Origin of the sequence: Bacteroides caecicola (assembly GCF_023337095.1) — a bacterium.
Lineage (GTDB): Bacteria > Bacteroidota > Bacteroidia > Bacteroidales > Bacteroidaceae > Phocaeicola > Phocaeicola gallinarum.
In genome coordinates this window covers 1-230,686 of sequence record NZ_JAMBLM010000006.1, presented here as the reverse complement: position 1 = coordinate 230,686, position 230,686 = coordinate 1, and the positions used below count along the sequence as shown (strand labels likewise).

Below are 230,686 nucleotides of genomic sequence, written 5' to 3'. Positions count from 1 at the left end.
AAAAAAGCATGAAACGAATCATTCCCTTTTTAATACTATATGTCTTCATAGCCTTCCCGTTGAGGGCACAATATGAATATACCCTGAAGCAATGTCTTGAAGAAGGGTTGATGAACAATTATTCGCTACGCATTACGCGCAATGAGGAATTGATTAGCAAGAACAACGCTACGCTGGGGAACGCAGGGTTCTTGCCTACGGTAGATTTGACTGCCAGTTATACCGGTACGGCAGACAATACGAATACCGAAGAGCGGGAGACGGGTATCACAACCAAGCAGCGCGGTGTATTCGACCAAACATTGGATGCCGGGCTTGATGTTAACTGGACAGTGTTCGACGGTTTCAGCATCAGTACCACGTATAAACAGTTGCAGGAATTAAAGCGGCAGGGTGAAACCAATACCCGCATTGCCATTGAGGATTTTATTGCAACGCTTACCGCCGAGTATTACAATTATATTCAGCAGGAAATCCGTTTGAAGAACTTCCGTTATGCTGTTTCGCTCTCGAAGGAGCGGTTGCGCATTGTGGAAGAGCGATACCACATCGGAAACTTCTCGCGTTTGGATTATCAGCAGGCTACGGTAGACTTTAATGCCGACAGTGCGCAGTATATGAAACAGCAGGAACTGGTACATACTTCGCGCATCAATCTGAACGAGCTGATGGCGGCAAAAGATGTCGACCGCCCGATACAAGTACGGGATTCGGTGATTGACATCAGCGACTTCTTGGATTTCAACGACCTTTGGAATTCTACGCTTACCGCCAACGCCAGCTTGTTGCGTGCCGACCAGAATTCGGTTATCGCACAGTTGGATTATAAGAAAGTATTGTCGCGTAACTATCCTTACGTGCGGCTGAATGCCGGATACGGTTATACATTAAATAAATACGATGTAAACGCCACGCGCAGCCGCAGTAATTGGGGATTCAGCGGCGGGGTGACGGTAGGGTTTAACATCTTCGACGGAAACCGTAAGCGCGAAAAGCGTAACGCAAGCCTTGCCATCCGCAACGCCCAGTTAGAGCGTGAGGAACTGGAACAGGGATTGCGTGCCGACCTCAGCAACCTTTGGCAGGCATACCGGAACAACCTTCGTCTGTTGAGCCTTGAACGTCAGAACCTGATAGCAGCAAAAGAAAATCACGACATAGCGAAAGACCGTTACCTGCTGGGAGACTTGTCGGGTATCGAGATGCGCGAGGCACAAAAGAGTCTGCTCGATGCGGAAGAACGTATCCTTTCGGCAGAGTATGATACAAAAATGTGTGAGATTTCCCTTTTGCAGATTAGCGGGAAGATTATGCAATACTTGGAAGATTGAAAGAGTAGTGTCGCAAAAGCGTAAATCTACGCTTTTGCGAAGTATTGGGTAAAAAGGAACATCTGCTCAATGTTCCTATAAACAATTCTTTTATTTTGAAATCACCGGATTAGCTCCTGAAGTGAAATGCAAGGCTTCGGGATGTTCTTTTATGTAAGATTCGATATGGCGTACACGTTTTTCTTCCAGAATCTCATCTACGGCAATCAGAATACCCGTTTCTTCTACATTTCCGAAACCGTCGTTAATGGCAGTCCCAAACATACGCATGGTGGGCGAAAGTCCCATGTAAGCGTTAACCAAAGGCGGAATGTTATATCCCAACTTACGCACCTCGGCGTTTAAAACCTTATAGTCTTCCTTAAACGTATTGTGGCAGAACAACTTTTCGAGAACCGCCGGGTCTGTTTCTATCTGCAGCGGGGTCATCGGGGTTATCAGCTTGTCTTTGTCGTAAAAATGCTTGTTGAGGAAATAAAGAATCATGTCGCGTCCGAAGCGGTTGTAGCTGGGATACATCGTCATCTTACCAAAGAAATATTTCACATTGGGCTTGATTACTGTCAATGCTCCCAATCCATCCCACAGATTGTCGAGTGCAAATAAACCTTTTGAGCCGGAGCGTGTAGACTGATATTCGAGGGTTACGAACGAACGCCCTAATTCGATGGTGGTAGGAAGGTAATCTTTTAAAAACTTCTCAGAGAAATCAAACATGTGAGCCGTAGCCAATTTAGGTTTCCCATGCTCGTCGAATTCTACTTCATCGCCCAGTATGTAACGGTATCCTCCCAATATTTCTTCAGCTTCCGGATTCCAAACAATCAGTTGCTGGTAAGGATTTTCCATTAAGTCGTATTCATCCAAGTCCATCGACATGCCTGTGCCACCTCCGGCTGCGCGGAATGCGATTTCACGTAAGCGACCGATTTCTTTCAATACGTTAGGCGCGTTTTGCCATGTTACAACGTATATTTCGTTGTTACTTTTGTTTGTGGAGCGCATACGTTTGTCGGGTGTGAGTTCCGATTTCAGTAGTTCCTTGTCAATCGGAGCAATAATATCTTCCATATCTATCAATTATAACATCTTTTTATAATTTGTAAACCAGTTCACGCACGTAGTCCGCCCATTCGGCCGGAGTTTTCTGTTTACCGAATGTTTCCCACGGGATGGGTTTCCCGATAGTTACCCGGAACGTTTTATGGCGGTTTTTCAACATTTCGTCGGCAAGATAAAGCATGGCTATGTTAAACTTGATTCCTAAGAACTTACAGACATTTGCCAGCGTGTAAAAGAAGTTCGAGTTTCGTCCTTCAAAATGAATGGGTACAATGGTGCGGTGAGTTTCTATACTTTTGGTAATGAATGTTTTTTTCCACGGCAAATCTTTGATTGTTCCGTTCTGCCTGCGCGAACAAAGTCCGGCAGGGAACATGATGATATGACTGTCTGAGCGGAAGCCGGCTTCTACCATTTTAGGGAAATCGCGCGATTGCGAACCGGTTTTGTTGATTGGGATACAAAGGGGCGCCAGTCCGCGGAGGTTCATCAGCAAGTCGTTTACCAGATATTTGATTCGCCCGTCGTAGTGCTTTCCAAGTATATATCCCAGTGAGATACCGTCTTGTCCCCCTAAAGGGTGATTGGACACAAACGTACACAAACCTTCCTTAGGGAGATTTTCAAGTCCCCTGATATCAAGTTTTACATCAAGAAACTCCATGCACGCTTCCAGAAAGTCGACTCCTTCTTTACCGGAGACTTCTTTTAAAAAGACATTCAGTTCATCCTGATGTACGATGTGTTTCAGGTACGAAACCACGAATCGGGGAACCCTTTTGGCTTTTGGTCCTGCCTTTTCTTTCAGAATCTTGTCTATGTCAATTAAAAAGATTGAGTCGTCAGCCATTCTTTACTTTATTGTATTTGTGTTACAAAAGTAATGTATCTTTTGATAAATAGGGCAATAGTGGTAAAAAAATCTACTATTTAACACAAAAAATATACTGTAGGGCATGTTTTGTATACGTTGATATGACAAACCGGGCCTTTTTTTGCCCGTGATTTAGGGAAAGCTGGCGGTTTGTTGCCCGGCTTTTGTTTAACTATTCTGCCGGGTAAAACGCTGGCGGAAATTCCCGCAGTAAAATCCCGGAAAACGCTACCGTTAGTGTTGGTCAACTCATGCGGTAGCGTTGCCCGGTTCTACCCATAGAACTTGTTTACGCTATGGGTAGCGTTTTTCGGGCTTCCGGCAAGCCGGAAAAAGTTTGGGAAGGCTCGGTGTAAGCCGACAGGTTTCCAAGATAACGGCTTGTGTTTGAGAAAGCAAAATACACCGCGCTGAGGCGGGCTGTTGATAACTTTCTGAAAAATTCCCCAACCAATATAGTGCCTAATTATAAGGAAATGCCTAATTTTACACCTTAATTATATAATAGCTAAAAACAGCAAAGATATTGACTCATGAACGAAACGGAACAGACTTATCATGTGCCTGTACTTTTGCAGGAAAGCATCTGCGGACTGAACTTGCAGGATGGCGGAATTTATGTGGACGTAACTTTCGGAGGAGGTGGACATTCACGGGAGATTTTGCGTCGGATGGGAAAGGAAAGCCGTTTGTTCAGTTTCGATCAAGACGAAGATGCGGAGCGCAACATTGTGGATGACAGCCGTTTTACCTTCGTGCGGAGTAATTTCAGGTATCTGCGTAACTTTCTTCGTTACTACGGAGTGGAAGAGGTTGACGGTATTCTTGCCGATTTGGGAGTGTCGTCTCATCATTTCGACGACAGTGAGCGCGGCTTTTCTTTTCGTTTCGACGGAAAGTTGGACATGCGCATGAACCGCCGGGCGGGAATGACGGCTGCCGATGTAGTCAATACGTATGATGAAGAGCGGCTGGCTGATGTGTTTTACCTGTACGGTGAACTGAAGAACAGCCGGAAGCTGGCGAACGTATTGGTAAAGGCGCGCGCCCGGAAGCCATTTGATACCATAGGCGATTTTCTTGAAGTGGTAAAGCCGCTGTACAGCAGGGAAAGAGAAAAAAAAGAATTGGCGAAAGTGTTTCAGGCGCTGCGCATCGAAGTGAACGAAGAAATGCAGGCGCTGAAAGAAATGCTGTATGCGGCTACCGAGGCGTTGAAGCCCGGAGGGAGACTGGTGGTTATCACCTATCATTCGCTGGAAGACCGCATGGTAAAGAACCTGATGAAAACAGGAAATATCGAAGGAAAGGCCGATCAGGATTTTTATGGAAACGTAAAAACACCGTTCCGCCTGATAAACAATAAAGTAATCGTGCCCGCCGACGAGGAGATACTGCGTAATCCTCGCTCGCGAAGCGCTAAATTAAGAATTGCAGAAAAGAAATAACAAGTAAAAGTTATGGAACAACAAGAAGACAAGCAGCAGGAAACTTTCCATATCACGCTGAAAAGCATCTTGGGAGGGGATATTTTGGCTCATAACTTCCTGAGAAAGCAGGCCAACTTGCTTATTTTAATAGTAATCTTGACCATTTTCTATATAAACAACCGTTATGAAAGCCAGCGTGAAATCATTGAAATAGACCGGTTGAAAAAAGAGCTGGTAGATACAAAATATGATGCGCTGACCATTTCTTCGGAACTGACCGAACGGAGCCGCCAGTCGCGCATCGAAGAATATGTTGCAACAGAAGAAGGGAAAATGCCGCTTCAAACAGCTACTACTCCTCCATTTTTAATTAAAGAGAAGAAATAAGATGATGTTTGGACAGAAAAATATCATGCTCCGCTATACGTTCATAGTGTTTGTCATGGCGTTGATAGCGGTGGCGGTTATTATCAAGGCCGCATTTATCATGTTTGCAGAACGTCAGTACTGGAAAGACGTTGCCGACCGTTTCGTTAAAGAGAATGTCACGGTTGCTCCTACGCGCGGAAATATTATTTCAGCCGACGGGAAATTAATGGCGAGCAGCTTGCCGGAATATAAAATTTATATGGATTTCGTAGCGCTGAAAGAAGCCGGTAACGACTCTGTACTGATGAACCATCTGACGGAAATCTGTGAAGGGATGCATCAGATATTCCCGGATAAAAGTGCGCAGAGCTTTCGTCGGCATATCTTGAACGGAAGGCGTGCGAAGAGCAGAAACTATTTGCTTTACCCCAAGCGCATCTCATATATTGAGTATAAGGAGGTCAAAAAACTTCCGGTGTTTAATTTGAATAAATACCGGGGCGGATTTCACGAATTGGCTTTCAATCAGCGGAAAAAACCTTTCGGCTCGTTGGCTGCCCGTACGTTGGGCGATATGTACCCCGATATAACGTTGGGTGCGAAAAACGGCATTGAGCTTACTTACGATTCAATTTTGCGCGGGCAAAATGGCATCACCCACCGCCAAAAGGTGATGAACAAATACTTGAATATCGTGGATAAGCCGGCGGTAGATGGTTGCGATGTGATTACAACCATCGATGTCGACATGCAGGATATTGCCGAGAAAGCCCTTGTAGACCAGCTCAAAAATCTGAATGCCGTATCCGGAGTGGCGGTAGTAATGGAAGTTGCTACGGGCGATGTGAAAGCTAATGTAAACATGACCAAAGCAGGCGACGGGAATTATTACGAAATGCGCAATGCTTCGGTAAGTAACCTGATGGAGCCGGGGTCTACCTTTAAAACGGCTTCTATCATGGTAGCGCTCGAAGATAAATATATTACGCCCGATTATGTGGTAGATACAGGAAACGGGGTGGTAAATATGCACGGCAGTTTCATGAAAGACTGGAACTGGTATAAGGGCGGTTATGGAAAGATAGATGTGACACGCATCCTTGAAGTATCATCCAATGTGGGCGTATCGACGATTATCGATCATTTTTACGGAAAGAATCCCCAAAAGTTTGTCGACGGCTTGAAACGCATGAGCATCGACAAACCGCTGAACTTGGGCTTTGTGGGTGAAGCAAGTCCGCGCATACAAGGGCCGAACGAACGTTATTTTGCAGGAACCACTTTGCCGTGGATGAGTATCGGTTACGAAACGATGATTCCTCCCATTTATCTGTTGAATTTTTATAATGCCATTGCCAATAACGGCGTGATGGTGAAACCCAAGTTCGTGAAAGCAATAGCCAAAGACGGCGAGATATTGAAAGAATTTCCGACGGAAATAGTCAATCCGAAAATTTGTTCGGATACGACGTTGATGCAGATACGTACTATTCTGCGTAAAGTGGTTTCGCAAGGACTTGCAAAACCGGCAGGAAGCAAACAGTTCAGCGTATCGGGCAAAACAGGAACAGCGCAAATCTCGCAAGGTAAAGCCGGATATAAAGCTGGAGGAGTAAGCTATTTGGTTAGCTTCTGCGGTTACTTCCCCTCCGAGAACCCTAAATACAGTTGCATTGTTTCTATTCAGATACCTCACGGTCCGGCATCCGGAGGCTTGCAGGCAGGAAGCGTGTTCAGCCGCATCGCCGAACGTATTTATGCGAAACATTTGAATCAGGATTTGGAACATGCCAAAGATTCTACCTCGATACTGATACCTAACGTAAAGAGCGGAGATATCCAAGAGGCTGCTTATGTATTGCGCGCACTGAATGTGAACAGCAACAGTGCGTCTATCCCGACAGCGTCGGAAGATATTCCTGTATGGGGAAAAGTGACAACCACTCCCACTCAGGCAGAGCTGAAAGAAACTAAAATAAACAGCAAGTTGCTTCCTAACGTAAAGGGCATGGGTGCGAAAGATGCCGTTTACCTGTTGGAAAGTTACGGGCTGAAAGTCCGTTTGTCGGGCGTAGGGAAGGTCACTTCTCAAAGCCTTGCGGCCGGGTCTCATGTCCGCAGGGGGCAAACTATAACATTGATTCTTAAATAAGATAAAGAAATGAAACTGGAAGAAATTTTGAAATCTGTGAACGTTTGCCGTTGGGCAGGCGATTTAAATATAGAGGTAACAGACATACAAATGGACTCGCGCTTGGTGAAGCCCGGCTGTTTGTTTGTAGCTGTGAAAGGAACTCAAACAGACGGACATGCGTACATCGGAAAAGCTATTGCCGGTGGAGCTGCCGCTATCGTATGTGAAATCCTGCCTGAGCAAACCGATGACAAGGTTACTTATGTTCAAGTGAGCGATTCGGAAGATGCGGTAGGCAAGTTGGCTACAACATTTTATGGCAATCCGACAGAAAAATTAGATTTGGTGGGCGTTACCGGAACGAACGGGAAAACCACCATCGCTACTTTGCTTTATGAAATGTTTCGCCGCTTTGGATATAAGGTAGGTTTAATATCTACGGTATGCAATTATATTGACGGAGAAGCCATTCCGACCGACCATACTACACCCGACCCCATTACGCTTAACAGATTATTAGGCAAAATGGCAGACGAAGGCTGTAAATATGCGTTTATGGAAGTAAGTTCTCATTCGGTGGCTCAAAAACGTATCGGCGGACTGAAATTTGCAGGAGGTATCTTTACGAATCTCACCCGCGACCATTTGGACTACCATAAAACCTTTGAGAATTATCTGAAAGCGAAAAAGGCTTTTTTTGATGGACTTCCTAAATCGGCTTTCGCACTGACGAACGCCGATGATAAAAATGGCTTGGTCATGGTACAAAATACGAAAGCCAAAGTTGCGACTTATTCGCTTCGTACGTTATGCGATTTCAAAGGGAAGGTATTGGAAGACGGCTTTGAAGGAATGTTGTTGGATATTAACAACAGAGAGGTGAACGTACAATTCATCGGACGGTTTAACGCTTCCAATTTGTTGGCCGTATATGGAGCAGCCTGCTTATTGGGAAAACAGCCGGAAGAAGTCTTAATTGCATTAAGCATCTTGCGTCCTGTATCCGGACGTTTCGATGCCATTCGTTCGCCGAAAGGCTATACAGCGATTGTAGATTACGCCCATACCCCCGATGCCTTAGAGAATGTATTGAATGCCATTCATGAAGTGCTCAAAGGACGCGGACAAGTAATCACGGTAGTGGGGGCAGGCGGTAATCGCGATAAAGGCAAACGTCCGCTCATGGCGCAAGAATCGGTAAAACAAAGCGATAAGGTAGTGATAACGTCGGATAATCCTCGCTTCGAAGAACCGCAAGATATCATTAACGATATGTTGGCAGGATTGACAAAAGAGGATATGCGTAAGGTTATCTCTATTGCCGACCGCCGTGAAGCCATCCGTACGGCATGTATGCTGGCACAACCGGGCGATGTGGTGTTGATAGCCGGAAAGGGACATGAGAATTACCAAGAAGTTAAGGGAGTGAAACATCATTTCGATGATAAAGAAGTGGTAAAAGATATATTTGCAAACGAAAACTGATAGGCATGTTATATTATCTATTTCATTATTTAGAGCAAATTGATTTTCCCGGTGCGCGAATGTTTGGTTACGTATCGTTTCGTTCGCTGATGGCGGTTATCATTGCATTGTTGATTTCTTCTATTTTTGGGGAATACTTTATCAATTTGCTGAAACGGAAACAAATAACCGAAACCCAGCGCGACGCTTCGATTGACCCCTTTAATGTCAATAAAGTTGGCGTTCCTACAATGGGGGGCATTATCATTATTGTGGCTACCCTGATACCTTGCCTATTGTTGGGTAAGCTGCATAATATCTATATGTTGCTGATGCTGATAACCACTGTTTGGTTAGGAACTTTGGGCTTTTTGGATGATTATATCAAAGTATTCCGCAAAGACAAGGAGGGCTTGCATGGAAAGTTTAAAATTATCGGGCAAGTAGGCTTGGGATTGATTGTAGGACTGACGCTTTACCTTAGTCCCGATGTAGTTATACGCGAGAATGTGGAAGTACAGCGTAACGGAGAGATTGTAGAGGTGGTGCATAAGACGCAAGATGAGAAGTCTACTAAAACAACCATCCCTTTCTTTAAGAACAATAACCTTGATTATGCTGATTTTGTAGGATTCTTCGGCGAACATGCACAAACAGCGGGTTGGATTGTATTCGTACTGGTTACGATATTTGTGGTGACAGCCGTATCCAACGGAGCCAACCTGAATGACGGGATGGATGGTATGGCAGCCGGAAACTCTGCGATAATCGGAGTCACGTTAGGGATTTTGGCTTACGTTTCCAGTCACATTGAATACGCCGGTTACCTGAATATTATGTATATACCGGGAAGTGAGGAACTGGTAATCTATATTTGTGCCTTTATTGGTGCGCTTATCGGTTTCTTGTGGTATAATGCGTTCCCCGCTCAAGTATTTATGGGCGATACGGGTAGCCTTACCATTGGCGGTATCATCGCTGTTTTCGCCATCATTATCCACAAAGAATTGCTCATACCGATACTGTGCGGTGTGTTCCTTATAGAGAATTTGTCTGTAATTTTACAAGTAAGATACTTCCGGAGCGGAAAGAAAAAAGGAATCAAGCGACGTGTTTTCAAACGTACGCCGATTCACGATCATTTCCGCACGACCCTATCGCAGCTCGACCCTGAGTGTACGTATGTTTTTACACGTCCGGCGAGTGTATTTCACGAGTCGAAAATTACCGTCCGCTTCTGGATTGTAACCATCGTACTCGCAGCAATAACGATTATAACTTTAAAGATTAGATAAAGAGTCATGACAAAGAGAATTGTCATATTAGGAGCCGGTGAAAGCGGCACAGGTGCAGCGATACTGGCACAAAAGAAAGGTTTCGACACGTTTGTATCAGACATGTCTGCCATTAAAGACAAATACAAAGACATGTTAAACGAAAGAGGCATCCGGTGGGAAGAGGGAAAGCATACGGAGGAGTTGATACTGAATGCCGACGAAGTAATCAAGAGTCCGGGCATCCCCAACGATGTTCCTATGATTCTGAAACTGAAAGAAAAAGGCATTCCGGTTATTTCCGAAATCGAATTTGCCGGACGTTATACGAATGCCAAAATGATTTGTATCACGGGCAGTAACGGAAAAACAACCACTACCTCGCTGATTTATCATATCTTCAAGAAAGCCGGACTCAACGTGGGGCTTGCCGGAAATATCGGTCAGAGCCTTGCTTATCAGGTGGCGGAATGTAACTACGATTATTATGTTATCGAGTTGAGCAGCTTCCAGTTGGATAACATGTATAAGTTTCATGCCAACATTGCCGTGCTGATGAACATCACGCCCGACCATCTCGACCGTTATGATTACAAGATGCAGAACTATGTGGATGCCAAGTTCCGCATTATCCAGAACCAGACGCCTGAAGACGCATTCATTTTCTGGAACGATGACCCCATTATCCAACACGAACTTCATAAGTATGGCATTCACGGACATTATTATCCCTTTGCTGAAAAGCGTGAAGACGGGCTGGCTGCATTTGTTGAGCAGAACAAGATTTATTTCACACAGCCCATCGCGTTTAACATGGAGCAGGAGGAGCTGGCTTTGACAGGCACGCACAATCTGTTCAACTCGATGGCGGCAGGTATCTCTGCCAACATTGCCGGTATCCGGAAAGAAGATATCCGGGAGGCGTTGAGCGATTTCAAGGGGGTGGAACACCGTTTAGAGAAGGTGGCTCGTGTGCGTGGTGTAGAGTACGTTAACGACTCGAAAGCCACGAATGTAAACTCTTGCTGGTATGCCCTTCAGAGCATGAAAACCAAGACGGTACTTATTTTGGGTGGCAAAGACAAAGGAAATGATTACAACGAAATTGCCGATTTGGTAAGGGAAAAATGTTCTGGGCTTATCTTTTTGGGCTTGCACAACGAGAAGTTGCACGGATTCTTCGATGGGTTCGGACTGCCGATAGCCGATGTTCAAAGCATGAAAGATGCCGTTGATGCTGCTTACCGGATGGCAAAACAGGGCGAAACCGTATTGCTGAGTCCCTGCTGCGCCAGCTTCGACCTCTTTAAGAGTTACGAAGACCGCGGCGACCAGTTTAAAGAGTGTGTAAGAAACCTGTAATAAACCGTTAGATACTTAGAGCGATGGATTTGCTAAAAAATTTGTTTAAAGGCGACAAGGCTATCTGGATTATCTTCCTGTTTCTTTGTCTGGTATCCGTTATCGAGGTATTCAGCGCCGCCAGTACGCTGACTTACAAGAGCGGCGACCATTGGGAACCTATTACCCAGCATAGCCTCATCCTGATGGTGGGAGCCTGTATCGTAGTGTTGGTTCACAACATTCCCTATAAGTTTTTCCGGGTATTTCCGTTCTTCCTTCTCCCTATTTCGGCTGTCTTACTGGCTTTTGTTACGATAACCGGACTTGTAACGGGCGACCGTATCAACGGTGCGGCACGGTGGATGACGTTTTTCGGCATTCAGTTTCAGCCTTCCGAGTTGGCGAAAATGGCGGTAATAATCGTTACGGCATTCATCTTGTCTAAGTTTCAAGAAGAAAACGGAACAAACCGGAAGGCTTTCCGGTGGATAATGTGGATAACGGGCGTTGTTTTCATATTGATTGCCCCTGAAAACGGCTCTACGGCGGTGTTGCTGTTCGGAGTGGTATTCTTGATGATGATTATCGGCAGAGTTCCGTGGCAGCAACTGACCAAGCTGGCGGCGGCAGTGGTGCTGATGCTTGGTCTTTTCATCGGGGTGGTAATGGCTATCCCTGCCGAGAAACTGAGAGAAGTGCCGATGATGCACCGTGTAGAGACGTGGCAGAACCGTATCAAGGGATTTTTTGCCGACAGTGAAGCCGTTCCAGCCGCTAAATACGATATCGACAAGAATGCACAAGTAGCTCATGCCAATATAGCCATTGCTTCCAGTCACATCGTAGGTAAGATGCCCGGAAACAGCATCCAGCGTGACTTCCTTTCGCAAGCATTTTCCGACTTCATTTTCGCCATCATCATCGAAGAACTCGGACTGGTGGGAGGGGCGTTTGTTGCCATTCTTTATATTTGGCTGCTGATGCGAACGGGGAAAATCGCCCGAAAGTGTGACAGGAGTTTCCCTGCGTTTCTGGTAATGGGTATCGCACTGCTGTTGGTATCGCAGGCATTGCTTAACATGATGGTAGCCGTAGGACTGTTTCCTGTTACCGGACAACCTCTTCCGCTTATCAGCAAGGGAGGAACGTCTACACTCATCAACTGTGCTTATATCGGGATGATACTGAGCGTGAGCCGTTACGTAAACGAAATGGAAGCCCGACGCAAGGAGGAAGAAGAAAGGCAAAAACAGCAGGTGCAGGAAGCTGCCATCGCTGCACTTCAAACGGCGGCAATGAACTTGGCTGAGCAGACAAAGACCGATAAAGATGCGCAGCCCAACCAGTAAATATTGGTTTCTACTGACATAAATTATACGCGAAACAAAAGGTTATCTCAATTTTTATTGAGGTAGCCTTTTGTTTTTTATAGCTGAAAGCGTAGGTGAAAAACCCATTGATTTGTTCCGGAAAACGCTACCGTTAGCGTCAGTCATTCCATGCGGTAGAGTTACTCGGTTCTACCCATAGAATTCCCCCGTCCTATGGGTAGGATTTTCCAACTTCCCGACAGAACCGGATAGTACCTAAAATACAGGATTTTACCGGAGAAGGCATCTGTAGCAATAGTTGGCAGAACAGGATATTTCTCAGAACTTACTGCAGAAAGCGGATTATTTTTTCACAGATAAACTATATCTTTGTCAGAATAACACTAAACACTGATATGGAAAAGTATATCTTTGAACTTACGATGAAAGTGCGCGATTACGAATGCGACTTACAGGGAATTGTGAATAATGCCAATTACCAACATTACATCGAGCATACACGTCATGAATTTCTGCTTTCGGCTGGCATCGGTTTTGCCCGGCTGCATGAGCAGGGCATCGACCCCGTGGTGGCGCGTCTGAACATGGCATTCAAGACTCCGCTGCGCAGCGGCGATGAGTTCGTGTCAAAATTATACCTGAAGAAAGAGGGCATTAAGTACGTATTTTATCAAGATATTTTCCGCCTGCCCGACATGAAGCCGGTCATCAAGTCGACTGTTGAAACAGTTTGTCTCGTAGGCGGACGTTTGAGTGAAAGCGCATTACTTTACGAAACCTTTTCTCCTTACCTCAGCGAATGAACGAAGAAACGCTTTATACGTTTGCCCTTACGCGCATTCCGGGTGTGGGACTGATAGGAGCGCATAACTTGTTGCGTGCGGTGGATAATGCGAGCGATTTGTTCCTTCATACGCAGGAATTGTCGCGTAGTATTCCGGGCTTCCCGAAACGGCTGGTAAAATCGTTCGACTGCCCTGATACGTTGCGCCTGTGTGAAGCCGAATTACAGTTTGCCGAGAAAAACCGCATCCGTGTACTTACTGCTAAAGATGCCGATTACCCTTCGCGTTTACGCGAGTGTGAAGATTCTCCGCTGGTGTTGTTTTATCGGGGAAATGCCGATCTGAACGCCATGCACGTAGTCAGCATCGTAGGCACGCGCAATGTTACAGAGTACGGAAAGGATATGTGTTTGAGGTTTGTGGGCGAACTGAAAGAATTGTTGCCCGATGTCATCATAGTAAGCGGTTTGGCGTATGGAGTAGATATCCATGCCCATCGCGCAGCCTTACAAAACGGGCTGGACACGGTAGGCGTACTGGCCCACGGGCTGGATAGAATCTATCCGAACGTTCACCGGAAAACGGCAGCCGAAATGACGGAACACGGCGGACTGCTGACCGAGTATCCGAGCGGAACCAGCCCCGACCGCCAGAACTTTGTGAAGCGTAATCGCATTGTTGCGGGTATCAGTGATGCCACAGTGGTCATTGAGTCGGCAGCCAAAGGAGGTTCGCTGATAACAGCCGAAATAGCCGAAAGCTACCACCGCGACTGCTTTGCCGTGCCCGGCAGAGTGGGTGATGTCTTTTCCGAAGGGTGTAACAACCTGATACGTAATAATCGCGCTTCGTTGCTTCAAAGTGCGGAAGAATTGGTTAAGGCGATGAACTGGGATGCCCCTCAGAAAACTCCGGCAGCAGCCGTACAGCGTCAGCTTTTTCCCGACCTCTCTGCCGACGAACAACTGGTAGTCGACCTGCTGCAGAAACATGAAGAAGGACTGCAAATCAATTTGTTGGTAGTAGAAAGCAACATTGCCATCAACCGCCTCACCGGAATCCTTTTTGAGTTAGAGATGAAAGGGATAATCCGCACGTTGGCAGGCGGCATGTACAGACTAATCTGAATTAATCTTATATAGCCATGAAAAAAAAGTCATATAACAAAGTAGGGATACTGTTGATGTTTGTCGTACTCTTTGCCTGTCAGGGCAATGCCGGCAGGAAAACGGCAGATGATTCCGCACAGTCTCCTCGTCAGGAACAAGCAGTAGAACCCCAGTTCCCGTTTCCGTCCATTCCCTCTACACTGACCGAGCCTGAAGAACGAAAGGAATACCTGTTGCAACACTATTGGGACAACTTTGATTTCTCCGACTCTGCATTAGTCAATAACCGGGACGTTTCCGAGCAAGGCTTTGTAAATCAAATCGCATTGTTGGCAGACGGAATAACCGGACCGGAACTCATCCGGCAGAGCATGGATAATTTCTGTTCGGGAATGGAGCAAGATACTCATGCGCGCAAGGTTTTCATGCAGATGGCAGAAGATTACCTGTACAATCCCAACTCGCCTTTCTATAACGAAGATTTGTATCTGGTTTATCTGAAGCGCATGGTGCAAAGCAAGGCGTTGGATGAAGCACAGAAAAGTACACTGGCTTTCAAGGCAGAGTTGGCGAGCCGCAACCGGGTAGGTACAGAAGCCACCGACTTTGTATACTACCTGCCCGACGGGAGTAAACGTTCCTTAAAGCAGACATCCGTTCGCGGCAACCGGATGATATTGGTGTTTTATGATCCGGAATGTCCGAGCTGCCATGAAACTCTTCAACAAATGATGGACGATACGGCATTGGCAAATGCGGTAGATAAAGGCAATGTAACCGTAACTGCCATTTATACCGAAGGAAATGAGGATGCTTGGAAAAAAGCCTTGCCTCAAATGCCGGAAAACTGGATAATAGGAAACGACCGCATGACGGTAAAAGACCATGCGCTTTATGACTTGAAAGCCATGCCGAGCCTCTATCTTTTAGATGCCCGCAAGCAGGTACTTCTGAAAGATGTACCTTACGGGCGTATTAAGGAAACATTAGGCTTGTGAGATGGATACGGGTCAGCGCAACCCTATCCATTGGCATTTGCGCTGACCCGTATGGTTATTATTCCCGCTTCGGAAAGTTCAGGCCGGGCTGCTCCAGCAGTTGGACAGCTTTTTGCATACTGTTGCTCAGTTCGTTGATCACCTGAAAATATTCGTTCATGTCCCACAAATCGCGGGCTATCAATGCTTTCAGTTGGGTCTTGATTAAAGGCAGTGCCGTTTGATATTGTTCCTCATCGTATGTGGCTCCGGTTGCCTTTCCGGTAGCTATCAGTTCGTTCAACATCTCGTCGGTCACTTCGAAATCGCGGTTAAAGCGGTCGAATGTTTTATACTTCTTCATCCACTCGGCACGATGGCGGTCTATTAGCTTCAGATTCTCCTGAACGATAGCTCCTTTATCGCGCAGAGCAAGATAATAGTCGGTGTACATGGTGGTATCAATCGGGACGAAATAATCGGGCATGATGCCTCCCCCGCCGTATACCGTTCGTCCCAATTTCAGGGTACGGGTTTTCAGTGAATCGGGGAAATGAATACTGTCGGCACTTACCATTTCGCCACGGTTATAGCGGTCTATCAAATCCTGATTATATTGTTCGATACTCTCATAAGGCTTTTGGATGCAGCGTCCCGAAGGCGTGTAGTAACGCGCCACGGTGAGCCGGATCATGGAGCCGTCGGGCAAATCAATCGGACGTTGAACCAATCCTTTCCCAAACGTGCGTCGTCCTACCACGATGCCTCTGTCCCAATCCTGAATGGCTCCCGTAACGATTTCGCTGGCAGATGCCGAATACTCGTCGACCAGTACCACCAGCCGGCCCGTTTGGAAATCACCGTCACCTTTTGCTGTAAATTCCGAGCGAGGGTTACGGCGTCCTTCTGTATACACAATAAGCTCTTTTTTACCCAGCAGTTGGTCGCACAGTTCGATTGCCGCATTCAGGTAACCTCCCCCGTTGCCTTGCAGGTCGAGTATTAAATCCTTCATGCCCTGCTTTTGCAACTTGCCAAGTGCGTCACGAAACTCTTGTCCGGTAGTTGCCGCAAAACGATTGATGCGGATGTACCCCACGTGTTTGTTTACCATGTATGAAGCATCAAGACTGTAAACCGGTATCTTATCGCGTTTGATGGTAAAAGGCAATAACTCTTTCACTCCGTTGCGCAATACTTTTACATCGACTTTCGACCCCTTAGGCCCGCGCAAACGGCGCATTACTTCATCCGTAGTCATTTTTACTCCGGCTATTACGGTGTCGTTCACCTCTATGATGCGGTCGCCTGCCAGAATGCCTACCTTTTCTGAAGGACCTCCCGATACGGGCTGGATGACAAACAGCGTATCGGTTGCCATATTAAACTGAATCCCGATTCCTTCAAAGTTTCCCAATAAAGGTTCGTTCAGGCGTTTTACCTCTTCCGGGTCGGAGTAAGTGGAATGTGGGTCAAGTTCTTCCAGCATACTGATAATCGCCGTTTCCACCAACTTCCCTTCGTCTACTTTATCTACATACAGGTTGGCAATCGCAAATTCCGCCAGTTGGAGTTTGCGGAAAGGCGAGTTCAACAGTTTGTTTTGGGCGACTGCCGCAACTATGCCTGCACACGCCACTAACATCAATATATATCTTTTCATTTCAGAATGTTTTTCTGAATGCAAACTTACGGATTTTCTGCGGAATAAACTAATTAAAAACATTACCGCTTGCGTTGGTCCGTGTATGCGGTAGTGTTAATGAAAACATCCGCATGTGCAGGCCAACGCAAGCGGTAGCGTTTTATGTGCCTATATGTTACTGTTTTTCTTGCATTTTATCCATCAATACCTTCATCCAATATCCACCGATAACCGAACGGGCGCGGAAGCCTACCCATTCGCCACTGTCGGTATGATGCCAGTCGCTGATAGGCACGCGGGTTGTCGTCTCGTTGACATATTTATATAATGGGTTAATGAACTGTTGGAATGTTTCCATATCTTCCGACATGGAAGCTGTCCACATAATCCAATCAGATTTGGTATATTCTTTCCGGCTGTCCAGCGGTAGACCGAAAGGATTTTGTTTGGTCAGATAATATTTCAATTCTTTTTCCATTACGCCCGGAAACAGATTCAATCCCCACATCTTATCCCATACCATGTTATATTTCTGGCTCCATGTATTGGGGCGGTCGAATGCCAGACGGTAATGGTCTCCTTCGCTTGCCATTTCCATCCATTTCTTTGCCATGTTTCGCGCTTTCGTCATATAGGTTTCGGCAACTTCGTCCATGCCTAACATTTTAGCCATTTCGCTGTAAGCTGCCACTCCCATGATTGCCTTAACCGAAAGGTTAGCGTTATGTGCCCAGTGTCCGGCAAAGTCATCGGTACACAACTGATTTTCGGGGTCTTGACCATACTCTGCCAGATAGTTGGTCCAGATGGTAAGCAAGTCCCAATATCTTTTTGCATAATCGGCATTTCCTTCGGCTTTGGCTACGGCAGCAGCCAGAATCACCATGTTTCCGCCTTCTTCAATCGGCATGTCGCCACCATATACTTGCCCGTTGGCTATCGGGTAAGTACCCAAATCGTGTGCCGGGAAAGGCTTGTTCCATCTTCCGCTTGCACTGTATTCAAAGATACTTGTCATCATGCCTTTCATCAAGTCGGGATTGTAAACAAGGAACAAAGGAGCAGAAGGATAAGTAAGGTCTACCGTATTGATGCATCCGTTACTGTTATTTTCTTTTGAGAAGAACAGTAAGTTGCCTTCTTTGTCGGTAAACAATTTGTGGGCAGCCATCACGTGGCGATAAGAAGCCGCACAGATTTCGGCGTATTTCTTGCCTCCGGCTTTCTCGGCATCCTTCATAATCATGGCATCGAAATCGCGGCAACGCTCCATGATGCTCTGATAGTTTGCCTTCGCGCGCTCGAAAGCATCGAAAATGCTGACCTTTCCGTCGTGTTTCCAGTAAGCCATCCGGCGTTCGTACATGTATTCGACAGAGTAGATATCATCGTATCCAATCATCATGAAACCGCTTTTCCCTGTGGAAGAAACATTACCCAAATCTTCCATATAAGCCATTGCAGGCATTTCGTCGGCTTTGCGTGTGATAACTTCACGCCGTCCTGCCATCAGTTCTCCTTGCGTAGAGAACGCCGCTTTCATGTCGGCATAATTCCCTAAACTGACCGAAGTATTTGCTCCGTTTTTTCCAGCCAGATACACATATCCCCAATCGATGCTTATCAAGTCTCCCTTTCGGTCGGTAATCGGTTGATCGATACTTCCTGCCTCAACGTAATTGATACCGTTTTTCCGGATAACCTGTGCTTTAGTGGGCTGGGTCATTTCGTTTACGGCGAGTTGAGGAGTTGTTTCGATATACACCTGCACGTCGTGTGCTTTTTTATCGGTAGAAGTAGCCTGATAAGAAATATAGTTTATGGGAGTTGAAATCAGGTCGAGATCGTCAATCAGCATGGGGGCAGTGAAAACCACGTCGAGTTCCACCGGACCGCAAGTAAACGTATAGTAAGTTTGGGTGGGCAATACATCTACCGATTTCTGGATGGCTGCATTCTCAAATTCCACTGTCTTCTGGTTAGTCGTATACAATCCGAAGTCTACGTAAGCACCTCCGGTCGTGTTATGACAATGCGCAGCGATAACATTTTGCCCTTTGCGCATCTTGGCACGTACTTTGTCAGACAGCTCCAACACCACATTGTTTCTCCAGCAGTAATCCGTAGCCACCAATTTTTCGCCGTTCAAGTAAAGTTCGAACACATCATCGTGTGAATACTTCAAATAAATAGGGGCATTTGCCGGGATTTCATTCAGATTAAATTCGCGGCGTACCCAGATATCTTTCGTGTTCCACCCGGTGCGTACCGCAGGCATATCGTTTGTGCCGAACGCCCCTTGTCCTTTCTGCCAGCCATTTGCCGCATAATCCAGCGCTGTCCATTCTCCTTGAGGCGCATCAAAAGTATAATGGCCTTCCCAAGCCTCACTACCAGCCATTGACACCAATGCTTCGAGTGCCTGTTTTCCCATGAACCGATATACTTTTCCGTCTACACGAACGGCTCCTATTAATGATTTCTCATCGTTTGTCCAGTGTTTGGTACTTCCTTCGTTCAGTTTGTCATAAGGCGACCAGATAGAAAAATAAGGGTCAGAAGTTACCAGCGGAACAGATGGAAGTCTCAAGTCTGTTTCTTGAACCGGCTTAAACAAATCTGTAGCCTGAAGTTGGCAACACAGCCCCATAGCAAGCAAAGTTACAGTTGTAAGTTTTTTCATTGTTTTCGTTTGTTTTTGGTATTAGTTACTACAATTGATATTCAAAAAGCCTATTGGGTTTGATGCAAAAGTAAGCCCCTGCATTGAGAATAGCGGAAATAATTGTTCCAAAAAACAAAAGTTGTTATTCAAAACCCTACGTAATCCGCTAAGTTATGATAAATAAAGGCATCGGCTTGTCTTGGGTAAAACATGCCGATGCCTTTGTTATGTCTTATGGCTGATTTCTGAAGGAGCCGGAGAGGAGTCAGATTTTCATTCCTTGAGGAAGGAATGGAGTAACGTCTTTGCCGAACTGAAGCAGTTCGCGGACGATGGTGGAGCTGACGGATGTCAGTTCGGGTTCGGTGAACAGAAGGATGGTTTCGATGCCGGACAATTTGCGGTTGACATCGGCTATTGTTTCCTCGTATTCAAAATCGCGTACGGTACGGATACCGCGAATAATGACCTGTGCATTTTGTTCTATGGCAAAGTCAATGGTCAGTCCGTCGTAAGCCATGACTTTAACCCGCGGATCATCAGCATATAGTTTACGAATCATGTCTAACCGCTTTTCCGTAGGAAACCATGTGCGTTTGCTTTCGTTGATTCCGATACTGATGATAACTTCGTCCATAAATGTCAACGCACGTTTGACTACGGAATAGTGTCCCACGGTAAACGGGTCGAATGTTCCGGGGAATATTGCTCTTTTCATTGTTTTGTTTCGTTTAGCTTACTATGTCTTCTTCAACTACAAGGTTGTCGATAATAAAATTCTGTCTTTCCATTGTATTTTTACCCATGTAAAACTCCAACAGTTCTTTTACGGCATCGGTTTTCCGAAGCGTTACTTGTTCTAACCGCATGTCTTTCCCGATGAAGTTACGGAATTCTTCGGGCGAAATCTCACCCAGACCTTTAAAACGGGTTATTTCCGGATTGGGCGACAGTTTCTCAATGGCAGCAAGTCGTTCTTCTTCCGAATAACAGTAAAGGGTTTCATACACACCTTTCCGGCGGTTGCGTACGCGGAAAAGCGGGGTTTGCAAAATGTATACGTGTCCTTTTTTTATCAAGTCGGGGAAGAACTGAAGGAAGAACGTTATCATCAACAGGCGGATGTGCATACCGTCTACATCGGCATCGGTAGCTACGATAACCTTATTATAACGCAATCCGTCTAAGCCGTCTTCTATGTTCAGAGCGGCTTGTAGGAGATTGAATTCTTCATTCTCGTAAACCACCTTTTTGGTCAGTCCGAACGAGTTAAGCGGTTTTCCCCGCAGGCTGAATACGGCTTGGGTATTTACATCGCGACTTTTCGTGATAGAACCGCTTGCAGAATCTCCCTCGGTAATGAAGATGGAACTTTCCAGACGGGGGTCGTCTTCCTCGTCTTTCTTGCTGACTTTCGTATCGTTCAAGTGGATGCGGCAATCACGCAGCTTGCGGTTATGCAGGTTGGCTTTTTTTGCACGCTCGCGGGCAATCTTTGTTACACCGGCAATAGCCTTGCGCTCTTTTTCCGATTCCTGTATCTTCTGAAGCATGACTTCCGCCACGTCTGCGTGTTTATGCAGATAATTATCTACTTGTTCTTTAACGAAGTCACCTACAAATTTGTTGACACTTACGCCCGACAGCGGATAAGGATTTCCCTCTGAGTCTTTTTCGGGAGCCATGGTCAATGAACCCAACTTGATTTTGGTCTGACTCTCAAACGTGGGTTCGATGACATTAATGGCAATGGCAGCTACCAGTCCGTTACGGATATCCTGATATTCCAAGTTTTTTCCATAGAACTCTTTTATCGTGCGTGCGATATGTTCTTTAAAGGCACTTTGGTGCGTACCTCCCTGTGTGGTATGCTGTCCGTTTACGAACGAGTAATATTCTTCGCCGTATTGCGGGCTGTGGGTGAAAGCAATCTCGATGTCTTCGCCTTTTAAGTGGATAATGGGGTATAATCCCTGCGAAGTCATGTTATCGTTCAGCAAATCCTCCAGTCCGTTGCGGCTGATGATGCGGTGATTATTGTAGTAAATAGCCAGCCCCGTATTGAGATACGTATAATTCCGGAGCATGGTTTCAATAAATTCCGGGCGGAAATGGTAGTTAACAAACAGGGTATTGTCCGGTTCGAAGAAAATGTAAGTTCCGTTTTCTTCATTGGTTTCCTGCATGGTGTCGCTCAACAAATTGCCACGTTCGAAAATGGCTTCGCGCATCTGTCCGTCGCGTATGCTCCGTGCCACAAAGCGTGAACTTAGTGCATTGACAGCCTTTGCACCCACTCCGTTCAGCCCGACGCTCTTCTTGAAGGCTTTGGTATCGTACTTACCTCCTGTGTTCAGCATTGATACGGCATCCACCAGACTTCCCAACGGAATACCGCGTCCGTAATCGCGTACGGAGACACGCAGATTATCTTCCATCTGGATGTCGATACGCTTTCCGGCTCCCATTTTGAACTCATCAATCGAGTTGTCTATCACTTCTTTCAGCAGTACATAAATGCCGTCTTCCGCCTGCGAGCCATCGCCCAAACGCCCGATGTACATACCCGGACGGGTACGCACATGCTCCATATCGCTCAGGTGGCGGATGTTCTCCTCAGTATATGAAACCGGATTGGTTATTTGTTCGTTAGTCTCTTCCATTCTTCTTATACTTTATATAGGATTGACGGACTCTGCTTAAAAACTCTTGCGGAATGCTCTGCGGCGCTTATGCTGTACCGATTCGAATGCACTCCATTGGGCCTGTACTTTTTTGTTTACTTCCAACTCCGGATTACTTTCGCCGTATTCAAATCCCATTTGCTGATAGATGGGAACCAAATCGTAGAACAGAAGGGCGTTGACTCCTTTGCTCTGATATTCCGGCTTAACGCCTACCAGCAGCAAATCGAGTATCTTGGGCTTTTTTATGAATAAGGCTTTCAGCAGATGATACCATCCGAAGGGTAACATCCGTCCTTTAGCTTTCTGCAAAGCCTTTGAAAGCGAGGGCATCGATATACCCACAGCTACCAGTTCGCCCTGTTCATTTTCTACAAGCGATACCATCCGTAAGTCGATCAGCGGAAGATACATCTTTATATATTGGTTAATCTGCCCTTGCGTCATCTTTGAAAAGCCGTAAAGAGGAGCGTATGCTTCGTTTATCAAGTCGAATATTTTCTGTCCGTAATTCTTCTCCTTGATTTCTTTACGTTTCAGCTTTTTAATCTTCAGATTGTATTTTTGGAGGATTATTTCGGAGATACGTACGAACTTATCGGGCAACTTATCAGGCACCATCAATTTAAACTCCACCCAGTCGGCTTCTTTCTCAAAGCCCAACTTCTCCATGTGTACAGGATAATACGGGTAATTATAAATGGTAGACATGGTGCTCAATTGGTCGTAACCCTCGATCAGCATACCTTCTGCGTCTAAATCGGTAAAGCCCAACGGACCGACCATTGCCTCCATGCCGCGTTCTTTTCCCCACTCTTCTACCTGTTTCAGCAAAGCGGATGACACTTCCATATCATCTATAAAGTCAATCCATCCGAACCTTACTTCTTTTTTATTCCATGTTTCATTAGCACGATGGTTAATGATAGCAGCTACACGGCCCGCCACTTTACCGTCTTTGTAGGCTAAAAAGTAATCGGCTTCGCAAAACTCGAATGCAGCATTCTTTTTCTGGCTGAAAGTATTCAGCATGTCGTCGTACAAATCGGGTACGGAATAGGGGTTATTTTTATATAATTCGTAATTAAAACGAATAAACGTTTTTAGTTCTTGTTTTGAACTTACTTTCTTGATAATAATGCCCATCAGTTCGTTACTACATGAAAATTCAGGCTGTAAAGATAATACTTTTTATTCGAAGAATCAGGCTCTTTGTAAAGATTGATGTTATTTTTATGGAATTTCAGTACCTCCACTCTTCTTGCACAGACAAAATCATGCCGATAACTTCGGCATAGTTTTTCTGTCCGGATGATATTCGGTTACTTTTCAGATACCAGTCGTAAACGGTGTCTTGAATCGAACCTACGAGCGGACTGTATAATCGGGCACGGAGTTGGCGGAGTTTCCGGTAATCGGCTGTTATTTCTGGGCGGAGAGTTTGTAACCATGCCTCAAATTCATGTTGGGATAACAGGCTGTTTGCGTTGGTCAACACGTAAGGCAGCAGACCGAAGTAGCCTTGATAGCGGATGGCGGCATCAGCCGAGCGCAAGCATACCTGATATGCCCAGAAATTCGCTTCGGCTTCGCTGCTCACTCCTAACCAGTGTGACAGTTCGTGGGCGTATGTAAATGCATCTGCTTTCATACATTTATTAATATAGGATTCGGCAAAAAAGGGACCCATGTAACCCAGCACGCCCACCGAGGAATAAAGCCCGTCCATCAGCGAACGTTTGGGATGTTGGAAGGAGCGGGGCTCAGCCAAGCCGAAATGTGCGGGCAACGTGCGATAAATTTCTTTGATTTCTTCTTCTGCCGTCCGGACTTCGAACGACGAGGGTAAGGCGACGTAAGCCTTGTTCAGCTTTTCGGTATAGGTATGCAAGAAGCGGCGGAAGTCTTCTTCGCGATAAGCAACGGGGGTTACGTTTGCCCGCTGATAGAAATCGTCACGGAAATAATTCATTCCCCATCCCCAGTAAAACCAGATGTAAATCCATGCAATTATTTCGGCTTCGCGGAAAACAATGTGTTTCCATCCGTGCCGACGTGCCGCAAAAGGGTAAATCAGTAATCCTGCGCCTGCCCCGATAACCAGCACTTCTTCAAGCAATACCGGCACTGTTGAGGCTACGGCTGAAAGCACGGACGAGATGACGGGATAAAACGTCCGGGCATATACCTCTCCGGCTCCGGGAATGAAGCGGAACAGCAGGATGCCGGCAAATAATATCGCTCCCACCGCAAGGCGGAGATGACGCAAACGGAATGGTTTCATGAAACAAAGTTATAGGTTTTTCGGTTATCACTATAAAACTAACCGATAAAATCTTTACTTTTGCGGACAAAGTAACATAACACATGGTATTGAATTACATTTGGATAGCTTTTTTCGCCCTTGCCTTTATAGTGGCGCTGGTGCGATTGGTATGTTTGGGTGATACGGAAGTATTTCCGACTATTATCAACTCTACGTTCGAATCGTCGAAAACGGCGTTTGAAATCTCATTGGGACTGACGGGGGTACTGTCGCTCTGGATGGGTATTATGAAGATAGGCGAACTGGGAGGAGTGGTGAACTGGCTGTCGCGTATGCTGAGCCCGTTATTCTCCAAACTTTTCCCCGACATCCCGAAAGGGCATCCCGTTACGGGAAGTATCTTTATGAATCTTGCTGCCAACATGTTGGGGCTGGACAATGCTGCCACACCGTTGGGGCTGAAAGCGATGGAAGGGCTGCAAGCTCTTAATCCGCGCAAAGATACGGCAAGTAATCCGATGATAATGTTTTTGGTGCTGAATACTTCAGGGCTCACGCTGATTCCTATCAGCATCATGGTTTACCGTGCACAGTTGGGGGCGGCTCAACCCACGGATGTATTTGTTCCTATCCTGCTTGCCACATTCTTTTCCACGCTGGCAGGCATTGTTGCAGTCAGTCTGTACCAGCGCATCAACTTGTTTAACCGTACCGTCCTTCTGTTTTTAGGCGGGGCGAGTCTGTTTATCGCTCTTTTGATTTATTTTTTCAGCACGCTGCCGCGCGAGCAAATAGATGTTTATTCTACCACAACCGCCAACGTGTTGCTTTTCACGATTATCATTGGATTTATTCTGGCAGGAGTCAGAAAAAAAATCAACGTTTACGATGCGTTTATCGAAGGGGCGAAGGAGGGCTTTTCTACTGCCGTCCGCATCATTCCCTATCTGGTGGCAATCCTTGTGGCTATCGGAGTGTTTCGCGCGTCGGGGTGCATGGATTATCTGACACAAGGTATAGCCCGGCTGGTTGAGTGGTGCGGGATGGATAGCGATTTTGTGGGTGCGCTGCCTACTGCACTGATGAAACCGCTGAGCGGAAGCGGGGCGCGCGGGCTGATGGTAGATGCCATGAGTACGTATGGTGCAGATTCGTTTGTGGGGCGACTGGCATGTATCTTTCAGGGAGCCACCGATACTACTTTTTACATTCTTGCCGTTTATTTCGGCAGTGTAGGCGTCGTGCGTACGCGCCATGCCGTTTCGTGCGGGTTACTTGCCGACCTTGCCGGGGTTATTGCGGCTATTTTCATCTGTTACATGTTTTTTCATTAATCTGAATATATGATGATTACTTATCAGACCGAGGGCGTGGAAATGCCTGCCATCAATCAAAGTGAGACTACGGCATGGATTAAAGCCGTGGCTGCAACGTACGGAAAACGTGTGGGCGAAATCGCTTACATTTTCTGTTCCGACGAAAAGATATTGGAGGTGAACCGCCAGTACCTGCAACACGATTACTACACGGATATCATTACGTTTGATTACTGCGAGGGAAACCGCATTGCGGGCGACCTTTTCATCAGTCTTGACACCGTTCGTACCAATGCCGAGCAGTTTGGCGCGGAGTACGATATGGAGTTGCATCGCGTTATCATCCACGGCATCCTTCACCTTTGCGGCATCAATGACAAGGGGCCGGGCGAGCGTGAAATCATGGAGGCTGCCGAGAACAAGGCGCTTGGGATGCGTGTTTCATGACCGTTCCCGTCCGCCTTTCCGAGGGATGACTTTGCAACCTGTACCGCGACCTTTCCGGTAAAAATATTTTAACTTATCAAACCCGTTAGCATCTTTCCGTCCGGTGAAAGAACAGACAGAAAATCTTCCAATTCATGCGTCGGGAAAAACTAACGTTAGCGTTGCTCATTCCTTGCGGTAGAATTGCCCGACGCTACCCATAGAACAGACTGGTTTTACGGGTAGCGTTTTTTTATGCTTCCGGCAAAATAGGGCCGCACTGTGTATGAGGGAAATACAACGGTTCACAGTCGGACATGCCGGTACGAACGTAAAAAATCCGGTCCGTATACCAAGATAATACCTGCCGTGTGTCGGAGAGCTGGAAAAAGTATGACAAGACGCTTTATTGGAAAATTAAAACTGCCTCTTAATTAACCAATTTAGAAGTTTATTTTTACCTTTGCAAAAAAAGTAAAAGATGGAAAAAAATGTGCGCATAATTATCAGCGGAGGAGGAACGGGAGGACATATATTCCCGGCTGTATCCATTGCCAACGCCTTGAAGAAGCAACACCCTGATACGGAAATACTGTTTGTGGGTGCCGAGGGGCGCATGGAGATGCAGCGCGTTCCAGCCGCCGGATATCGGATTATCGGACTTCCGGTAGCCGGATTCGACCGGAAACATTTGTTGAAGAACATCGGTGTGTTGGTTAAATTGGTGCGCAGCCAACTGAAAGCTCGTAAGATAATCAAAGATTTCAAGCCACATGCAGCCGTGGGCGTGGGAGGATATGCCAGCGGTCCTACGCTGAAAGTGGCAGGAAGCATGGGAATCCCTACCTTGCTGCAAGAACAAAACTCGTATGCAGGTGTTACAAATAAACTACTGGCTAAGCAAGCCGCCAAGATTTGTGTGGCTTACGAAGGCATGGAGCGTTTTTTCGATAAAAATAAAATCATCTTGACAGGTAATCCCGTCCGGCAGAATCTGCTCGACACAAAACTAAGCCGTGAAGAAGCTGTCCGTTCGTTCGGGCTTGATACCACAAAGAAAACCGTATTGATTATCGGGGGGAGTTTGGGGGCACGTACCATCAACCGCTGTGTAATGCAAGGGCTGGAGAAAATAAAAGCATCCGGTGTACAGTTTATCTGGCAAACGGGTAAATTTTATATTGATGAGGCTAAAGCAGCAGTGAGACAGGCCGGCGAACTGCCCATGCTTTACGTAACAGACTTTATTGCAGACATGGCTACGGCTTACCGTGCCGCCGATTTGGTAATCAGCCGCGCAGGAGCCGGTTCGATTTCGGAACTCTGCCTGTTGGAAAAACCGGTAATCTTGGTTCCTTCGCCCAATGTGGCAGAAGACCATCAGACAAAAAACGCGCTGGCGCTGGTAAACAAGGATGCCGCCCTTTACGTAAAAGACAGTGAGGCTGCCGACAAGTTGCTCGACGAAGCCGTAAAAGCGGTCAACCAGCCCGAAACATTAAAAAAATTGAGTACGAACATTGCTAAGCTGGCTTTCAGAGATTCGGCAGACGTCATTGCCGCCGAAGTCTATAAGTTGGCATTAAACTATAAAGACAAACATGAACGTTAATACCATTGAGGCAGTTTATTTCATCGGAGCCGGAGGCATCGGGATGAGTGCCTTAGTCCGCTATTTTCTCTCGAAAGGAAAGAAAGTGGGCGGGTATGACCGCACCCCTACCGAGCTGACCGAAAAGCTGATAGCCGAAGGTGCTGCCATCCATTACGAAGAAAACGTTTCGCTTATACCCGCCGATTTCCTTAATCCGGCGAAGACGCTGGTGGTTTATACACCGGCTATCCCTGCCACCCATCAGGAGTTGGTTTATTTCAACGAGCATCACTTCGAAATCAAGAAGCGGGCGCAGGTATTGGGCATGTTGACCCATACGGAAAAAGGAATGTGTGTGGCTGGCACGCACGGTAAGACTACCACCTCGACGATGGCTGCTCACCTGCTTCATCAGTCGCATGTAGGGTGTAACGCCTTCTTGGGAGGCATATCAAAGAACTACGGAACCAATCTGCTGCTTTCCTCCGAAAGCGATTACGTGGTTATCGAGGCCGATGAGTTCGACCGTTCTTTCCACTGGCTCACACCGTATGCCACTGTTATTACGGCTGTTGACTCTGACCATCTGGACATTTACGGCACGCGGGAGGCTTACTTGGAAAGTTTCCGCAAATATACCTCACTGATTCAGCCGGGCGGCTATCTGATTATCAAGCAAGGGCTGGAGCTGCAACCCGACGTTCAGCTGGGTGTAACGGTTTATACCTATTCGGAAAAAGAGGGCGATTTTCATGCCGAAAACGTCCGCATATCGAACGGTGAGATTTATTTCGACTACGTTTCTCCGCTGGGTAACATTTCAGATATCCGGTTGGGTGTTCCTGTTTACATCAACATCGAAAACGGTATTGCGGCAATGGCACTGGCTCAGATTGGCGGAGCGAATCCCGAAGAAATCCGTCAGGCAATGGCAACCTTCAAAGGCGTAGACCGCCGCTTCGACTTCAAGATAAAAAATGAACATATTGTTTTTTTAAGCGATTATGCCCATCATCCGGCAGAAATCCGCCAAAGCATTCTTTCTATCCGTATGCTTTATCCGGATAAAAAGATTACGGCTGTTTTTCAGCCCCACCTGTACACCCGCACGCGAGATTTCTATCAAGACTTTGCCGATAGCCTTTCGTTGTTGGATGAGGTGATTCTGCTGGATATCTATCCGGCACGCGAACAGCCTATTCCGGGTGTAACTTCGCAACTGATTTATGATAACCTTCGTCCGGACATGAAAAAGTATATGTGCCGGAAAGAAGACTTGCTCGACATGCTGAAAAGCCTTCCGCTCGAAGTATTGATTACGCTGGGAGCGGGAGATATTGATAATTATGTTCCACAAATATATGAATTGTTGAATAACAGATGATAAAGCGGATTTTAACAGTCTGTATCGTATTTGTATTGTCGGCATACTTGGTGGTGGCAGTAACGGCGTTTAACCGCAAACCCGATGACCGGATTTGCAAAGGGGTGGAGCTTGTAGTGAAAGACAAGGTAAACTACGGATTCATTACCGAGAAAGGCATCATACAACTTTTGAAGAAAAAACAGGTTTATCCGGAAGGAAAAGCCACAGGAACCATTAACGTACGTGCGTTGGAGGATGTGCTTTCACACCATCCGTTCGTCCGCGAAGCAGAGTGTTATCTTACTTCGGGCGGAAAAGTAGGCATTGAAATCTACCAACGCATTCCCCTGTTGCATGTTTTCAGCAGTAATGGAGATAATTATTATGTAGACGATGAAGGGAAAATCATGGCATCGCCCGGACAATCCATCCATGTGCCGATAGCCACCGGCTTCATCGACCGCAAATACGCCCAAACCGAATTATATAGCTTGGGTAAATTTCTGCAGACTGATCCTTTCTGGAACGCACAAGTGGAACAAATCAACGTAACGCCCAAACAAGAACTCGAAATTGTTCCCCGTGTAGGCGATCATATTCTTTTTCTTGGAAAAGGCGGTGATTATCAAGAAAAATTCAGTAAATTGCAAACCTTTTATAAAGAGGCGCTGAATCGGGTGGGCTGGAACAAGTACAGTCGCATCAGCGTAGAGTTTAACAATCAGATTATTTGTACAAAAAAATAGAAGCAAGATATGGCAGCAACGGAGTTTATAGCAGCAATCGAACTGGGATCTACTGAGATTACCGGCATTGCAGGAAAGAAGAATGCCGACGGGAGCATACAGGTTCTTGCGTATGCCGCCGAACATTCTTCAGACTGTATCAAAAAAGGAGCAATCTATAATCTGGATAAAACGACGCAGAGCCTTACTTCGGTTATCAAAGAACTGGAGAAACAGCTTCAGGCTTCAATCAAGAAAGTGTATGTAGGGGTAGGCGGACAATCCGTCAGAAGCATTCGGAACACGGTATCAAAGCAATTAGGCGAAGAAACCAAAATTTCGCAAGCATTGGTAGACAGCCTGATGCAAAGCAATAAAGAAGTGCCGCTGATTGATCAGGAAATCCTCGCGGTAGAGGTACAAGAATATAAAGTGGGCAACAGCCTGCTGACTGAACCGGTAGGAGTTTCTACCAACTTCATCGAAGGACGTTACCTGAATATCATTGGCAGACATACGCTGAAAAGTAACATCAAACAGTGCTTCCGCTTGGCAGGTTATGAAATAGCCGATTACCTGCTCTCGCCATTGGTTACTGCCAATGCGGTACTGAATGAAAACGAAATCCGTTCGGGTTGTGCGCTGGTCGACTTAGGGGCAGACACCACCACGGTTTCTGTATACAAGAATAAAATATTGCGCCATCTTGCCGTAATACCTTTGGGCAGCAGCAACATAACAAAGGATATTTGCAGTCAGCAAATCGAAGAAGAAGATGCCGAGCAACTGAAGTTGCACTACGGAAAAGCCTGTATCGAGGCTGCCGATAGCGAAGAGGAAGACGTTGACCAAGAATATACGGTAGAAGGCAAATACAGCATCCGTGCCAGTGTGTTAGACGATATCATCGAAGCCCGTGTGACAGAAATTATCGACAATGTGTGGAATCAGATAAAACTTTCTACCTACAACGACAAGCTGATGGCGGGAATCATCCTCACCGGAGGCGGCTCGAACCTGCCAGACATCGAGAAGGCTTTCAGACGCACTACCAAGATTGACAAAATCCGCATCGCACGGAGCGGACAAATTGCCGTAAGCGGAGGAATCGCTTTGCGCGAAGACGGTACGCAGAATACGCTTGTAGGATTGCTGGCAGCGGGAAAAGACAACTGCTGTAAGGTAGATCCGCATAAGCAGATTAACATGTTCGACCAGCAGGAGGAGGATAAGAAAAAAGAAGAACTGTTGCAAGAACAGATACGAAAGGCGGAAGAAGAAAACAAAAGACGCGCGGATGAAGCACGTCAGAAGCTACTTTTGCAACAGAAAGAGCAGCAAGAGAAAGAACGTGCGCAGAAACGCTTGGATGAGTGTAACAAATACTTGTCGGAAGCTGCACGCCTAAAAAAAGAAAAATCATATAAAGAGGCGCTCGAACAAGTGGACTTGGCTCGTGCAATGAGAATTTCGGAAAAGATGGCGGAAATCGACCAAATGGAAGAAAGCATCAAAGCCGATAAAAAGGAGAACAAATGGTTCAGTCGCTTTAGAGAGAAAATGTTGAGAGAGATTTGGGATGACGATTCAACCAAGAAATAAAACAAGTATTCACCGCATAAAAATAAATAATACATTATGTCTGACGAAATTAACATGCCTTTCAATTTTCCGAAAGACGCACCCCATATCATCAAAGTAATCGGTGTAGGCGGAGGCGGTGGAAATGCCGTCAACCACATGTACCGTGAAGGTATACACGACGTAACGTTTGTGATTTGTAATACCGATAACCAAGCACTCGACGAATCGCCCGTCCCCATCAAGCTCCAGTTGGGACATGAAGGATTGGGAGCGGGTAACCGTCCGGAACGTGCACGTGCAGCGGCTCAAGAGAGTATCGAAAGCATTAAAGATATGCTGAACGACGGATGTAAAATGGTGTTCATCACGGCAGGAATGGGTGGAGGAACCGGTACCGGAGCCGCACCTATCATCGCCAAAACCGCAAAGGAAATGGGCATTCTTACCGTGGGTATCGTTACCATTCCGTTCTTATTCGAAGGAAACAAGAAAATCGACCAAGCACTGGACGGCGTGGAAGAGATGAGCAAGCACGTCGATGCCCTGCTGGTTATCAATAACGAACGCTTGCGCGATGTGTATTCAGACATCAGTGTGCTGAACGCCTTTGGTAAGGCAGACGATACCTTGTCGGTTGCCGCCAAAAGCATTGCCGAAATCATTACCGTACGTGGTAATATCAACCTCGACTTCAACGATGTGAAGACGGTACTGAAAGACGGTGGTGTGGCTATCATGAGTACCGGTTACGGTGAAGGCGAAGGACGAGTAACGCAGGCTATCAACGATGCGCTTCACTCTCCGCTGCTGAATAATAACGACATCTTCAACTCGAAGAAGATTCTTTTCAATATCTCATACAGCGCAAGCAACAACGAGTTGATGATGGAGGAAATGAACGAAGTACATGAGTTTATGACTCGTTTCAGTTCCGACGTAGAAACCAAGTGGGGATTGTATATCGACGATTCGCTGGAGCGGAAGGTGAAATTCACCATCTTGGCTACCGGATTCGGCATCAAGGCTGTTCCGGGAATGGAAGTACGCATTACTGCCGAAGAACAGAAACGTTTGGAAGAACAGGAGGAGAAAGAACAGAAGAACGACGAACGCCGCTCGCAGTATTACGGTGACAGTATCCATCGGAACAACCGGAAACCGCGCCGCCGTCACTCGTACATCTTCAGTCCGGACGACCTGAATAACGACGATATCATCAGCATGGTGGAAACCACTCCTACCTATAAGCGGACCAAATCGGAACTGGAAGCCATTCAGACCAAAGCTACGGCGGAAGAAATTTCTATCCACAAGGGTGAGAACGGAAGCGCCGACTCAATGACGATTACATTTTAACGAATAACAGCTAAATACAAAAAGACTATGGATTTATTTGAACAAATCAGCAACGATATCAAAGAGGCTATGAAAGCCAAAGACAAGGTTCGTCTTGAAACCTTGCGTAACGTAAAGAAGTTTTTCCTCGAAGCTAAAACAGCTCCGGGTGCAAACGATACGCTGACCGATGAGGCTGCACTGAAAATCATGCAGAAATTGGTAAAACAAGGTAAAGATTCGGCTGCCGTGTACGAAGGTCAGGGACGTGCCGACCTTGCCGAAGAGGAAATGGCTCAGGTGCGTGTCATCGAGACTTACCTGCCGAAACAGTTGTCTGCCGAAGAACTTGAAGTGAAACTGAAAGAAATCATTGCCCGCGTAGGAGCTACCAGCGGAAAAGACATGGGCAAAGTAATGGGTGTGGCTTCTAAGGAACTTGCCGGACTGGCGGAAGGTCGCGCCATCTCAGCCAAAGTAAAAGAGCTGCTTGCTTAGAGTTTGTTTAAATTTTGCTCGGCTTTAGTTTGGAATTGTTTTCGAGGATGAAAACGAGGAAACAGACCGGAAACAAACTCAAAGGGAAGCTGATAAAAACAACTTATCGGAAAATTTAAACAGGCTCTTAATATTTATCTAATTTTTTGTCTTCATAAAAAGAGGAAGAGAGGGCTGCATCATTCGTGGATGCAGCCCTTTTCGTAAGATTTCATCCCAAACGATACATGCTTTATAACCGACGTATTTCCTCGTTTGCCGCTCCCGTTCCCTTATACTTGCTCTTTGTCATGTTAAAGCGATAGGTTACCGTAAGTTTTACTTGGCGGAAATTGTAGGTATCCTCATACGTGTTTACTATCAGCGCGCTGTATTGTATGCCTTTCTGACGTGAATGAGAGTGTTTGAGAAGAGGCAACCTTAATCAGTTCTTTATGCGACTTATATCCCATGAAACTGACAGAAATCACGTAGTTGCCGGGCTTGACATCGGCGAGTGTAAACTGTCCGTTGTCATCGCTTATCGTACCTCCCACAAGGGTTGTGCTGTCCGGTTTCAACAGGGCAATGGAAGCATACGAGATTGCTTGCCGGTTCTTGTCTGTCACCTCTCCCTTCAGTGAGAAATTCTGTGCATACGCGATGATAGAAACTAAAAGTGCAAAGGCAGATAAACATAAGGCTCTCTTCATAATTTCAGTATTAAATGTGGATATTACATACGTTTTCTTTGTTCTTGTCCTGCCCCTGTGCCGCGATACTTGCTCTTGGTAGAGTTGAACTTATAGCGCAAGGTCAGTACAAACTGTCGGCTGTCGAATCTGTTTTCTTGGTGAATGGTATAATAGCCACACCGCAGCAAGTTGTATTCCCGGTTCTTATGAAACAAGTCCGTACCCCGCAACTCGATGCTAAGCGCATCGTTCAAGAAACTTTTACATACCGATACGTCTACGTTGTTGGTGGCATGATTCAGATATATGTTTTGGTAATCGCCCTTGCTCCGTACACGCACGTCCAAGCCCAACATGAAATCTGCAGGAAGTTCCCACGTGTTGTTGAAAGTACCGATATACAAGGGTTGATTCATCCGTATGGGAATTCCGTTCGACTCGATGGTCAGCCATTGTTTCTGTACGCCTACGCTCCATACCGGCGACCAGCATCCAATTTTAGGCGAAGCCGACAGGAAAGCGCTGAACAAAGGCACAGCCTCATCGAAGTTTTTGTAACGTATCATGATTTGTGAACCGTCTGCCTGTTGAAGGTCTGCCCAATACATAATCCAGTCTTTTTGTCGGATATACGACATGGTGAATTGCATGAAACGCCATACGCCGGAAAGCGTTACATCGTGAATGATGGTAGGACGGATGGCAGGATTTCCCGTTTGCAGGGTGTAGCGGTTTACATAGCTGATGTTGTTGCTCAGGTTGCGGTAAGAAGGGCGTACCGTTTTCGAGGTATAACTCAGTTGTGCCTGCACCTGCCCTATCCGGGTGTCGAACGATGCGTGTGGAAACAGGTTGTCGAACGTGCGGCTTTGGTCGTCCATGCGCTTGTTGTCTTCATAGTAATTGAATTTCACATGCTCGTAACGCAGTCCCAGTGCAAGGCTTCCGAAGGGAAAAGACTTGCTGTATTCGGCAAAAGCGGTGGCATTGATTTCTTTGATTTTGCTCAGCGAAGTCGGTACGTAGTCTTCTTCGTTCAGGTAATTGTCTTCTCGATGGGTATAGGTGGCTTCGCTTCCTACGGCAAAACTTCCGTTGAAAAGCGGAAAAGAAAGGGTAAGATTGGCGGCAACCAACTTATTGCTGACCTGATTAAGCGAGTGAACATCCCTATTTTCGGTTTCGGCACTCGTCTCGTTTACCACCGAATTACGGTCGTACCCGTCTTGATAATAATCAGCATTGAAGTCTAATGTGGTTTGGTTTATCTTTCCGTTATAATAGGCACTCAGCGCATGACCCGGTTTATACTTCGCCCGGTCTGTACGATAAGAGTTCAGATAATCATATTCCGTACCGTTCACTTGTACTAAGTTGTTGTCTTCCGAAGTATTCAGGAAATCGAAATCTTTATTTATGGTATATTTGATACCCAGCGAGTGGGCTTCGTTGATGAGGCGGTTTACTCCCACGTCGGCGCGAATCTTTTGCCGGCTGTCTTCCACCCGCATATCGTCATTATGGTTCCATCGGTCTGTCCCTACCACCGTCTGGTTGATGTCCGACTGTTGTTCAACCTTCTGCTTCTGATATTCCACCGAAGCGAAAACGTCCCAATCGTTATGCCGGTAATTCAAGTTCAGTTGGTCTGTCAGGTCAACATTTTCCGACTGATAGTAACTGGAGCGGAGGTTGAAACCCAAGCCGTCTCCCTGACGTTTCGCTGTACGGATGCGCACTACGGCTTTCACCGTTGCGTCGTAACGCGCACCGGGGTTGCGGATAACCTCCACACTTTTTATTTCATCGGAATTCAGTTGCTCCAGTTCCGACAAGTCGCGCACCTTGCGTCCGTTGATGTAAATCAGCGGAGTACCTTTGCCGAACACCTCGAACCCATCCTTCTGTTTGGTGATGCCGGGAATCTTGCCCAACACATCGTTGGCAGACCCCGCCTTGCTGAGTACGCTGTTTTGCACGTTGGTTACCAACGCATCGCCCTGCATACGTGTAACGGGCAGATTTGCCTTTACCACCACTTCGCCTAGCAGTTGCGCATCAGACTCTAATCGGATGATGCCCAAATCCGGAACCTCACACGGCTTATACGCCGTGGTGTAGCCGATGGAAGAAAAACGAAGAAGTCCGCCGGCTTCATGAGCCGGTAAGGAGAATACGCCCTGCTCATCGCTCACCGTTCCGGTAACAAATGCAGAATCCGGTAATGACAGTAATACTACGTTGGCATACGGAAGCGGCTGGTTATCCGCATCTACTATCTTTCCTCTTACCGTTTGCGAATAAAGCGGATAAGAGGTTATAAACAACATTGCTATCAGAATCAGTCTGTGAATTTTCATATCTCGTTTGTTTTTTCAGGAACAAATGTAAACCCTTCCAATCCGTTCGTAGGATATTGGTTTAATAATTTACGCCCGTATGGATAAAGATTAGAACGGATAAGGATTGGTTTAACTGTTTCACTGCATGATTTTTATAACCCACTTGCGGGGTTGTATAACTCACCATGCCGGGTTATATAACCCACCCTGCCGGGTCGTATAACTCGCTCTGCCGGGTTATAAACTTATTCGGGACATTTTGATAAATTTGTCGGCCGGATATGAAAAATGTATGGAATAAAAGAATTAAGAGCCTGTCGTTTAAATTTTTCTATTATCTATGTCGGTCTTTTGTATATTATCAATTCTATTTCTACTTTTGTAACAATTAAATGGTAAAACGGGGATAAATAAACCGATTTTAATCTTAAGAACACAATTTACATTACATTTTAGAAACAACGAAAAACTACCATTATGAGATGTATATCTTTTGATAAACTTTGTCTTATCCATAACCTGATTTACCGGCAGGGCACGGGAACACCGGAAGAGTTTGCCGAAAAAGTAGGACTCTCGCGGTCGCAGTTGGGAAAATATCTGAGCTACTTCCGCTACGACCTGAAAGTAGACGTGGCATACGACCGCTACCGGCAGACGTATTATTACGATGGCGAAGATTTCTTTTCGGTATTGCAGACCACGCTTTGCCACGCATAACCGAAACATCGGCTTTCGATTATCCTTTGTTTTCTTTACCTTTGCAAAAACAAAGGATATACATCATGAAGAAATTGGTTTTTGCAACAAACAATGCCCACAAGTTGGACGAAATCCGTGCCATTTTGGGCAGCAAAGTAGAGGTTCTGAGCCTGAAAGACATCCGGTGTGATGCCGACATTCCCGAAACGGCAGATACGTTGGAGGGGAATGCCGCACTGAAAGCCGAATATATTTACCAGCATTACGGACTGGACTGTTTTGCCGACGACACCGGACTGGAAGTAGAGGCGCTTAACGGAGCGCCGGGTGTGTATTCCGCCCGTTACGCCGGAGGCGAGGGACACGACTCGGAAGCCAACATGAAGAAACTGCTTGCCGAACTGAAGGGCATTGCCAACCGAAACGCCCGTTTCCGTACCGCCATCTGCCTGATTGAAAGCGGAGAAAAACATTTGTTTGAAGGCATCGTAAAGGGCAGCATCATCGAAGAAAAACGCGGAGATTCAGGCTTCGGCTATGACCCTATATTCGTCCCCGAAGGATATACCGAAACGTTTGCCGAAATGGGCAACGAAGAAAAAAACAAAATCAGCCACCGCGCACGTGCCGTGGAGCAACTGTGCAAGTATCTGAATAATCAGTAAACACAGTATGTTAGAGAGAGATTATATCATGCGCCTCATCCGCCAGTTTTTCGAAGCATTGGAAAAGCTCATCGAGTCGCGCAACAAAAAAGAACCCGCAACGATTCAGGCGGAGTTCGGACAGATGTATACCGCTTACTTCGGTAAACCGGACACGTTTTTCTACGGACGGAGCGCAGACGAGATTCTGAATTTCCTGCGTGAAACCTATAAACCGAAGGAATTCCTCCCCCGCTTGGAGATGCTTGCCGACCTGATATATTACCACGGAACCATAAAAACGGAAGAAACGGAACGGAAAATGTTTTTCCGAAAGTCACTCGCCTTGTTAGAATATTTAGATGCCCACAGCGATACTTTTTCTTTTGAAAGACGAAGAAAAATATCGGATATACGGAAGCAGACAGACCAATAAGCGAAATGTTTATTCTTTTTCCATGAAAAAATACGTTTTTTACAGCAAAATATCAGAATAATAAAAAAGTTTTTCTACATTTGCTTACAAAATGATATGTAACAAGACAATTTTAGTTTATGGAAAAAATTGACAAACTTGACAGGCAGATTCTGGAAATCATTTCGCAGAACGCCCGTATTCCGTTTAAGGATGTGGCTGCCGAATGCGGAGTTTCGCGTGCAGCCATCCACCAGCGTGTTCAGCGCCTGATTGATTTGGGAGTCATCATCGGCTCAGGCTATCATGTGAATCCTAAGAGCTTGGGATACAGCACGTGTACTTATGTAGGTATCAAATTGGAAAGAGGCTCGATGTATAAAAGCGTGGTAGCCGAACTGAAGAAAATCCCTGAAATCGTGGAATGTCACTTCACAACGGGTCCGTACACCATGCTGACCAAACTATATTCTACCGACAACGAACATCTGATGGATTTGCTGAACTCGAAAATTCAAGAAATTCCCGGCGTAACGGCTACCGAAACCTTGATTTCTTTAGAGCAGAGCATCAAGAAAGAAATCCCCATCCGTAAAGGAGAAGACGAATGACGGAGTGGATGGCTGATTATCACATAGGCGGCATCGTAGTGGGAATTTGTACGTTCCTCATTATCGGGCTGTTTCATCCGGTGGTGGTGAAAGCGGAATATTACTGGGGCACACGATGCTGGTGGCTGTTCCTGTTACTGGGGGTGGCAGGTATCATTGGTTCGGTAATGGTTCATAACCTTGTGTTTTCCTCACTGCTGGGTGTATTCTCGTTTTCCTCATTCTGGACCATCAAAGAGCTGTTCGAACAACGCGAACGGGTAAAAAAAGGATGGTTCCCGATGAATCCGAAACGGAAGAGCGAATATGATAAAGAGTAAAGTCCTGTATTGCAATAAACAAAAAGGGTTGCCGCATCACGCGGTAACCCTTTCTTGTATTGAGTTAGTAATTTTAATTTGAGAGAATTGAAACTTCGCAGCTTCGTGTGTTTGTTTTAAGAAAGTACTAACTATATATAAAAGCAAATGAAAATGTTCATTGTTTATGGTTTCTTCCCACTACGGGAGGTTGTTCGGTAACCTTTTCCAACGGCGACTTTACCGAATCGCCTTCGTATGCTACCTGCGGATCGGTAGAACGGCGTTCAAACTGGTCGTGAACGTAAATGACTCCCGCACCATTGCCGTCTGAGAGCGAATGTTTCATCACTCCGCCTACACTGAATATCAATGCGATTACAGCGGCAGCCTTGAACAGCGGCATGAAACGTGTTTGCAACGTCAGACGGCGAGCCTTTACCGTGGGCCGTTCTATTTCTTCCAAGATGCGCTTGTCAAAGTCGCTGCCTAATCCTATCTCCTGTTCACTCTTCTGGTAGGCAAACAAAGATTTGTAACGCAGCAGATGGGCCGGTATTTCCGTCTGGCTGAAGAACATGCGCAGAATCTGTTCCTCCTCTGCCGAGGTCTCACAGTCCCAGTACCGTTCTATCAGTTGTTCGATGTATTTATAGTCCATACGCATCAATTTCGTTATATTTTAATCTAATTCGCTGTCTTGCCCGGAAAAGATTTACTTTCACTTGCTCTTCCGTCAAGCCCATTATTTCGGCAATCTCCTTGTAACTTTTCCCTTCAATATCGCGCAGTTGGAATATCGTGCGCTGCTTTTCAGGGAGTTCGTTAACCAAACGATGAATCAAGTGCAGTTGCTCGTCCCGCTCCATTTGCCTGTCGGGGGTAACGCCGTCGGTCAACTCCTGCGTTTCGGGAGTAAGTTCCATATTCTGCGCTTCCTTTCTCTGGCTGCGGTCGATGGCGAGATTACGTGTAACGGTCAGACAGTAGGCTTCTACCGATTCCAATGTCTGCCATTCATCGCGCTTGTTCCACACCCTAATCAGCGTATCCTGTACAATATCTTCCGCCTCGGCACGATTTAACGTAATGCGAAGCGCCAGCCTGAAGAGTTTATCTTTCAGGGGGAGTATATCGTTTCGGAAACTGATTTCTTCCATCGCTTTCTATAATAATGACGGGTGAGTAGCAGAAATGTTACACTCACCCGTCGATTTTTTTTGAATTATTTTTTGATTACCGTACCTGCATCCTGATTAATGGCTGAAGCTAAGGTGATTATAACCCGGCTGACGCCTGCTTCGACGGCAGAAAAAGAGTTTTCTAATTTCGGAATCATTCCGCCTTGTATCACACCCTCTGCTACGTATTGCCGGAACAGTTCGGGGGTAATGACTGGGATTACGCTGTCGTCATCATCGGCATCGCGCAATACGCCTTTCTTTTCGAAGCAATAAACCAATGTAACATCGAACAGCTTGGCAAGGGCTTTGGCTGTTTCGCCTGCAATGGTATCTGCGTTGGTGTTAAGCATATTGCCTTTACCGTCGTGAGTGAGCGGCGCCATCACCGGAACAATGTTCTGATGAATCAGCGAAGCAAGCATTTCGCCGTTTACTGCTTCCACGTCTCCCACAAAACCATAATCCACATCCTTTACCGGGCGTTTTACCGAACGGATAACATTTAAGTCGGCACCCGTCAGTCCGATGGCATTTACTCCCTTAGCCTGCAATCCGGCAACGATGTTTTTATTGACCAGTCCGCCATAAACCATCGTTACTACCTTTAAGGTTTCGGCATCGGTGATACGGCGACCGTTTACCATTTGGCTCTCTATGCCTAATTGGGCAGCCAGCTTGGTAGCCGAACGTCCTCCGCCGTGTACAAGCAGCTTGTAACCCGGCAGAGCGGAAAAGTTGTCTAACAGTTGGTTAAGCGTATCTGCTTCTTCCACTATTTTTCCACCTACTTTTATTATAGTCAGTTTCTCCATGTGCTTTACATTAGCAGATTATTCCAAATAAGTATATCCGTAAAGTCCCGAACGGTAATTGGCCAAGAACTCTTTTCCTTCTTCCAAAGAGATTTTGCCTTCTTTCACCGACTTCGTAACCCATGTTTCCAGTGTGCGCACTAACTTCTTGGGATTATATTGTACGTAATCCAATACCTCGGCAACTGTTTCTCCGTCGATGACTTGATCGATGGTATAGCCTTTTTCGTTTACGCTGACGTGAACGGCATTGGTATCGCCAAACAGATTGTGCATATCTCCTAATATTTCCTGATAAGCCCCAACAAGAAATACGCCGATATAGTAAGACTCTTTTGCCTTAATGGTATGTACCGGAAGGTCGTGAGACACGTTCCGTGTAGAAACGAAGTTTGCAATCTTTCCGTCCGAGTCGCAAGTTATATCCTGCAAGGTGGCTGTACGGTCGGGACGCTCGTCTAAACGCTGTATCGGCATAATGGGGAATATTTGGTCAATAGCCCATGAATCCGGCAGCGACTGGAAGAGCGAGAAATTACAGAAATATTTGTCAGCTAACAGCTTGTCTAAATTACGGAACTCATCGGGTGCATGTTTTAATCCGGATGCAATCTGATTGATTTCCCGCGTAACCGACCAATACATCCGTTCGATTTGAGCACGTGTCTTGAGGTCCACAATTCCATGGCTGAATAAATCCAACGACTCTTCGCGAATCTGCTGTGCGTCATGCCATGCTTCCAGCATACGGCTTTGGTTCAGGTTGTCCCAGATTTGATAAAGCTCCTGTACCAATTCGTGGGCATCCGGACTCACTTCAAAGTCCTCGTCCATCTCAGGCAGGGAAGCCGTTTCAAGCACCTCGAATATCAGTACCGAGTGGTGTGCCGTAAGCGAACGTCCGCTTTCAGTAATAATATTCGGATGCGGAATGTTATTCTTGTTGCTTGCGTCTACCATGATAGAGATGGAGTCGTTGACATATTCTTGGATGGAATAGTTTACGCTGCTTTCGCTGTACGACGAGCGTGTACCGTCATAATCCACACCCAAACCTCCGCCAATGTCGACAAACTCAACAGGGAAGCCCAACTGATAAAGTTGCACGTAAAATTGAGATGCCTCGCGCAAAGCCGTTTTGATGCGACGTATTTTGGTTACCTGACTGCCGATATGGAAATGAATCAACTTCAAGCAATCCCGCATTTCTTTCTTTTCCAAGAAATCGAGCGCTTCGAGCAGTTCACTCGATGTCAGTCCGAACTTGCTTGCGTCTCCACCGCTCTCTTCCCATTTTCCGCTGCCCGATGAAGCCAGCTTGATACGGATACCGATATTGGGGCGGACATTCAACTGTTTTGCCATCTTGGCAATCAGACGGAGTTCGTTCAGCTTTTCTACCACAAGGAAAATACGCTTTCCCATCTTCTGAGCCAGTAAAGCAAGCTCAATGTAACTTTCATCCTTATATCCGTTGCAGATAATCAGCGAATCAGAGTCGGTATTAATCGCTATGACTGCATGAAGTTCCGGTTTCGACCCTGCTTCCAGTCCCAGATTAAATTTTTTTCCGTGGCTGATTATCTCTTCTACTACGGGCTGCATTTGGTTCACCTTAATCGGATAAATGATAAAGTTTTCGCCTCCATAGCCATATTCTTTGGCAGCCAAATCAAAACAGTTCGATATTTTTTCGATTCGATTGTCCAAAATGTCCGGGAAACGTACCAGCATAGGAGCTGTCACGTCTCTTAATTGCAGTTCATCGACCAGTTCTTTCAGGTCGACAGCTACGCCGTCTTTACGCGGAGTTACTACTACATGACCTTTGTCATTAATACCAAAGTACGAAACACCCCACCCCGTAATGTTGTAGAGTTCTTCAGAATCTTCAATACGCCATTTTCTCATTTCACAACATAAAAATTCAAATTAATATTTGGATTTACGATAACAACTCTTTCAGTCGGCGGACAGATTCGCTTATCTGCTCCCGATTTTCCAATTTCTCGCCGTTAAAGCGAAAGTGCGCCTGTTCATAAAAAGGCAAACGTCTTTTCAAAGTAGAAATAATTGTATTCATCAGTTCTTCGTCGGTTTTGTTTGCCAACAGCGGGCGCTTGGCTTTTGCGACTTTCAGTCGGCGGAACAAGACATCGGGATGCACATCCAAGAACACCGTGTCGCCGGCAGCATTCATATACTCCATGTTATCGAAAAAACAAGGAGTTCCTCCTCCGCAAGCTATCACCGTATCCTCAAATTCACCTGCTTCGTGAAGCATTTTCCGTTCCAGTTCCCGGAAACCGGCCTCACCTTGTTTGGCGAACAAATCACTGATAGATTGATGCATACGTTCTTCAATGTACCAATCCAAATCGATGAAAGCCAATTCGTTCTCGCGGGCGTATGCTTTTCCCAACGTAGTTTTGCCCGAACCCATATAACCGATTAAAAAGATACGTTTCATTTTTTCTTCTTTGTTGCCTTCGTCGCTTTTGCCACAGCTTTGGGTTTACGGATTTCTTCTTTGCTTTTTTGCAGTTCGATTAACTTCAGGCAAGCCTCCGCATCCAAGTTGTTGGCATCGAATTCGGCCGGTATCTTGTAATTAGCTTTTTGATAACTGATATAAGGGCCGAAACGTCCGTTCAATACCTTCAGGTCAGGATAATCTGCAAATTCATGGATTACCTTTTTGGCATCCATCTCGATTTTCTTCTGAATCAGTTCTTGAGCCTCTTCCAATGTAACGCTCATCGGGTCAACATCTTTCGGGATGGAAGCAAATTTATTGTCGTAACGGATGTACGGTCCAAACTTGCCGATACCTACGCTGATGGGTTTTCCTTCCCATTCGCCCAATGTACGCGGAAGTTTAAACAAGTCGAGCGCCTCTTCCAGCGTAATGGTCTCCATCGAAAATTCCTTTCTCAGCGGAGCAAAACGCGGTTTTTCATCTTCTCCCACAGCTCCTACCTGAACCACGGGTCCGAAACGTCCGATCTTAACCGACACTTGTCGCCCGCTTACAGGGTCTGTCCCTAAAATGCGTTCGCCTTTCGCCTTACTGGTATTTGCTTCTTTCGTATCAGTAACCAGCGGATGGAAATCATCATAGAAATGTTCCATCATGTTGGTCCAAGTACATTCACCTTCGGCAACTTCATCGAACTCTTTCTCTACTTTCGCCGTGAAATTATAATCCATAATCATCGGGAAGTATTCCATCAGAAAGTCGTTGACTACGATACCCACATCGGTAGGCATCAGTTTGTTCTTTTCGCTTCCGGTAACCTCGGTGCGTGTCGTTTCCGTTATATTGTCGCCGGTGAGTTGCAGTACCTCGTAAGAACGCTGCACTCCTTCGCGGCTTCCTTTTACTACATAATCGCGGTTTTGTATCGTAGAGATGGTGGGCGCGTAAGTAGACGGACGCCCGATGCCTAATTCCTCTAACTTGCGAACCAAGCTGGCCTCGGTATAGCGTGAGGGGGGCTGAGAAAAACGCTGAGTAGCCGTAATGTCTTTCCGTGTCAGCATTTCTCCTATTTCTATATGAGGAAGCAGACGGCTTTCGTCCTCCTGTTCACTGTCTTCATCGTACGATTCTTTATATACACGCAAGAAACCGTCGAAGATAACGATTTCACCCGTAGCCGTAAATTTGTTTGTCTGTCCGCTGATAGAAATCGTAGCCGTTGTTTTTTCCAACTCGGCATCCGACATTTGTGAAGCCAACGTACGCTTCCATATCAAATTATACAGATACACTTCCTGCCATGTGCCTTCGATGGTTTCGTTCGACATATAAGTGGGTCGGATTGCCTCGTGAGCTTCCTGTGCCCCTTTGGTCTTCGTAGCAAACTGCCGGGTGTGTACATATTTCTCTCCCATCAGCTCCAGTATGGTCGTGCGGCTGGAGTCTAACGCCAACTCTGAAAGATTTACAGAGTCGGTACGCATGTACGTAATCAATCCGTTTTCGTACAAACGCTGGGCAATAGACATGGTTTGTGCCACCGTAAATCCCAATTTACGCGCAGCCTCTTGCTGGAGGGTAGAGGTGGTAAACGGCGGTGCCGGAGATTTCTTTATCGGTCGGGTAACAATATCTTCTATCGTAAATTGAGCATTTTTACAACTGTCAAGAAACTGTTGCGCTTCTTCTTTAGTCTTAAAACGTTGATTTAATTCCGTTTTTATTTCAGCCCCTTCTGCATTGGTAAATACAGCCGTTACGCGGTATGACGGTTCGCTGACGAAAGCATGTACCTCTCGCTCTCGTTCTACGATTAAACGTACGGCAACCGACTGCACACGTCCGGCAGATAAAGCCGGTTTGATTTTTCTCCACAACACGGGCGACAATTCAAACCCCACGATACGGTCGAGCACGCGCCGCGCCTGCTGCGCATTAACCAAATCAATGTTTATTTCGCGCGGATGCTTGATTGCATATTTGATCGCATTCGGAGTAATTTCGTGGAATACAATACGTTTGGTTTTCTCCGGAGTCAGTCCGAGAACTTCATACAAATGCCATGATATAGCTTCTCCCTCTCGGTCTTCATCGGAAGCCAACCAAACCATATCCGCTTTATCTGCTTCAGCCTTCAGTTTTTTCACAATCGCTTCTTTGTCCGCCGGTATTTCGTAAAGCGGTTCAAAATGGTTTTTAATATCTACGCTGAGATCAGATTTTTTCAAGTCGCGTATATGCCCGTAGCTCGAAAGCACTTTATAGCCTTCGCCTAAAAACTTTTCAATAGTTTTTGCCTTTGCCGGAGATTCGACTATTACAAGATTATTTTGCATAATATTAATGTATTCCCTTTAATTTGTGGCAAATGTATAAAAAAAGCAGAAACATACCTTATATTTCTGCTCTTTCTTAAAATTTGTTTGAATTTTACCGCCAAACAGTCATAATATACCGGTCAATCTGACCTCGAACAACCTTGAAAAAACACAACGTTTTGTTTTTTTTATTTCATGCGGATAAACTCACCTGTTCTATTCGGAGAACTCAACCTCTTTTCGAATAGAATTTTCTCAGGCTTTAAAAGAGAAAAAGTTTTCCAAAATTTGTGAGTATCGGAAAAATGACTTACCTTTGCACTGCAATTAAGCGAAACAGTTGCCCAGATGGCGGAATCGGTAGACGCGCTGGTCTCAAACACCAGTGGAGTAACATCCATCCCGGTTCGACCCCGGGTCTGGGTACAAGAAAAATAGCTAAGTATTTGTAAATCAAATATTTAGCTTTTTTCTTTTTAGTAAGATGTTCCCAAAATGTTCCCGAATATCCTAAGTTCCCAACATATAGGATTTATAAAAACTCGTTTTGTTTATCTCCCAAAAGTTTAGATGTCATATCTTTGCAAAAAACAACATGAAAAAGGTCAGTGGTCTGCAAATTGGACATTCTTCTATTAAAGACAAGGATTTCAAGATAGAATGTGACGTTATAAACGATAAGAATGTGGAAGTTCCATTTTCACATCGTCATTATTTTTATGCTATATATTGGATACATGAAGGTAATGGAATGCATATCATAGATTTTGAAGAATATGAAATGAGGCCAGACAGAGTGTTTTTTATCAAACCAGAACAAGTTCATTTCATGCAGATTGAGGGAAGTCTGAAATATTCAGCTTTGCAATTCACAGAAGATTTTATGATTCCAATAAATTCGAAAGTAGAAAAAGAGATTCCTGTATATATAGATATTGACAAGAACGAAAAGTCTCGAATAGAAATATTATTCAATCAAATTCAAAAAGAATCCGTCAGTCGTCTACCCAATTCTACAGTTATAATTCGTTCGGAAATAAATACTTTATTATTGGATTTGGAAAGGATGGCTATGCCCATATCAAATTTTTCGATTTTGCCTGACTTACTGTGTAAGTATAGAGAAATGATTGATAAGAATTTCATTAAGGAACGTCAAGTTCAGTTTTATGCAACTCAACTTGGGGTCTGCCCAAACTATATGAATGTGCTTACAAGGAAGTTCTTGGGAAAATCAGCATTAGAGCTTATAAATGAGCGTACTGTATTGGAAATAAAAAGAATGCTTTTACGTTCAGATTTTACTATTTCTGAAATAGCCTATAGATTAGGTTTTAATGAACTTTCCTACTTTTCTCGCTTTTTTAGGCTCAAAACTGGAATGACTCCTCAAAAATTTAGAGATTCAATGAATAAAATGTACCAATAATGATATATTCTGTGTAAATAGTTAATGTTCGCTGTTTCATAACTTTGCAAAGTGAATTTAATAGTAAAGATATGGAACATAGAAATGAAATCGAAAAATTAGAGAAATCTCAGGGAGAGAAAAAAACTGCATTTGTGGTATTGTTCTCTGCGACAACAATGGTGTTGGAAATCATCTTTGGACTTTATTCAAAATCGATGGCTTTACTCGCGGATGGCATTCATATGGGGTCTCATGTTCTGGCTATAGGACTTAGTTGGGGTGCATATGTATTGGTACGCCATCTTCAGAAAAAAAAGTCAAATAATGTAGACAATGACAAGGTTCTTTCATTATCAGCATACACAAGCGGAGTCTTGTTGCTGATATTTGCCTTGTTTATAATAGTGGAAGCAATAGAACGCTTTATTAATCCGGTAGGGGAAATCCGCTACATTGAAGCTATGATTGTTGCTGTTGTGGGGATGATTGTAAATCTAATTTGTGCATTAGTTCTACATGAGAAACATGAGCACAAACACGGACATAGCCACGGTCACGAACACGAGGACTATAACAGACATTCTGCTTATTTACATGTATTAGCGGATGCATTGACAAGTCTTGGAGCTATTTTTGGTTTGATATGCGCCATGATATGGAACATTACTTGAATAGACACTTTGGTTGCGTTTATTTGCTCTATTGTGATTGTCCGTTGGGCTAAGAAGTTGCTGCTTGACACTGGCAGGGTATTGACGTCACAGACGAATAATAAATAGCTCATGAGATTATCAGAATTAAGAGAAGGTGAGAGCGGAATAATAGTAGGAAATTATGGTAAATAAGTCCCATAACTTCGGCTTTTGAGTTTAATAGTTATACGTAATTCAAACAGACTATTTTTTTTAGACAAGCCTTGACCATCGTCAAGGTTTATATGATATTTTTCACGAAAAAAGAAAAGTGAAATCTTATTGTTGAGATTTTATTTTATATTTGCGCCGCTTAAAAGGAAAACAAATATATGTAGAACAAAAAACTACTTTTTATGGCAAACCTATCAAAAGAAGGCAATATTCAACATAAACTTGGATTTGCCGGGTTACTCATCACATTGGGTATTGTTTTTGGTGACATTGGAACATCGCCACTCTATGTTATGAAAGCCATCATTCATACTGGAGAAGCTCTTGATGAAAATTATGTTTTAGGCGCATTGTCTTGTATCATATGGACGCTTACTCTTCAGACTACGGTGAAATATGTGCTGGTGGCTCTCCGTGCCGACAATAACGGGGAGGGTGGCATACTTGCGCTTTATGCCCTTTTACGCCGCCACAGAAGAAGGTGGATTTACATCATTGCCATTATCGGTGCGAGCACTTTGCTTGCTGATGGTATTATCACTCCAGCCATTACGGTCACAACTGCCATAGAAGGACTTGAAAGTATCAGTCCGCATCTGCCTGTGATTCCTATTACACTGACCATTATTACCATTATATTTTTCGTTCAGCGTTTTGGTACAGAAAATATAGGACGGTCATTTGGCATATTTATGCTACTTTGGTTCCTGCTTCTTGGAATCGCCGGAGCTATCAGTCTGACTTCCTATCCTCAAGTATTCAAGGCATTCAATCCTTACTATGCCATACGTTTATTAGTGGAATCCCCCCACTGGTTTCTGATATTAGGTGCCGTTTTCTTGTGTACCACTGGTGCAGAAGCCTTATACTCTGATTTAGGGCACTGTGGCAGACGAAATATTACGGTCAGTTGGATATTTGTAAAGGTGATGCTTATTCTAAATTATTTGGGGCAAGGAGCGTGGGTATTGCATCATCCGGAAAGTGCAGAAGGTACAGTGAACCCATTTTATTCAATCATGCCACAAGAAATACTGTTGTTTTCCATAGCAATGGCTACCGGGGCAGCTATTGTTGCGAGCCAAGCTCTAATAAGCGGTTCATTTTCCATATTGAGTGAAGCTATGAACTTGAATTTCTGGCCTCGTATGCGTATTAAGCACCCTACCAACGTAAAAGGTCAGTCATTTATTCCAATGGTAAACCTTGTAATGTATATTGGAGTAATATTTACTATATTGTTGTTTCGAGATTCCACCCACATGGAAGCCGCTTATGGACTTGCCATAACTATTACAATGTTGATGACAACATTGTTGTTGGGATTCTATTTGCATATGCATAACATTCCACGCATTCTATCAATACTGTTTGTCGGCGGATATTGTGTTATTGAAGGTATTTTCCTTGCTGCAAACCTGTCCAAATTTATGGTCGGAGGTTGGTTTACGCTGTTAATAGGTGGATTATTATGTTTTATCATGTTTGTATGGGTAAGTGCCAACAAAATTCGTCGAAAACATATGTCTTCCAAACGGTTAAGTGAATACTACAACATTATTTCTGATATTAAGGCGGACGAAAGCATATCCAAATATGCTTCTAATCTTGTCTATGTGAATCATGCAGACAAAGAAGGTTGTGTGGACGATAAATTGTTGTATTCCATAATTAATAAGCAGCCTAAACGGGCAGATCATTATTGGCTTATTAACCTTGAATTTGTGGATACACCAGACACACTTGAATATAATTGTTCCACATTAATAAAAGGGACATTGTTTAGTATAACCATGCGTATAGGTTTTCGTATAGAACCGCGCGTGAGCCTTTATTTACGACAAATAGTTGATGACCTTGTTGCGGATGGTGAAGTAGAACTAACAAGCTCTTATCCTTCATTGCATAAGAATGGCATACCGGGTGATTTTCGCTTTATTATTATCCACCGGATATATTATCCTGAAGATTCCCGTAACCGCCGACAAAATTTGCTGATGAGCCTTTATGCCTTAATTAGAAAGATAGGCATTGGAGAACCGAGTGCGTTGGGGCTTGACACATCGGTTGTTGTTGTCGAGCGTGTACCGTTAATTATAGCTAATAGGGCAAGACATATTCGTCGTATAGAGCGGATTAAGCCTGAAAAATGCGATAATGATGCTAATATAGTCTTGGAAGAACAGAATGTATCATAAGTGACTTGCTATAATTATCGTCTGCATTTACGGTTTAGTTCTGTCTTTTGTATATACATCCAAACTAACCTAAACCTATTCTTGTTGGCAGTAATAAACGTGCTGGCGAAAAGAGAAAGAATGGCTTTCCTTCTTTTCGCCAGTAGTGTTTTTTATTGCTAATAGTTTGCAGTTGAAATGAACTTCTTAATTTCCTCTTCAGTGGGAAGTTCTATCATATACTTTTGCACGAAGATGTTCGGGTCTAATCCGGCAGTGGCGTATTTTACCAACGTGTCGCCCTTCTCGGTGCAAAGCAGGATGCCGACAGGCGGATTGTCGTCGGGTTGCATCACTTCCGCCTTGAAGTAGTTAAGATATAGGTTCAGTTGCGAAGCGTATTCGTGGCGGAACTTGTCTATCTTCAATTCCACGATGACATGGCATTTCAAAATGCGGTGGTAAAACACGAGGTCGGCAAAGAAATAATCCCCGTCTATCAGGATTCTCTTTTGGCGTGCTTCGAAGCAGAAGCCATGTCCCATTTCCAACAGGAAGCGTTGCAGGTTGTCCAGAATGGATTGCTCCAAGTCGTTTTCCGTTACCAAAGCACGGTCGTTCAATCCCAAGAACTCCAACGTAACGGGCGTGTTAATAATGTCTTTGGGCTGCAGCGGCATGGCTTGCCGTTGCACCAAAGCAGATAAGGCTTCTTTGTTTTTCGACAATCCGCTGCGCTCGTAATAGAGGGAATTGATTTGCCGCTCCAGTTCTCTTGCTGACCAACAACCCCTTATTGCTTCCATTTCATAGAAAGCACGTTTGACCGGATTTTCTATTTTAGAAATAAACTTTAAATGAGAATACGGTAATCTTTCAAATAATCTATCAGCTTGTGTATTCCATTCACTTGGTTGATTATTAACGGATTGTAATTCGGCACTCACCGTGTGCCGAATTGGGTCTGTGAATTCGGCGGACAGTGTGTGCCGAATTTCGCTTCCTGCCAATATGTATTGTGCGATAGGCTCTTTCAGTTGCGGATAAACAAGGTATAGCCGCCGGAACTCACGAAACCTGCGCTCGTTCAGTCCTTTGACATTCAACCGCTGTTCCAGTTTCTTCAACAGTTGTTCGCCGTATGCGGCACGGTCTTCACCGTTTTGCTCAAACTCCACGATATAGCAGCCCATGAGCCAATTGCGGGCAGTCAGGGCGAGGTTTACAGCGTGTGCGGCTTGCGCCTGCAACGTGCTTTGTATCGTGCTGATATGTTTTACTAATGCTTCAAAGTCCATAATTGCAAAGGTAAGTCTTTTATGGTTAAAACTTTAATTCCGGCAGGCTGTTTATCGCCTCCTCTTTCAATTTATCCACCGCACGGGTATATTTCTCCGTATGTTTCAGTCCGCTATGCCCGAGCAGGCTGGCAACCGTCTTGATGTTCGCCCCATTGTTGAGGATATTCACGGCGAACGAGTGACGGGCGCAATGCCAGCTTATGTGCTTATCTATCCCGGCTCTTTTCACCCAACGCTTGACGGATTTGCAGCAACTTTCATACGAAGGCAGGTTGAAGATGAGAGCGTCTTTGTTACCGTCTGCCGGCGGTTCTCCCACAAGCGAAAGAAGACCGTCATTGAGCGGAATGACCACACCGCTACTGGCGGAATGACCTTTGGTCTTGTTCTGCTCAAATTTTAGCAGCTTGTTGGCGTAGTCGATATTCTTATAGGTAAGGTCTTTCACATCACAGAAGCGCAAGCCGCAATACAGGCAAAAGATAAACGCACGCCTTACGTTGGGGTTCTCGTTGTCATAATGGCACGCAATCAACCGCTGGATTTCTTCCGGCGAAAGCACGTCCTTGCGTAGTATCTGGCTATCCGCCTTGCAGGTAACGCCTTTGCACGGGTCTTTCAGCATCACATCGTGGTCAATCGCATAGTGTATAACCTTCTTGAAACGCTGGAAGATGCTTTTAGCCCCTTCGCCCACGCTCCGGGATTGCAGATAAGCTACGAACTGTTCCATCATGTCCTTCGTGATAAGTTCCGGCTTGATGCCGAACTCGTGCATCGGGTAATGCTCCTTCAAAAAGTCCTTGAAACGGCTTAGGGCGATTTGCACCATCCGAATGTCTTTCTTGGTATAGTCATTGATATAGGCTTGAAAATAATCCAAGAAATTCACGTTCCGGTCTTTTTTCAGGCGATAGCCCAACATACTTTCCTTAAACTCCTGTTCACGTTCGGCACGTATTTTTACAGCAAGCTCCAGTGTTTCCTTGTTCTGCTGGCGTTCCGCAGGGGTACGTGGCTTCTCTATCAGATACAGGCTGAGGTTCTCTTTTCGCCTGTGATGCTTGATAGCGAACTTCGGCTTTCCCCGCATCTTACCGCTTTCATAATACACCTGATTACCGTTTTCATCCAATACAGGCTTTTCCTCTCTACCCAAATAATACTCCAGATACAAACTAATTCTGCCGTCCGACAGCCTGTTTTGCTCCAATTTAGGGTTTTCTTTCGTTTTATTTTCTAACTTTGCCATTGTTTAGAGGTTTTATCCCGATTTAGGTACCATAACCGGGTGATTACGCTAAATAATTGATTTTCTTTTGTTTTCCGATATTGCAAAGGTACAAAAGAAAATGGAATTTCAAAGTGTACTAAAAGTGTACTTAATGACGAAAAATGGGCAAAATATGGCAAAAATGGAGAAAATAAGAAATATACAAATAACTGATAATAAGGAAGATAAATTCTTTTATTTTCCTATGATTTCTATGCCTTGTACCGGGTCTGGGTACGAAGAAATCGGCTAAGCATGTTTTCATGTTTAGCCGATTTTTCTTTATAATAAGTCAGAATTTTCTTGGGCTGACCCAAATAAATGCAATATCTTTGAGATTGAAAAACAGTATAGGAATATGCACAAGAAAATCATCATTACCATGCTGCTTGCTCTGACTGTAATGTTAACGCAGGCACAACCCATAAAGGTGGAGTATGAATATCGGACAAAGACTTTACCTGAACTCATGCAGCAATATTTTCAGATGCAGAATGTTCAACATTTGCGTGTAACCTTGAAAGGTGATTTTAACGGAAAGCGTGCGAAGCTGAAGAAAGTGGCTTGCAGTAACGGCGCATTTAGCGAACAAGAATTGCTTCCTGAGTTTGTTCACTTTCTGCTTGTTGATAGCATCGAATCTCTTGACTTTATGGCCGTTCCTTATGGAAAGGACAGCTTACATATCTGTTGTTTCTATCCGGCAAGCAATAATCAGCCCATTTTTAATGATACGGTGCGCATGGATAACATGAAAATCTTAATGGAAACATTTACTCCCGGAGATAGTAACGATATCCCTGTCATGGCTTATACCGCTGGTATTCCGATTCAGAACGGAGTTTGGTTTTGCGGCTTGCGTGATTCGGGAGTTGAGCCACGAAAATGGTTTGAAAAGTATGGTATAGACGGTTATGTATTTTATACCATCAGATTAGAGGAAGATACTCCTCCGGATGATAAGATGCCTATCTATGTAAAAATAGCTAAGAAGGATGCCGTCGGCATTCAGGAGTAGAGGCCGTCAGGATATTTTTTAGATTAGCAAGTGTGCGGAAACATGATGGAGAGGCGCACAGAACGCGAATAAAAATGACATAAATCAAGAAATTAAACATAGTGTTCTTGGTACACTTATTCGTGTTAACTTTGCGCGAAAATAGAGAATGGAGTCATGAAAAAAAGTTTGTTGGCACTTGCTTCCGGTACGTTGGGACTGGGTATTGCGGAGTTTGTTATGATGGGAATCCTTCCTAATGTGGCGCATGATTTAGGGGTGAGTATCCCTACGGCCGGACATTTTATTTCGGCGTATGCTATTGGCGTGTGTGTGGGAGCGCCGTTAATGGTGGTTGTGGCACGTACGCGCCCGCTGAAACAAATTCTGCTGGGCTTGGTCGCTGTTTATTTTGTAGGAAACCTGTGTGCGGCGTTTTCGCAAGGTTATTGGAGTTTGTTGCTCATGCGGTTTGTTTCTGGTCTGCCTCATGGTGCATTTTTTGGCGTGGGGTCTATCGTTGCAGAAAGAGTGGCGGATAAGGGAAAAGAGTCGTTGGCGGTATCAATGATGATTGCTGGCATGACGGTTGCCAATCTGTTCGGAGTGCCTTTCGGAACGATGCTCAGCAATCTGGTTTCGTGGCGTTTTCCGTTCCTGTTCAATGCGGGATGGGGACTGCTGATATTCTACTTGATTTATAAATGGGTTCCTTCGCTTCCTGCCTTGCCCGACGTGGGACTGAAAGGTCAGTTCCGCTTCTTGAAAAAATTGGCTCCGTGGCTTATCATTCTGACTACGATGTTTGGCAACGGCGGAATCTTCTGTTGGTTCAGTTATGTTACTCCCCAAATGATACACGAGGCGGGATTTGCTGCTTCACATATTACGTTGATTATGGTGCTTGCTGGGTTAGGGATGACGATTGGTAATCTGGTGGGCGGTAAGTGTGGCGACCTGTACGGACTGGCTCCTGTTATTCGTTTTACGCAGGTGTTGATGCTTGTTTCTTTGCTCGGTACGTTTTTCTTTGCATCTGTTCCGTGGCTGTCTGTATTGCTCATGTTTATCGGTACAGCATGTTTGTTTGCCGTATCTTCTCCTCAACAGTTATTGTTGCTTCAAAACTCGCGGGGCAGCGAGATGATGGGTGCTGCGTGTGTGCAGATAGCCTTTAATCTTGGCAATGCCGTAGGAGCGTATTTGGGCGGATTGCCTGTTGAGGCAGGTTTAGGTTATCGTTATCCGGCATTGGTGGGCGTTTTTGTCGTATTGCTGGGTTTGCTTTCGGTTTCCATTTATTTAAAACGCGAGCGCATGATGAAGCGGATATAGACTTAGAGCTAAATTTAAACTGGCTCTTGAAGGCTCTATGAACTGTAAAAAACTTTATGTTCTCGTAGGGGAGCGTTTAATATTTATGTACATTTGCGTAACAAATCTGATGCTTTTCCCTATGAAACGACATATCTTGTTTCTTATATATATTCTTTTTACCGGATGCTTGACGGCATACGCTTTGTCTGCCGATACGTTTTTTTCACGTTATAATTTTCGCTTTATTACCGAAGCCGAGGGACTTCCGAATAACTGCGTTACTGCCATTTTAAAAGATTCGAAAGGTTATGTATGGATGGCTACGCAGGGTGGAGTAGGACGCTATGATGGATATCGGTTCCTGACATATACGGCGCGTGGAGAAACAGATGCTTTAAAGAGTAATTATGTTTACTCGCTCTGTGAAGATGGTTGCGGCAGGCTTTGGATTGGTTCGGAAGGAGGATTGGACTGGATGGATGTGGCTACGTGTCGGTTGGTTAGTCTTGATATCTCGGCTTTTCCCGAATTGAAATCCTTGTGCCGGTCTTATATTCGTACGCTGTATTGCTCACGCAATGGTGATGTGTGGGTGGTTTCCGACCGTGCCTTATGGTGTATCGAGTTGGATGCTAAAGGTGAGGTAAGCAATTATTTCCGGTTGATGAATCCCGAGAACGAGGGCATTTCGGAAATGACCGATACGGAAGCGGGGGTATGTGCCGGCATCGGGAACCGGCTATATCGTTTTGTAAAGGCAGACAATCATCAGATAAATAAGGTGCTGATACCTCAGGTAGAGCCTTTCAGTGAAGATTGGCGTATCTCTTGTTTACAGTCCGACGGTGATTTTTTGTGGATGGGGAGTAACCGGGGACTGTTTCGGTATGATCATCGTTCGGGTGAAGTAAAGCGTTATCGCTATTCCACTCACCGTTCCGGCATGTTGAGTCAGGCGTATATCACAGATATTCATCTGACCGACGAAGGAAGTGTAATTGTAGCTACGCTGAACGGACTCAATGTTTACGACCGTTCTACCGATACTTTCCATTTTATCCGCCGCACTACCGAGCGGGATAATTCGACCATCAACAGCAATGCGATAAACTGTCTTTATGCCGAAGGTGAGAATATTTGGGCGGGAACGCGCGATGAGGGTGTCGACCTGTTGTACAGGAAACGGCTTCGCATTGATGTTTGGGATTATATTCCTGCCACGTCTGCCGCACAAAGGAAAGTGGAGATTAGTGCCATAGCCGAAGACCATGAAGGCAACTTGTGGATAGGGACGGTAGAAGACGGCTTGTATCGAAAAGAATTGGGAAGTGAAGACGCTACCCATTATACGTACATTCCCGGCAGCAGGACATCGATAAGCAGCAATAGCATAAAGGGATTGCTGATAGACAGCGATAATCATCTTTGGGCATATACATGGGGTGTGGGTATTACGGAACTTGACCTGAATCGTCCGGGTAACCGGGTTTTCCGACAGTATTTTTGGGAAGACAATATCGGGTTGGAGAGTGATTTCATCCTCAGTGCGGTAGAAGACAGAATGAATCAGGGGATTTGGTTTGGTTCTGTAAGAGGACTTATATTTTATGATAAGCGTAAGAAGTCGTTTCAGCGGATTACTTTCGACTTGAGCGATAACGAATTTGATGCGATAAATGCGTTGCTGATTGACCGGAAAAGTCGTTTGTGGGTGGGTACGACCGAAGGTGTGTTTGTTGTCGATTTAGCTTCGTTTGCGCAGTCGCGCCAGCGCTTCAGTTATACTTATCTGAAGTATCGTCTTACCAACAAACATACCACTCAGTTAGAGAAGATAAACGCCTTGTTTCAAGACAGCCGGGGTATTATTTGGTTAGGAGGAAACGGTACGGGACTGTATCGCTTGGTTTCGGATGCAGACGGACATTTTGAGTTTGAGAATCTGACCGTTCGCAACGGCTTGCCCGACAATGTTGTCTTAGGATTGGCGGAAGATAACGAAGATCATCTATGGATTTCTACCGACAACGGAATAGCGCACATGGATGTTGGAACGTATACGTTTATGAATTACTCACAGGCAGACGGATTATCAGGAAAAGGGTTTGCAGCCAATGCGTTTTGTCATTCTGCGGTTAAACCGTTGATTTATGGGGGAAAGGAACATAAGTTACTGGCAATTCATTCGGACACATCAGACACTGTGACCGCAAATATGCCTATCAAAATAGCTGCTTATCGTCTTGCCAAGTCAAAGAGTTGGTCGTTTACCGATGAAGACGAAGCCATCCGTTATCATGAAAGCAATGGGACATTGGCTCTAAATCTGACCACACAAGATTACGGATACAGCGATTGTATTCGTTTTGGTTATTATCTGGAAGGATATGATGAAGATTGGCGGGAGACACTTGCCGGTGAGTCGTCACTGACTTATGTATCTCTGCCTCCGGGACATTATGTGTTACATCTGAAAGCTACTGACCGCGACGGGCATTGGACGGATAAAGAAATGGCTGTTACCGTTCGGGTAGTACCTTATTTTTATAAATCGGTTTGGTTTTGGGGAATTATCTTCCTGCTTCTGTGCGGGGGAAGTTACGGATATTACCGTTACAAGGTGCGTCTTTTGCGGCGCAGGCAGGTACGGTTGGAGGAATTGGTCTCGGAACGTACGCACGAACTGGAAGTGCAGAACCGACAGTTGGAGGTTATGGCGCGCCGAATGGAAGAAGTGACTGCCGAGAAAATTGCTTTCTTCACCAATATGGCACATGAATTCCGTACGCCGGTTACTTTGATACAAGGGCCGTTGGAGCAGGCATTGGAGCGAACGAAAGACGAGCAGACAAGGAAACAACTGGAAATTGCGGGGAGAAGTTCGCGGCAACTTCTTGCTTTGGTAAATGAATTGATGGATTTCAGAAAGCTGGATGAAGAACAGACACGCTTTAATCCGAAGCCGCTCCGGTTGTCGGCTTTTTTGGAAGACAGCCTGTCTCCGTTTCAAGCATTTGCAGCCGAACGTAATATTTCTTTCAATGTGTATACTCGCCTTACTTCGCCGGTTATTGAGGCAGATGCAGGATATTTGAATCGGATTGTATCGAATTTAATGTCGAATGCCGTGAAATATACCCCTGCGGGCGGACGGATTACGGTCTGGGTGGCGCTCTTGAATTCCGGCAAAGCTGGGTATAAATTGTATTTTGCGGTCAGTGATACAGGAAACGGTATTCCTCCCGAAGATTTGGAACGTATATTTTCCCGTTTCTATCAGTCGCCCGGTACGGTGAAATATGCGGCAGCCGGACAAGGCAGTACGGGCATCGGACTTTACGTGTGTAAACGTATTGTTGAAATGCAGGGCGGAACTATTTATGCGAAAAATAACCGGACAGGTGGGGCTTCGTTCCGTTTGTTGTTACCCATTGGTTTGTCGCACATCGTGCCTCCCTGTGTCAAAGAAGAATGTATCAGGCAGGAGGAAGCTGCTTGTGAACCGTTGTCCGACGAAACACTGTTGTTAGTGGATGATAATAAAGACATGCGTACTTACATTCGTTCGCTTTTAGAGAAGGATTATTTAATACTGGAGGCAGCAAACGGAGTTGAGGCATTGCAACTTATCCGTAGCCGAAAGGTCGACCTGATTATAAGCGATTTGTTGATGCCGGGCATGGATGGGATAGAATTATCCCGTCAGGTAAAAGAAAATCTTTCCACCAGCCATATTCCTTTCTTGATGCTTACCGCAGTAAATTCACTGGAAAAAGAAAAGATTAGCTATTCGATAGGAGTCGATGAGTATCTTTGTAAGCCGTTTGATGCTGAAGTCTTAAAGGTGCGTGTGCGGAATATCCTGAATTTGCGCCGTCGGTATAAGGAACGTTTTGCTGTGTCGGCCGATATGGGTGAATTAGGCTTGCAAGAAGACTCGCGTGATAAAATGTTTATGCAGCGGGCAATCGACTTTATGAAGCAGAATTATGCCGATGCAGAATACGACCTTGAGCGGTTTGTTCACGATATGGGGTATAGTAAGACGTTGGTTAATCAGAAACTGCAAGACCTGACAGGGCAGTCAATCGGACAGTTTATGAAGACTTACCGTCTGAACGTTTCCCGTCAGTTACTGGTAGGAGAGGGGCTGGACATGAATATTTCTGAGATAGCGTATGCGGTAGGATTTAATGACCCGAAGTATTTCACAAAGTGTTTCAAACGGCAGTTCGGGATGCTTCCCAGCGCATTGCGTGACATAAAACCCGAGGGGGCGAACAGTGAAAATATTCCCGATTCTGAGGCATAAAAAATTCTACCCATAGCGTAAGTGAATCCTATGGGTAGAATGGGGTAACGCTTCGGCTTGCGTGAAGCAACGCTAACGGTAGCGTTTTCGGGAGTTATCAGACGGGGTTTAATCGTCTTGAATCGTGATTCCCATCTTCTTCATCAGGAAGCACGCATTCATGTTCTGTGCGATTCCTTCGCGCAGCTTGTACGAGAACGTAAGCTCGTCGTTCGTAATATCTGCCTCGAAGCAATAGTTCCTTATTTGTCCGGGAAACTGTGTGGCAAGTTTTCCCAACAGTAAGTCGTGGGTAGCGATGATGCCGTTTGCTTTCAGCTTCATAAACTGTCGGATCAGGTCGAACGAACCTTTCTGTTTATCCGATGAGTTCGTCCCTTTTAATATCTCGTCGAGGATGATGAACAGCTCTTGTCCTTCGTTCAGCAAGTCAATGATACGTTTCAGTCGTTTGAGTTCGGCAAAGAAATAAGACTCGTTGTCTGAAAGCGAATCCGATGTGCGCAGGCTGGTAACGAGTTGTGCCGGATAAAGCGTAAGCCGCTCGCAGCACACGGGTGCGCCGATGCAGGCAAGCAGATAGTTAGCCCCGATGGTGCGTAAGTACGTGCTTTTCCCTGCCATATTTGCTCCCGTGATAATCAGAAAGTAAGGGCGTGAAGGGATGGAGGCATCGTTTTTTACACATTGGCGGGCGGGCATAAGCGGATGTCCCATTGCCGTAGCCTGAAAGCAGAACGGAGTGTCGGCGATGGAAGCCCAAGCATAATCGGGGTGATTATAAGCGAAAGTCCCCAATGAGCAAAGCGCATCAAGTTCTCCCACTACCGACAGCCAGTCCATGACGAACCGCCCGTAACGTTCTTTCCATCGTTCGATGCGTACTATCTGACGGAGTTGGAAGAAAATACTTCCTTCCAAAATCACATAAAGCAGTTGGTTATTGCGCAAATCAAGACGGTCAAGCTCTTTCGATAGTTGCATAAGCGCATCTACCGGCGATTTTCCGTCGAGGTTGAGGCGCTCCATCAACTTTTGAATCAGTGCCGATTCCCATTGTTCCTTTTTAGCCAAAGCAATCAGTCGGGCATAGCTGTTTAAGGTTTTCAGCCGCTTTCCGTAAGTTTCCTGTACCATCGTGGCACGCTTGATGATGCCGAAACTGATGATGACAAAGAGCATGAACGACAGTCCGAACCAAGTCATCGAAATAAAGTCAGCCAATCCCGCTGCCAGCAAGACAACGTTGATGGCAGGAACGCCCCAAATGAACGCTTTCACCCAAAGAGCATGGAGGTATTGGCACGGAGTTTCAGTCCACGTACGGATTTCCTCACCGTCTGAAGCCTGACCGTGAAAGATTAGTCCCGTTACGCGGAATTGTTCGCGGAAGTCGGGACGGCACCCTAAATCCCTTACAGCTTGCTGCCGTTCCTCAATGTTTTGTTTATCTTTCAGGTGATGTTGCATCCATGTAGCCAAGCGGTCTTTTCCGAAAGTGGTACAAGTGCGGTTTATCATCTGGTACAGCGAGCGGTTTCCGAACACATCAAGGTCGAACGAATACGGATGTTCCGGATTAACAAACTCCTTTCCCTCGTCGAAACAACTGTTATCTCCCGTCAGGGCTTGCAACTCTTCCCGGTTGATGCGTGCCTGCGTCTCCAGCCAGTCGCGACGCCGGAACAAACGGTCGTGTATTTTTAACAGGAAGAAAAACGGAAGGAAAGTGCAGCATACGGTCAGAATGATTTTCCAACTCTCGCTGTGGAAAAATGTGATAAGTCCCGCTACTCCGGCGATAAACAAGATTACACGTAATAAACTGATGCGGGTAATGCGTTGTTTAACTTGATGTAATTCGGTTTCGGTGGTTGTCAGACGCTGGGCGTAATAGTCGTGCGGCTTCATGGGGTAAAAGGGATGTATAGAAACAAATAGAGAGGTACGTGAACGCTTCCTGTACCTCTCCGTATTCAGGTGTATCAGATGGTGGCAAGCGCTTGCTCCAAATCGGCGATGATGTCGGTTACATTTTCGATACCCACCGATAAGCGAATCAAATCGGGAGCAACGCCCGCTTCAATCAACTGTTCGTCGGTAAGCTGACGGTGCGTATGGCTTGCCGGATGCAGTACGCAGGTACGCGCATCGGCTACGTGGGTCACGATGCAAGCCAACTTCAGGGCGTCCATAAACCGGATAGCCTCTTCGCGTGAACCTTTCAGTCCGAAAGCGATGACCCCACACGATCCGTTCGGCATGTATTTCTTTGCCAGTTCGTAATACTTGCTGCTCTTCAGTCCGCAGTAATTAACCCATTTCACTTTCGGGTTAGCTTCCAGCCATTCGGCTACGCGCTGGGCATTTTCGCAGTGACGGGGCACACGCAGATGCAGGGTTTCCAAGCCGAGATTCAACAGGAAAGCATTTTCAGGCGACTGGATGGAACCCAAGTCGCGCATCAGTTGGGCAGTGGCTTTGGTAATGTAAGCCATTTTGCCGAATGATTTCGTATACGTCAGTCCGTGGTACGATTCGTCCGGGCGAGTCAGACCGGGGAACTTGTCGGCATGTGCATCCCAGTCGAAGTTGCCACTGTCTACGATGGCTCCGCCTACGCAGGTGGCATGTCCGTCCATGTATTTCGTGGTAGAATGGGTAACGATGTCGGCTCCCCACTCAAAGGGACGGCAGTTGATGGGAGTGGCAAACGTATTGTCAACGATTAAAGGAACTCCGTGTTTGTGAGCGATGCGTGCAAATTTCTCGATGTCGAGCACATTGATACTCGGATTGGAGATGGTTTCTCCGAACAGGCATTTCGTGTTCGGGCGGAACGCCTTTTCGATTTCCTCGTCCGGAGCATCGGCATCCACGAATGTACATTCGATGCCCAACTTCTTCATCGTTACGCCGAACAGGTTAAACGTTCCTCCGTAAATGGTAGATGAGCAGACAAAATGGTCGCCCGCTTCGCAGATATTAAACACAGCGTAAAAGTTGGCAGCCTGTCCCGATGAAGTAAGCATAGCTGCTACACCACCCTCTAATGCGGCAATTTTGGCAGCCACAGCGTCGTTCGTGGGGTTCTGGAGGCGCGTATAAAAATATCCACTATCCTTCAGGTCGAATAAACGTGCCATCTGTTCGCTGGTATCGTATTTGAACGTTGTGCTTTGATAAATCGGAAGAACCCGAGGCTCTCCGTTTTTCGGAGTCCACCCTCCTTGTACGCAGAGTGTCTCTTTGCTGAATTTCTTTTCCATTTTATATGATTATTAAGGATAAATCTTAGTAAGTGCGAGCAAAAGTAAGAAATAATCTGCCACTTGATAGCGGTTTTAATAAAAAAGATGTATATTTGAGAAAACTAATCTTAAGTACTACTATATTATGGCAGATGAAATCAAGTTTAAACACGTAATGCCTATACAAATACGGTTTAGCGATGTCGATTTGTACGGGCACATGAACAACAATGCTTATTTTTCGTTATACGACCTTGCGAAAACTTCGTATTTTCGCGATGTGTTCGGGATGGAGGAATGGAATAAATTTGCTGTGGTGGTGGCAAATATCAATGCCGACTTTCTGGCTCCGGTGTTCTTTTCCGACGAACTGATTATTGAGACGGCGGTAATTCATATCGGCAATAAGAGCCTTACGCTGTTGCAACGTGCCACCAACAAGGCAAGCGGCGTGTTGAAATGCCAGTGTCGTACGGTGCTGGTAGGGTATGACATAGCTACGAAAGAGCCCGTGGCGCTTCCGAAAGATTATAAGGAAGCAATCTGTTTGTACGAAGGAAAAACATTGGAAGAGTTATCGGAACCGGTAGATTAACAATACTTTTATTCAGATAAACGAAAAGAGGAAGAACCTGTAAGCAGAAGCACTCAGGTTCTTCCTCTTTCGTTTATGGGTTGGAATGGGAAACCACCGGCTTTACCGGTATGATTTTTTATAAATGTTCAGTACCTCTTCATCCGTCATCGGGCGAGGGTCGAAAAGGAATAGCCCACCCATCGTTTCGCGGGCGTTTTGTACCATCTTCGGGAAATCCTCTTCTTTCAGTCCCCAAATGCTCAGTTTCAGTCCGTATACGTCACATTCTTTCTGCATTCTTACCAGTGCGTCGATGAAATCACTCGGACGGTTGCTCTTCTGCTGCGTCATGATTTCTGCCATCTTCATGTAACGTTTCATGCTGTCATTGCGGAACGTTTCGAAGTAATTCTCACTGATGGCGATAAGCCCCGCTCCGTGAGGAAGTTCGGGATAGTAAGCACTCATGGCGTGCTCAAGCGAGTGTTCCGATGTACAGCTCGATGTAGCTTCCACCAGTCCGGCAAGCGTACTTGCCCATGCCACTTTCGCCCTTGCCTTTAAGTCCTTACCGTCTTTTACCGCTACGGGCAAGTATTTGTATAACAAGCGGATTGCTTCTAGCGCATAAAGGTCGCTGATGGGAGTGGCACAGTTGGCGATAAACCCTTCGGCTGCATGGAAGAAAGCATCAAAGCCCTGATATGCTGTGAGATGTGGCGGAATAGACACCATCAGTTCCGGGTCGACGATGGAAAGCACGGGGAAAGTCAACTCGTTTCCGAAGCCTATTTTCTCCTGACGTTCCTCGTTGGTGATAACCGTCCACGGGTCTGCTTCTGTTCCCGTTCCCGCAGTGGTAGGAATGGCAACCACGGGCAAAGCCTTCGTTACCGGGCGTCCCTTTCCGGTTCCGCCGTTGATGTAGTCCCAATAATCGCCCTCGTTACAAGCCATTACAGCGATTGATTTTGCCGAGTCGATGCTGCTCCCGCCGCCCAGACCTACTACAAAGTCGCACTGATTTTCGCGGCATACGGTCGCAGCTTCCATCACATGACTTTTGATAGGGTTCGGAAGAATTTTATCGAATACGATTGATGTTACATTGTTCTCTTTCAGCAGCCCGATAACTTTATCCAGATAGCCGTATTTTTTCATTGCGGTTCCTCCCGATATAACAATCAGGGCTTTCTTTCCCGGCAGCTTTTCTGTTGCCAACTTCTTTAATTCGCCACATCCGAACAAAATCTTGGTAGGAATGTGTACACTGAAAATTGGATTTGAGTTCATAATACTTCCTGTTTAAAGTTCGTATGTCCCAAATATAGTGTTTTTTTAATGAAAAAACAATGTTACGCCTGTTTATTTCCGAATCATTTCCGGCGCATGTTGTAACAGATTGGTTCGCAATGCGAAGCGCGTACAGCCGAACGAACAGAGCGAACCTGCCAGAAAGATGATTCCCGTAGAAGTCATGAGGTCGCCCAGTCCTACCAGCGGCGAAACGATACCTCCGAAGGCAAACCCCAATGCGCCGAGCAATGCAGAAGCTGTTCCGGCGTTTTCCCGCTCGCAGTCCATTGCCAACGTGTTCGAAGCCGTAAACGTCAGTCCCAACATCGACAGCAGGCAGAGCAGTAGCGTTTCATAAATCCAAAAGTCGCATTTCATAATCAGGGCGACACACAGCAAGAGAGAGGCAAAGACCATGCCCGTGCTTCCCGTAGACAAGGCTTGTTCCGGACGGCGGAATTTCACCGAGGCCGCGGCAGAAATCACGATGGCAACAGCGTTGACCCCGAAACATACGCTGAACAGCATGGGCGAGAAGCCGTAATGTTGCTGCATGATAAAGGGAGCGGAAGCAATGTTGGCGAACAACACGCCTTGCGCGAAACCGAACTGAAGGATGTAGCATACATACTGCCGGTTGCGCAACACCGTGCCGAACGAGCGATACACATCTTTCCATTTTGCAGCTTTCCGGTTTTCTTGCGGCAACGATTCGCTGAGGTGAAAACTGCCGGCCAATAAAATGACTCCTAATCCGAACAAACACCAGAAGATGCCTTGCCAGCCCACGCTGTCGGCAAGCATACCTCCGCCCATCGGTGCGGCAATGGGAGCAACCCCGTTGATAGCTCCGATGATTGCCAACATTTTCCCCAATTCGCGTCCTGAAAATTTATCGGCGGCGATGGAGCGCGAAATCACGATGCCACCCGCTCCCGCGATGCCTTGTATCAGGCGGAAACCCACGAACTGCATGATAGTCTGCGAGTAGATACACCCGATGGAAGAAACAAGAAAGAGCATCATGGCGATGATAAGCGGCGAACGACGCCCGTATTTGTCGCTAAGCGGTCCGAAAAACAGTTGCCCCACGGCGAGGCCTACCATACTTGTAGTAAGTCCTAACTGGACCATAGACGAAGTGGTGTTAAAGAAGTCCGACATTGCCGGGAGCGTAGGGAGATACATGTCTGTTACAAAAGGGCCGAACGCCGTCAGCATACCTAAAAAGACGAGTATAAAAGTTTTAGAGTTCTTGTTTTGTCTCATAATGAATTGTTTGGTTCTTTTCGGCGCGAAAGTACGTTACATTTTTTTGACAAAATGTTTTGTTTTGAAAATTATTGTTTAATAGTTCCAAATCGGGGTAGGGATGAGGCCGAAAACGCAAGCGGTAACAATGGATAACGCAAGCGGTAGAACCGACTAACTTATCGGGTAGTGTTCATCCGTTCTTCCGCTTATGTTTTTACATGAATTTGGTGCCTTATAATCAGCGATTTATCTTTGTATTTTTGGGATATAGAAATACGTTTTGCATCTTTGTATAGATACGCCAATTCGTGTTCTGAAGGCTTGGGAAAGCAGATGAAGAAATAAATTTTTCATACATTGTTGAGAGCCTGTTTTAAATTTTCCGATTAAGTATTTTATCCGCCCCTTTTTGAGTTTGTTTCCGGTCTGTTTTCCCGTTTGATATAGATGTGGCGAATGGTACGCTCTATACATTTGATACGTATACGGATGAGTTACGAAAATATGATATTGGCTATATTTTGAAAGATATTTTCGAGTAGTTATATATAATGAGGGCTTCTGAATTATCAGAAGCCCTAAAATCTTATCCGATATAATATTTCTTATTTACGGTCTATCTCTTTAAGCAGTTCGTCTACCGCGGCTTTCAGTTGGGTATCTTCACCCTTCACCACGGTTTCCGGAGTGTTAAGCACGTAGATGTCCGGGTCGAGCTGCTTGTTTTCTAAATAGCTGCCGTCCGGCAGGCGATAGCCTATCACCGGAATACCGAATACAAGGCTGCGGTCTTGCAGCGTTTCCCAGTTGACGGAAGTCATGGTTCCCGGAACAGGTGCGCCTACTAACTTGCCGATGCCACGGTGCTTGTACACCCACGGCGTGCCGTGTGCGTTCGAGTAGTTAGCCTCGCATTGCACCATGATAGACGGTTTGTTCCAGCGGCGGCTCGGCATGTCGCACACTTCACGTCCGCGAATAACCTGTGTTAGGTATTTCTCGCCGCTGAACAACACCTCGATGTCTTCATGCAAACGTCCGCCGCCGTTGAAGCGCGTGTCGATAACGATACCCTCGCAATGGTTATACTTGCCGAGAATATCGGAATATACGGTACGGAAACTGCCGTCGTCCATCGACTCGATGTGTACGTATCCCAAACGTCCGTCCGACCATTTCTCAACATCGGCAGCGCGCTGTTTTACCCAGCGTTTGTAGAGCAAATCGCTGAAAGCTCCACCGCTGATGGGTTTCACTACCTCGTCCCAACGTTCGTTGGTTTGCGGATTGAAGAGCGACACAAGGACTTTCTTGCCCGCCTTGCCGTTGAGCAGCGCATAACAGTCGGTAGTCGGTGTAATGGATTCGCCGTCTATTTTCTCGATAACCGTCCCCGCCGTAACCTTCGTGCTTTTGCGGTCGAAAGGTCCTTTCTCTACCACTTCGGCAATACGCATACCGTTCCCGGTGTAATCCCAGTCGAAGAACACGCCCAAGCTGGCAGTAGCCTCCACCTTTCCACTCGGATAATAGCGTCCTCCCGTATGCGATACGTTCAGTTCGCCCAGCCATTCGCTCAACAGTTCGGCAAAATCGTAATTGTTATTGATGTGGGGCAGGAACTTACGGTAAGCCTCCGTCATAGCCTCCCAATCCACTCCGTGCATGGTCTCGGTATAGAAGCATTTCTTTTCCTGCTTATAAACGTGATTGAACATATACTCACGTTCGGCAGCTAAATCCATCTTCATTTCAGCACGGAACGTAATCGGTTTCAACGATTCTGAGGCAGCATCCATTTTTTGCATATTGTTTCCGCCGAGGATGAAAATAGCTTTTCCCTCCTTGTCTGTTTCCATGTTTGCCCATCCGGTATCCATCTTGTGTAACAGCTTAGTTTCGTGCTTGCGCAAATCCATTTTCCACATATCAAATCCGCCCTCGAATGCTGCCAGATAATAGAGGCTTTCCCCGTCTTCCGAGATGATGGCAGAAGCGATGCTTGACGAGTTGGGAGTAAGTCGCACGATGCGGTCTTCGATACCCTCGGTCTCTACCACAATCTCTTTCACCTCCTCTTTTTTCTTATCAGCAACCTCGTCTTTTTTCTTGTTGTTCTTTTTCTTGCCTGTCTTGTCGGCTGAGGCTTTCTCCTGTTCTTTTTCCAGCTCTTTCTGTAGTTCGTAATCCTCTTTGCTCAGGCGGAATTTATCGTATGCGTCTTGGTTTAAGAACGCAATCATAACATCGTCTTGCGAACCCCATGAAGCATGGTTACGCATTCCGTAACGCTCGGTGGTAAACAAGATGGCATTTCCACCCATTACCCAGCGTGGCGAACCGCTCGTATAGCCGCTGCTGGTCAGATTAACCGGTTTGCTTTTCCCGTCGGCACGTACCAAAGCCACATCGGTATACGGGTCATGCCGATTGCTGATAAGCGTCAGTGTAAACCATTTGCCGTCCGGCGACCATGAGTAATCAAAGCTGCCCGTGGTTTCATACCATTCCGAACCATCGGTTACTTGGCGGACTTGCTTCGTCTCTACGTTCATCACCTTTAGCCGCATACGGTCTTCAACAAAAGCTACCTCTTTGCCGTCCGGCGAGAACTTCGGCATCTGACGCTCCGTTTCTTTGTCTGCCAACAGCACATTTTCTTCAATCAGCGTAGCATTCGGGAAATTCAGGTCGTCTTTACGCGCTATTTTGGCGGTATATAAGCCCCAGTTACCGTTTCGCTCGCTTGCATACACCAATGTACGGTTATCTGCGCCGAACGAAATACCCTCTTCAGCTTCGGGAGTATGTGTAATTTGTTTCGTTGTTCCATACTCTACGGAAGTAACGAATACGTCACCGCGCACGATGAAAGCCACCTGTTTGCCGTCGGGCGATACGGTAGCCTCGCTTGCCCCACGGGTAAACGTCAGCGAAGCAGGGATAGACTCATCGTCGCGTGTCAGCGTAACAGCCACCTTTTGAGGATTTCCGTCGGGGCGTTGTGTGTAAATCTCCCCGTCGTACGTATAACAGAGTGTGCCGTTGCTTCCGGCAGATAAGAACCGTACGGGATGAGTGCTGAAAGCTGTTACCGCACGGACACTTTTCGGATTATCAACAGCAAATGCATAGACGTTCATCGAACCATTATCCCGCTCGCTCAAGAAATAAACATCCTTTCCGTTTGCCGCCCATACGGGATTACGGTCTTCGCCTGCGCGGTTAGTCAGGTTAGTATGCGTTTTCGTTTTGGTGTCATACATCCATACGTCTCGCGTAATAGAAGAAGTGTGATGTTTTCTCCATTCATCCTCAAAGCCTTTCCGGTCTTGGTATAAGAAAGTGTCACCGGAAGGATTGAAGCAAACCATTTCAGCCGGAGTACCCAACACCTGTTCGGTTCTGCCGCCTCCCACAGATACTTTATATAATTCGGTCATAGCCCCCGTAGGAAACAAAGCACTTGTAGCCGGGTCTTGAATGCTGGCAGAAAATACCACCGCCTGCCCATCGGGAGTAAAAGCTGAAGGCGTTTCTGCCGCCGAGTTGGTAGTCAACCTGCGTGCCGCACCCCCGTTTGCCGGCATCACGAACACGTCAAAACTTCCGTAACGGTCGCTTGCAAAAGCAATCTGTTTTCCGTCGGGTGACCATACAGGCATCATCTCGTACGAAGCCTGCGTAGTAAGTTGTACCGCTTCTCCACCCGAAGCAGCCACTTTATAAATGTCCCCTTTATAACAAAAAGCGATTTCCGTACCATCGGGCGAAATACGGACATCGCGTAACCACATCGGTGTGACAGCCGAGCCGCCCACTGTAATTGTCCCCAATATAAGGGTTAATAAGCTCTTTTTCATACTAAATCTGATTGTTTGTTTAGGGGCAAAGGTACGTATTATGCAGTTAACATGAAAAAAAGTGAAATTTTATTTGGAAGATATTACTGAAAAAGATTATCTTTGCACCGTTTTCTAAGGAAAACAACAAAAGTTTGGACTATGGTGTAATGGCAGCACAACAGGTTTTGGTTCTGTTTGTCTTGGTTCGAATCCAGGTAGTCCAACAAAAAAATAGGCTGTCTCTTTACGAGCAGCCTATTTTTTTGTGTATTCATTTATGATTTGAAATCCCTTTATGCCATGCCTTTTAGTTTTTCTACCAGCAAATGTGCATGTTGAATCGCTTTGTCTTTCATGCGTGCCAGTTCTGTTTCATCATGCCGGCTGGCATACGACAGCCCTCCGCTGTATATATAATCGCACCATTGCAGGCCACATAACTTCGCCATCTGCTTGTAAGCAGGAAGAAAATCATCAATAGGATAGCATTGCAGACCACCCTGTCGATACATTTCTTCAGGTGCACCAGAGGTAAAAGATAATACAAGTTGTTTGCCTTTCAGTTTATCGCCTGTCGTACCATGAGAAAACCCATGCGTAAAAGTCTGTTCAATCCAGCGGTGCATCAGTGAAGGCGCACTATACCAAAATATAGGATATTGCAGAACGATGATATCCGCACGGAGCAACCGTTCTTGTTCTGTTTTCACATCAATTTGAAAATCCGGATATAACTTATCCAAATATACGAATTCAGCCTCCGGTAATAATTTCTTTGTTTCTTCTAATATCGTCTTATTGGCAAATGAGTCGTTTAAGTCGGGATGTCCCGATACAATTAAAATCTTTTTCATACCCTTTCCTGTTTTATGTTAAACTTTAATAGCTGCCTTTCCGTGCGACATACCGGATTGTCCTTGGAATGCGCTGGAGAAGTGCAGATGGTTTTCAAAGCTAATCTTTATATACTTGTGGTGCTTTGAGCCTAACGCTACAAAATTAACAAGATTTCTGTTCTTATTGTTTATTTGGAAAAGTTTGATTGTCTGATATATTGTTAATTTTTTCTTTGTGCGAGTTATCGTTGGTATTTTCTCCCTTGATTCTTTCAAGCTCGTCTTGAAAGCGTTCCCATGCCATCAAATCCTCGTGCCAACTTTCAAATTCTTCCCAATCGTCCATCATCCTTTATTCTATAATTTGCCAATATCCTTGCTTCCTACCTCCTATACGTTTCAGTAAGCCAAGCTCTTGAAGGCGAGAAAGATTGTACTTTACACCATCCTCTGTAATGCCGGAAAGACTCTCGCTGATTTCTTTTCGGGTCGCTTCCGGATGTTCTTTTAAGAATGACAGTATAGCTTGTTGTTGTTCCGTCAGATTTTGTATGGCCTTTTGGGTAGTCTTTTGGGTAGTCTTTTGGGTAGTTTTCTGGCCGCTCTGTATAGTTGCCCTTTCCGGGTACTCAAACTTAAAAGTTGTCCATATACCTGAAGCGTCATAGCGGAACTCCGGCGTAGAGAAACCATCATTCTTACAAGCCATTATGATACGCTCAATGCCGCGTCCCCATGCCTCAATCTCACCTGCACGGAAGAATGTGTTGGCAATATCTGGGTTATAAGGCATACTTTGATGTGAGGACAATAAGGTTTCCACCGTCCACCCTTCGGGCAATACACCACCATTTATTATCTCCAATTTGTTTTCATACACGCGGATTTGAATGGGAGAATGTTCTGCGTAGTCCATCATGTCACGCACCTTGTTCGGGATGTCCTCCATTAACTTCTTGGCATCCTGTACACCGCACACTTCGCTATTATCGCGCAGACCGATATACAGCGTATCGCCTTGTGCGTTGGCAAAACCACAAATCCATTTCTGGTATTCGTCACGCCAAGATTCTTTGAACTCTATGTTTTGGGATTCGGTATTCATTAGAAAGGTAAATCATCAACGTTACTTTGTGTCAATTCATTGCGCACCGAAATACATTGTTCTAAGTTTTGTCGCCCCCTTATGTCGATTAATTTATCTTCTGCATCAAATAATTCATTTTTCAATGTTAAGATGCATTTATAGCTTCCATCTATTTTGGTACATATAATATCAGAAAAAGGGAAATCCTCTTCTATAACAAATCCTATGTCTGTTAAATATTGTTTGATAGCTTCTCTGTTTGACGCGAATAATTCATATTGCTTACCACCTAATACTTCCAACAAATATCTCAATGTTGGGCGTATGGCATAAATTGTACTATTAAACTTGTTAAAGAATGAATCTTCTTCTACAGAAAGTCTATCAACAAGTTCACGTATGGTTTGAGCTGTATTTTGTAAATCTTCATAAGTCTTACTTTCTGTAATAGTTGCTTCTTGAGTCAATAGGTGCTGAAATAATCCTGCAAATTGCTGCTTCAAGTTATTTGTTATGTCGGATACATTTTCAAAAGGAATTATTGGATGATTCTTGACTGTATTTTTTAGTTCAGTGATAAATTCATGAATTTTGATATTGTCGGCATAATACGGAACGAAATCTTTTGTTTTATTTGCTGAGTAAATAAAATTTTCAGAATATACATCTTTTAATATGTATATATAAATTTTCTTTCTTCCTTTTATTGCTTTTTGCAATTCTGACATTGTTATTGAATAGTCTCCATTTGCAGATTTTGTTCCAAACTTATTACCGATTATGCATACTACAATATCACAAGTATCAAGCTCGTTATAGCAAGATTCTTCTAAACTGACTTCTTGAGTATATGGAATATTTCCTTTATCGTGCATTACAGCTTCATAACCTAGTCCTTGAATAAAAATACGAAGATCATTTCTTACATGTTGTAAGTCATAATATGTAGAACTAACAAAAACTCTTGGTGCTGCCATTGTTATTTTCCTCCTTTAATCCTATTACAATTCTTACAAAGCATTTGACAATTCTCTGCCACAGTAGTACCGCCTTCTTTCCACGGCGTGATGTGGTCGGCCTCCATTTCCTCCAACTCGAAATGCTTGCCGCAATGGACGCAGATACCTTGTTGACGCTCGTAGGCTTCGCGCTTCTGCTTTTTATCGAAAGTGCGGAAACTAAGGTCACGCAAATCTCCGCTTAATACATAACGGTAGATACCGGACTTTTTCATGATTTCGTCATCCTCCATCAAATCGTGTATCTGCTTTTCAAGGGCGACCGTATCATACACGTTTTCACCAAACTCATCGTATATGGCTCCCCAATCCAAGCCTTTCATTTCACGGCGGTATTTGGTAAACGTAGAACGTACCCATGTAATGATAGATACGAAGTAAGCCCACAGCTTATTGGCATTCGGATCAAATTGGTGTATCGCCATATACTTATCAATACTTTCCACATTATCATGACGAGCCGCCCATTTCAAGATAGTAGCCAAGTATGCCTGCTCTATGGCATTACCACTTAATAAGTCGGCTCCCATTTTATAAGCCGGACATCCGTTCTTTGAAAAATGCCTGCGGGCATCTGTTACGAAAGGTCCGGCATAAACGGCATTCAGCAATTCTTGGTCGAGAAGTTTCTCTCCTGCAATGTTGATTACTCGGAACCAGTCAAGTTTTTCTTTGTCTGTTCCCTCACAAAAATACACAGTCAGTTCATAGTTGAGAAACTTTGCTTTCTCTTCCTCTGTAAGTGTGGAAAAATAAAGTGTACCTCGCTCAGGGTCAACTATATGAAAGTCGTGGGTATAGAAACCGCATATCGAGAGGGTACGCTGTTGCCCGTCAATCATTTCAAAATTGCCGTTCTCATCCACGCTCCAATACATGATGTTAAGGGGAAAACCTTTGAGAATGGTTTCCACAACGGCTTGTTGCTGCTTTTCGTCATAACGGAACTCACGCTGATAGGGAGGGCGTATATCTAATTTGCCATGATAGCCTTTTACACCGGTATCGGGATCGTTGATATATCCGTCAATCAAGTCTTGGATTTTTATGGATTTCAATTCTATCTGCATATCGGTTATTTTTTGATTTTACGAATTATGATTCGTGCATAAGGTAAAGATACAAGACCATTTCTCAATATGTACGGAGAATTCATATTGGCCGTGACATGAGCCTTATTTCCTTGTTTCCTTAAATTATCAATTGTTGCTTGTCCCATCGGCTTAAAACCGGCAGACCTTATCCAATCTGTATCACAAGTATTTCCTATTATCTCAAACTGTTCTGGATTGTATTTATCCATGAACGTAATAGGAACACCCATTAAGCCATCGTAATCTAAGGGAATATATTCTGTCTTTGCCACATCGATAGCATCATAATTCTCATATTTAGGATATTCTTCAGGTGTATAGTGCTTATAAAGAATAATATCTTCATGCCGCTTCTTTATTTCCAAATTGGTAAACCAAGTAACGCCAGATACCCGAATCATTCCTTCACGATGGTCGCCAGCGGTTGCCTTGTCCTCATAATGTGAGATGAAATGCCCGGCTCCACCTTTAAATCCGTAGCCCAACCATAGTCTATTTTCTTTGATAAGAGGGAATATTTCCTTGTATTTAATAGCATTCTGATGCCCTATAATCAAGAACTTCTTATCATATTCCATAAGTTGAGCCACGTATTCTCGAAACAAGGAAAACGGTGGATTGGTCACCACAATATCCGCTTCTTTCAGCAATTCGATGCATTCTTTACTACGGAAATCACCATCACCTTTCAAGGGTTTCACGCCTATCTCTTCCGCATTCGGTATATGGTCGCCATTTTTGTCGCCTTCATAAACCAAGTAAACGGCCTGTTCGCTCTTGTTTTGGCTGAACAAGTCTATATTCTGATTCTTATAACAAGTGGTAATCAGTTTTTTCAATCCAAGAAACTCAAAGTTGTAGGCGAAATAAGTAAAGAAATTACTCACACGCGGATCGTCACAGTTGCATAACACGGTCTTGCCACGAAAATGTTCCCGATAATGCCGCAACTCGTTGTTGATATCTTCCAGTTGCGTATAAAATTCGTCTTTCTTGGCTTCTTTTGCCTTGTTCAGATTCTTATTAGCCATATCATTTAATCGAATTTACCCTTGTTAATCAAATCCTTTGCATTCACTTCCAAAATTTCCGCTATCTTCATCAGCATTTCCAATGAAGGCTGGGTCGCATTGGAACACCAGCGCGAAACGGTCGCCTCGTTCTTTCCCAACTGTTCAGCCAACCATTTCCCAGTTTTCCCTTGTTCTACCAATACTATTTTTAGTCTGTTTATTTTTTCTGTTCCCATATTGAAACGTATTGCATACGTGCATTAATAATTGATGGTATCTGCAAAGATAATGATTACCTACCAAAAGAACTCAAGCTTTGACAACAAACTGCCTTATAATTGAAATTTGTGTATTACCCACTCTTTTTATGGAGGTCGTATCGGGCGTTTTATATGTGCCATATCTTATTTTTTAATTTGTTCCATTTTCAATATCCGCTGACCCCTAAATCTCGCAAGATGGTACAATGAAGTGGAAAAGTTTGACTATATGGAGTTCAACAAGGTGCTTGATACGTTTTCAAGCCATAGTACGACCATCATAAATTATTTTGAAGAGCGATTGACCAATGCTTCAGCGGAGTCGTTCAACGCAAAAATAAAAGCTTTTCGAAACCAGTTAAGAGGGGTGGCTGATGTAAAATTTTTCCTGTTCAGGCTGGCTATGCTATACGCTTAAAAGAAAGCTTGCCAACTGGGAAAATCCGTTGAGCCGGTAAAACATTGGAGAAAACATTTCCCTGTTTCAACCTGCATTCTGACCATATTGAGCATAAAAAAAGAGAGCTACATTGCTGTAACTCTCTGACTTTCAGTGGTGCCACCAGGAATCGAACCGGGGACACAAGGATTTTCAGTCCTTTGCTCTACCAACTGAGCTATGGCACCGTTTTTAATCGTTTCGTTGCTTTGTTTCTCGATTGCGGTGCAAAGGTATGAAAGTTTTCCGAATCTGCAAAAGTTTTGAGTAAAAATTTTGAAAATATTTTAATCATGATAATTGCTCTTTATTCTGTGGTTGATGTAATATATTGTTAATCAGGAGTATATTTCCGTACGGCTCGTTACGCTGATATCCCGGAAAAAACTACCGTTAGCGTTACCTATTTCAAGCGGTAGAATTGCTTTGTTCTACCCATAGTATTAATCAGTTTAACGGGTAGAAATTTTAGGCTTGCAAAAGAGAGGGGGCGAATTTTTATTTTGTCGGAAAAATTCGACTGTTCTGAGGGGGAGTAAACGCTTTTATTTGTATCTTAGTCGCCATAAATAAAACTCGATTATGGAAAAAAGAAGATTAACTCGGTCGAATAACCGAATGATTGCCGGGGTGTGTTCGGGAATTGCGGATTATTTTGGATGGGATATTACGTTGGTACGTATCGTATATGTATTGGCTACGTTTTTTACTGTGTTCTCCGGCGGTATCGTATATTTGATTTTGTGGCTTATCATGCCTGAAGTGAAACGAAATGAAGATTGACTTTTTTTTCAAATATAAAAGCCTGTCGCACTATTGTGCAACAGGCTCTGAAGACACGGAATTGAAATCTTTTTGCAGTTCCGTGTCTTTTATTTATTCAACTACTTCGATGCCTTTCAGCGTTGCCGAACTTGATTCAGTGATGCGTACTTTTACGAAATCGCCGATGCGGTGAGTTCCGCGGTCGAACACTACCACCTTGTTCTGTTCCGTGCGTCCGAAGAGCTGTTCTTTCGAGCGTTTGGATACACCTTCCACCAATACTTCGAACACCTTGCCAACGTCTTTGGCATTGCTTTCTGCCGAAAGCTGGTTCTGCAATTCTATCAGTTCGTTCAGGCGGCGGATTTTCACATCTTCAGGAACATCGTCCGGAAGATGTTTCGATGCGTATGTTCCGGGGCGTTCAGAGTATTTAAACATGAAAGCCGAGTCGTAGGCACATTCGCGCATCAGTGAGAGAGACAACTGGTGGTCTTCTTCCGTTTCCGAATGGAATCCCGAAAAGATATCGGTACTTAGTCCGCAGTCGGGGATAATACGGCGGATGGCTTCCACACGTTCCAAATACCATTCGCGCGTGTATTTCCGGTTCATCAGTTTCAAGATGCGTGAGCTTCCGCTCTGTACGGGCAGATGGATGTGTTTGCATACGTTAGGCACTTCGGCGATTACCCGGAGCGTTTCATCGCTCATGTCTTTCGGGTGGGAGGTAGTGAAACGCACCCGCATCGTGGGAACGGTTTCTGCCACAAGGCGTAACAGCATGGGGAAGGTCACCACTTCGTCGCCGCGTTCAAACCGGTATGAGTTTACGTTCTGCCCTAACAGCGTTACTTCCTTGTAACCCTTCTGTTGCAGGTCGCGCACCTCGTTTAGTATGCTTTCTACATCGCGGCTCCGTTCGCGTCCGCGGGTATAGGGCACGATGCAGTAATGGCAGAAGTTGTTACAGCCACGCATGATAGAGACAAAGCCTGAAATGCGGTTGCCGCAGATGCGAGAGGGAATTACGTCGCGGTATGTCTCCGTTACCGAGAGGTCTACGTTAATGGCTTTTTCGCCCGCTTCTACCGAGGCTATCAGGTCGGGTAGTGTCAGATAAGCATCCGGACCAGCCACCAAGTCTACGTGATGATGTTCTATCAAATCACTTTTCACGCGCTCTGCCATACAGCCCAGTACACCTACAATCAGGTGTTTGCGCTTTTTACGTAATGAATGGAAGAACTCCAGCCTGTTCAGAATCTTTTGTTCGGCATTGTCGCGGATGGAGCAGGTGTTCATAAACACCGCGTCGGCTTCGTCTAAGCTCTCGCAGGGTGAGTAGCCCGCCATTTGCATGATTGATGCCACCACCTCGCTGTCTGCCACGTTCATCTGACAGCCGTAGGTCTCAATAAACAGTTTTTTGTTTCCTTGTTCAGTTGCAGATTTAAAGTCTGCTCCTGTAGTTTCTTTTGTCATAATGCTTGTTATTTTTAGAAATGAGGATGCAAAGATATCGGTTTCTTGGTTAACTTCCATAAATTAAGCTGAATATATCAGATTTATTTGTATATTTGGGACAACCATTGGTTGAAACTATAATACTGAATATAAAAACACTGATACCATGAACTTTAGATTTATTTCGGCAACCGAAGCTGCTAACTTGATTAAAGACGGCGATATCATCGGGCTGAGCGGGTTTACGCCGGCTGGAAGCCCGAAGGCTGTAACCTTAGAACTGGCAAAGATAGCCGAGGAGAAACATGCTAAGGGAGAATCTTTCCAGATAGGCATTATTACGGGAGCTTCTACGGGCGACTCATGTGACGGGGCTTTAACCCGCGCGAAGGCGATTAAGTTTCGTGCTCCTTATACCACGAACACAGATTTCCGCAAGGCAGTGAACAACGGAGAGATTAACTATACAGACATTCACCTTTCGCAAGTGGCTCAGCGTCTGCGCTCCGGCTTTTTGGGACATGTGAGCACGGCTATCATCGAGGCGTGTGAAATTACCGGCGACGGGCGTATTTACCTTACTGCCGGAGTGGGCATTACGCCTACCATTGCCCGGCTCGCAGACAAAATAATCGTTGAACTGAATGCTGCCCACAGCAAGTCCATCATCGGAATGCACGACTTGTATGAGATGGAGCGTCCTCCTTTCCGCCGTCCGATTCCCATCGTGAAACCGAGCGACCGCATCGGGTTGCCGTACATCCAAGTAGATCCGGAAAAGATTGTCGGAATAGTAGAGACGAATATCCCCGATGAGGCACGTGGTTTCCATGACCCCGATCCCGTTACAGACAAAATCGGGCAGAACGTTGCCGAATTTCTTGCTGCCGACCTTCGGAAAGGCATCATTCCTTCTACCTTCCTGCCCTTGCAGTCGGGCGTGGGAAACATTGCCAACGCAGTGCTTAGCGCATTGGGTAAAGACCAAAGCATTCCGCCGTTCGAGATGTACACCGAGGTCATTCAGAACTCTGTGATTAAATTGATAAAGGAAGGGCGTATCAAGTTTGGCAGCACCTGTTCGCTCAGTGTTACAAACGACTGCCTGCAAGATATTTATGATAACATGGACTTTTTCCGCCACAAGTTAGTGTTGCGTCCGTCGGAGATATCCAACTGTCCGGAAGTGGTGCGCCGTATCGGTGTTATATCAATGAACACTGCCATCGAAGCCGACATTTACGGTAATGTCAACTCTACACACATCTGCGGCACGAAGATGATGAACGGCATTGGCGGTTCGGGCGACTTTACCCGCAGCGCATACATTTCTATCTTCACCTGCCCGTCTACGGCAAAGGGCGGATGCATCAGTTCCATCGTACCGATGGTGTCGCACCAAGACCATAGCGAACATTCCGTCAACGTGATTATTACCGAACAGGGCGTTGCCGACCTGCGTGGTAAGAGTCCGGCAGAACGTGCGAAAGCCGTCATAGAGAACTGCGCTCACCCCGACTACAAGCAACTGTTATGGGATTATCTGAAGATAGCCACCAAAGGGCAGACCAGCCACAGCCTTGCCGCCGCGCTGGGTATGCACCAAGTATTCATGCAGAAAGGCGACATGCGTCTGACTGATTGGGGCGCATTCTAACCGAATATCCTTATCTGTTATACTCCACCCGCGTTTGAACTCCGCATTGCTGTTCAGGTGCGGGTGTTTTATTCTCAGCATATTTGGAAGGAGATACCCCGAACATGTCCATGAAATGCTTGCGGAACGTAGGTAAGTCATTGAAGCCTACCCGTTCGGCAACTTCCGTGACCGACAGGCTGGTTTCCATCAATAGGAAAGCGGCTTGCGTCATACGTATGTGGCGAATCAGCTCTACGGCAGAAAGGTCGGTGTGCTGTTTCAGCTTGCGGTAAAGCGTAGCCTGACTCATGTGTAACTCTCCGGCCAGTACTTTGACGTTGAATTCGGGATTGTTTGCGTTGCTCTCGATACACGACAGCACTTTTTGCATGAACTCACTTTCTGTTCTTTCGGGTTGCTCTGCTGATACGGTAGAAGTATGTAACAATGTGCGGGTATAGATTTGTTTAAGACGGCATCGCATATCAAGCAAATGAGCCACTTTAGCCAACAATATTTCCGGATTAAATGGTTTACGCACATAGTCATCAGCTCCGCGGTAAGAAGCCTCCACGCTGTCCTTGTCTTCCGCTTTAGCCGTAAGCAGCAGAATGGGAATGTGGGCTGTTTCTTTCCGTTTGCGCAATGCGGCACAGCAGGTAAAGCCGTCCATAACGGGCATCATCACATCCGACAGAACCAGATCTGGCACTTGTTTTACTGCCATTTTCAGTCCTTCTTCTCCATTCTCCGCTTCAAGTATCCGGTAATGTTTCTTCATCAGGTCTCGCAGATAATTGCGCATATCCGTATTATCTTCTATAATGAGTACTGTTTGACGGGCGGCGGTATGTCCTTCTTCCGTTGTCTGTGGTATCTTTTCCGCTTTTTGCAGCAACATCAGGTTTGGAATACTTTCTCTGACCGTCTCCTCATCGTTTGTCTCGGAGGTTTCATCCCATGTACAGTCGTCTTCTTCAAAATGAGATTTCCCTTCGGGGAGATACACAAAAAACGAAGTACCTTGTTCCGGTTTACTCTCCACGTTTATCCGTCCGTGATGCATTTCTACGATATGTTTTACGATTTTTAGACCTATTCCCATGCGAGTGGACATTGACGGGTCTGTATCGCCGGTCACAAAAGGTTCAAAGATATGCTGCAACAGCCCGGCATCTATTCCTTTTCCGGTATCAGTCACTGAAATACAGCAGAAGAATTTCTGATCGAATTCTTTCCTTTCTACTGAAAGGCTTATTTTCCCTCCTTCAGGCGTATATTTGAAGGCATTGGAAATCAGGTTTTGAATGACTAACGACAGTTTCTCCCGGTCGGCCCATATCGTGACATGCTCCGAACCGTGCATCCATCCATACATTATATGATGTTCGGCAGCTAACGAGTGAAAGCCTTCGGATACGTCTTTCATTAAGGACAGAACGTCTATCTTAGATAAACGTAACTTTACCATGCCTGCTTCTGCTTTTTGAATGTACAGCAGGCGGTCGGTCAGAGTATGTAATCCTTCGGCATACTTGAACATAATGGATAAACGTCCATAGAACGGATGTGTGGGCGAGATTCTGGAAAGTATCTCACGCAGCGGAGACAAGATAAGGGTAAGCGGTGTGCGCAACTCATGGGCAGCCATCGTAAAGAAGGCTTCACGCTCTTTGCGAAGTTCCATTTCCTTATTTCGTTCCATATTGACTGTAAATAACTCATGCTCCAGACGTAATTCATACTGTATCCGCTTTTGTTTTAGTCGTAGGCGGTGTACATATATTAATATGATACTGACCAGCCCTGTCGCAATGAGCAGACGGAACCAAAGAGTTTCGCTCCAGTGGGGAGCAATTATCACTGTCAGTGCACTGACATCACCTTCACTCTGATCTTGAAAAATAGTTTTTACCTGAAAAGTATAGCTACCGGCTGGCAGGCGGTCGTATGAGATTTTTTCTCCTTCATTGGCCATAATCCATTCCTTCTGATATGGGTACAAACGGAAAAGGTATTTCTGGAGTTTGGACAGATACAGCAAGTTGGTAAACGATAGTGAGAAATTGCGATTTTCATGCGTCAGATGCAATTTAGAGGTATAAAGCAACGACTGAGGCAATACCACTTGCCCATTAACATTTTGTCCGATTTGTACAGGGCTATGGTTCACTTCCAAGTCTGTGAAAATCACCCTTCCCTTTTCTTTTGGGTAATTAAAACGCAGGTCAGAAGGACGGAAATAAGTCAGCGTACTGTGATTTCCCCAAAAGAGAAAATTCTTTCCGAAAAATACGGAGCGGTTACTCCCTGAAATATAATAATTGTAAAACGATTGCAAATGGCGGCTCAGGCGGGAAATTCCGGAATTGGAACCCACCCAAAGAGAATGGTCACTGTCTTCAACCAATGCAGTTACGAAATTGCTGCACAAACCTTGAGTGGTAGTGTAACAGGTCAGGATGCTGTCTCCTTCCGGGGAATAGGATGCCAAACCATTTCCTGCATATCCCACCCACAATTTTTTGTCTTTTCCCCATAACAAGGCACGGACTTCAATCTCAGTGTCCGGCATACCAGCTTTTGCTTCATATCCGGCATGTGTCTGTAATACCTTGTTGCCACTCAGCCAAAGGCGCAACAATCCTCTGCCGGTTCCTAACCATAAGGTTTGATCATCTCCTGCAACTAATGTACGTACCTGTATATGATCTGGAATTTGTGGATTATTCCAGCTGATGTGCCTTGAAGTTCCTTGTCGAAAATCTACCCAATACAGTCCATTGCTGGTACCTGCCCAGCATTGATCATCCGTAACCATAAGCAAATTCCATATCACAGGAGAAGGCTGTTTTTGGGTATATCAATTCGCATATCATCCCACTGTTGATTCTTTCCGTAACGGAATATCCTTCCGTCTTTAGTACCAAACCAAAGACTTCCATTCTTATTTAAGGAGCTACAAATGGCAGTTTTCAGTTGGGGAATATGGGGACCAAACGATTCAAACGACAACGGATGTGTCACATCAAAAGGTTGTGTGCTACGTAAGACACCTTTATGAAAAGTAGCCAGCCAGATGTAACCATCACTATCCATTTGGATGCCACAAATCTCATTTGAACGTTTTTGGGCATATTGATGATAAAACGACTGGCGCAAGTCAGAAAATAATACTCCTCCTCCTTCTGTGCCAATCCACAGTAGTCCTTCTTTATCGTAGTAACCCGAAATCATACGGGTTTCGAAATATTGTTTCCCATTATGAAGGAAGGAGTGGAAGTCTCGCAACTCGATTTCCCGTTCTGAAGTAAGACTCAATAGCGTATATCCATTCCAAGTTACAGCCAAGTATTGGGCATTACCTATCGGAAGCAAACGAAATACATCGTTATGAGATAATTGGTTTTCCGTCTTTTCTGAAATATATTGCCAATGGTGTAATTTCCCGTTTGTCAAGTCATAACCATACAATCCGTCGCCTACAGTAGAAATCCAAATAAACGAATTGTCGTTCAGCAAAGAAGATACCCACCAGCTGGAAGGTAACTGCCCGTCGCAGACCTTCTGCAATTTCCTTTGTCCGGGTGTAAAACGATAGATTGTTCCCTTCTTGCTTGCACAATATAGCATTTTGCCATCTTCTCCCGTGCACAACACTGTGAACGAATCGTTTTGCAAATTTTTCGCCACATGACGTACAGAAACAAATGCAGTATCCTTTGCAAGGGGAAATGGAAACGTTATCTTTGACAGCTCATTGGAAAATACTCCCCAGCAACTACCATTGGGAGCTGCTATAAAGTCAGAGAACATAATAGGTTGCTTGCTCACAGAATCGCATACGGGAAGGAAGCGTTCGTATTTCTTGTTGAACAGAAACAAATTCTGTTCTGAGCGGATAAGCAAGTAATCTCTATTCAGCGATACCACTTTGTCAATTCTTCGGTAAGAGCTCTCTGATATCCGGAATATTTTAAAAGTACGTCCGTCGTAACGGTTCAGTCCGCCTCCCGTTCCAAACCACATGAATCCTTCGGTATCTTTTGCTACGGAATGGATGTCATTGTCAGATAATCCGTCATTCACATTCAAAACCTGAAAATCTTTTTCAGAAAGCACTTGTGCTTTTATCAAAAAAAAGCGAAGAAATACAAAGAAAAATACAATAAGTCTAGAGTCTATGTTTTTCATACTTGAATCAAGATGTCTATTTTGTCGCAAAGGAACAAAAAAAATATCTAAAAAGTCGGAATACTAGTGAAAAAACGGTTTTTATTCGCAAACTGAGAAGAATACCGACTGTTAATGCAATGTTTACCCACTGCCTCCGAGAAGTTTATTTCGGAGATTTGTGACAAAACAAATACTTCTTTATTATCAATTAAACTAATACTTAAAATCATGAGTCGTATGAAAACACAATTCATTTCTCTGCTCATAGCTTTGCTGGCAGGGCTTTTGCCGCTGTATGCGCAACAAATGAGCATCTCCGGAATTGTTACAGACAAAAAACTGAATGAACCCATCATTGGGGCTTCAGTGGTAATTAAAGGAACCAGTAATGGTTGTATCACTGATTTGGATGGAAACTTCCAGCTTAGCAATGTAGCTGTTGGAAGTACATTAGTAGTATCCTATATTGGCTATCAAACTCAGGAAGTATCTGTACAAAAAGGAAAGACTTCCTATCCGGTGGTTTTATCGGAAGATACTCAGGCACTCGATGAAGTAGTTGTAGTAGGTTTCGGTACGCAGAAAAAAGTAAATCTGACCGGTGCCGTGGCGTCAGTAGACAACAAAAAGTTGGAGTCTCGTCCTGTAACTTCTGTAGGTCAGGCTTTGCAGGGAGTAGTTCCGGGACTGAATGTCAGTACTCCTGATGCCGGAGGTAAACTGGATGCCAATCCTTCTTTTAATATCCGTGGTACAGGGAATTTAGGGACAGGTTCCAGTGCTTCTCCCCTCGTATTGATTGACGGTGTGGCAGGTGATTTGAACTCATTGAATCCGCAGGATATAGATAACATTTCGGTCTTGATGGATGCAGCTTCTGCTGCGATCTATGGTTCTCGTGCTCCGTTCGGTGTTATTTTAGTTACTACCAAAAAAGGTAAACAGGGTAAGACGAGTATTTCATATTCTAACAATCTGCGTTGGTCTCGTCCGACCAATATCCCCGACATGCTAGACGCTTATACATTTGCGCAGTATTTCAACCGTGCTATTGACAATACCGGTTCTGGTGAAGCGCATTTTTTCTCGGATATTACCATGGAACGTATCCAGCAGTATATGCGCGGTGAGATAACCACTACTGCAGACCCATCTCTTTCACAAAACGGAAACTGTTTTGCCTTTAATCAGAACTCTAATGACAATCAAAACTGGCCTCGTAACTTCATTGACAAGACCGCTTTCGGACAAGAACATAACATCAGTTTGTCTGGTGGTAATGAGAAAATACAATACTATGTATCAGGTGCATTCTTGAGTCAGGACGGACAAATGAACTACGCAAACGATAACAAGAAACGTTACAATGCTAGCGCCCGTATCAGTACTGAAATTACCAAGTGGATGCGCTTGGAATTCAACAGCCGTTTCATTCGTGAAGACATTGGTATGCCGACTTTCTTGAAGCTGTATGGCGATCGTTTCTTCTCAGAAACAACCAAACTTCATCCTAATATGCCGCTTTACGATAACAATGGTCACTATACCCGTAACCCGAAATTGATGCAACTGACTTCCGGTGGGCGTTCCAATACGCAAGATGATACTTACTTCACACAAGGTAGTCTGATTCTTACTCCGATGAAGGGATTGACCATTCACGGCGACTTGGCTTTGCGCACAGGTAGCTTCGAACATTTATACAATGTAGCCAGAGTATATCTTTATGACAAAGACAACAATCCCATTCCTGAGCAGTGGCTTGGCGGAGATGCTGACTTGGCAGCCGGAAAAACATGGGCTTATAGCGAACAACAGCGTGAAACAATGATTACTTCTTCACTCTATGCTGATTATAGCTTCAATTTCCTTGAAAAACATAATTTTAAAGTAATGCTCGGTATAAATAGTGAAAGTTTCCGCTACAATAATGTTTGGGCTAAGCGTTCGGATGTAATGAACGACAATAATCCCGATGTTAATACTTCTACCGGAACACAAAGCAACGGTGCTTATCGTGGAGAATGGTCTTCTTTAGGTTATTTCGGACGTTTGAACTACGACTTTGACGGACGTTATCTGTTTGAATTCAATATTCGTCGTGATGGTTCTTCTCGTTTTCGCGCAGACAATCGTTGGGCTACTTTCCCGTCTGTATCTGTAGGCTGGAATATTGCACGTGAATCTTTTTGGGAACCTTTAAGCAAATGGGTTAATACTTTGAAACCCCGCTTCTCTTACGGTAGTCTCGGTAACCAGAATACTAATTCCTACTATCCTACTTATGCTATTCAGAATGTAACTGTAGGTAGCCCTGATGCAGGTGGACGCTGGCTGCTTGATATGGCCAATAAATCAAATATTGCAAGCACTCCGGGATTAGTAAGTTCTTTGCTGACATGGGAACGTGTGTACAGTTATAACTATGGTGTAGACTTTGGTGCTTTCAATAATCGTTTAAGCGGTTACTTCAACTTCTTTATCCGTGATACGAAAGACATGGTAGGGCCGGCACAGGAAATTTCTCCAATAGTAGGTGCGGATGCTCCTAAACGGAACAATACATCTTTGCGTACCAAAGGATGGGAACTTCAATTGAACTGGCAGGATCGCATTGGTGAATTTAATTACAATGTAGCGTTCAATCTTTCAGATTCACGTACCAAAATTACGGAATATCCGAATGCCAGCAAATCACTCTCCACTTATTACACTGGCCAGTATTTGGGAGAAATGTGGGGATATGAATCTATTGGCATGGCCAAGACAGACGAAGAAATGGCTAAGCATTTGGAGGAAGTAGACCAAAACACCATTCCTAATATTACCCTTGCCGCTTCCGGATGGAAGGCCGGTGACATGATGTATGCCGATTTGGATGGTGATGGAAAAATTACAAACGGAGAAAATACAGTGGACAATCCGGGAGACCTTAAAGTAATCGGTAACAGTACTCCACGTTTCCGTTTTGGTTTGAATATTGGTGCTGAATGGAAAGGTTTTGATCTGAGTATTTTTTTCCAAGGCGTAGCTAAGCGTGATTATTTATTAAGTGGCATGATATTTTGGGGAATAAACGGTGATGCATGGTCTTCTACTGGTTACAAGGAACATTGGGATTTCTTCCGTCCAGAAGGTGACCCGTTGGGAGCAAATACCAATGCATATTATCCGCGTCCTCTTTGGAGATCTAACCAGAATCGCCAAAGTCAGTCTCAGTTCGTACAGAATGCAGCCTATATCCGTTTGAAGAATTTGCAAATCGGTTATACCCTGCCTAAAGCATGGACAAATAAAGTTGGATTGGAACGTGTCAGAGTATTCTTCTCTGGTGACAACTTGTGGACGGGTACTTCCATTAATAAAAATTTCGATCCGGAGGCATTATATCAGAACGGTATGACTTACCCGTTGAGTCGTACACTCTCTTGTGGCGTAAATGTAACCTTATAAAACCAATAAAAGCATCTATGATTATGAAACTAAAATATATATTTTTATTTTCGGCTACTTTGCTGATGGGAGCTTCCTGCTCTGACTTTTTGGATAAAGCACCTATTTCAGATAATGTAGATGGTAACTTCTTTACTGCAGAAAACCAGTTGGAACCTTATTGTAACAATATGTACGGCTTATTGCCCGATCATGGTACAGGTACAGGTACTTTCGGATACTTTACTACTGATAATAATAGTGACAATATGACGACAGTCAATCAGGTAGATAATTTCCTTCCCCAGCGTGTTCAAGTACCTTCCAGTGGTAGTTATGGTGGTTTTGCCAACATTCGTAACTGTAACCTTTTTTTAGAACGTACTGAAGAGAATATAAAAAACGGTACATTGACTTCAAGTGACAACGTGATGCATTATATAGGTGAGATGTACTTCTTCCGTGCCTATGCTTACTTCAATTTGCTGAAGGCATACGGTGATCTTCCTATTTTAACTGAAGTGCTGAACGATGGTGACTATGCAGCCAATGTGGAAGCCAACAAACGCAAACCGCGTAACGAGGTAGCTCGCTTTATCTTAAGCGATTTGGATAATGCCATTGAGCGGTTATATCCCAAGACAGAAGCATTTACGGCACATCGCTTGAACCGTGAATGTGCTTTATTGTTCAAATCACGGGTGGCTTTATATGAAGCTACATGGGAAAAATATCATGCAGGTACAGCACGTGTTCCGGGTGGACCGGGATGGCCGGGTGATGCTGCTTCTTTTCATACCGATATGAATAAAGAAATAGAATTCTTCTTAGACGAAGCCATCAAATCCGCCAAAGAAGTAGGGCTTGCTTCTTCATTAGTGCAGGATTATGCCAGCTTGTATAATCAAACCGATCTTTCGGGAGAACGTAACGAAGTTTTGTTATGGCGTATGTATAGCGAAGATGCCAAAGTACAGAATCAGGTAGTAGGAGCCACTCACGGATATGGTGCCATTGACGTGACGACAGGGACTGGAGATGATGCCCGAATAGACACTTACATTTTCGTACATGGTGACAATACCGGGTTTACCCGGTCGTTGGTAGACAGTTATCTGATGGATAACGGTCTGCCCATTTATGCAGCTGGCAATTACTATCAGGGTGACAAGAGCTTAGAGAGTACCATGAAAAACCGTGACCCACGTTTGGTAAGTTCTGTTGCAAAACCGGGTGACAAACTCATCACCTCCAACGGGAAAGACATTATGTATCAGTTTCCCGGATTGATTGCTGCCAGTGGTATCCGCGTAACCAGTACTGGTTATATTCCACGTAAAGGCTGGATGGACAACGACGTGACCTATAACAGCGCCTATCCTTTGGCTCTGCCTATTTTCCGTGCTGCTGAGGCGTATCTGAACTATATCGAAGCCTATTATCTGAGATATAATACGCTGGAAGATGAAACGCTAAATAAGTTTTGGACAGAACTGCGTACCCGTGCTGGCGTAGATGCAGATTATAAAAAGACCATTGAAGCTACCGATTTGACTAAAGAAATCGACTTGGCACGTTATTCAGGTACCGAGTTGGTAGACAAGACACTCTACAACATTCGTCGCGAGCGTCGCAGTGAGTTTATTGCCGAAGGTATGCGTAAGGACGATTTGTATCGTTGGCGTGCATTAGACATGATGCAGAACTATTGGATGGAAGGAATGAACTACTGGGAAGAATTCCATACCAAGTTTGAAGATGCTTGTACAGCTTGTAAACTTGACTATACAGCTCCCAATGAAGCATCCGTTAGTAAATATCTGCGGCCGCAAGGTAAAAACGAACTGGTAAAGAAGTATAACGGATATTGTTTTGAACAAGCTAACTATCTTTCTCCTTTGTCATACGATGTATTCCGTATGTCTACTCCTGAAGAAGGTGGAGACGTTTCTACTTCTGTAGTTTATCAGAATCCGGGATGGCCTGTGAAAGCTGGTAGCTTTGCTAACCAATAATAATAGAACTCTTTTTAATCTATTATAAATGAGGCGTGCCAAAGATGGGGAAATACTTAATCGGAAAATTTAAGCAGGTTCTAAGTATTTTTCCTATCTTTGGTACGTCTCTTTTTTTTACATTAGAAACTGAAATCATAAATTAAATAGAAATTTGGTTCTTCCTTAATATGAAGCTGATACAATTCGTTTATACCTCTGCTTTGGGTGTTGTATTTCCGCTTTCGGTATGTTCCCAACCGGAATCCAAGCCTTTGCGTCCCAATCTGGTTTTTATTATGGCCGATCAGTTCAGGGGCGATGCCATGGGATGTATGGGAAAGGAACCTGTGCAAACACCGAACCTTGACCGTCTGGCTTCCGAAGGTATTCTTTTCACTAATGCCGTAAGCAGCTATCCGGTATCTTCGCCTGCGCGAGCCATGCTGATGACGGGGATGTATCCGACTGCCAACGGAGTGACGGGTAACTGCAACTCACAGCACACCCCTTACGGTGTGGAGCTTTCGGAAGATGCTGTCTGTTGGAGTGATGTACTGAAGAAAGAAGGTTATCGCACCGCTTACATCGGTAAATGGCATCTCGATGCCCCTCATCGGCCGTATGTGGATACTTATAACAATCGGGGAGAGATAGCTTGGAACGAATGGTGTCCGCCCGAACGCCGGCATGGTTTCGACAAATGGATTGCTTACGGTACTTACGACAATCATCTGAGACCTATGTATTGGGATACGGAGGCCGGACGAGAGGAGTTTTACTATGTTAACCAGTGGGGACCGGCTTACGAGGCCGATCGCGCCATCGAATTTATCCGTTCTGAAGGCACACTTCCTGACCGTCCCTTTGCTTTGGTGGTATCCATGAATCCCCCGCATACGGGTTATGAGTTAGTGCCCGAATCGTATAAGCGGTTGTATGATTCGATTGATGTGGAGGCATTGGCCCGACAGTTGCCTTACATTCCGGAAAAGGGCACGCCCAAAGGCGATTATTTCCGTGAAAACATCCGCAATTACTACGCTTGTATCACCGGGGTGGATGAACACGTAGGACGTATTATCCAAGCTTTGAAAGATTGCGGTATATATGACAATACCATTATCATTTTTACTTCCGACCACGGTGTATGTATGGGCGGACACGGAGTGGAAGGCAAGGACGTATTTTACGAGGAATCTATGCGTATTCCTATGATTTGTTGCTGGAAGAACAAGCTGCATCCGCAGAAAAGCAATCTGCCTGTGGCGTTTGCCGATCTGTATCCAACCCTGCTTTCGTTGATGGGAATGGAGGCACAGATACCGGCCTGCGTGCAGACACGAAACTGGAAACGACTGCTGCTGGATGAAGAAATTCAGACGCCTGAAGATGCTTTCCAACCTTATTACTACTGCATACCTTCGGATTCCACTTCCGGAAGACGCGGTATTCGAACCTCCCGCTACACGTATGTGACGGAGGTGGAAGAGGGTCGGCCCGTGCGTGTATGGTTGTATGACCGACTTCGTGACCCGAACCAGTTACATAACATTGCGGAAAGCCAACCGGCTCTTTGTGATTCGCTGAAACGAACTCTTTCCTCATGGCTCGAACAGACCCATGACTCATTTGCAAAATACTTGAAACAATGAATATGAAAAAGACATTATTGACTCTGCTGACATTGTTCGCCTTCTGTGCGACAACTATCGTTGCCCGAAATACCGACCATGAGGGGCCCTGTCCGGCTCCCCATCAGCTTAAATGGCATGAAGCCGAACTGGGGGTGGTATTCCATTATGACCTGCACGTGTTCGACGGACTGGTGTATGGACAAGGCAACAACCGTATCAACCCGATTGAAGATTATAACATTTTCCATCCCGACCGGCTCGACACCGACCAGTGGATAAAATCGGCTAAGGCTGCCGGAGCCAAGTTTGCCATTCTCACGGCTACCCACGAAACCGGATTCGGGCTGTGGCAGAGTGACGTAAATCCCTACTGCATGAAAGCATTGAAATGGCGCGACGGAAAGGGAGACATCGTGCGTGACTTTGTGAACTCCTGCCGCAAGTACGGCTTACAGCCGGGCATTTACATCGGTATCCGCTGGAACTCTCTGTTAGGTATCCATAACTTCAAGGCAGAAGGTGAAGGTGAGTTTGCCCGTAACCGTCAGGAGTGGTACAAACACTTGTGTGAAAAGATGGTGACAGAACTCTGTACCCGCTACGGAGACCTTTTCATGATTTGGTTTGACGGCGGTGCCGACGATCCGAAGGGGATGGGCCCCGATGTGGAACCCATCGTCAACAAATACCAGCCTGAATGTCTGTTCTATCATAATGTAAACCGCGCCGACCTCCGCTGGGGTGGTTCGGAAAGCGGTACCGTGGGTTATCCCTGCTGGTCGAGCTTTCCTTATCCGTACAGCCACAGTAATGCTACCGATGGAGTGGCCGACCATAACAAGTTGTTGGCACACGGTGACCCTGACGGTAAGTTTTGGGTGCCCGCTATGGCCGATGCGCCCCTGCGCGGATACAACGGGCGGCACGAATGGTTTTGGGAACCGGGTGATGATGACAAGGCCGTTTATCCGCTGGAAAACTTGATGGAGATGTACGAAAAGTCAGTAGGTCGCAACGCTACGCTGATGATAGGTCTTACTCCTAACCCCGACGGACTGATTCCGGAAGGAGACGTACGCCGCCTGCAAGAATGGGGAGCTGAAATATCCCGCCGCTTTGGTCAGCCGCTGGCGCAGACTTCGGCCACGGGCAAAAAGAAAGTGTCGCTTTCAGTCAGCAAGGTACAGCCTGTGAATTACTATCAGATTCAGGAAGACATTACCGGCGGAGAACGTATCCGTGCTTACCGGGTAGAAGCTCTGGTGAATGGCAAGTGGACCACCGTGGCAAAAGGTACTTCCGTAGGGCACAAGCGCATTGAATCCTTTCCTGCCGTAGAATCCAAATCCTTTCGTCTGGTGGTGGAACAGTGTACGGCGGAACCTCTCATCCGAAATTTCAGCATTTATCATGTAAACTCTAAATAGAAACACAGATACCATGAATAAAAAATTATTGGCACTTCTTGGAATAGCTCCCGTGCTTTCTCCATTACATGCCCTGACCGGTGAATGCCCCGATTCGCGTCCGAACATCATTTTCTTTTTGGTGGACGATATGGGATGGCAGGACACTTCGCTTCCTTTCTGGACGGAGAAGACAATGTATAATGAACGTTACGAAACACCTAACATGGAGCGTCTGGCCCGTCAGGGAATGATGTTTACGCAAGCTTACGCTTCGAGCATCAGTTCTCCCACCCGCTGCAGCTTGATGACGGGAGCTAATGCTGCCCGTCACCGCGTGACTAACTGGACTTTGCAGAAAGACAAGACCACCGATGCCTCAAGCGATGTGCTGCAACTGCCTGACTGGAATTACAACGGTATTGCTCAAGTAGAAGGCACGAACCATACTTTTGTAGCCAAATCGTTTGTGCAATACCTGAAAGACAGCGGCTATCATACGATTCATTGCGGAAAGGCGCATTGGGGAGCTATCGACACTCCGGGAGAAAACCCCTGCCACTTCGGTTTTGAAACGAACATTGCCGGACATGCGGCAGGCGGACTGGCAACTTACCTGAGCGAACAGAGTTACGGACACGATGAGAAAGGCAATCCCACCTCGTTAATGTCGGTGCCGGGACTGGAGAAATACTGGAAAACGGGTACTTTCATCACCGAAGCACTGACAAAAGAAGCCTTGAAAGCTCTTGACAAGGCCAAGAAATATAATCAGCCGTTCTATCTCTATATGTCTCACTATGCCATCCACATCCCGATTGACAAGGACATGCGCTTTTATGACAAGTACAAGAAAAAAGGCATGTCGGATAAGGAAGCTGCCTATGCTTCCCTCATCGAAGGCATGGACAAGAGTCTGGGCGACATCATGGATTGGCTGGAAAAGAACGGGGAGGCTGACAATACCATCATTCTGTTCTGCGGTGACAACGGAGGATATGCCACCGGCAGAGAATGGAGGGACGAGCCGCTCTATACGCAGAATGCACCTCTTACCTGCGGGAAAGGTTCGGCTTACGAAGGCGGTATCCGCGAACCGATGATTGTGAGCTGGCCGGGCGTGACACAACCCAACACCCGCTGCGACAAATATGTTATCGTGGAAGACTATTTTCCCAGTATTCTCGAAATGGCGGGTATTACCGACTGGAAGGCACCGCAGACCGTGGACGGCGTGAGCTTTGTTCCTTTGCTTAAGCAGACCGGCGATCCGTCGGAGGGCAGAAGCCTCTATTGGAACTGTCCAAACTTGTGGGGAGAACGAGGACCGGGCATCGGAGCCACCTGCACCGTGCGTCAGGGAAAATGGAAACTGATTTATTTCTATGAAACGGGTAAGAAAGAACTGTATGATATTCCAGCCGACATTAGCGAGAAGCATAATCTTGCCGATCGTTATCCGGAAGTGGTGAAATCTCTTTCAGCCAACCTCGGCGAGTTTCTCCGCAGTTCGGGTGCACAGCGTCCTTCATTCAAAAAAACCGGAAAGCCCTGTCCTTGGCCGGACGAAATATGACCTTGTAGAAAACGTGCTTGCGCTTGGTTTTATGCGTAAGTACATTTCCAAACACACCAAAAACGCTACCCATAGAGTGGCTGAGTCTTTCGAATAGAATTACCTGATTCTACCGCAAGAGTTGGTCAACACTAACGGTAGCGTTTTTCGGTATAAAAGAAAACATTGATATTCGCCGGAAAACTTTTATCTTTGCGTCTGACAAAACGCAATAATCATGGGTAAGCAAAGTGACAAATATGTGTGGATATTGGCGGGTGTCTGTATCCTTTCGTTATTTCTTTTTCTTGGCGAATCGCTGTTCAATACGCGGGGCGAACCGCGGGAGGCGATAGTTGCCTACTCGATGCTGGACAAGGGGAACTGGATTCTTCCGGTGAACAACGGGGTGGATATGGCGTATAAACCGCCTTTGTTCCACTGGTGCATCGCGCTGATTTCTTCCATCGTGGGTGGCGTTACGGAGTACACGTCGCGTATGCCTTCGGCACTGTCGCTGATGGTAATGGTCATGGCGGGCTATGCTTTCTATGCCAAACGGCGGGGGAAGGAGCTTGCTTTCGTCATGGGACTGATTACGTTGACCAACTTCGAGGTTCATCGCGCAGGGACGAACTGTCGGGTGGATATGTTGTTGTCCGCACTCATGGTGTTGGCACTTTATCAGCTCTATAAATGGGGAGAAAAGCGTTTGCAGGGTGTTCCGTGGATAGGTATCCTCTGCCTGAGCGGGGCGTTCCTTACCAAAGGTCCGGTAGGAGCCGTGTTGCCTTGCTTGGTGGTAGCGGTCTTTTTATGGATTCGCGGCATGAAGTTTTGGCGAATCTTCTATTCTTTCTTCGGGGTATTCATTGCCTCGTGTGTGCTTCCGTTCGTATGGTACTGGGCGGCTTACCAGCAAGGAGGCGATAAATTCTTACAGTTGGTTTTGGAAGAAAACGTACTGCGTTTCCTCGGCAAGATGACGTACGAATCGCACGAAAATCCGGCGTATTACAACGTAATTACGGTAGTGGCGGGATATGTTCCTTATACCCTGTTGGTGCTGATATCTTTATTTGCACTGAAATATAAGAAGATACAGGGGAAGCCCCGCGAATGGTGGACGCGCTTCCGCACGTATATCCGACAGATGGACGACGCCCGGCTGTTTTCGCTGCTCAGCATCGTCCTCATCTTTGTGTTCTACTGCATCCCCAAGAGCAAACGCAGCGTGTACCTGCTGCCCATTTATCCGTTCATCGCTTACTTCTTGGCAGAATACATCCTTTACCTGCTGCGCGTGCGTCCGGTGGTGATAAAGGTTTTCGGCAGCATCATGGCTTCGCTGGCAATCATCCTGTTGGCGGTATTTTTCTCACTCCGTATGGGATGGATACCTGAAACCATTTTTTCAGGACGACATGCGGCAGAGAACGTTGCTTTCATGCGGGCGCTGGGAACGGTTCCTTTGGGATTTGTTTCCTACACCCTGATAGGAATCATGCTCATCGCCATCAAGTCTTTCTTCTCGACGATACGGAACACGAAATTCGACAACACAAGGCATTACGACGTTATAGTTCTGATATTCTCCATCTTCCTGCTGCTCGACGGACTGCTTACGCCTACCGTACTGAATGTCAAGTCGGACAAGCCGGTGGCGGAACAGATTGCATCGTTCGTACCAGAGGGTACTCTTTATGTTTACATGCCCAACCAAGTGAAAGGCAACCCGATGCGCCCGTTTACGGTGAACTTTTATTTAGGCGACCGCATCGTACCCTTTGAAGATTTCATGCCGGAGGAAGGTTACCTGATAATCGGAGAAGAGAACATCGGAACGTTTACCGAAAATTATGGAGGCTATCAGATAAAAGAGGTTTATAACAGCCATCACCGCAGTTGCGATGACCGCAAAACCATCTGTCTGTATCAGTTCAGAAAGGAATAAGCCATGAGAAACAAACAGTGGATAGGCGAAGCGGTGCGTTTCGGCATTGTGGGCGTGGGGGCGACCGCCCTGCATTACGGCATTTATTACCTCTTACAGCAGGTTATCAATGTAAACGTGGCTTATACGGTGGGTTATGCGGTTTCGTTTGTCGCCAATTTTTACGCCACGTCTTACTTTACGTTCGGCACGTCTCCTTCGTGGAAAAAACTGTTCGGTATGGGAGCTGCCCACGGTGTGAATTACCTGCTTCATATTCTGCTGCTGAATGTTTTTCTCTGGATGGGCATCCCGAAGGTGTGGGCGCCGTTTCCGGTGTTCGCTGTGGTCATCCCGGTAAACTTTCTGCTTGTGAGATTTGTATTTAAACGTAAATAAGATACTATGAAACTGATAATTGTTGTTCCCTGCTATAACGAGGAGGCTGTGTTGGCGGAAACCACTTCGCAGCTGTCGCATGTCATTGCGACGCTGAAAGAGCAACACAGCATCGACAGCGGCATCATCCTTTACGTCGACGACGGGAGCCGCGACCGTACGTGGGAACTTATCGAACGTTTCTCTGCCGAGCACGACTGCGTGGCGGGGCTGAAGCTGGCGCACAACGTGGGACACCAGCAGGCGCTTTGGGCAGGGTTGGAATGGGCTTCGGCTCATGCCGATGCTGCCGTGTCGATTGATGCCGACCTGCAAGACGATGTAAACGCCATTTATCCGATGGTAGACTATTATAACAAGGGCATCGACATTGTTTACGGCGTTCGCAAGGAGCGGAAAACAGATACTTTCTTTAAGAAGAACACGGCATTGGCTTTCTATCGGCTGATGCACGGACTGGGCGGTGAGATTGTTTATAACCATGCCGATTTCCGGTTAATGAGCCGCCGCACGCTTCAGGCGCTTGTTTCCTTTCCGGAGCGTAACCTGTTTTTGCGCGGCATGGTTTCATCGCTGGGATATCCTTCCGCTATGGTGTATTATAACCGTAAGGAGCGGTTTGCCGGCGAATCGAAATACCCGCTGAAGAAGATGATAAGTTTTGCACTTGACGGTATTACATCTTTTTCCGTCCGTCCGCTGCGTTACATTACTTATTTGGGTTTGTTTTTCATATTGGTAGCGATATTCGCCATCGTTTACGGGCTCTGTTCTTATGCCGGAGGAACTACTATACCCGGATGGACTTCTTTATTGGTCTCTCTCTGGTTTATCGGGGGAGCCATCCTGCTGGCTTGCGGGATAATCGGCGAATACGTGGGTAAGATTTACAAGGAGGTAAAACGCCGTCCGCGTTACTTTGTCGAGCGGGTTACCCCGTCGCTTCACTCAGATCTCCCAGCGTAAGGAAAGGTGTGTTCCCTTATTCGGCTGCAATAAAAAAGGCTCGTGTCTCATCAAAAACACGAGCCTTTCTGTATCGTACGCTGTCAAGCGATTATTTCGCTATCAGCAAATAATAGTTTTTCTTTCCGCGCTGAACCAGCAGGTATTTGCCGTCCAACAAATCGGCTGCGGTAATCACTTGGTCGGGAGCAGACAGTTTCTCTTTGTTCAAAGAAACGCCTCCGCCCTGAACCAGCTTGCGCATTTCTCCTTTCGAGGGGAACACGGCAGCCTTTTCGGTAAACAAGTCGATGGCTTTCACGCCGTTTTCGATTTCAGCTTTTGATACTTCGAACTGCGGAACGCCTTCGAATACTGACAGCAGCGTATCTTCGTCCAGTTTCTTCAACGCCTCTGAAGTAGCATTTCCGAACAGAATACCTGATGCTTCTACGGCTGCATTGTAATCTGCTTCAGAGTGAACCATGATGGTTACTTCCTTAGCCAGACGTTTTTGCAGCGGACGCAAGTGGGGAGCTTCCTTTTGTTCGGCTACCAATGCCTCGATTTCTTCTTTGCTCAGCATGGTAAAGATTTTGATATATCGTTCAGCGTCTTCATCGCTTACGTTCAGCCAGAACTGATAGAACTTATACGGTGATGTATAACGAGGGTCTAACCAGATGTTTCCCGACTCGGTTTTACCGAATTTGCCTCCGTCGGCTTTGGTTATCAGCGGACAGGTCAGCGCGTAGACTTCGCCTCCGTTGGTGCGGCGAATCAGTTCGGCTCCCGTGGTGATGTTACCCCACTGGTCAGAACCACCCATCTGGAGCTTACAGTTTTTAGTTTCGTATAAGTGGAGGAAATCGTAACCCTGCAAAAGCTGATAAGTAAATTCGGTGAATGAAAGACCATCGCGTGCTTCACCGTTCAATCGCTTCTGAACAGAGTCTTTTGCCATCATATAGTTTACGGTGATATGTTTTCCCACCGTACGGGCAAAATCAAGGAAAGTGAAGTCCTTCATCCAATCGTAGTTATTAACCAACTCTGCCTTGTTGGGAGCATCCGATTCAAAATCGAGGAATTTGCTCAACTGTTTTTTGATACATTCTTGGTTGTGGCGCAGGGTTTCTTCGTCCAGCAGGTTACGTTCTGCCGATTTTCCCGACGGGTCACCAATCATACCGGTTGCGCCGCCTACCAAAGCCAACGGCTTATGTCCGCAACGCTGAAAATGTTTCAATATCATCACGCTTACCAAGTGGCCGATATGAAGTGAGTCAGCAGTAGGGTCAATACCTACGTAAGCGGTTACCATCTCTTTTTCCAGTAATTCTTCCGTGCCCGGCATCATGGTGTGAACCATTCCGCGCCATCTTAATTCTTCTACAAAGTTCATCGAATGAATTTCTTAGTTTAACAATAAAGGTAGGGGCAAAAGTACGACACTTTATCTGAATAACCAATTTTTAACGGCTAAAAAAGAGGCGATTAATATTTTCGCCGACCAAAGCCACCAGTTTGTTTGTGTCTATGCCGCGTACTGCCGCCGCCCGGCGGTAAAGCTCGCAGATGTCGACAAGACTGTCATCGGTTTCGAGCAGCAAACGTTCTGTGGCAACCGTTTTCATCGCTTCCGACTGGTATTTTTCTCCGAAAGAGAGGTAGAAGCCTTGCGACTGGAGGCTCAGGGCAAGTTCTTTTTTACCTCGGAATCCATGAATAATCCACGGTTGTTTCGGGCGGTACTCTTTCTTCAGTGCAATAACTTCGTTAAACGACTTGACACAGTGGATAAAAAGAGGAAAGCCGTGTATCTCCGCGCGTTCGATAACGCCACGGAATGCTTTGAGCTGGAGGGAGAAAGGTGTATCGCACAACTTGTCTAATCCGGCTTCACCCAATGCCACGGTACGCGGGTCAAGCATCATCTCGTCAAGCCATTGAAACTGCAACATACAATCGTCTTCGGAAAGAAACCACGGATGAATCCCCACGCTAAGAAAACGAGCCGTGGAGATATCTGCATGTTCTTTGTCATCCATGCGGCAGGAAAGAAAGGATAGCCCGGCAGACGAAGCCAAACGATGGGTATGAACATCGAAACATTCCATACGGTTCTGTTTATTGGTTAATAACAGGTCAGGGGACTGGGTCGTAACCCGATCCTCCCCACGGATGGCAACGTAAAAGACGACGGATGGCAAGGTATAATCCTTTTATCGGACCGTGCTTTTTTATTGCTTCAACAGCGTATTGTGAACATGTTGGAGTAAAACGGCAAGAAGGAGGAGTGAACGGTGAGATACAATTCCGGTAAAAGTAGATAGGGAGTAAGAGCAGAAATGTGAATACTTTTCTCATGGCAAGCGTTCGGTAATCAGTTGAAGCAGCTTTCGTACTTTCAAGTCTACCTCTTCGGAGGCATGAAGTTCGTTGTCTAACCAGATAAAAGCTATTGCCAGCTTTGTACCGGTATTTGCCAATGGTTCGGTCAATATCTGTTTGTTTTTCCGGAATGCTTCACGTATCTGGCGTTTCACCCGGTTTCGCTTTACCGCCCGTTTGAAACGCTTCTTAGGTACACTGATAAGTAATGAAACAGGAGGAAGATGATTTCCCTCCACAGGAATATACACCACACGCAAAGGAAAAGCCGGAAACGATTTGCTTCCGCCTGCAAAAAGTTTTTCTATTAAGATACGGCTGTTCAGACGTTCCTTTTTGGGTAAGGTATGTGTGTGGGGAGATTCCATAAAAGTATATTAGGCACGGATAACACATTCGTTACGGTAGAATTATGATTCATGTCCGTAAAAAAACGTGTTATCTGTGCCTATTTTGCTATCTTTACTTATTACGTTCGCGGATAAACATATCCAAAGCTGCTGTCATCGACGGAGCTACGGTAGTGGGAGCTTCCAAATCAAGACGAAGTCCTGCTTCTTTTACAGCTTTTGCCGTAGTAGGACCAAAACAGCCTATGGCTATTTCTTTTTGTTCAAACTGTGGGAAGTTTTTCATTAGCGACTGAATGCCGGCAGGACTGAAGAATACCAGCATGTCGTAATCGAACTTCTCTTCGGGAGTGAAGTCATTACTTACAGTGCGATACATGACTGCCTCCGTATGCTGGATTTTGTTTTTATCCAACAAGTCCTTCACTTCGTCGTTATGAACGTCGGACATCGGAATAAGATATTTCTCTGTATTATGCTTTACTATCAGCGGTAACAGATCGATAAATTTTCCGGTTGCTCCGAAGAACACTTTACGTTTGCGGTATTGCACGTATTTTTGGATATACAACGCAATAGTCTCAGACGTACAGAAATACTTCATCGTTTCTGGAACGGTGATACGCAATTCGGCACAAAGACTAAAGAAATGATCAATAGCATGGCGCGAAGTAAACACAACGGCTGTATGATCTAAAATAGAAATCTTCTGTTGTCTGAATTCTTTAGCAGACAAACTTTCTACTTTTATGAACGGGCGAAAATCTATCTTCACTCCGTACTTCTCAGCAATGTCGAAATAAGGTGACTTTTCCGACGATGGCTTTGGCTGAGAAATAAGCACTTTCTTTATTTTCAATGTACTAAAATTTTAAAATCAATACCTTGTTCATATAAACTATCCCTTTCCACAGAAGTAAATCGGGAACCATTTCGAGGGTGCAAAAGTACAGAATTAAATGTAAAATGCCATGAAAATGATTAAAAAAGTTCCTAATACATTTATAAAATAACAATATTTTAATAAGAAGTAGCGTTATAAGGATTAAAAGACGTGATGGAGAGCCCGACAGATTGAAAAAGACAATGAGCAAAACTGTGGGGAAAAGTAGGAATCCGGTGACGATTATTATATCGAAATAGGCTTCCGTCCAAGCTGTGGTTCGCTCTTTGTCAAAAAAAATCCGGTTCGTAAATGTATATGTCCCCCATTTGTAAAGAACAAGCAAGACAGACGAGAGGATGTAAAATCCGAGAAGCAGATGCGGAGATACGTATTCTGTCAATAGAGGAATGTCGTCTAAAAAATAATCGAACAGGCATACGCCGCTTAAAACGCATGTAACGCCTGTCAGAATCAATACGAATAATGGGGTCGATTCGGTTGCAACGTCATCGAACAGATTGGAACGCTTTTTATTCGAGAAAAAAGTCTTTATGCGCTGGTGCAGGTACTTTTGCCGGCGGTTTATTGAGTAATACAGAAAGAAGAAGCAAAGGAACATCAGGCAGGTTACTGTCCAATCGTTATTCAGGCGGTAGGGCAATAACTCTCCCTCCATGCCCGAAAGCTGTACTTCCTGCATGTGTCTTACGAGCGCACTGTCCAGTCGTTCCTGTTGTTGCGCTTGCAGTTCCTCTATCAGTTTAAATCCTGCCCGGCAAACATCGTTCATACGGCTGCAAATTTACGAATTTCTTTGTTCCAAACAGGAGTTACGTATAATAAATCGACGGCTTCTTCGGGAGTTGAGGCAACCTGCCAGATGTTTTCGTGTTCGCGGCGCATGAAATTTTGTCCGATAGCCTGTTTCAGCAGGGTGAGCAGAGGATCATAAAATCCGTCGGTATTCAGTATGATGATGGGATTCAGGTAAAGTCCCAGCTGTTTCCAAGTGATGATTTCCAGCAGTTCTTCCATTGTTCCGCATCCGCCGGGGAGTGCGATCACGCCGTCCGAGAGTTCGGCCATCAGTTGTTTGCGCTCGTGCATGGTTTCTGTTTCGATGAGCCGTGTTAGCCCGTGGTGATGCCATCCTTGCTCCACCATGAAGTGGGGGATGACCCCTGTTACGGTTCCTCCGCAGGCAAGTGTGGCGTCGCTCATGCGGCCCATCAGTCCCTGACGCCCGGCCCCGTTAATCAGATTGATGCCCTGTTCGGCTAAGAGTTGCCCCAAACGTTCGGCGGCATCGAAATAAACAGAAGGAATTTTCGTGCTGGATGCACAATACACGCATACGTCTTTTATTACATTATTCATAGATTATCAAAATACGAGAAGAATAAATTTGTTTTTTTAATCGCCTTATTAATGCTGTTTAGGCACGAACCACACAATGCCTGCGTAATTCGTGCCTAATGTTACAACAAAAAGCCCTTTGTCAGAGTCCGAAAGCAGCTTTTACTTTATCTACGTAATCCAGTTTCTCCCACGTAAAGAGTTCTACTTCTACGTCTTTATTGCCTTCGTAAGCCGATTCGAAGTGTTTTACCACCGTTTTCGGTTCACGTCCCATGTGTCCGTAAGCAGCCGTTTCGCTATAAATCGGGTTACGCAGCTTCAGGCGTTCTTCGATGGCACGCGGACGCATGTCGAAGATTTCGTCTACCTTTTTGGCGATTTCGCCGTCGCTCATTGCCAGATGGCTTCTGCCGTATGTATTCACGTAGATGTTTATCGGGCGAGCCACGCCGATGGCGTAAGAAACCTGTACCAACACTTCATCGGCAACACCCGCTGCCACCAAGTTCTTGGCGATGTGGCGGGCTGCATAAGCCGCACTGCGGTCTACCTTGCTGGGGTCTTTGCCAGAGAATGCTCCTCCACCGTGGGCGCCTGCTCCTCCGTAAGTGTCGACGATGATTTTGCGTCCCGTCAGTCCGGTGTCGCCGTGCGGCCCTCCGATTACGAATTTTCCGGTGGGATTCACAAAGTATTTGATTCCGTCGTTAAACAGTTTCAGAACTTCGGGGTTATGAATTTCGGCAATGACGCGCGGCATCAGGATTTCGATGACATCTTTACGGATTTGTGCCAGCATCTCTTCGTCTGCTTTAAGCTGAGCTTCTTGAGAATCGTCGGCAGGGCGGATGAAATCATCGTGTTGCGTAGAAACCACAATCGTGTCGATGCGCACCGGGCGGCGGTTGTCATCGTATTCGATGGTTACCTGACTCTTTGAGTCGGGGCGCAGATACGTCATGAACTTTCCTTCGCGGCGGATTTCAGCCAATACCATCAGCAGCTTATGTGCCAAGTCGAGCGACAGCGGCATGTAGTTTTCTGTTTCGTTCGTAGCATATCCGAACATCATACCTTGATCGCCGGCGCCCTGATTCATAGGGTCTTCACGCTCTACACCGCGGTTGATGTCGGGGCTTTGTTCATGGATGGCAGAGAAAACGCCACATGAATTTCCTTCGAACATATATTCGCTTTTGGTATAACCGATTTTATTGATAACTTCGCGTGCCACACGCTGAAGGTCGATGTACGCTTTTGTTTTTACCTCTCCTGCCAGTACCACTTGTCCGGTTGTCACCAGTGTTTCGCAGGCTACTTTCGAGTTGGGGTCGTAAGCCAACAGTTTGTCAAGTACAGCGTCGGATATTTGGTCCGCCACTTTATCGGGGTGTCCTTCCGACACTGATTCGGATGTGAATAAGTATCCCATAGTTACCTTAAAAAAATTAAATGTTTATATAGATTGTATATATCCGTGTACGGACAGAGTAGGAAGGAATCAACAAGGAATCAAATTTTATGTGTTTTAGCATTTTTTTCCGTGGTTGCAAGCTACTCAAATCTTTCCACTTTTATATCGGTTGCAAAGATAGATATATAAATCGGAATAACGATGCGTATGATGGGTATTTAACATATTTATCCCTGAAAAACGCTACCGTTAGCGTTGCCCGACGCAAGCGGTAGCGTAACCCGACGCTACCCATAGGACTTGCCTGCGCTACGGGTAGAATTTTCAGGGGCATTTTATACATAAAATCAGAGTTCGTTTAGAGCCGGTTTAAATTTGGGCATACGCCGGAGGATATACGTAAAATTTCGTATTTTTGTGCGACGAAAAATAAATCATTCCGAATGAAAAAGATTATTTTAGTAACCGGCGGACAACGTTCTGGGAAAAGCGGCTACGCTGAAAAGCTGGCACATCGCCTTACCGGTTCGCCTGTGTATATTGCCACGGCACGTGTTTGGGACGAGGAATTCCGCCGCCGGGTGGAGCATCACCGGCAAAACCGGGGAGCGGAATGGACCAACATTGAGGAAGAGAAGCTGTTGAGCCGTCACGACATCAGTGGAAGGGTGGCTGTGATTGATTGCGTCACGTTGTGGTGTACCAACTTTTTCATGGAGCAGAACGATGTACGCCTCGCCCTTGAGGAGATAAAGGCGGAGTTCGACCGTTTTACGGCTCAAGATGCTACTTTTATTTTTGTAACGAACGAAATAGGACAGGGAGGCGTTTCGCCCAACCGGCTGCAACGCCAGTTTACCGACCTGCAAGGCTGGACAAACCAATACATCGCTTCGAAAGCCGATGAGGTTATTTTAATGGTAAGCGGTATTCCCGTTAAAATCAAATAAAGATGAAACAGTTTTCCATACAGCGTATCGCCAACGAGCGGTTAGAAAAAATGGTAACCGATAAGATTGACAATCTTACCAAACCCAAAGGTTCACTGGGGCGTTTGGAGGAATTGGCATTACAGGTCAGTCTTATCCAGCAGACACCTTTCCCCATTCTGAAACATCCTTGTAACATTTTGTTTGCTGCCGATCATGGCATTACCGAGGAAGGGGTCAGCAAATCGCCTAAATCCATTACGTGGCAACAGCTTTATAACATCCTGCGGGGTGGGGCAGGCATCAACTTTCTATGCCGCCAGCATGACTTCGATTTGCTGGTGGTAGATGCAGGCGTGGATTATGATTTTCCGCCCATGAACGGACTGCTCGACATGAAGATACGTAAGGGAACCCGAAATTTCCTCCACGAAGCAGCCATGACTTCCCAAGAAATGGAGCGTTGCATCACCGTGGGTGCACAGTGCGTAGAGCGCGTACACGTGCAGGGAGGCAATGTAGTGAGCTTCGGCGAGATGGGGATAGGAAATACATCGGCTTCGTCGCTCTGGATGACTTGCCTGACGGGGATTCCCTTGCAGCAATGTGTGGGTGCGGGCAGCGGGTTATCCGACGAAGGAGTAGCCCACAAATACCGTATTCTTCAACAAGCGCTCGACAATTTTCCCGGTACGCATACGCCCGAAGAAATAATATGCCGCTTCGGAGGTTACGAAATGGTGATGGCGGTGGGAGGTATGCTCCGTGCTGCCGAATTGCGCATGGTCATCCTTGTCGACGGATTCATTATGACGAACTGCCTACTGGCGGCTTCGCAGTTCTGTCCTGAGGTGACCGATTATGCCATATACGGGCATCAAGGTGAGGAAAGCGGACACAAGCTCCTGTTAGAATATCTTCATGCCCGTCCGTTGCTGAGCCTTAACCTCCGGTTGGGCGAAGGGAGCGGAGCCGTATGTGCTTACCCGATAGTAGACTCTGCGATACGGATGATAAACGAAATGGAAACATTCTCAAACGCATCGGTCACCAAATATTTTTAGTCTCATGAATAACCTGCTTGCTGCCTTGATGTTTTTCACCCGCCTTCCGTTCTGGAAGATAAAGACGGTTCCGGCGGAATGTTTTAAGCATGTGGTAGAGTATTGGAGCCTGACAGGATGGCTTACGGGGGGTACAATGGCGCTGGTGTTCTGGCTGTCTGCACTGGTTTTTCCGGCAGATGTGGCGGTGATGTTTGCGCTTGCGTCGCGATTGCTGCTCACGGGCGGACTTCATGAAGACGGACTTGCCGACTTTTTCGACGGTTTCGGCGGAGGGAAAGACCGTGAGAGTACGTTACGCATCATGAAAGACTCCCATATCGGAAGCTATGGCGTGTTGGGGCTGATTGTTTATTACCTGTTGGGGTATGCGTTGCTTTGTTCGCTCCCTTTGTCGCTGACTCCCGTTGTACTCTTTTGTGGCGATGCGTTTGCCAAGTTTGTTTGCAGTTTTGTAATCAAGCTGTTGCCGTATGCCCGCAGGGAAGAAGACAGTAAAGCGAAAGTGGTTTATACCCCCATGCGGAGCTTGGGGATATTGTTCACAGCTGCGGGCGGACTGATACCGCTGATACCTTTTGTGACGTTTCTTCCCTCCTTCTATGCTTGGGCGTGTGTGCTTCCTGTGCTGATATTTGCGGGGTTGGTGTATTTGTTCAAACGCCGTATCAACGGATATACCGGCGATTGTTGTGGGGCGTTGTTCCTGTTGTGTGAGCTGGGGTTTTGGACTGGAACTGTTTTTGTCACTTATTATTCACATTAAATAAATGATTGCGTATGAAAGTATATTTGATTCGCCATACTTCGGTAGATGTTCCTGCGGGAACGTGTTACGGACAGACCGATGTTCCTCTTCGCGATAGTTTCGAGGAAGAAGCCGATGCCGTTTTCAATCGTATCGAAGGAATGAAGTTCGATAAAGTATATACCAGCCCCTTGTCGCGCTGTCTGCGTCTGGCTTCATACTGCGGATATACCGATGCCAAGCGCGACCACCGTTTGAAGGAAATAGATTTCGGTAAATGGGAAATGCAAAAGTTCAGCGAAATCAAGGATGCGCGTATCGAAGAATGGTATGAAGACTTCCTCCACGTACCGGCTACGGGAGGCGAATCGTTTATGGATTTGTACGGACGTGTGGCTTCGTTTCTCGACGAACTGAAGCAGGCTGATTACCGGAGGGTTTTGATTTTTGCCCACGGCGGCGTGCTTATCTGTGCGCAGGCTTATGCCGGAGTAATCGACATCAGCCGGGCTTTTGATGCGCTTTCGCCTTACGGAGGAATGGTGGAGATTGATTTATAATACGGAAAGAATGTGTAACTTTGCGTCTGCATTAAACAAGAAAGACAGATGAAGCCACAATTACTTATCGGAGCTATAAATTCAGCGAGTGGGAAAACCGTGCTGACCGCAGGGTTGCTGCGCGCGCTGAAGCATAGGGGATTGCAGGTGCAACCCTTTAAATGTGGTCCCGATTACATCGACCCGCAGTATCATGCGGCTGCTTCCGGACGCGAGTCTGTTAATCTTGATACGTGGCTGGCATCAAAACAACATGTGCAGCAAATCTATAATCAATATGCCGAGAATGCAGACGCTTGCATCGCGGAGGGGATGATGGGGCTTTTCGATGGCTATCGGCGGATGCAAGGCAGCAGTGCAGAGATAGCCAAGCTGTTGAACCTTCCGGTAGTGTTGGTGGTCAATGCCCGTTCGCTCGCCTATTCGGTGGCTCCGATGTTATATGGTTTCAAGCATTTTCATTCTTCCACACGGATTATTGGTGTAGTCTTCAGTCAGGTTGCTTCGGCTTCCCACTATTCGTTCCTGAAAGAGGCTTGTGCCGATGCCGGACTGGAAAGTCTGGGATATCTGCCTGCCGACGAGTCATTGCGTATGCCCTCGAAATACACGGCACTGACGCAGGCGGCAAAACAAGAGATGGACGAACTTGCCGAACGTGCCGCCGTCTGGGTGGAGAAACATATCGATATAGACAAATTGCTGAACCTTTGCATCCGTCCTTTTCCTTGTTCTTACCGCTTGCCTTACGTGCAAGACATGCCGGCAGATTGTGCACGTCGCACCGTGCCTCGTCTGCAAATCGCCGTAGCACGCGATGCTGCTTTTAATTTCATCTATCATGAGAATTTAGACCGTTTGCAGGAGGTAGGAAAACTCACCTTTTTCAGTCCGCTGTACAGTAAAGACCTTCCGAAAGCCGACATCGTTTATCTTCCCGGAGGCTATCCCGAACTGTTTGCCCGCCAACTTCACCGCCGCAAGGCAATGATGGAGCAGCTGCGCGACTACGTAGAATCCGGTGGAAAAGTATGGGCCGAAGGTGGGGGAATGACGCTCTTCTCTCGTTCGATAACCACGCAGCGGGGCACTACTTACGAAATGGCAAATATTCTTCCATTGACTTGCACACTGGAGAACGCTCGTCTTCACTTAGGCTATCGGACCGCTGAATATAACGGAGTGGTTTTACGCGGTCATGAATGTCATTATTCCTCTCTCTTAAACTACGATGCCTTACCTGCTGTCTCACAGCTCTATAATGTACGTGGAATAAAAGTCAACACACCTTTATACCGCTATAAAAATCTGATAGCCGGATATACTCATTGGTATTGGGGAGAAACAGATATTTTAAAGGTGTGGGAATAGTCTTGCCCGACTCAAAAATTTAAGCCGTAGAGTTACACAACGCATCCGCTTGCGTTGAAGCAAACAAGCGGATGCGTTGGCACGTGCTTCCGCATGAATTTTTCAGCGGTCATTATCGCTTATATCCCGGATGACATGACACGGACAACCGGCTGCAAGCACGCCGGCAGGAATGTCTTTGGTTACTACGCTTCCGGCGGCTATTACACTGTTATCCCCGATGGTAACGCCCGGCAGAACGCTTACGCCTGCGCCTATCCATACGTTGTTGCCTATTTTGATGGGGTAAGCATATTCCAATCCCGCATTACGTTGTTTCACATCGAAAGGATGCCCGGCGGTATAGAAACCACAGTTCGGTGCAACGAAAACATTGTCGCCGAAGGTGATGGATGCACCGTCAAGCATGACACAGTTGACGTTTGAATAGAAATTTTCTCCGATGTGAATATTATAACCGTAGTCGCAGTAAAAAGGCTGTTCTACACAAAAATCTTTTCCCGTACTGCCAAACAGCTGACGGATGATTTGTTCGCGCTCTGCTTTTTGTGAGGGGCGTAACCGATTGTAGTCGTAACAAACCTCCTTGCAATGATTGCGCTCTGCCACTAATTCGGTATCATAGTTGGCATCGTAAAGTTTGCCTGCTTTTGCTTTCTGTTTTTCTGTTTCCATTGTATCGTTTTTCTTTTGCGTCGTCTCTTTGTTGGTAGAACAAATTTATGCGTTTTTCGGGATTTTCTCGCTAATTGTCGAAAAGATAACCGTTTATTAAAATATTTTTGTACATTTGAAAGCGTTAACTACTAAAATTATGAAGCGGCTTTTTCTTTTCAGTTTGTGGATATTGAGTGTGATTCTTGTTTCGTCTTGTTCGGAAGAAGAAAGTGGTGGCTTTTCCATTGACATCACGGAGGATGTGGTGTTGACTTCCGAAGAGGGTGCAAGAGCCATCGTGAGCTTTACGAGCAATCTCGGCTGGATGGCAAGTGTATCGGCAGACTGGTTGGAAATCTCACCTGACGAGGGACAGGCCGGTAGCAGCACGATACTTATTACCGCACTGACCGAAAACGATTCAGACAATGCACGCACGGCTACGCTGACGCTGATGTCGGGAGGCGTGCGCCAAGAAATAACCGTAAGACAGGAATCTGTGAACGATATCCAACTGGAGCAGACCCGGTATCAGGTGGGTGCGGAAGGCGGTACGCTTGATATTACTTTCTCGACTGCCATCAGTCTGGACAATTTGACAATTTGGAGTACTGAAAGGTGGGTGAATCAGGATAATCTTCCGTCGCGCTCGCTTACTGACTACCAGCTCATATTAAACGTGGAAGCGAATCCCGATCATCAGAGCCGCAGCGCCTCTGTGATTTTTGCAAAGGAGGAAAACGGTGAACAGACGGTTTTAGATACTGTAACCATCATACAGGAGGGTACATCGGGAATCGAGTCGGAAGACGATTCGGAAGATGGGGTTATAAACGTCCTGCAAGAGGCTACCGAGGGTAGCGGTATTCCTATCGTCATCATGGGCGACGGATTTATAGATACCGAGATAACCGACGGTACTTACCTGCAAGTAATGCAGCAAGCCTGCGAGAATTTGTTTACCGAAGAGCCGATAAGCTCGTTACGAGACTATTTCGATGTATATTCGATAACAGCAGTCTCGGCCAACAATCTTTTCGGTAACGGATATGATACGGCATTCGACTGTGAGCTGGAAGGAAACGGCACGACAGGTATCAGTGGAGATGAAAATGCGGTAAGACGTTACGTCAACCGCGTAGCGCAAGCATATAACATCAATGCTGACAAGGCTCTGGCAGTGGTTATACTGAATACCCATGAGTATGCAGGCACTACCTATTTCGGCTACACGAACACCCTGACTCAAAGCGTGATTGATTTCGCCATAGCTTACTGTCCGGTTATCGACAATCTGAATAGCGAATCATTCAGGCAAGTGCTTGTGCATGAGGCTGTAGGTCATGGGTTCGCTAAGTTGGAAGACGAATACGCCTACGAAGAAAATGGTGCGATACCTGCCTCAGAGATAGCCGATGTCCGTTACCTCCAATCCTTAGGATGGGCACAGAATGTTGACTTCACTACTGACAGGACTGCCGTACTTTGGTCAGAATTCCTCTCCGACGACCGCTATACCTCCGAAGGGTTGGGTATTTACGAAGGAGCATGTACCTATATAAAAGGAGCATACCGCCCCACGGAAAACAGCATGATGAACGAAAATACGAATGGATTTAATGCTCCGTCGCGCAGAGCCATCTACAACCGAATCATGGAAGACGGAACAGGAAATACCCCGACTTATGAAGACTTTTTAACATTTGACCAACAGCACCGTTCCCTTCTTTCCCGAGGCTTGGCAAGCACTGAAAAGCGTATTCCTTTCGCTCGCCCACGGTTTGTAGGAAAATCCATATCGGCCTCAGAATAGCTTCTAAGGGGAATTGTTACCCTACTGTGTACATTTGTCCACCGAACCGATTCAGATTCAGTTCGATAAATAACTCGGAGATAGGTAAAAGAGATACACACTGATTTTTATTAAGCGAGCCACAACCCGACTGATTCCGGTGAATCATCTGTCGGGTTCGTGGCTCGCTTTTTATATGCAATTTGTATTCGCCATCCTATGAAAACGCCATAAAAAATCCGTATCTTTGCAATTCCAAATAAAAAGATAATAAACAAGATAGAATAATATAATTATGGCTTTACAATGCGGTATTGTCGGCTTGCCGAACGTAGGCAAATCGACGCTTTTTAATTGCTTATCAAATGCAAAGGCACAGGCTGCCAATTTCCCTTTCTGTACTATCGAACCGAACGTGGGCGTGATTACCGTGCCTGATGAGCGGTTGAATAAATTGGCGGAACTGGTTCATCCGGGACGCATCGTGCCTACAACGGTGGAAATTGTAGACATCGCCGGACTGGTGAAAGGGGCAAGCAAAGGAGAAGGATTGGGTAACAAATTTTTGGCGAATATTCGCGAAACGGATGCGATTATCCACGTTCTCCGTTGTTTTGATGATGATAATGTAACTCATGTCGACGGGACGGTGGACCCTGTGCGCGACAAAGAGATTATCGACACGGAACTTCAACTTAAAGATTTGGAAACCATTGAAAGCCGCATTCAGAAAGTGCAAAAGCAGGCACAGACGGGAGGCGACAAGTTGGCAAAACAGACTTATGAGGTGTTGGTACGGTACAAAGAGGCATTGGAGCAAGGCAAATCGGCTCGTACCGTGCAGTTTGAAACAAAAGACGAACAGAAAATCGCCCATGAACTTTTCCTTCTTACTTCGAAACCGGTGATGTACGTATGCAATGTAGATGAGGCAAGTGCCGTTACAGGTAATCAATACGTAGAGCAGGTGCGTGAGGCTGTGAAAGATGAGAATGCAGAAATATTGATTGTGGCTGCAAAAACCGAAGCTGATATAGCCGAACTGGAAACGTATGAAGACCGCCAGATGTTTTTGCAGGAAGTGGGACTGGAAGAATCGGGTGTTAACCGTCTTATCAAATCGGCATATAAGTTGCTGAATCTGGAAACTTTCCTTACGGCAGGCGAAATGGAAGTACGTGCATGGACGTATCACAAAGGTTGGAAAGCTCCGCAATGTGCCGGTGTTATTCATACCGATTTTGAGAAAGGTTTCATCCGTGCCGAAGTCATCAAATACGAAGACTACATCAAATATGGCAGCGAGGCTGCTGTGCGCGAAGCCGGAAAACTGAATGTAGAGGGTAAAGATTATGTGGTGCAGGATGGTGACATCATGCACTTCCGGTTTAACGTATAAACCGTTATTCTTTTTATTTTTTTATCTGAATTTGTAAGGAGCTTGTTTTAAGGCTTTTACCTTTTAGCCGGGAGCTTGGAAAATTCTAACGGTAGAACCGGACGGTTCTATGGGTAGAGTTAGTGAACGCTACCGCATGGATTGGGTAACACTACCCGTAGCGTTTTGGGGGTATTCCGGCAGGGATTTTCCGCTTGTGCTTTTGTAAGGCAAGACGGTTAAAAGAGGTTCTTTATCATACAGTCGGGCAAGTTGATTGGAACAGATTTCATCTTTTAGGAATTCCTAAAGATGTAATATGCTCTAATCAACTTGCCGATTTTTTATATGCAGGCACATCCGGCCTTTTCTTTTCACCCAATGAAGGGCGAGTTTATGAGAGTATAAACTTTATCCTGTGAGGTTACCGCTTTTATATGTCGTAGAGTTATTTATTATCCGTTTGTCCTCTTTTTCTTTTTTGCGTTTTTATATCTTAAATGTGCTTAAAATCAGAGCATTGATACATATCCCGGCGGGAGATTTTTGAACATCGGAAACTTTTTTTTATCGTCTTGACAGGTCTTGTTTTGGGTAGTTTATCCACCAATAAAGTCCATTTGTCCACCTCCCTTTCCGTTCTATTTACCTAACTTTGAGGCGCTATTAAAAACAGTTTATTACAGTTTATTGCTCATTCACAAATTCTTGACTATGAAAAACAACAAAGGAATGGTTCTTGGTACCATCAGCAGCATTTGTAGGATTCGATTTCCCTCATTTTACACTACTGATGTATGTCGGCGAAAGCGTTTTTGCCCGAAAGAGTTTGCATACGACATCGTTTCGGCAGACTTAAAAGCGGCAAGAGCGGGCAGATAGTATTGCATCAGAGAACAAGGCTGAACCTAAGCCGGATATCATGAAGATTAATAGCGACTTTAATTTATTGATAATAATTTAATACCTTTGAAAAATGAGAAAGCAATTTATTTTTTCCGCAATGCTTGGCTTGTGTGCCTTTGGCGGTACGGCGGTGTATGTTACACCTGCCATGGCTGCCGTGGCACAGTCACCAACCATCAAGGTCAGCGGTAAGGTTATCGATGAACTTGGCGAACCATTGATGGGTGCTACTATCAGAATTAAAGATGAACAAGGCGGAACGACAACCGATTTAGACGGTAATTTCCAACTGGAAGTGTCCGGTAAGGCCGTCCTTGTGATAAGTTATGTCGGTTACAAAGACCGTGAAGTTGCCATTCGTAACCGTGCCATCCTTGAACCTATCCAGCTCGACCCCGATAACCTGATGCTTGAACAGGTGGTGGTAGTGGGTTACGGTACGCAGAAAAAGGCCGACTTGACCGGTTCTGTGGCAGTAGTGGATGCCGAAGCCTTGAAACAGGTATCCCATTCCAACATTTCCAGTATGCTTGAAGGTAAGGTAGCCGGTGTGCAGATTACCTCCGACGGTCAGCCCGGTGCCGACCCTACTGTACGTATCCGTGGTATCGGGTCGTTTGGTGATACCTCTCCGCTTTATGTCATCGACGGTGTTCCGATGGGAACTTCCATCCGCGACTTCTCTTCTAATGATATTGAAACCATTCAGGTGTTGAAAGATGCCTCGGCAGCAGCCATCTACGGTTCACGTGCTGCCAACGGTGTGATTATCATCACCACCAAACGCGGTCAGAAAGACCAACCGCTGAAAGTAGACTATAACGGATACTTCGGTGTGGATTATATTCCTTCGGGAGTTTACGACGTGATGAACGCCGACCAGTACAGCCAGTATTTGGGTCAGGCAGCATCCAACTCGAATACACCGCTGCCGGGAGGATACAGCCTCGACAGTGCAACAGGTGCTTACCATTTTATGGATAATACCGACACAGATTGGTTTAAAGAAGTGTTTAAGACGGGTATCCGCCAGAACCACAACGTAAACCTTTCGGGTGGCGGTTCCAAAAACACTTATAATGTAGCGTTGGACTACTTCAGCCAGAAAGGAACGTTGGAAGGAGCAGGACCTAATTTCGAACGTTTCACTGCACGTGTCAACAATACCATGGAAACCAAATTCATAAAGTTCCAGACCAGCGTAGTTTATTCGCACTCCGACCAAGATAACATGGCATTGTCTAATGCGAACGAATACGTACAGGGATTGTATGGCGATGTGAGCAACGTATTGCGTTCTACCTTGTTGATGCAGCCTACCATCAAGGCTTACGACTCTTCTACATGGGTGCTCGATGACGTGGTGGGAGCCGCAAGCGATTATAATTACGATGCATACGGCTATGGCGTTTATTATGATAATATTCATGGCGATATTTCGGCTTCCAACCCGCTGCTGATCAATAACCTGTTGCAGCGTAACACACGTGTAGACCGCTTCGTGGGTACAGGTTCTGCCGATGTAGACCTGCTCAAGATGTTAGGCATCGAAAACAAGAACCACAAGCTGAATTACCGTCTTAACCTTTCGTACAGCAAGACCCATTGCAAAGATTTTACGTGGATTCCCGCATGGATACAGAGTAACCGTGTCTATCTGGCAAAGAGCAACGAACGCTTGGAAAAGGCTTCACGCGACTATTCGGATGCGTTGATTGAAAACATCCTTACGTATGATGGCACCATCGACAAGCATCACATCAATGTAGTAGTCGGTCAGACTTACGAAGAAGAACATACCGAATTGCTGAACGGATGGGGACTTAACTACACCGAGCCGTATTTCCTGCAACTCCAAAACGGTGCGAATACTTATTCTTCCAGCTACGACTACAAACATGCCATTTTCTCTTATATCGGCCGTATCAATTATAACTATGACGACCGCTACTTATTCTCGGCAACAGTTCGTCGGGATGCCAGCTCACGTTTGTCGAAAGACATCCGTTGGGGAACATTCCCTTCAGTTTCTATCGGTTGGCGCTTCGATAAAGAAAGTTTCTTCCCCTTCAACCCCAGCGTGGTAAACATGTTCAAGGTTCGTGCCAGCTACGGTGAATTAGGTAATGAGAACATTGGTGAGTATGTATATCAAGCCGTAATGTCACGTAATAACATGACGTACAGTTTCAACAATTCTGCCGTGACCGGTTCTGCCGTTTCAACGTTTGTTGATAACAACCTGTCTTGGGAAAAGAAGAAGACTTATAACGTAGGTGTTGACCTTGCTTTCTTGGATAACCGCTTGGAATTTACGGCTGAATGGTATAAGAATACAAACAACGACTTGCTGTATGATGTCCCTGTCCCCGAACAGGCAGGTGTATCAAACACGACCGTTACGATGAATGCCGCTTCGATGGACAACTCCGGTTTCGAGTTTGCTGCTACCTATCGTAACCGCGACCATGCGTTCAAATATGAAGTATCGGCTAACCTCAGTACGCTGAAAAACAAAGTAACCTCGTTAGGTTTTACGGATGAAGCATATATCACCGGTGCTTATATCACAGAAGTAGGTCAGGAAATCGGTAAGTTCTACGGCTGGGTATACGAAGGAATCGCACGCACGCAGGAAGACTTGGATAACCATGCTACGCAGCAAGGTGCCAACGTAGGCGACTGCCTCTACAAAGATATAAACGGTGACGGTGTGATTGACGAAAATGACCAGACGGTATTGGGCAGCGGTCTGCCTAAAGTCAACTTCGGTTTGAATGCCCGTTTCGAATACAAAGGATTCGACTTGAGCATTGCTACCTTTGGTGCTTTGAACTATCATGTAACCGATGATATCTACAATTCATTGAACTCTTGTTATGGCTATTCCAACAAGGATGTAGCAATATTGGATGCCAACCGCTGGAGCGAAGACGGAAGCACTTATATCTCTAACGTACCGCGTACTTACATTACAAACAGCGCGACATACGCATGGAACGACTTGTTCAGCCAACGTAAGATTCAGAATGCGGCTTATTGGAAGATTGCCAATGTTGAGTTGGGCTACAACTTCCCCGACAAATGGTTCGGCAAATATGTATCGGATGTCCGCTTCTACGTATCTGCACAAAACCTCTACACGTTTACCGGTTATCATGGATATAACGTAGACTATGCAGGAGGCACCTTTACTCCGGGCTATAACTTCTGTTCGTTCCCGACGGCACGTACCTTTATGTGTGGTCTTCATTTCTCATTCTAATTCTAACTGTTAAAAAAATTATTGTATGAAACTACTAAAATATTCACTTGCTTTTCTGTTCGGAGTCGGAACGCTGACTTCTTGCATGGACAATCTGGATGTGGTGAATCCTAACCAGCAAACCACAGCTACTTTTGGCAATACAGTCGATGATTTGGAGGAGTGTGTGATTGCTGCCTATAACCATATTCGTATGGAAGGGTCGTATGCCCGTGTAGGCTATACCATTGATGTATGCCGTGGCGATGAGGTGTGGAACTCTTCGCAAGTATGGTACTTGGAATTTGATGACTTTACCGTATTGGTTACGGGTGATATCGCATGGTGGCCGTGGCGTGAATGGTATTATACCATCAATGTATGTAACTTTATTCTATCGCGCACCGGTGATGATGATTCCCAGCTTTCGGAAAATATGAGACGCATCAAAGGGCAGGCGCTCTTTATCCGTGGACTGGCTTATTACAATTTGGCAGGCTATTATCAGAATCCGCCTCTGATTACGAGTTATGAAACCTATTCTTCACTGGATGGACTTTATGGCGCTAACAGTACGTATGATGAAGTGCTTGACCAAGTGGAAGCCGATTTCCAGCAGGCAATGGAGTTATTGCCTTCGCGTGATGAAGGCAGCGAATGGGCTGGCGGTCGTGCTACCTGTGGTTCTGCGGCAGGCTTTTATGCACGTACACTGATGGTGCGCCATAAGTTTAGCGAAGCGCTTACGGTGTTGGAAGACATCATTAGCGGACGCTATGGCACCTACCGCTTGATGGACAACTATGGTGATAACTTCCGTGAAGGTACAGCATACGAGAACAACGATGAAAGCTTGTTTGAAGTACAGTTCTTGGATTATGCTTCACAAGGTACCGATGATGAATGGACACCGGTGAATACCAGCCCCAATGCTACGCAAGGATCGGCTATCGAAAGTAATTTTGCTCCGGGCGATTTTGGCGGATGGGCCGACCTTTCTGCTACTAACTGGTTATATGATCTCTTTAAGAGCGAACGTACGACAAGCGGTACTCTTGACCCGCGTCTCTATTGGACATTGGGTACTTATGAAGCCGACTGGGAAGGTTTCGAATACGGAAACGTTGCTTACACGGAGACTCTTACGGCTTCCGATACCATTCGGACCAACAACAACTACGGTGGTATTCCTATCGCTAAATATACCAACCTCCGTACCGGTCTGTATAGCACGGTGGTTACCGGTTTGCACGATGGTATCAATGTTCGTTTGATGCGTTATTCGGATGTATTGCTTCGTGCGGCAGAATGTGAAAATGAAGTGAACGGACCGACTCAACGTGCCATTGACTGGATTAACCAAGTGCGTAACCGTGCTGACCTGCCCGACTTGCAACTTTCTGACTTTGCCGGAAATGCCGACAAGCTCTTCGAGCAGATTGCCAATGTGGAACGTCCGAAAGAATTCGGTTGTGAGTTTGGCCGTGGCTTCGACCTTATCCGTTGGGGATTCTTCTACGATGCCGATCGTCTGCAACAGATGAAAGAACACTCTGTAGTTCGTATCACTGCCGATAAAAGTAAAGTGCTGCTTCCTGTCAGCTACAGCGACATCGACTCTGACTCGGAACTGAAAAGTGGATTTGATACTTATGTAGCCGGACATGAGTTCCTGCCTATCCAGCAGCAGCTGACAAACAATAACCCGAATCTGCAAGGTAACTCGGCTAACTATGGTACGGACAATTCTTCTTACTTCCGTGACAACGGTTGGACGGTACGTCCGGTTGTAGATTTGGACGATTAATCATTACTAAAACTAAAAAAGAAACAGTCTTCCTCTCCTGGCAGTTTTGCTCAGGAGAGCGGACGATTTAAAATCAATCATTTTACATTTAAGACTATGAGACATTTCAAGAAAATAGCATCCGTTTGCTGTTCCATTGCTTTGGGAATGTTGGCATTGACCGGTTGCGAAGACGAACATTTCTCTAACATAAATGCACCCGACTGGCTTTCTGAAAAGGTAGACTCCATTGCCAATGCGCAGAAAGGAGACGATGAAGTGTTGGAAGGTATGATGGAAGATGTGTACACCATTGGAAATACGGATTATTCTTCCGGATGGTGGACTGTTTTTTCGAAGTATTACGTGATTCCCGAAGGGAAGAAGTGGAATGCGGTGTTTAATCTTAGCATTAACCCGGCTGCATCTAATACTTATAAGAATTTTGCATTAATCATTTGCAATGATAATGAACGTGAAGGCGAAGGATATTTGGAATATGGAGCAATACGTTACGATAACCAACCTTCAGGTAACTCTGAGTGGGGAGATTATATCGACCGCTCTTATGTTCAGAGTACACTTACTTTCGAGACTGATACCGATGAGGGGATCTCACAATTAGGAGGAAAGGTAACGCTTACCGTCGACAGGTCCGACCCCGAATCGTTCAGAGTCACAATAACCAACGGAACGGTTACCAAAACTTACAATCAGCCAAGTCCTTTGGTTAATCTGAATGCCGATGAAAGCAATACCAACATCCGTTGCTTCTTGGCACCCGAAGGTTCGTACATCAATTTCCAACAGACCAACATCGAACCTATCGGCGGATTGACCTCTGCCGAGGATAAGAACCCGTTATCCATGACGTTGCAGGGAGTACCCGATGAGGTGGATTTAGGTGTGCCTCTTGATTCGGCTATGGCGGATGTTACAGCCGTTGTCACGTTCGAGGAGGGGGTAACAAAGACCGTTACGGCTGAAGAACTGAGCTTCTCTTCAATCCCCGACATGGATACCGAAGGCGAAAAGACACTTGTAGCCATCTATAACAAGACCTTTAAGGGCGAGAACTGCGAACAGCCGATTGTGGCAAGCGCAACGTTTAATGTGGTAGAAAAGATTGCTTCCATCGAAGTTACTACACAGCCTTCACGCAAGAATTACTACTATTATACTTCGCCTGCTACCGAAGGCATGACTGACCGTACATTGGCTTTCGACCCGACGGGTATGGAGGTTACTGCAACCAGCGTGACGGGTACAGAAAGGGTTATGGATAACTCAAAACTTACTTTCTCTACCATTCCTGCAACGGTAGGCGACCACACTGTTACCATTACTGCCGCTGAGGGAGTAACCGCAACGGTAAGCGTCAACGTTTCAGAGTCGGTTGATTCGGAAGTACACAACAGTACCAACATGGTAGGGGCTGAAGATAACAGCACTGCATGGTGGACTGTGTTCTCTGATGATTTTAATGTACCTGCGGGAGAAACAAAATTTATCTCATTTACCAATTATACCAACGGGGTAAACAATTGGAATAACTATTCTGTGGTTCTTCGCAAAGCAGATCTTACAGAATATGCGGTAGTCCGCGCCGATAATTATGGTTGGGGTGCAGGATATGAAGATAATGTAAACCTTCAAACCAGCGGCGGTCAGTCTGATTGGGCTGCTTGGCTTGCCGAAATGAACGGTGCGAAAGTTACGGTTTATGTAACCAACTGCGGTAACGGTACTGCCGATGTGCAGGCTGTTATGCAAGGAGCAGCAGGAACAACCTATACTCAATATTATTTAGGTATCAATACGGTTGATCTTTCTGATCTGAATTTTGCACTGACTATGGAAGGGTGCCATCTTGTTTTCAATGAATAAATAGTTATTTTATCATTCCTGCCGTTTCCTTCCGCGTGAGGGAAACGGGGGAATTTCTAAACCTAATCATCAGATGAAAAAACAATTATCATTTATCTGGATGTCTCTACTGCTCGTCTTGGCGGCTTGCTCCGACGGCTTGGATAACATCGAATATAACAGCGACAGCGGCATAACCGTAGCTGCTCCCGAAGTAACGGAAACAACAGGTACTTCGCTCACTCTTACTGCATCGGCTACCGGTAATGTGGGAGACATCGTGCGGAGAGGATTCTGTTACAGTGCCAATGCACAAACTCCGACCATCAGCGATAACGTGGTTGATGCCGACGAAAATTTTTCTGCCAGTATCTCCGGACTGATGGGAAGCACTACATACTATGTACGTGCCTTTGTTTACGGTAACAGTCGTTATACATATTCCGACCCTGTTGAAGCTACTACGGGAGCCATGAGCCTTGACGAACAGCTCGCCAATTACGTAGCTCCCGCTTATCCGGACGATTACTCAAGCATCGCCGACTGGACGAACCGCTCTCAATGGAACTTGAGCAACGTTCATGACCCCACAGTGGTTCTTGCCGATGACGGATACTATTATATGTATCAAACGGATGCTTCGTATGGCAATGCCCATATTGAGGGCGGACATTTCCACGGACGCCGTTCGAAGAACTTGGTAGATTGGGAATACTTGGGCGGAACCATGCAGACGCTGCCCGATTGGGTGATTCCGAAGCTGAACGAAATCCGTACAGCAATGGGCTTGGAAGAAGTCAATCCCAGCGTCGACGATTTCGGTTATTGGGCACCGTGTGTGCGTAAGGTAAACAGCGGACTGTATCGTATGTATTATTCCATCGTATGCCCCGGCACGCTGAGCGGCGACGGCACATGGAGCGAACGCGCATTCATTGGCTTGATGGAGAACTCAGACCCAGCCAACAACAGCGGATGGGTGGATAAAGGTTACGTTATTACCAATGCTTCCGACAAGGGGCTGGACTTCAATGTTCCGGCAAACGATTGGGCTAACTGTTACTACAAGTGGAATGCCATCGACCCCAGCTACATTATTGATGGTGACGGACGCCACTATCTGGCTTACGGCTCTTGGCACAGCGGTATTGCGCTGGTAGAACTTGATGAGGCTACGGGCAAGGTGAAAGCCGAACTGCCTAACCCGTGGGGAACGGATTCAGACATTGCCGCTTACGGTCAGTTGATAGCTACCCGCCAGATGGGTAACCGCTGGCAGGCATCGGAAGGTCCGGAACTCATTTACCACGACGGATATTACTACCTGTTCTTGGCTTACGACGCGCTGGAAGTTCCTTACAACACCCGCGTGGCGCGTGCTACCAACATTGCAGGCCCGTATGTGGGCATGGACGGTACGGATATAACCAACGTGGGAGGTGATATTCTGCCTGTTGTTACTCATCCTTATAAATTCAACGGCAGCGACGGATGGGTAGGAATTTCACACTGCTGTGTGTTCGATGACGGAAACGGCAACTGGTATTTCGCATCGCAGGGCAGATTCCCTGAAAACGTAGCGGGTATCAATGCTTCAAATGCCCTTATGATGGGACATGTACGCAGCATCCGCTGGACAGAGGACGGATGGCCCGTGGTGATGCCTGAACGTTACGGTGCAGTGCCGCAGGTAGATATTACGGAAAGCGAACTGGTAGGCGACTGGGAACACATCGACCTTTCTTATTCGTACGGAAACCAGAAAACATCTTCTACAATGACTCTTTCTGCCGACCATACGGTGAGTGCAGGAAGCTGGGAGGGAGCTACATGGTCGTATGACAGCAGCAATCGCGTTCTTACGTTCGATAACGGTGTTGAACTTTACTTGCAGCGTGAAACCGACTGGGAAGCCTCTCCGCGAACCCATACCATTGTTTACGCCGGATATGGTGACAACTATAAGACTTATTGGGGTAAAAAGGTTAAATAAATCCTGCTATTCGTTGGTGTAGGGGCGTATCGAATACGCCCCGAAAGCATCCGCGCGGATAGATTTGTGCATTCGCGGCAAGGCAAACACGTGAAGCGTGGCGCCGCAAAAGAAAGAATAAGAAGTAAGTTTTGTGTAAAACGTTGGTTTTCCGGAACTTACTTCTTTCTTTTTTACCCTGAAAACGCTACCGCAAGCGTTGGTCATTTCATGCGGTAGTGTTGACCGGTTCTACCCATAATGTTAACCTGCACTATGGGTAGAATTTTTCACCCCTGTCACATCCCTTTTCCGGACACAGGTTTTCGCTCCATTCCTTGTAGGTTCGTCAATCTTTTTATAACTTGCCACGGTTTTCAGTCAGACCGATTCTTCCGATAAGTCTGCTTATTTCCAAATAAACAAAAGCTCACTACGGGCTTTTTTTATCAACTCAAAAAAACAGTGTAAAATGAAATATTTAGTCGTAGGAACAGGAGGCGTGGGCGGCTCTATTGCCGGATTCCTCGCATTGGCAGGCAAAGAGGTGGCGTGCATTGCCCGTGGCAAACACTTGGAAGCCATACGCCGCAACGGACTTCACCTGAAGTCCGACCTCAAGGGTGAGCATTACCTCCCCGTAAAGGCGTGTACCGCCGAAGAATTCAGCGGGAAAGCCGATGTGATATTTGTATGTGTGAAGGGATATTCCATTGATTCCATCAAAGAAGTGTTAGAGCGTGCTTCTACTCCCGATACGCTGGTTATCCCCATCCTGAACGTTTACGGCACAGGGCCGCGCATCGGACGTTTGGTTCCCTCGGTCACCGTGCTCGACGGGTGTATTTATATCGTAGGCTTTGTTTCGGGTGAAGGCGAGATAACCCAGATGGGAACCATTTTCCGCATGGTGTTTGGCGCACGTCCGGAGCAGGGTGTCTCACCCGCGCGCTTGGAGGGCATTGCGGAAGAACTGCGCAGTTGCGGCATCAAAGTAGACGTTTCCGATGACATCAACCGCGATACATTCATCAAGTGGGCGTTTATTTCGGCAATGGCCTGCACGGGTGCTTATCACGACGTTCCGATGGGAGAAGTGCAACACGAGGGGGAGGTAAGAAACACGTTTATCGGACTTTCTACCGAAAGTGCGGAGATAGGACGCCGCTCCGGTGTGGTATTTCCCGAAGACCCCGTGGCTTATAATCTGAAGGTTATCGACAAACTCGACCCTCACAGTACGGCTTCAATGCAGAAAGACATTGCCCGCGGGCATGAATCGGAAATACAAGGCTTGCTTTTCGATATGATTGAACTTGGCGAACGGTTGGGCGTAGACATGCCCACCTATCATAAAGTGGCACAAAAATTCAGCAGATAATGAAACATACCGTAGACATCAATACATGGGAACGGAAAGATAATTATAACTTCTTCCGAGGGTTTGCCAACTCATGGATTTCCATCACCGGCGAAGTAGACTGTACAGACGCTTATGCTTCGGCTAAGGCTTCGGAGCGTTCGTTTTTCTTGTACTACTTATACGCCATACTGCGTGCCGTAAACGAAATCAAGGAATTGCGTTACCGCTGGGATAAAAACGGACAGGTGGTTTATCACGATACCGTAGATGTTATCTCTCCCATAGCCGTTCCCGGAAAAACTTTCTATACGGTACGCATTCCGTATCAGGAAGATTTCAATGCGTTCTATGCTGAGGCCCGCCGTATCGTAACCTCCATTCCTGCCGACGGCGACCCGTATGGAACGGACAAACAGATAGCCGACCAAGGCGATTTTGATGTATTCTTGCTCAGCGCCACACCGAAACTCTATTTTACTTCGGTAACTTATACCCAGCAATCTGTGGGCCATCCACTGGACTATCCGCTGATGAATGCCGGAAAAGCGATCAGACGTGACGGGCGGCTGTATATGCCCATCGCCCTGACCGCCAGCCATGCTTTTGCAGACGGAGCCCACATTTCGTTATTCTTTGAAAAAGTTGAGCAATATCTGAAAACCATTTAAGAGGCGGTTTGGATTTTGCTCAGTCCGTACTTTGAGTTTGTATTCGAGGATGTTTTTCCGTTTCCATCCGATAACTGCCATCGCCCTTATCAATGCGGAAAAACATCCCCGAAAACGATTTTTAATCTGAAGCAGAGACAAGGTTCTGCGACAACTCCTGTTATAGGATTCCTAATCTTTTCAAATCCTCGTCTACCGTGTTTATGCCGGATATTCCAAAGTTATCAACCAACACTTTGGCTACGTTCGGAGATAAGAATGCGGGTAAAGTAGGACCTAAATGGATATTCTTCACTCCTAAACTCAGCAGTGCCAGCAGTACGATAACGGCTTTCTGTTCATACCATGCAATGTTATAAGCAATGGGCAGTTCGTTAATGTCGTTCAATCCGAATACCTCCTTTAATTTCAAAGCGATAAGCGCCAGTGAATAGCTGTCGTTACACTGACCGGCATCAAGCACTCTGGGTATGCCGTTGATATCTCCGAGAGGCAGTTTGTTATATCTGTATTTAGCACAACCGGCTGTAAGAATGACACAATCTTGGGGCAAAGATTTGGCAAATTCCGTATAGTAGTCTCTGCTCTTCATTCTTCCGTCGCAGCCCGCCATAACGATAAACTTACGGATATCGCCGTTTTTTACAGCTTCTACTACCTTATCGGCAAGGGCAAAAACCTGTTCGTGTGCAAATCCTCCTACGATGCTTCCTTTTTCTATTTCTTTAGGTGCTTTACAGGTTTTGGCAAGTGCGATGATTTCACTGAAATCCTTTTTCCCGTTCATGTCAGAAACGATGTGTTTCCAGCCCGGATATCCGGTACTGTTGGTCGTATAAACCCGTCCGGAATAAGTAGCCTTCCCTGTGGGAGGTACGATACAGTTTGTGGTAAAAAGAATAGGCCCGTTGAATGTTTCAAATTCTTCGCGTTGCTTCCACCATGCGTTGCCGTAATTCCCCCTCAGATGAGCATATTTTTTAAGACGCGGATAATAATGAGCAGGAAGCATTTCGCCGTGAGTATAAATATCAATGCCACTGTCTTTACTCTGTTCAAGCAACTGTTCGATGTCGTTTAAATCATGTCCGCTTACCAAGATGCCCGGCCGGTTACCTACGGAAATATTAACTTCTGTAATTTCCGGGTTTCCGTAAGCCGTCGTATTCGCCTTATCCAAAAGCGCCATCGCTTTTACACCCCATTCGCCGGTTGTAAGCGCAAGTGCAGTAAGCGAAGTTGCATCTTCGTTAAGAACCAATTCGCTTAAAGCATAAAGAATGAAATCATTGATTTCTGTTTCAACCAGTCCTAACCGTGCGGCATGTTCCAAATACGCCGCCATCCCTTTAAGACCATACATGGTAAGTTCTTTAAGCGAGCGGATATCTTCGTTTTTGCAGCTTAACACCCCTACCGTTTGGGCTTTCTCATCGTATTCAGTCCGGTTTCCATTCCAAGTAAGCACATCTATGTCGGGGATAGCCACCCCCTTTTCTTTTATCCGACTGATTAACTGGTTGCGCAGTACTATGGCTTCATCTATTCTTTTGTAAATGCTCTCCTTGTCGAAATTCGCATTCGTTATGGTACAGAATAGCGAGTCGTTTACAAAATTATATACATCAGCTCTCTTTGAGCAGCAACATGGTTTTGATTTACAGAGACTAACGGCTACTCCGATTCCTTTTAAAAGATATATCAAAAGGTCTTGAGCTTTAGCTACTTCCGGCTTCTTGCCACATACGCCGATGAGTTTGCATCCGATACCATTGGCTGTTTCCTGACACTGATAACAAAACATATTTTTTTCCATATTCGTAAACTGTTGTTTTAATTAGAATCGGATGCAAAAATATGCCTGTAAAAATTGGAATGCCGTAACAAATGTTACGCGCTAAATATAAGGAAGCAGACGTTAATCTTTTTTAAGGATAATCTTGTTCGACTGGTTGATGACGGTTCCTTCGTTTCTTAGTTCGGATAACACTCTTGATAAAGAAGGTCTGGCTACCCCCAATATGCGTGCCACCCATTGTACATTATCTATTTTCCCGTGTTTATGAAGGTATTCGATAACGCGCTCTTTTAATGATTGCAGGTTTTCTTCGCGAATCCTTTCCGACAGGCGATAACAACGGTCTGACAATATCTTGATAAAGTTCGTCATTAACATCTTGTCGTTATGCAATAGGTTTAAGAACGCTGATTTATCAATAAAGAGAAACGTGCAGTCCGTTTTTGTCACGATATTGACAGGAAATGAATTAACTTCTCCATAAACAAAAGCCGGTGCCAATACCAGTGGAGCTGTGATGGTTTCGATTATTACCTCCTTGTCATTATTTATCATGTTGGTATATACACAACCCTCGATAAGAATGATAATATCGTTACACGTATCTCCCATGTGGGCTACGTAATAATCCGCAGTCCGTCTGCGCAGGCGGTAATAAGTCGTTGATAAAAATGTTTCTATCTGTAATTTACTACAACCTTTAAAGAGAGGTGCCCTGATTAATAAATCCGTCAGATTCATAAAGATGGTTGGTCTTTTATTAATTGATAATCCTTGAAAGCATCAGTCGGTCAGCATCAGTCCTATACCTTTTACTGTTTTGATTTGCACAGTCTCATCGGCAGCCAATAGTTTGCGGAGCCGTGATATGAAAACATCAAGGCTGCGCGAAGCAAAATAATCTTCTTCCGTATCCCATAGTTGGGCGAGGATTGCTTCGCGCTTTACTACCTCTCCTTTATTTTCATAAAGCAGTTGCAAGAGGCGGGCTTCGCGTTCGGTTAAAGTTTTGTCGGGTTCGTTCCGGTGATGTAACAAAGCATGAGCCGCATCGAATGAGAATAGCTTGCCGATGGGATACAGTGTATGGGTATCGCGTGCTTTTATGCCTTTCGTCAAGCGAATCAATGCCGTGATATGCGCATTCAGCTCTTCTGCCAGAAAAGGCTTTTTGATGTAGTTATTAACACCCAGTTCATAACCTTCTACCACGTCTTTCGGCGATACACGTCCGGAGGTGAACAGAATCGGTGTCGTACCGTCGGTTTCACGGATGCGGCGCACCATTTCATAACCGTCCATTACCGGCATTTCGATATCAGACACGATGACATCCGGATTCCACTCCTGCCATAAGCGTAATCCCTCTTTGCCGTCGGTTGCCGTTTTTACTTCATAACCGCCTATCATGTCTTCCAAGCCTCCCCGGATGATGTAACACAAATTGGCATCGTCTTCCACTAACAATAACTTTATCATATCTTTTCTTTTTCTGCTTTTTCTTTAGATGGCAACAGCAGCGTAAAAACGCTGTATTCGCCTTCGATGCTTTCTACCGTTATTTGTCCGTCGTGTGCTTCGGCTACTCGGAATACGTAGTTCAGTCCCAGTCCGAAGCCCGTTGCGCCTCCTTTGCGGTTACGTTCGGTAGCCGAGGCACGTTCATACTTCTCGAATATCTTCGACTGCTCTTTCAGCGGGATGCCGAAACCATTGTCGCGGATGCTGATGTAGTCTGTTCCGTCTGCACGTGTCCCCGATGAGAGAATGATTTCCACCTCCTCGCCCGAATATTTCACGGCATTGTCTATCAGGTTGCTCAGTGCCTCTTTTAAGAACTCATGGTCTGCGTATACGGTTTCTGTTGTCAGATTCCATACATAGGTTACTTTCTTCGAAGCATTGGCTTTGTATTTCTCTGCCAAATCCTCCAATAGAGGACGTAGCGGGCAGTCGGTCTTAGTCAGCTTCAGCCGATGGTTTTCCAGCTTCGAGAGCGTCAGCACCTTGTTAGTCAGCGCCAGCAAGTGTTCGCTTTCTTCCCTCAGGATGCGGAAGTACCGGGCTTTCTTCTCCGGCTGGTTGTCTAATCGTCCGGTTTCGAGTATCTGCGTTCCCATTAAGATGGAGCTGAGCGGGGTTTTCATATCGTGAATCATGGCGTATGAGAAGTCTTCGCGTAACTTGGCTATCTTGTCTTGCCGGATGATGATGCGTATCTGGTAAACGATACAACTGATGACGAGTACCATTATCAGTGCCGTGGCTATCAGCAGCATGGTCATCCGCTGTACGATCAGCCAGTAGGGATTGGTGATGATGCCTTGCAGGAATCGGCTCTTTTCGAAGTTGATGGGTACGGGACTGGTCTTTAATGTTCCGTGGGCATTGATGTCCGTTTTGCCGGAGCTGCGGATAACATTTCCCGAAGAATCTATGACGCACGAGAATACCTTTGCATGAATATCAATCGAGTCGAGTATATGGGTATAGATGGAATCCAAATCGGTTAGAGATACTTCCATCTTCAGTTCCTTTAACACGGCTTTCTGGAAAGCGATATGCAGGCTTGACATGAGCCATTGGTTTGCGCGGTTTTTCATCATATCCGCTGAAAGCGTATCGGGGTCTTCTTCAAGATATATGGTAAACGTGGTATCTTTGGAAGACATCATCTTTTTGTATTTCTCCATGCGGCAGAACACTTCCTGCAAAGCTGCATCTTTAAACAGCGCGTCGCTTTTCATCAGCAGGCTTTCTTCCGTCAGTTTATAGGTATTGGTCAGCCAGACATATTGTAACTCGATTATTGCCAGTAGTCCGATAACGGCAATCCAGCGGATGTGTTTTATCTTTCCCATATTAACCTAACATTAACCTCGCGTTAACCATGAAAGCAAAAGCTGCTTTCTATCTTTGCGAAGTCAAAGATAAAGAAAATATTAAAAACGAATTGATATGAAAAGATATTTTTTGATGAGCATCTTGTTATTGGCTGGTGTGTTGACGAGCCTGAGCATGGCACAAACGTTGTCGGGGAAAGTGACAGACAGCCGGGAACGACCGATTGACGGTGCTACGGTGGTGCTCCAGCGTATTGATTCAACGTTTGTTGATGCTGCCGTGACAGACACTGCCGGATTCTTTTCTTTGAATCAGGTGCCGGAGCATTATCGTTTGATTTTCCAGCATATTCTGTACGACACGGTGGAAAAAGAAGGTACGGGAAGCGATGCCGGCGTAACGGTGCTGAAGGAAAAAGATTATGCGCTGGGCGAAGTGGTGGTGAAGGCAGACCGCCCGCTGGTAAAGGTGGAGGGCAGCCGGCTGACTTACGACATGCCGCAACTTACTGCCAATAAGCTCGTAACGAATGCTTATGAAGCGATAAAGGAACTTCCGGGCGTGATGGAACAGAACGACGTACTGACACTTGCCGGAACTTCTTCGCTGAGTATCATATTAAACGGGAAACCGTCGTCGATGACTTACGAACAACTGACAACTCTCTTAAAGGCGATGCCGGCTTCGCGCGTGGAGCGGGCGGAAGTGATGTATAGCGCTCCTCCGCAGTACCACGTGCGCGGCGCGGTTATCAATCTCGTGCTGAAAGGTTATAAGGAAGGCGAAGGAGGTTTGCAGGGCGAAGTGAACGGCAGCTACGTGCAGTTGGATGAGGCGGGTGGAAACGGCGGTGTAACGTTGGCCTATACCTCGCCTAAGTTTGATGTCGACTTTATGTATAATCTTAACGACCGTTACAGCCGTCAGTCGATGGAGTTTGACGCACTGCATACGGTAGCTGGCGAAACGCATGAGATTCACCTGTCGGACAACGGCGAAGGTAGGGACATCAGCCACTTGTTCCGCTTGGGAGGCGCCTATAAGTTCAGTGAAGGAAATCAGCTTGATTTGAATTACACCACAAACTTTACGCCCAACGGTACTAACGATTTACGGGCATGGGGAAATATTTCCAACTCGCGGAACTACCACGAAAGCGACGAACAGATGCACAATGCCGCGTTGAGCTATACATCCGATTTCGGGCTGAAAGCGGGTGCCGACTATACGTTTTATAAGAATAAAGATACGCAAGATTTCTCCGATACAGGAACAGACGGGCAGGAGTCTGCTTTTATCAGTAACTCCGAACAGCGTATCGACCGATGGAAAGTGTATGCCGACCACAGCCTGACGCTTCCGAAAGACTGGACACTGAATTACGGGACATCGTTTACCTACGTCAACGACCGGAACATGCAGCGTTACAACCTGCCCGAAATGAGCAGCGATAACACCGACAGCCGCATCGATGAATATACCTATAATGCGTATGTGGGTTTCGACAAGAGTTTCAATCCACGGTGGAGTCTTAGCGCGTCTGCCGCCGTAGAGTATTACAAGATGGAAGATTACGAAAAGTGGGCGGTTTATCCCACGATGCAGTTGAGTTACGTGCCGTCTCCGTCGCATATCCTTCAGCTTTCTTTCAGCTCGGATAAAACTTACCCCGACTATTGGACGCTGAGCGGAACGGTGGGCTACCTCAACGGTTATCAGCAGTCGGTGGGAAACGCCTATCTGAAACCCTATACCGATTACAGTGCTGCGCTGACATACATCCTCAAGAGTAAGTATATCTTTCAGGTGAGTTACGATTATCAGCCCGATTATTTTATGCAGATGGTGTACCTCGATTCCGAACGCCTGCGGTCTGTGTATAACTACCAGAACTGGGATTACAACAACCAGTTGATTCTGACAGCCGTTATTCCGTTCAAGGTAGGCGGGTGGTGGGACAGCCGATTGACGCTGAATGCCCTGTTCGGACATGCCAAAGCGAGTCATTACTACGATGCACCCTTCGATAACCGGCAGTGGACCGGCATCGGTTCGTGGACGAATACATTCATCCTCAGCCAAAAGCCGAACATTAAGTTCGAAGTCACCGCTTTTGGTCAAACCAAAGCCTTGCAAGGCAGTTACCGTATTCAGCCGATAGGTTCTGTCAATGCAACCCTGCGCTATACCTTTGCCGGAGACAAAGCCATGATTCAACTGAAAGGAACCGATATTTTTAATGGATATAACCATTTCAATATGAAAGTGCGCAACGGGGCGCAGCATCTCGACATGGGTGTGGCAAACTATCAGCACGGTATTACCCTGTCGTTCAGCTACAAGTTCGGCGGATACACCAAGAAAGAATCAAAAGATGTAGACACCTCCCGGTTTGGTTTGTAACGGTCTGTTTGGCGGTGAAAAATTCTACCCATAGAACCGGCCAACGCTATGGGTAGAACCGGTCAACGCTACCGCATGAGATGACCAACGCTTGCGGTAGCGTTTTGAGGGGGATGAGCGTAGACGATATCCCTTTGGAAATGAATCAAAAGCAAAATACTCATGTTTAGGTATTGCGCCTGCCCGAAATCACCTTTTAATACCTAAAAGTGGGTATTGCCGCAGCTGTGGGCGATTCGTACTTTTGTAAACCAAATAAAGGATGAGATGGTTTGCAAAAGTATATACGTACTTCTTTGGTTCATAACATTGGGTAATGTATCTTTTTTATGGGGGCAGACATTTGCGTTTAGAGGTGTTGTGTTAGATAAACAGACCCATCAAACGTTAGATTATGCAACGGTTCAGTTATTTGTTGGGAAACAAATTGCTTATGGAGGCATTACAGATGCGAACGGGCGTTTTGAGCTCCCCCACATCCGGCCCGAAACTTATCGGGTGGTTGTTTCGTATTTAGGATATGATACCGTAGAAAAAGAAGTAAAGGTTGTTCAGGATATTTCAGAAACGTTTTATTTAAAGTCTTCGGCAACGGCGCTGAACGAGGTTGTCGTAACCGCTTCCGAGTCGAAGTACGCCGCCAGTGCATCCATAATCGACCGCACGGCGATGAAACACCTTCAGCCCAGCAGTTTCAGCGACTTGATGGAATTGGTACCCGGAGGTAAGTCGGCCGACCCCCAGATGGGGCAGGCAAACCTGATTCGTATCCGCGAAACCGGTCAGACATCGGCGCTTTCTTCGTTGGGCGTGGGGTTTTTCGTCGACGGTGTATCCCTGAATACAGATGCCAACCTGCAATACATGCCGGGCAGCACCTCCAGCGTAAACGCCACCAGCACGATGGCGAAAGGAGTGGATATGCGTACCCTTTCCACCGACAATATCGAGAAGGTGGAGATTATCCGAGGTATTCCTTCTGTGGCGTACGGAAACGTGTCGAACGGCGCAGTGATTATCCAGCGCAAAACCAGCGAAAGTCCCTTGTCTGCACGCTTCAAAGCCGATAAAACCAGTAAACTGTTTTCGGTAGGTAAAGGAATCAGGCTGGACGGCAACGGACGTTATATTTTAAATGCCGATGTCAATTATCTGGATGCAAAGATTGACCCGCGCAACAGTGTGAAAAACTATACGCGCTTCACGGCGTCTGCCCGTTTGGATAGCAAGTGGCTGTGGAACGAGCGTAACATCCACTGGAATATCAGTACCGATTATACCGGTTCGTTCGACGATGCAAAACGTGACAAGGATGCTACCGTAAAAGAAGACGCTTACAAGTCGGATTTCAACAGCCTGAAGGTGGCAGGCAAATGGAATATGAAGTTTCCCGACCGTTCATGGATTCGGGAGATAAACCTGACCACCTCCGTCAGCCAGCAATGGGAGAAAATGCGTGAAACGAAATCGGTCTCCCTCAACCGTCCGGCAGCCATATCCATTCAGAAAGAAGAAGGAGAATCTGACGGTATCTATTTACCATACAATTACGTGGCACAAATGGAAATCGACGGTAAGCCCTTATACGTTACGGCTGCGGCACGCACCCGCTTGGCTTTTCCTGTCGGCATGTTGCGTAACGAGACGAACATGGGCGTGGAGTGGAATTATCAGAAGAATTTGGGCGAAGGACAAGTGTTCGACGTCACGCGCCCCATCAGTGAAAGCATGAGTACCCGTCCGCGTCGTTTTAAAGACGTGCCGGGGCTGCAACCTTTTGCCTTCTATGCCGAAGAGGTTTTACATCTTCCCGTACAAAGCCATAAACTGTCTCTTACGGCGGGTGTCCGCTTGCAGTCGCTGTTGGGGCTTGACAGCCAATACGAGATGAAAGGCAAGGTATATCCCGACCTCCGTCTGGATTTGCAATGGCGTTTGCCTGCATTCAATGGATGGAATATCACTTTTTCCGGCGGTTTGGGATGGATAAGCCGTATGCCTACCATTTCGCAGCTTTACCCCGACCTGAAGTATGTCGATTTGATTCAGTTGAATTATTATCATACCAATCCCGATTACCGTCGCATCAACATGATGACGTATAAGTGGGACAATACCAATTATCAGTTAGAGCCGGCACGTAACCGGAAGTGGGAGGTTCGCGCCGATATAGGCTATAAAGGGAATCGCTTGTCTGTTACTTACTTCCGCGAGCGGATGAACAACGGTTTCGGCGACCTGACATATTACAAATCGCTGGCTTATAAACTCTATGACCCGTCGAGTATTGACGGCTCTACGCTGACTGCTCCTCCTGAACTGTCGGAACTGGCTTATACCGACGAATATAATCTTGACGTATATTCTACCGTGGGCAACGTGATGAAAATGGAGAAAGAAGGCGTGGAGTTTCAATTCTCATCCAAACGAATCGAACTGCTGAAAACCCGCGTTACGGTGTATGGGGCGTGGATAAAAAACATTTATAGCTCAGACGTTCCGAAATATAAGGCTTCCTCCATTTTGCTGGATAATAAGCAGTTGGAATACGTTGGATTATACGAGGGCGAAGAAGGAACAGAAAGTCAGGCGTTTAATACCAACTTTATGTTTGACACCTATCTCCAGCGTTTGGGCTTGACCTTTTCAACTTCACTGCAATGTACATGGTACACTAATCGCCGTAATCTGTGGAACGACGGTATGCCGGTAAGTTACATCGACCAGTCGGGCGAAACCTATCCTTTCCGTGCCGAAGACGCAGAAAACATCCAGTTGCAGCATCTGGTAGAAAAGTATTCGGCTACCTATTTCGAGCGTACCACCGTGCCTTTCTACATGGATGTCAACTTAAAGGCAAGCAAGCGAATCGGTAAATACCTGAATCTGTCGTTTTACGTAAACCGCATTTTGGGCATTTATCCCGATTACACCTTGAGGGGAGTATTGCAACGCCGGACACCGGAATCGCCTTATTTCGGCATGGAAATGAACTTGACTTTTTAATAATCTAAAATAAAAAAGTAATGAATATGAAAAAAAATCAATTAGCTCTGGCTGTTCTCTTTGCGGCAGCATTGGGATTCAGCGCATGTAGTGACGACGAAGGAGTAAGCATGTCCGACGTAAGTATTTCTGCCACTGTAAATACAACAATCGAGGGGTTGCAGATAACCTCCGGTACTTATACATTCGAGAACGTGAATACATCTGCTAAGACCGATGTAAGTTATCCTACCAGCCTTATTCAGTTAGCGGATGGATTATATAACGTTACTTTCATCGGGAAGGGGACGTATTCGCAGAACGGAACTTCGGTAGAGGTAAACGTGCAGGGAGTACAGCAGAACGTGACAGTTTCGGGCGGTTCGTGCAAGCTGGACTTGACGGCACACGTGGTGAATACAGGCGATGCCGACTTCGTGATTGCCGAAATATTCCTCCCCGGAACTTATAACGAGGCCGGAAAGCAGTATAACGGAGACCAATACGTGCGCATCTACAACAACTCGGATACGGTTCTGTATGCAGACGGACTGGTATTCATGGAATCGCAATTCACCACCACACAGAAATATCAGTCGGTAGACCCGGATATCATGAACGAAGCGATTGCGGTAGGTTCTGTGGTAGTAGTACCGGGCAACGGAACAGATTATCCGGTACAACCGGGAGAGTCTTTTATTATCTGCGATAACGCCATCAACCACAAAGAGGCTAACCCGAACTCCATCGACCTGAGCAATGCCAACTTTGAATGGTACATCGAATCGAAACAAGACGTAGACAATCCGGCTGTTCCCAATATGGATATCTATTATTGCTATACCAAGACCATCTGGATACTGAACAAGCAGGGTAACCGTGCTTATGCCATCGGCAGACTGCCCGAAGGAATGACGAAAGAACAGTATATCGCAGATTATACTTACGACTACACGTATGTATTGCAAAGCGGAACGGTAAGCAAGCCTCAGAGCAAATATAAATTCCCTAACGAATGGGTGATAGACGCTGTGAATATCGGTGCTACCAATGAATGGCAGTGGAATGTTACAGCTACCGAACTGGATATGGGGCATACCTATATCGGCGTAAATAACACCGTGGCAGAAAACATCGGCAAGTGCGTAATGCGTAAGGTGGCTTATACGGATAATGACCGCGAGGTACTGCAAGACACGAACAACTCTACCGTTGATTTCACGCCGGCTGCCACTCCGAGTTTGTTTGCCGAATAATCAGAAACGTTTTTGTTGACATAATAAATCTTTGTTGTTTGTTTTATGATACGAATCCGGATGCGAATAGTTATAACGTTATTGGTTGCTTTCATTGGGACGAATGTGCAGAAAACCGTCGGACAAACGGTTGCCGATACGCTTTCATTGCCTGATAAGGTAATCCGTATGGGCTCGTTCGCAACCGGATTTCGCGGTGAAGTATGGCAGAATCCGGCACTGTATTATTATTACACTCCGTATACGTGGACAAGTGTGGATGTAAACGCCGTCCGTCATGATAAGGGCAGGGCAGCTTTGAAGCAAGAAGGCGATAACGATGCTCACGTCGGAGTAGATGTACATTCGTTTGTTATTCTGTCGGAGCATAATCGGGTGTTTGGGTCTGCCGGATACCGAAGCCGGAAACAAGACAATGTATTGTGGAACGAGAACATCGACTGGGAGTTGGTGGCTCCTTATGTAACAGGCGATTCAATAGGTGGTTTCCTGAAGGGAGAGACTTATTATTTCAATGGTGGATATGCCGATGAATCGGGGCGTTGGACATGGGGACTGACCGGAGGTTACAGAGCTTCTCATAATTATCGGGATAAAGACCCACGTCCGCGCAATACGGCTTCCGATCTTTCTTTCTCCGCAGGAGGAGGCTATCGTTTGGGTACGTATCGTATAGGAGTATCCGCCGATTTCCGGTACTACCAGCAGAACAGTGAGATTTCGTTTCTTGCCGACAAAGGTTCTACTTCAGTATACCATGTATTGGGGCTGGGGATGGATTATGCGCGTTTTGCAGGGAATCAGACCGGAACAAAATATCAAGGTATGCAGTGGAAAGGAAGTGTGGGCATCCTGCCGGCAGATGCGGAACAGGGAATATCTGCCGTGGTTTCAATGGGACACATGGCTCTGGATAAGAAACTGAGCAGTGCCAATAATCTCACATTGCTGGAGCTGGGTACTACAAACTTGGATGGGAATGTGAGTTGGCTGCGGACTTCTTGGAAGGGAAATACTTTCGGTGTAAAGCTGAAAGCGAAATATACAGTCCGTAAGGGAACGGAAAATCTCTACGGTGAGGCTGGCGGGAGTTCGTACGGAACACTGATTAGTACCTCGCCGGGGATAAAGATTGCCGACAGCAGGATTTCGGCAGAGGGACTGTGGGAGAAACTTCCGTATGGTGAACGGACATGGGGCGGAGCAATCATCCCTAACGTTACTTGTCATCGGTGGAGGGCCGATTACAACACGGTGTCTCGTTTCGTCCATCTGTCGGCATTGTCCGGTTCGTTGCGTGCCCGTTTGCACTATCAGATAAACCGTTTGCAGTTGGCGGCAGAAGCCAACGGCGGTTATTACGCCAACCTCTCGGCTGAATATGCTTTGCCGGGATTGGATACTTCGAAATCATCGGCACAAACCTTGTTGGCGAATATCACTTACTTGTCCGACAGTTACGGCTGGACAGGAGTCCGCTTGCAGGGAAACTATCCGATAAAGAAATACAGTTTGTCGTTGTCATTCCAATGGCAGGGCACTTATTATAAAAAATGCGGAACGGCCCGGTATGCCGCTTGTTCACTGGGCGTCTTTTTCTAAAACTAAAAATGATAATGTATGAAAACTAAATTGATGGTTGCTGCCGCTTTTATGGCAGCTATGGTAATGATTACCTCTTGTGGAAACAGTAATAAGCAAAGTCAGTCTGAACAAACGGAACAGGCTGCTCCGTCGGCGTTAAGCATTGATGATTTGCTCTCGGATGCCGATTCGCTGGTAAACAAGGAGGTAACGATTGAGGGGATTTGTACACACACTTGCAAGCATGGCGCTACGAAAATGTTTTTGATGGGCAGCGACGATACCAAGACGATCCGAGTAGAAGCCGGTCCGTTAGGCTCGTTTGATACCCGTTGCGTCAATGCCATTGTCACGGTTACCGGAACATTGAAAGAGCAGCGCGTTGATGAGGCTTATCTGCAAAACTGGGAAAGCCGGCTGAAAGCGCAGACCGAAAAATCTCATGGCGAAACGGCTGCCGGATGTGATTCGGAGAAGAAAGCACGCGGCGAAACAGCGAATACTCCCGAAGCACGCATTGCCGATTTCCGTGCGAAGATAGCTGAAAGAAAAATAGCTACCGGAAAAGATTACCTCTCGTTCTATTACTTGGAAGCAAGTTCTTATGAAATTCAAGAGTAAAGGAGCGGCGTTTCGCAAATGGAGTAGGACGGTTCATCGCGAACTGTCATTCTTCTTTGCCGGAATGATTCTGATTTATGCTGTCTCAGGTCTCGTAATGAACCATCGGGATAGCATAAATCCTCATTATACGGTTACGCGGAAAGAGTATAAGGTAACAGCGGACTTGTCTGACAAAAACAAGGTGAATGACAAGGTGATTCTGGCATTGCTGGAACCGTTGGACGAAGCGGAGAATTTCACCAAATATTATTACCCGAAACCGGATAGGATAAAAGTTTTCCTGAAAGGAGGCTCCAGCTTGGTGATTGACACCCGGACGAACGATGCGGTGTATGAAGGATTGAAGCGCCGTCCGCTCATCTCCCCGATGGTGCAGCTTCATTTTAATCCCGGCAAATGGTGGACCTGGTTTGCCGATGCTTTTGCTGTCTGCCTGATTTTAATCACCCTTAGCGGCATTGTGATGATTAAAGGGCCGAAGGGATTATGGGGCAGGGGAGGTATAGAACTGGTCATCGGTATCCTGATACCGGTCATCTTCCTTGCGTGTTTTTAAAACTTGTTGATAATCAGGGCGCCAGCTGTGATGGTTAGTCCTGTAAAATTCATGCGGTAGAATTGGTCGGTTCTATGGGTAGAATTCATCAGTTCTATGGGTAGAGTTGGTTCGTCCTATGGGTAGAATTTTTCAAGGTATCAAAAAACGGAAAAAGATATAAAGAATGAGTGCAATAATAGAATGTAAAAACCTGACTCATTATTACGGCAAACGTAAAATTTATGAGAACCTGAGCTTCGATGTACCTCAGGGACGTATTTTAGGACTGCTGGGTAAGAATGGTACAGGGAAAACAACAACTATCAATATTTTGAGCGGTTATCTTCAACCGCGTTCAGGGGTGTGCCGCATATTCGGAGAGAATATTCAAACCATGAATCCCGCCCTGCGCCGGAACATCGGTTTGCTGCTGGAAGGGCATGTTCAGTATCAGTTTATGAACATTACACAGATAGAGAAGTTTTATGCTTCTTTCTATCCGGGGCAATGGAAAAAGGAGGCATATTACGACTTGATGAATAAGCTGAAAGTGGCTCCGGGGCAGCGCATCTCGCGCATGTCGAACGGGCAGCGTTCGCAAGTGGCGTTGGGGCTGATTCTTGCCCAAGACCCCGAACTTTTGATTTTAGACGATTTCTCTTTAGGGCTTGACCCCGGCTATCGTCGGCTTTTTGTCGACTATCTGCGCGATTATGCTCGCTCTGAAAATAAAACCGTTTTCCTGACTTCTCATATTATTCAGGATATGGAGCGGCTGATTGATGACTGTATCATTATGGACTACGGTTCTATCCTTATCCAGCAGCCTGTTGAAACATTGATGAAGAACCTCCGACGATATACTTGTACCGTACCCGAAGGCTATCAGCCTCACTTGCCGGAGAGCTGTTATCATCCGGCGGTGATTCGGCAGACACTGGAAACCCATTCTTTCCTTCCGCCTGCCGAAATGGAGGGACTTTTGAAACAGTCGCAAGTCCCCTATACCGATTTGCGGTACGAACACGTAAGTCTGGAGGACGCCTTCATCGGGCTTACCGGAAAGTATTAACATTAAACAGAAAAAGAGAAACGTATGATACAAGCCATATTTTATAAAGAGTGGATAAAAACACGCTGGTATTTGCTGTTGGCCACCCTGTTCATGATAGGAATCACGGGATACTCCATGCTTCGCGTCAGTCGCGTGATAGCCATGCAGGGAATCGACCATCTGTGGGTGGTTATGGTTCAGAAAGATGCCATATTTGTTGATTTGTTGCAATATGTTCCGCTGCTTACCGGTATCCTGCTGGCAGCCGTACAGTTTTTTCCCGAAATGCAACGCAAGTGCTTGAAGCTGACTTTGCATCTGCCTTACTCGCAGAAGAAGATGATTCTGGCTATTCTGGCTTTCGGGCTGCTTGCGCTGGCTGCATGTTTCGCCACGAGTTTCATCATCATGGGCATTTACCTGCCCCAGCACTTTACGGGCGAGTTGGTTCGGCATATTCTGCTGTCGGCAGTTCCGTGGTTTCTGGCAGGTGGTGCAGGCTATTTGTTTGTGGCGTGGATTTGTCTGGAACCCACATGGAAACGCCGGGTGCTGAATCTGATTATTGCCGCATTGATTTGCCGCATCTACTTCTTGGCTCCGGCACCCGAGGCCTATAACAGCTTCCTGCCCGTGCTGACCCTGTACACGCTGCTCATCGCTTCGCTTTCATGGATTTCCGTGGTGCGGTTTAAAGCCGGTAAACAAGACTGATTAATGATTAAAAAATGAAACAAAGATGATTCGATTCAGTAAAATATTTCTTTATCTCACCGTGGCGGTTCTGCTGGTATGGCAGTTGCCGTGGTGTTACGCATTCTTTACAGCCAAACCGGTGAAAACCCCGTTTACGATGTACAGCTCGGTTTTGGGCGACTTCATATTCATTCAGACGGACGCGAACAAGCAAATCCGACGCAGCGATACAAAGGGAAACACCTATACGCAGCAACAGGTAGACAGCCTGCTTCCTTCGTTTTATGTGCGTCAGCTTACGGCAGACGAGCGTTTTCCCGATACCATTTGCGGCAAAGCAGTCAGCCCGAAAGACATTCAAATGACGAACTTTACCTTTAAAAGTGTGCCGTCGGCAATCAACGCTCCCCAAACGGGAATTTATTTCCTGATGGAATCGATGTCCAAGCGGGTGGAGCTGAAGATGCCCGATGACGCTTTCCGTTTTACCAGTAAAGGCATTGAGTTTATCCGCATGGAGACAAACCGGATAGACGAACCGAAAAGCAAGCTGTTTACCGACATGTTGCTCCAAAAAGGTTTTGTTTTTCCCGCCAGCTATGCTTCGGGCAATCCTACCACCCGTAAAGATTACGACGAAGGATACTTGGTGCTGGACGCTAACCACCAACTGTTTCACTTGAAATGTACGAAAGGCCGTCCGTATGTAAAAGCCATTCGGCTGCTCGACAATGTGCGTCCGGAATACGTCTTCATCACCGAATTCCGCAGCCGTCAGACGTTAGGATACATGGTAGACAGCCGACATCATTTCTATGTGATTCAGAGCGACGGGAGTGTCATCAAATCTGCCATTCCCGCTTTTGACCCCACAAAAGATGAATTGACCATTTTCGGAAACATGTTTGATTGGACTGTGAAACGTTCGACAGACAAAGATGATTACTACTATGCCTTAGATGCCACCGACTATTCGCTGATAAAAGAATATGCTTATAAAGACATACGTCGTTCGGTTCCGGGGCTGTCGTTTACATCTCCTGATGATAAGTTCGTAAAACCCCGGTTTTGACAGGCATACTTCTGTTTCTACGGTTTGTTTTTTAGTCGGAGAGTCAGTAGCACTATTTTCTGCTGCTGACTTTCTTTGTTTATGTGAATTTGATTTTATTTGATTTACGGACATAAAAAAAGGAGTACCGCTGTACTCCAACCTTTGTTAACCTTAAAATCTAATACTATGAAAAACACGATGCAAAGATACGGACTTTTGGGTAATAGGCAAACGTTTTGTTCAAGAAAGTGTGTTTTATAACATAGTTTAAGAGTTGGCTCGTTGTCGTTTAGAGCCTTTTGTCTATTTGTACGACACGCTCTAAGACTTTTGAGATAATTTCTGACGATTGCACTTGACAGGCTGTTAAAAGTAACGCGGACTTCCACGATTGACGGTTTGTCGACCTGTGAAAGCCCGCGTTTAAATGAGCTATTAATAGCAAGAGAAAAATGTTTATTATAACTTCTTAAATTTGTAGACAGCAAAAGTCATTGCGCCGATTTCGGTATTCAAAGTATTTCCTTCGATGTTTACGGCAGATTCTTTCGGCACGATAGCATTCGGATTGTCTAACGTGTTTTCAGCATCAAGGTTGTCTGAGTGAAGCGTAATCAGTTTGCCTTCGCCTAATTTCTCTGACTTTTTCAAACCTTTAAATTCCAGATTGATGGCTTGAGCTTTGTCGGAGGTATTGGCTATTTTGACAATGTAAGTCTGGGTAGGTTCATCCCACACGGCGCTTGCAAACAGTCCGTTCTGACCTTCCTGACCGCTTACTGCCTGTTTGTTCATGGTGAGCGGAACAACGTTAGTTCCCTTGTTGTGTCCGTATAATGACTGTACGTACCAACTGCAAGAGCGTACAGAACGCAGGTTGTCGAACCAAATCAAGTCCGGACGCCATTGCCATCCTTCTACATGAGCCAGCAGCGGAGCGTAAGTAGCCATGTGAACTACATCGGCATTGCGTTCAACCCCTGTAAGGAAAGCAGCTTCGAGCAGTGAGGCATGGAAATGATTCCATTTCTTTCCGTCGCCGTGGCAAGCATATTCACCGGCAAATACTTTCGGCCCTTTGCGGTCGTAATTATCATAGCGGTTTCCTGATTTCAAGAACCAGCTTTCCGGACGGTAGAAGTGTTCGTCTACAAGGTCTACTTTGAGTTTCTTCATTTCCGGCCATAAGTAATCGAAATCTTCGCCTTCAGACTGTGGACCGGATGAACCGATAATTTTCATATCAGGATAAGCCTTGCGGATGGCTTCGACAAACAGCTTCAAGCGTTCCGGATATTCAGGTCCCCATTGTTCGTTACCTATTCCGATGAATTTCAGGTTAAATGGAGCCGGGTGTCCCATGTCGGCACGCAGTTTACCCCATTTCGTATTGGTGTCGCCGTTTGCAAATTCGATGAGGTCGAGTGCATCTTGGATATAACTGTCTAATTGGTCTACGGGCACGTGCGCTTTCGGATCGTCGTTCTGATATTGGCAAGACAAGCCGCAGTTCAGTACCGGAAGCGGTTCGGCGCCCATGTCTTCGGCAAGCAAGAACAGCTCATAGAATCCCATGCCGTAAGTCTGGAAATAATCCGGGTAAAAGCGGTGTGGGAACGTATAATGCCAGCGGTTTTCGTTAATCGGTCGGTTTTCTACCGGTCCTACCGAGTTTTTCCAGTTATATCGTGTAGCCAAGTCTGTACCTTCAACGATACATCCGCCGGGGAAACGGAATACTCCCGGTTTGGTATCAGCCAAAGCCTGTACAAGATCTTTGCGCAAGCCATTTTCGCGTCCTTTCCAAGTATCTACCGGGAATAAAGAAACATGTTCCAAATCTACGCTGCCCGGCGATGCAAGGAATATGCGCAGGTGAGCCTTTGCTTGTGTTTCGCCCGGAGTAAGGATTACTTCGTATTTTTTCCACTCTTTCGAGTTGATGGCAACGTCTTGCGAAGTGATCACCTGAGTTTCTCCCATCGAAGCATTGTTAATCAGCTCTACCTTGATTTTTTGATTCTCGCCGCGTGCCCACACCGTAAAACGGTATTTTTCGTTTGCTTTGATACCGATTCCGAAGAAGCCTTCGTTTTCGATACCCGTACGTTTGTGAGCATGTCCCGGGTCGGAAAGACGTACATAGTGCGGATTACGTTCAAACGGTCCGTCGTTTTGAAGAGTTACTTTTCCGAAGATGTCCCATCCCATGAAGTTCTGCGGAAAGTCGAACGAACGGTTTTTTACCAGTTCGGCATACAAACCTCCGTCTGCGCCGTAATTAATGTCTTCAAAAAAGTGTCCATACATGGTCGGTTGGATTTCTGCCCCGATTTTGTTGGCTTGAATGACCATGTTATTTGCGTTTTGCGCATTCAGGTTCATGCCGGCTGATAACGCTAACGCCGATAAAAATGCTAAGTGTTTGTTCATGGTTAGTAATTATTGATTATAGTGCGTGACAAATATAATAAAAAAATTATTTAAAAACTCCTTCTGTTGTCATCTGAATGCGCTTGATTGTGCCATCCGGATTATATTCTAACAGGTCGGCACAAACGGCACGGCGGAATCCGCATCCGTGAGGGTTGATGCTTCCGTTGTGATAGATGAAATAAGTCTTTCCTTTGAACTCGATAATTGCTTGATGATTGGTATTCGAGTTTCCTGCCAGTTCGTTCAATATTCCCTTATATTCCCACGGGCCGTTGATGTTTTTGCTCATGGCGTAACAGAGTTTTTCCGGAAACTCGGAAGCAAAAGACAGATAATACCATTCACCGTGCTTGTGTATCCATGGGGCTTCTGTATAGCGCGGAAGGTTAATCGGCATGATGGGACCGTCTAACTCAATCATGTTTTCTTTCAGCTTGGCATAATAACATTGTGTATTGCCCCAGAAAAGATAGGCTTGTCCGTCATCATCGATAAACACTGTGGGGTCGATGTCGTCCCACGGGATGGAAGTGTATTGGGTAGTCATGTCGTTTGTAATCAAAGCTGAACCGCGTGCATCCTTAAACGGTCCTGTTGGCGAGTCGGCCACAGCCACACCGATGGATTTTCCGGGGATGGTGGCATGTTCTACGGTAACATACCAATAGAATTTGCCGTTGCGTTCGATGACCTGACTTGCCCATGCTTCGCCTTTTGCCCATTTAAATTCTTTGGCTTTAAACGTATAGGCATGTTCGGTAAAGGTCTTCATGTCTTTGGTAGACAGGATGCACCATTCGTTCATCAGGTAATACTGTTCGGGTGCAGGGCACTCATCATGTCCGGCATAAATATATACTGTACCGTCGTATACCATAGCAGCAGGGTCGCCTAAATATTTGTAACTTACAATCGGATTGCCGGTGGCAACAAAGGTGGTGTCTTTCTCCGCAGCAGAAATGGCGGAAGTAACGGCTGTCAAAGCCAAGAAGCATAAAAGTTTTTTCAGTGTGTTAAACATGTTTTTCATTCTTTTTTTGATTTCTGTATGTAACACAGACAAGCATCATGATACTTGTCTGTGTCTATACAATTAACTAACCTCTTTCTATAAACCGGTATGAGTGGCTTATTACGGATGCAAAAATAGAGGGCAACTGGTGTTGGGAGGTGGACATTTAATTTTCTTTGGTGGACTTTTAGCTCATTGTCTGTATTTTCCTTAGATTGGATTTGTTCTGATGATTGGGAAGAATTATATTTGTTGACGGAATGAATAAAGTTGTAATATGAAAACCCACATCTTGTCGTTGTTGTTATTGATTGTATTTTCTTTTGGAATGAAAATGCCGGTTTCTTCTCAGAATGGAGACGGGCGTTATCTTTTTATGCATTTGACAATGGACGATGGCTTGCCCCAGAATTATGTGGAAGATCTGATGAAAGATAGTCAGGGCTTTCTTTGGGTTTCAACCGGCGGCGATGGGGTTACGCGCTACGATGGTTACGAGTTTGTTACTTTTAATACCTTTTCGGGAGAGACGAGGTTAAAGAATAATTTTGTCAGGAAATTCTGTGAAGACCGTTACGGACGCATTTGGATGGTGGGTGAACGGGGGCTGGATATTTTGGATGTGAAGAGTCTTCGTAAAGTGGAGCCGCAAAATTTAGGAGAGAAATTCGCGGCATTCCATATCAGATATTCCACTTTTGTTTATTGTTCGGAAGCAGGGAATATTTGGATGGGGGCAGACAATGGATTGTATAAAATATCTTTCCAGCCTGACGGAAAGGTTGATGCCATCGTAAAGATTTGCGACCTTTATTTATATAACCGCAGTCTCGCTTTTTGTGAAACAAACGGATATATCTGGTTCGACTATTTAGGGCGTCTTTGCTTGGTAAAAGAGTCTTCTTCCATGCCTCAGCAGCCTTTACCCTGTCCGGAATCATTGTCTTTGCCGGTCAATACAGTAATGCTTTGTATGTTTTATTGGCAGAATGATATGTGGATAGGTACGAATACCGGTTTGTATCGGTATAGTGTCAATTCGGGAGTTATGAAAACGTATCAGTACGAGGAGAATAATCCTTATTCTTTGTCGCAGAATTATATTACAGATATAAATCTTACTCCGGACGGCATGTTGGTTGTAGCCACACTGAAAGGTCTTAATTTATATAATGCTGTAACAGATGATTTTATTAGAATCCAACAGTCGGAGGCAGGGAATGATGTATCCGGATTGAATTGTAATTTCATCAACTGCCTGTTGGTTGACGACAACATGGTATGGGTAGGTACGGAAATCGGAGGTTTGAATAAAATGATTCCTTCACGCTTGCAAATACGTAATTATCGCCATTCGCAACTGGATAAGAGCAGCCTGTCAGGGAATCTGATAAATGCAGTTCTTGAAGAAAAAGACGGTACTCTTTGGGTCGGAACGGTAGAAAGGGGGTTGAATGTACGCCGTCCGGATGCAAAGGGCTTCGAGCACTATACTACGGCATCGCCTGCGCATTTGAGTCATAATTCGGTAAGTGCATTGGCTTCTGACGGGCAAGCGCGTCTTTATATCGGAACATGGGGAGGAGGATTTGGATGGGTGAATAGTAAGAATCTGGCAGATAAAAGTTTTCATCATATAACCGTGCCCGAAACTCCCGGGTTAGAACAGTCATTTATCGGTGTCTTGCTTTTCGATTCTATCAATCGTTTATTATGGATAGGGACGAGTAATGAAATTTTGGTTTACGATCCTCAAACAGAAAAAGTAAGCGATCCGTTTGACGGAAAACGCAAGGAAAATATTTTTGGTGCGTTAGGCGGATGTATCACTCGGGAGGGAGTGTTATGGATGGGAACATCGGCCGGGCTTTATAAAATCGATTTACATTCTTATAAGAAAGGTACGCTTGATTATGTGCTGTACGACCATAAACTGGATGAACCTTCGGTGGCGGTTGTCGAGCGTATTACGTCTGTTTTTCAGAGTAAAGACGGTAACGTATGGGTAGGGACAAACGGAAATGGTTTTTATCAGGTTACCGAAGACAAGAACACTTGTCGGTTTAAGGCATATCGTGTTAGCGATGGGCTGATAAACAATAGCGTGCGTGGCATTTGGGAAGATAATGAAAACCATCTTTGGCTGGCGACTAACAACGGATTGTCTTGTTTTTCTCCCAAAGAAGTTTCGTTCCAGAATTATACGAAACATGACGGACTTCTTTGTAACCAGTTTTATTGGAATGCTACCGGGGGCTCGTGTAACGGGGCTGTTTATGCGGGAAGCATTGAAGGGCTGTCGGAAATTCGTTTGATGCCGAGGGTAGAAGAGGCTGTGGCTTCTCCTTTGGTATTTACAAATCTGCATAGCTTCGATCGGAAACTCTCTTTGGATGAGGGTAAGCTATGCCTCCATGAACGTGACAAGTCGATTTCCATCAGTTTCGCATCGTTGGATTATAACCCTTCCACGTTAGCATGTTACACCTATCGTTTAGAGGGATTTAATGATAACTGGATTACTATGCCTGCCGGTCAGCACGCGGTCACATATACGAATCTGCGTCCGGGTAAATACACTTTCCAGTTGCGTTACTCTTCGGATGGGAAAAACTTTGTTTCTCCCGTTCGCGAACTCTCCATCGTGGTGCAGCCTTATTTTTATAAGACAATCTGGTTCAATCTGATTGTAGCATTCATCTTGCTGTTTTTCTTGTATTGGCGTTATCGCGCATTAAAGAATCAGCAGAAGTTGCTCCATACGATGGTTGAAGAGCGTACACATGAATTGGAAGAACAGAAAAAGTTACTTTCCGACCAGACTTTGGCTTTGTCTCGGCAGAACGATTTGCTGCGCGACTCGAATGCAAAGATAACGACTCAGAAAAACAAAATATTGGAGATGTCTCGTAAGCTGGAAGCGATGACGGTAGACAAATTGGCCTTTTTTACGAATATCACTCATGAGTTTCGTACTCCGCTTACGCTGATAGTGGGACCTATTGAGCGTGCGCTGAAGTTGAGTTATAATCCGCAGGTTATCGAACAGTTGCAGTTGGTAGAACGTAACTCGAAATATCTTTTGTCGCTGATAAACCAGTTGATGGACTTCCGCAAACTGGAGGAGGGACGGATGAAAATAGCCGTAAACCACGGCAATCTGAACCGTTTCTTGCAGGAATTGATGCCCTCGTTTACCGATTATGCCTTGAATCGGGAAATCGATTTGCAGTTTTATGTACGTTTGCATAATCCGTATATGATGTTTGCCGAAGATGTCATGCGCAAGGTGCTGACCAATCTTATCAGTAATGCACTGAAGTTTACTCCCAAAGGAGGGCGTATCGGAGTCTACGTGGCGGAACTGAGCGGTTCGGGAGATGCAGGGCGACTGTTTATCAGCGTGCGCGATACAGGTAAGGGGATTCCTCCTGCCGACATCCATTTAGTCTTCGACCGTTTTTACCAAGCGGACAACCAAAGTCTTGACTCGATAAGCGGACAGAGCGGCACAGGTATCGGGCTGTATCTCTGTAAGCGGTTGGTGGAATTGCTGGATGGCAGTATTTCAGTGAAAAACAACCGGAGGCATGGAGCTACATTTAGAGTGATGCTACCGATTACACGCACTACCGACGAATCATTTAAGGAAGAAGATGAGGAAAGTGGCGAACCTCGTTTCGATATTCCGCGCAACAGTAAACTCACCATGTTGGTTGTAGAAGATAATAAGGATATGCGCGGTTATATCCGTTCGATTCTGACGGAATATTATAATGTATTAGAGGCTTCGCAAGGGGAAGAGGCGTTGCAGGTATTGAAATCGTATGATGTCGATTTCATTATCAGCGACTTGATGATGCCTGTCATGGACGGTATGGAACTTTCGCGCCGTGTAAAAGGTGATTTTGCCATCTCGCATATTCCTTTCCTGATGCTGACGGCGAAAACATCAGATGAAGCGCGCTTGGAGAGTTACAAGATGGGGGTTGACGCTTATCTGCTGAAGCCTTTCGACGAGAATATGTTGCTGGCGCGTATCTCGAATATCCTTGAAAACCGTAAGCGGTTGCAGCAGCGGTTCTCAATCGAAATGGATGCCGACCGGTTGGGGATTGAAGAAGGGTCGGGTGATAAGAAGTTCCTTGATAAAGCAATGAAAGTGGTAAAAGAGAACTATAAGAATCCGGAGTTCGAGGTAGGCGATTTCATCCGTGAGATGGGTATCAGCAAGAGCCTGCTGAATAAGAAGATGCAGAGTCTTACGGGGCAGTCGGCAGGTCAGTTTATGCGAAATTACCGGCTGAATCTTGCACGTGAACTTTTGCTGAAAAATAAGGTGAACCGTACGATGAACATTTCTGAGATTGCATACGAAGTGGGATTCAATGACCCGAAATATTTCACGCGGTGCTTTACCAAGCACTTCAACGTTACGCCCAGCAGCCTGCTGGAAGAGTAGTTTATGTATGCTGAAAACGCTTGCGGAAGCAAGGAATATTTCTATTCGGAAGGTTAAGTAACTTATGCGGTAAGACTGACCGGTTCTATGGGTAGTATTTTCCGGCGGGAATACGTTTGTCCACCCTTTTCGTTCTTTTTATCTACTTCGCGAGGGGTGAAAACTTTTAAATTTGTAGACAAAGAATCGATAACCGATTAGAAATTAATTCATTCTTAATATTTTACCATTATGAAGCATAACTTACTACTATCTGCGTGCTTGCTGGTTGCAGTAAACGCTGCGTACGCTGATACTCCGGTAAAAACGGCAGTTCCTTCGCGAGAGATTCCGATAGAGCAGGTCATGACACACGACCCGGTACTTGCACGGCAGGGAGATCGATTTTATCTTTTCGCCACGGGCGAGGGTGTTTCGGTCATGTCATCGTCTGATTTGAAGACTTGGAAGTTTGAGAAGCCGGTTTTTGAGGAAGCTCCTCAATGGGCGGTAGATGCCATCAAGGGGTATCACGGACATACGTGGGCACCGGATATTATTTATCACAACGGCTTGTATCACCTTTTTTATTCTTGTTCGGCTTTTGCCAAGAATACTTCGGCTATCGGCCATGCCACTAATCCTACGCTCGACCCTTCTGATGCACGGTTTAAATGGACGGATCAAGGAAAAATCATCCAGTCTGTACCTAACCGGGATATGTGGAATGCCATCGACCCTAATATCATTATAGACGAGGCTGGCACACCGTGGATGAGTTTCGGCTCGTTTTGGGATGGTATCAAAATGGTGAGGCTGACAGACGATTTGGCACGAGTTGCACAACCGGAGGAATGGTATTCGCTGAGTCGTCGCGAGCGTTCGTTTGAGTTAGACGATAAAGATCCGGGCGACGGAGCGGTGGAAGCTCCTTTCATCATGAAGCATGGCGATTATTACTACCTTTTTGTTTCGTTCGATTACTGTTGTAGGGGGATGAAGAGCAACTACAAAGTAGTAGTAGGACGTTCGAAAACTGTTACGGGTCCCTATCTGGATAAAGATGGGAAGTCAATGGCTCAGGGAGGCGGTTCATTAGTGATTCAAGGAAATGCTGATTACGTAGGAGTGGGACATAATGCAGCCTACCATTTTGATGGAAAGGATTATTTTATCTGTCACGCTTACTCTGCGAAAGAAGACGGTGCTCCTAAACTGATTATCCGCGAAATGACATGGACACCCGACGGATGGCCTATCGTAGCGTGGTAAACATAACAATCCCCCTTCCCGATGTTTAGGCATGGAGAAGGGGGATTGTTTCAGGAAAATATTCAAATATCCTGATCGGAGAGGGTTATATCGAATCGGCGGCACGGCGGATACGATTGGATAAATCGTATAACGCCTCACGGAGTTGTTGTTTGTTCATCGTGATTCCTGTTTTATTATTCATTGGATTTGGGAGAAAGTTCTTTCAGTGGTTTGCCGAACAGCGGGTGGATTTCGTTTCCGGCTATTTCTATAAGAGGAAGCATTACGAAGTCTCGTTCCGTCATGAGAGGATGAGGCAACGTCAGCTCAGGCGTCTTGACTATGCAGTTGTCGTACATCAGTAGGTCGATGTCTATCAATCGGTCGCAGTATGTTCCGTTTACCGATTTAGTAGTACGTCCCAATGTCCGTTCTATTTCTTGGGTAAGCCGTAATACTTCAAGCGGCGAGTATGAGGTTTCCACCTCCGCCGCAGCATTAAGGAAATCGTTATCAGACGTAAATCCCCACGGAGCCGTTTCATAGAAAGATGATTGCGATATAACTTTCCCTATTTTTTCGTTTATCAGTTTGATAGCCTGTGTCAGGTTGTCCGGTTTGTTTCCTAAATTTGTTCCTAATCCTAAATATACTTTCGGCATACGTTATTACGTAAAAACAAGGGCGGGTCAATCCCGCCCCACATATAATGATGCTTAGAGCCTGTTTAAATTTTCCGATTAAGTATTTTCATCCGCCCCTTTTTGAGTTTGTTTCCGGTCTGTTTCCCCGTTTTTACTCGTCAGATAGCCCGCTATCCTCCTCGTAAAAGCCGAAAAACATCCTCGAAAACAATTCTCAAACCGCAGGCAGAGCAAAATTTAAACAGGCTCTTAGTAGATGGTTGCTCCCGAAAATTTACTTTTCCAGAATCAGCATGGCGTCGCCGTAAGTACCGAAACGGTAATCTTCTTTCAGCGCCGTCTGATAAGCGTCCATAATCAGTTCATAACCACCGTAAGAACATACCAACATGAGCATGGTAGAAAGCGGCATGTGGAAATTGCTTATCATGGCGTTTGCTACCGAGAAGTCGTAAGGCGGGAAAATGAATTTGTTCGTCCATCCTTCGAATTCTTTCAGGTGTCCGTCTGTACCTACGGCTGTTTCGATGGTACGCATTACGCTGGTACCTACGGCGCAGACCTTGTTTCCACGGTCTTTTGCTTCGTTTACGATGCGGCAGGCTTCAGCATCCACAAACATTTGTTCAGAGTCCATTTTATGTTTAGTCAGGTCTTCCACGTCGATGTCGCGGAAATTACCTAACCCGCAGTGCATGGTGATAAAAGCAAAGTTGATTCCTTTTATTTCCATACGTTTCATTAGTTCGCGGCTGAAATGCAGTCCGGCGGCAGGAACGGTTACAGCACCTTCGTTTTTCGCATAGATGGTTTGGAAACGCTCTTCGTCTATCGGTTCTGCCGGACGGTGGATAAACGGAGGAAGAGGCGGTTCGCCCAGCGCATAAAGTGCTTTCTTGAACTCGTCGTGCGGTCCGTCATAAAGGAAGCGGAGCGTACGTCCCCTCGAAGTGGTATTGTCAATGACCTCTGCCACCATCGAGTCGTCTTCACCGAAATAAAGTTTGTTTCCTATACGGATTTTACGTGCCGGATCTACCAAAACATCCCAAAGGCGAAGCTCTTCGTTCAGTTCGCGCAAGAGGAATACCTCGATGCGCGCACCGGTTTTTTCCTTGTTTCCGTATAAACGTGCCGGAAATACTTTGGTGTCATTAAAGATAAACGCATCTTGATCATCGAAGTAGTTCAATATATCTTTGAACATAACGTGCTCTATCTCCCCGGTAGCTTTGTGTACCACCATCAGGCGAGACTCATCTCTGTACTTGGCCGGATAGAGTGCAATTTTCTCTTCCGGCAATTTGAATTTGAATTGTGACAGTTTCATCTTCTTCCTTTCTTTCCTTAATCGTTTATAACATCAATATCTTGTTTCTCAAGCCATGCTTCAAAGCCGTCAACCTGCATACAGTCTGCCAGTTTCACATCGCCCACACGGGTGCGGATAAGTCCGGTAAGGTGTGCTCCGCTGTGGAGTGCTTCGCCGATGTCGCGTGCCAATGCCCGGATGTACGTACCTTTGCTGCAAACCACCCGTATTTTAATTTCCGGCAGGTTACACTCCAGCAGCTCTATTTCGTCGATGACGAGTGTTTTCGGTTTCAGTTCCACCTCTCCGCCTCGCCGTGCAAGGTCGTAAGCGCGTTTGCCGTCTACTTTGCAAGCCGAAAAAGCCGGAGGTATTTGTTCGATTGTACCGACAAATTTCTTTAAAACGTCCTCTACCATTTCAGGAGTGATGTGTTCGGTAGGGTAAGTTGCATCGATTTCTTTTTCAAGGTCGAACGATGGCGTAGTGGCTCCCAACTGCAGTGTGGCGATGTACTCCTTGGTATGATATTGGAACTCCTCTATACGTTTCGTTGCCTTTCCGGTGCAGATAATCATAACCCCCGTAGCCAACGGGTCGAGTGTTCCGGCGTGTCCCACCTTTATTTTCTTAACTCCCAGCTTGCGACTGATGTGATATCTTATTTTGTTGACTACCGCGAACGATGTCCATCGCAACGGTTTGTCGAAATATAAAACTTCTCCTTCTTTAAAGTTCATCAAGCCAATTCCAAATTATAACCTAAAAACGACATTATCAAAATAATAGCCCCAACGATAATCCGATACCATCCGAAAGCCTTGAATCCGTATTTCGTAACGAAATTGATAAAGAATTTGATGGCAAGCAGTGCCACGATAAAGGCTACGATGTTTCCAACAATCAGCGGGGTAAGATTGTTTGTTATGATTTCCGTTCCGCCTTCCATGAACAGCTTTGCCATTTTATATACGGTAGCGGCAAACATGGTGGGCACGGCAAGAAAGAACGAAAATTCGGCTGCTGCCTTGCGGGTGAGCTTCTGTGCCATACCTCCTACGATGGTTGCCATTGAGCGCGATACTCCGGGAATCATGGAAATACATTGAAACAGTCCGATAACGAATGCCCGTTTTTCCGTCATTGGCGTATCCTCGCGTCCTGTACCGAAAATGCGGTCGCAGAACAACATGAATATACCTCCTACAATCAGCATCACAGCCACTACGGTTACGCTTTCCAGCATGGCATCGATGGCATCGCTGAACAGCAGGCCCAAAACGGCTGCCGGAATGAATGCTACCAGCAACTTCCAGTAGAAATCAAACTTATGTATAAACCGTTTTACGGCAGAAGCACCTTCGGGAGCCGGTTTGTGATTCAGACGGAAAAAGCGTTTCCAATACAGGCATACCACCGAAAGAATGGCTCCGAACTGTATGATGAAGGTGAAAGCCTTGACAAATTCCGTACTTTCTACTCCCAAGACGTGTTGTGCGATAATCATGTGTCCGGTAGAAGAAACCGGAAGGAATTCGGTAAGACCTTCTACTATCGCGATGACAATCGTTTGAAATAAGTTTAAATCTCCCGCCATTAGTGTTCGTTTTTAGAAGTTGAGTCATCGGCCGGTTTGCGCAGGATGCCGTAAATCATGAAGATAAATCCGGCAAAACATACGATGGGGGCTACTTTGACCCGCCGTACGCTGAATATGTCCGGGTTGAACGCCGTTTCCGACGAACCGGAACCACTCATCAGCAAGAAGCCGATGATGATAACTACCATGCCGATGGCAAGCAATAGAAAGTTGGTCTTATCAAAAGCAAAGTGTTTTTTATCCATAATGGTAATAAAAAAGTTTAGTGAATATCCGTTACATACAATATAATTCGTTGACTTTCATCCTCAGATATCTGTTGATGGAAATCAGGGCACAAAGTCCGGTGATGGTAACTCCGAATATGAAGACGGCACCCATGACCACCGCCATGACAGTAGGTGTGATGATTTCTACCAAGTCGGGCTCGTATCTGACAAGGAAGTACGCCATTCCCATGAGCAGGGCGTCTGCCAGTGCAGCAGCCAAGATGCCCACCCAGATATTACGCACAAGGAAAGGTCGCCGGATGAATCCCCATCCTGCGCCTACCAGCTTCATGGTATGGATGAGGAAACGCTTTGAGTAAATGGTCAGGCGGATGGTATTGTTGATTAAGGCAAACGAAATGAGTGTCAACAGCGCCGCCAGCCCCAGTAATACCACACTTATTTTCTGTAAGTTGCGGTTCACCGAGTCAATCAAGTCTTGCGGGTAGTTTACCTCAATAATATTTTTATTGTCCATCAGTTTCTCCTGAATCCAGCTCAGGCTGTCAGAGTTGATGTATTCTGCTTTGAGCTTTACTTCGATGGAAGCCTCGAAAGGATTATACCCCAGAAATTCGGCAGGGTCTGTACCCATGGCGCGCGTCTGCTCCTGCAATGCCTGTTTCTTGGAAATGTAGAAAGTCTGTTTTACAAAAGGTTCGGAGTTTAATTTTTCTTGAAACCCGATAATCTCCTGTTCTTTTATCTGGTCATCGAACACGATGGAAAACGTAATGTTTTCGCGTACGTACGCCGAAAGGTTTCCGGCAGCCAGTACGAAAAACACCACCATCCCCAATAAGAGCAACACCAACATGGTGCTGATGGCAGAGGTGATAAACTGCATATCGAAGAACGAACCCGTTTTTTTTCCCATCGTAATCATTGTTTTTTTCTGAAGACATAAATCATCGAGCTGCTCCGGTCTTTTTTCGCAAGAGAGGCAGCCCATGCTTTTGCTCCGGTTATCATTCCTTTCAGCACGTAGCATGGCGTCTTTTTATACTTTTCCGTAAGCATCGATACGTAGAACGCATCGAAAGGCATGGGGCGCCGCTGGGTTAAGATAAACCCATGTTTGGCCCCGAACTGCTGCATGGTGGAAGGCGTAAAATGCCATAAGTGGCGTGGAACATCGTATGCTGCCCACATTTCCTTATATTTTTGTGCGTCAAACGAATCTGCATTGGGTACGGCTATAATCAAAACGCCACGGTCTTTCAAAATGCGCCCCAGTGTTTCCCACGTTTCGTTCAGATGCTCCAAATGTTCCATCACGTGCCAAAGCGTAATGGCATCAAACGACTTGTCGGGATATGTGCCGAGCGTTTCGGGCGTATCAATGTCTAAGCCGAAATGTTCCTTTGCGAAAGCGCGTGCCTGCGGGCTTTTTTCAATGGCAGATACCCGCCAGCCTTTTTTCTGCATGAAGTGGGGGAAATATCCTGTACCCGTACCGATATCCAATAAATATCCGCGGCTCAATCCGCAGCTATGTTTGATAAGGCGGCTTTTCCTGCCCAACATGTAGCGACGAACGTAATGGTAAACGCGGTTCATCAGCCCTTTGTGGGTATCAGTATGCGAAATGTAGTCCGGGCTTTCGTAATAACGTCCGATTTCGTTTTCCGCCGGAACCGATTGGGTGAATAAGAAACCACATGTCCGGCAGCGGCATATCTCGAACGGTTCTCCCGTTGCATAATGATCCTTACAGGTCATTACCGACTCAAACTGGTCTTTTCCGCAGAGCGGACATTTATTTATCTTAAATACGTTCACTTTAAACCCTAATTTGGTGCAAAATAACAAATAAATCAGGGATGGCACGATTTTCTTTAAACGTTTTTAAGAGTTAAAGGTTGAAAAGCGGGCAAACAGTGATGAAATAGGCGACTGAAAGGAGGGTATTGCCCGCCAGAGACGGGTGGCGGACGGCATTGGTTTGCTAAGTTTCTGGTATGAAATTTATAACCCGGCAGGCTGGGTTGTACGACCCGCCTTAGTGAGTTATATAACCCGGCAAGGTGAGTTGTATAACTCTCCATGCCGGGTTATAAAATTTGTGCTTATGTTTTTATAAATCCATTTCGGAAAGTGCGGTTTCCTTATGGAATGCACCGGTATTGGTTTGCGGCGAAAAGCGGTATTACCATTTTACCGGTTCGTTTAAGATGCATCCGTCGGCCGCATCTTCGGGCGTAAACGTATTGCCTTTATATTGTACGCAGAGCATGATGAGCGGCGATGTTCCGTTGTTGCGTACGGAGCGTTTTCCGTCCGGTGCCACACGTACTACGCTGCCCTCCTGTATCGGGAATACCTGTCCGTCTACCTGAAATTCTCCCGTACCGCTCAAGAAGAAATACAATTCTTCGTGTGTTTTGTGTGTGTGGAGGAAACCGGTTTCTGTGCCGGGTTGAAACATTTGGAATGAAAACTCTCCGCCTGTGGCTTGCAGTGCCGTGCCGCCGAATACTTTTCCGGGGATTTTTACATCTGGTCCTAATTCCAATACATAATTGTTCAGTTCGTTTAATTTGCCGATGTTGATGGCGCTAAAATTCGCAGCTGTTGCGATTGGTTCAATCTGTTTCATAATCTTCTTGTTTTTATAGGTTGGTTATTCGCTTTGTATTGTATTCTTACTCTCTTTTCGATACCACAAAGGTATGCTTCATTTATCTAATAAACAAGAGGTTACAAAAGTGTGTGTTAGTTACCTCAATCTCACTTTTGCAGAAAAACAGCAGGTTATTCCGGTAAAAAAGATGAAAAAAATTTTTCCTTCCGTGCTTCTTTCGGAAAGGCTTGTGCAGAGGAAACGGGGGAATATTCGCTGCGCCGTACACGTTTATCTTTTCTTCCTTGATAAACTTTAAGACAATGAACGCTTTTCAGTAGTAATATCTTTACTATCTTTGCGGCTATTGAACAAAAAACAAGCATTTAATAATGAAACAGTACAACAAGATTAACAATCTGGTAGGTTGGTTAGCCTTTGTCATAGCGGCGGTGACGTACTGCATGACCATCGAGCCTACTGCCAGTTTCTGGGATTGCCCGGAGTTTATCACTACAGGCTATAAGCTGGAAGTCGGACATCCGCCCGGCGCACCGTTTTTTATGTTGACGGCTAATCTGTTTAGCCAGTTTGCATCCGACCCTTCGCACGTGGCGATGATGGTTAACATAATGAGCGCACTCATGAGTGCGGCGTGTATTCTTTTCCTCTTTTGGAGCATCACGTACTTGGCAAAGAAACTGATTTGTCCGAACGATGCCGACCTGACCACAGGAAAAGTTATAGCCATTATGGGGTCGGGCTTGGTAGGAGCATTGGCTTATACGTGGAGCGATACGTTCTGGTTCAGTGCCGTAGAGGGTGAAGTATATGCCTACTCCAGTTTGTTTACGGCATTGGTATTCTGGCTCATCCTGAAGTGGGATAACCGTGCAGACGAACCTCACAGCGACCGCTGGCTGATTCTGATAGCTTACCTTACGGGGCTTTCTATCGGTGTCCATCTGTTGAACTTGTTGTGTATCCCTGCCATCGTATTGGTTTATTATTATAAGAAGCATCCCCATGCCACGCTGAAAGGCAGTCTTGCGGCACTTGTAGGTTCAATGGTGCTGGTGGCTGTGGTGCTGTATGGCATTGTTCCGGGAATCGTGAAGGTAGGCGGATGGTTCGAGCTGCTGTTTGTCAACGATTTCGGGCTGCCGTTTAATACCGGACTGATTATTTACATCATTATCCTTGCGGCAAGCATTATATGGGGAGTTTACGAGAGCTACACCGTGCGCAGCCGTAAACGTATGAATATCTCTTTCCTCACCACGGTAGGACTGTTGGGCATTCCTTTTTATGGTCATGGATGGGGAAGCGTGCTTATCGGTGTCATCGTATTGGCTGTTCTTGCCATTTACCTGTTCGCCAACCTGAATGAGAAATACCGCGTCAGTGCCCGTACCATGAATACCAGCTTGCTCGCGCTGATGATGATTGTGGTAGGTTATTCTTCGTATGCGGTTATCGTGATTCGTTCGTCTGCCAATACGCCGATGGACCAGAATTCTCCCGAAGACATCTTCACGCTGGGCGAATATTTAGGACGTGAGCAATACGGAACCCGCCCGCTGTTCTACGGGCAGACGTATGCTTCCAAACCTGCTCTGAAAGAAGTGGACGGGGGATGTATGTACGATGTCGTAGAAGGCGCTCCCGTTTACCAGCGTAAGGAAAAAGAATCGCCCGATGAAAAAGACAGCTACGAAGTGGTACGTAACAAGACGGAATACAGATATGCGCAGAATATGTTATTCCCGCGTATGTGGAGCGATGCGCCCGGACATCCGCAGGCATACGAGGACTGGCTGGGAGGCATCGACGGAAAAGAAGTGCCCTACGACCAGTGCGGAACCATGATGACGGTAAAAGTGCCTACCCAGTGGGATAATATCCGCTTCTTCTTTATCTACCAGTTGAATTACATGTACTGGCGTTACTTTATGTGGAACTTTGCAGGACGTCAGAATGACATACAGGGGCAAGGCGAAATCGAACACGGAAACTGGATTACCGGTATTCCGTTTATCGACAATGCCTTGATCGGCGACCAATCCTTACTGCCCGACGAGCTGAAAAATAACAAAGGACACAACGTGTTCTTCTGCCTGCCGCTGATATTGGGACTCATCGGACTGTTCTGGCAGGCCTATCGCGGCGAACGGGGCATCCAGCAATTCTGGATTGTATTCTTCTTGTTCTTCATGACCGGATTGGCCATTGTGCTGTATTTGAATCAGGCTCCTCAGCAGGTACGTGAGCGTGACTACGCTTATGCCGGTTCGTTCTACGGGTTCGCTATCTGGATAGGTCTGGGCGTTGCTGCCATTGCCGAATTCCTCCGGAAGAAGATGGGCGAGAAGCCGGCAGCTGTATTGGCAAGTGTGGTTTGCTTGTGCGTTCCGATACAGATGGTAAGCCAGACATGGGACGACCACGACCGCAGCGGGCGTTATACTTGCCGTGACTTCGGACAGAACTATCTGAATTCCGTGCCCGATAAAGGAAACCCCATCTTGTTTACCAACGGCGATAACGATACTTTCCCCTTGTGGTATAATCAGGAAACCGAAGGTGTGCGTACGGATGTACGGGTTTGTAACCTGAGCTACCTGCAAACCGACTGGTATATCGACCAGATGCGCCGTCCGGCATACGACTCGCCTTCTGTACCTATCGACTGGGAACGTATCGATTACGTGTCCGGACACAACGAGGCAGTCTATGTGCGTCCCGAAGCAATGGAAACCATCAATAACTATTACAAGCAGAATCCGGAAGAGGCAAAGAAAGAATTCGGTGACAATCCCTACGAACTGAAGAATATCCTGAAGTATTGGGTACGTAATCCGAAGGACAGCGAATTGCAGATGATTCCTACCGACAGCCTCGTGATTAAGCTGGATAAGGAAGCCATCAAGCGTTCGGGCATGATGACTCCTGATTCCATTCCCGATTACATGCACATCTCACTGAAAGGCAAACGTGTGCTTTATAAGAGCGAACTCATGATGCTTGAAATGCTTGCCAACACCAACTGGGAGCGTCCGCTGTACATGGCGATAACCGTAGGCTCGGATAATCATCTGAACCTGACAAACAACTTCTTGCAAGAAGGATTGGCTTATCGCATTACGCCGTTCGATAACACGAAGACAGGACGACGTGTTGATTCGGAAAAAATGTATGAGAACCTGATGAAGAAGTTCAAGTTCGGCGGCATCGATAACCCGGACATTTATTTGGATGAAACCACACTCCGCATGTGCGATACCCATCGCCGCATGTTCGTGGTATTGGCAAGCCAGCTTATCCGCGAGGGCAAGAACGACAAAGCGCTCGAAGTGCTTGATTACTGCGAAAAAGTAATCCCCGGCACTACCGTTCCTCACGATTATATCATGAGCAGTTCGAAAGAAATGGCTGATGACTATATTAAGCTGGGACATCCGGAGAAGGCAATGACTATCTTGGAACATCTGGCTAAAAATTCTACTGAATATATCCGGTGGTATTTGAGCTTGGATGATGTGCGTTTCGCTGCCTCATACGAGAATTGTATGCGTCATTTTTACATTCTGGATGATGTATGTAAGAGCATGGCTAATGTGAAATCAGACAAGGGAGGAGAAGAAAACCATCCTTCGTCATTGCGTTATACGAAGACGTTCGAGAATCTGTACAAGCAGCTCGAACAGCGCGTAGGCAAATAACCGGATGCTATATACTTTCCTTACGGGAAGTCTGTGCAGCAAATAATGAAATCATAAAATTGCAGGGGCGGGAGTTTTCCGTCCGAAACATTCGTCTTAATCGGTGTGTTCGGGCGGAAATCTCGCCCCTGCAATTGTTTTAACGGATAAATTTACAATTATAACAGAATTATGCTTATTGAACAACCGCCCGCGTTGTTGCGGTTTCTTTATCCGCGAGCTTTGTGGCGAATGGATAAAACGGTAAAAGCTGTTTATTTGACTTTCGATGACGGACCGATTCCTCGTGTTACGCCGTGGGTGCTGGATGTGTTAGACAAATATGGCATCCGGGCCACTTTTTTCATGGTGGGCGATAACGTGCGCAAGCATCCCGAAGAGTACCGGATGGTGGTAGAGCGTGGACATCGTGTGGGCAACCATACGTTTAACCACATCCGGGGCTTTGAGTATTCAAGTGACAATTATTTGGCGAATACCGATAAGGCAAACGACTATTTACATACTGATTTGTTCCGTCCGCCTCACGGACATTTGGGCTGGGGGCAGTACCGCACGCTCCGCAAAAAATACCGTATCGTGATGTGGGATTTGGTAACCCGCGATTACAGCAAGCGGATGAACGGGATGCAAGTGCTTGAGAATGTAAAGAAATATGCGCGTAACGGTTCGATAATCACTTTTCATGATTCGTTGAAGTCGGAACAGAATCTGAAGTACGCCTTGCCCCGCGCCATCGAGTGGTTGCTTTCGCAAGGATATGAGTTTAAAGTGTTTTAAATTCTATTCAGACCGCCTGTGAAGTGAATTTTCGCCGGAAAAGGTTATCTTTGTTTTCATAATAACCAACTTCTTTTTAACATGAATACATATACTACTACGCAGCTTGTTTTTTTCTCGCCCACTCATACCTCTGCCAAGATAGCGCGTGCCGTGGGCGAAGGCATTGGAATGGGGCGGCGCATCGAAACCGATCTCACGCTGGATGAAGACCTGACACCCATCGAAATAAGAGATGCCCTGACGGTGATAGCTGTCCCGGTTTACGGCGGACGGGTAGCACCCGTGGCGCTGCAACGCTTGAAACGTTTGCGGGGAATCAATGCTCCCGCTATATTGATAACTGTTTACGGTAATCGCGACTATGAAGACGCGCTGTTAGAACTGCGTGACACGGCGGTAGAACTTGGTTTCATGCCCCTCTCGGCTGCTGCTTTCATTGGCGAGCACAGTTACAGCACACCTGCCCGCCCGATTGCAGCCGGACGTCCCGACGCTTCCGATTTGCAAAAGGCCGAATGCTTTGGTCAAGACAGTTGGAAAAAACTCTGTGAGGTTTCCTCTTTGCCGGAACTGTTCGTAAAAGGAAATACTCCATACAAAGAACTCAAAGCCGGACAGCCTGCATGTCCCGTCTGTACGGAAAATTGTTTCGTATGCGGAGAGTGCGTTGAGGTATGTCCAACTCATGCCATTCGGGTGAGTGAAGATGGAAGCCGTATTGAAACCGATGTGAACCGCTGCATTAAATGCTGTGCGTGTGTAAAGGTATGTCCGAACGAAGCCCGGATATTTGATAATCCTTTCGCCGCTATTTTGCATGAACGGTTTAATGTACGTCGCGAGCCGGAATTATTTTTATAAAGTATGAAAGAAAAAGAAAAAAGAGTATTGGTGGGGATGAGCGGCGGAATAGACAGTTCCGCCGTTTGCATCCTGCTGCAAGAACAAGGCTATGAAGTAGTAGGAGTTACCATGCGTACGTGGGATGTTCCTTCTCATTTCTCTACACCCGGTCAGGAACAACCGGATGATGTATTGGAGGCGCAACGGTTGGCTGCCCGCCTCGGTATCGAACACCATGTAGCAGACGTGCGGAAGGAGTTCCGCCAAGTAATTGTACAGTATTTTATAGATGAATATATGAGAGGGCGCACGCCTAATCCCTGCGTAATGTGTAATCCTTTGTTCAAAGAGCGGATTCTTTGTGAATGGGCCGACCGTACAAACTGTGCATATATCGCTACGGGGCATTACTGCCGTTTGGAAGACCGCAACGGCTATCGTTACATTGTTACCGGCGATGATTCGACAAAAGACCAGTCTTATTTTCTGTGGAAACTTCCTCAAGAAATTTTGCGCCGCATGATGTTCCCGCTGGGTGGAATGACCAAAGCATCCGTGCGCGATTACCTCGCTTCGAAAGGATTTGAGGCCAAAGCAAGGGGAGGGGAGAGCATGGAAATTTGCTTTATAGATAAAGATTATCGTGAATTTCTACGCGAACATTGTCCCGATATTGATGAGCGTATCGGTGAAGGATGGTTCGTCGACAGCAAAGGAATCAAACTGGGCAAGCACAAAGGTTTTGCCTATTATACCATCGGTCAGCGCAAGGGACTTGAAATCGCTTTGGGTAAACCTGCGTATGTGCTGAAAATCAATCCGGAAAAGAATACGGTTATGTTAGGCGATGCCGAACAGTTGAGAACCCGCTACATGTTGGTGGAAGATGTCAACGTAGCCGATCGTGAAGAGTTGACAGCATGTCCCGACCTGTCTGTACGCATCCGCTATCGTAGTCGCCCTATATCCTGTCGTGTTCTTTGGCTTGAAGACGGCAGACTGTTAGTAAAGTTTGCTGAAGAAGCCTCTGCCATAGCACCCGGACAGTCGGCTGTATTCTATGAAGGTAATCGCGTGTTAGGTGGAGGATTTATAGCCTCCCAGCAAGGAATAAAGAAGATAGCGGCAGAAAAAGAAATGCTTTTTCAGAACTCCTTTTGATAAAATGTAATCATTTTACTTGATTATTGTGATAAATTGTTATTTGTAGCGTATGTATAGATGCAAATGTTAACCAATCGTTCCATGTAAGATATTTTGTGTATCGCCTTTTTGCTTTTCTCTTTTGTCTTTAGAAAGTTATATTCTATTTTTGCAATCAAACTGTTATTGATTAGTAGTAATAAGAAGATAAAAGAAAGCAAACACCAATGAAAAGTAGTAATTTTATTAGAGAGGAAAGTAAAGACAAGGCTACGGGTTCGCAACGTACATTAGGATTGTATGATGCTGCGAACGAACACGATGCCTGTGGTGTGGGCATGATAGTGGACATCCACGGAAATAAGTCACACGAATTGGTAGATTCGGCACTGAAAGTATTGGAAAACCTGAAGCACCGTGGCGCTGAAGGTGCAGATAACAAGACGGGCGACGGTGCGGGCATCATGTTACAAATACCGCATGAATTTATTTTGCTGCAAGGTATCCCTGTCCCCGAAAAGGGGAAATACGGAACGGGGCTGGTATTTCTTCCCAAATCGTCCTCCGAACAGTCTTCCATTTTGCGTGTGCTGATAGAGGAGATCGAGCGTGAGGGTTTGGTGTTGATGCATCTTCGCTCAGTTCCGGTTAATAGTTCGGTATTGGGTGCGAGTGCCGCCGAGACGGAACCGGACATCAAGCAAGTGTTTATTACGGGTGCATCGGCTACGGAGAACCTTGAGCGTACGCTCTATCGGGTGCGCAAACGGATAGAGCGGAGGGTTACGCACAAGGATTTTTATATCGTGTCGCTGTCAAGCCGTACGCTGGTGTATAAGGGGATGCTCTCATCGGTTCAGCTGCGGACGTATTTTTCTGACCTGACACATCCTTATCTGACAAGCGGCCTTGCCATCGTGCACTCGCGTTTCAGTACGAACACGTTTCCCACGTGGAGCCTTGCGCAGCCTTTCCGCCTGTTGGCGCATAACGGTGAAATAAACACGATACGGGGCAACCGGGGGTGGATAGAGGCGCGTGAGGGGGTGCTTTCCACGCCGCTGCTGGGCGATGTGAGGGATATACGCCCCATTGTGCAACCGGGGATGAGCGACAGCGCGTCGCTTGATAACGTGTTGGAGTTTCTGGTGATGTCGGGGCTAGACCTGCCGCACGCCATGGCGATGCTTGTGCCGGAATCGTTCAACGATAAGAATCCCATCAGCGAAGACCTGAAGGCGTTTTACGAGTATCATTCCATCTTGATGGAGCCGTGGGACGGGCCGGCGGCGCTGCTCTTCAGCGACGGGCGTTACGCGGGGGGAATGTTGGACCGTAATGGCCTGCGTCCGGCGCGTTACCTGATTACGAAAGACGGTATGATGGTGGTGGCGAGCGAGGCAGGGGTGATAAACTTCGACCCGGAGGCCATCAGCGCGAAGGGACGCCTGCAGCCGGGGAAGATGTTGCTGGTGGATACACAGCAGGGATGTATTTATTATGACGAACAGATAAAGGAGGCTCTTGCCTCGGCAAAGCCTTACCGTCGGTGGCTGGCGGCGAACCGCATTGAGCTGGACACGCTGAAAAGCGGGCGGAAGGTGGAAAACGGGGTGGACGATTGTGCCCGCAGGTTGCGTGCGTTCGGCTTTACGCGCGAGGACGTGGAGCGCACCGTGGCGCCCATGTGTACGACGGGTGCCGAGCCTGTGGCGTCAATGGGTAACGACACGCCGCTGGCGGTGCTGTCGGACTTACCGCAGCTTTTGTTTGGTTATTTCAGACAGCAGTTTGCGCAGGTCACCAATCCGCCGGTCGACCCCATCCGCGAGGCGCTTGTGATGTCGCTCACCGAGTATATCGGGGCGGTGGGAAACAACATCCTGCTGCCCGACGAGAGCCACTGCAAGATGGTGCGTCTGCCCCATCCGATACTGACGAACACGCAGCTTGACATCTTGTGCAACATCCGTTACAAGGGATTCAAGACGGTGAAGCTGCCCATGCTCTTCGAAGCGGGAAGCGGCGAGGAGGGGCTGCGTGAGGCGGTGGCGGACTTATGTAAGGGGGCGGAAGCGGCTGTGGACGCGGGTGCTAACTACATTATCCTGTCCGACCGTGGCGTGGATGCGGGACATGTGGCGGTTCCGTCGTTGCTGGCGGTAAGCGCCGTGCACCATCATCTGATATCGGTGCAGAAGCGGGTGCAGACGGCGCTGGTAGTAGAGAGTGGTGAAATTCGAGAGGTGATGCACGCGGCGCTGCTCTTGGGCTACGGGGCAAGCGCACTTAACCCGTACATGGCTTTTGCGGTGATAGACGGTTTGGTGAAGGGGGGCGACATCCAGTTGAACTACGAGACGGCGGAACGCAACTACATACAGGCGCTATGCAAAGGGCTTTACAAGGTGATGAGCAAAATGGGTATCAGCACCATCCGTTCGTATCGCGGGGCGAAGATTTTCGAGGCGGTAGGCTTGGGCGAGGGGCTGCTGAAGACGTATTTCGGCACGCCGTGTTCCACTGTGGGAGGCATCGGGCTGAAGGAGATTGCCCGCGATTACGAGACTTTCCACCGCCGGGGGTATGCTGCCGGCGAGGTGGAGGGGCTGTTACCTCACGCCGGGCTGTCGGTTTACCGCAAGGACGGGGAGCGGCACGCTTGGAATCCGGAGACCATCGCCACGCTACAGCTTGCCACACGCACGGGTAGTTACGCGCGCTTCAAGGAGTTTACGGCGAAGGCGGACACGGAAGGGAATCCGGTTTTCCTGCGCGACTTTTTCCGTTTCAGGAAGAATCCCATCGATATTAGCAAGGTGGAGCCGGTGGAGGAGATCGTGCGCCATTTCGTGACGGGTGCCATCTCGTTCGGGGCAATCAGCAAGGAGGCTCACGAAGCGCTGGCGCTGGCGATGAACAAATTGGGGGCGCGCAGCAATACGGGCGAGGGAGGAGAGGACTCCGCGCGTTTCCATGCCACATACGACGGCATACCACTGTCGAGCAAAACCAAGCAGGTGGCTTCGGGACGCTTCGGTGTGACGGCGGAATATCTTGTCAACGCCGAGGAGATACAGATCAAGGTGGCGCAGGGTGCCAAGCCGGGTGAGGGCGGGCAGTTGCCGGGCTTCAAGGTGGATGAGGTGATAGCCCGCACGCGCCACTCCATCCCGGGCATCTCGCTGATTTCGCCCCCGCCCCATCATGACATTTATTCGATAGAGGACCTCGCACAGCTTGTCTTCGACCTGAAGAACGTGAACCCGAAGGCGTACATCAGCGTGAAGTTGGTGGCGGAAAGCGGCGTGGGAACGATTGCCGCGGGCGTGGCAAAGGCGAAGGCAGACCTGATCGTGATTTCGGGTGCAGAGGGAGGCACGGGGGCTTCTCCGGCTTCTTCGGTGCGTTATGCCGGCATCCCGCCCGAAATAGGACTAAGCGAGACGCAGCAGACGCTGGTGATGAACGGGCTGCGCGGACAGGTGCGTCTGCAGACCGACGGGCAGCTGAAGACGGGGCGCGATGTGATTTGCATGGCGCTGCTGGGGGCGGACGAGTTTGCTTTCGGCACGGCGGCGCTCATCGTGCTGGGCTGTGTGATGATGCGCAAGTGTCATGCCAACACATGCCCGGTGGGGGTGGCCACGCAGGACGAACGCCTGCGCCGCCGTTTCAGGGGACATTACGAGTATGTGGTGAACTATTTCCGTTTCCTTGCCCAAGAGGTGCGCGAGTATCTGGCGGAGATGGGCTTTACGAGGCTGGAAGACATCGTGGGCCGTACCGACCTGATCGACATTGCGCCGGCGAAGGGCGGGAAGGCTGCGCTGCTTGATTTCAGCCGCTTGCTGCACAAGGTGGATAACGGTTCGGCGCTCCACCACGTGACGAACCAGCATCACGACATCGACCATGTGATGGACGTGGGCATGATTGCCGCCGCTAAGGAGGCTCTGGAACACGGCAAGGAGGTTTCGCTGGAGTATGCGATAGCCAATACCGACCGCTCGGTGGGAGCCATGCTGTCGGGGGAGGTAGCTGCAAGGTATGGCAACGCGGGACTGCCCGACCAGACCATCAGCGTGAAGTTCAAGGGCTCGGCAGGACAGAGCTTCGGGGCGTTTCTGGCTCATGGCATCAGTTTCAGGCTGGAAGGCGAGGCGAATGATTATTTAGGCAAGGGACTGAGCGGCGGACGCATCTCGGTACAGCCTCCCGTGCGCAGCGGATTCGTGGCGGAGGAAAATACGATAGTAGGAAACACGCTGCTGTATGGTGCCACCGGCGGGGAGGTTTACATCAACGGCCGTGCGGGCGAACGTTTTGCCGTCCGTAACTCGGGAGCCATCGCCGTGGTAGAAGGCGTGGGAGACCACTGCTGCGAGTACATGACGGGCGGAAGGGTAGTCGTTCTGGGCGGAACGGGACGCAATTTCGCGGCGGGAATGAGTGGCGGAGTGGCTTACGTTTGGGACAAGAACCGCAACTTCGATTATTTCTGCAACATGGAAATGGTGGAATTGTCGCTCCTTGAAGATGCTTCCTCACGCAAGGAACTTCACGAGCTGGTGCGTCAGCATTACCTGTACACGGGCTCGCAGCTTGCACGCACGATGCTCGACAACTGGAATCGCTACATCGACGAGTTCATTCAGGTTACGCCCATCGAATATAAGAAGGTGCTGGCAGAAGAGCAGATGCGCAAGTTGCAGGAAAAGATTGCCGAAGTGCAGCGCGATTATTAACCGTGTGAAAGACTTAAAAATCAAATCAAGATATGGGAAACCCAAAAGCATTCTTAACTATACCGCGGCAGGAAGCGGGTTACCGCCCTGTCCACGACCGTATCGCCGACTTTGGCGAGGTAGAGCAAACATTAAACAGCGGGGAACGCCGCCTGCAAGCCTCGCGCTGCATGGATTGCGGAGTGCCGTTTTGCCATTGGGCATGTCCGCTGGGCAACCGTCCTCCTGAATTTCAGGATGCACTCTGGCGGGGGAAATGGCGCGAGGCGTATGAGATACTGAGCCTTACGAACGATTTCCCGGAGTTTACGGGACGCATCTGTCCGGCACTGTGCGAGAAGAGTTGTGTGCTTCAGCTCAGCATGGGAGAGCCGGTCACCATCCGCGAAGACGAGGCGGCGATTATCGAGGCTGCCTTTCGCGAGGGATTCATCCGTCCCGGCAGTTATCCGCGCAACGGGAAGCGGGTGGCGGTTATCGGATCGGGACCGGCGGGACTTGCGGCTGCCAACCAGCTAAACCGGAGGGGCTATGAGGTGACTGTGTTCGAGAAGCTGGAGTACATTGGCGGGCTGCTGCGTTTCGGCATCCCGAACTTCAAGCTCCATAAACCGATAATCGACCGGCGTCTGCACCTGATGGAACAGGAAGGCATCACATTCAAGGTTAATTCGGAAATCGACCTGAATTGCCTGCCCGAAGGTTTCGACGCTTACTGCGTATGTACCGGAACGCCGCAGGCACGCGACCTCTCCATTCCGGGACGGGAACTGAAAGGAATTCACTTTGCGATGGAGATGCTTGCCCAGCAGAACCGCGTGCTTGCCGGACAGACTTTCACGAAAGACGAACGCATCTCGGCACGGGGAAAACACGTGCTGGTAATCGGCGGCGGCGATACGGGCAGTGACTGTATCGGTACGAGCAACCGTCAGGGAGCACTGAGCGTAACCCAGATTGAAATCATGCCCAAGCCTCCCGTGGGCGAGAATCCCGATACGCCATGGCCACAGTATCCGCGGGTACTGAAAACAAGCAGCAGCCACGAAGAGGGATGTGCGCGCCGCTGGAGCTTGTCGTCCGTCCGTTTCTTGGGAAAAGGTGGACACGTTTCGGGTGTGGAAGTGGAGGAGGTGGAATGGATTCCCGATCCCGCCGGCGGACGTCCGATGATGACTCCCACGGGACGGAAGGAAACCCTTAAAGCCGACCTCGTACTGCTGGCAATGGGATTTCTGAAACCCGAACTCCCGCCGCTGCCCGAAAACGCTTTTGTGGCGGGCGACGCAGCCACGGGAGCCAGTTTGGTGGTAAGGTGCATCGCATCCGGACGCAAGGCAGCCGGAGACATCGACCGCTATTTGAGAGAATAAGATACACGATACGAAGATATACAACATACAAATACAACGATTAAAATCATGTGTGGGATAGCAGCAATATTCAACATTAAGGAACAGACACCCGCACTCCGGAACAAGGCGCTGGCGATGGCTAAGAAGATACGTCACCGCGGTCCCGACTGGAGCGGAATCTATTGTGGCGGCTCCGCCATACTTGCTCACGAGCGGCTTTCGATAGTCGACCCGCAGAGCGGCGGACAGCCCCTTTATTCACCCGACCGCCGGCAGATTCTTGCCGTGAACGGTGAGATATACAACCACCGCGACATCCGTCGCCGCTACGAAGGACGGTACGACTTCCGTACTGGGAGCGATTGTGAGGTCATCTTGGCGCTTTACCGCGACAAAGGGATACGCTTTCTGGAAGAACTGAACGGTATATTCGCCTTCGCCCTTTACGACGAGGAGCGCGACGAGTTTCTCATCGCACGCGACCCGATAGGCGTCATTCCCTTTTATATCGGCTACGATGCCGATGGTACGGTGTACTGCGCCAGCGAGCTGAAAGCACTGGAAGGCTTCTGCGAGCGTTACGAACCTTTCCTGCCCGGACATTACTATTCGAGCCGCGAGGGGAAGATGGTGCGCTGGTATCGGCGCGACTGGTTTGAATACGACGGAGTGGATACCGGCGGTGCAGACGAGCCCCGCGCTGCCTCCTTCCGCATCAGGGAAGCCCTCGAAGACGCCGTGCGCCGCCAGCTCATGAGCGACGTGCCCTACGGCGTACTGCTTTCGGGCGGGCTCGATAGCTCCGTCATCTCCGCCATCGCCAAGAAATATGCGTCGCGCAGGGTAGAGACCGACGGGCGGAAAGAAGCATGGTGGCCCCGCCTGCACTCGTTTGCCATCGGGCTGAAAGGTGCCCCCGACTTGGAGAAGGCGCGCGAGGTGGCCGACTTCATCGGCACCGTCCACCACGAAATCCATTACACCATCGACGAGGGACTCGACGCCCTGCGCGATGTCATCTATTATATTGAGACTTACGATGTCACCACCGTGCGTGCGTCTACCCCGATGTACCTGCTGGCGCGTGTCATCCGCAGCATGGGCATCAAAATGGTGCTGAGCGGCGAGGGAGCCGACGAGGTGTTCGGCGGATACCTCTACTTCCACAAGGCGCCCGATGCCCGCGCCTTCCACGAAGAAACCGTGCGCAAGCTCTCCAAACTCTACCAGTACGACTGCCTGCGCGCCAACAAGTCGCTTGCCGCATGGGGCGTCGAAGGGCGCGTTCCCTTCCTCGACAAGGAGTTCCTTGACGTGGCGATGCACACCGACCCCCGCCTCAAGATGTGTCCGGGCAGCGTGATAGAAAAGAAAATCGTGCGCGAGGCGTTTGCCGACATGCTTCCTCCCGGCGTGGCGTGGCGGCAGAAAGAACAGTTCAGCGACGGGGTGGGATACAGCTGGATAGACACCCTCAAGGAAGTGACCGCGCGCGCCGTGACCGACGACGAGATGGCACACGCCGCCCTCCGCTTCCCCATCAATCCGCCTCGCAACAAAGAAGAATACTACTACCGCAGCATCTTCGAGGAATACTTCCCCTCGCGCAGCGCCGCCCTCAGTGTGCCCAGTGTGCCCAGCGTGGCGTGCTCCACGGCGGAAGCCCTCGCATGGGATGCGTCATTTAAGAACATGAACGAGCCGAGCGGACGCGCCGTGACGGGCGTACACGCCGACGCTTATACCCAAACCCCTGCTGCCCATGAAAGTTAAGTTTACTAAAATGCACGGGGCGGGAAACGACTACATCTACGTCGACACCCTGCGCTATCCCATCGCTGACCCCCGCCGCGCCGCCATCGAGTGGAGCCGCCCCCATACGGGCATCGGCAGCGACGGGCTGGTGCTGATAGGCGCTTCATCGGTTGCCGACTTCAGTATGCGCATTTTCAATGCCGACGGCTCCGAGGCGATGATGTGCGGAAACGCCAGCCGCTGTATTGGCAAGTACCTCTACGAGCGCGGGCTGACGGATAAGACCGAAATCAGGCTTGAAACGCTTTCGGGCGTGAAAACGCTCCACCTCCACGTCTCCCCCCAAAGGCAGGTAGACGCCGTGACGGTCGACATGGGCGTTCCCACGCTCATCCGCCGCGTGGAGCTGGGCGCGGGCTACCCCTTCGGCGAAGGTATCGCCCTGTCAATGGGCAATCCCCACTTGGTGATATTCGTTGACGATGCCGAAAGCGTCGACCTGCCCGGAGTGGGTCCGCTGCTGGAGCACCATCCCCTGTTCCCCCACCGCGTGAACGTGGAGTTCGCCCAAATAACCGGCGATGCCGAAATCCGGATGCGCGTGTGGGAGCGCGGTTCGGGCATCACCCAAGCCTGCGGCACGGGCGCCTGTGCCACCGCTGTGGCGGCAGCCTTCACCCACCGTTCGCCTCGCCGTTCGGCAGTGCGGATGGACGGCGGCACGCTGCTGATTCACTGGAGCGAGGCCGACGGTACCGTGCGCATGACCGGGCCTGCCGTGAGCGTGTTCGACGGCGAAATCTCCCTCCCCGGATAAGCCCTTCGCAGCGTACCGTTACGCTACCGCAAGCGATGCCTTGCGCTACCCATAGCGCAGGCCTGCACTACGGGTAGCGTAACGATGCGCTTCGGGTAGCGTTCCGGCACTCCCGCCGGGACATACCGTCACAAATAAAAAACAGCAAGATCATATCAGTAAAACCGGCAAGACGGCGGCATGTCAGCCGCTGGCCTGCAAAAGAAATACACCTATGTCAACAGTAAACCCCCATTACCTGAAACTCTCAGCGAGTTACCTTTTTTCTGAAATAGCACACCGCGTAGACCAATACCTTGCGCAGAACCCCGGCAGCAGGCTCATCCGTTTGGGCATCGGCGACGTGACCCGCCCCTTGCCCGCCGCCTCCATTGAGGCGATGCACCGCGCCGTCGACGAGCTGGCATCTGCCGACACCTTCCACGGCTACGGTCCCGAACAGGGCTACGGCTTCCTGCGTGAGGCCATCGTCCGCCATGACTTCGCCCCGCTGGGCGTGAACCTCTCGCCCGACGAAGTGTTTGTGAGCGACGGTGCCAAGAGCGACACTGCCAACATCGGCGAGCTGCTCGACACCCCCGCCACCATCGCCGTGACTGACCCCGTCTACCCCGTCTACGTCGATACCAACGTGATGGCGGGCCGTGCCGGTGAACCCTGTCCCGACGGCCGCTGGAGTCGCATCACTTACCTGTCCTCCACGGCTGAAAACGGCTTCGTGCCCGATCTGCCCCGCCGCCGTCCCGACCTCATTTATCTCTGCTACCCCAACAACCCCACCGGTACCACGCTCACCCGCGCCGAACTGAAACGGTGGGTTGACTATGCGCTTGAGAACGATTCGCTCATCGTGTTCGACGCTGCTTACGAGGCATACATCACTCATCCCGACATTCCCCACACCATCTACGAGATACCGGGCGCCGAGCGCGTGGCGGTAGAAATACGCAGCTTCTCGAAGACCGCCGGCTTTACGGGCGTGCGCTGCGGTTACACCGTGGTGCCCCACGGCGTGACACTCTCTGCCCCCGGCGGCGGCCGCGTGTCACTCAACCCCTTGTGGAACCGCCGCCAGACTACCAAGTTCAACGGCGCGAGCTACATCGCCCAGCGCGGTGCCGAAGCCGTCTACACCCCCGAAGGCCGTCAGCAGGTGTGCCAAGCTGTGGGCTACTACATGGAAAACGCCCGCCTCATGCTCGCCGCCCTGCGCTCCGCCGGCCTTGAGGTGTACGGCGGCACGGATGCCCCCTACCTCTGGCTCAAAGCCCCCGGCGGGCAAACCTCATGGCAGTTCTTCGACCACCTGCTGCGCTGTGCCGGCATCGTCACCACCCCCGGCTCCGGCTTCGGTCCGTCGGGCGAGGGCTACCTGCGGCTCACTGCCTTCGGTAAACGCGACGACTGCGCCGAAGCCATGCGCCGCTTGCAGGCAGGGCTGTAGTCCTACCCCCTCTTGCGGTAACTCGCCACCGCCCACGTGCCCAGCACCGCGGCAAATCCCGCCATCACAGCAAGGTTCGCCGCCACATCGGTCACCCCTCCGCCCTTGAGATACACTGTGCGCATCACCTCCATGAAGTAACGCAGCGGGTTCAGGTAGGTAACGGCCTGCGCCCACGGCGGCATACTGGCAATGGGCGTAAACAGCCCGCTCATGAGGATGAACACCAACATGCAGAACCACATGACGAACATCGCCTGCTGCATGGTGGCAGAATGGTTCGAGATGACCAGCCCCAGCCCCGACATCACCAGCACGAACACCCCTGCCGCGAGAAACACCGTGGCAGGGCTTCCCGCCGGGCTGATGCCGTACATCGCTCGCGCCAGCCCCATGCACAGCGTCAGCACCACCGCGCCCATCGCCCAGTAAGGCAGCAGCTTGGCAAGGGTGAACGCCGTGCGTCCCACGGGCGTAACGTTCATCTGCTCCATGGTGCCCGCCTCCTTCTCGCTCACCACGTTCAGCGCCGGCAGAAATCCGCACAGCATTACCAGCACAAGTGCCATCAGTGCCGGAACCATGAACACCTTGTAGTCTGAGTGTGGGTTGAAACGGTAGCGCACTGACGGGACAGGGGAGGACGTATCCATCAAAATTTGCGTGAGATACGAGCTGCCTAATGCTCCTTTCGTGCCGTTTACAGTGTTTACCGCCACCATCACTTCGGCAGTCCTTCCGTTTATTTGCTCCTTCTCAAATCCGCGCGGAATCTCCAATATCAGGTCTGCGCGGTCTTTCTCAATGGCTTCCAGCCCCGCACGATACGAAGACGGCAGCTCTGCCAGCTTGAAGTAGCGCGATGCCCCGATGCGGTGTACCAACCGTGTCGACATCTCGCTGTGGTCATTGTCGATGACAGCCACACGCAGGTTTTCGATTTCCATTGTGGCAGCCCACGGCATGACGAGCATCACCATACACGGAAACAGCAGAATCAGCCTCGGCAAGAAACTGTTTCGGCGCAGTTGCCGGAACTCTTTTTCGATAAGGTAACGTAATATCATAACATGCCTCCTTTCGTGTTAATCCAATCGTTTTTTAAACAGGCGCGCTGTCAGTGCCACCAGTGCCAGCGCCATGACGGTAAGCACTGCCACCTCTGTTGCCACGTATGCAGGCGGCACACCCTCTATCATGAGCCGGCGTACCGCTCCTATGTACCACCGCGCAGGTATGGCGCAAGCCACCGCTTGCAGTACGGGTGGCATACTTTCTACCGGGAATATCAGACCCGACAACAATACCGTGGGCAACAGCAGCAACAACGCCGACGCCAGCAACGCCGCCACTTGCGTACGTACCACGCACGAAATGAGCAGGCCCAGCGCCAGTGAAACGAAAATAAACAGCAGCGATACCCCTATCAGCGCAGCGAGGCTTCCTGCTATGGGAACGTCTAACACCAGCACAGCCAACAGCAGGATGGTGGTCAGGTTGACGAGCGACAACACAAGGTAGGGGACAGATTTGGAGAGGATAATGAACAGCGCTCCGGCAGGAGAAACAAGCAGCACCTCCATCGTGCCTGTTTCTTTCTCGCGGACAATGGAGATTGAAGTCATCATGGCACAAATCAGCATCAGTATCAGTCCCATTACTCCCGGTACAAAGTTGTACGCGCTCTTCATTTGCGGGTTGTAAAGCAATTTGGTCGTGACCTTCAGATGCGGTTCACCCGCTTCGGCAGACAGGTTGGCAGTAAGAGATTGACGTATGGCCGACAATACGTTTTGGGCGTATGCAGTTCGCGTCAGTGCCAGATTGGGGTCGGTGGCATCCACTATCAGTTGAACGCTCTCGCTGTCAAAACGCCCCCGTTGCAAGTCATCAGGCAAGACCACAGCCAGTTCTATTCGGTTTTGTCTGAATAATCGCTCTACTTCTTTTACAGAGCCGGTTACGTATTTTACGGAAAAATACTCTCCGGCATCGAGCCGGTCGATAAGATAATGCGCGTCTGCATTGAGATTCGGTGCTACTACCGCCGTCTTTATGTCTTTCACTTCGGTAGAGATGGCAAAACCGAATAGAATAATTTGTACGATGGGCATACCGATAAGTATCAGCATCGTGCGGCGGTCTCGCAAGATGTGATGAAATTCTTTCCAGACGAATGCAAAGAATTGTTTCATGGCTCTCAGTATCTTTATCTGTTATATACTTATTTATACTAATGACACTCAAAATCCCCGTGCCAGTTTCCTGAACACTTCGTCCATGTCTTTGGCTTCAAACTGCTTTTTCAGTTCATCGGGAGTTCCGATGGCTCGTATTCGTCCGTCTACCATCATCGATATACGGTCGCAGTATTCAGCTTCGTCCATGCAGTGCGTGGTAACGAAAAAGGTAATACCTCGGGCGGATGCTTGGTAAATCAACTCCCAGAATTGTCGGCGCGTGGCAGGATCGACACCACCCGTAGGTTCGTCGAGGAACACAAGGTGCGGGTTATGAATAACTGCTACGCCGAATGCCAGCCGCTGTTTCCATCCCGGCGGAAGTTTGCGCACTAAGGTGTCACGCTCTTCATACAGCCCGATGCTGTGTAACATCGTTTCGATTCGGGAAGCAATTTCGTTGGAAGGAACACCGTAAATACCGGCAAACAAACGCATGTTTTCCCATACTTTCAAATCTTCGTACAGTGAAAATTTCTGGCTCATGTATCCGATGTTCTTTTTTATCTCTTCGCTTTGAGTACGTACGTCGAACCCCAAAACCTTCGCTTCTCCTCCGGAAGGTATGCTCAAGCCACAAAGGATACGCATGGCGGTTGTTTTTCCGGCTCCATTGGCTCCGAGGAATCCGAACACTTCCCCGCGTTCCACCTCAAATGAAATTCCGTCGACGGCGGTAAACGTACCGAATCGTTTTACCAGCCCTTTCACGCTAATGGCAAGTTGGTTTTCTGCTGCGGGAGGATTTCTCTCCAGTTTAGGCGGACAAAGAATTTCTTTGAATCTTTCCAGTATTTCCGGAGGTGTTCCAATGCCTCGGATATGTCCCTCATGAATAAATGCGATGCGGTGACACATGCTTGCCTCGTCCATAAAGGGCGTAGACACCACAATGGTAATTCCCTGTTTGCTTAATCTCTCCAGTATTGTCCAAAACTCTCTGCGCGATACCGGATCTACTCCCGTGGTAGGTTCGTCGAGCAGCAACACTTCCGGGCTGTGAACCAAAGCGCAGCAAAGTGCGAGTTTCTGTTTCATCCCGCCGGATAGTGCTCCCGCCCGCCGTTTGCGAAACGGTTCTATCTGCCGATAGATGTCATTTATCAGTTCGCGGTGTGCCGCCACGGAGGTACCGAACAGTGTGGCAAAAAAGTTCAGGTTTTCTTCTACCGTCAAATCTTGATACAGCGAAAACTTTCCGGGCATGTATCCTGTGCGTCTACGGATAGCCTTATACTCTTTTTCTGTATCAAATCCGCATACATACGCCGTACCCTTTTCGGCAGAAACCAGCGTGGCAATGATGCGGAAGAGAGTCGTTTTCCCGGCTCCGTCCGGACCTATCAATCCGAATATCTCTCCCCGCTTTACGTGGAAAGACACATCGCTCAGTGCTTCGGTCACCCCGTAGTGTTTGGTAATATGATTTACTTCGATGATACTTTCCATATCCGTTCGTTTTTTGCTTATTGCTGCGTTTCGTTGTTAAACTTTACTTCGCCGTACATGCCCAGTTTGATGAATCCGTCATTGTGTACTGCTATTTTCACGGCATATACTTGGTGAGAGCGTTCATCGTTGGTAAGGATGGTTTTAGGTGTAAATTCGGCTTCGTCGGCAATCCATGTTACTGTGCCTTCGTATGGAATACGGTTGTCGTCACCAAAATCGGCGAATACTTTTACTTTACTTCCTAATTTTATTTGCGACAACTGGGTGGATGTTATGTAAGCGCGTAGGAAAACATGCTCCATATCGGCTATTTTAAACAACGGCTTGCCGATGGATGCCACTTCGCCCGGCTCGGCATATTTGGCAAGCACCGTTCCGCTGATAGGAGCAAGGACATGGCATTTGCGCAATTGGTCTTCGATTTGGGCTACTTGGATGGCTACCGAAGAACTTTGCTCGTTGAGGCTTGTCGTACTGTTGGTCAGCGTAGAAAGTTGAGCGTCCAACTGTCGGCGCAGGACGGCGAGCTGCGAATCCCAGTCGTCTAACTGCTTACGGTTGGCAGCGTTGGCTTTCAACAGATTTGCCACACGTTCCCGTTCGCGTTCCGCTTTAGCTATTTGTTCTTGCGTAGAGGCAATTTGCTTGCGGATGTCAGGTCGTTGGCTTTTTACGGATTTCATGTTTGCCTCTAATTGCAATTTCTTCAAGTAAAGCTGTACGGTATCTATCAGTCCTACCTCTTCATGTTGTTTCAGTACGGTTCCTTCTTCCGCGTTGAGTTGAAACAGTCTTCCGTTGGCTTCTGCCGATACGATGATTTCAGTCGCTTCGAATGTCCCCGTGGCATCAAAATCCTCATTGGAGCGGCAAGCCGACAGGCCTGTCGCTATGATAGTGGCAAGGAGTAAATGTAAGCGTCTCATAAATGTATATTTTTAGGTTATCTTTAATTGGTTAAGTGCTTTTGTTCGTAAATCTCCATCAGTAACTGTATTTCGTGTTGCGCTTTTGTTTGCCGGGCAAGATTTTCGGCAGTCAGTTCCCGAAGCATCTCAGTTACAGTCAGTGTCCCGTTGGCTACTTTGGCTTCGGCTGAGCGGCGTATGTTGGACCGCAGGCGAATAATTTCATCGTCTTTTTCCATTTGTTGGCGTAAAGCATGGATGGCTCCCTCCTGTTCGGCAAGCTGCAAGTGGGTATTCAGTAAGAACACGTCGCGTTTGCTTGCTATTTGTAGCTGTTCGGTATCGAGTTTCCGTCTGTCATTCTTCAAGGTATACAGGCTTCCGAAATTCCAATTCATCCGTGCCCCTACGATGTAGTAAGCCTCGAATTTGTCTTTCAGCATGTTCAATCCCGGATTGCCGTAACCTCCTTGTGCGAACAGACTGAGTCGCGGCAAATATCCTGTGCGCAAATGTTGGCGGCGAATGTCGAGCGTATGTTCTTGCGCGTCGTATAGCGATAATTCCGGACGCCGGATAACGAGAGCTGATTCTTCGGCTGGCAGAACGGGACGTTCTAAAAGGATATCGGGCGAAAGCTCTTTTCCCGTGAGCAGCGCAAGCATCCGTACGTAAGACCGTCGGTTGGTTTCGAGAGTGATTCGCTGTTGTTTATTGTTGAGTATCTCTACATTTACGGCATCCACATCCGCATCGTTTGCCGTACCGTTGTCGCGATAAGCCGAAACGTTTTGCAAATTTCTTTCGAGTTCTTCGTGGAATAAGGCGTTTTGTTTCAGTTGCTCATCTATCAGTAAGATGCCGAAGAAAATCTGATTCACCTGTTCGTTGAGCGCATACATGCTTACGTCCAACTGGCGGGTTGCTTCGTCCGATTCGGCTTCTACCTGACGTTTCCGGCTTCGTATCTCTCCGCCGTCCCAAATGTTCTGGCGCACTTCCGCCACTATCTGGTACTGGTCTTTGGGCAGTCCGTGAAAGTCTACTTCGGGAATCGAAAACGGCAAAGTGGTCGCATCGCTTTGGTAAGAGGCTTTTCCGCTTATCGAAAGTTGAGGCAAGTTTCCCCGTGTAGCATTCGAAAGGGTGTATTGTTCCGATAAGCGAATCAGGTCGTATTGCCTTGCCAGCGGGTAATTTTGTTGTGCGGCAGCCCGACATTCGTCCAAAGTCACCTGTCCGAAAGTAGAAAGGCAGAAGCCACAAAACAGCATCAATAAACAGGTTCGTATCATAAATAAGTCGATTTTGAGGTTCTTTTTGCAAATATAGATTGTTCTGTCCATATTAAGAAGTTCCATTGTTTGCTTTGAATGTTCTGTTTGTTTGATTTTGCACCTGACATCTCTTGTTTTTGTTGCGAATAATTATCTTTGCGGGAAGTAATATTAAAATATAGAATATGGAACAGAATGGCCTTTTTCTGCTTGCTTTGCAGCAGATACACGATTTCCCCTTTACGCGGCGTAATGAAAGTCGTTTCATTACCCCCGAACTGGGTTTTGTGCGTTCGGTAGAGGGGATGGAAGAGATTTCGGAATCTATACTGATACCGGGAAAACCCTATCGGCTGACCGAAGGAAGGATTGTTTATATCCGGTCGGGGCATATCCGTGTCCGTATTAATCTGCGTGAGGTGATTGTTTCATCAAACCAGTTAGTGGTCACATCGCCGGGAGCTGTGCTTGAGTTTGTGGAAATGCCTAAAAACATAGATGTTACCATGCTGACTTTTGTCGATGATTTTATGGAAGGTTGGCAGAAAGAGCCTTTGCTGCACGCTTACTTGCAAGGAGGAATTTTCTTTGTTGTCGATTTGAATGAAAAGGAGCGGAAGCGGTTGGTTATGTTCTTGGATTTGATTTGGGACGTGTTACACGACGAGCCTTTCCCGCGCGATACTGTCCGGAGTCTTATTTCCGCTTTGTTTCGTCAGATGGAAGTGTGTTATCATCGCGATGCTACGGTGTCGCGTCAGGAACATACCCGTCGGGAAAAACTTTTCAACAGGTTTATCAACCTTGTTAATAAGTATGCCGTTTCTGAACGGAACGTATCGTTTTATGCAGATAATCTGTATCTTACACCTCGCTATCTGAGTACGGTGATTCGGGATACCAGCGGAAAAACCGTGATGGACTGGGTGAATGAAGCTGTTATCCAAGAAGCCAAGTTGCAACTTTGTTACACCGATAAGTTGGTTTATCAGATAGCAGACGACTTGAATTTTCCGAACGCTTCGTTCTTTTGCAAGTTTTTCCGCCGCATAACCGGAAAAACGCCTTACGAGTATAGAAAAGAGAGGTCTAAATAAGGTGAAAAACGCTACCCATAGAACGGAGTAATTCTATGGGTAGAACCGGTTAACGCTACCGCATGGGATGAGTAACGCTAACGGTTGCGTTTTCCGGGGGTAATCCGAGCACTTCCGCTACCTCTGTCTGGGCTTGGAAAACGTTTCGGCTATCTCTTTACGCAGGCTGCGCCAACCGGGTATCTGTTTTAATTCGCGGCGTATGGGGGCATCGTATAGCAAAAATAAAAGAAACAGCAAGATGCAGCCGTAGATAGCCCAACCGTAAATCTGTTTGACGCTGATTTCCATCATTTGTGAGATGAATCTCTCTATGTAATCGCCGGATATAAAAGCGTTTTTCCCTAACGAAGTATGATTGATTGCCGCCCCGTAACGGGAAATGTTGTCGGATACGTAATACGACAGTCCGCGGGTGTACAGGGCAGCTCCCATTACGCCGCCTACTATCATGTGCAGCATGTTGAATACGCTTAGGGCTTGGAAGAAATGCTGAAAAGTCATGATTTCTTCCAGACACGTCATGAAAGTTGCGCTCAAAATGGCGTATGCAAAGCCGCGGCACAAGGTAGGAAGGTAAAGTTGAGACAAATGGATGTCTGATGACACGGTGAAATAATACCCCATTAAGTAACAGCCTATACCCGCTATCCCGACAATAATAAGGCGCAGGTAATTGAACCGTTTTACGTGCATCCACCAGTAGGCAAACAGGCATCCGCCGATTACGCCGATGAGCATCATCCAATCTAACTGCACGCTGACGGTTTCCTCGTATCGCATTACATCAGAGTAAAACACTTCTTCCAATACATGTTCGGTGGCGAGCAATCCTTCGACCACCGTTATCAGGAGCAGTACAGGGATTAAATGCCGATATGTCCACATCTTTGGCTCGAAAAAAGGATGACGGATGGAGCACATCCGCCCCACGCAAACCGTCAGTGTAAGCACGATGACTACGGCAAGCCGGCAGATAACCGGACTGTTCCACCAGTCGTACCAATCGGCGTAGTTGAAGAAATACGCCACTTCCAATAAAAAAGCAGACCAAAGCACTGCACCCAACCAGTCGATGCCGAATAGCGGAAACTTCTTGATAATACGGAAATGGCGGATACAGGTATGCAGTACCAGCAAATCGACTACCATGATTCCGGCAATAAACCAGTGCATGTAACTCCAGTGGAAATAATACATCAGATATACCGAACAGAGGTCGGACGCTTGCATACTGCCCAATATAATAATGTGAAGCATGGGAAAGAATACGGTGAAGTCTCGCTTCGGCGTCATCCAAAGCTGGATATTCGACATACATTCGAAAGTTCCCTGAATTTTGCAGATACCCTCCACGAAACATATCGCCCACAAAAGCGGCAGAAACCTGACGTGTGGAGCTATCAGGTTGCAACATAATACTCCCGTTGCCGCGGCTATCAGTAACGTTTTGTTCGTAAAGCGGAACTTCATGCGGAACAATAACGGAAAGTAGATTGCCATTCCCGCCAAATTTGCATAAAGACACATCATCAGGTCTTCACGCATCAAGGCAGTTTCTCCCATCATTTGGTTCAGTGTGCCCAGATATAATCCCCCCGAAAGCTGGAAAGTAATAGCAAAAAAGGCATAAATCCACGGCTGAATCTTGCGAGGCACGAATGAGCGGAACATCGGCATCGTAAAAGGGCCGTTTAATACAGGCGCTCCCATACGTGTACTTAATATTTAACTTTACATTCTACATTAAATCCGGCACGCAAGCGTTTCAGCAAGGCGGCATCGTTGTTCTTCAGGCTGATGCGCACCGGAACGCGCTGTTCTACCTTTACGAAATTGCCGGTGGCGTTATCTTGAGGAATCATCGAAAAGGCAGCTCCCGTAGCGTCCGAGATAGATTCTACTGTGCCTGTGTAAGTCACACCCGGAACGGCGTCGGCAGTCAGCTCTACTTCAGCCCCCTCCTTGATATGCGAGAGTTGTGTCTCCCGGTAGTTGGCAATAACCCAAAGGTCGTTGCTGTCCACAATGTCCAGCATGGTTTGTCCGGGTTGTACCAACTGACCTTCGTGGATGTCTTTATGTCCTGTTACGCCGTCGCACGTAGCAAGGATGACCGTATACGAAAGGTTCAGCCGCGCCAACTCGACGGCCGCCTGAGCCAGCCGTATGCCTGCTTCGTTTTGTTCCAACCGGTGAGCCTGTTCATCTTTAATCAGCGACGTAGACCGTTTGGCGCGCGAAAGCTGTTCGTAGCGTGCTTGGGTGGCTTCGTACGCAGTCTTCACATTGTCGTACTGCTGACGGGTTACGGCATCTTCCTCCAACAGCTTTTTGTAACGTGACAGCTCGCGCTGCGCATTCTCCATCCTTACGCGGACTTCCTCGATGCTTGCATCGCTTACGCTTAAATTATTCTGCGTGGTAGCGATGCCTACCGTTGTGGCTTGCCGTCCCGACAGCGCATTGGCCAAGTCTGCTTCTGCTTGCGCCAACCGTAATTTAAATTCGGTATCCTCAATGATGAGCAAAGTATCTCCTTTCTTTACCGGCCGGTATTCGTCAAAATAGATTTTCTTTATAAAACCCGCTATCCGGGTATTGATAGGAGTGATGTGTTGTTTTACTTGAGCATTATCGGTATACTCTACTCCCGGATGGATGAAACGCGAACATACATAAATCAGTCCGATTGCCAGCAAACAGATGATGATGCTATTGTAAGTCAGTTTTTGAATCTTTCTCGTAGTCATGGTTTGTTGTTTTTTAGTTTATAGCGTATGGGTAATGTATTTCATTTTATAATAGTGATAAATAACATTGATGCGTGCGTTGACCAATCCGAGGTCGGCACTTAGTTTGGCGTTGCTCGCATCAAGCATATCCGTAAGCAGGGCAAGTTCGTTCTGATACCGGTTATTGGTTACGCTGTAATTCTCGTTGGCAAGTTCCACACGCTTTTCCTGCGTCCGCAGGTCGGAATACGCCGTTTGCAGGTTCGTATAATTTGCCTGCACCGCGTTTTCTACCTGTTCTATGGTGAGCCGGTGTGTTTCTTGCGCTTTGCGTACGTTCAAACGGGCTTGCTTTAACTTCCGGTTGTTCTTAAATAATGATGAAATATTGTATTTCACCCCTATGCCTACATACCAATAGTTGAAGTTATTATCCAATACGGGCACTTCAATGGTTATCGGCCCGTCTAAATGTTCGGCTGCCACGAGTGCTATTTGCGGTAATCGTTCCGACCGCTCCTGCTTAACTTTCTGTTCATTGATTTGGACTCCCGTTTGTGTCTGCTGCAAAGTCAGATTGCTTTTGCCTGCCATGTCCTGCCATTGCTGTTCGCTCAGCGTTTGTATGGGAATGTTGACGAGTGTTGAGTCTGGTATGATTTTAGTCTCACGAGGCAGATGCAGGGTTGTAACCAACTGATGGTTCAGAATCTTACATGCGTCTTTTACTTGCGTGAGCTGCTGCTTCAGTGTCTCTTTTTGCAGTTCATAGCGGGTAATGTCGTTTTTAAGCGCCGTACCCTGCTCGCGGCGTGCCACCATGTTTGCGATAACTTGGTCGGTCAGCTCGATATTCTTTTCCAACACATAGCCCTGATTCTTTAATTTGTAGAGGTCTAAATAATATCCTACTAACAGAAAACGAATATCCTGCCGGTTCTTTTGTTGGTCGAGTTCGGCTATCAGTTTGTTTAGTTCGGCCAACTCGATGCCACTGTTAATGGCGCCTCCGGCGTAAATAACCTGTTGGGCTTCGAGTGCGAAATTATTGCCGAAGTGAGGCATCTCAATTTTCGTTGCATTGCCGAAGTCCCTGTCCCACAGCCTGCCGTTCCCCCAATAGCTGGCAGAAACAGACAGGTTGATGTCGGGCAACCGTTGTGCTTTGGCAGCTTTCAACTGTTCGTCGGTGGCCTCTTTGCCCGTTTTGTAAATCCGGATACTCTCACTGTTTTCGTCGGCAAGACGAAACATCTCTTCAATGCCCATCACACGGGGCTGGGCATACAAATACAAACTGCATAATGCTGTGTAACATAGCATTATGAGTCGCTTTTTCTTGCTCATAAATAAAAATAAAAAGTAAGTGTTACAGAAAAAATAACTTGATGTGTGTACAGACAGGATGCCGATAAGCTGGGACATGAACCCCCTTCCGGAAAAAATTTCTCCGAAGTGCGTATCATACAAAACGCCCGACCTGTGCAGGCTTTTTGCATCCAATCAAATGTATGAAAAAAGAAACCGGTGGAGATTAAATTTGAGCCGATGCTCCCCATGCGTGGAAGTCATGGATTTTGTTTTTGTACACTATTTGATAGTCGTAGTTATACGTTTTCATGGTTTCTTGTATTGTATTTCCGACTGCAAAGTTAGAATTTCGACCGATAAGTTGTAATCTTTAGGCTTGCTTGTTTTATTACTTTTTAACATACAGCCTCTGAAATATATGGGGAAATTCCCCTCCGGTTTGCCCCTAAAAACGCAACCGTTAGTGTTGACCAACTCTTGCGGTAGAATCAGGTAATTCTATTCGAAAGACTCAGCCACTCTATGGGTAGCGTTTTCGTTTTTTCAAACTTCCTCTTTTACAGGCTTTTACAGGAATGCTTTCTTTAGTAACAAGAAATGCGCTATCTTTGCACCTCGGCTATTTGCCGGAAACTTTGTTGTCGATTGATTTATGGAGAAAAGAACTTTACATCCGCTGATGCTTGCCGGAACGGGTAGCGATGTGGGAAAGAGTGTGCTGGCGGCAGCTCTGTGTCGTATATTCAGGCAAGACGGATACCGTCCTGCACCGTTTAAGGCGCAAAACATGGCGTTGAACTCATACGTTACGCCCGAAGGCTTGGAGATAGGCAGGGCACAGGCGGTACAGGCTGAGGCGGCGGGTATTCCCTGTCATACGGATATGAATCCGATTTTGTTGAAACCTTCCTCGGACAAAACAGCGCAAGTGGTGCTGAACGGACGCCCCATCGGAAACCGCGATGCTTACGATTATTTCCGTGTAGAAGGTAGGGAGCAGTTACGCCATGAGGTTCATGCCGCTTTCGACCGCCTTAACACCCGGTATAACCCCATCGTGATGGAGGGGGCGGGAAGCATATCCGAAATCAACCTGCGCGATACGGATTTGGTGAATATGCCGATGGCTCGTTACGCCGGTGCGGATGTATTATTGGTGGCAGACATCGACCGTGGCGGCGTATTTGCCAGCGCATACGGTTCGGTGGCTCTTCAAACTCCCGAAGACCGCCGGCGGATAAAAGGAATCATCGTCAATAAATTTCGGGGAGATTTGCGCTTGTTTGAGTCAGGCGTAAAGATGATGGAAGACATTTGCGGCATCCCTGTCTTGGGAGTCATCCCCTACTACAAGGATATTTATATCGAGGAAGAAGATGCGTTAGACCTCCAAACGAAACAGTTGAATGCCGTACAAGGGAAAGTCAACGTGGCTGTGGTGCTGTTGCGTCATTTGTCAAACTTCACCGATTTCAACGTGCTGGAGCGTGACGAACGTGTAAACCTTTACTACACCAACAATACAGACGAACTGGCGAAAGCCGATATCATCCTGCTGCCCGGTACGAAAAGCACCCTCGATGATTTGTACGAACTGCGCCGTAACGGGGTAGCCCACGCCATTTTGGAAGCACGCCGTAACGGAGCCACCGTGATGGGCATCTGCGGCGGATACCAGATGATGGGGCAGGTGGTTAGCGACCCTGAAGGAATAGAAGGAAGCCTCCGCTCGTTGCCGGGCTTAGGCCTGCTGCCCGTTGAAACGGTGATGGAAGGAGAAAAGGTTACGCGCCGGGTGAACTTCGCATTTCCGGCAGGTGCGGATAACCGCTGTACAGGTTATGAAATCCATCAGGGAAGAACCGTTCCGGCAGAAGGAGAGGAGCAAAGAACCTTTATACAAACATCGGAAGGACGGAAAGACGGCTGGATGGCAGACCGGAAGTGTTTCGGAACATATATTCACGGCATCTTGGATAATCAGGCAGTCATCGACTGGCTGTTGGAACCGTATGCCGATAAACTTCAGAAGACCGTTTTAGACTATTCTGCCTATAAAGAAGAACAATACGACAAGTTGGCGGCTCACGTGCGGAGCCATCTCAATCTGTCTCTTTTATACCAAATACTGACAACCCATGATTAACGGACACGGAGACGATATTTACGCTTATCCCGGCATAACTTCTAACTTCAGTTCGAACGTACCGGGCGGAGTGAACCACGACGGACTGAATCGTTATCTTTATGAGAATCTTTCTTGCATCCGTTCTTATCCGGAACCGGAACCGCGCTCGCTGGAACGGGAGTTGGCTTCGTTTCACGGCGTCATGCCGGAAAATGTATGTGCAACTAACGGGGCGACGGAGGCAATCTACCTGATAGCCCAAGCCTACCGTAACAGTACGTCGGTGATTCTTGCGCCTACTTTCAGCGAGTATGCCGATGCATGTAGGCTTCATCTCCATACGGTGCGTTCCCTGTTTTCGCCCGACACCCTTCCGGCCGAAGCTGCATTGGTCTGGCTTTGTAACCCAAACAACCCGACGGGTGAGGTTATCGACCTCCGGCGGCTACGGAAATGGATAGAGACGCATCCCCGTCATCTGTTTGTTATCGACCAGTCTTACGAAGCCTTTACCGATAAACCGCTCTTCTCGGCAAAGGAAGCGGCAGATTATCCCAACGTACTGTTGCTTCACTCCTTGACGAAGCGTTTCGCCGTGCCGGGACTGCGCATCGGCTACGTAACGGCTCATCCGCTGCTGATTGACAAGCTGCGCAGTAACCGGATGCCGTGGTCGGTCAATGCGCTTGCCATTGCCGCCGGACATTATTTGCTGCATCGTGCCGAGGGAGATTACGCACTCGATGTATCTGCATTGTTAAGTGAGCGGAAGCGGGTGGCGGAAGCCTTGCTCAGCGTTGGAGGCATGGACGTGTGGGAATCGGATACTCCCTACATGTTGATATGCTTGCGCAGCGGGAAGGCAGCCGCCTTGAAAGAGTTTTTGGCGTTAAACCACGGCATCCTGATTCGCGACGCTTCTAATTTCGAAGGGCTGGACGAGCGTTTCTTCCGCATTGCCGTACAGACTCCCGAAGAAAATGACCGACTTGTTAATTGCATAAAGGAATGGATGTATACTTATTAAATACGTTGCTTCCGCTGATAGCCGGATGGGTGTTGGATAAACTTTTGGGTGACCCAGCGTGGTTGCCTCATCCGGTGGTGGGTTTCGGAAAGCTGATTTCATGGTTTGAACGGCGGTGGAATCGTGGAAAACAGAGAAAAACGAAAGGGACGGTTGCGGCTTGCCTGCTGATTGCCGGTACATTCTTTGCCGTAGCGGTGCTGCTTCATGCCTGTTTCTCATGGAATCGGTGGGCGGGAATCTTGGTTTCTGCCGTGGGTGTGTTTTATTGCTTGGCGGGAAAGACGTTGGCAGACGAAGTGCGGATGGTGTTTGTGGCAGCCGACCGCTCGGTGGAAGACGGGCGGAAGCAGGTGGCTCGCATCGTGGGACGCGACACAGCCACCCTGACAGGACAGGAAGTGCGTACGGCTGCTCTTGAAACCTTGTCGGAGAACCTGAGCGACGGCGTTATCGCTCCGCTGTTCTGGTATTTGGTATTGGGGCTTCCGGGGATGTTGGCATATAAGATGGTGAATACGCTTGATTCGATGATCGGATACAAGAACGAGCGGTACCGCGACTTCGGTTGTTTTGCCGCCCATGCGGATGACGTGGCGAATTACTTGCCTGCACGACTTACCGCACTGCTGATGGTTGTGGCTTCAGGAAGGCTTTCTCTTGTGAACTTTGTGCGGAAGTACGGAAATAAACATGCCAGTCCCAATTCCGGTTTCCCGGAGTCGGCACTGGCAGGAATATTGGATTGCCGTTTCGGTGGTCCTCACGACTATTTCGGCGAAACGGTATATAAGCCTTTCATAGGTGAGCATGAACGCACGCTTACTACTGCCGATATGCGCCTTGCCATTCGTATTAACCGCCGGGCAGAAGGGATGATGATAGCCTTCATGGTGGCAGTGTACGCTGTTCTCCGGCTCGGCTTCGGTCAGTAAGACGCTCCCGCGTTGATGCCTGCCTCTTTCAGCAAACCCACGATTCGGTCAAGCTCCTCGTGCGATGCCTTTTTGAGCGACAAGTCAGGCGTTTCACGGTCGATGGTGTAAATCATTACCTGACGGGGCGCAATTTCTTTCACCGCCTCCAGCCACGGCAATACATACTTGTCTGATGTATTATCCACGTCTTCCCCTTCGTCGGTCGTCCCCTTTAAGAACATGGTTTGGATGATGAGATTGCCTTTAAAAGCCTTCATCCCTTCTATGATGCTGCTTACATCGTAGCCACCTGTCGGACGATCTACTTTACGGATATAGTCGATGTCTACCGTGTCCAACTTTAAGATGTTATTGTCTATCTTGTTCAGCGCATCAAATACCGCAGGCTTGTGGATAAAGGTAGAGTTACTTAACACACTCACTTTGGCATTCGGGAAATACTTGTCGCGCAGTGCCAGCGTGTCGTCGATAATCTCCGGGAAATGCGGATGCGCGGTAGGCTCCCCGTTGCCGGCAAACGTCAGTACGTCGGGCGCCACACCTTCAGCCTTCATGCTCGCCAGCCGGTGTTCCAATGCTTCGCTCACCTCTTCGCGGGTGGGCAGTTTCATCTTCGGGCGATGGTCTTTGTTATATCCACACTCGCAGTAAATGCAATCGAACGTACAAAACTTTCCGTCTGCCGGAAGAAGATTGATACCTAACGAAATCCCCAGTCTCCGGCTGTGTATCGGGCCGAATATGGGAGAAGGATAAATAACAGTTGACATAATATTTGTTTTTTGAATTGACAGTTTATTTACTGAGTTCGCGCGAGCGTTCGCCCAAATACCCCCCGTGGTGACGTTTGCTGTACTCTTCGATGGTAAATCCGGTACGTTTCATGGTCTCTACCACCAGTATGTCGCCGATAACGGTCATTACCGTAGTCGAGGTGGTAGGCGTCATACCCAGTGCGCAAACCTCGTCGGGATGTCCCGTAGCCAGACAGATGTCGGCAGCGTGAGCCAGCGGACTGTCCGGATTTCCGGTGATGACTATCTTTTTCAGCGTAGCGTCCAGATGTTGGGCAAGCTCGGTCAGTTCAACGATTTCGCGCGTTTTTCCCGAATTGGAAATAAGCAGCAGCAAGTCATTCTCTTGCAAGATGCCCAAATCTCCGTGTTGCGCCTCGCTGGGATGCAGGAAAACGGCAGGAATACCCGTCGAACAGAAAGTCGTGGCAATGTTCATGGCAATTTGTCCTGCCTTACCCATTCCGCTGGTCACCAGTTTCCCCTTTTTACGGTGTACTTGTTCCACTATCAGCTCTACGGCCTGTTCGTAAGCCTCCGTTACCGGAATGTTTAATACAGCCTGCGCTTCCCGCTGCAACAATTCTTTAATGGATGAAATCATATCGTTTTCTATTTAGTAAAGTGGTCAGTTAATTGATATAGTGAATTTTCTCTTACTTTTTAATGCTTTGAATTATAGATGGTTAGCTTTTTAGGGTAAACAGGTAAAACGCAACCGTTAGTGTTACCCGGTTCTACCGCATGTTTTGCTTGACGCATCCGCTTAGGTTGTATCATTCTAACCGAAGCGTTTTTTAAAGGTTTTCAAGGCATGTCTGGTCTTGCAGTTTTTATTTGTCGAGCATACCGGTAAGCTCTTCGAAACTGTTTGCTGTCTGGAAGAAATTCGATAAAGGCCGATGGGCAAAATGTTGCGATTCCAAGCCTTTTAAGAAATCAAGTAATCCGTTCCAAAAGCCGCCGATATTATAAAATATTACTTTCTTGCTGTGATATCCGATGGTAGCGGAAGCGATGACATGGAATACCTCGTCCAGCGTACCTACTCCGCCCGGCAGCGCAACCAGTATCTCCGATTCCTGCAACATCAGGTCTTTGCGGTCGCTCAGGTTTACGGTGTGGAACGTTACGTCCAGTAATTCGCTTACAGCCCCTTTCTCTTCCAGTTTGGTGGGCACGATACCCATAATCATTCCGCCTTTTTCCTTTGCTGCACGCGCCGTAGCCTCCATCAAACCGCAGTTCGAGCCGCCGTAAATCAGCCATTTCCGATGTTCTCCCATCCATGCGCCCAGCTCTTTTGCCTTTTCCATGAATAGGGGGGCGATGTCATCGGAAGCCGAGCAGAATATTCCTATTTTATTCATAAGCGTTCGGGTTTATTTGTTTTTGCGAACAAATTCGTATACGCTGCAAATATCTGCATTTTTAATAAAAAGACAATACTTATTTATGTAATTTTGCCGTCGCGAATACAATTCAGAGAAAAACGATGGCATATAATACATTTACCTTTTCTAACGGGTTGCGGTTAATCCATGCTCCGAGTCCGACTAACGTGGCATATTGCGGCTTTGCCGTAGATGCGGGTACGCGCGATGAGTGGTCGGGCGAGCAGGGAATGGCACACTTCGTAGAGCATCTTATTTTTAAAGGTACGAAGAAACGCCGTGCGTGGCATATCCTTAACCGCATGGAAAACGTGGGCGGCGACCTGAATGCTTACACCAATAAAGAAGAAACGGTAGTGTACAGTGCGTTTCTGAAAGAACATTTCGCCCGCGCCGTGGAATTGCTTGCCGACATCGTGTTCCACAGCACGTTCCCGCAGCAGGAGATAGACAAGGAAGTAGAAGTAATCATTGACGAGATTCAGAGCTACGAAGACAGTCCGGCGGAACTTATCTTCGACGATTTTGAAGAACTCATCTACCCTGACCATGCGCTGGGGCGGAACATCCTCGGCAAGCCCGAACTGTTGCGCCGTTTCCGCAGCGAAGATGCCTTGCGTTTCGTAAACCGTTACTATAAGCCTACGAACATGGTGTTCTTTGTGCAGGGCGACATCGACTTCCGCACGGTAGTCCGCACCGTGGAACGTGCCGTATCGGATATTCCTTATGCCGAGGTGGAAAACTACATCCGTCAGCGCCCGTTGCCTTATTCTCCCCGCTCGCTGACCCTCGAAAAAGATACCCATCAGGCACACGTGATGATAGGCGGACGCGGATACGATGCCTACGACGAACGTCGCACAGGACTTTATCTGCTGAATAATATTTTGGGAGGCCCCGGAATGAATAGCCGTCTGAATGTAGCCTTGCGCGAGCGTAGAGGCTTGGTGTATACGGTAGAGTCGAATCTTACGGCATATACCGATACGGGGACTTTCTGCATTTATTTCGGTTGCGATACGGCAGATGCCGACCGCTGTATCGACTTGGTGCATAAAGAGCTGAAGAAACTGTGCGATTGCTCGCTGACATCGGCACAGCTTGCGGCGGCAAAGAAACAAATCATCGGACAAATCGGTGTGGCAAGCGATAACTTCGAAAACAACGCCCTCGACATGGGGAAATGTTTCCTTCACTATAAAAAATACGAAGACAAGACAGAGGTCTTTAATCGCATCGACAGTCTTACCTCCTCTCAGTTATTGGAAATAGCCAATCAGGTTTTTTCCGATTCGTACTTGTCTACACTTGTCTATAGATAAAAAAATAATCCATTTAGTCTCAAATTTTAAACACTTGGCCCTTGTTGGGCTACATATAATCCGTTTTTTCGTACTCTCTACTTTGTATTTTTTCTTTTTAATCCTTTTTTTTGTAATAGATTATGATGTTGAATATTCGTAAATCGGTTTGAAAAATAATAAATGTACGAATTGAAAAATATACGAATAGACAAATATCGTAATCGGTAGCTGCCTTAACTTTAGGACAAGAAAAACACAAAGTAAATTATGGAGAAACTATTTTATACGATGGAAGTCGTATCAGGTGTCGTTTGCTTGGTTTTGGCTTTATTTTTACATTTCTCCAAAGTTCCTGAAGGGGAAATGTGCAAGCGCAACAAGCGAGGACGGGTTTATATTGAAGTGGCTTATGTCTTTTTAGGTATCGCTTCATTGATTGTAGCAGGTATTGACAGTGGGCAAATATCGTCTATGGAATACATGAAAACCTTTTTTATTCAGGGGATAGCTCCTCTGCAGGTCTTACTGTTCGCATGGGCGTTTATTTATCCTATTAGTGCCAGTAAGCAGATAAGGCGCTTTATGCAAAAACAATTTGCATTTACTTTATTGCTTTTTATCGCTAATCTCATTTACTACTTTTCGTTGGGCGGGAAGCCTTATACGTGGCCCGCTTACGTGTTGTTGGGCTGTTATATTGTTCTGGCAACGGTTTATATACGGATATTCATGCGGGTTTCAAAGCGATGGCTCACACGTCATCCCGACCGCGAATCCATTATGCGGAAAGATGTTTATCCGCTGTGGACAGGTATTTGCGTTTTAGCCGGACTTGGGGTCGGGATCTGTTTATATCCCGACGTAATTCTTCAATTTGTCTTTACGGCGATTTATACGGCATTTTATGTGATGCTGGCTTTGCAATATCACAATTATGCTATATCTAATTTCCAATATCCCAAAGAAAATGTAACCCTTAAACCGACAAAAGAAATCTATTCCTCAGAAGAAAAACCGATAATCCAATTAACAATAGATTCAGATACTATGGATAGCCAAAAGTTGAAGTACGAAAAGATTGATGAGAAATTGGCACGTTGGAAGGCTGATAAAAAGTTTCTCCACGCCGGAGTAACCATTCAAGATTTGAGTAAAGAAATCGGAATAAACCGTACTTATCTGTCTAATTTTATCAATGAAACGTACCACACCAATTTTAACACTTGGATTAATGGCTTGCGAATTGATGAAGCAAAACATCGCATTATCATGTCGCCGGAAGCGAGTCTGGCTGAGATTGCCGAGCAGGTAGGGTTTGCCGACCTTGCCCACTTTAGCAAACAATTTAAGTTGAAAGAAGGTATTTCTCCCTCGTCTTATCGGAAAGAATTGAAAGAATTAAAAGAAGCAGCTGCCGGATGAGCTGCTTCTTTGTTTTTTAAAGAGTATCTTTATTTTTACGCTGTACTATACGTGTTCCCGGCGGGACACTTTCTGTTACCCAGATGTTGCCTCCTATTGTAGCTCCTTTTCCGATGGTTATCCTGCCCAAGATGGTGGCATTGGAGTAAACTATCACATCGTCTTCCAGTATGGGATGGCGCGGGATTCCTTTAATCGGGTTACCTTGTTCGTCAAGCGGGAAACTTTTTGCTCCCAGCGTTACTCCCTGATACAATTTTACATGATTGCCAATGATACACGTAGCCCCGATAACCACACCTGTTCCGTGGTCTATCGTGAAGTGATGACCTATCTGTGCGCCCGGATGAATGTCTATTCCGGTTTCCGAATGTGCCATTTCCGTAATGATTCGTGGGATGAGCGGAACATTTAGCATATAAAGCTCATGGGCGATACGGTAATTTGTTATGGCGCGGATAACGGGATAACAGCAGATGATTTCTCCGAAGCAAGTAGCTGCCGGGTCACCGTAATAAGCGGCTTCGACATCGGTGGCAAGGATGCGGCGCATTTCCGGCAACCGGCTGATGAACTTGGCTGCCAGTTCGGTTGCTGTCTTCCGGCAGGGAGTATCCCCGCATTCCTTGTTACCGTTTTCCACTCCAAAGCACAGCCCTGCCTGAATTTGTTCAATTAACAGGGCAAACAGTTCTTCTACATTCACTCCGATGTGATACTTCATGGTCTGGCTGTGAATGGTAGGATTTCCGAAATATCCCGGAAAAAGAATGGCTCTCGCTAAATCTACTATTTTACAGAGCGACCGTCCTGACGGGAGCGGTTCTCCGTCTTTGTACTGATGAAATAATCCTTGATAAGAGCGGCAGTCGGATAGTTCTTCTACCGCTCTTGTCACTGCTTGTGTGTAATGATGAGATGTATCCATAACCGTGTTTAGTTCTTGTCGGCCAGTGTAAAGTCGAGTTGTTTCTTCTCTAAGTTCGCACGGGCTACTTTAATTTTCACCGGGTCGCCGAGGCTGAATTTCCGGTGGCTTCTGCGTCCGATGAGGCAATAATTCTTCTCATCAAATTCATAGAAGTCGTCATCGAGGTCGCGCATCGGAATCATGCCTTCACATTTGTTTTCGTTGATTTCGGCATACAGTCCCCATTCCGTGACTCCGGAGATGACAGCATCGTATACGTTTCCGATGCGTTCGCTCATAAATTCCACTTGTTTGTATTTCACCGAAGCCCGTTCAGCGCTGGCTGCGGTTTGTTCCATAGCCGAGCTGTGTTCGCACAGCGATTCGTATTTGTCTGCCTGAGCCGTACGACCTCCTGCCAGATAGCGGGTAAGCAAACGGTGTACCATCAAGTCGGGATAACGGCGGATGGGCGAAGTGAAATGCGTATAATAGTCGAATGCCAGTCCGTAGTGTCCGATGTTATAAATGGAATACTTCGCTTTCTGCATGGCACGCAGCGAAACCGTTTCCACAAGGTTCTGTTCTTTCTTCCCTTCCACGTCGTTCAGCAGGCGGTTGATAGATTTCGATACCTCCATCTTGCTGCCTCCCGTACGGATTTTATAGCCGAAGCGTGCGATAAACTGGCTCAGGTTATCCAGCTTGTCGGGGTCGGGCAGGTCGTGGATACGATACGGGAATACTTTCGGTTTCTTGTTCTTCGGCACTTTGCCGATGTGTTCTGCCACGGTACGGTTGGCAAGCAACATAAACTCTTCAATCAGTTTGTTGGCTTCCTTCGATACCTTGAAATACACGCTCAGCGGTTTTCCTTTTTCATCGATTTCGAATTTCACCTCACAGCGGTCGAAGTTTATCGCACCGTTTTCCAAGCGGCGTTGGCGTAAGATTTGTGCCAGTTTGTTCAGTTCAAGAATCTCCTCCTTGTAATCGCCTTCGCCCGTTTCGATAATCTGTTGGGCTTCTTCGTACGTAAACCGCCGGTTCGACTTGATAACCGTGTGGCGGATGCGGTAATCCTTCACCACGGCGTTCTCATCCATGTTGAAGATAACGGAATACGCCAGCTTTTCTTCGTCGGGGCGGAGCGAACAGATGAAGTTACACAGCCGTTCGGGGAGCATCGGGATGGTACGGTCGACCAGATAGACCGAAGTGGCACGCTTTACCGCCTCCTTGTCGATGGCGCTTCCCTCTTTCACGTAATGCGACACATCGGCAATGTGTACGCCTACTTCCCACAGTCCCGGTTTGAGCAGACGGATGGAAAGCGCGTCGTCAAAGTCTTTGGCATCTTTGGGGTCGATGGTAAATGTCACCACGTCGCGGAAGTCTTCACGCTCGGCGTAGTCCTCCGGTGTGATTTCTGCCGGAATCTTTTCGGCTGCCGCTTCTACCGACTGCGGATAAGTGTATGGCAAACCATACTCGGCTAAGATGGCGTGCATCTCGGTCGTGTTGTCGCCCGCTTTACCCAGTACATCAATCACCTCGCCAAACGGATTTTTTGCTTCTTCAGGCCAGTCGGTGATTCTGACTACAGCCTTGTCGCCGTCTTTAGCCCCCTTGAGTTTGTCTTTCGGGATGAAAATGTCGTTGGCAAGCGTATTGGTCTCGGTCAGTAAGAAAGCATAGTTCTTGGTAACCTTCAGTGTGCCCACAAACGTGGTTGCAGCATGTTCCAGAATTTCGATAACCTGACCTTCCACTTTTTGTCGTTTGCGTTTGGCGCAAAGTGAGATTTTAACCTTATCGTTGTTCATCGCATGAGCCGAATTGCGTTCTGCAATAAAAATCGGTTCTCCTCCATCGTCGGGGACGAATGAATTTTTTCCATTGCTTTTGCGTTGGAATGTTCCCACCATTACCTGTCCCTTATCGTTCAGGCGGAAGCGTCCTTTTTCCACTTCCACAAGGAAATTGTCTTCTGTCATTTCTTCCACAATGTCGCGGCAGAGCATTTTCAGCGGATGGGTGGTTAGCTTTAATCCTTGAAACAACTGTTTGACAGTGAATGCCTCACCGGGCTTGTTGCGGAAATAACTAACGAGTAACTCTGTTAACTCTTTCTTTTTCATGCGTTTCCCGCCCTTTTTGTCTTTCTTCTTAGTCATGTCGTTTCTGCTTTTAAATGATTGATTTTACAAAGTAAATAAAATAAATGGAATAAGCCGTATTGTATCCGAAAATTCTACCGCTTGCGTTGGTTAAAACATGCGGTTGCGTTGAGGCTTTCTATTCGGAGCGTCATGGTGTCCTTGCGGTAGAATTTTCGGGGGCTTCAAGAGCCCTTGAAGAGGCATGACAATGCGATTTGTAATGTCGGTTTGTCAGTTTCAGAAAAAGCTGCATTATTTTGTTTAAAAACAGTGTTTCATAGCATCTTTTTTGTGGTAAAAGCAAGTGAGAAAAGCAAAAAACATCGTAATTTTGTACCGCACAAAATTAGGCTGATTATGAGTTTTAACATTGAACGAGAAAAAGGTAAAAAAAGAGTTGTTATCGTAGGAGGAGGATTCGGTGGACTGAAATTGGCAAACAAACTGTCTGATTCGAATTTTCAGGTTGTGTTAATCGACAAGTATAACTACCATCAGTTTCCTCCACTCATCTACCAAGTGGCTTCTGCCGGAGTGGAACCCAGTTCGATTTCGTTTCCTTTCCGGAAAATTTTCGGGAAGAATAAGAATGTTCATTTCCGTATGGCAGAGGCTCGGTTTATTTGGCCGGAACGTAACATCCTTCAGTCTTCTATCGGTAAGATAGAATACGACTATCTGGTATTGGCGGCAGGAACTACTTCTAATTTTTTTGGCAACAAGCGCATCGAGGAATCGGCTATTCCGATGAAAACGCTGGAAGAGGCCATCGGGTTGCGTAATGCTTTGCTGGGTAACTTTGAGCGGAGCATCACCTGTGCTACCGACCAAGAACGCCATGAGTTGTTAAACATTGTCGTGGTAGGCGGTGGAGCAACGGGTGTGGAAATAGCCGGTGCTCTGGCTGAAATGAAGCATTATGTGTTCCCGAAAGATTATCCGGATATGGATATCAACGAACTGCAAATTTATTTGCTGGAGGCAGGCGACCGTTTGTTGGCGGGAATGTCGAACAAATCGTCAGAAAAGGCGGCAGAGTTTCTCCGTAAGATGGGTATCAACGTTTGCTTGGGCAAGAAGGTTATGGATTACCGAGACAATAAGGTGATACTGGAAGACGGAAGCGAAATACCTACCCGTACGTTTATCTGGGTGAGCGGTGTGCGTGCCAACAGCATCGGTAATTTGCCGGAAACGTCTATCGGACGCGGAGGACGAATCAAGGTCGATGCCTTTAACCGTGTAGAAGGATGCGATAATATTTTCTGCATAGGCGACCAGTGTATCATGCTTGATGGCGACAAGCAATATCCTAACGGTCATCCGCAGTTGGCCCAAGTAGCCATTCAGCAAGGAAACCTGCTGGCGTCAAATCTCGTCAATCTGGCGGAAGGCAAGGCTCTGAAGCCTTTCCGTTATCGGAATTTAGGTTCGATGGCTACCGTAGGACGAAATAAGGCTGTGGCAGAATTCAGCAAGTTGAAAACGCAAGGCTGGATAGCTTGGATGTTGTGGCTGGTGGTTCACCTTCGTTCGATATTGGGAGTGCGCAATAAAATCAATGTTTTGCTTAACTGGATGTGGAGCTACCTGACGTACGACCATTCGTTGCGACTTATTCTTTACGGCCGGAAGGCTAAGGTGGTAATCGAGCGTGAGAAACGTGAAGCCGAAACCCATTGGGGTAAAGAGGAAGAAAATCCTGATACGGCGGATTCTGCTCAGCCCGATAACCAAAAAAATTAAATAATATCAATAACAAATCCATTCTGCCACGAAAGAAGCAGCGCTTCTTTGGGCAGATGGAAAGTTATAATTATCTTTGCTCCATTCTTGTTTAATAAAAAATGAATATGGATAGAGCAGACACTTCTTCCCGCGAACGGGAACTTTATCGGGTAACGCTGATAGGGAGTGTGGTAAACGTGTTGCTGACGATAGGAAAGTTTGCAGCCGGCATTTGGGGGCATAGCGCCGCGATGGTAGCAGATGCTGTGCATTCATTGTCTGATCTGGTTACCGATGTTATCGTGATTGTGTTTGTCCGACTTTCGGGAAAGCCGGAAGACAAGAGCCATGATTACGGTCACGGAAAATATGAGACTTTTGCCACTTTGCTGATAGGGCTGGCATTGCTGGGCGTGGCAGTAGGTATCTGCTGGGACGGACTCAGTAAGATTATAGCCTTTTTTCACGGGGAAGCATTAGATTCTCCGGGATGGGTTGCTCTGGTTGCTGCTGTTATTTCCGTTGTGTCGAAAGAAATACTTTACCGTTACACCTGTGTCGTAGGGAAAAAACAAAACAGTCCTGCGGTAATAGCCAATGCATGGCATCATCGTAGCGACGCTTTTTCTTCCGTGGGTACAGCCGTAGGTATAGGCGGGGCTATCTTGTTGGGTGAGAACTGGCGCGTGCTCGACCCTTTGGCTGCCGTTATCGTGAGCTTTTTCATTGTCCGCGTATCTGTTCAGCAGTTAAATACTTGTATAGGAGAACTAATGGAACGTTCGCTTCCTGATGCGGTAGAGCAAGAAATCATTTCGATTGTGTCATCGGTTGAGGGAGTGTCTCAGCTTCATCACCTGCGGACGCGCCGTATAGGAAACCGGTATGCGATTGATATGCATGTGCGCATGGATGGGAACATGTCTTTACGCCAAGCGCACGACAAGGCTACTTTAATAGAAAAGAAATTAAAAGAAACATACGGTGCCGGAACTTTTATCGGCATCCACGTTGAACCTGAGAAGTAAATGGAAAAGAAAATCTTGGTGACCGGAGCAAGCGGATTCATCGGCAGCTTTCTGGTAGAAGAAGGTTTGGAGCGAGGTATGAACGTATGGGCGGGCGTGCGTCGTACGAGCAGTCGGAAATATCTGTCAGACGCTCGTATCCGTTTTGCCGAATTGGATTTTACGGATACAGACAGGCTGGAGAGTCAGCTTGCCGCTCATAAGCGTGAACACGGTGGGTGGGATTATATAATCCACTGTGCCGGCGTTACGAAATGTTTGCATAAAGCAGACTTTGAGATGGGCAATTATTGGGCTACACGTAATTTTATCGAAACGTTGACACGTCAGGGGATGATACCCGAACGTTTCGTCTTTGTCAGTTCGCTGAGCGTGTTCGGGGCCATTCACGAAAAAGATTATACACCTATTTGTGAACAGGATACTCCTCAACCGAATACAGCCTACGGAATCAGTAAACTTCATACGGAGGACTATTTGAAATCATTGTCCGGATTTCCCTACGTTATATTCCGCCCTACGGGAGTGTATGGACCGCGTGAGCGTGATTATTTCCTGATGATTAAATCAATCAGTCGTCATTTTGACATCGCGGCAGGATTTAAGCGGCAAGACCTTACGTTTGTTTACGTAGCCGATTTGGTTCAGGCAGTTTATTCCGCCCTTGCGAAGGGAGTGGTATGTCGCAGCTATTTTGTCAGCGATGGTCAGGTATACAGCAGCCGTACCTTTTCAGATTTGGTACGGAAAGAGTTAGGTAACCCGTGGGTCATACGGTTTATCTGTCCGCTGGCTTTGTTGAGAGTCATTTCGTTCGTAGCCGAAAATGTTTCTCGTTTGAGCGGGAAGACCAGTACGCTGAATGGTGATAAATATAAGATAATGAAACAACGTAACTGGCGATGCGATATCACCCCTTTGGTTGAAGAGTTGGATTACCGTCCTCGGTATTCGTTGGAGAAAGGAGTTAAAGAAATCATAGCTTGGTATAAGAAAGAAGGATGGCTGTAAAAATAAACTTATTTGAGCGTGTAGAAAGTGGAAAGGGGCTGTTTGCTGTTGAAAGCATCAGTTTGATTTATAATGCCCTTACCACGATATTGATTTTTTTGTTATATACCCGTATGGAGCATCCGGGCATCATGTTGCTTGAGCGTTTGGGTATTGTGATTCTGACATTTGCTTTGATATTCATGTATCAGGCATTTCCTTGTCGGCTTACGGCGTTTGTCCGTATGGTCGTCCAGATGTCGCTGTTAGCTTATTGGTATCCCGATACCTTTGAGTTTAATCGCCTGTTTCCTAACCTTGACCATCTGTTTGCTTCTGCCGAACAAGCAATATTTCACTGCCAACCTTCCGTAGAGTTCAGCGAGTTATGTCCTTCCATGTGGTTTAGTGAGCCTTTTAACATGGGATATTTCTTTTATTACCCCATGATGCTGATAGTGGTGGTTTATTACTTTATTAATCGGTTTGAGTGGTTTGAAAAGATATGCTTCGTGCTGGTAACCTCTTTTTTTATCTACTACCTTTTCTATATCCTTGTACCGGTGGCAGGTCCTCAATTCTATTTCCCGGCAATCGGTATGGATAAAGTAAATGCCTGCATCTTTCCAGCCATCGGCGACTATTTCAATAATAATGATTATCTTATTCCCGGTCCGGGATACGAACACGGTTTCTTTTATAATCTGGTAGAAGCATCGCAAGAGGTGGGCGAGCGACCTACCGCAGCTTTTCCCAGCTCGCATGTAGGTATATCTACCATCGTAATGATTATGGCATGGCGCGTAAACCGTAAACTGGCGTATATCCTCGCTCCTTTCTATGTATTGTTATGTTGTGCCACCGTCTATATTCAGGCACACTATCTGATTGATTCCATTGTAGGATTGGTGACGGCATTCTTCGTCTATCAGTTGGCTACGCTGATGTATAAACGGTGGTTTATCTCTCCGGTGTTCAAGATGCTGGGGTGATTTGTACGGTTACTTCTGTTTCTGAGCTGTTACATGCTCCCAAGATACCCGTACCTCCTTCTACATTACTATACACTCGAAGCGGCTCGCCGAAGCCCAGATTTCCCAGTGCTTCGTCGAGCGTGCTTCCAGCTACTTGGTTTAAGGAATATAGATAATGATAATATTCTTCGGAAAGGCTGTATAAGCGGATTAATAGTTGCGAAGACTGTTCGGCATCGCTCTTGTTTACCCATTCTTCGAACGACAGCGTATATTCCTGTCCTTCTATTTGTTTGTCGGTAAACAGGAAACTGTATCCGGTACTGATGCCGTCGAATCCGATCGAGCCGTCTAATGCGTTTGAGTTCTCAGACAATATGGGGTCGGATGATTCGATGTGTGGATGATAGTAAGTCTGGTAATATTCATCCGTCTTCAGGCAGGTAAGGGCATAGTAATTACTTTTTCCACCTTCGTCTTTGAACGTTAGGTTATAGGTCAGGGCATAATACCGTTCCTTAACCGTATTTCCATATCCGTCTCCTACATTCCCTTCGTAATTGATGCGTTCCGTAATATCCACACATTCGGCTTTCCGGATAGGTACAATGGCGGGAACGGTTGTTTCGGCGGTTACGGTCTGATAACCATCGGCAGAGACTACGAGTCGGATACAATCTCCGGCTTTCGGCACGACGTGCGATTTGAATACCGAATCCGGTACTTTATTGAGCGAATCTACCGGGAGGTATTGTCCCCATTCCATTTGTTCCCGGAACTCATCGTTAACATACAAATCGACGCGAGCTTGCGGCAGGTTGGCGTAATGCTCTTCGTAAGGCTTGGTATCGGCGTAGAACCAAGTGTGTGTAACGCTCGCCATGATGGTAGAGTCGGACGAAATGGCACTGTTGACCACGATAACCGGGTCGGGACGATATTTCTCCATGTCGATGTCTTTGTAACATGCGCTTAGCAGTAGCAGAGCAGCCGGCAAAATGTATATATCTCTCTTCTTCATACTTTGTTAGAATTTAAGTGTATATGATACAGACGGAATAATAGGTATGAGGCGCAAGGTTTGGAATACGTTGGTAACATTATAGTTTTCATCCCATTTCCACCGCTTTTGGATGCTGGCAGGAGCCATGTAGCAATAAGCGTTGTAGATGCTTACATTCCAGATTCCTGTTCTTCCTTTTTTCAGGGGTTTATAAATATTGATGCCCAAGTCCAGCCTGTGGTAAGCGGGCAGGCGTACGTTGTTTCGTTTGGTATAATAATCCAGTCCGTTTTCGAAATAATAATCGGGCGGAACCAGTTCGCTGCCGGGAAATTGGACTCCCGGTGTGGTCGGGCTGATGCCTGTTCCTGCCCATCCTGTATAGCGGTCTCGTCCCAGTTCATAATAATTGTCGAACGAAACGGTTATGCGGTTGCCGGTCATGTACGTCCATGCGGCGTTTAGTTCCACTTTCTTGCTCACGCGCCAGTTGGCGGTGATATTCACTTTGTGGCGGTTGTCAAACTTGGCAGGGAACCACTCTCCCTGATTGATGTCTTCAAAGCGGCGGTTGTTCCAATTGAGGGTATAGCTGATGACACCGGTTATCTTCCCTTGTTCCTTGCGGGCTGTCAGTTCCATACCGTAAGACTTTCCTTTGCCGGCTGTCAGCTTGTTGCGCCAGTCTGATGTGGCAGAGAATATGTTGTATCCGTCTTTATAGTCCAGTACATGATTCATCCATTTGTAGAATCCTTCCACGGTAAACGAGTAGGTGGGGGTCATACTGAAATAGACTCCTGCCGACAGTTGGTCGTTCTGTAACGGTTTGAACTCTCTGCCTACCGGAATCCAGCTGTCGGTGGGCAGGTCGATATAGCTTTCGTTGAGCTGATGGACGTATTGGCTCATCCGTGCGTAAGAGGCTTTTACGCTTAGCCGAGGGCTGAGGCGGAATACGGTGTTGATTCGCGGTTCCCAGTTTGTGTACGTTTGTTGTTCCGCATGGTAGAGGCTGAACCGTAGCCCTCCGTTTACGATGAACCACGGGCAGACGTTCCACTCGTCTTCGGCATAAATCCCGGCTTCGTGGGCATACAGGATTTCTTGGTTGTCGTTAAGAAGGATGCCTTCGCCGGCCGATGAACGGGTTTCATCGTAATCCGGACGGAACTTATGATAAGTATATAGTCCGCCGAACCGGATGTGATGACTTGTTGCAGGCTGGTAGCTGAAGTCGGCACGGAAACTGACGTCATCAATTCCGTTTGCGGTAGAAGTGCGGTAGAAAGTAGACTTGTCTTTCTCTTGGTTTTTTAGGTCTCGCCGGATGTCGGAGCGGTAATGGGTGTACGAAGCATTCAGCGTTCCGTACAGTTTGGGGCTGAGCGCATACGCCCATCCGCCGAAAGCCGTCACGCTGCCCCAGTTCAGGCGGCTGATGTCTTCTTCTTTTGTCTGTTCGATTTCTTCTTTGGTTCCGCCTTTCAGGTAGTCTTTCCCCCAGTACACACCGGCAAATGCACGGCTGCGTGTGTTAAAATGGTGAGTCAGCTTGAAGTTTAAGTCGGTAAACGCATACCGTGCCACGGTTTTGCTCTTGCCTTCGCTCTTGGTGGCATTCCAGATAGCCAGCGCAGGAGCTGTCAGCACGTCGAACCACGAGCGGCGGAGGTTGAAGTTGAAAGCTGTTTTTCCTTTGACAATCGGTCCTTCCAAATTCAGACTACCCGATGTCAGTCCCAATGTGGCACTGCCGTGATATTCGTTCAGGTTTCCGTCTTTCAGTTTCACATCGACCACACTTGATATTCTCCCGCCGAAGCGTGCCGGGAATCCGGCTTTATAGAAATCCATTCCTTTAATGGCTTCTACGTTGAGTGCCGAAAACAGTCCGGCTACATGGTTCACCTGATAGATGGGACTTCCTTCAATCAGATAAAGGTTTTCATCCTTGTTTCCGCCTCTGACATACATGTCGGAAAATCCCGCCACACCGGGAGAAACGCCGGCTTGGGTTTGCATCACCTTTACGATGTCCGCCTCGCCAAACAGTACAGGCGTGCGTTTGATGTCGGAATAGTTGAATGTAATTTTGCCTATTTGAGGGCTCTGCAACTGATTTTTGTCGAGAGAGGCGTTTATAACCACTTCTTCAAGCTGTTGGTTGAGCGATAAGTTGGCAGTAAGTGTAGTGTCTCGGTGCAGATACGGCACGTGAAAATGATATGCACCATATCCGATGTACGTAATTTCCAAATCGGTCTCACCTTCGTTCAGCGTCAGACTGAAAAAACCATGTTCGTTGGTAATTGTTCCTGTCTTCAGATTGGTTTCAACCACAGATGCCCCGATAAGTGATTCGCCGGATAGCTTGTCGCGCACGAAACCGCTCACCGTAAATTTCTTCATTTTCTTTGGCTTTATGATAATGAACCGTCCTATCCGGTGATAGCTTATCGGAAGAATGGTACACAGTTTTTCGATACATGCCGTAAGGGGCGTTTGATGAAAATGGATGCTTATCGCAGGAAACTTTTCTAATTGCGACGATTCGTAAGAGAAAATAACGTCGGTTTGCTTCTCTAATTGGGCCAACACCTCGGTGATGGGTACACGGTTGGCACGCAGGTTAACCAGCGGTTCGTCCGTCGTACGGGCTTGGGCTTCCACGGTAAGGAAGCCAGCCAGTACGATTAGCATCATTTGTACGTAAAAAGTGAAGCGTTTTGTCATGGCTCTACAGATAAATGAGTGTCGAGTGTTTGGTTGATGATGTGAATTATGTCTGTTAATTGCATTTCGTTGAAGTCAGAAGTCAGAAACAGTTCCTCTTCGGGTATGCCTGTGATAGAACAGCCGTAGAGTTTTTCCAATTCGTCGACCACCTGACGCAGCGGCGTATGCCGGTAAGTAAGCCGATGAGTTTTCCATGCCAGTTCGTTACGACTTGCAGCTTTGGTAACCCGGATATTTCCGTCTTTCTGCCCTACGGCACGCATGTCGGCGGTCAGGTCGCAATACGATTTCCCGGTGCTGAAACGAACTTTTCCCGAAGCCACGAAAGCGGTTGTACTGTCGGCAGCCGCCTCTACCTGAAACTGCGTACCCAGCACCTGTATCGTAACCGTGGGCGTTGCTACACGGAAAGGGTGGTCGGCTTCGTGGTGTACGGCAAAATAAGCCTTGCCCGACAGCTCTACACGGCGTTCATCCTTCCCAAAGCAGAGTCGGTCGTAACGCAGGCTGCTTCCGGGCGACAGCGTGATGTTGCTTTGGTCGGGTAAGAAAAGCTCTCGCGGTTTTGCGTCTGCCGTCACGACAACCCAGTCGGTGTGCAGGCGGTTCCAGTAGTAAGTCATCCCGATTAAGATTCCTGCAAAAACGGCTGCTGCTGCCACGGTGCGGTAAATCCACATCCGGCGGGAAGTCTTGCGGTCTCGGCGCAGATGAGGCAGGATTTTCTTCCACGCCTCCGACGTATTGTTTTTGTTTTCGCGGTAGAAGCGGCTGACGAAGCGCAGGCTCTCTTCTTCCGGCGTCAATGGGTCATGCTGATTTTTCATAATCTTATCTTGTTAGGTAATTTCTGTATGCCTTTTGTTGATAAGACCCGTTTTTTTGAAAAATCCCCTATCCGGAATATCAGATTTTATGAAAAAAAGAAAAGATAGATTCGGATGGCGGTATTACGCAAGGTTTTCAGTGCAGCGGCTATCTGATTTTCCACCGTTTTAATCGAAATATTCAGCTCTTCCGCTATTTCTTGGTAAGATAATCCGTCGCGCTTCGCCAGTAAGAAAATTTGTTTCCGCTTTTGAGGCAGGCGGTCGATGGCAGTCCAAAGTTGGGCATCGCGCTCCGAGCGCACGATTTGCTCTTCTTCGCTCGGTTCCTGCTCTTTGCAGTTTTCTTCGCACGCTTCTTCTGCATGAGGTGTGCGGTAGTCTAAGCAGTTGTTGCGCACCGTCCGGTAAAGATATGCCTTCAGGCTGCAAATGTTTTTCCCTTCGTTGAGTTTATCCCATGTGTCGATAAACGCCTGTTGAACGATGTCTTCGGCATCGTCGATATTCTCGGTGTAGCGCAGGGCATACATCGTAAGCGGGCGGTAATAACAGCGGAAACTTGTTTCAAACTCAGCTATGCTTATCATGGTTAATCGGATAAATTGCCGACAAAAATAAGGAATACTTTTGATTCGGAAAGTAATTAAATAGGGGTTTTCGGTAGCTCTCTCGAAAATTAATCCGGAGCCCTGAAATTTCTATGCGAAAGACTTGTTGGTCTATGCGGAAGAGTGAGCCAACTCATGCGGTAGTTTTGGGTAACGCATCCGCATGAGTTTTTTTGAATATGCGGTATAATATTATGATGTTAAAATAGGGATGTTTTGTTTTAATATATAACAATAATAAGTGTATTTATAACAATATGAAACTTAACCTATTTTTTTATCAAAAATACACCCAATATTTGTTTTTATAAATCAAAAAGATGTAATTTTGTGCTGTTGATAAACAAACAGAAAGTAAATACTTAAATATGTATATCAAAAAGAAAAAACAACACAAAGACGTTATATAGTGAAGTAAAATGGGTATTAACTAAAGCTGAAAGCAATGAAAAAAGAGAGTTTGCAGAAAACGAAAATGTTGGCAGCAGTGCTGCTGCTTGCTGCTCCCGTAGCTGCAGGGGCTCAGGAACATGTAGAGGCAGATCTCGGTGCCGACCTTGTAAGCGGCTACCTCTGGCGTGGCCAAGATTTAGGTAACGTGAGCATCCAGCCGTCGGTATCGGTAAGCTATAAGGGCTTTTCGCTGGGGGCATGGGGCTCGGTAGGGCTGGATAAAGACGATACGAAGGAGATTGACCTGACTGTGGGCTATGCCGCGGGGGGCTTCAGCGTGTCGGTCACGGATTATTGGACGGACGGGGGCGCGGGGTATTTCCATTACGGTGCGCGGAACACGCGGCATGTGTTTGAGGCGCAGGTGGGCTATGACTTGGGCTTTCTGGCGGTGAACTGGTATACGAACTTTGCCGGAAACGACGGCGTTACCCGAAGCGGCGCACGGGCGTATTCTTCGTACTTCTCGGTGGCGGCGCCGTTCCGCTGGGGCGGGCTGGAGTGGTCGGCCGAGGTGGGGGCGGTGCCGTGGGAGACGGATTTCTATAATGCCACTGCCGGCGGCAGGGCAGGGGCGGGGGGCTTCGAGGTGGCAAGCGTGAGCCTTGAGGCTGCCAAGAGCCTGAAGATAACCGACAGCTATTCGCTGCCGCTGTTTGCACGGGTTATCTGGAACCCGGCTACCGAGGGGGCTTATTTCGTGTTCGGGGTGAGCCTTTAAGAGAGGGAGAGTTTTCAAGGTAACGGGCAGGGTGGCTGCACCCGCTTGAGGGAAAAAAGATGGTTAGGATAACGTTTTTATAATACAGCGGAATACAAAATACAAATACACTACACAGCAATGAAAAAAATTGAAGCTATTATTCGCAGAAGCCGTTTTGAGGATGTGAAGGAGGCGCTGCTGGCGGCCGGCATCGAATGGTTTTCTTATTACGACGTGCGGGGCGTGGGCAAGACAAGGCAGGGCCGCGTTTACCGGGGGGTGGTTTACGACACCAGCTCGATAGAGCGCATCCTCGTCTCGATCGTGGTGCGCGAGAAAAACGTGGAGAAGACCGTGCAGGCGGTGCTCAGGGCGGCGCGCACGGGCGAGATAGGCGACGGACGCATCTTTATAACTCCGGTGGAGGATTCGATCCGCATCCGCACGGGCGAGCGCGGCGACATCGCGCTGTATAACGCCGAGCAGGAGGAGTGACGGGAGGAAGCAGTAACGAGGTATTAACGACTAAACGGAAAAAATTATGGACACAAACACAATTCTTGATACAGGAAACACCGCATGGATGATTGTTTCGACGATTCTGGTACTGTTAATGACGATTCCGGGCATCGCCCTGTTCTACGGGGGGCTGGTGCGCCAGAAAAATGTGTTGAGCGTCATCATGCAGTGTGTGGTGATAGTAGGGGTGGTGAGCATCTTATGGGTGGCTTTCGGCTACAGCTTGGTGTTCGGGACAAGCCTGACGGACAGCGGGAGCGGCTGGGGATGGCTCGTAGGAGGGTTCGACAAGGTGATGCTGCGCGGCATAACGCCCTCCACGCTCTCGGCGGGGCGCATCCCCGAACTGGTTTTCGTATTGTTCCAGTGCATGTTTGCCGTCATCACGCCGGCGCTCATACTGGGGGCTTTTGCCGAACGTGTGAAGTTCGCGGGGTTCCTCTTGTTTACCGTGCTGTGGAGCGTGCTGGTGTATATGCCGATGGCGCACTGGGTGTGGGGCGGAGGATTCCTGCAGCAGATGGGCGCCATCGACTTTGCCGGGGGCACGGTGGTGCATATCAATGCCGGCATATCGGCGCTGGTGATGGCGGTCATGGCGGGCCGGCGGAGCGGTTACAGGCCGGGGCAGCCCATGTCGCCGCATAACATCACCTTCGTGTTCATGGGCACGGCGTTCTTGTGGCTGGGGTGGTTCGGCTTCAATGCCGGAAGCGGGCTGCAGGCCGACGGCATAGCCGCCAACGCTTTCCTTGTGACGCATGTGGCCACGTGTGTGGCGGCGCTGACGTGGATGGCGGTAGACTGGATTCACAACCGGAAGCCCACCACCATCGGGGCATGTACGGGCGCGGTGTCGGGGCTGGTGGCCGTTACGCCGGCAGCGGGCACGGCGGACCTCCTCGGCGCGTTCTTCATCGGGCTGATCACACCCATCGTGTGTTTCTACATGGTGGCCGTCATCAAGCCGCGCTTCAAGTATGACGACACGCTCGACGCTTTCGGCGTGCACGGCATAGGGGGCATCGTGGGGTCGGTACTTACGGGAGTGTTTGCCACGCAGGCGATAACGGGCGAAGGCGGCGTGCAGGGCGCGCTGTACGGCGACTGGCACCAGTTATGGGTACAGGTGGCCGCCACGGTGGTTTCGGTGGCGTTCAGCGGGGTGATGACTTTCATCCTCTTCAAGGTGGTCGACCGTCTGGTGGGCGTCCGCGTAGACAGGCGTGTGGAAGAAGAAGGGCTCGACATTTACGAACACGGGGAGTCGGCTTACAACCATTAGGAAAGTGTATAATATCAAACAAATACGGTAAAATCAACTAAAAAGAGAGGTATTTATGTCAGAGTTAAGATTTAATGTGGTGGAAAAGGCATTCCGGGCAAAGCCTTTGGAGATAGCCGTTCCGTCGGAGCGTCCGGCCGAGTATTTCGGCAAGTATGTGTTCAACCGCGAAAAAATGTTCAAATACCTGCCTGCGCCGGTTTATGCACGGCTGGCAGACGCGATGGACAACGGCGCGGCGCTCGACCGCGAGGTGGCCGACCAAGTGGCGGAGGGCATGAAGCGCTGGGCGATGGAGCTGGGCGTGACCCACTATACGCACTGGTTCCAGCCCCTGACGGAAGGCACGGCGGAAAAGCACGATGCCTTTATAGAGCATGACGGCAAGGGGGGCATGTTGGAAGAGTTTTCAGGGAAGCTGCTGGTGCAGCAGGAGCCTGACGCTTCTTCGTTCCCCAACGGCGGGATACGGAACACGTTCGAGGCACGCGGATACAGCGCGTGGGACCCCTCGTCGCCCGTGTTCGTGGTAGACGACACGCTCTGCATCCCCACGGTGTTCATAGCCTATACGGGCGAATCGCTGGATTACAAGGCGCCGCTGCTCAAGGCGCTGAGCGCGGTAAACAAGGCGGCGGTGGAGGTTTGCCATTACTTCGACCCGGAGGTGAAGAAGGTGATGGCGTACTTGGGATGGGAACAGGAGTATTTCCTTGTCGATGCCGGACTGTATGCGGCGCGTCCCGACTTGCTGCTGACGGGGCGTACGCTGATGGGACACGAGGCTTCGAAGAACCAGCAGCTGGAAGACCATTACTTCGGCGCCATCCCCACCCGCGTGGCGGCTTTCATGAAAGACTTGGAGATACAGGCGCTTGAGCTGGGCATCCCGGTGAAGACGCGCCATAACGAGGTGGCGCCGAACCAGTTCGAGCTGGCGCCGATATTCGAGGAGTGTAACCTTGCCGTCGACCATAACATGCTGCTCATGTCGCTCATGCGCAAGGTGGCACGCACGCACGGTTTCCGCGTGTTGCTACACGAGAAGCCGTTCAAGGGCGTGAACGGTTCGGGCAAACACAACAACTGGTCGCTGGGGACGGATACGGGCGTGCTGCTGATGGCTCCGGGAAAAACGGCAGAGGAGAACCTGCGTTTCATCACGTTCGTGGTCAACACGCTGATGGCGGTTTACCGTCATAACGGCTTGCTGAAAGCGTCTATCATGAGCGCTACCAACGCACACCGCTTGGGGGCGAACGAAGCGCCTCCCGCCATCATCTCTTCGTTCTTGGGAAAACAGTTGAGCAAGGTGCTCGACCACATGGAGGAAAGTTCTACCGACGAGCTGGTCTCGCTGGGAGGAAAACACGGCATGAAGCTGGACATTCCGCAGATTCCCGAATTGCTGATCGACAACACCGACCGTAATCGCACCTCGCCCTTCGCCTTCACCGGCAACCGCTTCGAGTTCCGTGCGGTGGGCTCGGAGGCAAACTGCGCCAGTGCGATGATAGCCCTGAACGCGGCGGTGGCGGAACAGCTCGTGGAATTCAAGAAAGAGGTAGACGGACTGGTGGAAAAGGGTGAGCCCAAGATATCGGCTATCATCCAAGTAATCCGTAAGTACATCAAGGAGTGTAAGCCCATCCGCTTCGACGGGAACGGTTACAGCGAAGAATGGAAGGCAGAGGCTGCACGCCGCGGACTGGACTGCGAGACGAGTTGTCCGCTCATCTTCGACCGCTACCTTACGCCGGAAAGCATCCGCATGTTCGAGTCGACCGGGGTAATGACGCAGAAGGAGCTGGAAGCCCGCAACGAAGTGAAGTGGGAAACTTACACGAAGAAGATCCAGATAGAGGCGCGCGTGTTGGGCGACTTGGTGATGAACCACATCGTCCCCGTGGCTACCGAATATCAGACGAAGCTGATCGATAACGTGTATAAGATGAAATCCGTCTTCGCGGAAGAGGAAGCCCGCACGCTTTCTGCCGAGAACATGGCAATCATCCGCAAGATAGCCGAACATACCACTTACATAAAAGAACACGTGGACGCAATGGTGGAAGCCCGCAAGGTGGCAAACAAGATAGCCTCCGAGCGCGAAAAGGCCATCGCCTACCACGACACGATAGCGCCCATGCTGGAGGAGATACGTTACCACATCGACAAACTGGAACTCATCGTAGACGACCGCATGTGGACGCTTCCTAAATATCGTGAACTGTTATTCATAAGATAAGCGCGAAACGACCTCTGATTTTTTATTGGATGTTTGATGAGGGCCGGGCTGTTGTTGAAACAGTCCGGCTTTTTCCCCGTTTTTTTTTATTGCTATCTGTTGCCTAAATCGTCGTACGAACTTTGCAGGATGGCTTTCCCCAAATCCATTCTCCGGCTGTTTGGGGCAGGAGAGTCTACAAGCGTTTTGCCCGAATTGTTATCCACCTGCGTAACTCCCGTGCTGTCGCAAAAAGCAAAGCCGTTATTGTAAGTGTAGTAAGCGAACGGGTAGACATATTCTTCGCCCAAAACGTTCCGGCTGAAGTTAAATTCGCTGTGGTCGATGCCGAGCTGTCCCAACAGCGTGGCTGCCATGTCGGTCTGGTTCATCAGCTTGTCGACAACCATCGGCTGTTTCACCGCTCCGCCTAACCAAATCATCGGCACGTGATGAACGCGCGGACTGTTGTTCGGCTCGTCGAGCGGGTAGTGGAATCCGTGGTCGGGCAGGCAGATGACGAGCAAATTCTTCCATTGCGGAAGTTGTTTCAGCCTGTCGATGAATTTCCCCAAGCAGTCGTCGGTAAATGCAAAAGCATTCAGAATCTTGTCGTCCAGCCGGTGATAGGGCACATCAAAAGGCTCGTGGCTGCTCAGCGTAAGGAAAGCCGTGTGCCAAAGGCCGTTTGCGGGACGCTTCTTTATCTCGTTATACAGATACTCGAACGTGATGTCATCGTTCACTCCCCACGGGTTCTTGCGCTCGCTCATGCTGAAATCCACATCTGCCGTAAGGCGTTGGTAACCACTCCCCAGCAGATAACTCTTCATGTTGGTGAAATTGATGTCTCCGCCGTATAAGAAATCGGTGGCATAGCCTTCCTTCACCAATTTCCCCGCAATGGAGGGAAGCGTGCGGCTCTTTGCCGGAATCTTCATGACCGACAGGGTAGGGAATCCCTGATATCCGCTAAACGTACAAACCGTCCCCCGGTCGGTGCGGAAACTGTTGGCGTAACAATTCGTGAAAAACACGCCTTCCTTCGCCAAGCGTTCCATGTTCGGACTCACTCCCGGCTCTCCGCCCAGCGGTTCCACGAACACGCCCCCGTATCCTTCCATCAGGATAATCAGGATGTTGGGGCGCTTGGTGTTCAGCAGCTCCACAACGTTTTTCCCTCCCGTAGGATACAGCCCGTTGAAAAGCGAGCGGCGTTTCGCCTCGTCGAAGAAATCAAACTCTTTGGCGTAATCCTCGGTTTTGCTTGCCGAAGCTATCAGGCTGAATGCCGGATTCACAGCCGAATGGTTCAGAAACTCATCGTTGCAGAAATACACCTGTCCGATGTTTGACGTCGATTCGGTCACGCCTCCCCGGATCACGATAAACAGCAATCCGCCGAGCAGTATCCACCCCACGCTGCCCGCCACACGGCGCTTGGTTCCGGCAAGTACCGCAGGCGTCAGTCTGCAAAGCCCCCATGCCGCCAAGATGGAGAGCACCAACACGCACAGGAGGCGGAAAATAACGAAACCTGCCGACACGCTTGCCAGTACATTTTTCGGAGAATCGAGATACAGGAAGACGGAAGCATCGAGCTTGAACCCCCAAAAAGGATAAATCGACATGTCGCCTATGAATATGATTGTAACCAGCAAGGCGATAACCGCATAATATCCTGCCAGAACCGCCCGCAGCGGAAACCGCTTAAACCAGATGCTGGCCAGAATCGCCAGCCACGGGACGACCGTCAGATAGCCCGCCGTGGCCGCATCGAGCGTGAATCCGTGGAGCATGACCCTCCCGTAATCGGCAAGCGGAACGCCTTTTGCCACCGAGCCGTTATAGAGCATGAACAATGGTTTCTGGATAAGGAAATAGCCCAATACTGCAGCAAAAAAGGCTGCCAAGTAAGCTGTTCTTTTTTTCATAAGTGTAGTAAAAGTAAGTGTTTCTATGTCTGGATGGGAAGACTGCCGGTGGATTCTGTCACTTCCGTCCGAAGTCCGCCGGAATTTCCCCCCACCGTTCTGTTTCCCATTTCAGCAATGGCGTAGAGTAAGTGTTTTCCTTCAGCCACTTCTCGGCACGTTCTATCAATCCGAAAAGCGCTTCGGTGCGGGCGGTGCGTTCGAGCTTCGTCTTGCATTTCTTCTGCTTCACCCACGCCAGCGCGTTGCGGCTGTCTGAGTAAACGGGCATCGCCGAGTGTTTCTGCTTCAGCAGCGCCAGCGCATGGACGATGGCAAGAAACTCGCCGACGTTGTTCGTGCCGTATACCGGACCGAAGCGGAATATTTCCTGCCCTGTGAGCAAATATACCCCACGGTATTCCATCGCCCCCGGATTCCCGCTGCACGCCGCGTCTACCGCCAGACAATTCATGTCGAAGCCTTCGGGCAACGCCGTGACCGGTTTCCCGCCCCCCTTCTTTTCGCCGGACAGGTAGAGGTGAGCCGGCATTTCCAGCGCCCGTTCCGCCTCTTCGCGCGTGTCGAACGACTTGAACAGCGCCCCCTTGTAATTCTTTATCTGCAGCTGGCAGTCCGTCCACGACGTGTAGACACCCGGATTCACCCCCTTCCACACCACATAATACTTCTGTTTGCCCATATAAGCCTTTCCGAAGAAAAAAACGAAGATTAAGAACGGAAGCAAGCCCTGCGGAGCCGTTCCATCCTTAACCTTTAACCCTTCATAAATAAATGAATCTTACATTCTCTCAGGCACTTCGATGCCCAGCAGCCCCATGGCCAGCTTCACAATCTTGCCCACATTGCAGCTCAGCGCAAGGCGGAACACCTTCAGCGCCTCGTTTTCCTCGCGCAAGATGCTGAAGTCATGGTAGAACTGGTTATACTCTTTCACCAAGTCGTAAGCATAGTTGGCAAGGATAGACGGGTTATAATCCGTGCCCGCCTGCCGCACCACCTCAGGGAAGTCGGCCAGCAGCTGCACCAGCCCTTCCTCCTTCGTGCTCAGTTCCACACCTGCGGGGACAACCTCCGGCACGGCGATGCCGCTTTCGCCCGCCTTGCGCAGGATAGAGCGGATCCGGGCATACGTGTACTGGATGAAAGGCCCCGTGTTCCCGTTGAAGTCGATCGACTCTTTGGGGTTGAAAGTCATGTTCTTGCGCGCGTCCACCTTCAGGATGAAATACTTCAGCGCTCCCAGCCCCACGATGCGGGCAATGTCGTCGGCCTCTGCCTGAGTCAGGCCGTCCAGCTTGCCCAGTTCGCTGCTCGTCTCCTTCGCCGTGTCGATCATCGCCTCCATCAGGTCGTCGGCATCCACCACCGTACCCTCGCGGCTCTTCATCTTGCCTTCGGGCAGCTCCACCATACCGTAAGAGAAGTGCACCAAGTCTTTCCCCCACTCGAAACCCAACTTGTCGAGCAGGATAGACAATACCTGGAAGTGGTAGTTCTGCTCGTTGCCCACCACGTAAATCATCTTGTCGATGGGATAATCGGCAAAACGCTGCTCGGCCGTGCCGATGTCCTGCGTCATATATACCGAAGTCCCGTCGGCCCGGAGCAGCAACTTCTGGTCAAGCCCCTCGGCGGTGAGGTCGGCCCACACCGAGCCGTCGTCCTTGCGGTAGAACAAGCCCTTTTCCAAGCCTTCCAATACCTTCTTCTTTCCTTCCAGATACGTGTCCGATTCATAATACACCTTGTCGAAACTCACCCCCATCATGCGGTACGTCTCGTCGAACCCGGCATACACCCATCCGTTCATCCTGCTCCATAGCGCGCGCACCTCGGGGTCGCCCGCCTCCCATTTGCGCAGCATCCCGCGCGCCTCCTGCATCAGCGGGGCCTGCGCTTCGGCTTCCTCCTTGCTCATGCCCTTTTCCATCAGCCCGGCCACCTCCGCCTTGTAATGCTTGTCGAAGGCCACGTAATAATCGCCCACCAAGTGGTCACCCTTCTTTCCCGACGATTCCGGCGTCTCACCGCCGCCATACTTCAGCCACGCCAGCATCGACTTGCAGATGTGTATTCCCCTGTCGTTTACGATGTTCGTTTTCACCACCCTGTATCCGTTCGCCTCCATGATGTTTGCCAGCGCGCATCCCAGCAGGTTGTTACGCACATGCCCCAGGTGTAGCGGCTTGTTGGTGTTGGGCGACGAATACTCAATCATCACCAGCGGTGCCTGCGCTTCGGGCTTCCTTATCCCCCACGCGCTGTCCGCATGGATGCGGTTTAGCATATCCACCCACACGGCGGATGCGATGGTGAGGTTCAAGAACCCCTTAATCACGTTATACGCTGCAATGGCCGGTTCGTTCCTCTGCAGATACGCGCCAATCTCCGCCGCAGTCTGTTCGGGCGCTTTCTTCGATGCTTTCAGAAACGGGAACACCACCAGCGTAAGGTGTCCCTCAAACTCTTTCTTGGTTTTTTGCAACTGTACCGTCCGGGCAGGTACATCTACCCCATACAGTTCCTTCACGCCCTTCAGGACGGATTCGGTCAGCTTGTCTTCTATCTTCATGCGTTGTTTATATGTGTGTAGTTATTGATTTGCGTGTAACAGTCTGCCTTTCGGCTTTCGATTATCTGCAAAGGTACAAATTACTATGATTACAAGCCTGCTTCGGCTTCTATTTTTTTATTCTGTTGTCTGTCCGGCTCTTTTTGTGGAGAATACGGACACTCTTTTTAGCCGGTTTAGGGAGCTTTTTTAACCGATTTTGTATATATTTGCCGCATAATCCTCTTAATCAAGCGTATTTGTATGAATATCCGCCTATTACTTTTCGCCTGTTTATTCCTTTTTGATTCTTTCGCCGCCTCTGCGCAAAAAATAGCTTTCATATCCGATGCGCATATCCAAAACATAGAAGATTATCCCGAACTCATCCGCTCTATGGAGGCGCAAGTACAGTCTACCCGTCTGTTCAACGAAAATTATTTTGCTTTGCTTGCGGCGCTTGACGATGTTGCTCAACGGAATATTTCATTGGTGGTGCTGCCGGGCGACCTGACCGATAACGGACAATTTATCAACCAAGAGAAAATAAATCAGATACTGACCGACTACACGAAGCGGTACGGAATGAAGTTTTTTGTAACGACCGGAAACCACGACCCTGCACTTCCTTTCGGTATGGAACAGGCGGGGCATGATTTCCTGAAAGCAGACGGAAGCCGGAATACATTGACCAACCGGTGTGCCGGTTACGAACAGGAAATGGCATGTTATTCTCGGTTCGGATTTTATCCTCAGCCTGAATATCTTTATTGGGAGAGTCCTTTTACCTCGTATGTTTACGAAAATTATGCGTATGATACAGCCAAGCGAGAAGGTGGTTTTGAAAACAGGCACTATGTGTTGTGTGATTCGCTGACGGCAACCGATGCCAGCTATTTGGTAGAGCCGGTGGAAGGTATTTGGCTGCTGGCGATTGACGCCGGAGTGTATTTGCCTAAAACAGTGAAAAACGGAAAACTAATCTATCAAGGCTCAAGTGTAGGCTATAATAATGTATTGCGGCATAAGTCTTTCCTGTTGTCGTGGGTGCGGAAAGTGGCATCGGAGGCACGCCGCCTGAATAAAACGCTGATTACTTTTTCACATTATCCGCTGGTTGATTTTAACGACGGCGCTTCGGAACAGATGGGCAAGGCGTGGGGGAATACGAAGTTCGACTTTCCGCGCGTTCCGACCGAGGAAGTGGGACAGGCTTTTCTTGAAGCGGGAATCCGTTTCCACATAGCAGGCCACATGCACGTAAACGATACGGGGGTGCTTGAAGGGAGAGACGGAAGTCACCTGTATAACGTACAAGTTCCCTCCATCGCTACTTACATACCTGCCTATAAAATCGTAACGGCAGAGAGCCGGCAAGAATTTACGGTGGAAACCGTGGTGTTAGACAGCGTTCCGGGCTTCGGCTGTTGTTTCAGTCTTTACCAAAAAGAACATGAAGCCGACCTCCTGAGAGGAAAAACGCCGATATGGAACGCCGAAGCCCTGAAAGCCGCTAATTACCAGACCTTTTGCGATAACCAGTTCCGTGACTTGGTCCGTACGCGCTTCATTCCCAAAGATTTCCCATCCATCGTAAAAGACAGCATTGCGGTGATGAGCGGCGAACAGCTCTTGGCATACGTTTCAGGAGAACCCTCCGAAGCGAAAAACGCTGCCGGGTGGAACGGTTACGATTTGATAGTCGACCTCTGCCGGTTGCGTTACGCCGACAGATTGGCTTTGCGGGATATCCCGTCGGAACGGTTGGCCGCATACGCGCGTTTGTTCGATGCCGTGCGCACGTCGGACATGTCTTCGGAAGTTGTTACCCGATTGCGGGAAATCGCGGAAATATTCGAACATTTCCTCCACGGAGAACCTTGTGTTAATTTCCGTATCGACTTGGAAGCCGATTCGATAACAGAATGTGAATAAGCCTGTTACTTTATTCCGGAATTATTACTGAAACATTTTTCCGTTCCTTCGAAAATTCATCCGCATGAACCGTCTCGTCCATGCGGATGAACCAGTGAGTCCATCCGTTAGTTTTGCCTTGCGCTATGGGATGAATTTTCGATGCACTTCCGCTTTAAAAAAATGCAGACAAACCGCCTTTTTTACACATTTATTATATATAGCACGTTTATCACGCCTGTTTTATTCACATTACAGAAATTTTTCCTTAATCATTTGTATTATCTATGGAAAACTTCTAATTTTGCCCATAATATCGGATTTAAAGAAGGCAAATTTTAGTTTTAACAATTAAATAATTTAAATTCAATCATTTATGTGGTTAAGTAATTCATCTATTGGAAGGAAAGTGGTGATGAGCGTAACAGGTATCGCCCTTGTCCTGTTTCTGACATTTCACATGGCGATGAACCTTGTTGCGCTGTTCTCGGCGGAAGGTTATAACATGGTTTGTGAATTTTTGGGAACGAACTGGTATGCCTTGTTGGGTACGCTGGCATTGGCTGCTCTTTTTGTAATTCACATTATCTATGCTTTCTGGCTGACGATGATGAACCGCGCAGCTCGCGGAAATGAGCGCTACGCTGTGAGTGCTAAACCTAAGACGGTAGAATGGGCTTCTCAGAACATGCTGGCTCTGGGTATTATCGTAATCTTAGGATTGGCGTTACATTTATTTAATTTCTGGTATAACATGATGTTTGCCGAATTAATCGGTAACCCCATGATGGGCGGTTTGAGCGCAACAGATGGTTACGGCTACATTATGGAAACCTTCTCTAATCCGGTATTCTTCGTACTGTACATCGTTTGGTTGTGCGCGTTGTGGTTCCATCTGACTCACGGATTCTGGAGTGCGATGCAAACTCTTGGTTGGAACAATACTATTTGGATTAACCGCTGGAAATGTATCTCTAACATTTACTCTACCATCATCGTATTAGGTTTCATGCTGGTGGCAGTAGTATTTTTCGTAAAGAATTTATAAGTTTTTGAGTATTTGAGTTTTTAAACGCGAGGCTTTTATTGACAAGCCTACTTGAAAACCAAACCAACGAACAAACTTAAAAGCTAAAAACTACAAACAATTATGACTAAGATAATCGACTCTAAAATACCTGAAGGTCCGATAGCTGAAAAATGGACTAACTATAAAGCTCATCAGAAATTGGTGAACCCGGCTAACAAACGCCGTTTGGATATCATCGTGGTAGGTACAGGTTTGGCGGGTGCTTCGGCTGCCGCTTCACTGGGCGAAATGGGATTCCGCGTATTTAACTTCTGTATTCAGGATTCTCCGCGCCGTGCACACTCTATCGCTGCACAGGGTGGTATCAATGCTGCAAAGAATTATCAAAACGATGGTGACTCGGTTTACCGTTTGTTCTACGATACAGTAAAGGGTGGCGACTACCGTGCCCGCGAAGCAAACGTTTACCGTCTTGCCGAAGTTTCAAACAATATTATCGACCAGTGCGTGGCACAGGGTGTTCCTTTCGCTCGCGAATACGGCGGCTTGCTGGCTAACCGTTCTTTCGGTGGTGCGCAGGTATCTCGTACGTTCTACGCTAAAGGTCAAACGGGACAGCAGTTGCTGTTGGGCGCATACTCGGCATTGAGCCGTCAGGTAGGCGAAGGAACAGTTAAGCTGTATACTCGTTATGAAATGGAAGAACTTGTTATCATTGACGGACGTGCACGCGGTATCATCGCCAAAAACTTGGTAACAGGTAAATTGGAACGTTTCGCTGCTCACGCCGTAGTTATCGCTACCGGTGGTTACGGAAACACTTACTTCCTTTCAACCAATGCAATGGCATGTAACTGTACGGCTGCCATGTCTTGCTACCGCAAGGGTGCTTGGTTTGCTAACCCTGCTTATGTTCAGATTCACCCGACTTGTATTCCGGTTCACGGCGACAAGCAGTCTAAACTGACATTGATGTCTGAATCTTTGCGTAACGACGGACGTATCTGGGTTCCGAAGAAGATTGAAGATGCTAAGGCATTGCAGGCAGGTACGAAGAAAGGAAGCGACATTCCGGAAGAAGACCGCGACTATTACTTGGAACGCCGTTATCCGGCATTCGGTAACTTGGTTCCGCGTGACGTTGCCAGCCGTGCAGCTAAAGAACGTTGCGACCACGGCTTCGGCGTAAATAACACCGGCTTGGCTGTATTCCTCGACTTCTCTGAAAGTATCGAACGCTTGGGTATCGACGTAGTTCGTCAGCGTTACGGTAACTTGTTTGATATGTATGAAGAAATCACCGACGTTAATCCGGGCAAACTGGCTAACGAAATCAACGGTGTGAAATATTACAACCCGATGATGATTTATCCAGCTATCCACTATACAATGGGTGGTATCTGGGTTGACTACGAACTCCAGACTTCTATCAAGGGTCTGTTCGCTATCGGTGAATGTAACTTCTCTGACCACGGTGCAAACCGTTTGGGTGCTTCGGCATTGATGCAAGGTCTTGCCGACGGTTATTTCGTATTGCCTTATACTATCCAGAACTATTTGGCAGACCAAATCACTGTACCTCGCTTCTCAACTGACTTGCCTGAATTTGCAGAAGCAGAAAAGGCTGTTCAAGACAAGATTGACCACCTGATGAATATCAAAGGAAAACGTTCTGTTGACTCTATCCACAAAGAATTGGGTCACATCATGTGGGAATATGTTGGTATGGGACGTACCGAAGCCGGATTGAAGACAGCGCTTACCAAGCTGAAAGAAATCCGTAAGGTATTCGAAACCGAATTGTTCATCCCGGGCTCAAAAGAAGGCTTGAATGTAGAACTGGATAAAGCAATCCGTTTGAACGACTTCATTACAATGGGTGAATTGATTGCTTACGATGCTTTGAACCGTAACGAATCTTGTGGTGGCCACTTCCGTGAAGAATACCAGACAGAAGAAGGCGAAGCAAAACGTGACGATGCAAATTACTTCTATGTATCTTGCTGGGAATATCAAGGCTCAGACGATAAGGCTCCGGTATTGTATAAAGAATCGTTGGTTTACGAAGCAATTAAGGTTCAGACTCGTAACTACAAGAGCTAATCAGTGAAGTTAAATTATTAAAGAACTAAGTAAAATGGATAAAAATATATCATTTACGCTAAAAGTTTGGCGTCAGAACGGACCGAAGGAAAAAGGTCATTTCGATACTTTCCAAATGAAGGATATCCCGGGTGATACCTCATTCTTGGAAATGTTGGATATTTTGAACGAACAGTTGATTGAGGAAGGAAAAGAACCGGTTGTTTTCGACCACGACTGTCGTGAAGGTATTTGCGGTATGTGTTCATTGTATATCAACGGACATCCCCACGGACCGGCTACCGGTGCTACTACTTGTCAGATTTACATGCGTCGTTTTAATGACGGTGATGTTATTACGGTTGAACCGTGGCGTTCTGCCGGATTCCCGGTTATCAAAGACTTGATGGTAGACCGTTCAGCTTACGATAAGATTATGCAGGCAGGCGGTTTCATCAGCGTACGCACAGGTGCTCCTCAAGATGCCAACGCATTGCTGATTCCGAAGCCTATCGCAGACGAAGCAATGGATGCTGCTTCTTGCATCGGTTGTGGAGCGTGTGTAGCTGCTTGTAAAAACGGTTCGGCTATGCTGTTCGTATCAGCTAAGGTAAGCCAGTTGAATCTGTTGCCTCAAGGTAAACCGGAAGCTCTCCGCCGTGCAAAAGCCATGCTTGCTAAGATGGACGAGCTGGGATTTGGTAACTGTACCAATACACGTGCTTGTGAAGCAGAATGTCCGAAATGCGTTTCAATCAGCAACATTGCTCGCTTGAACCGTGATTTCATTAAGGCAAAACTGAAAGACTAAACACTATTATGTGAATATAGTGAAAAAAGGAGGGACGCATATCTTTGTGTCCCTCTTTTTGGTTTAACTCTTAATCCAGACTACCGAAATGAGAATTATCAGTACGTTTTTCGCTGTATTTTTTGTACTCTGCCTCCATGCAGAGAAATCCATTCCTTCTTTTGCAGCGCTGCAAGGGCAGGCTCAGGAAAGGCCTGAATCAACCCTGTCTCTGTTAGATAGTTTGGAATCTGCCTCGGCACTGCCCGTTTACCGCATCGACTGTTTGCGGGCGTATGCGTATCATGCCCTTTCAAGGTATTATATGGCGATGAGTTGTGCCAAGCGTGCTTTAGAGGCAGACGAGCTTCAGAGTGATACGGCTGCGTGTAACCGCCTTTATATGTTAATGACTGAATCTGCTATACAGGCGTATAGCTTGGGAGACGCCGTGCAATTTATCACGAAGGGGAAGCATATTGCGCAGCGGCAGAAAGATCTTGCATTGCAAGCAGACATGCTGTCGGCAGAAGGTAACGTCTACCGTCAAATGGGGGTTATCAACAAAAGTTATGAATACTTGTGGAAAGCGGTCGATATGCTTGCTGATGCTTCCGGCTCACCGGCACTCTTCCAGTGTTCACACTCGCTGGGATACTTGATGATGTATTACATAAAAGATAAAAAACTGTCTGAGGCTTGGGAGGCGGGAGAACGGCGTACTGAAATTATTCACCGGCTTAAAGAAGCGAATGCCGACGAGCGCATCGTCGATCGGGAAGAAGGCTTCCTGTATAGTAAAATGGCTTATCTGGCATATCAGTTGGGTAAGTACAATACAGCCAAAACATATTGCCAGAAGTTCTACGAAACCCGCTTCTCCGGTACTCCGATTGGTAAGCTCGAAATAAACGATTACCTGCTGCGGATAGGAGATTATCGTACGATACTGCTGCATAACGAACAGTATTTCCAAAGGATAAAAGAAGATTCGCTGAATCTGCTTTTCATGCGGACGCTTTACCAAAGCGCGCAGGCATACAACGGACTCAATGAGCATAAAAATGCTTATGCCCTTATGCAGCGTTTACATGCTCTGCAAAGTAACTTGCATGTGAGTGATGAGCGCAATCAGCTTTTTAATTTGGCTGACCTCACACAGGCTATGAAGCAAAAGCATGAATTGATTCGGGCTACAGACAAGATTATTATTCGTAACCATACGATTGCTGCACTTATCATTATCTCTATTTTGTTGATTGCGTTGCTGGGCGGATTTTATTGGTCGTGGAAAGATACGCGCCGCCGGAACAAGAAAATGACGCAAATGATTTTGGAATTGAACGAGAAGCAGCAACTCGGCTCTTTTTCTAAATCTTCGGTATCTGTGGTTAATACGCCGTCTTCTGCCGATGAGGTGCAAACCGAATCATCCCGGACCGGAGCGGAAACAGACCCGGAAAAACCGGATGACTATGAGGTTTTCGTGGCTTTTAACAACCGGGTGAAAGAAGAAAAATTATACCTTTATTATCAGTTGACGAGAGACGATTATGCCAAGTTTATGGGAGTAGACCGCAACCGGTTTGCCGCGCTGCTGAAAAAATATACGGGGAAGAATCTCAACGCATACCTTAATAACCTGCGTTTGGACTATTCGGTTTACTTATTCCGCACACATCCCGACTGGCCTATCAACGAAATTGCCATACAAAGCGCTTTGCCCAGTCTGTCTACTTTCTACCGCCTTTTCAAAGAACGGTACGGTATCAGCCCGAAAGTCTTTAAAGAGCAACTCGGAGAACAATACGAGGCGTGAGCCTGCATCCGGCGTTGCTGCCGTTTCACTGCCGGAACGCTAACGGTAGCGTTCCCTATTTCATGCGGAAGAATTGCCTGTTTCTATTCGGAAGACTGCCTTACGCTACGGGTAGAATTTTTTCAGCGTTTTTAGTGAGGTGGGGCAAGATTTTAGAAGGACTCTAAAGTTATGCTGCGCACGTGTACGTCCTGATGCAGAAAAAGTGAAGCCGATTCGCGGAATTTCTCTACTGACTCGGTTGTAAGAAATTCACAACGAGCATTTTTCAGACAGCGTTCATCCATTTCAGGATGGCGGAAGAGGTAATCTTTTAAACTTCTGCTGACGTATTCTCCTTGTGTCACCAAGCGGATATGCGGCGGGGTAAACTGTCGTATCTTATTTAACAACAAAGGATAATGTGTACATCCCAAGATAATCGTATCAATTTCCGGGTCTTTGCATAACAGCGTATCAATGTATTTGCGTACAAAATAATCGGCTCCTTCAGAGTCGGCCTCGTTGTTTTCAACAAGTGGAACCCAAAGCGGACACGCCACTCCTGTTACCTTTATGTCGGGGAATAATTTGCGGATTTCGAGAGGATAAGACTCTGATTTGACCGTACCCGATGTGGCAAGTAAACCTACGTGGCGGGTATGGGTAATTTCGCCGATGCACTCCACCGTGGGTCGGATGACCCCCAATACACGCCGGGTAGGGTCGAGATAAGGCAAGTCATTTTGTTGGATGCTGCGTAAGGCTTTTGCCGAAGCGGTATTGCAAGCAAGAATTACCAGCGGGCAACCCAACTCGAATAACCTGCGAACAGCTTGGAGTGTAAATTCATAAACCACTTCGAACGAACGTGTGCCGTAAGGAGTGCGGGCGTTATCTCCCAAGTAAAGATAATCGTACTGTGGGAGCAGTTCGCGGAATTTGCTGAGAATGGTAAGTCCGCCGTAACCGGAATCAAATACTCCGATGGGGCCTGCGGTTGGGATGGCTGAGAGAAGCATAGGAAACAATGAAAAAAAATCGGGCACAAATTACGTAAACTCTACCTGTTGGCAATGAAAGGCAGTAACGTTTCGCGTAATTTGTGCCCGAACCAGTTATAAAGATATTTATTGAGCCGGAGCGGTTGTTGAGCCTGCTGACGGAGTAGCCGGTACATACGGAGTAGCCGTCAAGCTGATTCCCAAGTTCGTTTTGATATCGTTTGTAATGTCTTTTGACTGAGCTTCGTCAACGTAAGGGATGTCGGTACGAGTCAAGTCGAAAGCATAGATATAGCCACCTGCTTTAGCTACCGTTTTGATAGCCTTGTCCAGTTTTTCATAAACCGGGTCTAACATTTTGGTATAAGCATTCTGCAATTCTTGTTGAGCTTGTTGCTGGAACTGCATACCTTTTTCGTTCAACTCTTGGAGTTCTTTCTGGCGGCGTTCCTGAATGTTTTGCGGCAACGTGCTTTGTTCTTTTTGATATTCGGCAAACTTCTTGCTGAATTCATCCGAAGCGCGTTTGATTTCTTCTTCGTATTGTTTTCTTAATGCTTCAATATCTGTTTGCGCTTTAGCAAACTCCGGCATTACTTGAATGATATCCATAGAACGGAAATGTGCAAATTTTTGTGCAAATACGCTCATCGGAGCGACCAGTAAAAGTAATAAGGCAATTTTCTTCAACATAATTATTGTTTTTAGTTATTTGTTTTTTTTAATTATTTCTTATCTGAACCGAATGATTTTCAGGCTTTCGCTTAGCTGGCAAGTGCTTTTTGAAAACCACTTGCAAATGTATGAAATTAATTTGAATATCCTAATTTTGAGAGCACTTCATTGCTGATATCAATGCGTGGAGAAGCAAAAATCATGCTTTGTGCCGATGCGCGGTCGATAACTGCATCATATCCTTTCTGGGTAGCGATGGATTTGATGGCATTATAAATCGCGTCTTGTATCGGAGTTATCAGTTCTTGCTGCTTTTTCATCATTTCGCCTTCGGGTCCGAAATATTGTTTTCTCAGTTCGGCAGCTTCTTTCTCTTTGGCTATGATTGCTTCTTCTTTTGCTGTTTTCTGGGAGGCAGACAATGAATTTGCATTTTTCTGATAATCTTCATACAGCGTTTTAGCTTCGTTTGCTTTTGCTTCTATCAAGTCTTGCCATTGTTCAGACAACGACTGCATTTGCTGGTTGGCTTGCTCGTATGCAGGTATTTGCTTTAAAATATATTCCATATCTACCAACGCAAATTTCTGTGCTTGAGCCGCAACGACACACGTTACAAACATCAGGGCTGAAAGAATTAATTTTTTCATAATCGTATTTAATTAAGAAAGAAGAATTAGGAACGAAAGGCAGGGTTTCCCTGTCAGCCCATCCTTTCCTAATTCTTCTTCAAGTTTAAAATTCTTGTCCGATAATAAAGTGGAACTGGCTTCCGCTATATTGCATTGAACCCTTTATCTTGTCGAAACCGTATGCCCAGTCGATACCCATCATACCGATCATAGGCAGGAAGATACGTACACCCACGCCGGCTGAGCGTTTCAGCTTGAAGGGGTTGAAGTCGGATACATCGTGCCATGCGTTACCTGCTTCTACGAAACCGAGGGCATAGATGCTGGTTGAGTTTTCAAGCATCAACGGATAGCGCAACTCTGCACCCAAGCGTACGTAAGCATATCCTTCTCCTCCTCCATACTGGGTTAACGAACCGTTTTCGTAACCACGCAGAGCAATGGTTTCCGAAGCATAGTTGTAACTGTATCCGGTCATACCGTCACCTCCCACATAGAAGGTTTCGAACGGAGAGCGCTTGTGGCTGTTGAAGTGTCCTAAGATACCAAACTCGGTACGGGTCATGATAACCGGACATTTCTGAATATCCATCAGCGCCGTATAGGTCTTCATTCTGAATTTCCATTTATGGTACTCAATCCACTTATACATGCTGGCTGCCTCATCGTAGTTGTTTTGTCCGTAAGTAGCATAATCTTTGTTACTGAACAATGAGTAAGGCGGCGTAATCTGCAAAGACAGTGAGAAGTCGGAACCATAACGCGGGAATATCGGGTTATCGGTTGAGTTACGTGCCAGCGTCAGGTTCAAGCTCAGCAAGTTACTTGTACCCGTATTCATGTACTGACCGTTGTTCAGTCGGATATACAGATAACTCCAGTCTTTCATGATAAACCGCTGGTATGACAGCTCGGCAGACAACGTAAAGTAGTCGTCGGGCCAGCGCAAACGTTTACCCCAACCTACAGACAAACCGAATATTTTGATATAGCTATCCGGGTCGTAGTAAGATTCGTAGTTATAATAGTTGTTATAACCATACATTCCGTAACCATTATAAATATTCATATAGTTATTCATGAATGCTTGGTTATAGTATTGGTCGCTCACGTCGGTCTGTTTTGAGAAGAAAGCCGATACCGAGAATGAGTTCGGACGCTTACCGCCAAACCACGGGTCAAGGAACGAAACGCTGTACGATTGATAGTAACGTCCGTTGGTTTGTCCGCTGATGGTCAATGTTTGTCCGTCGCCTTGCGGCAGGATGCCTCGGTAGTTGTCATTTTTACGGAACAGGTTGGCGAACGAGAAGTTGGTAAACTTCAAACTCAGTTTACCGATGATACCCGTTTGTCCCCATCCGGCAGAGAATTCCACTTGGTCATTCGCTTTCGATTCCAATCCCCAGTTGATGTCTACCGTACCGTCTTGTACGTTCGGCTGTACATCGGGCTGGATATTTTCGGGATTGAAGTGTCCCATTTGGGCAATTTCACGGTAAGAACGTTCCAACGCCTCTTTACTGAACAAGTCGCCCGGTCGCGTACGGAGTTCACGGCGTACGATGTTTTCGTATAAGCGGTCGTTACCGTTGATGCGCACGTGGCTTATGCTTGCCTGCGGACCTTCGTAAATACGCATTTCCAAGTCGATAGAGTCGCCGTCAATGTTTACTTCCACAGGGTTCAGTGAGTAGAACACATAACCATGATTATAGTAGTCGTTACCGATAGCATCCTCATCGTTAGTGATACGGTCGTTCATCAACTTCTGGTTATATACATCACCTTTGCTCATGCGCAACTTCTGCGACAGCCAATCCGAAGGATATACCGTATTACCTACCCACGTAATGTCGCGGATATAATATTTCTGTCCTTCGTATATTTTCATGTAAACATTCACCGTCTTGTCATCGTATGGCGAAACACTGTCTACTACAATCTGCGCGTCGCGGTAACCCAATTCGTTATACTTTTCGATAATCTTCTGTTTATCTTCTTCGTAACGTTCTTCTATAAACTTCTTCGGGCGGAATAAATTAATCAATTTACCCTTTTCGTTTGTTTTCTTCATCACGCGCTTTAACTTCTTGTCCGTCAAAACAGCGTTGCCATCAATTGTAATTTGATGAACTTTCACTTTCGCTTTCTTATCAATGTTTACATCAACATACACCTGTTCCTTGTTGGCAGGGTCTTCACGCTCGATGATGTTTACTTCGGCATTCTTAAAGCCTTTCTCATCAAAGTGCTTTTTGATAAGAATCTTCGCACGGTCTATCAAGTTAGGTGTTACCTGCGTACCCTTCGCCATTCCTAACTTAGCCTGTAGGTCTTCGCGTTCGCTCTTTTTCACACCGTGAATTACGATATCAGTAATACGCGGACGCTGGGTAAGCTGGATGGAGAGATAAATTTTGTTTCCTATAATTTTATCCGCCATAATTTTAACGTCGGAGAACAGACCATGACGCCAATAGCGCTTCAGTGCGGCAGTAATATCATCGCCGGGGATAGAAATGGTTTGTCCCACCGCCAAGCCCGAAATACCTATCAAGACATAATCTTCATAGTTCTTTACGCCGCTTACTTTGATGTCGGCTATTTCGTATTGCTTCGGCGTTCCGTTATATAGGATAGTCGGATTATAAATAGTATCGTTTAAAGCCTCTTGTGCTTCCATCCGCGAAACGGACAAGCAGCAGGCCATAATCAACAGGATAAGTGGAAAACGGTATCGCATTGTTCTTTTCTTAACTTATATTTGTTCACTGGTTTTACCGAATCGGCGTTCTCTCTTTTGATAATCACAAATGGCTTTACGTAACTCAGCCTCTTTAAAATCGGGCCAAAAAGTATCACAGAAGTAAAGCTCGGAATAAGCGCACTGCCAAAGCAGGTAATTGCTCAAGCGTATTTCCCCACCCGTACGGATTAACAAGTCCGGGTCGGGCATATAGTTGGTTGCCAAATGGCTGTCAATTGTTTTGTCAGTTATATCTTGTGGCTTTAATTTTCCTTCTGCCACATCTTTAGCTATCAGTTTCACGGCTTCGGTGATTTCCCATTTCGAGGAATAACTCAACGCAAGAGTGAGACACATTCCCGTATTGGCCGCCGTACGTTCTATACACCGGTTCAAGCGGTTTAATACGTCTTCCGGCAGTTTGTCTGTATCGCCGATGATACGGAAGCTGATATTGTTTTTCATAAAAGTTTCTTCCTCGATGGAGTCCATAAGCAAACTCATCAATGCTGCTACTTCGTCTACCGGACGATTCCAATTCTCCGTCGAGAACGTGTAAAGCGTAAGAAATTTTACGCCTAACCGTGCAGATTCTTCAGCTATGACATGCACCGTCTCGGCACCCGCCTGATGACCAAACGTACGGGCGTGACCGCGTTGCTTTGCCCAGCGTCCGTTACCATCCATAATGATGGCTATGTGGGCTGGAATGCGGCTCATGTCTATCATTTCTTTATCACACATGTTCTCTTTCCTTCTTTTATTACCATTGTTTGGGCTTAAAGCTCAAACGGTTGATGTAACCGCGACTCATGCTTCCGTCTCTCCATACCACCCAAATGCAGCTGGGGTTCAAGGCTCCTTCTGCATTCAGCTCTTGTTCCGGCGTACTGACGGTGCAAGAATATTCACTTTCAGAGTTCTGATAATAAGTAGCAAACGATTCGGTAATCAGGTTTGTCTCGGTATCATCGGCATAAATCGTTTCTTGTGGGAATACCACTTTGGTTAGCATCGGTTCCCATGTCAGTCCGTTATCCTCCGATGAATAGAAATATTGGAATGGAACGGTAAGGGTAGTACCCGAAGCCTTGCTTGCACCGCCGAATGCATAAAGTTTGCCGTCGTAAGTTATCATGGAAATATTTTCAAGATAGGGTACAGGCAGGTTTGAGGTATTGATTTTTACCCACGGTTCGTTTGTCAGGCGCGTATAAATCGGGACAATCGTATCGTTTCCTGTCTGGTTGTCTATCATCAATGTAGTGCGATGTATCTGGTCGTTATATGACAGCGCTACGGTTGATGAAAAGTTTGCTCCTTCTTCGAAGGTTACTGATTGAGTATCCTCACTCCATGTTCCGTCGGCGAGATTTATCTTGCCGTTGGTATTTCCGGCACAAGCATATAATACAGCTCCTGAGCTTTCTGTCGCTCCTGCCAACAAGCGTGTAACAGTTACATCTGTTGTTACTGTTTCAATATTCATGTCGGAAGGATTCAAGCGATACAGTTGGTTAGCTATGGTCAGGAAATAGATATAACCTTCACACGTTACGGCAGAGTTCGGTTTTATATCCGACGGGATGCCGGATACTGTACTCCATCCGTCAGGGGTATAAGAACTCACATCGGTATATTGCATGAGTGTTGTTCCGTTATGTGTTCCGAGCACAAAAACCTTTCCGTCGGCATATAAAGCCTGCTGGCCGGTTAAGTTTCCGCCATCGAACGACTGTGAGAAATTCCTCCAAACCAATGTGTCCGGGTCTAATTGGTGTACATTTACTTTTACCGTATACGGATATCCTTTTATCACGCTGTTTTCGCTGTATGTATAAACCCTGAATTTTACGGGATTCGTAAAGTCGATAGAGTCTGTACTTGTCCACACGGTATCTTCACCGTTTTTCTCGTACGCCAAGAAGCCGTAACCGCCATCATAACTTATGGTAGTGGTAACCTTGTCGGTGTGTGTACCCACAGGCAACGAGTCTTTATTTTCGATGATACGGCTTGTCTGGTCAATCGTAAACGGATAGTCCGCAAAGCTTATCGTATCAACAAAAGCACTGTCTTTGCCTTCCGAGTCTATCCCCACGCGGTCAATGTGTAATGTTCCTACGGCAAAGCTCGTAATACTACTCTCTAAGGTATAATCGATAACCACCTCATTGCTATCCAAACATGATACAAGTGAGGGAGTTGTCATCAATAAAGCCGCTATCAGCGGCAGATACTTTATTTTCATTTGCAAATCAGTCCTTTTGTTACAAGTTGCAAAAGTAGAAAGTTTTTTTTCGTTATGATACTTTTAATGGAAGTTTTATATAAAATTATGGATAAACATCGCTTTTTTATCTGCAAAACAGGATTATTTTTCCCGAATTTAGCGGAAAAAACTATTTCTTAGGGCTTGTTAAGAGCCTGTTTAAATTTTCCAATAAGTTGTTTTTATCAGCTTCCCTTTGAGTTTGTTTCCGGTCTGTTTTCCCGTTTTTACTCGTCAGATAGCCCGCTATCTTCCTCATCACACAATCGGAAATGCCTCAAAAACTCATTCCAAATCATTGCACGATAAATTCAAAACAGTTTCTAAAGCCGAGCAAA

The 230,686-nt window shown here is 47.0% G+C and carries 176 protein-coding genes, 3 tRNA genes and 1 pseudogene (1 of these 180 cut by a window edge); 97 read left to right on the top strand and 83 right to left on the bottom strand.

The features are described 5' to 3' along the window. A protein-coding gene (locus tag M3085_RS08170) for an efflux RND transporter permease subunit (RefSeq protein WP_178257209.1) crosses the window boundary here: on the top strand, positions 1-12 show its end. The gene continues 3,024 nt to the left of window position 1, outside the view; the window shows 12 of its 3,036 coding nt (coding positions 3,025-3,036); the start codon falls outside the window, past its left edge; it ends in the stop codon at positions 10-12. Continuing rightward, entirely contained in the window at positions 9-1,331 is a 1,323-nt protein-coding gene (locus tag M3085_RS08165) for a TolC family protein (protein ID WP_178257210.1), read from the top strand. Before M3085_RS08170 ends, M3085_RS08165 begins: the two co-directional genes overlap by 4 nt. A gap of 90 nt (positions 1,332-1,421) precedes the next feature. Here the strand turns inward: M3085_RS08165 and M3085_RS08160 are convergent, their stop codons facing one another. Then, positions 1,422-2,402: a GNAT family N-acetyltransferase gene (locus M3085_RS08160; protein ID WP_178257211.1), complete on the bottom strand. Its 981-nt coding sequence runs from the start codon at positions 2,400-2,402 to the stop codon at positions 1,422-1,424. A gap of 22 nt (positions 2,403-2,424) precedes the next feature. Beyond that, positions 2,425-3,243 (bottom strand): 1-acyl-sn-glycerol-3-phosphate acyltransferase, encoded by an 819-nt coding sequence (locus M3085_RS08155; protein ID WP_178257212.1) that lies wholly within the window; start codon positions 3,241-3,243, stop codon positions 2,425-2,427. 557 nt (positions 3,244-3,800) lie between these two features. Here M3085_RS08155 and rsmH point away from each other — a divergent pair. From rsmH to M3085_RS08105, 10 genes are all read left to right on the top strand, one after another. Beyond that, positions 3,801-4,715 carry a 16S rRNA (cytosine(1402)-N(4))-methyltransferase RsmH gene (rsmH, locus tag M3085_RS08150; RefSeq protein WP_249052763.1) on the top strand — a complete coding sequence of 305 codons (915 nt, stop codon included), beginning with the start codon at positions 3,801-3,803 and terminating at the stop codon, positions 4,713-4,715. 12 nt (positions 4,716-4,727) lie between these two features. Next, positions 4,728-5,084 (top strand): FtsL-like putative cell division protein, encoded by a 357-nt coding sequence (locus M3085_RS08145; RefSeq protein WP_178257214.1) that lies wholly within the window; start codon positions 4,728-4,730, stop codon positions 5,082-5,084. A 1-nt stretch (position 5,085) separates the two neighbouring features. Beyond that, positions 5,086-7,218 carry a penicillin-binding protein gene (locus M3085_RS08140; RefSeq protein WP_249052762.1) on the top strand — a complete coding sequence of 711 codons (2,133 nt, stop codon included), beginning with the start codon at positions 5,086-5,088 and terminating at the stop codon, positions 7,216-7,218. 9 nt (positions 7,219-7,227) lie between these two features. After that, on the top strand, positions 7,228-8,685 hold the full coding sequence (locus tag M3085_RS08135; RefSeq protein WP_178257216.1) for a UDP-N-acetylmuramoyl-L-alanyl-D-glutamate--2,6-diaminopimelate ligase: 1,458 nt from the start codon (positions 7,228-7,230) through the stop codon (positions 8,683-8,685). 5 nt (positions 8,686-8,690) lie between these two features. After that, complete coding sequence (locus tag M3085_RS08130; RefSeq protein ID WP_191710874.1) at positions 8,691-9,959, top strand: phospho-N-acetylmuramoyl-pentapeptide-transferase; 1,269 nt, start codon at positions 8,691-8,693, stop codon at positions 9,957-9,959. Between the two features lie 6 nt (positions 9,960-9,965). Beyond that, on the top strand, positions 9,966-11,300 hold the full coding sequence (gene murD / locus M3085_RS08125; RefSeq protein ID WP_178257218.1) for a UDP-N-acetylmuramoyl-L-alanine--D-glutamate ligase: 1,335 nt from the start codon (positions 9,966-9,968) through the stop codon (positions 11,298-11,300). A 23-nt stretch (positions 11,301-11,323) separates the two neighbouring features. Then, a complete protein-coding gene (locus tag M3085_RS08120; RefSeq protein ID WP_178257219.1) occupies positions 11,324-12,631 on the top strand; it encodes an FtsW/RodA/SpoVE family cell cycle protein in 1,308 nt (435 codons plus the stop codon). 377 nt (positions 12,632-13,008) lie between these two features. Beyond that, positions 13,009-13,416, top strand: a complete 408-nt coding sequence (locus tag M3085_RS08115) for an acyl-CoA thioesterase (protein WP_249052761.1) — start codon at positions 13,009-13,011, stop codon at positions 13,414-13,416. Further along, complete coding sequence (gene dprA / locus M3085_RS08110) at positions 13,413-14,525, top strand: DNA-processing protein DprA (RefSeq protein WP_191710873.1); 1,113 nt, start codon at positions 13,413-13,415, stop codon at positions 14,523-14,525. The genes M3085_RS08115 and dprA overlap by 4 nt, the downstream gene beginning before the upstream one ends. A 17-nt stretch (positions 14,526-14,542) precedes the next feature. Next, positions 14,543-15,505 carry a DUF5106 domain-containing protein gene (locus M3085_RS08105; RefSeq protein ID WP_249052760.1) on the top strand — a complete coding sequence of 321 codons (963 nt, stop codon included), beginning with the start codon at positions 14,543-14,545 and terminating at the stop codon, positions 15,503-15,505. A 58-nt stretch (positions 15,506-15,563) separates the two neighbouring features. On the opposite strand, the gene M3085_RS08100 is transcribed toward M3085_RS08105, so the two are convergent. The 6 genes from M3085_RS08100 to M3085_RS08075 form a co-directional block, all read right to left on the bottom strand. Next, the gene (locus M3085_RS08100; RefSeq protein WP_191710872.1) at positions 15,564-17,147 is read right to left on the bottom strand and encodes a S41 family peptidase; all 1,584 of its coding nucleotides are present in this window, start codon (positions 17,145-17,147) and stop codon (positions 15,564-15,566) included. A 157-nt stretch (positions 17,148-17,304) separates the two neighbouring features. Further along, a complete protein-coding gene (locus M3085_RS08095) occupies positions 17,305-19,812 on the bottom strand; it encodes a glutaminase domain-containing protein (protein ID WP_249052758.1) in 2,508 nt (835 codons plus the stop codon). 247 nt (positions 19,813-20,059) lie between these two features. Beyond that, the gene (gene coaD / locus M3085_RS08090) at positions 20,060-20,512 is read right to left on the bottom strand and encodes a pantetheine-phosphate adenylyltransferase (protein ID WP_178257224.1); all 453 of its coding nucleotides are present in this window, start codon (positions 20,510-20,512) and stop codon (positions 20,060-20,062) included. Between the two features lie 13 nt (positions 20,513-20,525). Continuing rightward, positions 20,526-22,457: a DNA topoisomerase IV subunit B gene (locus M3085_RS08085; RefSeq protein ID WP_204501020.1), complete on the bottom strand. Its 1,932-nt coding sequence runs from the start codon at positions 22,455-22,457 to the stop codon at positions 20,526-20,528. Positions 22,458-22,493: 36 nt separating this feature from the next. Further along, positions 22,494-23,624, bottom strand: coding sequence for an N-acetyltransferase (locus M3085_RS08080; protein ID WP_178257313.1), 1,131 nt, complete (start codon positions 23,622-23,624; stop codon positions 22,494-22,496). A 97-nt stretch (positions 23,625-23,721) separates the two neighbouring features. Beyond that, positions 23,722-24,762 (bottom strand): DUF3810 domain-containing protein, encoded by a 1,041-nt coding sequence (locus tag M3085_RS08075; protein ID WP_249052757.1) that lies wholly within the window; start codon positions 24,760-24,762, stop codon positions 23,722-23,724. Positions 24,763-24,845: 83 nt separating this feature from the next. Between M3085_RS08075 and M3085_RS08070 the strand changes: the two genes are divergently transcribed. The 8 genes from M3085_RS08070 (at position 24,846) to M3085_RS08035 (ending at position 33,588) form a co-directional block, all read left to right on the top strand. Further along, positions 24,846-26,078 carry a nucleoside recognition domain-containing protein gene (locus tag M3085_RS08070; RefSeq protein WP_178257311.1) on the top strand — a complete coding sequence of 411 codons (1,233 nt, stop codon included), beginning with the start codon at positions 24,846-24,848 and terminating at the stop codon, positions 26,076-26,078. Positions 26,079-26,087: 9 nt separating this feature from the next. Next, positions 26,088-26,507 carry an rRNA maturation RNase YbeY gene (gene ybeY, locus M3085_RS08065; RefSeq protein ID WP_249052755.1) on the top strand — a complete coding sequence of 140 codons (420 nt, stop codon included), beginning with the start codon at positions 26,088-26,090 and terminating at the stop codon, positions 26,505-26,507. 460 nt (positions 26,508-26,967) lie between these two features. Continuing rightward, on the top strand, positions 26,968-28,098 hold the full coding sequence (gene murG, locus M3085_RS08060; RefSeq protein WP_249052753.1) for an undecaprenyldiphospho-muramoylpentapeptide beta-N-acetylglucosaminyltransferase: 1,131 nt from the start codon (positions 26,968-26,970) through the stop codon (positions 28,096-28,098). Further along, positions 28,088-29,464, top strand: a complete 1,377-nt coding sequence (murC, locus tag M3085_RS08055) for a UDP-N-acetylmuramate--L-alanine ligase (RefSeq protein WP_249052751.1) — start codon at positions 28,088-28,090, stop codon at positions 29,462-29,464. The genes murG and murC overlap by 11 nt, the downstream gene beginning before the upstream one ends. Then, positions 29,461-30,192 carry a cell division protein FtsQ/DivIB gene (locus M3085_RS08050; RefSeq protein WP_178257307.1) on the top strand — a complete coding sequence of 244 codons (732 nt, stop codon included), beginning with the start codon at positions 29,461-29,463 and terminating at the stop codon, positions 30,190-30,192. Before murC ends, M3085_RS08050 begins: the two co-directional genes overlap by 4 nt. Positions 30,193-30,201: 9 nt before the next feature. After that, positions 30,202-31,773: a cell division protein FtsA gene (gene ftsA, locus M3085_RS08045; RefSeq protein ID WP_249052750.1), complete on the top strand. Its 1,572-nt coding sequence runs from the start codon at positions 30,202-30,204 to the stop codon at positions 31,771-31,773. Positions 31,774-31,809: 36 nt separating this feature from the next. Then, positions 31,810-33,111: a cell division protein FtsZ gene (ftsZ, locus tag M3085_RS08040; RefSeq protein ID WP_178257305.1), complete on the top strand. Its 1,302-nt coding sequence runs from the start codon at positions 31,810-31,812 to the stop codon at positions 33,109-33,111. Positions 33,112-33,138: 27 nt separating this feature from the next. Then, entirely contained in the window at positions 33,139-33,588 is a 450-nt protein-coding gene (locus M3085_RS08035; RefSeq protein ID WP_191710865.1) for a GatB/YqeY domain-containing protein, read from the top strand. Between the two features lie 344 nt (positions 33,589-33,932). Here the strand turns inward: M3085_RS08035 and M3085_RS08030 are convergent, their stop codons facing one another. Together M3085_RS08030 and M3085_RS08025 are read right to left on the bottom strand one after the other, a co-directional pair. Next, entirely contained in the window at positions 33,933-34,280 is a 348-nt protein-coding gene (locus M3085_RS08030) for a carboxypeptidase-like regulatory domain-containing protein (RefSeq protein WP_249052749.1), read from the bottom strand. 23 nt (positions 34,281-34,303) lie between these two features. Then, positions 34,304-36,622 carry an outer membrane beta-barrel family protein gene (locus M3085_RS08025; RefSeq protein WP_249052748.1) on the bottom strand — a complete coding sequence of 773 codons (2,319 nt, stop codon included), beginning with the start codon at positions 36,620-36,622 and terminating at the stop codon, positions 34,304-34,306. A gap of 459 nt (positions 36,623-37,081) precedes the next feature. Between M3085_RS08025 and M3085_RS08020 the strand changes: the two genes are divergently transcribed. The 5 genes from M3085_RS08020 to M3085_RS08000 all read left to right on the top strand — a co-directional run bounded on the left by M3085_RS08020 (position 37,082) and on the right by M3085_RS08000 (position 39,296). Further along, complete coding sequence (locus M3085_RS08020) at positions 37,082-37,324, top strand: helix-turn-helix domain-containing protein (RefSeq protein ID WP_178256252.1); 243 nt, start codon at positions 37,082-37,084, stop codon at positions 37,322-37,324. A 62-nt stretch (positions 37,325-37,386) separates the two neighbouring features. Beyond that, entirely contained in the window at positions 37,387-37,971 is a 585-nt protein-coding gene (locus M3085_RS08015; RefSeq protein WP_249052769.1) for a non-canonical purine NTP diphosphatase, read from the top strand. Between the two features lie 7 nt (positions 37,972-37,978). After that, complete coding sequence (locus M3085_RS08010) at positions 37,979-38,386, top strand: hypothetical protein (RefSeq protein WP_249052746.1); 408 nt, start codon at positions 37,979-37,981, stop codon at positions 38,384-38,386. A 119-nt stretch (positions 38,387-38,505) separates the two neighbouring features. After that, complete coding sequence (locus tag M3085_RS08005; RefSeq protein WP_178256250.1) at positions 38,506-38,976, top strand: Lrp/AsnC family transcriptional regulator; 471 nt, start codon at positions 38,506-38,508, stop codon at positions 38,974-38,976. Then, positions 38,973-39,296, top strand: coding sequence for a DUF4491 family protein (locus tag M3085_RS08000; RefSeq protein ID WP_178256249.1), 324 nt, complete (start codon positions 38,973-38,975; stop codon positions 39,294-39,296). Before M3085_RS08005 ends, M3085_RS08000 begins: the two co-directional genes overlap by 4 nt. Before the next feature lie 157 nt (positions 39,297-39,453). Here M3085_RS08000 and M3085_RS07995 read toward each other — a convergent pair whose 3' ends face one another. The 6 genes from M3085_RS07995 to topA form a co-directional block, all read right to left on the bottom strand. Continuing rightward, positions 39,454-39,936: a hypothetical protein gene (locus tag M3085_RS07995; protein ID WP_191710861.1), complete on the bottom strand. Its 483-nt coding sequence runs from the start codon at positions 39,934-39,936 to the stop codon at positions 39,454-39,456. Continuing rightward, entirely contained in the window at positions 39,926-40,435 is a 510-nt protein-coding gene (locus M3085_RS07990; protein WP_178256247.1) for an RNA polymerase sigma factor, read from the bottom strand. The genes M3085_RS07995 and M3085_RS07990 overlap by 11 nt, the downstream gene beginning before the upstream one ends. A 65-nt stretch (positions 40,436-40,500) precedes the next feature. Then, complete coding sequence (argB, locus tag M3085_RS07985; RefSeq protein WP_178256246.1) at positions 40,501-41,271, bottom strand: acetylglutamate kinase; 771 nt, start codon at positions 41,269-41,271, stop codon at positions 40,501-40,503. Positions 41,272-41,289: 18 nt separating this feature from the next. After that, a complete protein-coding gene (speA, locus tag M3085_RS07980) occupies positions 41,290-43,182 on the bottom strand; it encodes a biosynthetic arginine decarboxylase (RefSeq protein WP_178256245.1) in 1,893 nt (630 codons plus the stop codon). A 34-nt stretch (positions 43,183-43,216) separates the two neighbouring features. Next, positions 43,217-43,741, bottom strand: coding sequence for a shikimate kinase (locus tag M3085_RS07975; RefSeq protein WP_249052745.1), 525 nt, complete (start codon positions 43,739-43,741; stop codon positions 43,217-43,219). Continuing rightward, complete coding sequence (gene topA, locus M3085_RS07970; RefSeq protein ID WP_178256243.1) at positions 43,738-46,089, bottom strand: type I DNA topoisomerase; 2,352 nt, start codon at positions 46,087-46,089, stop codon at positions 43,738-43,740. The genes M3085_RS07975 and topA overlap by 4 nt, the downstream gene beginning before the upstream one ends. 324 nt (positions 46,090-46,413) lie before the next feature. Here topA and M3085_RS07965 point away from each other — a divergent pair. The 4 genes from M3085_RS07965 (at position 46,414) to M3085_RS07950 (ending at position 50,546) form a co-directional block, all read left to right on the top strand. Then, a tRNA-Leu gene (locus M3085_RS07965) sits at positions 46,414-46,497 on the top strand. 169 nt (positions 46,498-46,666) lie between these two features. Further along, positions 46,667-47,500 carry a helix-turn-helix domain-containing protein gene (locus M3085_RS07960; protein ID WP_249052743.1) on the top strand — a complete coding sequence of 278 codons (834 nt, stop codon included), beginning with the start codon at positions 46,667-46,669 and terminating at the stop codon, positions 47,498-47,500. Positions 47,501-47,571: 71 nt separating this feature from the next. After that, positions 47,572-48,153: a cation diffusion facilitator family transporter gene (locus tag M3085_RS07955; protein WP_317239274.1), complete on the top strand. Its 582-nt coding sequence runs from the start codon at positions 47,572-47,574 to the stop codon at positions 48,151-48,153. 377 nt (positions 48,154-48,530) lie between these two features. Further along, on the top strand, positions 48,531-50,546 hold the full coding sequence (locus tag M3085_RS07950; protein WP_249052741.1) for a KUP/HAK/KT family potassium transporter: 2,016 nt from the start codon (positions 48,531-48,533) through the stop codon (positions 50,544-50,546). Positions 50,547-50,704: 158 nt separating this feature from the next. Here M3085_RS07950 and M3085_RS07945 read toward each other — a convergent pair whose 3' ends face one another. Both M3085_RS07945 and M3085_RS07940 read right to left on the bottom strand, forming a co-directional pair. Next, positions 50,705-51,823 carry a YhcG family protein gene (locus tag M3085_RS07945; RefSeq protein ID WP_071148003.1) on the bottom strand — a complete coding sequence of 373 codons (1,119 nt, stop codon included), beginning with the start codon at positions 51,821-51,823 and terminating at the stop codon, positions 50,705-50,707. A gap of 25 nt (positions 51,824-51,848) precedes the next feature. Beyond that, positions 51,849-53,078, bottom strand: a complete 1,230-nt coding sequence (locus M3085_RS07940; protein ID WP_191710853.1) for a site-specific integrase — start codon at positions 53,076-53,078, stop codon at positions 51,849-51,851. 379 nt (positions 53,079-53,457) lie between these two features. Between M3085_RS07940 and M3085_RS07935 the strand changes: the two genes are divergently transcribed. The 3 genes from M3085_RS07935 (at position 53,458) to M3085_RS07925 (ending at position 59,725) form a co-directional block, all read left to right on the top strand. After that, a complete protein-coding gene (locus tag M3085_RS07935; protein WP_249052740.1) occupies positions 53,458-54,117 on the top strand; it encodes a hypothetical protein in 660 nt (219 codons plus the stop codon). A gap of 156 nt (positions 54,118-54,273) precedes the next feature. Beyond that, positions 54,274-55,431, top strand: a complete 1,158-nt coding sequence (gene araJ / locus M3085_RS07930; RefSeq protein ID WP_178257200.1) for an MFS transporter AraJ — start codon at positions 54,274-54,276, stop codon at positions 55,429-55,431. Positions 55,432-55,552: 121 nt separating this feature from the next. Further along, on the top strand, positions 55,553-59,725 hold the full coding sequence (locus M3085_RS07925) for a two-component regulator propeller domain-containing protein (RefSeq protein WP_249052738.1): 4,173 nt from the start codon (positions 55,553-55,555) through the stop codon (positions 59,723-59,725). A gap of 108 nt (positions 59,726-59,833) precedes the next feature. Here M3085_RS07925 and M3085_RS07920 read toward each other — a convergent pair whose 3' ends face one another. Together M3085_RS07920 and M3085_RS07915 are read right to left on the bottom strand one after the other, a co-directional pair. Then, complete coding sequence (locus M3085_RS07920) at positions 59,834-61,636, bottom strand: MutS family DNA mismatch repair protein (protein WP_249052737.1); 1,803 nt, start codon at positions 61,634-61,636, stop codon at positions 59,834-59,836. A gap of 74 nt (positions 61,637-61,710) precedes the next feature. After that, positions 61,711-62,994 carry an O-acetylhomoserine aminocarboxypropyltransferase/cysteine synthase family protein gene (locus M3085_RS07915; protein ID WP_178257197.1) on the bottom strand — a complete coding sequence of 428 codons (1,284 nt, stop codon included), beginning with the start codon at positions 62,992-62,994 and terminating at the stop codon, positions 61,711-61,713. Positions 62,995-63,121: 127 nt separating this feature from the next. Between M3085_RS07915 and M3085_RS07910 the strand changes: the two genes are divergently transcribed. Next, entirely contained in the window at positions 63,122-63,571 is a 450-nt protein-coding gene (locus M3085_RS07910) for an acyl-CoA thioesterase (RefSeq protein WP_191710849.1), read from the top strand. A 102-nt stretch (positions 63,572-63,673) separates the two neighbouring features. Here M3085_RS07910 and M3085_RS07905 read toward each other — a convergent pair whose 3' ends face one another. The 3 genes from M3085_RS07905 to M3085_RS07895 all read right to left on the bottom strand — a co-directional run bounded on the left by M3085_RS07905 (position 63,674) and on the right by M3085_RS07895 (position 69,966). Beyond that, positions 63,674-64,846: an iron-containing alcohol dehydrogenase gene (locus M3085_RS07905; RefSeq protein ID WP_178257195.1), complete on the bottom strand. Its 1,173-nt coding sequence runs from the start codon at positions 64,844-64,846 to the stop codon at positions 63,674-63,676. 72 nt (positions 64,847-64,918) lie between these two features. Next, complete coding sequence (locus tag M3085_RS07900) at positions 64,919-66,118, bottom strand: multidrug effflux MFS transporter (protein ID WP_249052736.1); 1,200 nt, start codon at positions 66,116-66,118, stop codon at positions 64,919-64,921. Between the two features lie 590 nt (positions 66,119-66,708). After that, positions 66,709-69,966, bottom strand: coding sequence for a S41 family peptidase (locus M3085_RS07895; protein ID WP_249052735.1), 3,258 nt, complete (start codon positions 69,964-69,966; stop codon positions 66,709-66,711). 135 nt (positions 69,967-70,101) lie between these two features. Between M3085_RS07895 and M3085_RS07890 the strand changes: the two genes are divergently transcribed. Next, positions 70,102-70,172 (top strand) — tRNA-Gln (locus M3085_RS07890). A gap of 69 nt (positions 70,173-70,241) precedes the next feature. On the opposite strand, the gene M3085_RS07885 is transcribed toward M3085_RS07890, so the two are convergent. The 7 genes from M3085_RS07885 to M3085_RS07855 form a co-directional block, all read right to left on the bottom strand. Beyond that, a complete protein-coding gene (locus M3085_RS07885) occupies positions 70,242-70,802 on the bottom strand; it encodes an NAD(P)H-dependent oxidoreductase (RefSeq protein ID WP_249052734.1) in 561 nt (186 codons plus the stop codon). 163 nt (positions 70,803-70,965) lie between these two features. Beyond that, on the bottom strand, positions 70,966-71,133 hold the full coding sequence (locus tag M3085_RS07880) for a hypothetical protein (protein WP_178257190.1): 168 nt from the start codon (positions 71,131-71,133) through the stop codon (positions 70,966-70,968). Positions 71,134-71,136: 3 nt separating this feature from the next. Further along, positions 71,137-71,889 (bottom strand): ATP-binding protein, encoded by a 753-nt coding sequence (locus tag M3085_RS07875; protein ID WP_249052732.1) that lies wholly within the window; start codon positions 71,887-71,889, stop codon positions 71,137-71,139. Then, on the bottom strand, positions 71,889-72,848 hold the full coding sequence (locus M3085_RS07870; protein ID WP_249052731.1) for a DUF4062 domain-containing protein: 960 nt from the start codon (positions 72,846-72,848) through the stop codon (positions 71,889-71,891). Before M3085_RS07870 ends, M3085_RS07875 begins: the two co-directional genes overlap by 1 nt. Positions 72,849-72,850: 2 nt before the next feature. Next, positions 72,851-73,960 (bottom strand): HNH endonuclease family protein, encoded by a 1,110-nt coding sequence (locus M3085_RS07865; protein WP_249052729.1) that lies wholly within the window; start codon positions 73,958-73,960, stop codon positions 72,851-72,853. Positions 73,961-73,965: 5 nt separating this feature from the next. Beyond that, the gene (locus tag M3085_RS07860; protein ID WP_249052728.1) at positions 73,966-75,015 is read right to left on the bottom strand and encodes an adenine-specific methyltransferase EcoRI family protein; all 1,050 of its coding nucleotides are present in this window, start codon (positions 75,013-75,015) and stop codon (positions 73,966-73,968) included. 5 nt (positions 75,016-75,020) lie between these two features. Further along, complete coding sequence (locus tag M3085_RS07855) at positions 75,021-75,233, bottom strand: helix-turn-helix transcriptional regulator (protein ID WP_204501258.1); 213 nt, start codon at positions 75,231-75,233, stop codon at positions 75,021-75,023. 208 nt (positions 75,234-75,441) lie between these two features. Between M3085_RS07855 and M3085_RS07850 the strand changes: the two are divergent. After that, positions 75,442-75,675 (top strand): annotated as a pseudogene (locus M3085_RS07850) (transposase); the annotation flags it as partial. Positions 75,676-75,811: 136 nt separating this feature from the next. Here the strand turns inward: M3085_RS07850 and M3085_RS07845 are convergent. Beyond that, a tRNA-Phe gene (locus M3085_RS07845) sits at positions 75,812-75,884 on the bottom strand. 394 nt (positions 75,885-76,278) lie between these two features. Between M3085_RS07845 and M3085_RS07840 the strand changes: the two genes are divergently transcribed. Then, a complete protein-coding gene (locus M3085_RS07840; protein ID WP_178256692.1) occupies positions 76,279-76,479 on the top strand; it encodes a PspC domain-containing protein in 201 nt (66 codons plus the stop codon). Positions 76,480-76,572: 93 nt separating this feature from the next. Here M3085_RS07840 and miaB read toward each other — a convergent pair whose 3' ends face one another. Further along, positions 76,573-77,946, bottom strand: coding sequence for a tRNA (N6-isopentenyl adenosine(37)-C2)-methylthiotransferase MiaB (miaB, locus tag M3085_RS07835; RefSeq protein WP_204501414.1), 1,374 nt, complete (start codon positions 77,944-77,946; stop codon positions 76,573-76,575). A gap of 148 nt (positions 77,947-78,094) precedes the next feature. On the opposite strand from miaB, the gene M3085_RS07830 reads away from it, so the two are divergent. Beyond that, the gene (locus M3085_RS07830; RefSeq protein WP_178256690.1) at positions 78,095-79,585 is read left to right on the top strand and encodes an acetyl-CoA hydrolase/transferase family protein; all 1,491 of its coding nucleotides are present in this window, start codon (positions 78,095-78,097) and stop codon (positions 79,583-79,585) included. Positions 79,586-79,595: 10 nt separating this feature from the next. On the opposite strand, the gene M3085_RS07825 is transcribed toward M3085_RS07830, so the two are convergent. Next, the gene (locus tag M3085_RS07825) at positions 79,596-82,406 is read right to left on the bottom strand and encodes an ATP-binding protein (protein WP_249052727.1); all 2,811 of its coding nucleotides are present in this window, start codon (positions 82,404-82,406) and stop codon (positions 79,596-79,598) included. Next, positions 82,403-83,656 (bottom strand): two-component regulator propeller domain-containing protein, encoded by a 1,254-nt coding sequence (locus M3085_RS07820; RefSeq protein WP_249052768.1) that lies wholly within the window; start codon positions 83,654-83,656, stop codon positions 82,403-82,405. Before M3085_RS07820 ends, M3085_RS07825 begins: the two co-directional genes overlap by 4 nt. Before the next feature lie 324 nt (positions 83,657-83,980). Here M3085_RS07820 and M3085_RS07815 point away from each other — a divergent pair, with 324 nt between their 5' ends. The 8 genes from M3085_RS07815 to M3085_RS07780 all read left to right on the top strand — a co-directional run bounded on the left by M3085_RS07815 (position 83,981) and on the right by M3085_RS07780 (position 97,065). Beyond that, positions 83,981-87,196, top strand: coding sequence for a SusC/RagA family TonB-linked outer membrane protein (locus tag M3085_RS07815; protein WP_249052726.1), 3,216 nt, complete (start codon positions 83,981-83,983; stop codon positions 87,194-87,196). A 23-nt stretch (positions 87,197-87,219) separates the two neighbouring features. Beyond that, entirely contained in the window at positions 87,220-89,190 is a 1,971-nt protein-coding gene (locus M3085_RS07810; protein ID WP_249052725.1) for a RagB/SusD family nutrient uptake outer membrane protein, read from the top strand. 179 nt (positions 89,191-89,369) lie between these two features. Continuing rightward, positions 89,370-90,824, top strand: a complete 1,455-nt coding sequence (locus M3085_RS07805; protein ID WP_410554448.1) for a sulfatase — start codon at positions 89,370-89,372, stop codon at positions 90,822-90,824. Then, the gene (locus M3085_RS07800) at positions 90,821-92,233 is read left to right on the top strand and encodes an alpha-L-fucosidase (protein WP_410554417.1); all 1,413 of its coding nucleotides are present in this window, start codon (positions 90,821-90,823) and stop codon (positions 92,231-92,233) included. Before M3085_RS07805 ends, M3085_RS07800 begins: the two co-directional genes overlap by 4 nt. A 13-nt stretch (positions 92,234-92,246) precedes the next feature. After that, the gene (locus tag M3085_RS07795; protein WP_249052720.1) at positions 92,247-93,788 is read left to right on the top strand and encodes a sulfatase; all 1,542 of its coding nucleotides are present in this window, start codon (positions 92,247-92,249) and stop codon (positions 93,786-93,788) included. A 217-nt stretch (positions 93,789-94,005) separates the two neighbouring features. Then, positions 94,006-95,721: an ArnT family glycosyltransferase gene (locus M3085_RS07790; protein ID WP_191710686.1), complete on the top strand. Its 1,716-nt coding sequence runs from the start codon at positions 94,006-94,008 to the stop codon at positions 95,719-95,721. A 3-nt stretch (positions 95,722-95,724) separates the two neighbouring features. Beyond that, the gene (locus M3085_RS07785; protein WP_178257527.1) at positions 95,725-96,099 is read left to right on the top strand and encodes a GtrA family protein; all 375 of its coding nucleotides are present in this window, start codon (positions 95,725-95,727) and stop codon (positions 96,097-96,099) included. 6 nt (positions 96,100-96,105) lie between these two features. After that, entirely contained in the window at positions 96,106-97,065 is a 960-nt protein-coding gene (locus M3085_RS07780; protein WP_178257528.1) for a glycosyltransferase family 2 protein, read from the top strand. A gap of 91 nt (positions 97,066-97,156) precedes the next feature. Here the strand turns inward: M3085_RS07780 and tyrS are convergent, their stop codons facing one another. The 8 genes from tyrS to metK form a co-directional block, all read right to left on the bottom strand. Continuing rightward, positions 97,157-98,449 carry a tyrosine--tRNA ligase gene (gene tyrS / locus M3085_RS07775; RefSeq protein WP_191710687.1) on the bottom strand — a complete coding sequence of 431 codons (1,293 nt, stop codon included), beginning with the start codon at positions 98,447-98,449 and terminating at the stop codon, positions 97,157-97,159. 70 nt (positions 98,450-98,519) lie between these two features. Beyond that, complete coding sequence (locus M3085_RS07770; protein ID WP_249052719.1) at positions 98,520-99,164, bottom strand: TatD family hydrolase; 645 nt, start codon at positions 99,162-99,164, stop codon at positions 98,520-98,522. Between the two features lie 28 nt (positions 99,165-99,192). Beyond that, positions 99,193-99,414 carry a membrane protein insertion efficiency factor YidD gene (gene yidD / locus M3085_RS07765; protein ID WP_178257531.1) on the bottom strand — a complete coding sequence of 74 codons (222 nt, stop codon included), beginning with the start codon at positions 99,412-99,414 and terminating at the stop codon, positions 99,193-99,195. Then, complete coding sequence (rnpA, locus tag M3085_RS07760; RefSeq protein WP_191710689.1) at positions 99,411-99,806, bottom strand: ribonuclease P protein component; 396 nt, start codon at positions 99,804-99,806, stop codon at positions 99,411-99,413. Before rnpA ends, yidD begins: the two co-directional genes overlap by 4 nt. 94 nt (positions 99,807-99,900) lie before the next feature. Continuing rightward, the gene (locus M3085_RS07755) at positions 99,901-100,647 is read right to left on the bottom strand and encodes a uroporphyrinogen-III synthase (RefSeq protein WP_191710690.1); all 747 of its coding nucleotides are present in this window, start codon (positions 100,645-100,647) and stop codon (positions 99,901-99,903) included. A 4-nt stretch (positions 100,648-100,651) separates the two neighbouring features. Next, complete coding sequence (locus tag M3085_RS07750) at positions 100,652-101,464, bottom strand: DUF4271 domain-containing protein (protein WP_249052718.1); 813 nt, start codon at positions 101,462-101,464, stop codon at positions 100,652-100,654. Next, a complete protein-coding gene (locus tag M3085_RS07745; protein WP_249052716.1) occupies positions 101,461-102,051 on the bottom strand; it encodes a TIGR00730 family Rossman fold protein in 591 nt (196 codons plus the stop codon). Before M3085_RS07745 ends, M3085_RS07750 begins: the two co-directional genes overlap by 4 nt. A 121-nt stretch (positions 102,052-102,172) precedes the next feature. After that, positions 102,173-103,465, bottom strand: a complete 1,293-nt coding sequence (gene metK, locus M3085_RS07740) for a methionine adenosyltransferase (protein WP_191710692.1) — start codon at positions 103,463-103,465, stop codon at positions 102,173-102,175. 425 nt (positions 103,466-103,890) lie between these two features. Between metK and cobU the strand changes: the two genes are divergently transcribed. The 5 genes from cobU to M3085_RS07715 are packed head-to-tail and all read left to right on the top strand — an operon-like array spanning position 103,891 to position 108,119. Continuing rightward, complete coding sequence (gene cobU / locus M3085_RS07735; protein ID WP_178257076.1) at positions 103,891-104,397, top strand: bifunctional adenosylcobinamide kinase/adenosylcobinamide-phosphate guanylyltransferase; 507 nt, start codon at positions 103,891-103,893, stop codon at positions 104,395-104,397. Positions 104,398-104,399: 2 nt separating this feature from the next. Beyond that, a complete protein-coding gene (gene cobT, locus M3085_RS07730; protein WP_178257075.1) occupies positions 104,400-105,440 on the top strand; it encodes a nicotinate-nucleotide--dimethylbenzimidazole phosphoribosyltransferase in 1,041 nt (346 codons plus the stop codon). A 4-nt stretch (positions 105,441-105,444) separates the two neighbouring features. Continuing rightward, on the top strand, positions 105,445-106,206 hold the full coding sequence (locus M3085_RS07725; protein ID WP_249052715.1) for an adenosylcobinamide-GDP ribazoletransferase: 762 nt from the start codon (positions 105,445-105,447) through the stop codon (positions 106,204-106,206). Between the two features lie 14 nt (positions 106,207-106,220). Further along, positions 106,221-106,748 carry an alpha-ribazole phosphatase gene (gene cobC, locus M3085_RS07720; protein ID WP_178257073.1) on the top strand — a complete coding sequence of 176 codons (528 nt, stop codon included), beginning with the start codon at positions 106,221-106,223 and terminating at the stop codon, positions 106,746-106,748. A 48-nt stretch (positions 106,749-106,796) separates the two neighbouring features. After that, on the top strand, positions 106,797-108,119 hold the full coding sequence (locus tag M3085_RS07715) for a cobyrinate a,c-diamide synthase (protein WP_249052714.1): 1,323 nt from the start codon (positions 106,797-106,799) through the stop codon (positions 108,117-108,119). Between the two features lie 102 nt (positions 108,120-108,221). On the opposite strand, the gene M3085_RS07710 is transcribed toward M3085_RS07715, so the two are convergent. After that, entirely contained in the window at positions 108,222-108,794 is a 573-nt protein-coding gene (locus M3085_RS07710) for a sugar O-acetyltransferase (protein WP_178257071.1), read from the bottom strand. Between the two features lie 139 nt (positions 108,795-108,933). Between M3085_RS07710 and M3085_RS07705 the strand changes: the two genes are divergently transcribed. The 8 genes from M3085_RS07705 to M3085_RS07670 all read left to right on the top strand — a co-directional run bounded on the left by M3085_RS07705 (position 108,934) and on the right by M3085_RS07670 (position 123,751). Then, on the top strand, positions 108,934-110,589 hold the full coding sequence (locus tag M3085_RS07705; protein WP_249052713.1) for a M64 family metallopeptidase: 1,656 nt from the start codon (positions 108,934-108,936) through the stop codon (positions 110,587-110,589). A gap of 274 nt (positions 110,590-110,863) precedes the next feature. Further along, positions 110,864-111,967, top strand: coding sequence for a redox-regulated ATPase YchF (ychF, locus tag M3085_RS07700; protein WP_178257069.1), 1,104 nt, complete (start codon positions 110,864-110,866; stop codon positions 111,965-111,967). A gap of 955 nt (positions 111,968-112,922) precedes the next feature. After that, a complete protein-coding gene (locus M3085_RS07695) occupies positions 112,923-116,117 on the top strand; it encodes a SusC/RagA family TonB-linked outer membrane protein (RefSeq protein WP_249052712.1) in 3,195 nt (1,064 codons plus the stop codon). A gap of 25 nt (positions 116,118-116,142) precedes the next feature. After that, entirely contained in the window at positions 116,143-117,903 is a 1,761-nt protein-coding gene (locus M3085_RS07690) for a RagB/SusD family nutrient uptake outer membrane protein (RefSeq protein ID WP_178257067.1), read from the top strand. A gap of 96 nt (positions 117,904-117,999) precedes the next feature. After that, positions 118,000-119,769 (top strand): hypothetical protein, encoded by a 1,770-nt coding sequence (locus M3085_RS07685; RefSeq protein ID WP_249052711.1) that lies wholly within the window; start codon positions 118,000-118,002, stop codon positions 119,767-119,769. Positions 119,770-119,842: 73 nt separating this feature from the next. Further along, complete coding sequence (locus tag M3085_RS07680) at positions 119,843-121,741, top strand: arabinan endo-1,5-alpha-L-arabinosidase (RefSeq protein ID WP_249052709.1); 1,899 nt, start codon at positions 119,843-119,845, stop codon at positions 121,739-121,741. Positions 121,742-122,192: 451 nt separating this feature from the next. Continuing rightward, on the top strand, positions 122,193-123,101 hold the full coding sequence (locus M3085_RS07675; RefSeq protein WP_204500270.1) for a ketopantoate reductase family protein: 909 nt from the start codon (positions 122,193-122,195) through the stop codon (positions 123,099-123,101). Then, positions 123,101-123,751, top strand: coding sequence for a chloramphenicol acetyltransferase (locus M3085_RS07670; RefSeq protein WP_178257063.1), 651 nt, complete (start codon positions 123,101-123,103; stop codon positions 123,749-123,751). The genes M3085_RS07675 and M3085_RS07670 overlap by 1 nt, the downstream gene beginning before the upstream one ends. A 160-nt stretch (positions 123,752-123,911) precedes the next feature. On the opposite strand, the gene hcp is transcribed toward M3085_RS07670, so the two are convergent. From hcp to M3085_RS07650, 4 genes are all read right to left on the bottom strand, one after another. Next, positions 123,912-125,567, bottom strand: coding sequence for a hydroxylamine reductase (gene hcp, locus M3085_RS07665; RefSeq protein ID WP_178257062.1), 1,656 nt, complete (start codon positions 125,565-125,567; stop codon positions 123,912-123,914). A gap of 102 nt (positions 125,568-125,669) precedes the next feature. After that, positions 125,670-126,290 carry a Crp/Fnr family transcriptional regulator gene (locus tag M3085_RS07660; RefSeq protein WP_249052707.1) on the bottom strand — a complete coding sequence of 207 codons (621 nt, stop codon included), beginning with the start codon at positions 126,288-126,290 and terminating at the stop codon, positions 125,670-125,672. A 42-nt stretch (positions 126,291-126,332) separates the two neighbouring features. Beyond that, positions 126,333-127,028: a response regulator transcription factor gene (locus M3085_RS07655; protein ID WP_249052706.1), complete on the bottom strand. Its 696-nt coding sequence runs from the start codon at positions 127,026-127,028 to the stop codon at positions 126,333-126,335. After that, positions 127,025-128,410 (bottom strand): sensor histidine kinase, encoded by a 1,386-nt coding sequence (locus M3085_RS07650; protein WP_249052705.1) that lies wholly within the window; start codon positions 128,408-128,410, stop codon positions 127,025-127,027. The genes M3085_RS07655 and M3085_RS07650 overlap by 4 nt, the downstream gene beginning before the upstream one ends. A gap of 97 nt (positions 128,411-128,507) precedes the next feature. Between M3085_RS07650 and M3085_RS07645 the strand changes: the two genes are divergently transcribed. From M3085_RS07645 to M3085_RS07605, 9 genes are all read left to right on the top strand, one after another. Next, positions 128,508-130,796, top strand: a complete 2,289-nt coding sequence (locus M3085_RS07645) for a TonB dependent receptor (RefSeq protein ID WP_249052704.1) — start codon at positions 128,508-128,510, stop codon at positions 130,794-130,796. A gap of 267 nt (positions 130,797-131,063) precedes the next feature. Next, positions 131,064-133,802 (top strand): TonB-dependent receptor, encoded by a 2,739-nt coding sequence (locus tag M3085_RS07640; protein WP_204500278.1) that lies wholly within the window; start codon positions 131,064-131,066, stop codon positions 133,800-133,802. A gap of 20 nt (positions 133,803-133,822) precedes the next feature. Continuing rightward, the gene (locus M3085_RS07635) at positions 133,823-135,037 is read left to right on the top strand and encodes a DUF4876 domain-containing protein (RefSeq protein ID WP_191710708.1); all 1,215 of its coding nucleotides are present in this window, start codon (positions 133,823-133,825) and stop codon (positions 135,035-135,037) included. Between the two features lie 60 nt (positions 135,038-135,097). After that, on the top strand, positions 135,098-136,639 hold the full coding sequence (locus M3085_RS07630; RefSeq protein ID WP_410554404.1) for a DUF6850 family outer membrane beta-barrel protein: 1,542 nt from the start codon (positions 135,098-135,100) through the stop codon (positions 136,637-136,639). Positions 136,640-136,657: 18 nt separating this feature from the next. Continuing rightward, positions 136,658-137,242, top strand: coding sequence for a hypothetical protein (locus M3085_RS07625; protein WP_249052700.1), 585 nt, complete (start codon positions 136,658-136,660; stop codon positions 137,240-137,242). Then, complete coding sequence (locus M3085_RS07620; protein WP_148330999.1) at positions 137,226-137,801, top strand: PepSY-associated TM helix domain-containing protein; 576 nt, start codon at positions 137,226-137,228, stop codon at positions 137,799-137,801. The genes M3085_RS07625 and M3085_RS07620 overlap by 17 nt, the downstream gene beginning before the upstream one ends. A 166-nt stretch (positions 137,802-137,967) precedes the next feature. Then, positions 137,968-138,855: an ABC transporter ATP-binding protein gene (locus tag M3085_RS07615; protein WP_072546072.1), complete on the top strand. Its 888-nt coding sequence runs from the start codon at positions 137,968-137,970 to the stop codon at positions 138,853-138,855. Between the two features lie 24 nt (positions 138,856-138,879). Continuing rightward, positions 138,880-139,551, top strand: coding sequence for a hypothetical protein (locus M3085_RS07610; protein ID WP_072546071.1), 672 nt, complete (start codon positions 138,880-138,882; stop codon positions 139,549-139,551). A gap of 25 nt (positions 139,552-139,576) precedes the next feature. Continuing rightward, positions 139,577-140,605, top strand: a complete 1,029-nt coding sequence (locus M3085_RS07605; protein WP_249052699.1) for a DUF4857 domain-containing protein — start codon at positions 139,577-139,579, stop codon at positions 140,603-140,605. Between the two features lie 441 nt (positions 140,606-141,046). Here the strand turns inward: M3085_RS07605 and M3085_RS07600 are convergent, their stop codons facing one another. Both M3085_RS07600 and M3085_RS07595 read right to left on the bottom strand, forming a co-directional pair. Beyond that, a complete protein-coding gene (locus tag M3085_RS07600; protein ID WP_249052698.1) occupies positions 141,047-143,020 on the bottom strand; it encodes an alpha-L-arabinofuranosidase C-terminal domain-containing protein in 1,974 nt (657 codons plus the stop codon). A gap of 46 nt (positions 143,021-143,066) precedes the next feature. Further along, entirely contained in the window at positions 143,067-144,053 is a 987-nt protein-coding gene (locus M3085_RS07595; RefSeq protein WP_410554400.1) for a glycoside hydrolase family 43 protein, read from the bottom strand. Between the two features lie 259 nt (positions 144,054-144,312). Between M3085_RS07595 and M3085_RS07590 the strand changes: the two genes are divergently transcribed. After that, positions 144,313-148,497, top strand: a complete 4,185-nt coding sequence (locus M3085_RS07590) for a hybrid sensor histidine kinase/response regulator transcription factor (protein WP_249052697.1) — start codon at positions 144,313-144,315, stop codon at positions 148,495-148,497. Between the two features lie 231 nt (positions 148,498-148,728). Next, positions 148,729-149,748, top strand: a complete 1,020-nt coding sequence (locus M3085_RS07585) for an arabinan endo-1,5-alpha-L-arabinosidase (protein ID WP_249052696.1) — start codon at positions 148,729-148,731, stop codon at positions 149,746-149,748. Positions 149,749-149,924: 176 nt separating this feature from the next. Here the strand turns inward: M3085_RS07585 and folK are convergent, their stop codons facing one another. The 8 genes from folK to M3085_RS07545 form a co-directional block, all read right to left on the bottom strand. After that, entirely contained in the window at positions 149,925-150,392 is a 468-nt protein-coding gene (gene folK / locus M3085_RS07580) for a 2-amino-4-hydroxy-6-hydroxymethyldihydropteridine diphosphokinase (protein ID WP_178256800.1), read from the bottom strand. 256 nt (positions 150,393-150,648) lie between these two features. Then, the gene (gene queA, locus M3085_RS07575; protein ID WP_178256799.1) at positions 150,649-151,704 is read right to left on the bottom strand and encodes a tRNA preQ1(34) S-adenosylmethionine ribosyltransferase-isomerase QueA; all 1,056 of its coding nucleotides are present in this window, start codon (positions 151,702-151,704) and stop codon (positions 150,649-150,651) included. Positions 151,705-151,721: 17 nt separating this feature from the next. Further along, positions 151,722-152,426 (bottom strand): tRNA pseudouridine(55) synthase TruB, encoded by a 705-nt coding sequence (gene truB, locus M3085_RS07570; RefSeq protein WP_178256798.1) that lies wholly within the window; start codon positions 152,424-152,426, stop codon positions 151,722-151,724. Continuing rightward, a complete protein-coding gene (locus tag M3085_RS07565; RefSeq protein WP_249052694.1) occupies positions 152,426-153,283 on the bottom strand; it encodes an undecaprenyl-diphosphate phosphatase in 858 nt (285 codons plus the stop codon). The genes truB and M3085_RS07565 overlap by 1 nt, the downstream gene beginning before the upstream one ends. Next, a complete protein-coding gene (locus tag M3085_RS07560; RefSeq protein ID WP_178256796.1) occupies positions 153,283-153,531 on the bottom strand; it encodes a DUF3098 domain-containing protein in 249 nt (82 codons plus the stop codon). The genes M3085_RS07565 and M3085_RS07560 overlap by 1 nt, the downstream gene beginning before the upstream one ends. A 31-nt stretch (positions 153,532-153,562) precedes the next feature. After that, positions 153,563-154,432 carry a cell division protein FtsX gene (locus M3085_RS07555; RefSeq protein WP_204500293.1) on the bottom strand — a complete coding sequence of 290 codons (870 nt, stop codon included), beginning with the start codon at positions 154,430-154,432 and terminating at the stop codon, positions 153,563-153,565. 5 nt (positions 154,433-154,437) lie between these two features. Continuing rightward, positions 154,438-155,337: a class I SAM-dependent methyltransferase gene (locus M3085_RS07550; protein ID WP_249052693.1), complete on the bottom strand. Its 900-nt coding sequence runs from the start codon at positions 155,335-155,337 to the stop codon at positions 154,438-154,440. 367 nt (positions 155,338-155,704) lie between these two features. After that, positions 155,705-156,154 carry a cupin domain-containing protein gene (locus M3085_RS07545; RefSeq protein WP_249052691.1) on the bottom strand — a complete coding sequence of 150 codons (450 nt, stop codon included), beginning with the start codon at positions 156,152-156,154 and terminating at the stop codon, positions 155,705-155,707. A gap of 356 nt (positions 156,155-156,510) precedes the next feature. Here M3085_RS07545 and M3085_RS07540 point away from each other — a divergent pair, with 356 nt between their 5' ends. The 9 genes from M3085_RS07540 (at position 156,511) to M3085_RS07500 (ending at position 172,728) form a co-directional block, all read left to right on the top strand. Beyond that, entirely contained in the window at positions 156,511-159,840 is a 3,330-nt protein-coding gene (locus tag M3085_RS07540) for a DUF2723 domain-containing protein (RefSeq protein WP_178256793.1), read from the top strand. 171 nt (positions 159,841-160,011) lie between these two features. Then, on the top strand, positions 160,012-160,620 hold the full coding sequence (locus M3085_RS07535) for a polysaccharide deacetylase family protein (RefSeq protein ID WP_178256792.1): 609 nt from the start codon (positions 160,012-160,014) through the stop codon (positions 160,618-160,620). Positions 160,621-160,701: 81 nt separating this feature from the next. Next, a complete protein-coding gene (locus M3085_RS07530) occupies positions 160,702-161,484 on the top strand; it encodes a 4Fe-4S binding protein (RefSeq protein WP_204500296.1) in 783 nt (260 codons plus the stop codon). Between the two features lie 3 nt (positions 161,485-161,487). Beyond that, entirely contained in the window at positions 161,488-162,627 is a 1,140-nt protein-coding gene (gene mnmA / locus M3085_RS07525; protein WP_191710720.1) for a tRNA 2-thiouridine(34) synthase MnmA, read from the top strand. Between the two features lie 209 nt (positions 162,628-162,836). Then, a complete protein-coding gene (gene gltB, locus M3085_RS07520; protein ID WP_178256789.1) occupies positions 162,837-167,357 on the top strand; it encodes a glutamate synthase large subunit in 4,521 nt (1,506 codons plus the stop codon). A gap of 32 nt (positions 167,358-167,389) precedes the next feature. Further along, positions 167,390-168,730 carry a glutamate synthase subunit beta gene (locus M3085_RS07515; protein WP_191710722.1) on the top strand — a complete coding sequence of 447 codons (1,341 nt, stop codon included), beginning with the start codon at positions 167,390-167,392 and terminating at the stop codon, positions 168,728-168,730. Positions 168,731-168,778: 48 nt separating this feature from the next. After that, on the top strand, positions 168,779-170,485 hold the full coding sequence (asnB, locus tag M3085_RS07510; protein ID WP_249052690.1) for an asparagine synthase B: 1,707 nt from the start codon (positions 168,779-168,781) through the stop codon (positions 170,483-170,485). After that, a complete protein-coding gene (gene dapF / locus M3085_RS07505; protein ID WP_288732976.1) occupies positions 170,469-171,284 on the top strand; it encodes a diaminopimelate epimerase in 816 nt (271 codons plus the stop codon). Before asnB ends, dapF begins: the two co-directional genes overlap by 17 nt. Positions 171,285-171,498: 214 nt before the next feature. Beyond that, positions 171,499-172,728: an LL-diaminopimelate aminotransferase gene (locus M3085_RS07500; RefSeq protein ID WP_249052689.1), complete on the top strand. Its 1,230-nt coding sequence runs from the start codon at positions 171,499-171,501 to the stop codon at positions 172,726-172,728. A gap of 2 nt (positions 172,729-172,730) precedes the next feature. Here the strand turns inward: M3085_RS07500 and M3085_RS07495 are convergent, their stop codons facing one another. Genes M3085_RS07495 through M3085_RS07475 form a run of 5 tightly spaced genes read right to left on the bottom strand, consistent with a single transcriptional unit; the run spans position 172,731 to position 178,623 of the window. After that, positions 172,731-173,792, bottom strand: coding sequence for an ABC transporter permease (locus tag M3085_RS07495; RefSeq protein WP_191710786.1), 1,062 nt, complete (start codon positions 173,790-173,792; stop codon positions 172,731-172,733). Between the two features lie 21 nt (positions 173,793-173,813). Beyond that, positions 173,814-174,923: an ABC transporter permease gene (locus M3085_RS07490; RefSeq protein WP_178256784.1), complete on the bottom strand. Its 1,110-nt coding sequence runs from the start codon at positions 174,921-174,923 to the stop codon at positions 173,814-173,816. A gap of 48 nt (positions 174,924-174,971) precedes the next feature. Beyond that, entirely contained in the window at positions 174,972-176,417 is a 1,446-nt protein-coding gene (locus tag M3085_RS07485) for an ATP-binding cassette domain-containing protein (protein WP_249052688.1), read from the bottom strand. A 17-nt stretch (positions 176,418-176,434) separates the two neighbouring features. Beyond that, positions 176,435-177,346: an HlyD family secretion protein gene (locus tag M3085_RS07480; protein WP_178256782.1), complete on the bottom strand. Its 912-nt coding sequence runs from the start codon at positions 177,344-177,346 to the stop codon at positions 176,435-176,437. Positions 177,347-177,369: 23 nt separating this feature from the next. Then, complete coding sequence (locus tag M3085_RS07475) at positions 177,370-178,623, bottom strand: TolC family protein (protein ID WP_204500312.1); 1,254 nt, start codon at positions 178,621-178,623, stop codon at positions 177,370-177,372. A 167-nt stretch (positions 178,624-178,790) separates the two neighbouring features. Between M3085_RS07475 and M3085_RS07470 the strand changes: the two genes are divergently transcribed. Beyond that, entirely contained in the window at positions 178,791-179,702 is a 912-nt protein-coding gene (locus M3085_RS07470) for a helix-turn-helix domain-containing protein (protein WP_191710727.1), read from the top strand. A 117-nt stretch (positions 179,703-179,819) separates the two neighbouring features. On the opposite strand, the gene M3085_RS07465 is transcribed toward M3085_RS07470, so the two are convergent. Genes M3085_RS07465 through M3085_RS07455 form a run of 3 tightly spaced genes read right to left on the bottom strand, consistent with a single transcriptional unit; the run spans position 179,820 to position 183,784 of the window. After that, the gene (locus M3085_RS07465; protein ID WP_249052687.1) at positions 179,820-181,415 is read right to left on the bottom strand and encodes a hypothetical protein; all 1,596 of its coding nucleotides are present in this window, start codon (positions 181,413-181,415) and stop codon (positions 179,820-179,822) included. An 8-nt stretch (positions 181,416-181,423) separates the two neighbouring features. Next, positions 181,424-182,455, bottom strand: a complete 1,032-nt coding sequence (locus tag M3085_RS07460) for an HlyD family secretion protein (RefSeq protein ID WP_191710729.1) — start codon at positions 182,453-182,455, stop codon at positions 181,424-181,426. A gap of 18 nt (positions 182,456-182,473) precedes the next feature. After that, complete coding sequence (locus M3085_RS07455; protein WP_249052686.1) at positions 182,474-183,784, bottom strand: TolC family protein; 1,311 nt, start codon at positions 183,782-183,784, stop codon at positions 182,474-182,476. 616 nt (positions 183,785-184,400) lie between these two features. Between M3085_RS07455 and M3085_RS07450 the strand changes: the two genes are divergently transcribed. Genes M3085_RS07450 through cbiB form a run of 3 tightly spaced genes read left to right on the top strand, consistent with a single transcriptional unit; the run spans position 184,401 to position 187,838 of the window. Beyond that, positions 184,401-185,894, top strand: a complete 1,494-nt coding sequence (locus M3085_RS07450; RefSeq protein WP_249052685.1) for a cobyric acid synthase — start codon at positions 184,401-184,403, stop codon at positions 185,892-185,894. Beyond that, positions 185,887-186,903: a threonine-phosphate decarboxylase gene (locus M3085_RS07445; protein WP_191710731.1), complete on the top strand. Its 1,017-nt coding sequence runs from the start codon at positions 185,887-185,889 to the stop codon at positions 186,901-186,903. The genes M3085_RS07450 and M3085_RS07445 overlap by 8 nt, the downstream gene beginning before the upstream one ends. After that, the gene (gene cbiB, locus M3085_RS07440) at positions 186,885-187,838 is read left to right on the top strand and encodes an adenosylcobinamide-phosphate synthase CbiB (protein WP_178257480.1); all 954 of its coding nucleotides are present in this window, start codon (positions 186,885-186,887) and stop codon (positions 187,836-187,838) included. Before M3085_RS07445 ends, cbiB begins: the two co-directional genes overlap by 19 nt. On the opposite strand, the gene M3085_RS07435 is transcribed toward cbiB, so the two are convergent. The 3 genes from M3085_RS07435 to M3085_RS07425 all read right to left on the bottom strand — a co-directional run bounded on the left by M3085_RS07435 (position 187,832) and on the right by M3085_RS07425 (position 190,005). Beyond that, the gene (locus tag M3085_RS07435) at positions 187,832-188,611 is read right to left on the bottom strand and encodes a radical SAM protein (RefSeq protein WP_178257481.1); all 780 of its coding nucleotides are present in this window, start codon (positions 188,609-188,611) and stop codon (positions 187,832-187,834) included. The two genes, cbiB and M3085_RS07435, sit on opposite strands and share 7 nt — an antisense overlap. A gap of 25 nt (positions 188,612-188,636) precedes the next feature. Continuing rightward, a complete protein-coding gene (locus M3085_RS07430) occupies positions 188,637-189,239 on the bottom strand; it encodes an SIS domain-containing protein (protein WP_178257482.1) in 603 nt (200 codons plus the stop codon). Positions 189,240-189,468: 229 nt separating this feature from the next. Continuing rightward, entirely contained in the window at positions 189,469-190,005 is a 537-nt protein-coding gene (locus M3085_RS07425) for a TIGR00730 family Rossman fold protein (RefSeq protein ID WP_191710733.1), read from the bottom strand. Positions 190,006-190,130: 125 nt separating this feature from the next. Here M3085_RS07425 and M3085_RS07420 point away from each other — a divergent pair, with 125 nt between their 5' ends. After that, positions 190,131-191,354 (top strand): M16 family metallopeptidase, encoded by a 1,224-nt coding sequence (locus M3085_RS07420; protein ID WP_191710734.1) that lies wholly within the window; start codon positions 190,131-190,133, stop codon positions 191,352-191,354. 249 nt (positions 191,355-191,603) lie between these two features. After that, positions 191,604-192,758 carry a helix-turn-helix domain-containing protein gene (locus M3085_RS07415; RefSeq protein WP_239466533.1) on the top strand — a complete coding sequence of 385 codons (1,155 nt, stop codon included), beginning with the start codon at positions 191,604-191,606 and terminating at the stop codon, positions 192,756-192,758. Between the two features lie 16 nt (positions 192,759-192,774). Here the strand turns inward: M3085_RS07415 and M3085_RS07410 are convergent, their stop codons facing one another. Continuing rightward, entirely contained in the window at positions 192,775-193,686 is a 912-nt protein-coding gene (locus M3085_RS07410) for a serine O-acetyltransferase (protein WP_178257485.1), read from the bottom strand. Between the two features lie 8 nt (positions 193,687-193,694). After that, positions 193,695-195,845, bottom strand: a complete 2,151-nt coding sequence (gene rnr / locus M3085_RS07405; protein ID WP_178257486.1) for a ribonuclease R — start codon at positions 195,843-195,845, stop codon at positions 193,695-193,697. Positions 195,846-196,187: 342 nt separating this feature from the next. Here rnr and M3085_RS07400 point away from each other — a divergent pair, with 342 nt between their 5' ends. The 4 genes from M3085_RS07400 to M3085_RS07385 all read left to right on the top strand — a co-directional run bounded on the left by M3085_RS07400 (position 196,188) and on the right by M3085_RS07385 (position 200,568). Then, positions 196,188-197,576, top strand: coding sequence for an NAD(P)/FAD-dependent oxidoreductase (locus tag M3085_RS07400; protein ID WP_191710736.1), 1,389 nt, complete (start codon positions 196,188-196,190; stop codon positions 197,574-197,576). Positions 197,577-197,683: 107 nt separating this feature from the next. Next, positions 197,684-198,586: a cation diffusion facilitator family transporter gene (locus tag M3085_RS07395; RefSeq protein WP_249052683.1), complete on the top strand. Its 903-nt coding sequence runs from the start codon at positions 197,684-197,686 to the stop codon at positions 198,584-198,586. Beyond that, positions 198,587-199,597, top strand: a complete 1,011-nt coding sequence (locus M3085_RS07390) for an NAD-dependent epimerase/dehydratase family protein (RefSeq protein WP_178257489.1) — start codon at positions 198,587-198,589, stop codon at positions 199,595-199,597. After that, on the top strand, positions 199,588-200,568 hold the full coding sequence (locus tag M3085_RS07385) for a phosphatase PAP2 family protein (RefSeq protein ID WP_178257490.1): 981 nt from the start codon (positions 199,588-199,590) through the stop codon (positions 200,566-200,568). Before M3085_RS07390 ends, M3085_RS07385 begins: the two co-directional genes overlap by 10 nt. On the opposite strand, the gene M3085_RS07380 is transcribed toward M3085_RS07385, so the two are convergent. From M3085_RS07380 to M3085_RS07365, 4 genes are all read right to left on the bottom strand, one after another. Then, the gene (locus M3085_RS07380; protein ID WP_249052682.1) at positions 200,552-201,571 is read right to left on the bottom strand and encodes a DUF4249 domain-containing protein; all 1,020 of its coding nucleotides are present in this window, start codon (positions 201,569-201,571) and stop codon (positions 200,552-200,554) included. The genes M3085_RS07385 and M3085_RS07380 overlap by 17 nt on opposite strands. Before the next feature lie 6 nt (positions 201,572-201,577). Continuing rightward, entirely contained in the window at positions 201,578-204,289 is a 2,712-nt protein-coding gene (locus M3085_RS07375) for a TonB-dependent receptor (RefSeq protein WP_249052681.1), read from the bottom strand. Continuing rightward, a complete protein-coding gene (locus M3085_RS07370; protein WP_249052679.1) occupies positions 204,286-205,119 on the bottom strand; it encodes a FecR family protein in 834 nt (277 codons plus the stop codon). Before M3085_RS07370 ends, M3085_RS07375 begins: the two co-directional genes overlap by 4 nt. Positions 205,120-205,205: 86 nt before the next feature. Further along, positions 205,206-205,709 (bottom strand): RNA polymerase sigma-70 factor, encoded by a 504-nt coding sequence (locus M3085_RS07365; protein ID WP_178257494.1) that lies wholly within the window; start codon positions 205,707-205,709, stop codon positions 205,206-205,208. A gap of 496 nt (positions 205,710-206,205) precedes the next feature. Here M3085_RS07365 and M3085_RS07360 point away from each other — a divergent pair, with 496 nt between their 5' ends. The 4 genes from M3085_RS07360 to M3085_RS07345 all read left to right on the top strand — a co-directional run bounded on the left by M3085_RS07360 (position 206,206) and on the right by M3085_RS07345 (position 210,935). After that, complete coding sequence (locus M3085_RS07360) at positions 206,206-206,904, top strand: hypothetical protein (RefSeq protein WP_410554445.1); 699 nt, start codon at positions 206,206-206,208, stop codon at positions 206,902-206,904. A 120-nt stretch (positions 206,905-207,024) separates the two neighbouring features. Further along, entirely contained in the window at positions 207,025-207,381 is a 357-nt protein-coding gene (locus M3085_RS07355) for a P-II family nitrogen regulator (RefSeq protein ID WP_178257496.1), read from the top strand. A gap of 46 nt (positions 207,382-207,427) precedes the next feature. After that, a complete protein-coding gene (locus M3085_RS07350) occupies positions 207,428-208,690 on the top strand; it encodes an ammonium transporter (protein ID WP_249052677.1) in 1,263 nt (420 codons plus the stop codon). Between the two features lie 55 nt (positions 208,691-208,745). Next, positions 208,746-210,935, top strand: coding sequence for a glutamine synthetase III (locus M3085_RS07345; RefSeq protein ID WP_178257498.1), 2,190 nt, complete (start codon positions 208,746-208,748; stop codon positions 210,933-210,935). A gap of 92 nt (positions 210,936-211,027) precedes the next feature. On the opposite strand, the gene M3085_RS07340 is transcribed toward M3085_RS07345, so the two are convergent. From M3085_RS07340 to argS, 3 genes are all read right to left on the bottom strand, one after another. Then, complete coding sequence (locus M3085_RS07340) at positions 211,028-212,848, bottom strand: LTA synthase family protein (RefSeq protein ID WP_249052676.1); 1,821 nt, start codon at positions 212,846-212,848, stop codon at positions 211,028-211,030. A gap of 58 nt (positions 212,849-212,906) precedes the next feature. Next, on the bottom strand, positions 212,907-213,530 hold the full coding sequence (locus tag M3085_RS07335; protein WP_178257500.1) for a viroplasmin family protein: 624 nt from the start codon (positions 213,528-213,530) through the stop codon (positions 212,907-212,909). A 99-nt stretch (positions 213,531-213,629) separates the two neighbouring features. Next, positions 213,630-215,423 carry an arginine--tRNA ligase gene (argS, locus tag M3085_RS07330; RefSeq protein WP_249052675.1) on the bottom strand — a complete coding sequence of 598 codons (1,794 nt, stop codon included), beginning with the start codon at positions 215,421-215,423 and terminating at the stop codon, positions 213,630-213,632. 243 nt (positions 215,424-215,666) lie between these two features. Here argS and M3085_RS07325 point away from each other — a divergent pair, with 243 nt between their 5' ends. The 5 genes from M3085_RS07325 to M3085_RS07305 all read left to right on the top strand — a co-directional run bounded on the left by M3085_RS07325 (position 215,667) and on the right by M3085_RS07305 (position 223,037). Further along, a complete protein-coding gene (locus M3085_RS07325) occupies positions 215,667-217,337 on the top strand; it encodes a metallophosphoesterase family protein (protein ID WP_249052674.1) in 1,671 nt (556 codons plus the stop codon). Positions 217,338-217,692: 355 nt separating this feature from the next. Continuing rightward, on the top strand, positions 217,693-218,364 hold the full coding sequence (locus tag M3085_RS07320; RefSeq protein ID WP_191710746.1) for a succinate dehydrogenase/fumarate reductase cytochrome b subunit: 672 nt from the start codon (positions 217,693-217,695) through the stop codon (positions 218,362-218,364). Between the two features lie 102 nt (positions 218,365-218,466). Further along, entirely contained in the window at positions 218,467-220,449 is a 1,983-nt protein-coding gene (locus M3085_RS07315; protein WP_249052673.1) for a fumarate reductase/succinate dehydrogenase flavoprotein subunit, read from the top strand. Positions 220,450-220,483: 34 nt separating this feature from the next. Next, positions 220,484-221,239, top strand: a complete 756-nt coding sequence (locus M3085_RS07310) for a succinate dehydrogenase/fumarate reductase iron-sulfur subunit (RefSeq protein ID WP_178257203.1) — start codon at positions 220,484-220,486, stop codon at positions 221,237-221,239. A gap of 88 nt (positions 221,240-221,327) precedes the next feature. Beyond that, the gene (locus tag M3085_RS07305; RefSeq protein WP_249052672.1) at positions 221,328-223,037 is read left to right on the top strand and encodes a helix-turn-helix transcriptional regulator; all 1,710 of its coding nucleotides are present in this window, start codon (positions 221,328-221,330) and stop codon (positions 223,035-223,037) included. A 152-nt stretch (positions 223,038-223,189) separates the two neighbouring features. Here the strand turns inward: M3085_RS07305 and murI are convergent, their stop codons facing one another. From murI to M3085_RS07275, 6 genes are all read right to left on the bottom strand, one after another. Next, positions 223,190-224,038: a glutamate racemase gene (gene murI, locus M3085_RS07300; protein WP_249052671.1), complete on the bottom strand. Its 849-nt coding sequence runs from the start codon at positions 224,036-224,038 to the stop codon at positions 223,190-223,192. A 108-nt stretch (positions 224,039-224,146) separates the two neighbouring features. Further along, entirely contained in the window at positions 224,147-224,713 is a 567-nt protein-coding gene (locus M3085_RS07295) for an OmpH family outer membrane protein (RefSeq protein WP_178257229.1), read from the bottom strand. Positions 224,714-224,829: 116 nt separating this feature from the next. Beyond that, positions 224,830-225,345: an OmpH family outer membrane protein gene (locus tag M3085_RS07290; RefSeq protein WP_178257230.1), complete on the bottom strand. Its 516-nt coding sequence runs from the start codon at positions 225,343-225,345 to the stop codon at positions 224,830-224,832. An 85-nt stretch (positions 225,346-225,430) separates the two neighbouring features. Then, positions 225,431-228,073 carry an outer membrane protein assembly factor gene (locus tag M3085_RS07285; protein ID WP_191710749.1) on the bottom strand — a complete coding sequence of 881 codons (2,643 nt, stop codon included), beginning with the start codon at positions 228,071-228,073 and terminating at the stop codon, positions 225,431-225,433. 15 nt (positions 228,074-228,088) lie between these two features. Continuing rightward, positions 228,089-228,820: an isoprenyl transferase gene (locus M3085_RS07280; RefSeq protein WP_204500348.1), complete on the bottom strand. Its 732-nt coding sequence runs from the start codon at positions 228,818-228,820 to the stop codon at positions 228,089-228,091. A 19-nt stretch (positions 228,821-228,839) separates the two neighbouring features. Next, positions 228,840-230,327, bottom strand: coding sequence for a DUF6242 domain-containing protein (locus tag M3085_RS07275; RefSeq protein WP_249052670.1), 1,488 nt, complete (start codon positions 230,325-230,327; stop codon positions 228,840-228,842). Between the last annotated feature and the right edge of the window lie 359 nt (positions 230,328-230,686).

Coding starts and splice junctions, on each gene's coding strand:
- M3085_RS08165 (WP_178257210.1), top strand. CDS start 9: ATGAAACGAATCATTCCCTTTTTAATACTATATGTCTTCATAGCCTTC.
- M3085_RS08160 (WP_178257211.1), bottom strand. CDS start 2,402: ATGGAAGATATTATTGCTCCGATTGACAAGGAACTACTGAAATCGGAA.
- M3085_RS08155 (WP_178257212.1), bottom strand. CDS start 3,243: ATGGCTGACGACTCAATCTTTTTAATTGACATAGACAAGATTCTGAAA.
- rsmH (WP_249052763.1), top strand. CDS start 3,801: ATGAACGAAACGGAACAGACTTATCATGTGCCTGTACTTTTGCAGGAA.
- M3085_RS08145 (WP_178257214.1), top strand. CDS start 4,728: ATGGAACAACAAGAAGACAAGCAGCAGGAAACTTTCCATATCACGCTG.
- M3085_RS08140 (WP_249052762.1), top strand. CDS start 5,086: ATGATGTTTGGACAGAAAAATATCATGCTCCGCTATACGTTCATAGTG.
- M3085_RS08135 (WP_178257216.1), top strand. CDS start 7,228: ATGAAACTGGAAGAAATTTTGAAATCTGTGAACGTTTGCCGTTGGGCA.
- M3085_RS08130 (WP_191710874.1), top strand. CDS start 8,691: ATGTTATATTATCTATTTCATTATTTAGAGCAAATTGATTTTCCCGGT.
- murD (WP_178257218.1), top strand. CDS start 9,966: ATGACAAAGAGAATTGTCATATTAGGAGCCGGTGAAAGCGGCACAGGT.
- M3085_RS08120 (WP_178257219.1), top strand. CDS start 11,324: ATGGATTTGCTAAAAAATTTGTTTAAAGGCGACAAGGCTATCTGGATT.
- M3085_RS08115 (WP_249052761.1), top strand. CDS start 13,009: ATGGAAAAGTATATCTTTGAACTTACGATGAAAGTGCGCGATTACGAA.
- dprA (WP_191710873.1), top strand. CDS start 13,413: ATGAACGAAGAAACGCTTTATACGTTTGCCCTTACGCGCATTCCGGGT.
- M3085_RS08105 (WP_249052760.1), top strand. CDS start 14,543: ATGAAAAAAAAGTCATATAACAAAGTAGGGATACTGTTGATGTTTGTC.
- M3085_RS08100 (WP_191710872.1), bottom strand. CDS start 17,147: ATGAAAAGATATATATTGATGTTAGTGGCGTGTGCAGGCATAGTTGCG.
- M3085_RS08095 (WP_249052758.1), bottom strand. CDS start 19,812: ATGAAAAAACTTACAACTGTAACTTTGCTTGCTATGGGGCTGTGTTGC.
- coaD (WP_178257224.1), bottom strand. CDS start 20,512: ATGAAAAGAGCAATATTCCCCGGAACATTCGACCCGTTTACCGTGGGA.
- M3085_RS08085 (WP_204501020.1), bottom strand. CDS start 22,457: ATGGAAGAGACTAACGAACAAATAACCAATCCGGTTTCATATACTGAG.
- M3085_RS08080 (WP_178257313.1), bottom strand. CDS start 23,624: ATGGGCATTATTATCAAGAAAGTAAGTTCAAAACAAGAACTAAAAACG.
- M3085_RS08075 (WP_249052757.1), bottom strand. CDS start 24,762: ATGAAACCATTCCGTTTGCGTCATCTCCGCCTTGCGGTGGGAGCGATA.
- M3085_RS08070 (WP_178257311.1), top strand. CDS start 24,846: ATGGTATTGAATTACATTTGGATAGCTTTTTTCGCCCTTGCCTTTATA.
- ybeY (WP_249052755.1), top strand. CDS start 26,088: ATGATGATTACTTATCAGACCGAGGGCGTGGAAATGCCTGCCATCAAT.
- murG (WP_249052753.1), top strand. CDS start 26,968: ATGGAAAAAAATGTGCGCATAATTATCAGCGGAGGAGGAACGGGAGGA.
- murC (WP_249052751.1), top strand. CDS start 28,088: ATGAACGTTAATACCATTGAGGCAGTTTATTTCATCGGAGCCGGAGGC.
- M3085_RS08050 (WP_178257307.1), top strand. CDS start 29,461: ATGATAAAGCGGATTTTAACAGTCTGTATCGTATTTGTATTGTCGGCA.
- ftsA (WP_249052750.1), top strand. CDS start 30,202: ATGGCAGCAACGGAGTTTATAGCAGCAATCGAACTGGGATCTACTGAG.
- ftsZ (WP_178257305.1), top strand. CDS start 31,810: ATGTCTGACGAAATTAACATGCCTTTCAATTTTCCGAAAGACGCACCC.
- M3085_RS08035 (WP_191710865.1), top strand. CDS start 33,139: ATGGATTTATTTGAACAAATCAGCAACGATATCAAAGAGGCTATGAAA.
- M3085_RS08030 (WP_249052749.1), bottom strand. CDS start 34,280: ATGAAGAGAGCCTTATGTTTATCTGCCTTTGCACTTTTAGTTTCTATC.
- M3085_RS08025 (WP_249052748.1), bottom strand. CDS start 36,622: ATGAAAATTCACAGACTGATTCTGATAGCAATGTTGTTTATAACCTCT.
- M3085_RS08020 (WP_178256252.1), top strand. CDS start 37,082: ATGAGATGTATATCTTTTGATAAACTTTGTCTTATCCATAACCTGATT.
- M3085_RS08010 (WP_249052746.1), top strand. CDS start 37,979: ATGTTAGAGAGAGATTATATCATGCGCCTCATCCGCCAGTTTTTCGAA.
- M3085_RS08005 (WP_178256250.1), top strand. CDS start 38,506: ATGGAAAAAATTGACAAACTTGACAGGCAGATTCTGGAAATCATTTCG.
- M3085_RS08000 (WP_178256249.1), top strand. CDS start 38,973: ATGACGGAGTGGATGGCTGATTATCACATAGGCGGCATCGTAGTGGGA.
- M3085_RS07995 (WP_191710861.1), bottom strand. CDS start 39,936: ATGGACTATAAATACATCGAACAACTGATAGAACGGTACTGGGACTGT.
- M3085_RS07990 (WP_178256247.1), bottom strand. CDS start 40,435: ATGGAAGAAATCAGTTTCCGAAACGATATACTCCCCCTGAAAGATAAA.
- argB (WP_178256246.1), bottom strand. CDS start 41,271: ATGGAGAAACTGACTATAATAAAAGTAGGTGGAAAAATAGTGGAAGAA.
- speA (WP_178256245.1), bottom strand. CDS start 43,182: ATGAGAAAATGGCGTATTGAAGATTCTGAAGAACTCTACAACATTACG.
- M3085_RS07975 (WP_249052745.1), bottom strand. CDS start 43,741: ATGAAACGTATCTTTTTAATCGGTTATATGGGTTCGGGCAAAACTACG.
- topA (WP_178256243.1), bottom strand. CDS start 46,089: ATGCAAAATAATCTTGTAATAGTCGAATCTCCGGCAAAGGCAAAAACT.
- M3085_RS07960 (WP_249052743.1), top strand. CDS start 46,667: ATGAAAAAGGTCAGTGGTCTGCAAATTGGACATTCTTCTATTAAAGAC.
- M3085_RS07955 (WP_317239274.1), top strand. CDS start 47,572: ATGGAACATAGAAATGAAATCGAAAAATTAGAGAAATCTCAGGGAGAG.
- M3085_RS07950 (WP_249052741.1), top strand. CDS start 48,531: ATGGCAAACCTATCAAAAGAAGGCAATATTCAACATAAACTTGGATTT.
- M3085_RS07945 (WP_071148003.1), bottom strand. CDS start 51,823: ATGGACTTTGAAGCATTAGTAAAACATATCAGCACGATACAAAGCACG.
- M3085_RS07940 (WP_191710853.1), bottom strand. CDS start 53,078: ATGGCAAAGTTAGAAAATAAAACGAAAGAAAACCCTAAATTGGAGCAA.
- M3085_RS07935 (WP_249052740.1), top strand. CDS start 53,458: ATGCACAAGAAAATCATCATTACCATGCTGCTTGCTCTGACTGTAATG.
- araJ (WP_178257200.1), top strand. CDS start 54,274: ATGAAAAAAAGTTTGTTGGCACTTGCTTCCGGTACGTTGGGACTGGGT.
- M3085_RS07925 (WP_249052738.1), top strand. CDS start 55,553: ATGAAACGACATATCTTGTTTCTTATATATATTCTTTTTACCGGATGC.
- M3085_RS07920 (WP_249052737.1), bottom strand. CDS start 61,636: ATGAAGCCGCACGACTATTACGCCCAGCGTCTGACAACCACCGAAACC.
- M3085_RS07915 (WP_178257197.1), bottom strand. CDS start 62,994: ATGGAAAAGAAATTCAGCAAAGAGACACTCTGCGTACAAGGAGGGTGG.
- M3085_RS07910 (WP_191710849.1), top strand. CDS start 63,122: ATGGCAGATGAAATCAAGTTTAAACACGTAATGCCTATACAAATACGG.
- M3085_RS07905 (WP_178257195.1), bottom strand. CDS start 64,846: ATGAACTCAAATCCAATTTTCAGTGTACACATTCCTACCAAGATTTTG.
- M3085_RS07900 (WP_249052736.1), bottom strand. CDS start 66,118: ATGAGACAAAACAAGAACTCTAAAACTTTTATACTCGTCTTTTTAGGT.
- M3085_RS07895 (WP_249052735.1), bottom strand. CDS start 69,966: ATGAAAAAGAGCTTATTAACCCTTATATTGGGGACAATTACAGTGGGC.
- M3085_RS07885 (WP_249052734.1), bottom strand. CDS start 70,802: ATGAAAAAGATTTTAATTGTATCGGGACATCCCGACTTAAACGACTCA.
- M3085_RS07880 (WP_178257190.1), bottom strand. CDS start 71,133: ATGATGGACGATTGGGAAGAATTTGAAAGTTGGCACGAGGATTTGATG.
- M3085_RS07875 (WP_249052732.1), bottom strand. CDS start 71,889: ATGAATACCGAATCCCAAAACATAGAGTTCAAAGAATCTTGGCGTGAC.
- M3085_RS07870 (WP_249052731.1), bottom strand. CDS start 72,848: ATGGCAGCACCAAGAGTTTTTGTTAGTTCTACATATTATGACTTACAA.
- M3085_RS07865 (WP_249052729.1), bottom strand. CDS start 73,960: ATGCAGATAGAATTGAAATCCATAAAAATCCAAGACTTGATTGACGGA.
- M3085_RS07860 (WP_249052728.1), bottom strand. CDS start 75,015: ATGGCTAATAAGAATCTGAACAAGGCAAAAGAAGCCAAGAAAGACGAA.
- M3085_RS07855 (WP_204501258.1), bottom strand. CDS start 75,233: ATGGGAACAGAAAAAATAAACAGACTAAAAATAGTATTGGTAGAACAA.
- M3085_RS07840 (WP_178256692.1), top strand. CDS start 76,279: ATGGAAAAAAGAAGATTAACTCGGTCGAATAACCGAATGATTGCCGGG.
- miaB (WP_204501414.1), bottom strand. CDS start 77,946: ATGACAAAAGAAACTACAGGAGCAGACTTTAAATCTGCAACTGAACAA.
- M3085_RS07830 (WP_178256690.1), top strand. CDS start 78,095: ATGAACTTTAGATTTATTTCGGCAACCGAAGCTGCTAACTTGATTAAA.
- M3085_RS07815 (WP_249052726.1), top strand. CDS start 83,981: ATGAAAACACAATTCATTTCTCTGCTCATAGCTTTGCTGGCAGGGCTT.
- M3085_RS07810 (WP_249052725.1), top strand. CDS start 87,220: ATGAAACTAAAATATATATTTTTATTTTCGGCTACTTTGCTGATGGGA.
- M3085_RS07800 (WP_410554417.1), top strand. CDS start 90,821: ATGAATATGAAAAAGACATTATTGACTCTGCTGACATTGTTCGCCTTC.
- M3085_RS07795 (WP_249052720.1), top strand. CDS start 92,247: ATGAATAAAAAATTATTGGCACTTCTTGGAATAGCTCCCGTGCTTTCT.
- M3085_RS07790 (WP_191710686.1), top strand. CDS start 94,006: ATGGGTAAGCAAAGTGACAAATATGTGTGGATATTGGCGGGTGTCTGT.
- M3085_RS07785 (WP_178257527.1), top strand. CDS start 95,725: ATGAGAAACAAACAGTGGATAGGCGAAGCGGTGCGTTTCGGCATTGTG.
- M3085_RS07780 (WP_178257528.1), top strand. CDS start 96,106: ATGAAACTGATAATTGTTGTTCCCTGCTATAACGAGGAGGCTGTGTTG.
- tyrS (WP_191710687.1), bottom strand. CDS start 98,449: ATGAACTTTGTAGAAGAATTAAGATGGCGCGGAATGGTTCACACCATG.
- M3085_RS07770 (WP_249052719.1), bottom strand. CDS start 99,164: ATGGAATGTTTCGATGTTCATACCCATCGTTTGGCTTCGTCTGCCGGG.
- yidD (WP_178257531.1), bottom strand. CDS start 99,414: ATGAGAAAAGTATTCACATTTCTGCTCTTACTCCCTATCTACTTTTAC.
- rnpA (WP_191710689.1), bottom strand. CDS start 99,806: ATGGAATCTCCCCACACACATACCTTACCCAAAAAGGAACGTCTGAAC.
- M3085_RS07750 (WP_249052718.1), bottom strand. CDS start 101,464: ATGAACGATGTTTGCCGGGCAGGATTTAAACTGATAGAGGAACTGCAA.
- M3085_RS07745 (WP_249052716.1), bottom strand. CDS start 102,051: ATGAATAATGTAATAAAAGACGTATGCGTGTATTGTGCATCCAGCACG.
- metK (WP_191710692.1), bottom strand. CDS start 103,465: ATGGGATACTTATTCACATCCGAATCAGTGTCGGAAGGACACCCCGAT.
- cobU (WP_178257076.1), top strand. CDS start 103,891: ATGAAAAAGATTATTTTAGTAACCGGCGGACAACGTTCTGGGAAAAGC.
- cobT (WP_178257075.1), top strand. CDS start 104,400: ATGAAACAGTTTTCCATACAGCGTATCGCCAACGAGCGGTTAGAAAAA.
- M3085_RS07725 (WP_249052715.1), top strand. CDS start 105,445: ATGAATAACCTGCTTGCTGCCTTGATGTTTTTCACCCGCCTTCCGTTC.
- cobC (WP_178257073.1), top strand. CDS start 106,221: ATGAAAGTATATTTGATTCGCCATACTTCGGTAGATGTTCCTGCGGGA.
- M3085_RS07715 (WP_249052714.1), top strand. CDS start 106,797: ATGAAGCCACAATTACTTATCGGAGCTATAAATTCAGCGAGTGGGAAA.
- M3085_RS07710 (WP_178257071.1), bottom strand. CDS start 108,794: ATGGAAACAGAAAAACAGAAAGCAAAAGCAGGCAAACTTTACGATGCC.
- M3085_RS07705 (WP_249052713.1), top strand. CDS start 108,934: ATGAAGCGGCTTTTTCTTTTCAGTTTGTGGATATTGAGTGTGATTCTT.
- ychF (WP_178257069.1), top strand. CDS start 110,864: ATGGCTTTACAATGCGGTATTGTCGGCTTGCCGAACGTAGGCAAATCG.
- M3085_RS07695 (WP_249052712.1), top strand. CDS start 112,923: ATGAGAAAGCAATTTATTTTTTCCGCAATGCTTGGCTTGTGTGCCTTT.
- M3085_RS07690 (WP_178257067.1), top strand. CDS start 116,143: ATGAAACTACTAAAATATTCACTTGCTTTTCTGTTCGGAGTCGGAACG.
- M3085_RS07685 (WP_249052711.1), top strand. CDS start 118,000: ATGAGACATTTCAAGAAAATAGCATCCGTTTGCTGTTCCATTGCTTTG.
- M3085_RS07680 (WP_249052709.1), top strand. CDS start 119,843: ATGAAAAAACAATTATCATTTATCTGGATGTCTCTACTGCTCGTCTTG.
- M3085_RS07675 (WP_204500270.1), top strand. CDS start 122,193: ATGAAATATTTAGTCGTAGGAACAGGAGGCGTGGGCGGCTCTATTGCC.
- M3085_RS07670 (WP_178257063.1), top strand. CDS start 123,101: ATGAAACATACCGTAGACATCAATACATGGGAACGGAAAGATAATTAT.
- hcp (WP_178257062.1), bottom strand. CDS start 125,567: ATGGAAAAAAATATGTTTTGTTATCAGTGTCAGGAAACAGCCAATGGT.
- M3085_RS07660 (WP_249052707.1), bottom strand. CDS start 126,290: ATGAATCTGACGGATTTATTAATCAGGGCACCTCTCTTTAAAGGTTGT.
- M3085_RS07655 (WP_249052706.1), bottom strand. CDS start 127,028: ATGATAAAGTTATTGTTAGTGGAAGACGATGCCAATTTGTGTTACATC.
- M3085_RS07650 (WP_249052705.1), bottom strand. CDS start 128,410: ATGGGAAAGATAAAACACATCCGCTGGATTGCCGTTATCGGACTACTG.
- M3085_RS07645 (WP_249052704.1), top strand. CDS start 128,508: ATGAAAAGATATTTTTTGATGAGCATCTTGTTATTGGCTGGTGTGTTG.
- M3085_RS07640 (WP_204500278.1), top strand. CDS start 131,064: ATGGTTTGCAAAAGTATATACGTACTTCTTTGGTTCATAACATTGGGT.
- M3085_RS07635 (WP_191710708.1), top strand. CDS start 133,823: ATGAATATGAAAAAAAATCAATTAGCTCTGGCTGTTCTCTTTGCGGCA.
- M3085_RS07630 (WP_410554404.1), top strand. CDS start 135,098: ATGCGAATAGTTATAACGTTATTGGTTGCTTTCATTGGGACGAATGTG.
- M3085_RS07625 (WP_249052700.1), top strand. CDS start 136,658: ATGAAAACTAAATTGATGGTTGCTGCCGCTTTTATGGCAGCTATGGTA.
- M3085_RS07620 (WP_148330999.1), top strand. CDS start 137,226: ATGAAATTCAAGAGTAAAGGAGCGGCGTTTCGCAAATGGAGTAGGACG.
- M3085_RS07615 (WP_072546072.1), top strand. CDS start 137,968: ATGAGTGCAATAATAGAATGTAAAAACCTGACTCATTATTACGGCAAA.
- M3085_RS07610 (WP_072546071.1), top strand. CDS start 138,880: ATGATACAAGCCATATTTTATAAAGAGTGGATAAAAACACGCTGGTAT.
- M3085_RS07605 (WP_249052699.1), top strand. CDS start 139,577: ATGATTCGATTCAGTAAAATATTTCTTTATCTCACCGTGGCGGTTCTG.
- M3085_RS07600 (WP_249052698.1), bottom strand. CDS start 143,020: ATGAACAAACACTTAGCATTTTTATCGGCGTTAGCGTTATCAGCCGGC.
- M3085_RS07595 (WP_410554400.1), bottom strand. CDS start 144,053: ATGAAAAACATGTTTAACACACTGAAAAAACTTTTATGCTTCTTGGCT.
- M3085_RS07590 (WP_249052697.1), top strand. CDS start 144,313: ATGAAAACCCACATCTTGTCGTTGTTGTTATTGATTGTATTTTCTTTT.
- M3085_RS07585 (WP_249052696.1), top strand. CDS start 148,729: ATGAAGCATAACTTACTACTATCTGCGTGCTTGCTGGTTGCAGTAAAC.
- folK (WP_178256800.1), bottom strand. CDS start 150,392: ATGCCGAAAGTATATTTAGGATTAGGAACAAATTTAGGAAACAAACCG.
- queA (WP_178256799.1), bottom strand. CDS start 151,704: ATGAAACTGTCACAATTCAAATTCAAATTGCCGGAAGAGAAAATTGCA.
- truB (WP_178256798.1), bottom strand. CDS start 152,426: ATGAACTTTAAAGAAGGAGAAGTTTTATATTTCGACAAACCGTTGCGA.
- M3085_RS07565 (WP_249052694.1), bottom strand. CDS start 153,283: ATGGCGGGAGATTTAAACTTATTTCAAACGATTGTCATCGCGATAGTA.
- M3085_RS07560 (WP_178256796.1), bottom strand. CDS start 153,531: ATGGATAAAAAACACTTTGCTTTTGATAAGACCAACTTTCTATTGCTT.
- M3085_RS07555 (WP_204500293.1), bottom strand. CDS start 154,432: ATGGGAAAAAAAACGGGTTCGTTCTTCGATATGCAGTTTATCACCTCT.
- M3085_RS07545 (WP_249052691.1), bottom strand. CDS start 156,154: ATGAAACAGATTGAACCAATCGCAACAGCTGCGAATTTTAGCGCCATC.
- M3085_RS07540 (WP_178256793.1), top strand. CDS start 156,511: ATGAAACAGTACAACAAGATTAACAATCTGGTAGGTTGGTTAGCCTTT.
- M3085_RS07535 (WP_178256792.1), top strand. CDS start 160,012: ATGCTTATTGAACAACCGCCCGCGTTGTTGCGGTTTCTTTATCCGCGA.
- M3085_RS07530 (WP_204500296.1), top strand. CDS start 160,702: ATGAATACATATACTACTACGCAGCTTGTTTTTTTCTCGCCCACTCAT.
- mnmA (WP_191710720.1), top strand. CDS start 161,488: ATGAAAGAAAAAGAAAAAAGAGTATTGGTGGGGATGAGCGGCGGAATA.
- gltB (WP_178256789.1), top strand. CDS start 162,837: ATGAAAAGTAGTAATTTTATTAGAGAGGAAAGTAAAGACAAGGCTACG.
- M3085_RS07515 (WP_191710722.1), top strand. CDS start 167,390: ATGGGAAACCCAAAAGCATTCTTAACTATACCGCGGCAGGAAGCGGGT.
- asnB (WP_249052690.1), top strand. CDS start 168,779: ATGTGTGGGATAGCAGCAATATTCAACATTAAGGAACAGACACCCGCA.
- M3085_RS07500 (WP_249052689.1), top strand. CDS start 171,499: ATGTCAACAGTAAACCCCCATTACCTGAAACTCTCAGCGAGTTACCTT.
- M3085_RS07490 (WP_178256784.1), bottom strand. CDS start 174,923: ATGAAACAATTCTTTGCATTCGTCTGGAAAGAATTTCATCACATCTTG.
- M3085_RS07485 (WP_249052688.1), bottom strand. CDS start 176,417: ATGGAAAGTATCATCGAAGTAAATCATATTACCAAACACTACGGGGTG.
- M3085_RS07480 (WP_178256782.1), bottom strand. CDS start 177,346: ATGAGACGCTTACATTTACTCCTTGCCACTATCATAGCGACAGGCCTG.
- M3085_RS07475 (WP_204500312.1), bottom strand. CDS start 178,623: ATGATACGAACCTGTTTATTGATGCTGTTTTGTGGCTTCTGCCTTTCT.
- M3085_RS07470 (WP_191710727.1), top strand. CDS start 178,791: ATGGAACAGAATGGCCTTTTTCTGCTTGCTTTGCAGCAGATACACGAT.
- M3085_RS07465 (WP_249052687.1), bottom strand. CDS start 181,415: ATGGGAGCGCCTGTATTAAACGGCCCTTTTACGATGCCGATGTTCCGC.
- M3085_RS07460 (WP_191710729.1), bottom strand. CDS start 182,455: ATGACTACGAGAAAGATTCAAAAACTGACTTACAATAGCATCATCATC.
- M3085_RS07455 (WP_249052686.1), bottom strand. CDS start 183,784: ATGAGCAAGAAAAAGCGACTCATAATGCTATGTTACACAGCATTATGC.
- M3085_RS07450 (WP_249052685.1), top strand. CDS start 184,401: ATGGAGAAAAGAACTTTACATCCGCTGATGCTTGCCGGAACGGGTAGC.
- M3085_RS07445 (WP_191710731.1), top strand. CDS start 185,887: ATGATTAACGGACACGGAGACGATATTTACGCTTATCCCGGCATAACT.
- cbiB (WP_178257480.1), top strand. CDS start 186,885: ATGGATGTATACTTATTAAATACGTTGCTTCCGCTGATAGCCGGATGG.
- M3085_RS07435 (WP_178257481.1), bottom strand. CDS start 188,611: ATGTCAACTGTTATTTATCCTTCTCCCATATTCGGCCCGATACACAGC.
- M3085_RS07430 (WP_178257482.1), bottom strand. CDS start 189,239: ATGATTTCATCCATTAAAGAATTGTTGCAGCGGGAAGCGCAGGCTGTA.
- M3085_RS07425 (WP_191710733.1), bottom strand. CDS start 190,005: ATGAATAAAATAGGAATATTCTGCTCGGCTTCCGATGACATCGCCCCC.
- M3085_RS07420 (WP_191710734.1), top strand. CDS start 190,131: ATGGCATATAATACATTTACCTTTTCTAACGGGTTGCGGTTAATCCAT.
- M3085_RS07415 (WP_239466533.1), top strand. CDS start 191,604: ATGGAGAAACTATTTTATACGATGGAAGTCGTATCAGGTGTCGTTTGC.
- M3085_RS07410 (WP_178257485.1), bottom strand. CDS start 193,686: ATGGATACATCTCATCATTACACACAAGCAGTGACAAGAGCGGTAGAA.
- rnr (WP_178257486.1), bottom strand. CDS start 195,845: ATGACTAAGAAGAAAGACAAAAAGGGCGGGAAACGCATGAAAAAGAAA.
- M3085_RS07400 (WP_191710736.1), top strand. CDS start 196,188: ATGAGTTTTAACATTGAACGAGAAAAAGGTAAAAAAAGAGTTGTTATC.
- M3085_RS07395 (WP_249052683.1), top strand. CDS start 197,684: ATGGATAGAGCAGACACTTCTTCCCGCGAACGGGAACTTTATCGGGTA.
- M3085_RS07390 (WP_178257489.1), top strand. CDS start 198,587: ATGGAAAAGAAAATCTTGGTGACCGGAGCAAGCGGATTCATCGGCAGC.
- M3085_RS07385 (WP_178257490.1), top strand. CDS start 199,588: ATGGCTGTAAAAATAAACTTATTTGAGCGTGTAGAAAGTGGAAAGGGG.
- M3085_RS07380 (WP_249052682.1), bottom strand. CDS start 201,571: ATGAAGAAGAGAGATATATACATTTTGCCGGCTGCTCTGCTACTGCTA.
- M3085_RS07375 (WP_249052681.1), bottom strand. CDS start 204,289: ATGACAAAACGCTTCACTTTTTACGTACAAATGATGCTAATCGTACTG.
- M3085_RS07370 (WP_249052679.1), bottom strand. CDS start 205,119: ATGAAAAATCAGCATGACCCATTGACGCCGGAAGAAGAGAGCCTGCGC.
- M3085_RS07365 (WP_178257494.1), bottom strand. CDS start 205,709: ATGATAAGCATAGCTGAGTTTGAAACAAGTTTCCGCTGTTATTACCGC.
- M3085_RS07360 (WP_410554445.1), top strand. CDS start 206,206: ATGTTGGCAGCAGTGCTGCTGCTTGCTGCTCCCGTAGCTGCAGGGGCT.
- M3085_RS07355 (WP_178257496.1), top strand. CDS start 207,025: ATGAAAAAAATTGAAGCTATTATTCGCAGAAGCCGTTTTGAGGATGTG.
- M3085_RS07350 (WP_249052677.1), top strand. CDS start 207,428: ATGGACACAAACACAATTCTTGATACAGGAAACACCGCATGGATGATT.
- M3085_RS07345 (WP_178257498.1), top strand. CDS start 208,746: ATGTCAGAGTTAAGATTTAATGTGGTGGAAAAGGCATTCCGGGCAAAG.
- M3085_RS07340 (WP_249052676.1), bottom strand. CDS start 212,848: ATGAAAAAAAGAACAGCTTACTTGGCAGCCTTTTTTGCTGCAGTATTG.
- M3085_RS07335 (WP_178257500.1), bottom strand. CDS start 213,530: ATGGGCAAACAGAAGTATTATGTGGTGTGGAAGGGGGTGAATCCGGGT.
- argS (WP_249052675.1), bottom strand. CDS start 215,423: ATGAAGATAGAAGACAAGCTGACCGAATCCGTCCTGAAGGGCGTGAAG.
- M3085_RS07325 (WP_249052674.1), top strand. CDS start 215,667: ATGAATATCCGCCTATTACTTTTCGCCTGTTTATTCCTTTTTGATTCT.
- M3085_RS07320 (WP_191710746.1), top strand. CDS start 217,693: ATGTGGTTAAGTAATTCATCTATTGGAAGGAAAGTGGTGATGAGCGTA.
- M3085_RS07315 (WP_249052673.1), top strand. CDS start 218,467: ATGACTAAGATAATCGACTCTAAAATACCTGAAGGTCCGATAGCTGAA.
- M3085_RS07310 (WP_178257203.1), top strand. CDS start 220,484: ATGGATAAAAATATATCATTTACGCTAAAAGTTTGGCGTCAGAACGGA.
- M3085_RS07305 (WP_249052672.1), top strand. CDS start 221,328: ATGAGAATTATCAGTACGTTTTTCGCTGTATTTTTTGTACTCTGCCTC.
- murI (WP_249052671.1), bottom strand. CDS start 224,038: ATGCTTCTCTCAGCCATCCCAACCGCAGGCCCCATCGGAGTATTTGAT.
- M3085_RS07295 (WP_178257229.1), bottom strand. CDS start 224,713: ATGTTGAAGAAAATTGCCTTATTACTTTTACTGGTCGCTCCGATGAGC.
- M3085_RS07290 (WP_178257230.1), bottom strand. CDS start 225,345: ATGAAAAAATTAATTCTTTCAGCCCTGATGTTTGTAACGTGTGTCGTT.
- M3085_RS07285 (WP_191710749.1), bottom strand. CDS start 228,073: ATGCGATACCGTTTTCCACTTATCCTGTTGATTATGGCCTGCTGCTTG.
- M3085_RS07280 (WP_204500348.1), bottom strand. CDS start 228,820: ATGTGTGATAAAGAAATGATAGACATGAGCCGCATTCCAGCCCACATA.
- M3085_RS07275 (WP_249052670.1), bottom strand. CDS start 230,327: ATGAAAATAAAGTATCTGCCGCTGATAGCGGCTTTATTGATGACAACT.